Source organism: Roseococcus thiosulfatophilus, assembly GCF_017311575.1.
Taxonomy (GTDB): domain Bacteria; phylum Pseudomonadota; class Alphaproteobacteria; order Acetobacterales; family Acetobacteraceae; genus Roseococcus; species Roseococcus thiosulfatophilus.
In genome coordinates this window covers 55,622-218,796 of the sequence record NZ_JAFFQY010000062.1, presented here as the reverse complement: position 1 = coordinate 218,796, position 163,175 = coordinate 55,622, and the positions used below count along the sequence as shown (strand labels likewise).

At 71.3% G+C, this 163,175-nt stretch carries 168 protein-coding genes and 1 tRNA gene (1 of these 169 cut by a window edge); 102 read left to right on the top strand and 67 right to left on the bottom strand.

Annotated elements, in window-relative coordinates; translation table 11 throughout:
• Nucleotides 1-300: 300 nt before the first annotated feature.
• From apaG to metZ, 3 genes are read right to left on the bottom strand one after another with little or no spacing between them, the layout of a single operon-like run.
• Nucleotides 301-702 carry a Co2+/Mg2+ efflux protein ApaG gene (gene apaG / locus JTN19_RS17985; RefSeq protein WP_206935469.1) on the bottom strand — a complete coding sequence of 134 codons (402 nt, stop codon included), beginning with the start codon at nucleotides 700-702 and terminating at the stop codon, nucleotides 301-303.
• Nucleotides 699-1,310 (bottom strand): LysE family translocator, encoded by a 612-nt coding sequence (locus JTN19_RS17980; protein ID WP_206935466.1) that lies wholly within the window; start codon nucleotides 1,308-1,310, stop codon nucleotides 699-701. The genes apaG and JTN19_RS17980 overlap by 4 nt, the downstream gene beginning before the upstream one ends.
• A 37-nt stretch (nucleotides 1,311-1,347) precedes the next feature.
• On the bottom strand, nucleotides 1,348-2,559 hold the full coding sequence (gene metZ / locus JTN19_RS17975) for an O-succinylhomoserine sulfhydrylase (protein WP_206935463.1): 1,212 nt from the start codon (nucleotides 2,557-2,559) through the stop codon (nucleotides 1,348-1,350).
• Nucleotides 2,560-2,842: 283 nt separating this feature from the next.
• Here metZ and JTN19_RS17970 point away from each other — a divergent pair, with 283 nt between their 5' ends.
• From JTN19_RS17970 to ahcY, 3 genes are all read left to right on the top strand, one after another.
• The gene (locus JTN19_RS17970; protein WP_206935460.1) at nucleotides 2,843-3,172 is read left to right on the top strand and encodes an Hpt domain-containing protein; all 330 of its coding nucleotides are present in this window, start codon (nucleotides 2,843-2,845) and stop codon (nucleotides 3,170-3,172) included.
• Complete coding sequence (locus JTN19_RS17965; protein WP_206935458.1) at nucleotides 3,172-4,542, top strand: sigma-54-dependent transcriptional regulator; 1,371 nt, start codon at nucleotides 3,172-3,174, stop codon at nucleotides 4,540-4,542. Before JTN19_RS17970 ends, JTN19_RS17965 begins: the two co-directional genes overlap by 1 nt.
• A 100-nt stretch (nucleotides 4,543-4,642) precedes the next feature.
• The gene (ahcY, locus tag JTN19_RS17960; RefSeq protein ID WP_206935456.1) at nucleotides 4,643-6,046 is read left to right on the top strand and encodes an adenosylhomocysteinase; all 1,404 of its coding nucleotides are present in this window, start codon (nucleotides 4,643-4,645) and stop codon (nucleotides 6,044-6,046) included.
• Between the two features lie 214 nt (nucleotides 6,047-6,260).
• Here the strand turns inward: ahcY and JTN19_RS17955 are convergent, their stop codons facing one another.
• From JTN19_RS17955 to JTN19_RS17935, 5 genes are read right to left on the bottom strand one after another with little or no spacing between them, the layout of a single operon-like run.
• Nucleotides 6,261-7,130: an EamA family transporter gene (locus JTN19_RS17955; RefSeq protein ID WP_206935454.1), complete on the bottom strand. Its 870-nt coding sequence runs from the start codon at nucleotides 7,128-7,130 to the stop codon at nucleotides 6,261-6,263.
• On the bottom strand, nucleotides 7,127-7,384 hold the full coding sequence (locus JTN19_RS17950; RefSeq protein ID WP_206935452.1) for a hypothetical protein: 258 nt from the start codon (nucleotides 7,382-7,384) through the stop codon (nucleotides 7,127-7,129). Before JTN19_RS17950 ends, JTN19_RS17955 begins: the two co-directional genes overlap by 4 nt.
• Complete coding sequence (gene folD, locus JTN19_RS17945; protein WP_206935450.1) at nucleotides 7,381-8,226, bottom strand: bifunctional methylenetetrahydrofolate dehydrogenase/methenyltetrahydrofolate cyclohydrolase FolD; 846 nt, start codon at nucleotides 8,224-8,226, stop codon at nucleotides 7,381-7,383. Before folD ends, JTN19_RS17950 begins: the two co-directional genes overlap by 4 nt.
• Entirely contained in the window at nucleotides 8,223-8,495 is a 273-nt protein-coding gene (locus tag JTN19_RS17940) for a DUF167 domain-containing protein (protein WP_340643363.1), read from the bottom strand. The genes folD and JTN19_RS17940 overlap by 4 nt, the downstream gene beginning before the upstream one ends.
• Before the next feature lie 25 nt (nucleotides 8,496-8,520).
• Nucleotides 8,521-8,832 (bottom strand): YggT family protein, encoded by a 312-nt coding sequence (locus JTN19_RS17935; RefSeq protein WP_206935448.1) that lies wholly within the window; start codon nucleotides 8,830-8,832, stop codon nucleotides 8,521-8,523.
• 135 nt (nucleotides 8,833-8,967) lie between these two features.
• Between JTN19_RS17935 and JTN19_RS17930 the strand changes: the two genes are divergently transcribed.
• Nucleotides 8,968-9,043 (top strand) — tRNA-Ala (locus tag JTN19_RS17930).
• A 13-nt stretch (nucleotides 9,044-9,056) separates the two neighbouring features.
• Nucleotides 9,057-10,694, top strand: coding sequence for a phosphoenolpyruvate hydrolase family protein (locus JTN19_RS17925; RefSeq protein WP_206935446.1), 1,638 nt, complete (start codon nucleotides 9,057-9,059; stop codon nucleotides 10,692-10,694).
• 13 nt (nucleotides 10,695-10,707) lie between these two features.
• Here the strand turns inward: JTN19_RS17925 and JTN19_RS17920 are convergent, their stop codons facing one another.
• Nucleotides 10,708-11,259, bottom strand: a complete 552-nt coding sequence (locus JTN19_RS17920) for a phosphoenolpyruvate hydrolase family protein (RefSeq protein ID WP_206935443.1) — start codon at nucleotides 11,257-11,259, stop codon at nucleotides 10,708-10,710.
• A 91-nt stretch (nucleotides 11,260-11,350) separates the two neighbouring features.
• On the opposite strand from JTN19_RS17920, the gene JTN19_RS17915 reads away from it, so the two are divergent.
• The 13 genes from JTN19_RS17915 to xylA all read left to right on the top strand — a co-directional run bounded on the left by JTN19_RS17915 (nucleotide 11,351) and on the right by xylA (nucleotide 24,995).
• On the top strand, nucleotides 11,351-12,244 hold the full coding sequence (locus JTN19_RS17915; protein ID WP_242531246.1) for a branched-chain amino acid ABC transporter permease: 894 nt from the start codon (nucleotides 11,351-11,353) through the stop codon (nucleotides 12,242-12,244).
• Nucleotides 12,237-13,229, top strand: coding sequence for an ABC transporter permease subunit (locus tag JTN19_RS17910; RefSeq protein WP_206935442.1), 993 nt, complete (start codon nucleotides 12,237-12,239; stop codon nucleotides 13,227-13,229). Before JTN19_RS17915 ends, JTN19_RS17910 begins: the two co-directional genes overlap by 8 nt.
• Before the next feature lie 38 nt (nucleotides 13,230-13,267).
• Complete coding sequence (locus JTN19_RS17905) at nucleotides 13,268-14,545, top strand: ABC transporter substrate-binding protein (protein ID WP_206935439.1); 1,278 nt, start codon at nucleotides 13,268-13,270, stop codon at nucleotides 14,543-14,545.
• 179 nt (nucleotides 14,546-14,724) lie between these two features.
• Nucleotides 14,725-15,450 (top strand): ABC transporter ATP-binding protein, encoded by a 726-nt coding sequence (locus tag JTN19_RS17900; RefSeq protein WP_242531245.1) that lies wholly within the window; start codon nucleotides 14,725-14,727, stop codon nucleotides 15,448-15,450.
• Nucleotides 15,450-16,154 carry an ABC transporter ATP-binding protein gene (locus tag JTN19_RS17895; RefSeq protein ID WP_206935435.1) on the top strand — a complete coding sequence of 235 codons (705 nt, stop codon included), beginning with the start codon at nucleotides 15,450-15,452 and terminating at the stop codon, nucleotides 16,152-16,154. Before JTN19_RS17900 ends, JTN19_RS17895 begins: the two co-directional genes overlap by 1 nt.
• 13 nt (nucleotides 16,155-16,167) lie before the next feature.
• Nucleotides 16,168-17,364 carry a Tm-1-like ATP-binding domain-containing protein gene (locus tag JTN19_RS17890; protein ID WP_206935433.1) on the top strand — a complete coding sequence of 399 codons (1,197 nt, stop codon included), beginning with the start codon at nucleotides 16,168-16,170 and terminating at the stop codon, nucleotides 17,362-17,364.
• Nucleotides 17,364-18,194: a phosphoenolpyruvate hydrolase family protein gene (locus tag JTN19_RS17885; RefSeq protein WP_206935431.1), complete on the top strand. Its 831-nt coding sequence runs from the start codon at nucleotides 17,364-17,366 to the stop codon at nucleotides 18,192-18,194. The genes JTN19_RS17890 and JTN19_RS17885 overlap by 1 nt, the downstream gene beginning before the upstream one ends.
• A 12-nt stretch (nucleotides 18,195-18,206) precedes the next feature.
• The gene (locus tag JTN19_RS17880; RefSeq protein WP_206935429.1) at nucleotides 18,207-19,121 is read left to right on the top strand and encodes an SRPBCC family protein; all 915 of its coding nucleotides are present in this window, start codon (nucleotides 18,207-18,209) and stop codon (nucleotides 19,119-19,121) included.
• Between the two features lies 1 nt (nucleotide 19,122).
• Entirely contained in the window at nucleotides 19,123-20,097 is a 975-nt protein-coding gene (locus JTN19_RS17875) for a quinone oxidoreductase family protein (RefSeq protein ID WP_206935427.1), read from the top strand.
• Complete coding sequence (locus tag JTN19_RS17870; protein ID WP_456315807.1) at nucleotides 20,094-21,158, top strand: sugar phosphate isomerase/epimerase family protein; 1,065 nt, start codon at nucleotides 20,094-20,096, stop codon at nucleotides 21,156-21,158. Before JTN19_RS17875 ends, JTN19_RS17870 begins: the two co-directional genes overlap by 4 nt.
• Nucleotides 21,155-22,291, top strand: a complete 1,137-nt coding sequence (locus tag JTN19_RS17865) for a Gfo/Idh/MocA family protein (RefSeq protein WP_206935424.1) — start codon at nucleotides 21,155-21,157, stop codon at nucleotides 22,289-22,291. Before JTN19_RS17870 ends, JTN19_RS17865 begins: the two co-directional genes overlap by 4 nt.
• Nucleotides 22,288-23,712, top strand: a complete 1,425-nt coding sequence (gene xylB / locus JTN19_RS17860) for a xylulokinase (protein WP_206935422.1) — start codon at nucleotides 22,288-22,290, stop codon at nucleotides 23,710-23,712. The genes JTN19_RS17865 and xylB overlap by 4 nt, the downstream gene beginning before the upstream one ends.
• Nucleotides 23,709-24,995 carry a xylose isomerase gene (gene xylA, locus JTN19_RS17855; protein ID WP_206935420.1) on the top strand — a complete coding sequence of 429 codons (1,287 nt, stop codon included), beginning with the start codon at nucleotides 23,709-23,711 and terminating at the stop codon, nucleotides 24,993-24,995. Before xylB ends, xylA begins: the two co-directional genes overlap by 4 nt.
• Nucleotides 24,996-25,050: 55 nt before the next feature.
• Here the strand turns inward: xylA and JTN19_RS17850 are convergent, their stop codons facing one another.
• The 3 genes from JTN19_RS17850 to JTN19_RS17840 all read right to left on the bottom strand — a co-directional run bounded on the left by JTN19_RS17850 (nucleotide 25,051) and on the right by JTN19_RS17840 (nucleotide 30,283).
• Nucleotides 25,051-26,184: a BLUF domain-containing protein gene (locus JTN19_RS17850; protein WP_206935418.1), complete on the bottom strand. Its 1,134-nt coding sequence runs from the start codon at nucleotides 26,182-26,184 to the stop codon at nucleotides 25,051-25,053.
• Nucleotides 26,185-26,387: 203 nt separating this feature from the next.
• On the bottom strand, nucleotides 26,388-28,733 hold the full coding sequence (locus tag JTN19_RS17845; RefSeq protein WP_206935416.1) for a YbcC family protein: 2,346 nt from the start codon (nucleotides 28,731-28,733) through the stop codon (nucleotides 26,388-26,390).
• Between the two features lie 11 nt (nucleotides 28,734-28,744).
• Entirely contained in the window at nucleotides 28,745-30,283 is a 1,539-nt protein-coding gene (locus JTN19_RS17840; RefSeq protein ID WP_206935414.1) for a proton-conducting transporter transmembrane domain-containing protein, read from the bottom strand.
• A gap of 76 nt (nucleotides 30,284-30,359) precedes the next feature.
• Between JTN19_RS17840 and JTN19_RS17835 the strand changes: the two genes are divergently transcribed.
• The gene (locus JTN19_RS17835; protein WP_206935412.1) at nucleotides 30,360-31,220 is read left to right on the top strand and encodes a LysR family transcriptional regulator; all 861 of its coding nucleotides are present in this window, start codon (nucleotides 30,360-30,362) and stop codon (nucleotides 31,218-31,220) included.
• A 67-nt stretch (nucleotides 31,221-31,287) separates the two neighbouring features.
• On the top strand, nucleotides 31,288-31,980 hold the full coding sequence (locus JTN19_RS17830; protein ID WP_206935410.1) for a cyclase family protein: 693 nt from the start codon (nucleotides 31,288-31,290) through the stop codon (nucleotides 31,978-31,980).
• Here JTN19_RS17830 and JTN19_RS17825 read toward each other — a convergent pair.
• Nucleotides 31,977-32,984 (bottom strand): alpha/beta fold hydrolase, encoded by a 1,008-nt coding sequence (locus tag JTN19_RS17825; protein WP_206935408.1) that lies wholly within the window; start codon nucleotides 32,982-32,984, stop codon nucleotides 31,977-31,979. The two genes, JTN19_RS17830 and JTN19_RS17825, sit on opposite strands and share 4 nt — an antisense overlap.
• On the bottom strand, nucleotides 32,981-33,889 hold the full coding sequence (locus JTN19_RS17820) for a fatty acid desaturase (protein ID WP_206935405.1): 909 nt from the start codon (nucleotides 33,887-33,889) through the stop codon (nucleotides 32,981-32,983). The genes JTN19_RS17825 and JTN19_RS17820 overlap by 4 nt, the downstream gene beginning before the upstream one ends.
• Nucleotides 33,890-34,052: 163 nt before the next feature.
• Between JTN19_RS17820 and panB the strand changes: the two genes are divergently transcribed.
• Nucleotides 34,053-34,862: a 3-methyl-2-oxobutanoate hydroxymethyltransferase gene (gene panB / locus JTN19_RS17815; protein ID WP_206935403.1), complete on the top strand. Its 810-nt coding sequence runs from the start codon at nucleotides 34,053-34,055 to the stop codon at nucleotides 34,860-34,862.
• 15 nt (nucleotides 34,863-34,877) lie between these two features.
• Here panB and JTN19_RS17810 read toward each other — a convergent pair whose 3' ends face one another.
• Complete coding sequence (locus JTN19_RS17810; RefSeq protein WP_206935401.1) at nucleotides 34,878-35,894, bottom strand: hypothetical protein; 1,017 nt, start codon at nucleotides 35,892-35,894, stop codon at nucleotides 34,878-34,880.
• A 155-nt stretch (nucleotides 35,895-36,049) separates the two neighbouring features.
• Between JTN19_RS17810 and rpmE the strand changes: the two genes are divergently transcribed.
• Together rpmE and JTN19_RS17800 are read left to right on the top strand one after the other, a co-directional pair.
• Nucleotides 36,050-36,280: a 50S ribosomal protein L31 gene (gene rpmE, locus JTN19_RS17805; protein WP_206935399.1), complete on the top strand. Its 231-nt coding sequence runs from the start codon at nucleotides 36,050-36,052 to the stop codon at nucleotides 36,278-36,280.
• A gap of 161 nt (nucleotides 36,281-36,441) precedes the next feature.
• Nucleotides 36,442-36,903, top strand: a complete 462-nt coding sequence (locus JTN19_RS17800) for an Hsp20 family protein (protein WP_206935396.1) — start codon at nucleotides 36,442-36,444, stop codon at nucleotides 36,901-36,903.
• A gap of 42 nt (nucleotides 36,904-36,945) precedes the next feature.
• Here JTN19_RS17800 and JTN19_RS17795 read toward each other — a convergent pair whose 3' ends face one another.
• Nucleotides 36,946-37,137, bottom strand: a complete 192-nt coding sequence (locus tag JTN19_RS17795; protein WP_206935394.1) for a DUF1192 domain-containing protein — start codon at nucleotides 37,135-37,137, stop codon at nucleotides 36,946-36,948.
• A gap of 167 nt (nucleotides 37,138-37,304) precedes the next feature.
• Between JTN19_RS17795 and JTN19_RS17790 the strand changes: the two genes are divergently transcribed.
• Complete coding sequence (locus tag JTN19_RS17790; RefSeq protein WP_206935391.1) at nucleotides 37,305-37,883, top strand: DUF1013 domain-containing protein; 579 nt, start codon at nucleotides 37,305-37,307, stop codon at nucleotides 37,881-37,883.
• A gap of 70 nt (nucleotides 37,884-37,953) precedes the next feature.
• Here JTN19_RS17790 and JTN19_RS17785 read toward each other — a convergent pair whose 3' ends face one another.
• The gene (locus JTN19_RS17785) at nucleotides 37,954-38,124 is read right to left on the bottom strand and encodes a YdcH family protein (protein ID WP_206935388.1); all 171 of its coding nucleotides are present in this window, start codon (nucleotides 38,122-38,124) and stop codon (nucleotides 37,954-37,956) included.
• 217 nt (nucleotides 38,125-38,341) lie between these two features.
• Between JTN19_RS17785 and JTN19_RS17780 the strand changes: the two genes are divergently transcribed.
• The 4 genes from JTN19_RS17780 (at nucleotide 38,342) to JTN19_RS17765 (ending at nucleotide 41,418) form a co-directional block, all read left to right on the top strand.
• Nucleotides 38,342-38,542: a YdcH family protein gene (locus tag JTN19_RS17780; RefSeq protein WP_206935385.1), complete on the top strand. Its 201-nt coding sequence runs from the start codon at nucleotides 38,342-38,344 to the stop codon at nucleotides 38,540-38,542.
• A 32-nt stretch (nucleotides 38,543-38,574) separates the two neighbouring features.
• Nucleotides 38,575-39,030, top strand: a complete 456-nt coding sequence (gene purE / locus JTN19_RS17775) for a 5-(carboxyamino)imidazole ribonucleotide mutase (RefSeq protein WP_206935494.1) — start codon at nucleotides 38,575-38,577, stop codon at nucleotides 39,028-39,030.
• Nucleotides 39,017-40,144, top strand: coding sequence for a 5-(carboxyamino)imidazole ribonucleotide synthase (locus tag JTN19_RS17770; protein WP_206935384.1), 1,128 nt, complete (start codon nucleotides 39,017-39,019; stop codon nucleotides 40,142-40,144). Before purE ends, JTN19_RS17770 begins: the two co-directional genes overlap by 14 nt.
• A 191-nt stretch (nucleotides 40,145-40,335) precedes the next feature.
• Nucleotides 40,336-41,418 (top strand): OmpA family protein, encoded by a 1,083-nt coding sequence (locus JTN19_RS17765; RefSeq protein WP_206935382.1) that lies wholly within the window; start codon nucleotides 40,336-40,338, stop codon nucleotides 41,416-41,418.
• Nucleotides 41,419-41,571: 153 nt separating this feature from the next.
• On the opposite strand, the gene JTN19_RS17760 is transcribed toward JTN19_RS17765, so the two are convergent.
• The 3 genes from JTN19_RS17760 to JTN19_RS17750 all read right to left on the bottom strand — a co-directional run bounded on the left by JTN19_RS17760 (nucleotide 41,572) and on the right by JTN19_RS17750 (nucleotide 43,245).
• The gene (locus tag JTN19_RS17760) at nucleotides 41,572-42,063 is read right to left on the bottom strand and encodes a hypothetical protein (RefSeq protein ID WP_206935380.1); all 492 of its coding nucleotides are present in this window, start codon (nucleotides 42,061-42,063) and stop codon (nucleotides 41,572-41,574) included.
• Nucleotides 42,064-42,172: 109 nt separating this feature from the next.
• Nucleotides 42,173-42,736, bottom strand: a complete 564-nt coding sequence (locus tag JTN19_RS17755) for a COQ9 family protein (protein ID WP_206935378.1) — start codon at nucleotides 42,734-42,736, stop codon at nucleotides 42,173-42,175.
• On the bottom strand, nucleotides 42,733-43,245 hold the full coding sequence (locus tag JTN19_RS17750; RefSeq protein WP_206935376.1) for a peptide deformylase: 513 nt from the start codon (nucleotides 43,243-43,245) through the stop codon (nucleotides 42,733-42,735). Before JTN19_RS17750 ends, JTN19_RS17755 begins: the two co-directional genes overlap by 4 nt.
• Before the next feature lie 150 nt (nucleotides 43,246-43,395).
• Between JTN19_RS17750 and rpsU the strand changes: the two genes are divergently transcribed.
• Nucleotides 43,396-43,599 (top strand): 30S ribosomal protein S21, encoded by a 204-nt coding sequence (gene rpsU, locus JTN19_RS17745; RefSeq protein ID WP_019459559.1) that lies wholly within the window; start codon nucleotides 43,396-43,398, stop codon nucleotides 43,597-43,599.
• Between the two features lie 265 nt (nucleotides 43,600-43,864).
• Here the strand turns inward: rpsU and JTN19_RS17740 are convergent, their stop codons facing one another.
• From JTN19_RS17740 to JTN19_RS17720, 5 genes are all read right to left on the bottom strand, one after another.
• Nucleotides 43,865-45,265, bottom strand: coding sequence for an NAD(P)(+) transhydrogenase (Re/Si-specific) subunit beta (locus JTN19_RS17740; protein ID WP_206935374.1), 1,401 nt, complete (start codon nucleotides 45,263-45,265; stop codon nucleotides 43,865-43,867).
• Nucleotides 45,266-45,272: 7 nt separating this feature from the next.
• The gene (locus JTN19_RS17735; RefSeq protein ID WP_184386160.1) at nucleotides 45,273-45,671 is read right to left on the bottom strand and encodes an NAD(P) transhydrogenase subunit alpha; all 399 of its coding nucleotides are present in this window, start codon (nucleotides 45,669-45,671) and stop codon (nucleotides 45,273-45,275) included.
• Nucleotides 45,672-45,682: 11 nt separating this feature from the next.
• Nucleotides 45,683-46,804 (bottom strand): Re/Si-specific NAD(P)(+) transhydrogenase subunit alpha, encoded by a 1,122-nt coding sequence (locus JTN19_RS17730; protein ID WP_206935373.1) that lies wholly within the window; start codon nucleotides 46,802-46,804, stop codon nucleotides 45,683-45,685.
• 84 nt (nucleotides 46,805-46,888) lie between these two features.
• On the bottom strand, nucleotides 46,889-47,884 hold the full coding sequence (locus tag JTN19_RS17725) for a dipeptidase (RefSeq protein ID WP_206935371.1): 996 nt from the start codon (nucleotides 47,882-47,884) through the stop codon (nucleotides 46,889-46,891).
• A complete protein-coding gene (locus tag JTN19_RS17720) occupies nucleotides 47,881-48,912 on the bottom strand; it encodes a histone deacetylase family protein (protein ID WP_206935369.1) in 1,032 nt (343 codons plus the stop codon). The genes JTN19_RS17725 and JTN19_RS17720 overlap by 4 nt, the downstream gene beginning before the upstream one ends.
• Before the next feature lie 62 nt (nucleotides 48,913-48,974).
• On the opposite strand from JTN19_RS17720, the gene JTN19_RS17715 reads away from it, so the two are divergent.
• The 3 genes from JTN19_RS17715 (at nucleotide 48,975) to JTN19_RS17705 (ending at nucleotide 53,051) form a co-directional block, all read left to right on the top strand.
• A complete protein-coding gene (locus tag JTN19_RS17715) occupies nucleotides 48,975-50,264 on the top strand; it encodes an ArgE/DapE family deacylase (protein WP_206935366.1) in 1,290 nt (429 codons plus the stop codon).
• A gap of 64 nt (nucleotides 50,265-50,328) precedes the next feature.
• On the top strand, nucleotides 50,329-51,561 hold the full coding sequence (locus JTN19_RS17710; RefSeq protein WP_206935364.1) for a Zn-dependent hydrolase: 1,233 nt from the start codon (nucleotides 50,329-50,331) through the stop codon (nucleotides 51,559-51,561).
• Nucleotides 51,558-53,051, top strand: a complete 1,494-nt coding sequence (locus JTN19_RS17705) for a M81 family metallopeptidase (RefSeq protein WP_206935362.1) — start codon at nucleotides 51,558-51,560, stop codon at nucleotides 53,049-53,051. Before JTN19_RS17710 ends, JTN19_RS17705 begins: the two co-directional genes overlap by 4 nt.
• On the opposite strand, the gene JTN19_RS17700 is transcribed toward JTN19_RS17705, so the two are convergent.
• Both JTN19_RS17700 and JTN19_RS17695 read right to left on the bottom strand, forming a co-directional pair.
• On the bottom strand, nucleotides 53,048-53,347 hold the full coding sequence (locus tag JTN19_RS17700; RefSeq protein WP_206935360.1) for a hypothetical protein: 300 nt from the start codon (nucleotides 53,345-53,347) through the stop codon (nucleotides 53,048-53,050). The two genes, JTN19_RS17705 and JTN19_RS17700, sit on opposite strands and share 4 nt — an antisense overlap.
• Nucleotides 53,348-53,449: 102 nt before the next feature.
• Complete coding sequence (locus JTN19_RS17695; protein ID WP_206935358.1) at nucleotides 53,450-53,890, bottom strand: DUF3429 domain-containing protein; 441 nt, start codon at nucleotides 53,888-53,890, stop codon at nucleotides 53,450-53,452.
• Nucleotides 53,891-53,967: 77 nt separating this feature from the next.
• Here JTN19_RS17695 and JTN19_RS17690 point away from each other — a divergent pair, with 77 nt between their 5' ends.
• Nucleotides 53,968-55,365, top strand: a complete 1,398-nt coding sequence (locus JTN19_RS17690) for a hemolysin family protein (protein WP_206935356.1) — start codon at nucleotides 53,968-53,970, stop codon at nucleotides 55,363-55,365.
• Here JTN19_RS17690 and gpt read toward each other — a convergent pair.
• Complete coding sequence (gene gpt, locus JTN19_RS17685; RefSeq protein WP_191085909.1) at nucleotides 55,328-55,807, bottom strand: xanthine phosphoribosyltransferase; 480 nt, start codon at nucleotides 55,805-55,807, stop codon at nucleotides 55,328-55,330. The two genes, JTN19_RS17690 and gpt, sit on opposite strands and share 38 nt — an antisense overlap.
• 2 nt (nucleotides 55,808-55,809) lie before the next feature.
• Complete coding sequence (locus tag JTN19_RS17680) at nucleotides 55,810-56,151, bottom strand: tRNA-binding protein (protein WP_206935354.1); 342 nt, start codon at nucleotides 56,149-56,151, stop codon at nucleotides 55,810-55,812.
• Between the two features lie 113 nt (nucleotides 56,152-56,264).
• Here JTN19_RS17680 and JTN19_RS17675 point away from each other — a divergent pair, with 113 nt between their 5' ends.
• Nucleotides 56,265-57,866, top strand: coding sequence for a gamma-glutamyltransferase family protein (locus JTN19_RS17675; protein ID WP_206935352.1), 1,602 nt, complete (start codon nucleotides 56,265-56,267; stop codon nucleotides 57,864-57,866).
• A 12-nt stretch (nucleotides 57,867-57,878) separates the two neighbouring features.
• A complete protein-coding gene (locus tag JTN19_RS17670; protein ID WP_206935350.1) occupies nucleotides 57,879-59,375 on the top strand; it encodes an amidase in 1,497 nt (498 codons plus the stop codon).
• Between the two features lie 6 nt (nucleotides 59,376-59,381).
• On the opposite strand, the gene JTN19_RS17665 is transcribed toward JTN19_RS17670, so the two are convergent.
• Nucleotides 59,382-59,654, bottom strand: a complete 273-nt coding sequence (locus tag JTN19_RS17665) for a hypothetical protein (RefSeq protein WP_206935347.1) — start codon at nucleotides 59,652-59,654, stop codon at nucleotides 59,382-59,384.
• 183 nt (nucleotides 59,655-59,837) lie between these two features.
• Complete coding sequence (locus JTN19_RS17660; protein ID WP_456300185.1) at nucleotides 59,838-60,074, bottom strand: Lrp/AsnC ligand binding domain-containing protein; 237 nt, start codon at nucleotides 60,072-60,074, stop codon at nucleotides 59,838-59,840.
• A 213-nt stretch (nucleotides 60,075-60,287) separates the two neighbouring features.
• Here JTN19_RS17660 and JTN19_RS17655 point away from each other — a divergent pair, with 213 nt between their 5' ends.
• The 3 genes from JTN19_RS17655 to JTN19_RS17645 all read left to right on the top strand — a co-directional run bounded on the left by JTN19_RS17655 (nucleotide 60,288) and on the right by JTN19_RS17645 (nucleotide 66,308).
• Nucleotides 60,288-61,406: an efflux RND transporter periplasmic adaptor subunit gene (locus tag JTN19_RS17655; protein WP_206935345.1), complete on the top strand. Its 1,119-nt coding sequence runs from the start codon at nucleotides 60,288-60,290 to the stop codon at nucleotides 61,404-61,406.
• 16 nt (nucleotides 61,407-61,422) lie between these two features.
• Entirely contained in the window at nucleotides 61,423-64,584 is a 3,162-nt protein-coding gene (locus JTN19_RS17650) for an efflux RND transporter permease subunit (RefSeq protein ID WP_206935343.1), read from the top strand.
• Nucleotides 64,585-64,649: 65 nt separating this feature from the next.
• Nucleotides 64,650-66,308 (top strand): thiamine pyrophosphate-dependent enzyme, encoded by a 1,659-nt coding sequence (locus JTN19_RS17645; RefSeq protein ID WP_242531242.1) that lies wholly within the window; start codon nucleotides 64,650-64,652, stop codon nucleotides 66,306-66,308.
• 135 nt (nucleotides 66,309-66,443) lie between these two features.
• Here JTN19_RS17645 and JTN19_RS17640 read toward each other — a convergent pair whose 3' ends face one another.
• The gene (locus JTN19_RS17640) at nucleotides 66,444-67,151 is read right to left on the bottom strand and encodes a pirin family protein (RefSeq protein WP_206935339.1); all 708 of its coding nucleotides are present in this window, start codon (nucleotides 67,149-67,151) and stop codon (nucleotides 66,444-66,446) included.
• A gap of 114 nt (nucleotides 67,152-67,265) precedes the next feature.
• Nucleotides 67,266-68,474 (bottom strand): ABC transporter substrate-binding protein, encoded by a 1,209-nt coding sequence (locus JTN19_RS17635; RefSeq protein ID WP_206935337.1) that lies wholly within the window; start codon nucleotides 68,472-68,474, stop codon nucleotides 67,266-67,268.
• Between the two features lie 191 nt (nucleotides 68,475-68,665).
• Between JTN19_RS17635 and JTN19_RS17630 the strand changes: the two genes are divergently transcribed.
• The 8 genes from JTN19_RS17630 to JTN19_RS17595 all read left to right on the top strand — a co-directional run bounded on the left by JTN19_RS17630 (nucleotide 68,666) and on the right by JTN19_RS17595 (nucleotide 75,218).
• Nucleotides 68,666-69,679 (top strand): NAD(P)H-quinone oxidoreductase, encoded by a 1,014-nt coding sequence (locus tag JTN19_RS17630; RefSeq protein WP_206935336.1) that lies wholly within the window; start codon nucleotides 68,666-68,668, stop codon nucleotides 69,677-69,679.
• 15 nt (nucleotides 69,680-69,694) lie between these two features.
• Nucleotides 69,695-70,558 carry an EamA family transporter gene (locus JTN19_RS17625; RefSeq protein WP_206935333.1) on the top strand — a complete coding sequence of 288 codons (864 nt, stop codon included), beginning with the start codon at nucleotides 69,695-69,697 and terminating at the stop codon, nucleotides 70,556-70,558.
• Nucleotide 70,559: 1 nt separating this feature from the next.
• A complete protein-coding gene (locus JTN19_RS17620) occupies nucleotides 70,560-71,324 on the top strand; it encodes an alpha/beta fold hydrolase (protein ID WP_206935330.1) in 765 nt (254 codons plus the stop codon).
• Nucleotides 71,321-71,716, top strand: a complete 396-nt coding sequence (locus JTN19_RS17615; RefSeq protein WP_206935328.1) for an MAPEG family protein — start codon at nucleotides 71,321-71,323, stop codon at nucleotides 71,714-71,716. Before JTN19_RS17620 ends, JTN19_RS17615 begins: the two co-directional genes overlap by 4 nt.
• Nucleotides 71,713-72,210 carry a GNAT family N-acetyltransferase gene (locus JTN19_RS17610; protein ID WP_206935327.1) on the top strand — a complete coding sequence of 166 codons (498 nt, stop codon included), beginning with the start codon at nucleotides 71,713-71,715 and terminating at the stop codon, nucleotides 72,208-72,210. Before JTN19_RS17615 ends, JTN19_RS17610 begins: the two co-directional genes overlap by 4 nt.
• Before the next feature lie 79 nt (nucleotides 72,211-72,289).
• Nucleotides 72,290-72,724 (top strand): DUF4399 domain-containing protein, encoded by a 435-nt coding sequence (locus JTN19_RS17605; RefSeq protein WP_206935325.1) that lies wholly within the window; start codon nucleotides 72,290-72,292, stop codon nucleotides 72,722-72,724.
• 69 nt (nucleotides 72,725-72,793) lie between these two features.
• Nucleotides 72,794-73,909, top strand: coding sequence for a chorismate synthase (aroC, locus tag JTN19_RS17600; RefSeq protein WP_206935323.1), 1,116 nt, complete (start codon nucleotides 72,794-72,796; stop codon nucleotides 73,907-73,909).
• Between the two features lie 88 nt (nucleotides 73,910-73,997).
• Nucleotides 73,998-75,218: a hypothetical protein gene (locus JTN19_RS17595; protein ID WP_206935321.1), complete on the top strand. Its 1,221-nt coding sequence runs from the start codon at nucleotides 73,998-74,000 to the stop codon at nucleotides 75,216-75,218.
• On the opposite strand, the gene JTN19_RS17590 is transcribed toward JTN19_RS17595, so the two are convergent.
• Both JTN19_RS17590 and JTN19_RS17585 read right to left on the bottom strand, forming a co-directional pair.
• Nucleotides 75,199-75,684 carry a DUF421 domain-containing protein gene (locus tag JTN19_RS17590; RefSeq protein ID WP_242531241.1) on the bottom strand — a complete coding sequence of 162 codons (486 nt, stop codon included), beginning with the start codon at nucleotides 75,682-75,684 and terminating at the stop codon, nucleotides 75,199-75,201. The genes JTN19_RS17595 and JTN19_RS17590 overlap by 20 nt on opposite strands.
• A 38-nt stretch (nucleotides 75,685-75,722) precedes the next feature.
• Nucleotides 75,723-76,415 carry a cytochrome b/b6 domain-containing protein gene (locus JTN19_RS17585; RefSeq protein ID WP_206935319.1) on the bottom strand — a complete coding sequence of 231 codons (693 nt, stop codon included), beginning with the start codon at nucleotides 76,413-76,415 and terminating at the stop codon, nucleotides 75,723-75,725.
• A gap of 111 nt (nucleotides 76,416-76,526) precedes the next feature.
• On the opposite strand from JTN19_RS17585, the gene JTN19_RS17580 reads away from it, so the two are divergent.
• Entirely contained in the window at nucleotides 76,527-77,270 is a 744-nt protein-coding gene (locus tag JTN19_RS17580) for a hypothetical protein (protein WP_206935316.1), read from the top strand.
• Nucleotides 77,271-77,280: 10 nt separating this feature from the next.
• On the opposite strand, the gene JTN19_RS17575 is transcribed toward JTN19_RS17580, so the two are convergent.
• Nucleotides 77,281-77,673, bottom strand: coding sequence for a hypothetical protein (locus JTN19_RS17575; RefSeq protein ID WP_206935314.1), 393 nt, complete (start codon nucleotides 77,671-77,673; stop codon nucleotides 77,281-77,283).
• Between the two features lie 46 nt (nucleotides 77,674-77,719).
• On the opposite strand from JTN19_RS17575, the gene JTN19_RS17570 reads away from it, so the two are divergent.
• The 3 genes from JTN19_RS17570 to JTN19_RS17560 are packed head-to-tail and all read left to right on the top strand — an operon-like array spanning nucleotide 77,720 to nucleotide 79,646.
• Nucleotides 77,720-78,394: a phosphatidylserine decarboxylase gene (locus JTN19_RS17570; protein ID WP_206935312.1), complete on the top strand. Its 675-nt coding sequence runs from the start codon at nucleotides 77,720-77,722 to the stop codon at nucleotides 78,392-78,394.
• The gene (locus JTN19_RS17565; protein ID WP_206935310.1) at nucleotides 78,391-79,248 is read left to right on the top strand and encodes a CDP-alcohol phosphatidyltransferase family protein; all 858 of its coding nucleotides are present in this window, start codon (nucleotides 78,391-78,393) and stop codon (nucleotides 79,246-79,248) included. The genes JTN19_RS17570 and JTN19_RS17565 overlap by 4 nt, the downstream gene beginning before the upstream one ends.
• On the top strand, nucleotides 79,245-79,646 hold the full coding sequence (locus tag JTN19_RS17560; RefSeq protein WP_206935308.1) for a protein-tyrosine phosphatase family protein: 402 nt from the start codon (nucleotides 79,245-79,247) through the stop codon (nucleotides 79,644-79,646). The genes JTN19_RS17565 and JTN19_RS17560 overlap by 4 nt, the downstream gene beginning before the upstream one ends.
• Here JTN19_RS17560 and fabI read toward each other — a convergent pair.
• The gene (fabI, locus tag JTN19_RS17555; protein ID WP_206935306.1) at nucleotides 79,627-80,466 is read right to left on the bottom strand and encodes an enoyl-ACP reductase FabI; all 840 of its coding nucleotides are present in this window, start codon (nucleotides 80,464-80,466) and stop codon (nucleotides 79,627-79,629) included. The two genes, JTN19_RS17560 and fabI, sit on opposite strands and share 20 nt — an antisense overlap.
• A 106-nt stretch (nucleotides 80,467-80,572) precedes the next feature.
• On the opposite strand from fabI, the gene pdxH reads away from it, so the two are divergent.
• From pdxH to JTN19_RS17510, 9 genes are all read left to right on the top strand, one after another.
• Nucleotides 80,573-81,148: a pyridoxamine 5'-phosphate oxidase gene (pdxH, locus tag JTN19_RS17550; RefSeq protein ID WP_206935304.1), complete on the top strand. Its 576-nt coding sequence runs from the start codon at nucleotides 80,573-80,575 to the stop codon at nucleotides 81,146-81,148.
• A complete protein-coding gene (locus JTN19_RS17545) occupies nucleotides 81,148-82,599 on the top strand; it encodes a bifunctional aminoglycoside phosphotransferase/ATP-binding protein (protein ID WP_206935302.1) in 1,452 nt (483 codons plus the stop codon). The genes pdxH and JTN19_RS17545 overlap by 1 nt, the downstream gene beginning before the upstream one ends.
• 36 nt (nucleotides 82,600-82,635) lie before the next feature.
• A complete protein-coding gene (locus JTN19_RS17540) occupies nucleotides 82,636-83,514 on the top strand; it encodes a universal stress protein (protein WP_206935300.1) in 879 nt (292 codons plus the stop codon).
• A 459-nt stretch (nucleotides 83,515-83,973) separates the two neighbouring features.
• Nucleotides 83,974-84,792: an ABC transporter permease gene (locus tag JTN19_RS17535; protein ID WP_206935297.1), complete on the top strand. Its 819-nt coding sequence runs from the start codon at nucleotides 83,974-83,976 to the stop codon at nucleotides 84,790-84,792.
• Complete coding sequence (locus JTN19_RS17530; protein WP_206935295.1) at nucleotides 84,782-86,188, top strand: ABC transporter ATP-binding protein; 1,407 nt, start codon at nucleotides 84,782-84,784, stop codon at nucleotides 86,186-86,188. Before JTN19_RS17535 ends, JTN19_RS17530 begins: the two co-directional genes overlap by 11 nt.
• Nucleotides 86,185-88,947: a class I SAM-dependent methyltransferase gene (locus tag JTN19_RS17525; RefSeq protein WP_206935293.1), complete on the top strand. Its 2,763-nt coding sequence runs from the start codon at nucleotides 86,185-86,187 to the stop codon at nucleotides 88,945-88,947. The genes JTN19_RS17530 and JTN19_RS17525 overlap by 4 nt, the downstream gene beginning before the upstream one ends.
• A gap of 2 nt (nucleotides 88,948-88,949) precedes the next feature.
• Nucleotides 88,950-89,882, top strand: a complete 933-nt coding sequence (locus JTN19_RS17520) for a CgeB family protein (protein ID WP_206935291.1) — start codon at nucleotides 88,950-88,952, stop codon at nucleotides 89,880-89,882.
• Nucleotides 89,883-89,981: 99 nt separating this feature from the next.
• Nucleotides 89,982-91,064, top strand: a complete 1,083-nt coding sequence (locus JTN19_RS17515; protein ID WP_206935289.1) for a methyltransferase domain-containing protein — start codon at nucleotides 89,982-89,984, stop codon at nucleotides 91,062-91,064.
• Nucleotides 91,065-91,212: 148 nt separating this feature from the next.
• The gene (locus JTN19_RS17510) at nucleotides 91,213-92,739 is read left to right on the top strand and encodes a cadherin repeat domain-containing protein (RefSeq protein WP_206935287.1); all 1,527 of its coding nucleotides are present in this window, start codon (nucleotides 91,213-91,215) and stop codon (nucleotides 92,737-92,739) included.
• A 49-nt stretch (nucleotides 92,740-92,788) separates the two neighbouring features.
• Here JTN19_RS17510 and JTN19_RS17505 read toward each other — a convergent pair whose 3' ends face one another.
• Nucleotides 92,789-94,594, bottom strand: coding sequence for an ABC-F family ATP-binding cassette domain-containing protein (locus JTN19_RS17505; protein WP_206935285.1), 1,806 nt, complete (start codon nucleotides 94,592-94,594; stop codon nucleotides 92,789-92,791).
• Between the two features lie 121 nt (nucleotides 94,595-94,715).
• Here JTN19_RS17505 and JTN19_RS17500 point away from each other — a divergent pair, with 121 nt between their 5' ends.
• The 4 genes from JTN19_RS17500 to modC are packed head-to-tail and all read left to right on the top strand — an operon-like array spanning nucleotide 94,716 to nucleotide 98,024.
• Nucleotides 94,716-95,453 carry an SDR family NAD(P)-dependent oxidoreductase gene (locus JTN19_RS17500; protein ID WP_206935283.1) on the top strand — a complete coding sequence of 246 codons (738 nt, stop codon included), beginning with the start codon at nucleotides 94,716-94,718 and terminating at the stop codon, nucleotides 95,451-95,453.
• A 17-nt stretch (nucleotides 95,454-95,470) separates the two neighbouring features.
• Nucleotides 95,471-96,244 (top strand): molybdate ABC transporter substrate-binding protein, encoded by a 774-nt coding sequence (gene modA, locus JTN19_RS17495; protein WP_206935280.1) that lies wholly within the window; start codon nucleotides 95,471-95,473, stop codon nucleotides 96,242-96,244.
• Nucleotides 96,241-96,942, top strand: coding sequence for a molybdate ABC transporter permease subunit (modB, locus tag JTN19_RS17490; protein WP_456315806.1), 702 nt, complete (start codon nucleotides 96,241-96,243; stop codon nucleotides 96,940-96,942). The genes modA and modB overlap by 4 nt, the downstream gene beginning before the upstream one ends.
• Nucleotides 96,942-98,024, top strand: a complete 1,083-nt coding sequence (modC, locus tag JTN19_RS17485) for a molybdenum ABC transporter ATP-binding protein (protein ID WP_206935277.1) — start codon at nucleotides 96,942-96,944, stop codon at nucleotides 98,022-98,024. Before modB ends, modC begins: the two co-directional genes overlap by 1 nt.
• Before the next feature lie 21 nt (nucleotides 98,025-98,045).
• On the opposite strand, the gene JTN19_RS17480 is transcribed toward modC, so the two are convergent.
• Genes JTN19_RS17480 through JTN19_RS17465 form a run of 4 tightly spaced genes read right to left on the bottom strand, consistent with a single transcriptional unit; the run spans nucleotide 98,046 to nucleotide 100,636 of the window.
• The gene (locus tag JTN19_RS17480) at nucleotides 98,046-98,477 is read right to left on the bottom strand and encodes a GNAT family N-acetyltransferase (protein WP_206935274.1); all 432 of its coding nucleotides are present in this window, start codon (nucleotides 98,475-98,477) and stop codon (nucleotides 98,046-98,048) included.
• On the bottom strand, nucleotides 98,474-99,088 hold the full coding sequence (gene tsaB, locus JTN19_RS17475) for a tRNA (adenosine(37)-N6)-threonylcarbamoyltransferase complex dimerization subunit type 1 TsaB (RefSeq protein ID WP_206935272.1): 615 nt from the start codon (nucleotides 99,086-99,088) through the stop codon (nucleotides 98,474-98,476). Before tsaB ends, JTN19_RS17480 begins: the two co-directional genes overlap by 4 nt.
• 26 nt (nucleotides 99,089-99,114) lie before the next feature.
• Nucleotides 99,115-99,978: a cell division protein FtsX gene (locus JTN19_RS17470; RefSeq protein WP_242531240.1), complete on the bottom strand. Its 864-nt coding sequence runs from the start codon at nucleotides 99,976-99,978 to the stop codon at nucleotides 99,115-99,117.
• Complete coding sequence (locus JTN19_RS17465; protein ID WP_206935270.1) at nucleotides 99,971-100,636, bottom strand: cell division ATP-binding protein FtsE; 666 nt, start codon at nucleotides 100,634-100,636, stop codon at nucleotides 99,971-99,973. Before JTN19_RS17465 ends, JTN19_RS17470 begins: the two co-directional genes overlap by 8 nt.
• Nucleotides 100,637-100,730: 94 nt before the next feature.
• Here JTN19_RS17465 and JTN19_RS17460 point away from each other — a divergent pair, with 94 nt between their 5' ends.
• Nucleotides 100,731-101,276 (top strand): zinc-ribbon domain-containing protein, encoded by a 546-nt coding sequence (locus JTN19_RS17460; RefSeq protein ID WP_206935269.1) that lies wholly within the window; start codon nucleotides 100,731-100,733, stop codon nucleotides 101,274-101,276.
• Nucleotides 101,277-101,381: 105 nt separating this feature from the next.
• Here JTN19_RS17460 and JTN19_RS17455 read toward each other — a convergent pair whose 3' ends face one another.
• On the bottom strand, nucleotides 101,382-101,804 hold the full coding sequence (locus JTN19_RS17455) for a DoxX family protein (protein WP_206935267.1): 423 nt from the start codon (nucleotides 101,802-101,804) through the stop codon (nucleotides 101,382-101,384).
• A 127-nt stretch (nucleotides 101,805-101,931) separates the two neighbouring features.
• Between JTN19_RS17455 and JTN19_RS17450 the strand changes: the two genes are divergently transcribed.
• Nucleotides 101,932-102,840, top strand: coding sequence for a LysR family transcriptional regulator (locus JTN19_RS17450; protein WP_206935265.1), 909 nt, complete (start codon nucleotides 101,932-101,934; stop codon nucleotides 102,838-102,840).
• 9 nt (nucleotides 102,841-102,849) lie between these two features.
• On the opposite strand, the gene JTN19_RS17445 is transcribed toward JTN19_RS17450, so the two are convergent.
• Both JTN19_RS17445 and JTN19_RS17440 read right to left on the bottom strand, forming a co-directional pair.
• Nucleotides 102,850-103,662 (bottom strand): DUF2272 domain-containing protein, encoded by an 813-nt coding sequence (locus tag JTN19_RS17445; RefSeq protein ID WP_206935263.1) that lies wholly within the window; start codon nucleotides 103,660-103,662, stop codon nucleotides 102,850-102,852.
• A complete protein-coding gene (locus JTN19_RS17440) occupies nucleotides 103,659-104,141 on the bottom strand; it encodes a DUF2244 domain-containing protein (RefSeq protein WP_206935261.1) in 483 nt (160 codons plus the stop codon). The genes JTN19_RS17445 and JTN19_RS17440 overlap by 4 nt, the downstream gene beginning before the upstream one ends.
• 88 nt (nucleotides 104,142-104,229) lie before the next feature.
• On the opposite strand from JTN19_RS17440, the gene nth reads away from it, so the two are divergent.
• Nucleotides 104,230-104,877, top strand: a complete 648-nt coding sequence (gene nth / locus JTN19_RS17435) for an endonuclease III (RefSeq protein WP_206935488.1) — start codon at nucleotides 104,230-104,232, stop codon at nucleotides 104,875-104,877.
• A gap of 14 nt (nucleotides 104,878-104,891) precedes the next feature.
• Here the strand turns inward: nth and JTN19_RS17430 are convergent, their stop codons facing one another.
• Entirely contained in the window at nucleotides 104,892-106,193 is a 1,302-nt protein-coding gene (locus JTN19_RS17430; protein ID WP_206935259.1) for a DNA polymerase IV, read from the bottom strand.
• A complete protein-coding gene (locus JTN19_RS17425; RefSeq protein WP_206935257.1) occupies nucleotides 106,184-107,059 on the bottom strand; it encodes an ROK family protein in 876 nt (291 codons plus the stop codon). Before JTN19_RS17425 ends, JTN19_RS17430 begins: the two co-directional genes overlap by 10 nt.
• Nucleotides 107,060-107,120: 61 nt before the next feature.
• Between JTN19_RS17425 and JTN19_RS17420 the strand changes: the two genes are divergently transcribed.
• From JTN19_RS17420 to JTN19_RS17390, 7 genes are all read left to right on the top strand, one after another.
• The gene (locus JTN19_RS17420; protein WP_206935254.1) at nucleotides 107,121-107,363 is read left to right on the top strand and encodes a sulfurtransferase TusA family protein; all 243 of its coding nucleotides are present in this window, start codon (nucleotides 107,121-107,123) and stop codon (nucleotides 107,361-107,363) included.
• Nucleotides 107,360-108,289, top strand: a complete 930-nt coding sequence (locus JTN19_RS17415) for a histone deacetylase family protein (RefSeq protein ID WP_206935252.1) — start codon at nucleotides 107,360-107,362, stop codon at nucleotides 108,287-108,289. The genes JTN19_RS17420 and JTN19_RS17415 overlap by 4 nt, the downstream gene beginning before the upstream one ends.
• A 69-nt stretch (nucleotides 108,290-108,358) precedes the next feature.
• Entirely contained in the window at nucleotides 108,359-108,637 is a 279-nt protein-coding gene (locus JTN19_RS17410; protein WP_206935250.1) for an exodeoxyribonuclease VII small subunit, read from the top strand.
• 14 nt (nucleotides 108,638-108,651) lie between these two features.
• Nucleotides 108,652-109,572, top strand: a complete 921-nt coding sequence (locus tag JTN19_RS17405; protein ID WP_242531239.1) for a polyprenyl synthetase family protein — start codon at nucleotides 108,652-108,654, stop codon at nucleotides 109,570-109,572.
• A complete protein-coding gene (dxs, locus tag JTN19_RS17400; RefSeq protein ID WP_206935245.1) occupies nucleotides 109,572-111,497 on the top strand; it encodes a 1-deoxy-D-xylulose-5-phosphate synthase in 1,926 nt (641 codons plus the stop codon). Before JTN19_RS17405 ends, dxs begins: the two co-directional genes overlap by 1 nt.
• A 3-nt stretch (nucleotides 111,498-111,500) precedes the next feature.
• Nucleotides 111,501-112,247 (top strand): TlyA family RNA methyltransferase, encoded by a 747-nt coding sequence (locus tag JTN19_RS17395; protein WP_206935242.1) that lies wholly within the window; start codon nucleotides 111,501-111,503, stop codon nucleotides 112,245-112,247.
• Between the two features lie 95 nt (nucleotides 112,248-112,342).
• Nucleotides 112,343-112,690, top strand: a complete 348-nt coding sequence (locus tag JTN19_RS17390; RefSeq protein WP_206935239.1) for an FKBP-type peptidyl-prolyl cis-trans isomerase — start codon at nucleotides 112,343-112,345, stop codon at nucleotides 112,688-112,690.
• On the opposite strand, the gene uvrB is transcribed toward JTN19_RS17390, so the two are convergent.
• Nucleotides 112,687-114,900: an excinuclease ABC subunit UvrB gene (uvrB, locus tag JTN19_RS17385; protein ID WP_206935236.1), complete on the bottom strand. Its 2,214-nt coding sequence runs from the start codon at nucleotides 114,898-114,900 to the stop codon at nucleotides 112,687-112,689. The two genes, JTN19_RS17390 and uvrB, sit on opposite strands and share 4 nt — an antisense overlap.
• 152 nt (nucleotides 114,901-115,052) lie before the next feature.
• Between uvrB and JTN19_RS17380 the strand changes: the two genes are divergently transcribed.
• Genes JTN19_RS17380 through JTN19_RS17370 form a run of 3 tightly spaced genes read left to right on the top strand, consistent with a single transcriptional unit; the run spans nucleotide 115,053 to nucleotide 118,883 of the window.
• Nucleotides 115,053-116,573, top strand: a complete 1,521-nt coding sequence (locus JTN19_RS17380; RefSeq protein ID WP_206935233.1) for a glucan biosynthesis protein — start codon at nucleotides 115,053-115,055, stop codon at nucleotides 116,571-116,573.
• Nucleotides 116,561-118,414: a glucans biosynthesis glucosyltransferase MdoH gene (gene mdoH / locus JTN19_RS17375; protein ID WP_206935230.1), complete on the top strand. Its 1,854-nt coding sequence runs from the start codon at nucleotides 116,561-116,563 to the stop codon at nucleotides 118,412-118,414. The genes JTN19_RS17380 and mdoH overlap by 13 nt, the downstream gene beginning before the upstream one ends.
• A gap of 31 nt (nucleotides 118,415-118,445) precedes the next feature.
• Nucleotides 118,446-118,883 (top strand): PRC-barrel domain-containing protein, encoded by a 438-nt coding sequence (locus JTN19_RS17370; protein ID WP_206935227.1) that lies wholly within the window; start codon nucleotides 118,446-118,448, stop codon nucleotides 118,881-118,883.
• A gap of 48 nt (nucleotides 118,884-118,931) precedes the next feature.
• On the opposite strand, the gene JTN19_RS17365 is transcribed toward JTN19_RS17370, so the two are convergent.
• Entirely contained in the window at nucleotides 118,932-119,309 is a 378-nt protein-coding gene (locus JTN19_RS17365) for a helix-turn-helix domain-containing protein (RefSeq protein ID WP_206935224.1), read from the bottom strand.
• Nucleotides 119,310-120,238: 929 nt separating this feature from the next.
• Between JTN19_RS17365 and wecB the strand changes: the two genes are divergently transcribed.
• The 3 genes from wecB (at nucleotide 120,239) to JTN19_RS17350 (ending at nucleotide 123,008) form a co-directional block, all read left to right on the top strand.
• Nucleotides 120,239-121,363, top strand: coding sequence for a non-hydrolyzing UDP-N-acetylglucosamine 2-epimerase (wecB, locus tag JTN19_RS17360; RefSeq protein WP_206935222.1), 1,125 nt, complete (start codon nucleotides 120,239-120,241; stop codon nucleotides 121,361-121,363).
• The gene (wecC, locus tag JTN19_RS17355; protein WP_206935218.1) at nucleotides 121,360-122,601 is read left to right on the top strand and encodes a UDP-N-acetyl-D-mannosamine dehydrogenase; all 1,242 of its coding nucleotides are present in this window, start codon (nucleotides 121,360-121,362) and stop codon (nucleotides 122,599-122,601) included. Before wecB ends, wecC begins: the two co-directional genes overlap by 4 nt.
• A 95-nt stretch (nucleotides 122,602-122,696) precedes the next feature.
• Nucleotides 122,697-123,008 (top strand): hypothetical protein, encoded by a 312-nt coding sequence (locus JTN19_RS17350; protein ID WP_242531238.1) that lies wholly within the window; start codon nucleotides 122,697-122,699, stop codon nucleotides 123,006-123,008.
• A gap of 4 nt (nucleotides 123,009-123,012) precedes the next feature.
• Here the strand turns inward: JTN19_RS17350 and JTN19_RS17345 are convergent, their stop codons facing one another.
• Nucleotides 123,013-123,882, bottom strand: a complete 870-nt coding sequence (locus JTN19_RS17345) for an alpha/beta fold hydrolase (protein ID WP_206935215.1) — start codon at nucleotides 123,880-123,882, stop codon at nucleotides 123,013-123,015.
• Nucleotides 123,883-123,895: 13 nt separating this feature from the next.
• Nucleotides 123,896-124,231: a preprotein translocase subunit YajC gene (gene yajC / locus JTN19_RS17340; RefSeq protein WP_191085852.1), complete on the bottom strand. Its 336-nt coding sequence runs from the start codon at nucleotides 124,229-124,231 to the stop codon at nucleotides 123,896-123,898.
• Between the two features lie 139 nt (nucleotides 124,232-124,370).
• Between yajC and JTN19_RS17335 the strand changes: the two genes are divergently transcribed.
• The 3 genes from JTN19_RS17335 to JTN19_RS17325 are packed head-to-tail and all read left to right on the top strand — an operon-like array spanning nucleotide 124,371 to nucleotide 126,768.
• Nucleotides 124,371-125,210: an ATP-binding protein gene (locus tag JTN19_RS17335; RefSeq protein ID WP_206935212.1), complete on the top strand. Its 840-nt coding sequence runs from the start codon at nucleotides 124,371-124,373 to the stop codon at nucleotides 125,208-125,210.
• Nucleotides 125,207-125,812 carry a pyridoxamine 5'-phosphate oxidase family protein gene (locus tag JTN19_RS17330; protein WP_340643362.1) on the top strand — a complete coding sequence of 202 codons (606 nt, stop codon included), beginning with the start codon at nucleotides 125,207-125,209 and terminating at the stop codon, nucleotides 125,810-125,812. Before JTN19_RS17335 ends, JTN19_RS17330 begins: the two co-directional genes overlap by 4 nt.
• Nucleotides 125,809-126,768 (top strand): MBL fold metallo-hydrolase, encoded by a 960-nt coding sequence (locus tag JTN19_RS17325; RefSeq protein WP_340643361.1) that lies wholly within the window; start codon nucleotides 125,809-125,811, stop codon nucleotides 126,766-126,768. The genes JTN19_RS17330 and JTN19_RS17325 overlap by 4 nt, the downstream gene beginning before the upstream one ends.
• A gap of 159 nt (nucleotides 126,769-126,927) precedes the next feature.
• On the opposite strand, the gene rnd is transcribed toward JTN19_RS17325, so the two are convergent.
• Entirely contained in the window at nucleotides 126,928-128,100 is a 1,173-nt protein-coding gene (gene rnd, locus JTN19_RS17320; RefSeq protein WP_206935206.1) for a ribonuclease D, read from the bottom strand.
• Between the two features lie 124 nt (nucleotides 128,101-128,224).
• On the opposite strand from rnd, the gene aspS reads away from it, so the two are divergent.
• The 4 genes from aspS to JTN19_RS17300 all read left to right on the top strand — a co-directional run bounded on the left by aspS (nucleotide 128,225) and on the right by JTN19_RS17300 (nucleotide 133,733).
• On the top strand, nucleotides 128,225-130,024 hold the full coding sequence (aspS, locus tag JTN19_RS17315; RefSeq protein ID WP_206935204.1) for an aspartate--tRNA ligase: 1,800 nt from the start codon (nucleotides 128,225-128,227) through the stop codon (nucleotides 130,022-130,024).
• An 8-nt stretch (nucleotides 130,025-130,032) separates the two neighbouring features.
• Complete coding sequence (locus JTN19_RS17310; RefSeq protein ID WP_223880927.1) at nucleotides 130,033-130,875, top strand: EipB family protein; 843 nt, start codon at nucleotides 130,033-130,035, stop codon at nucleotides 130,873-130,875.
• A gap of 129 nt (nucleotides 130,876-131,004) precedes the next feature.
• Nucleotides 131,005-132,339, top strand: a complete 1,335-nt coding sequence (locus JTN19_RS17305; RefSeq protein ID WP_206935203.1) for an LLM class flavin-dependent oxidoreductase — start codon at nucleotides 131,005-131,007, stop codon at nucleotides 132,337-132,339.
• A gap of 41 nt (nucleotides 132,340-132,380) precedes the next feature.
• Nucleotides 132,381-133,733, top strand: coding sequence for an amidase (locus JTN19_RS17300; protein WP_206935202.1), 1,353 nt, complete (start codon nucleotides 132,381-132,383; stop codon nucleotides 133,731-133,733).
• Nucleotides 133,734-134,011: 278 nt separating this feature from the next.
• Here JTN19_RS17300 and argF read toward each other — a convergent pair whose 3' ends face one another.
• From argF to JTN19_RS17280, 4 genes are all read right to left on the bottom strand, one after another.
• A complete protein-coding gene (gene argF, locus JTN19_RS17295) occupies nucleotides 134,012-134,956 on the bottom strand; it encodes an ornithine carbamoyltransferase (protein WP_340643360.1) in 945 nt (314 codons plus the stop codon).
• The gene (locus JTN19_RS17290) at nucleotides 134,953-136,155 is read right to left on the bottom strand and encodes an acetylornithine transaminase (RefSeq protein WP_206935201.1); all 1,203 of its coding nucleotides are present in this window, start codon (nucleotides 136,153-136,155) and stop codon (nucleotides 134,953-134,955) included. Before JTN19_RS17290 ends, argF begins: the two co-directional genes overlap by 4 nt.
• A 117-nt stretch (nucleotides 136,156-136,272) precedes the next feature.
• Entirely contained in the window at nucleotides 136,273-136,821 is a 549-nt protein-coding gene (locus tag JTN19_RS17285; RefSeq protein ID WP_206935200.1) for an outer membrane protein assembly factor BamE, read from the bottom strand.
• Between the two features lie 59 nt (nucleotides 136,822-136,880).
• Entirely contained in the window at nucleotides 136,881-137,861 is a 981-nt protein-coding gene (locus JTN19_RS17280; RefSeq protein ID WP_206935199.1) for a Bug family tripartite tricarboxylate transporter substrate binding protein, read from the bottom strand.
• A gap of 210 nt (nucleotides 137,862-138,071) precedes the next feature.
• Between JTN19_RS17280 and JTN19_RS17275 the strand changes: the two genes are divergently transcribed.
• From JTN19_RS17275 to JTN19_RS17245, 7 genes are all read left to right on the top strand, one after another.
• Nucleotides 138,072-138,602, top strand: a complete 531-nt coding sequence (locus tag JTN19_RS17275) for a ubiquinol-cytochrome C chaperone family protein (protein ID WP_206935198.1) — start codon at nucleotides 138,072-138,074, stop codon at nucleotides 138,600-138,602.
• Entirely contained in the window at nucleotides 138,599-139,093 is a 495-nt protein-coding gene (locus JTN19_RS17270) for a YceD family protein (protein WP_206935195.1), read from the top strand. The genes JTN19_RS17275 and JTN19_RS17270 overlap by 4 nt, the downstream gene beginning before the upstream one ends.
• Before the next feature lie 122 nt (nucleotides 139,094-139,215).
• Nucleotides 139,216-139,419, top strand: a complete 204-nt coding sequence (gene rpmF, locus JTN19_RS17265; protein WP_184386511.1) for a 50S ribosomal protein L32 — start codon at nucleotides 139,216-139,218, stop codon at nucleotides 139,417-139,419.
• 86 nt (nucleotides 139,420-139,505) lie between these two features.
• Nucleotides 139,506-140,519: a phosphate acyltransferase PlsX gene (plsX, locus tag JTN19_RS17260; RefSeq protein ID WP_206935484.1), complete on the top strand. Its 1,014-nt coding sequence runs from the start codon at nucleotides 139,506-139,508 to the stop codon at nucleotides 140,517-140,519.
• Between the two features lie 9 nt (nucleotides 140,520-140,528).
• The gene (locus tag JTN19_RS17255) at nucleotides 140,529-141,482 is read left to right on the top strand and encodes a beta-ketoacyl-ACP synthase III (RefSeq protein WP_206935192.1); all 954 of its coding nucleotides are present in this window, start codon (nucleotides 140,529-140,531) and stop codon (nucleotides 141,480-141,482) included.
• A 118-nt stretch (nucleotides 141,483-141,600) separates the two neighbouring features.
• On the top strand, nucleotides 141,601-141,915 hold the full coding sequence (locus tag JTN19_RS17250; RefSeq protein WP_206935189.1) for an integration host factor subunit alpha: 315 nt from the start codon (nucleotides 141,601-141,603) through the stop codon (nucleotides 141,913-141,915).
• Complete coding sequence (locus JTN19_RS17245) at nucleotides 141,912-142,289, top strand: MerR family transcriptional regulator (RefSeq protein WP_206935187.1); 378 nt, start codon at nucleotides 141,912-141,914, stop codon at nucleotides 142,287-142,289. Before JTN19_RS17250 ends, JTN19_RS17245 begins: the two co-directional genes overlap by 4 nt.
• 3 nt (nucleotides 142,290-142,292) lie before the next feature.
• Here the strand turns inward: JTN19_RS17245 and JTN19_RS17240 are convergent, their stop codons facing one another.
• Together JTN19_RS17240 and JTN19_RS17235 are read right to left on the bottom strand one after the other, a co-directional pair.
• Nucleotides 142,293-144,371: an ATP-binding protein gene (locus JTN19_RS17240; protein WP_206935185.1), complete on the bottom strand. Its 2,079-nt coding sequence runs from the start codon at nucleotides 144,369-144,371 to the stop codon at nucleotides 142,293-142,295.
• Entirely contained in the window at nucleotides 144,334-144,858 is a 525-nt protein-coding gene (locus JTN19_RS17235) for an adenine phosphoribosyltransferase (protein ID WP_206935183.1), read from the bottom strand. Before JTN19_RS17235 ends, JTN19_RS17240 begins: the two co-directional genes overlap by 38 nt.
• Between JTN19_RS17235 and JTN19_RS17230 the strand changes: the two genes are divergently transcribed.
• Entirely contained in the window at nucleotides 144,839-145,201 is a 363-nt protein-coding gene (locus JTN19_RS17230; RefSeq protein WP_206935180.1) for a DUF2842 domain-containing protein, read from the top strand. The genes JTN19_RS17235 and JTN19_RS17230 overlap by 20 nt on opposite strands.
• Nucleotides 145,202-145,205: 4 nt before the next feature.
• Here JTN19_RS17230 and proC read toward each other — a convergent pair whose 3' ends face one another.
• From proC to mutM, 5 genes are all read right to left on the bottom strand, one after another.
• Nucleotides 145,206-146,015 (bottom strand): pyrroline-5-carboxylate reductase, encoded by an 810-nt coding sequence (gene proC, locus JTN19_RS17225; RefSeq protein ID WP_206935178.1) that lies wholly within the window; start codon nucleotides 146,013-146,015, stop codon nucleotides 145,206-145,208.
• Nucleotides 146,016-146,017: 2 nt separating this feature from the next.
• Nucleotides 146,018-147,445 carry a chromosomal replication initiator protein DnaA gene (gene dnaA / locus JTN19_RS17220; RefSeq protein WP_206935176.1) on the bottom strand — a complete coding sequence of 476 codons (1,428 nt, stop codon included), beginning with the start codon at nucleotides 147,443-147,445 and terminating at the stop codon, nucleotides 146,018-146,020.
• A 304-nt stretch (nucleotides 147,446-147,749) separates the two neighbouring features.
• The gene (gene rpsT, locus JTN19_RS17215; protein WP_184386521.1) at nucleotides 147,750-148,022 is read right to left on the bottom strand and encodes a 30S ribosomal protein S20; all 273 of its coding nucleotides are present in this window, start codon (nucleotides 148,020-148,022) and stop codon (nucleotides 147,750-147,752) included.
• Nucleotides 148,023-148,153: 131 nt separating this feature from the next.
• Nucleotides 148,154-148,930, bottom strand: coding sequence for an enoyl-CoA hydratase (locus JTN19_RS17210; protein ID WP_206935173.1), 777 nt, complete (start codon nucleotides 148,928-148,930; stop codon nucleotides 148,154-148,156).
• An 11-nt stretch (nucleotides 148,931-148,941) separates the two neighbouring features.
• Nucleotides 148,942-149,838, bottom strand: a complete 897-nt coding sequence (gene mutM / locus JTN19_RS17205; RefSeq protein WP_206935481.1) for a bifunctional DNA-formamidopyrimidine glycosylase/DNA-(apurinic or apyrimidinic site) lyase — start codon at nucleotides 149,836-149,838, stop codon at nucleotides 148,942-148,944.
• 66 nt (nucleotides 149,839-149,904) lie between these two features.
• Here mutM and JTN19_RS17200 point away from each other — a divergent pair, with 66 nt between their 5' ends.
• The 5 genes from JTN19_RS17200 to dnaQ all read left to right on the top strand — a co-directional run bounded on the left by JTN19_RS17200 (nucleotide 149,905) and on the right by dnaQ (nucleotide 153,306).
• Nucleotides 149,905-150,648, top strand: a complete 744-nt coding sequence (locus tag JTN19_RS17200) for a class I SAM-dependent methyltransferase (protein WP_191085831.1) — start codon at nucleotides 149,905-149,907, stop codon at nucleotides 150,646-150,648.
• Nucleotides 150,649-150,652: 4 nt separating this feature from the next.
• Nucleotides 150,653-151,081 (top strand): PaaI family thioesterase, encoded by a 429-nt coding sequence (locus tag JTN19_RS17195; protein ID WP_191085830.1) that lies wholly within the window; start codon nucleotides 150,653-150,655, stop codon nucleotides 151,079-151,081.
• A gap of 142 nt (nucleotides 151,082-151,223) precedes the next feature.
• Nucleotides 151,224-152,045 carry a shikimate dehydrogenase gene (locus JTN19_RS17190; RefSeq protein WP_206935169.1) on the top strand — a complete coding sequence of 274 codons (822 nt, stop codon included), beginning with the start codon at nucleotides 151,224-151,226 and terminating at the stop codon, nucleotides 152,043-152,045.
• Entirely contained in the window at nucleotides 152,042-152,629 is a 588-nt protein-coding gene (gene coaE, locus JTN19_RS17185) for a dephospho-CoA kinase (protein ID WP_206935166.1), read from the top strand. The genes JTN19_RS17190 and coaE overlap by 4 nt, the downstream gene beginning before the upstream one ends.
• Nucleotides 152,626-153,306, top strand: coding sequence for a DNA polymerase III subunit epsilon (dnaQ, locus tag JTN19_RS17180; protein ID WP_206935164.1), 681 nt, complete (start codon nucleotides 152,626-152,628; stop codon nucleotides 153,304-153,306). Before coaE ends, dnaQ begins: the two co-directional genes overlap by 4 nt.
• Here dnaQ and JTN19_RS17175 read toward each other — a convergent pair.
• From JTN19_RS17175 to JTN19_RS17160, 4 genes are all read right to left on the bottom strand, one after another.
• Nucleotides 153,278-153,877: a sugar transferase gene (locus tag JTN19_RS17175; RefSeq protein WP_206935162.1), complete on the bottom strand. Its 600-nt coding sequence runs from the start codon at nucleotides 153,875-153,877 to the stop codon at nucleotides 153,278-153,280. The two genes, dnaQ and JTN19_RS17175, sit on opposite strands and share 29 nt — an antisense overlap.
• On the bottom strand, nucleotides 153,870-155,087 hold the full coding sequence (locus JTN19_RS17170) for an O-antigen ligase family protein (RefSeq protein WP_206935160.1): 1,218 nt from the start codon (nucleotides 155,085-155,087) through the stop codon (nucleotides 153,870-153,872). The genes JTN19_RS17175 and JTN19_RS17170 overlap by 8 nt, the downstream gene beginning before the upstream one ends.
• On the bottom strand, nucleotides 155,084-155,959 hold the full coding sequence (locus JTN19_RS17165) for a hypothetical protein (RefSeq protein ID WP_206935158.1): 876 nt from the start codon (nucleotides 155,957-155,959) through the stop codon (nucleotides 155,084-155,086). Before JTN19_RS17165 ends, JTN19_RS17170 begins: the two co-directional genes overlap by 4 nt.
• Nucleotides 155,960-156,087: 128 nt before the next feature.
• On the bottom strand, nucleotides 156,088-157,641 hold the full coding sequence (locus JTN19_RS17160; RefSeq protein ID WP_206935156.1) for a heparinase II/III domain-containing protein: 1,554 nt from the start codon (nucleotides 157,639-157,641) through the stop codon (nucleotides 156,088-156,090).
• 178 nt (nucleotides 157,642-157,819) lie between these two features.
• Here JTN19_RS17160 and JTN19_RS20455 point away from each other — a divergent pair, with 178 nt between their 5' ends.
• The 3 genes from JTN19_RS20455 to JTN19_RS17145 form a co-directional block, all read left to right on the top strand.
• Nucleotides 157,820-160,519, top strand: coding sequence for a polysaccharide biosynthesis/export family protein (locus JTN19_RS20455; RefSeq protein ID WP_340643358.1), 2,700 nt, complete (start codon nucleotides 157,820-157,822; stop codon nucleotides 160,517-160,519).
• Between the two features lie 139 nt (nucleotides 160,520-160,658).
• Nucleotides 160,659-162,857, top strand: a complete 2,199-nt coding sequence (locus tag JTN19_RS17150) for a YjbH domain-containing protein (protein WP_340643357.1) — start codon at nucleotides 160,659-160,661, stop codon at nucleotides 162,855-162,857.
• Nucleotides 162,854-163,175: the 5' portion of a hypothetical protein gene (locus tag JTN19_RS17145; RefSeq protein WP_206935149.1), read on the top strand. The gene runs 17 nt beyond the window's last position; only the first 322 of its 339 coding nucleotides appear in the window; the start codon lies at nucleotides 162,854-162,856; the stop codon falls past the right edge of the window. The genes JTN19_RS17150 and JTN19_RS17145 overlap by 4 nt, the downstream gene beginning before the upstream one ends.

Genomic DNA, 163,175 nt, shown 5'->3' with positions numbered 1-163,175 from the left:
CCACCTCAGCAGCATCCAACAGGCCGGTTATTCGAGGTGTCCCGTCGTGTTCCCAATCAGGGGCGTGACAGCGGAAACAGCGAAACAAAGGCCTGGTGGACGACTAAAGTAGGTTCGGTAGCCGTACGTTAGCCATCCTACCCCTGCATTTGGACGCAGGCCGTCTGCTCCGGGACCAAACAACACAAGCTTTAGGTATGCCTACGCTGCTACGTTCCGCCAGAACAATCGGAGCCTATAGCTAATGTGCGGTAGGTGTGGGGATTGCCGGTAGCGGACCCCTGGCCGGGCCCTCAAACCCTAGTGCACCCCCCCCGCTTGGTGCGGGCTGTCCAGCGAGAACGCCGGGACGGTCGCGTCGAATTCCTCGCCCGTCTCCACCACCACCATGTGGAAGGTGCCGCGCATGAAGCCCGAGGGCGTCGGCAGCGGCGTGCCGGAGGTGTATTCGAAGGTCTCGCCGGGGTCGAGGCGCGGTTGCTCGCCCACCACGCCCTCGCCGTGCACGCGCATGGTGCGGCCCTGGGCGTCGGTGATGAGCCAGGTGCGCTTGAGCAATTGCACCGCCACCGCGCCCTCATTGGCGATCTCGATCTTGTAGGCCCAGACGAAGCGCGCCTCGGCGGGGTCGGACTGGTCCTCCAGGTAGAAGGACCGGACCGAGACGCGCACGCCGCGCGTGGTGGCGGTAAAGGGGGTCATGCGCGCCGCATGGCGGCAGTGGCCGCCCCGGCCCCCATCAGCATGGCCCCGCCCAGCCGGTTGAAGGCGCGGCGCACCGCGGGCCGTGCCACGGCGCCGGAAAGCCGGCCGGCCAGCAGCGCGTAGAGCAGGGCGTTGGCGGCGGCGAGCGTGACGAAGCTCGCCACCAGCAGCGCCGCCTGCGGCAGGAAGGGCGCGCCGGGCACAATGAATTGCGGCACGAAGGCCACGAAGAAGGCGATGCCCTTGGGGTTCAGCGCGGTCACCACATAGGCGTCGCGGAAGGCGCGGCGGGCGGGCAGGGCGGGGGGCGTGCCCTCGGCCACCGGCGCCCGCCACATGCGGATGCCAAGCCAGAACAGATAGGCCGCGCCCACCCATTTCAGCAGGGTGAAGCCCAGGCTCGATGCCGCCAGCAGCGCGCCCAGGCCCGCCAGCGAGAGGGTGATGGCCGTGAGGTCGCCCAGCGCGACCCCCGCCACCAGCGGCAGCGCCCGCCCGCGCCCCTGCCCCAGCGCCTGGCCCACCACCAGCATGATGGTGGGGCCGGGGATGGCCAGCATCGCCGCGGAGGCGAGCAGGAAGGCGAGCCAGGTTTCAAGCGTCATGCCGTGCATTCCAGCACGGCATGCGCCCGCTCCGCCACTACTCCGCCGCGCGGGCGGCCGGGCTTGCCAGGGTGTCGAGCGCCTGGGCCAGATCCTCGATCAGGTCGCCCACATCCTCGAGGCCGACCGAGAGCCGCACCGTGCCGTCGCTGATGCCGAGCCTGGCGCGCTCCTCCTCGCCCACGCGCATGTGGGTGGTGGTGGCGGGGTGGGTGGCGAGGGACTTGCTGTCACCGAGGTTGTTGGAGATGTCCACGAGGCGCAGCGCGTTCATGAAGCGGAAGCACTCCGCCTTCCCGCCCTTGATGTTGAACGTCACCAGCGTGCCGCCCGCCGTCATCTGCCGCACCGCCAGGGCGTGCTGCGGGTGGTCGGCGCGGAAGGGGTAGAAGACGCGGGCGATCTCGGCGCGCTCGGCCAGGAAGTCGGCGACGGCGGCGGCGTTGCGGCACATCTGGTCCACGCGCAGCTTCAGCGTCTCCAGCCCCTTCAGGATGACCCAGGCGTTGAAGGGCGACATGGCGGGGCCGGTGTTGCGGATGAAGGGCTGCAGCACCTCGTCCACCCACTTCTGGCGGCCGAGCACGGCGCCGCCCAGCACGCGGCCCTGGCCGTCCATGTGCTTGGTGCAGGAATAGACGACCACGTCCGCGCCCTGTTCCAGCGGGCGCTGCAGCAGGGGCGTGGCGAAGACATTGTCCACCACCACCAGCGCGCCGGCCTGGTGCGCCAGCTCGCACACGGCCTCCACATCCACCAGGTCCAGCATGGGGTTGGAGGGGCTTTCCAGCAGCACCATGGCGGTGGGCTGGCTGAGTGCCGCGCGCCACTGGTCCAGGTCGCCGCCATCCACGAAGACGCTCTCGATGCCGTAGCGCGGCAGCAGCGTGCTCACGATCCAGTGGCAGGAGCCGAAGAGGGCGCGGCTGGCCACCAGCCGGTCGCCGGTCTTGAGGTGGGAGAGCAGGGCGGAATGCACGGCCGCCATGCCGGTCGCCATCAGCCGGCAGGCCTCGGCACCCTCCAGGGCGCAGAGGCGGTCCTCCAGCATGGTCACGGTGGGGTTGCCGAAGCGGCTGTACTGGTAGTGCTGGATCTCGTTCTTGAAGGTGGCCTCGGCCTGCTCGGCGCTGTCATAGACGAAGCCGGAGGTGAGGAAGAGCGCCTCCGCCGTCTCGCCATGGTTGGAGCGGTTGAGGCCGCCGCGCACCAGCTGCGTGGCCGGGCGGAGCTTGCGGGAATCGGTCATGGTGAACACCTCGAAAGCCTGACAGGCGTCCGGCACCCTGGTCCGGGTGGAGGGACTGCCCGCGAAGGGGCGTCCCTGGGCCGTTTAGCGCGCTTGTTTTCCGCGCCCTTCCGCCAGGCGGCGGGGCACGACCCGGTTGGGACCTCGCCGCAAGCTGGCCGGACAAATCGCGAGGGCGGGACAGGGTTAGTCCGCGCCCCACCCCGGCGTCAAGCGGCGGTGTTTGCATCTGGTGCAACACCGATTGACGCGGCGTCGCGCAAGGTGCCTAACCTTGCCCGGGATGGACACGATCAATACCGAGGTGGCGCGCCAGCTGGCGGAGGAGCTTCCGCCCTCCGTCCTGCGTTCCATCATCACGACCTTCGAGGCCGATATCGGCCGGCTCGCCCAGGAATTGCTGGCGGCCGGGCGTGCCGGCAATGCGGACGGCTATCACCGCGCGGCGCACAGCATCGCCGGCGCGGCCTCGGCCGTGGGCGCCAGCCGGCTGGAGCGGGAGGCGCGGCTGGCCATGAACCCCGCGCATGATGAGCCGCCGAACGTGGTCATGCCGCGCCTGATGCTGGAGGCCAAGGCGGCGATCGAGGCGCTGCGCCTGCTGCGGCCCTGATGCGCCCGCGCGTCCTGCTGGTCGAGGACACGCCGACCGAGGCCGAGCTGGCCCGGGCGCATCTTTCGGCCTTCGGCCATGACTGCCACCACGCCGGCACGGTGGCCCAGGCGCTGGAGATCGCGGCCGACCACCCGCCCGACGCGGTGCTGATCGACCTGCAACTGCCCGATGGCTCGGGCTTCGAGCTGATGCGGCGGCTGCGCCAGGCGGGCGTGGACGCGGCCTTCATCGTGGTGACGGTGAACGCCTCGGTGAAGGCGGCGGTGGAGGCCATGCGCGAGGGTGCCATGGACTTCATCGTGAAGCCCTACAGCCGCGCCCGCCTGCAGGTGACGCTGGAGAACGCGCTGGAAACCCGCCGCCTGCGGGCGGAGCTGGAGGCGGCGCGCGCCCAGCTCGGCCGGGGCAGCTTCTTTGGTTTCGTTGGCGCCTCGCCCGCTATGCAGGCCGTCTACCGCACCATCGAGAGTGTCGCGGGGTCCAAGGCCAGCGTCTTCATCACGGGCGAAAGCGGCACCGGCAAGGAGCTGGCGGCGGACGCCATCCACCGTGCCTCGCCACGCGCCGGAAAGCCCTTCGTGGCGCTGAACTGCGCCGCCATCCCGCGCGACCTGCTGGAGAGCGAGATCTTCGGCCATGTGAAGGGCGCCTTCACCGGCGCCACCGAGAACCGCGCCGGCGCCGCCAAGCAGGCCGATGGCGGCACGCTGTTCCTGGACGAGATCGGCGAGATGCCGGCCGACATGCAGGTGAAGCTGCTGCGCTTCCTGCAGCTGGGCAGCTTCACCCCCGTGGGCGGCACCAGGCTGGAGAAGGTGGACGCCCGCATCATCGCCGCCACCAACCGCGACATCCGCGCCGAGGTGGAGGCCGGGCGCTTCCGCGAGGACCTGTTCTACCGCCTCTATGTCGTGCCCCTCGAACTGCCGCCGCTGCGCGCGCGCGGCGAGGACGTGCTGCTCATCGCGCGGCACTTCCTGGAGGTGTTCAGCGCCGAGGAGGGCAAGGGTTTCCAGGGCCTCGACGCCGAGGCCGAGGCGCTGATCCTGGCCGCCCCCTGGCCCGGCAATGTGCGGCAGTTGCAGAACGTGGTCCGCAACATCGTGGTGCTGCATGACGGCCCGCTGGTGACGCGCGCCATGCTGCCCGCCCAGCTCATCCAGCCCAACCCCCGCGAGGGCGCCCGTCCCGCGGTGCGGGTGGAGCGGCGGGCCCGCGCGGTGGAGCCGCTGGCCGTGGTGGAGAAGCGCGCCATCCTGGCCGCGCTGGAGCACACCGCCCAGGACGTGCCCCGCGCCGCCGCCCTGCTGGAGGTGAACCCCAGCACGATCTACCGCAAGCTCGCCGCCTGGAAGAAGGAGGCTTAAGACAACGCACATAAAGACATGTTTATGCCTCTTTGCAGTCGGCGTCGGGGCGTGCTAGGCCCTGCCGCACCGAACATGCCCCTGCTGAGGATGCCGCTGAATGCCCGTCGCCGCTGAATACATCGTGAAGGATCTCTCCCTGGCCGATTGGGGCCGCAAGGAGATCAACATGGCCGAGGACGAGATGCCCGGCCTGATGGCGACCCGTGCGGAATACGGCAAGGCGCAGCCGCTCAAGGGCGCCCGCGTGGCCGGCTGCCTGCACATGACCATCCAGACCGCGGTGCTGATCGAGACGCTGGTGGCGTTGGGCGCCGATGTGCGCTGGTCCTCCTGCAACATCTTCTCCACCCAAGACCACGCCGCCGCCGCCATCGCGGCCGCGGGCGTGCCCGTCTTCGCCAAGAAGGGCGAGACGCTGGAGGAATACTGGGACTACGTCCGCAAGACGCTCGAGTGGGGCGATGGCGGCGAGCCCAACATGCTGCTGGACGATGGCGGCGACATGACGCTGCTGGTCCATTACGGCCTGCGCGCCGAGCAGGGCGACGTGGCCTTCCTGGACAAGGCGACCAACGAGGAAGAGACGGTCTTCTTCGCGCTGATCAAGAAGTGCCTGAGCGAGAAGCCCGGCTGGTTCGCCAAGCTGGCCAAGGCCATCCGCGGCGTCTCCGAGGAGACGACGACGGGCGTGCACCGCCTCTACAACATGGCGAAGGAGGGCAAGCTGCTCTTCCCCGCCATCAACGTGAACGACAGCGTCACCAAGTCGAAGTTCGACAACCTCTATGGCTGCCGTGAATCGCTGGTGGACGCCATCCGCCGCGGCACCGACGTGATGATGGCCGGCAAGGTGGCCGTGGTCTGCGGCTATGGCGATGTGGGCAAGGGTTCCGCCGCCTCGCTGCGCAATGCCGGCTGCCGCGTGCAGGTGACCGAGATCGACCCCATCTGCGCGCTGCAGGCCGCGATGGAGGGCTATGAGGTTGTCACCATGGAGGACGCCGCGCCCAAGGCCGACATCTTCGTGACCGCCACGGGCAATGTGGACGTGATCACCGCCGACCACATGCGCGCGATGAAGCACCGCGCCATCGTCTGCAACATCGGCCACTTCGACAGCGAGATCCAGGTCGCGGCGCTGCGGAACTACAAGTGGGACAATGTGAAGCCGCAGGTGGACGAGATCGAGTTCCCCGACGGCAAGCGCATCATCCTGCTCTCCGAGGGCCGCCTGGTGAACCTGGGCAATGCCACGGGCCACCCCTCCTTCGTGATGTCGGCCAGCTTCACCAACCAGACGCTCGCGCAGATCGAGCTTTGGACGAAGCCGGGCGCCTATGAGAAGAAGGTCTATGTGTTGCCCAAGCACCTGGACGAGAAGGTGGCCATGCTGCACCTCGACAAGGTGGGCGCCAAGCTGACCAAGCTGCGGCCGGACCAGGCCGACTACATCGGCGTGCCGACGGCGGGGCCGTTCAAGGCGGAAGCCTACCGGTACTGAGTATTCCCCACGAAGGTTTCGGCGGCGCGGCCGTTCCGGCCGCTTGCGGAAACCTTCGCGGGGGCCCCGGTTTGGGGCTGGTCCTTCCAGGTTTCGCCGTTGCCGCGGCGAAGCCGCGGCGCCGACCGGAAGGGGCCAGATGGGCGGGACCTTTGGTTTTGCGCGGAATTTCCGGGTGTGAGGGGGCGGGCCGTCAGGGCCCGCCCCTTTTTGTTCAGGCCGCCTGCGTGGTCTTGGCGCGGAACAGCAGCGCCAGCCCCACCAGCGTGATGGCGCCGCCCAGGATGTCGGTGCCGTAGAGGCGCTCATTCATCGCGGCCCAGCCGATCACGGCCGCGACCGGCGGCGCCAGCAATTGCAGCGCCGTGGCGTTCGATGCCCCCAGCCTGCGGATCACCACGAAGAACAGCGCATAGCCCGCCATCCCCACCACAAGGCTGGAATAGAGCAGGCCCACCACCACCCCGGTCGTGATCGTCGTGGGCAGCGCCCCGCCCACCAGGGCCGAGATCACCAGCAGCACCACCGCGCCGGCCGCCGTCTGGCCCAGATTGGCCGCCCAGGGGTCCACCCGCGCCCGCGCCGGCGCATAGGCCAGCAGCCCCGCCGCCTGGAGCATGGCGCCGAACAAGGACAGCCCAATGCCCCAGGCCTCGGCACTGGCCATGCCGTCCACGGCGCGCGTGGCACCCAGCACGGCCACGCCGACCCAGCCCACCGCCAGGCCTACCCAGCCCTGCATGGCGAGGCGCCTGCCGCGCCAGGCCTCACCGAGGGCCACGAACATGGGCGCCGTCGCCGCCAGCAGCGCCACCAGCCCGGCCGGGATATAGGCGAGCGCGACCCAGGAGCACGCCAGGTAGCCACCCATCCCGAAGACGCCCATCCAGCCCACGCGCCAGGCATCCGGCCCCCAGGGGAAGGCCGCGCGGCGGTATCGCCACACCAGCCACAGCAGCGGCACGATGGCCGCGAAGCGCAGCGTCAGCGCCCAGAGCGGCGGCCAGTCCAGCGCCACCAGCCGCGCCGCGTTGAAGGCCGAGCCCCACATCAGCACGTAGAGGGCGGCCAGCAGCAGGTTCACGGGCGGCGCAACATGTCCTCGATGCGGGACAGCGCGGCGGCGAGCGCCTCGGCCCGCGCCTCCGCCCGCTTCAGCGCGACGCCCAGGCCCCCGATGGCGATCAACGCCAGGGCCGAGACGGCGCCCGCGCCCGCATAGAGCATCCGCGCCCGCGACCAGCCCTCGCCGCCCCAGGGCGTGGCCCCCCAGGCGAGGTTCAGGCACATCAGCAGCGCCAGGACCCCCACCACCTGCAAGGTGCGGTGCAGGATCATGCGCCGCGCCGCGCGAGAGCGGCTTGCAGCGTGTTCTCCAGCAGGCAGGCGATGGTCATGGGCCCCACGCCGCCGGGCACGGGGGTGATGGCGCGGGCGTGGGGCAGGGCTTCGGCGAAGGCGACGTCACCCACCAGCTTGCCGCTCTCCAGCCGGTTGATGCCCACGTCGATCACCACCGCACCGGCCTTGATCCAGTCGCCGCGCACCATCTCCGGCCGGCCCACGGCGGCCACCACGATGTCGGCGCGGCGGCATTCGCCCGGCAGGTCGGCCGTGCGGGAATGGGCGATGGTGACGGTGCAATCCGCGCCCAGCAGAAGCTGGGCCATGGGCCGCCCCACGATCTGGCTGCGGCCGATGACGATGGCGCGCGCGCCGCGCAGCGTGGCGCCGGCCTCGGCCAGCAGGTGCATGGCCCCGCGCGGCGTGCAGGGGACCAGGCCCGGCAGGCCGGAGGCCAGCCGCCCGGCATTCATCGGGTGGAAGCCGTCCACGTCCTTCGCGGGGTCCACCGCCTCGATGGCGGCCTCGGCGCGGATATGGGCGGGCAGGGGAAGCTGGACCAGGATGCCGTCCACCGCGGGGTCCGCGTTTAGGGCGGCGATCTCGGCCAGCAGCTCCGCCTCGGTGGTGGCTTCGGGCAGGTGGCGCGTGCGCGAGGCAAAGCCCGCCTCCCGCGCCGCCTTGTCCTTGTTGCGGACATAGACGCCGCTGGCCGGGTCCTCGCCCACCCGCACCACGACGAGGCCGGGCGCCCAGGGGAGGCCCGCGATGCGGCTGGCGAGCCCGGCGCGCAGCCGCGCGGCCACATCCTTGCCGTCAATCAGGGTGGCGGTCATGCCAATCTCTCCAGGCGGGGGCGCAGGGTCTCGGGCGGGGCGGCCACGCGTAAGGTCTTCTCGCGCGAGGCCGGGCCCTGCGCGAGCGTGACGCGGGAGGGGGGAAGACCGAGGGCGGTGGCCAATGCGGCGCAGGCGGCCTCGGTCGCGCGGCCCTCCTCGGGCGGGGCGGTGACGGAGATCATCAGGCGGGGGCCGTCCGGGCCGTGGCGCAGCCCGCCCAGGGACGCGCGGCGCGCCCGGGGCTGCACGCGCACCTGGACCAGCACGGCATCATTCTCCGCCCGCCAGAACTCAGAAATAGATGCCGGCCCGCAGCATGTAGCCGCGGATGGCCGCCACCAGCAGCATGGCCGCCTGGATCAGCAGCAGCACCACCAGGGGCGAAATGTCGATGCCGCCCAGGTTGGGCAGGCGGTTGCGGACGGGGCGCATCACCGGTTCGGTCACGCGGTAGAAGAAGTCCGACAGCGTCCAGACCAGGCGGTTGCGCGTGTCCAGCACGCCGAACCCCACCAGCAGCGAGAGCACGGCGGCGATGATGACGGCCCAGAAGAACAGGTTCAGCCCTGCCTGGACCAGGAAGAAGAGGGCATCGAGGATCATGCGCTGGGCGGCTCCTGGCTTTGGGCGGTTGTCGCGGATGCGGGGCGCGCTCGCAAGGGGGAAGGGCAGCTTGACACTGGGGCGCGGCTGCGCGAAACGCTCCGCCGTGCCGTTCCCCAAAGCGGCGCCGCGTGTGGGGCTGTAGCTCAGTTGGGAGAGCGCGTCGTTCGCAATGACGAGGTCAGGGGTTCGATTCCCCTCAGCTCCACCATACCTTCCCCATCATGCGCGGCTTGAAGCGGGACATCCTGGTGGGGGCGGCCATCGGCTTGGGCATGACGGCCCGCGCCGCGGCCGATGGCGGGGCGGATTTCCTGCTGGTGCTGAACGCCGGCCGGCTGCGCGTCATGGGCGCGCCCTCGCTGGCCGCCATGCTGCCCATCGCCGACAGCAACCCCTTCACCGACGCCTTCGCCCGGCGCGAGATCCTGGACCGGGTCCGCATTCCCGTCTTCTTCGGCGCCGCCGCCTGCGACCCGAGGCTGGACCTGCCGCGCTTCGTGGCCGGCATCCGCGAGGCCGGCTACCACGGCATCGCGAACTTTCCCACGGCCATCCACCTCGACGGCGCGCTGCGCCAGGCGCTGGAGGCGGCGGGGCTGGGCTTCGGGCGCGAGGTGGCGCTGCTGGCCGAGGCGCGTGCCCAGGGCCTCGCCACGCTCGGCTATGCCAAGACCCGCGCCGAGGCCGAGGCCATGGCCGATGCGGGGGTGGAGCGCCTGGTGCTTAATTTCGGCTGGAACGCCGGCGGCAGCATGGGCGTACCCGGCGGCGTGCGGCTGGAGGATGCCGCCGAGCGCGCGCGCCGCGTCTTCGCCGCCCTGCGCCGCCGTGCCCCGGGCATCCGTTGCCTGGTGGAGGGCGGGCCCATCGTGGACGCCCAGCACATGCTCCAGGTCTGCGACGCCTCGCGCGCCGATGGCTATGTGGGCGGCTCCACGCTGGACCGCCTGCCGCTGGAACTCTCGGTGATGCAGAGCACCTCGGCCTTCAAGACCGCGGCCCTGCTGCGCCCGGCCGAGGCGGCCTCGCCCGCCCTGCCGCGCGGCATGGTGGGGCGTTCGGCGGCGGCGCGCACCCTGGCCCAGCGGGTGGCCCGCCTGGTGGCCACCGACCTGCCGGTGGTGGTGGAGGGCGAGCCGGGCTCGGGCCGCTCCACCGTCGCGCGGGCGCTGCATGCGGGGGCGGGGCGCGCGGGCGGGCCGATCTTCCTGGACGCGCGGGAGGACATCGCTTCCGCCCTCTCCGCCGACCCGCCGCGCGGGTTGCTGGGCCGCCAGGGGGTGACGGTGGTGGTCGAGCAGGCGGATGCCCTGCCGCCCGTGCTGCGCGCCCGCCTGTCCGACTGGATCGAGCGTGGGGCCTTCGCGCGCTTCGGCAAGCCCGAGGAACGCCTGCCGCGCGCGCGCCTGGTGCTGGTGCACCCGCCGGGCGCGCAGGGGTTGGCGCGGTCGCTCTCGGCGCAGCGCCTGGTGGTGCCGCCGCTGCGCGACCGGCTGGAGGACATCCCCCTCATCACCCGTGCCATGCTGCGCGAGGCCGGGCGCGGCGCCGGCGCGGTGGAGCCCGCGGCGCTGCGCCTGCTGATGGCGCGGTCCTGGCCCGGCAATCTGCGCGAATTGCGCGAGGTGCTGCTGCGCACGCTGACGGAGACGCCGGGCGGGCGCGTGACGGTCGCGGCGCTGGAGGCCGCCCTCGGCCCGGCCGCGCCACCCCCCGCCCCAGAGACGCTGGATGAGCGCGCCTGGATCATGGACGCGCTGCGCCGCCACCGCTTCCGCCGCGGCGAGACGGCGGCCTTCCTCGGGATCGCGCGGAAGACGCTCTACAACCGGATGCGGCGGCTGGGGCTGGAGGCCTAGCGGCCAGACGCGGTCATGGCGCCCAGGCCAGCGCCTCGCCGCCCTCCACCGCCACATGGCTCGCCAAATCCGCCCAGCCGGGGCCGGCGGGCAGCAGGATGCGGCGCAGGCCAAGGGAGAGGGCGGCCTCGGCCTCCTCCTGGCGGGCGGCATAGGCGAGGGGGCGCAGCCCGTGCTCCGCCAGGGTGAGCAACGCGCGGAACTCCCGTTCGGCGCGATAGCCCACTGCGCCGAGGGCCGCCGCCGCCTCGCCCTCATGCGCCTGGACGCTGGGGAGGTTCACCACCTCCGTGATGCCCGCGGCGCGCAGGCTGGCGGCCATGTCGCGCAGGCGCAGGAAGGGGTCGCAGGCGAAGATGGCGGCGATGGGTGGCGCCGCGCGGAATGGCGTCCGTCCGGCCAGGGCCGCCACCAGCGCCCCGTTCACGTCCAGCACGGGCAGGTGCACCACCAGCGGCCAAAGTTCGGGACGGAAGGGCGCCAGCGCGGGCAGGAAGACCGCGCGCGGGCGCCGCCGGGCCGGGAGGCCTTCAAGGCACGCGGCCGGGCGCAGGGTGATTGGCATACCCAATCTTACCCAAAAACAAACAAATTTCCATCTTGTTGCGGAGGCCCCCTCCGGTCGAGGCTGCGTCCAGGCCACCGCATGAGTGGTCATGGGAGCGAACGACCGCATGGAATTGGCGGCCACCATCGTCTTGAACGGGCTGACCCTGGCTGCCCTCTACTTCATCGTGGCCAGCGGCTTCTCGCTGATCTTCGGCCTGATGCGCGTGGTGAACATGGCGCATGGCACGCTGTATCTCGTGGCCGGCTATGTGGGCTACGCGGTGTTCGAGCCGCTCTATGACCAGGATCTCTGGTGGGCCTGGTATGCGGGGCTCGCGGCGGGCGTGCTCGCGGCGGCGGTCTTCGGCGCGCTGCTGCAACAGCTGCTGCTGGGCTGGATGCAGGGGCAGGAGCTGCGCCAGGCGCTGGTCACCATCGGCATCTCCATCATCGCAGCCGACCAGATCCTGGCCATCTATGGCGGCAACCCGCGGCAGTTCTTCGCGCCGGACGCCATCTTCGGCTCCACCCAGGTGCCGCTGGTGGGCGGCTACCCGACCTTCCGCCTGGTGCAGATCGGCGTGGCGGTGGCGGTGGGGGTGGCACTCTGGCTGCTGCTGAACCGCACGCGGCTCGGCATGATGATCCGCGCCGGCGTGGATGACCGCGAGATGCTGGGCGCCTGCGGCGTGAACGTGCCGCTGGTGGGTGTCGCCGTCTTCGCGCTGGGGGCGGCTTTGTGCGGGCTGGGGGGTGTGATCGGCTCCACCGCGCAGCCATTGGCAATGGGGCAGGATGGGCGCTTCCTGCTGATCTCGCTGGTGGTGGTCATCGTGGGCGGCATGGGCTCCGTCACCGGCACGGCGGTGGGCGCCATCCTGGTCGGTCTGGCCGAGCAATTGGGCCAGGCGATGTTCCCCACATATTCCGTGGTGCTGACCTTCGTGATGATGGTGGCGGTGCTGGCGCTGCGCCCGCAGGGGATCCTGGGCCGTGCGTAGGGGAATCGCCATCGCCGCCGCGCTGCTGCTGCTGGCGCTGCCCTGGCTGCTGCACGCCGTGCTGCCGGCCAACCAAGCGGGGTTCTGGACGGGGAACATCCTGGGCCGCGCGCTGGTCTTCGGCATCATCGCCATGTCGCTGACCTTCCTGGCCACCTATGGCGGCTTCGTCTCGCTCGCGCAGATGATGATCGCGGGGGTGGCGGGCTATACGCTGGCCATCTTCGTGGAGGGCGCGGTGCCGCGCATCGTGGGTGGCGCGGGCTATGCGCTGGCCATTCCGCTGGGCGTGCTGGCGGCGACGCTGATGGGGCTGCTGGTGGGCGCCATCGCGGTCCGCACGCGCGACATCTACCTGCTGATGATCACGCTGTCGCTGTCCATGGGCGTGTTCCGCTTCGTCGAGACGAACATCACCTGGTTCAACGGCTATGAGGGCATCCGCAACGTGGTGGGGCCGAGCCTTTGGGGCCTCGACTTCCGCAACCCCTGGGTCTTCTACCACGTCACGCTGGGCACGGCCGTGCTGCTCTTCGCGGGCGTGATGTATCTCGTGCGCTCGCCCTTCGGGCTGGTGCTGCAGGGCATCCGCGACAATCCGCGGCGGGTGGCGGCGCTGGGCTACAACGTGGCGCTGCATCGCATCGCGGCCTTCGGCGTGGCGGGCTTCATCGCGGGCTGCGGCGGCGTGCTGGCCACCATCTACAACATCGGCATCTCGCCCGGGACCATTGGGCTCGGGGCCACGGTGAACGTGCTGATCATGGCCGTCATCGGCGGGCTGGGGCATCCGGTGGGGGCCTTCCTGGGCTCCTTCATATTCACCGTCTTCGACACCTTCGCGGCCACGGTCTACGACCGCGACCGCTTCAACACGCTGATCGGCATCGTGTTCCTGGTCATCGTGCTGGCCTCGCCCGATGGGGTGCTGGGGGTGGGGACAAGGCTGCGGCGCCTGCTGGGCCGCCGCGCGGCCGACAAGTGACTTTCCGCGACAACAAGCAACCACAAGGAGGAAACACCATGTCCATCATCACCACCCGCCGCGCGGCCCTTCTCGGCACCGCGGGGCTTGCGGGCGCCACCCTCGCGGCCCCCGCCATCGCGCAGCGCGCGCCCATCCGGCTCGGCGGGCTGACCACGCTGGAGGGCCCCTTCGCCACCGGCGGCCAGGACGCCTATCGCTGCGTGCAGATGGAGCTGGAGCGCATCAACTCCACCATCGGCGGGCGGCGCATCGAGTTCATCCGCGAAAGCTCCAACGCCCAGGCCGATGTCGCACTCGCCCGCGCCCGCAAGCTGATCGAGCAGGACAATGTGGATATCATCCTTGGCCCCCTCTCGGGCGCCGAGGGCATCGCGCTGCGCGACTATTCGCGCACGCTGACGGGCAAGACCATCGTCAACGGGTCTTCGGGGGCCGCGGACACGACGTTGCGCAACCCCTCGCCCAACTTCTTCCGCTTCTCGACCGACGGCACGCAGTGGATGGCGGGGCTGGGCAACCACGTCTTCCGCCAGATGAACATCCGCGAGGTGGCCGTCTCGGCCGGCGACTACGCCTTTCCCTACGCGCAGGTCTTCGGCTTCAACATCGAGTATTGCCGCGCCGGCGGGCGGGTGCAGCACTACTGGGCGCCGCTCGGCACCACGGATTTCTCGGCGCAGATCGCGCAGATCAACCGTTCCTCGGCCGGCGCGGTGGTGGTGGTGCATGGCGGCACGGACGGGCTCGCCTTCATGACGCAATACGCGCAGTCGGGCGGGAACAAGCCGCTGATCGCGGGTTCCATCATGGCGGACCAGACCATGCTCTCGGCGCGCGGGCCGCATCGCCGCGTGATGGTGGGCATGATCTCGGGCGGGCCCATCGCCGACGTGATCGACGACCCGACCTGGCGCGAATTCGTGGAGCGCTATCGCCGCCGCTGGCTGAACGAAGGGGGCTTCCAGTCGCCCTCCATCCATGGCGTGAACTACACCACCAACCTCTACGGCATCCTGCACGCGCTGCGCGAGGTGGATGGCGATCTCGGCAACAACCAGGAGGCCTTCCAGCGTGCGCTGGCGGCCGCGCGCATCACGGCACCGACGGGGGCGGCGGTGCGGCTGGATCACAACCGCCAGGCCATCTCGGACATCTTCCTCAACCGCATCGAGGAGCGCGACGGGCGGGCGCAGGTGGTGGCATTCGCCCGTGCCGAGGGCGTGAACCAGACGCTGAACACGCCGGAGCAGCAATTCCTCGCCCTCGGCGCGCCGTCGCGTGACAACCCGGGCTGCGTGCCGGCGGCCAGCTAGTTCCCCACGACGCCGCTTCGCGCCGTCGCGGGGGCCCCGGTTGGGTGCTGCTCCTGTGGGGTGGCACCGCCTCCCGAGGCTAAGCCTCGGGAGGGCACCGGGGGGCGGCGCGTGGCTTGGGCGTCCGTTGCTTCAACGTCTGTCTGCTTGGAAAGAACTGCGTGCATCCCGCCATTCGATTGACCGGCGTCAGCCGCCGCTTCGGCGCCTTGCAGGCCGTGCGTGACGTCAGCTTCGACGTCATGCCCGGGGAGCGGCGGGCCGTGCTCGGCCCCAATGGGGCGGGCAAGACGACGCTGTTCAACACCATCTGCGGCGACTTCCCGCCGACCGCGGGCCGCATCGAACTCTTTGGCACGGACATTACGCGCCTCAAGCCGCACCAGCGCACGCGGCTGGGCATCGGGCGCACCTACCAGACCTCGCTGCTGTTCAACGGGCTGTCGGTGCTGGACAACCTCTTCATCGCGGTGCGCGGGCTGCGGCCCCGCCGCTTCTCCTTCCTGCGGCCGGGGCGCGACGACCCTGGACTCGCGCAGGCGCGCGCGCTGGCCGAGCGCATGCGCCTGTCGCACCTGCTGGGCGTGGAGGTGGTGAACCTCTCCCACGGGCAGCGGCGCCAGCTCGAGGTCGGCATGGCGCTGGCGGGCGATCCGCGCGTGCTGATGCTGGACGAGCCCGCCGCCGGCCTTTCCCCCGGCGACCGGCCGGAGCTGCTGCGCCTGCTGCGCGAGTTGCCGCGCACGCTCACGCTGATCCTGATTGAGCACGACATGGACATCGCGCTGCCCGCGGCCGACATCGTCACCGTCATGAAGGATGGCGAGGTGGTGGTGGAGGCCACGCCCGACCGCATCGAGGACGACCCGGTGGTGCAGGCCATCTATCTCGGGGGCGGGCACTGATGCTGACCGTGCGCGACCTGCATGTCCGCTTCGGCCAGGCGCATATCCTGCAGGGCGTCTCGCTGGAGCTGGGGGAGGCGCCGCTCGCCATCCTCGGCCGCAACGGCATGGGCAAGACCACGCTGTGCGGCGCCATAGCGGGGCTGGTGGCGGCGAGCGAGGGCGAGGTCACGCTGGACGGCGCGCGGCTGTCGGGCCTGGCCCCCTATCGCATCGCGCGGCGCGGGGTGGCGCTGGTGCCGCAGGGGCGGCGCACCTTTCCCTCGCTCTCGGTGCATGAGCACCTGAAGTTGGTGGCGCGGCGCGGCGGCGCCTGGACCATCCCGCGCGTCTACGAGACCTTCCCGCGCCTGGCGGAGCGCCGCAACAACGGCGGCACCGAGCTGTCCGGCGGCGAGCAGCAGATGCTGGCCATCTCCCGCGCGCTGCTGATGAACCCCAAGGTCATCGTGATGGACGAGCCGAGCGAGGGCCTGGCCCCCGTCATCGTGGACCACCTGATCGGCGTGCTGCGCGACCTGCCGAAGGACGGCATGCGCCTCCTGCTGGTCGAACAGAATCTGCGCGTCGCGACCGAAGTGGCAGCGCATGTGGCCATCATGGTCACGGGGCGCATCGCCACGACCATGCCGGCGCGCGCGCTCGCCGAGGACACCGAGACGCAGCGCCGATACCTCGGCGTCGCGGCCGGCGGGCATCATTGAAGGGGAGGGGAGGATGGCCAGGGTCTACGTCATCGGCACGATGGACACGAAGGGCGAGGAGCTGCATTTCGCGGCCGGTTGCCTCAGGCGTGCGGGGGCGGAGCCGGTGCTGGTGGATGTGGGCACGCGCGGTGCGGGGCAGGGCGCCGATGTGACCGCGGCCGAGATCGCGGCGCACCACCCGGAAGGTGCCGGCGTGGTGCTGGGCCGTGACGACCGCGGCGCCGCCGTGGCCGCCATGGCGGAGGCGCTGACGCGCTGGCTCTCGGCGCGCGACGACATCGGCGCGGTGCTGGGCATGGGCGGTTCGGGCAACACCGCCCTCGTCACGCAAGCCATGCGCGCGCTACCCATCGGCACGCCCAAGCTGATGGTGAGCACGGTGGCGTCCGGCAATGTGGCGCCCTATGTGGGGCCGTCCGACCTCGCCATGATGTATTCGGTGGTGGATGTGGCGGGCATCAACGCCATCTCGCGCCGCGTCATCGCCAATGCGGCGCATGCGGCGGCGGGGATGGCGCTGAACGCGCCGCCGGCTGCCGGTGCCGCGGAAAAGCCGGGCCTCGGTCTGTCCATGTTCGGCGTCACCACCGCCTGCGTGACCATGCTGCGCGAGGCGCTGGAAGCCACCCATGAATGCTACGTCTTCCACGCCACCGGCGCGGGCGGGCAGAGCATGGAGAAGCTGGCGGATTCCGGCCTTGTCGCGGCGCTGCTCGACATCACGACGACCGAGGTGCCGGACTTCCTGGTGGGCGGCGTCTTCCCCTGCACGGAAGACAGGCTCGGCGCCGTCATCCGCACGCGCCTCCCCTATGTGGGCAGCGTGGGCGCGGTGGACATGGTGAATTTCGGCGCGAAGGAGACGGTGCCCGCGCGCTTCCAGTCGCGCAACCTCTACGTCCACAACCCGCAGGTGACGCTGATGCGCACCACGCCGGAGGAGAACCGCGCCATCGCGGAGTTCCTCCTGGCGCGGCTGAACCGCATGGAGGGCCCCGTGCGCTTCCTGCTGCCGCTGGGCGGCGTCTCGGCCATTGACGTGCCAGGCATGCCCTTCCACGACCCGGCCGCCGATGCGGCGCTGTTCGAGACCATCCGCGCGGGCTTCGTGCCTGCCCCCAACCGGCGCCTGATCGAGGTGCCGGCCGCCATCAATGACCGCGCCTTCGCCGACGCCGCGCTGGCCGCCTTCCGGGAGATCGCCTGATGAAACGCCCCACGCGCGGTGAGTTGCTGCGCAAGTTCCACGACATGGTGGCACGGCGCGAGCCCATCATCGGCGGCGGTGCCGGCACCGGGCTCTCCGCCAAGTGCGAGGAGGCGGGCGGCATAGACCTCATCGTCATCTATAACTCCGGCCGCTATCGCATGGCGGGGCGCGGTTCGCTGGCCGGGCTGCTGGCCTATGGCAATGCGAACGAGATCGTGAAGGAGATGGCGCGCGAGGTGCTGCCGGTGGTGAAGCACACGCCCGTCATCGCCGGCGTGAACGGCACGGACCCCTTCGCGCTGATGGACCACCTGCTGGACGAGCTGAAGGCGCTGGGCTTTGCCGGCATTCAGAACTTCCCGACGGTGGGGCTGATCGACGGCGTCTTCCGCGCGAACCTCGAAGAAACCGGCATGGGCTTCGGGCATGAGATCGACATGATCCGCATGGCCAACGCCAAGGACATGCTCACCACGCCCTATGTCTTCAACGCCGAGGAAGCGGCCGAGATGGCGCGCGCCGGCGCCGACATCCTGGTGCCGCATCTCGGCCTCACCACCGGCGGGGCCATCGGCGCGCAGACGGCGCTGAAGCTGGAGGACTGCCCGGCACTGATCGCCGAATGGGCCGAGGCCGCGCGGCGCGTGCGGCCGGACATCATCGTGCTCTGCCATGGCGGGCCCATCTCCTCGCCAGAGGACGCCACCTGGGTGCTGCGGAACACGCCCGGCATCAACGGCTTCTACGGCGCCTCCTCCATGGAACGCCTGCCGACCGAGACCGCGCTGACGGCGCAGACCCGCGCCTTCAAGCAGATCAGCTTCTGAGGGGAACACGCCATGGCCCGCGCCTACGCCTCCACCATCCTCGACGCGAACATCGCCACCGTCTGGTCCGTGATCCGTGACTTCAACGGGCTGCCCTCCTGGCACCCCGCCATCGCGCGCTCCGAGATCGAGGACGGGCTCGATGCCGACGTGGTCGGCTGCGTCCGCCGCTTCTTCCTCCAGGACGGGACGATGGTGCGCGAGCGGCTGCTGCACCTGTGCGACCGTACCACCAGCTTTTCCTACAATTTCGAGACGCCGGCATTTCCCGTGACGAACTACCGCGCCCGCGTGCGGCTGCTGCCGGTGACGGACACGAACCGCACCTTCGCCGAATGGGAAGCGACCTTCGACGAGGCGCCGGAGGATGCGGGGAAGTATGTGGACATCGTCTCCAACGGCGTCTTCAAGGGCGGGTGGGACGCGCTGAAGCAGGCGCTGCCAGGCCGCGCGCCGGTCGAGGCGCCGCTCTGGGCCGGCTTCCCGCCCAACAAGGTCTGGTGCAGCACGGTCATTCCCGCACCGGCCGGCGCCGTCTGGGGCATCATCCGCGACTTCGCCTCCATGGGCGAATGGCACCCCGACATCACGAAGATGCACATGCTGGGCGGGGTCCGGCCCGACAAGGTGTCCGGCACGCGCGACTTCATGTTCGGCCCCGGCCATCTGAACGAGGTGCTGCTGCACCTGGACGATGAGGAGATGAGCTACTCCTACTACATCACCAAGTCCGAGCTTCCCTGGGTGCGCTATGTCAGCGGCCCCCGCCTTTGGCGCGTGACGGACACGGACCATTGCTTCGCCACCTGGTGGGGCGACTGGGCGGCCAGCCCGCAGGACGACCTGTCGCTGATCCCGAACACTGAGCGGGACGTCTACCTGAAGGCCTATGCGACGGTGGCCGCCCGCCTGGCCGGAGGACGCTGAGATGCCGCAGGCCATCCTGATCGAGACGACCGGCGGCCCCGAAGTGCTGCGCCCCGCCGAGCATGACGCCGGCGCGCCCGGCGAGGGCCAGGTGCGCCTGCGCCAGACCGCGATCGGCGTGAACTACATCGACATCTATCACCGCACGGGGCTCTACCCGCTGCCCGGCCTGCCCGCGATCATCGGCATGGAGGGCGCGGGGGTGGTGGAGGCGGTGGGTGCCGGCGTGGACGGGCTGCGGCCCGGCGACCGCGTCGCCTATGCCTGCCCGCCCACCGGCGCCTATGCCGCGGCGCGGCTTGCTCCGGCCGCGCAGATGGTGAAGCTGCCGGACGCGATCGGTGACGACATCGCGGCCTCCATCATGCTGAAGGGCATGACGGCGCAATACCTTCTGCACGAGACGGCGCCGGTGCGCGCGGGCGATCATGTGCTGGTGCACGCGGCGGCCGGCGGCGTCGGGCTGCTGCTGTGCCAATGGGCGCGGCATCTGGGCTGCACCGTCATCGGCACCGTCTCCGCCGAGGAGAAGGCGGCGCTGGCGCGGGCGAATGGCTGCGACCACCCCATCATCACCCGCGGCGGAGGTTTCGCCGCCAGGGTGAAGGAGATCAAGGGCGGCGCGGGCTGCCGCGTCATCTATGACGGCATCGGCCGCGACAGCTTCGCGGATTCGATGGAGAGCCTCGCGCTGTGCGGCCGCCTCGTCTCCTTCGGGCAGAGCAGCGGGCCGATCGAGCCCATCGCGCCCTCGCTGCTCTCGGCGAAATCCGCGACCCTCTCGCGCCCCGTGCTGTTCCATTACACGGCGAAGCGGCCCGACCTGCTGCGCATGGCGGGCGCGCTGTTCGACGTCGTGGCCTCGGGGGCGGTGAAGGTGGCGCCGCCGGCGCGCTACGCGCTGGCCGATGCCGCGAAGGCGCATTCCGATCTTGAAGGGAGGCGGACCACGGGTTCGCTGGTGCTGGTGCCATGACCATGAAGACCATCAAGGGCCCTGCCATCTTCCTCGCGCAATTCGCGGGCGACGAGGCGCCGTTCAACACGCTCGACGGGATCGCCGCCTGGGCGGCCTCGCTCGGCTTCAAGGGGGTGCAGATTCCCTCCTGGGATGGGCGGCTGTTCGACCTGGCGAAGGCCGCCGAAAGCCGCGCCTATTGCGAGGATGTGCAGGCGACGCTGGCGAAGCACGGAATCGCGCTGACGGAGCTGTCCACGCATCTGCAAGGCCAGCTCGTCGCCGTGCATCCGGCCTATGACGCGGCCTTCGACGGCTTCGCCGCACCCGAGGTGCGCGGCAACCCCGCGGCGCGGCAGGAATGGGCGTCGGAGCAGATGCGCCTCGCGGCGCGCGCCTCGCGCAACCTGGGCCTGACGGCGCACGCCACCTTCTCGGGTGCGCTGGCCTGGCCCTTCGTCTATCCCTGGCCACAGCGCCCGGCCGGCCTGGTGGAGACGGCCTTCGGGGAGCTCGCGCGGCGCTGGCGCCCGCTGCTCGACGCCTTCGACGAGGGGGGCGTGGATGTCTGCTACGAGATCCATCCCGGCGAGGATCTGCACGACGGGGCGAGCTTCGAGATGTTCCTCGACGCGGTGGGGAACCACCCGCGCGCCAACATCCTCTACGACCCCAGCCATTTCGTGCTGCAGGCGCTCGATCATGTGGCCTTCCTCGACATCTACCGCGAGCGCATCCGCATGTTCCACGTGAAGGATGCGGAGTTCCGCCCCACCGGCCGCGTCGGCGTCTATGGCGGCTTCCAGCCCTGGGTGGACCGCGCGGGCCGCTTCCGCTCGCTGGGCGATGGGCAGGTGGATTTCAAGGCGGTCTTCTCCAAGCTCGCGGCCTTCGGCTTCGAGGGCTGGGCGGTGCTGGAATGGGAATGCTGCCTGAAGCACCCCGAGGATGGCGCGCGCGAGGGGGCGCGCTTCATCGCGGACCACATCATCCGCGTCACCGAGAAGGCCTTTGACGACTTCGCCTCCTCCGGCGCGGATGAGGCGGCGAACCGCCGCATGCTGGGCCTCGCGCCATGACGCGGCGCCTCAGGCTCGCCATGGTGGGGGGTGGGCGCGGCGCCTTCATCGGCGGTGTGCACCGCATGGCCGCGCGCCTTGATGGGTGCTTCGAGCTGGTGGCGGGGGCGCTCGCCTCGGACCCGCAGCGGGCGATAGACAGCGCGGCGGATCTCGGCATCCGCGGCTATCCCGACTTCACTTCCATGCTGGCAGGGGAGCGCGGGCGGGAGGATGGCGCGGAAGTGGTGGCGATCGTCACCCCCAACCACATGCACCACGCCCCCGCCAAGGCGGCGCTGGAAGCGGGCTTCGACGTGATCTGCGACAAGCCCCTCGCCCTGACGGTGGAGCAGGGCGAGGATCTGGTCGCGACCGTGGCGCGCACCGGGCGCGTCTTCGTCCTCACCCACAACTACAGCGGCCACCCGATGGTGCGGCAGGCGCGGGCGATGGTGCGCGCGGGCGAGCTCGGCGCCATCCGCGTCGTGCAGGTGGAATACCCGCAGGACTGGCTCTCCACCCGGTTGGAGGAGACGGGGCAGAAGCAATCCGAATGGCGCACCGACCCCGCGCGGGCGGGGCTGGGTGGTTCGCTGGGCGATCTCGGCACCCATGCGCATCATCTCGCGGAGTTCGTCACGGGCCTCGCGGTCGAGAGCGTGCTGGCCGATGTGCAGAGCTTCGTCGAAGGTCGCCGCGTGGACGACAACGCGCACCTGCTGCTGCGCTTCGCGGGCGGGGCGCGCGGGATGCTTTGGTCCTCGCAGGTGGCGCCGGGCAATGAGAACGCGCTGCGCCTGCGCGTCTATGGCGAGAAGGGCGGGCTGGCCTGGAGCCAGGAACACCCCAACCAGCTGCTCCACACCCCGCTGGGCGAGGCGCCGCGCGTGCTGGCCCGCGCGGTGGGCACGCTGCACCCCGCGGCCGCCCACGCCACGCGCATCCCGGCCGGGCATCCGGAGGGCTACCTGGAGGCCTTCGCGCAAATCTACCGCGACGCGGCCGAACAGATCATGGCGCGCCGCGAGGGCCGCCCGCCCGACCCGCTCAGCACCGCCACCCCCAATGTCGAGGACGGGCTGCGCGGCATGCGCTTCGTGGCCGCCGCCATCGCCTCGGCGCGGGCGGGCGGCACCTGGACGGTGGTGTGACCTTCCTCGGCGTGGATCTCGGCACCTCCGCCGTGAAGGCGGTGCTGCTCGATGAGGGCGGGCAGGTGCTGGCCCAGGCCTTGGCGCCCCTCACGGTGCAACGCCCACGCCCCCGATGGTCCGAGCAGGACCCGGAGGCGTGGTGGCGCGCCGCGATCCTGGCCGTGCAGGCACTGCCCGAGGCGCTGCGCGCGCGCGTCGCGGCGGTGGGCCTGTCCGGCCAGATGCATGGCGCGGTGGTGCTGGACGAAGCCGACCGCGTGCTGCGCCCGGCCATCTTGTGGAATGACGGGCGCGCGGCTGGTGAATGCGCGGCGCTGGACCAGGCCGCGCGCCGCATCGCGGGCAACCGCGCCATGCCGGGCTTCACCGCGCCGAAGCTCGCCTGGCTGCGCGCGCAGGAGCCCGAGGTCTTCGCCGCCACGCGCCGCGTGCTGCTGCCCAAGGACTTTCTGCGCCTGCGCCTGACGGGCGAGGCCGTGTCCGAGATGTCGGACGCGGCGGGCACCCTTTGGCTCGACGTGACCCAGCGGGACTGGTCGGAGGAGATGCTGGCCCTGACCGGCCTCACCCGCGCCCACATGCCGCGCCTGGTGGAGGGCAGCGCCGTCTCGGGCCGGGTGGTCAACACCGAATGGGGCATCCCGGCCGGTGTGCCGGTGGCGGGCGGCGCGGGCGACAATGCGGCGGGCGCCGTCGGGCTGGGCTGCATCGCACCTGGCCAGGCCTTCGTCTCGCTGGGCACCTCGGGCGTGGTCTTCGTGGCCGATGCGGCGCCGCGGCCCGACCCCGCGCGCACCGTGCACAGTTTCTGCCACGCCCTGCCCGGGCTGTGGCACCGCATGGCGGTGATCCTTTCGGCGGGCGGCGCCCTGGCCTGGGCGGCCTCGGTGCTGGGCGCGGACGAAGCAACCCTGGCGCGCGAGGCCGAGGCCGCCGAACCCGGCCGCGTGCTGTTCCTGCCCTACCTGGCCGGCGAACGCACGCCGCATGACGATGCCGCCGCCTGCGGCGTCTGGTTCGGGCTGGAGGCCGGCACCACGCGCGGCCAGATGGCGCGCGCCGTCATGCAGGGCGTGGCCTTCGCGCTGGCCGATGGGTTGGACGCGCTGGAGGCGGAGGGCGGCCCCATCCCGCGCCTGTCGCTCATTGGCGGCGGCGCGCGTTCGGGGCTCTGGGCGCGGCTGCTGGCCTCGGCGCTGGACCGGCCGCTGACGCTGGTGGCCGATGCCGGGGTGGGGCCGGCGCTGGGCGCGGCGCGGCTTGCGGCACTCGCCACGGGCGCCGACCCCGCCGCCATCTGCACCCCGCCCGCCACCCTCGGCGAGGCCCTTCCCGAACCCGCCCTGGCCGAGGCGCGCGCCCACTGGCGGCACCTCTACCCACTCCTGAAGCCCCTGATGCGGGAGACCGCCCGATGAGCCACATCTTCGAATTCCTCCCGCACGTGCCCTTCCTGGACCCCGGCAGCCAGGAAGAACTGGGCTATCGCCACTGGCGCCCGGAGGCGCCGGTGCTGGGCCGCAGCATGGCCGAATGGCTACGCCCCTCGGTGGCCTATTGGCATTCTTTCGTCGCCTCGGGCGCGGACCCCTTCGGCGCGGGCACGCTGCCCCGCCCCTGGGAAGGCCTGCCCGACGCCATGGAAGGCGCGCGCCAAAAGGCCGAGGCCGGCTTCGCCTTCATGGAGCGCCTGGGCCTGCCCTTCTTCTGCTTCCACGACCGCGACGTGGCGCCGGAGGGGGCCAATCTCCGCGAGGGCGCGCGCAACCTCGACGCCATGGCGGAGGTGCTGGCCGGGCACATGCAGCGCACCGGCATCAGGCTGCTCTGGGGCACGGCGAACCTGTTTTCCCACCCCCGCTACATGGCGGGGGCGGCCACCAACCCGGACCCCGAGGTCTTCGCCTGCGCCTGCGTGCAGGTGCGCCACGCCATGGAGGTGACGCAGCGCCTGGGCGGCGAGAACTACGTGCTGTGGGGCGGGCGCGAGGGCTATGACACGCTGCTCAACACCGATTTGGCGCGGGAAGATGAACAGCTCGGCCGCTTCCTGAAGCTGGTGGTGGAGCACAAGCACAAGATCGGCTTCACCGGCACGCTGCTGATCGAGCCCAAGCCGCACGAACCCACCAAGCACCAATACGACCGCGACGTGGCGACGGTGTATGGCTTCCTCGCGCGGCATGGGCTGCTGGGCGAGGTGAAGCTCAACATCGAGGCCAACCACGCCACCCTGGCCGGCCACTCCTTCGAGCATGAGGTGGGCATGGCGGCCGCACTCGGCGTGCTGGGCTCCGTGGACATCAACCGCGGCGACCCGCAGAACGGCTGGGACACGGACCAGTTCCCGACCAACGCGCAGGAGCTGGTGCCGGTGATGCTAGAAATCCTGCGCGCGGGCGGGTTGGGCAGCGGCGGCTTCAACTTCGACGCCAAGCTGCGCCGGCAATCCATCGCGCCCGAGGATTTGCTGCACGCCCATGTGGGCGGCATGGAGGCCTGCGCCGCCGCGCTGCTCTGGGCCGCGCGCATCATCGAGGATGGGCGGCTGGAGGCCGCGCGGCGGGAACGCTATGCGGGCGCGCCCTGGCCCGGCAGCCTGGCGGACATCGCGGACCGCGCCCTGGTGGAGGGGACGGAACCCCGCCCTCGCTCGGGCGGGCAGGAAAGGCTGGAGAATTTGGTGGCGCGGCTCGGCTGACTTGGCCTCGCGGCTGCTTCACGCCTTTGGTGTCGCCACCAAAGGCGACCGTACGCTATGCGGCCACAAGCCGCGCCAGCGCCGCGTCCACCCCCTCGCAGCCGTCCGCCACCGCATCGGCGCCGACGAGGCCCGCAAGCCAGGGCTGCCCCGCGAAGAGCCGCCCCGACAGCCGGATCCGCAGCGCGCGGTTGCAGGAGGCCGCGCGGAAGGTGGCGAGGCGGCGGCGCAGCGCCTCGGCCTCGTCCAGCCGGTGGAAGGCGGGGCTGAGCGAGAGATCCAGCACGTCATGCGGCGCGCGGGCCAGCCGCGCGCAGAGCGCGGCGTCGGAGGCGAAGATGTCGAACTCGTGCTGCCAACCGGACAGCCACAGCCATTCCGTGGCCAGCACGGCGCCCAGTGTGTGAATCTCCCCCGGCAGGGGCGCCACCAGCACATGCGGCGCATCCGCCCGCAGCCTTGGCACGCGCTCCCGCTGGGCAAGGTGGCGCACCCAGGACTGCATGCGGCCGAGCATGATGGTGACCTCGGCCTCCGACAGGGCATCGCGCATCCACAGATCGCCCAGGCGGCGCGCGGCGGGTTCGATGAGCGTGGCGAAGTGCCGGCGCGCGCCCTCGCGGGGCGTGAGGGAATCGAGGCCCGTCGCGGGGTCGGCCAGGGCGGTCAGCAGCGCGTCCAGCACCGCCTGCTCCGCCGGGGGCGCGGCCACGCGCCGGGCGTCGCGGCCATAGGGGTTGGTGCCCAGGCTGCCCATCAGCTCCGGCTCCTGTCCCGCATCGGCCCAGAGCCCCGCGACCAGCCGGCCGGGCAGGTGCAGCGAGGGGCAATCGGCCCGCGGGGCGCCTTCCGTGGCCAGGCGCAACTCCCATCCGGCGAAGCGGCGCGCGGCCACCGGGGTGTCGGCGATGACCTCGACCTGGTCGTGGCGGCGGTCGCGCGCGATGGCGCGCATCAGCGTGCCCACGCCGGAAGCGGGTCCTTCCAGCCATTGCAGGTAATGCGTGCCGTCCGCCAGCAGCAGCCCCGTGACGCTGGCCGACTGGTTGCGGCGGCGGGCGGCGCGCAGCATCTCGGCCAGCGGCCGTCCCGCCATCGGCAGGGCGGCGCGGCTGCGATAGACGAGGCGCGTGAGGTCCACCCCACGGAGCTGGGAAGGCGGCGATGCGAGAACCTGTTCCGCGGTCATGCGCGCTTCCTCCGGTTGGGCTGGCGGACAAGGCGGCCCGCCGATCGCCGGATGGAGCCATCGGGCCGAGACCCTGCCGGATCACCGCGTTTCGCGGCGCCCGGCATCTAGCTCACCCTGGCAAGCCCAAGGTCGCTGAGCGGCACCCCAGGTGTCAACGCGAACCGCAGCATCATCCGCGTCAGGAACGAAACGCGCGCGGATCAGAACGCGGCGCGCCAGCTTCCCTCCGCGCCGAAGCGCCAGGCCTGCCCGTCCTCCTCCAGCGCGAAGAGGTGCAGCCAGCCATTCGTGAACAGCGCGCGCACGCCCGGGTGGCGGTCCAGGATGGCGCCGATCTCGGCGCGCGGGGCGGCGATGCAGACGGTGAGGCGCAGGGGTTCATGCGCCAGCGCCTCGCCGTCATGCACCGATTGCCAGGGCAGGCCCACGCGCAGCGTGCCGCCATTGCCCTCCACCACCCCCACGCCGCCGGTGACGTTGTGCAGCAGCTTGTTGCCGCCGCCGAAGGCCTCCGGCGCCACGACCGAGCCGTGGTATTGCAGGCTGATCCAGGACGCGACCACGACGGGCGCGGTGAGGATGAGTTCCAGCACGCCGAAGCCCGCATCCCGCCGCCAGTCATAGTCGTGCAGGAAGACGCGGCCGCCGAGGTCGCGGCCGGCGGTCAGGGCGCGCGGGGCCGCGATGAAGGCCTGGCAGCCGGCCAGCCCCCATTCGGGGCGCGTCTCGGCCCAGTCGGTGGAGCGTGCGGAAAGTGCCTCGCCGCCCGGCGCGCGGGGCAGGCGCAGGGCGCGTTCCGCGCGCGCCAGGGCGCCGGCCCGTGCCAGCCAGGCCTCGGCCTGGGCCAGGGCGGGGTGCGGGCCGTGGTCGGCGGCGTAGAGCGTCACGCGGTCGCCCGTGGTGTCGTGCAGCCCGGCCAGGAACAGCGTGTCCGCCGGCACCGCGATGCCGCGCGCGGCGAGCCCCGCGCGCACCGCCTTGTCGTTCAGCAGCAGGGCCAGCAGCCGCGCGCTGACATCGCCGCGATGCCCGCCACAGGCGCCACAATGCAGCGCGCTGGCATGGGGGTTGTTCGTCACCTCCGCGCCATGGCCCAACAGCAGCACCAGCGGCGCGAAGCCCTCCGTCATGGACATGGCGCGCAGCACCGCCTCGGCCGTGGCGATGCGGGCCTCGGGCGTCAGGGATTCAGGCAGGCGGGGCGGGGGTTCGGCCTTGGCGGTGTGCTTCAGGCCCAGCGCATCGCGCAGCAGCCCGCCCGCGTGCAGAAGGCCCGCCGCTTCCACGAAGGCGAAGGAGGAGACGGCGGCCTGGCTGAACCTTCCCCAGGCGCGCTTGGCCCGCGCGCCGATGCGCGCCGGCACCTCGCCCTCCACCGCCGTGCAGCTGCGCAGGCCGGGGCGCAGCAGCACGGGCAGGCGGTTCTCCACTACGTCCGAGGCGAAGGCACGGTGCGCCACGGGCAGGCCGAAGAAGCCCGCGAAGCCCTGGGTGCGAATGCCGGCGTCGAGGGATTCCAGCGCGCGCCGCATCACCTCTGAGCGCACGTCAATGCAGAAGGCGGCTTGCAGCACGGGGCGCGTCTCGGCCGGCGCGGCGGGGGCGGCCGCCAGCTTCGCGGCCAGGGCGCGCTGCCCGGCGCGGTCGGCGGCGTCCTGCAGGATGGCGTCCAGCGCCTCCTCCGCACCGGCGGTGACGGGGGCGGCGTGGGCGTCCAGCACCTCGGCCCAGCGCGGGGCCAGGGCCTCGGCATGGGCGGCGAAGAGCGCCTCCTCCCAGACCAGCCGCGCGGCGAGCAGTTCCGCGAGCGTCGGGTCGGTGCGGCCTTCCAGCTCCGCCTCGAAGCCGCGCTGCCGGGCGAGCTGCGCCCAGCCGCCCAGCGTCATCAGCAGCCCGTGCAGCAGGGTTTCGCGCGCGGCGGCCGGCACGCCGAGGGTCGCCAGCGCGCGCGCCGTGGCGGCGGCGGCGCCGGCGGGTGTGGCGGCGACATGGGCGCAGAAGCCGGGCAGGCCCAGGATTTCGGGCGTCAGGTCCCGCAGCGCCGTGGCCCGCCAGGAGGCGTAGAGGGCGCCCCGGTGCTGCACGGGCCACAGGGCCTGCCCCGCGTCGAACCAGCTGGCGGCGAAGGCGCCCAGGCGGTCGGCGATGATGCCGGGCCAGTCGGTGCCGGTGATCTCGGCCACCAGCTCCGCGACGGTGGGCAGGGCGCGGGGCGCGGGGCGCGGGCGGGCGAGGGCCGCGTGCAGGGCCTCCAGGCTCTCGGGCCGGTGGGCGAGGGGCGCCGCCTCCAGCGCGGCGGCGAGGTCGGCCTCGGTGATGGCGCCCTGGGCGATGCGCGCGGCGAACCATTCGCGCGGCATGGTGGTGGCGATGCCGCCCACCCGGGCGAGGCGTGCGGCGGCGGTGGCGAAATCCTCGCCCACCTGGCCGAGGAAGGGGTTCACCGCGACGGTGGCCGCCAGCGGCCAGGCGGGCGGGATGGCGGCCAGCGCCCGGTCGAGGGCGGCGTCATGGCCTTGCGCGGCGTCGTGCAGGTCGAAGGGCATGGGGGCGTTCCTCAGGCGGGGTTCCGCCGCGACCAGCCGCGCAGCAGCCGGTCGGTCAGCGCGTTGATGTAGAGGCCGTTCGACAGGTGCACCCGCAGCCCGGCGGCGGCGGGGTGCTGCGCCCAGAGCGGGAAGGTGGCCTGGGCGAAGGCGGTGAGGCCGAAGCCCAGCACAGAGAGCGCCATCAGCACCCATTCCAGCGCGCCGGGCGGCGGGGGCTCGGGCAGCAACCCGGCCGTCATCGCCTCGGCCAGGCGTTGCAGGGTGAAGTAGCCGATGGCGGCGGCGGCGGCGGCGATGGAGGTGCGCAGCGTCAGCGGCACGGGCGCGGCGTCGGCGAAGCCCTGCGCCAGCAGATAGGCCACGCCCAGCACCAGGATGGCCCCCAGCGCGATGGCTTGCGGCGACTTCTCCGCGAAGCCGAAGCCGGCGCCGATCAGCACATAGAGGGCGAGTGCGGCGAGGAAGGCGCGGCCCACCGCGCGCAGGCTGGGCACGGCGACGGGGCCGGGGCGGCGGATGGCGGCCACCTTCTCGACCGCCATGCCCGCGCCCAGGAAGGCATGTGCCTTGTAGAGCGAGTGCGCCACGATGTGCAGCAGCGCCAGCGGGAACAGGGCGAGGCCGCATTGCAGCAGCATGAAGCCCATCTGCGCGATGGTGGACCAGGCGAGCGCCGTCTTCACCGCGGGCTGGGTCAGCATGACCAGCCCCGCGAAGACCGCCGTGAAGCCGCCCAGCAGGGCGAGGGCCGCCAGCACGCCGGGGGCGGCCAGCATGACATCGGCGAAGCGGATCAGCAGGAAGCCGCCCGCGTTCACGAGGCCCGCATGGAGCAGGGCGGAGACGGGGGTGGGCGTCTCCATCACCTCGGTCAGCCAGCCATGGGCGGGGAATTGCGCGCATTGCAGCAGGGCGGCCAGCGCCAGCAGGGCGGCGGCGGCGGTGGTGAGGCCCGGCGCCTCGCCCGCCCGCGCGGCGGCGTTGATGGCACCGATGTCGAGCGTGCCATGGCCCAGTGCCAGCAGCAGGGCGGCGCCGACCAGCGCGCCCTCGCCCAGCCGGGCGAAGGGGGCGCGCTTGCGGGCGGCGCGCTGGGCGCCGGGGCGTTCATGATAGAACAGCAGCAGGCGGCCGAGGCCATGGCTCGCCCCCAGCCAGGCCAGCACCAGCACCGGCAAATTGCCCGCCTGCACCAGCAGCAGGGCGGCGGCCAGCGTGGCGCACATCCAGCCGGTAAACTCGCCCTGGCGGGTTTCGCCATCGAGGTAGGTGGCCGAGAAGCGCAGCACCACCCAGCCCAGGAAGCCCACCAGCAGCAGCATGGTGGCGGAGACGACATCCAGCCGCGCCAGCGCGAGCGGCGCCGCGCCCGGCCCCGCGGCCAGCAGCAAAGCGAGGCTGGCCACCGCCACGCCCAGCGCCGCGAGGCTGGCCAGGTGGGCGGTGCGAAGGGTCTCGGCCGGGCGCAGGCCGGGACCACGGAAGGCCAGGAAGGCGGCGGCGAGCAGCGCCAGGGGCGCGAGGAGCGGAAGGAGATGGCTTGGCATGGGTCGCCGCGTAGCAACCGCAAAGATCTTAGAAAATGACATTGTTTCGACCAAAGCGTTCGTTCAAAACGAATGAATGGCCGAGCTGAACTACCACCACCTCCGCTACTTCCGCGCCGTGGCGCGCGAGGGGCACCTGACCCGCGCCGCCGCCGCGCTGAACCTGGCGCCTTCCGCGCTGTCCGCGCAGATCCGCGCGCTGGAAGAACGGCTCGGCGAGCCTCTGTTCGAGCGCAGCGGCCGGCGCCTGGTGCTGACCGAGGCCGGGCGCATCGCGCTCGCCCATGCCGACGTGATCTTCGCCGCCGGCGAGGAAATGCTCGCCACGCTGCGCCAATCCGGCCAGAGCCCGCGCTTGCTGCGCGTGGGCGCGCTGGCCACGCTGTCGCGGAACTTCCAGCTGGCCTTCCTGCGGCCGGTGCTGGGGCGGGCGGGGGTGGAGGTGGTGCTGCGCTCGGGCGGCATGGCGGAATTGCTGCGGGACCTCACGGCGCTGGACCTCGACGTGGTGCTGACCAGCGAGCCGCCTTCCGGCCCCTATGTGGCGCACCGGCTGGCGGAGGAACCCGTCAGCCTGGTGGGCCGCCCCGCACTGTTCGCCGGGCGGGTGGGGTTGGCGGAACGCCTGGCGGGCGCGCCGCTGATCCTGCCCGCGCCCGAGAGCGGGTTGCGCGCGGGCTTCGAGGCGCTGCGCGAAAGGCTGGGCGTGACGCCGCACATCGCGGCCGAGGTGGATGACATGGCCATGATGCGCCTGCTCGCGCGGGAGGGCGTGGGGCTCGCCGTGCTGCCGCCCATCGTGGTGCGCGACGAACTCGCCTCGGGCGAGTTGGAGGAAGGGGAGCGCCTGCCCGGCTTGGTGCAGCCCTTCCATGCGGTGACGCTGCCGCGCCGCTTCCCCAACCCGCTGCTGCGCGAGGTGCTGCGGGGGGCGTGAGGCGGCCGGTTGCGCCGCGCGCCACGCGGTTCCAGCATCGGTGCCTCTTCACTCCGGAGCCCGCGCGATGAAACTGATCGACCTCAGCCGCACCATCACCCACAAGATGCAGCGCCTGGTGAACCACCCGACGATCGAGGTCTATCCCTTCAGCACGCATGACGAGAAGCGCGTGGTGGACGGGTATGAATTCTCCTCCGCCACCATGGTGCTGCACATGGGCGACCATGGCGGCACGCATGTGGACGCGCCCGTGCATTTCGACGCGCGGCCGGGGGCGAAGACGATTGACGAGATGCCGCTGGAAACCTTCTTCACGGAAGCCGTGTGCCTCGACCTGACGCATGTGCCCGACCAGACGGACATCACCATCGCGCACCTCGAAGCCGCGGAGAAGGCGGCGGGCGTGGAGATCCGCAAGGGCGACACGGTGCTGCTCTACACCGGCTTCTACGCGCGCGCGGCCGGCACCGAGGGCTACATCACGGACTTCCCTGGGCTGACCAAGGAAAGCGCCACCTGGCTGGGCAAGAAGGGCATCACCGCCTTCACGGTGGAGAGCGTCAGCCCCGGCCGTCCGGGCCGCAACAATTTCGAGGTGCACCATGTCTGCCGCGACATGGGCTTCACGCATTACGAGGGCGTGGTGAACCTCGACAAGGTGGTGGGGAAGGGGCGGTTCCGCTTCATCGCCCTGCCGCTGAAGATCGCGGGCGGCACCGGCAGTCCGGTGCGCGCCTGCGCCATACTGGAGGATTAGTTCCGCTCCAACCAATCCCGCACCTGCGCGCGGAGGAAGGCGGTGTCCTCCGGAATGGGCTGGGGGTTGCCGGCGCGGTGGCCCCAGATGCTGGGGATGGGGCGCAGTTCCGCGTGGCGCAGATGGGGTAGTTCGGCCTCGTTGTCGGCCACGCGGAAGTAGAGGTCCGTCTCGCCCGGCATCAGCAGCACGCGCGCCTGGATGGCGCGCAGCGCGGCCGGCAGGTCGCCGCCATCGGCGATGTCGCCCGCCTCCCAGGTGCGGAGGTGCGCCAGCAAATCCTCGGCCGGGCGGCGGCTGAAGCGTTCCACCCAGTCGCGGCGCAGGAAGGTTTCGAGGTCCGGCGCGCCCAGCGCCGTCAGGTGCAGGTTCGCGCGATAAAAATCCTGGCTGAGCGCCCAGCTCGCATAGATGCGGCCGAAGGCGTTCATGGCGCGGGTGGGCTGGGCGGAGAAGCGGCCATTTCCTTCATATTCGGGCGCCGCCTCCAGCACCGCGATCAGGCTTTGCAGGAAGATGCGGTTGTGCACGGAGGTCCGCGCCGAGCCGCAATTGACGATGATGCGTGACACCGCCTCCGGATAGGCCGCGGCCCAGTGATAGGCCTGCTGCGCGCCCATGGACCAGCCATAGACGGCGTGCAGATGCGTGACGCCGAACACCTCCTCCATCAGCCGCTTCTGCGCGGCCACATTGTCCCAGGAAGTGACGACATCCGGCCAATGCGCGCTGTTGCTGGGCGAGGTGGAGAGCCCGTTGCCGAACATGTTCGGGATCACGATGAACCAGCGCGTCGGGTCCAGCACGCCCTCGGGCCCGATCAGCCATTCCAGGTCCGGATGCTGCGCGGAATAGGAGGTGGGGTAGAGCACCACATTGTCCCGCGCGGGCGAGAGCGTGCCATGGCTGCGCCAGGCCAGCTTCGCATCCGGCAGCACGCCGCCGCGATGGAGGGGGAAATCGCCCAGGTGGAATTCGCCCTGGTCGGTGGGCCAATCGGTCATGCGTGGGTTCCGTCGCGGAGCTTGCGGATGTGGTCGCGGTGCCAGGCGGCATAGCCCTGGTCCACATGGGCCAGGCGGTCCTTCAGCACATGATGCGCCTCGGCCAGCCGGTGGAAGGGAATGAAGGGGTAGAGGTGGTGCTCGGCGTGGTAGGGCATGTTCCACATCAGCAGCCGCACCACGGGGTTGGTCAGCATGGTGCGGGTGTTGGTCAGGCCGTTCGCGTCTTCGGAGCAGCCCGTGTGCTCGGTCAGCAAATAGAGGCGCAGCACGATCTGGCCCAGGATCTGTGGGCCGATCCAGAACCAGAACAGCGCGGCCCAGCCGAACACCAGCCCCGCGGCCAGCGCCAGCGCCACCGTCAGCGCCGAGGAGGCGCGCACCGAGGCGATGACGCGCGGCGCGGTCGCCTCGTGCAGGAAGGAATAGGCCCGCATGTCGCCGCGCCAGGCCGCGACCCAGACCTCGAACTGCGCGCGCCAATAGGCGAGGCCCAGCATCCGCGTCACGTATTCCCCGAAGCTCGCGGGCGGGGGCAGCATGAGTTCCGGATCATGCTCCGCGTCCTGGGTGTGCTTGTGATGGGCCAGGTGGAATTGCTGGTAGTAGTGCCAGTTCCGCAAAGCCGGCAGCCCGCTGATCCAGCCCACCACCGCATTGGCGCGGCGGAACTTGAAGGCCGTGTAGTGCGAGGTTTCATGGAAGGGCGCGAAGAGTGCCGCCTGGATCACGCCCGCCAGCAGCATGGCCGGCACCACCAGCACCCCGGGCGCGACCGCGATCAAGGCAGCGCTGCCCAGGATCAGGGCAAGGTGCAGGAGGGCCCGCGCCGCCCCTTGCGCGTCGGAGCGGGCGGCGAGGTGCATCATGTCGCGCGGGCGCGGCGCGTCGAGCGTGGTGCTCATGGGGGCAAGCCTTTCAGTGCGGGCGGTGCCATGCAAGCGGCGCGCCGCGCCGGGCAAGCCGCGCGCCGCGCCACGCCGGGCGGTGGCACCCATGCGCCGGGGGCGATGCCTCGCGCGCTTCAGGCCTCCTACAAGGAAGCGGCAATGCCCAGGGAGGAACAGAATGAAGCACATCACCACGCCCCAGATCCGCGCGCGCAAGGGGGGCGAGCCGTTGGTCTGCCTCACCGCCTATACCGCGCAGACGGCGAAGCTGCTCGACCCGCATGTGGACCTGCTGCTGGTGGGGGATTCGCTGGGCATGGTCGTCTATGGCTTCGACAGCACCCTGCCCGTGACGCTCGAGATGATGATCGCCCATGGTGCCGCCGTGGTGCGCGGCGCGCGGCGCGCCTGCGTGGTGGTGGACATGCCCTTCGGCACCTACCAGGAAAGCCCCGAACAGGCCTTCCGCAACGCCGCGCGCATCCTGGCCGAGACGGGCGCGGATGCGGTGAAGCTGGAAGGCGGGGAGGAGATGGCGGCCACCGTGCGCTTCCTCACCACGCGCGGCGTGCCGGTCTGCGGCCATGTGGGCCTGATGCCCCAGGCGGTGAACACGGCGGGCGGCTTCAAGGCCACCGGCCGTTCGGAGGAGGAGGCCGCGGGCGTGGCGCGTGACGCCGCTTCCATCGCGGAGGCCGGCGCCTTCGCCGTCGTGCTGGAAGGCACGGTGGAGCCGGTGGCGGCCGCCATCACGGCGGCGTTGCCCGTTCCCACCATCGGCATCGGCGCCTCGGCCGCCTGCGACGGGCAGATCCTGGTGACGGATGACGTGCTGGGCCTCTTCCGCGACTTCACGCCGCGCTTCGTGAAGCGCTACGCGGAGCTGTCCACCCAGGTGACGGCGGCGGCCGAGGCCTATGCCCAGGATGTGCGCGCGCGCCGCTTCCCGGGGCCGGAGCATTGCTTCCCGCCGCCGAAGAAGGGGTAACGCGGGGCCACGGCGTCAGGCGGGCGGGCCGCCCAGCGCCGCCAGTTCCTTCTCCAGGGCCGCGATCTCGGCGCGCAGCTCGTTCAGGTAGTTGTCGCGCTGCGCGATTTCGGCCTCGGTCTTGAGCTTCCAGCCATAGGCGGTGGTGATGTCCTGGCGCTTCTTCCGGATCAGGTCGCGCAGGTCCAGGCGCCGTTGCAGGTGCTCGGGCGGCTCGGCCTCGGCCGGCGGGGCGATGGGCGGCAGGGCGGGCGGGGCCACGGGCGGTGGCTCGGGCGGCGGGTCGGTCGCCCAGAGCGCGCCGCCGGCGGCCGTCGCCTCGAAGAGGGTGATGAGGGAGGGCCAGCGCATCATCCGGCTGGCGGGCACGGGGCGCGGCGGTCCGCTGCCCTGGCCGCCGCGCAGGGTCCAGCCGGGCTGGCCGGCGCGTCGCCCCTCGGCCGCGCGGGCGAAGCGGGCGGCGATGCGGGGGCCGTAGGTGGCGCGCAGCCAGGTCTCGACCTCGGCCAGGCCGGGCGCGTGGGGCAGGGTGCGGCGATGCGCCCGCCAGCCGCGCATCACCTCCCGCGCGTCGAGCAGGGTTTCCAGGGCCTCATAGGCGCGGTCGCTGAAGGGCTCGGCCAGCCAGAGGCCGGCCCAGCGCAGCGCGTAGCGCAGGCGGAACAGGGCCTCCGCCAGCAGGGCGGGCAGCCCGCCCCAGCGCCACAGGCCCCAGCCGAGGCCGGCGGCGAGGGCGAGCCCGCCCTCCAGCGCCTCGACCGTGCCGAAGCCGAGGCCGGCCGCGCCATAGAGGGTGGCCATGGCGGCCAGCGCATCGAGCAGCAGCAGCACAAGGGCGCGCAGCTTGCCCCGCGCGCTGACGCGGGCGCGGCGGCGCGGCCGGCCGGAGGGGCGGGCGGGGGTGCCGAGCATCGCCTTGGACTGCGCCAGCAGGGCCGCGATGTCGGCGCGGCTTTCCGCGAGGCCGCTGCGCTCCAGCGCCGCCACCAGCCGTTCGAGCTCATCCCTGTTCGCCGCGGCGCCAGCCGGCATGGCCACCTCCTGCCGAGCCAGCTATGCCCTGGCAGGGATGAGGCTTTGGTTAAGGCGCATGGCGCGGCTTGCATGCGGCGGGGGGATGGCCTATGGCGCCCCATTCCACGGCCGGGCCGCCATCGCGGCCTGCCGCATTCCCGAGAGCGCGCGCCATGAAGTCCGACACCCATCCCGCCTATCATGAGCTGAACGTCATCATGACCGACGGCACGACCTTCAAGACCCGGACCTGCGCGGGCAAGCCGGGCGACACGCTGCGCCTCGACATCGACCCGAAGAGCCACCCCGCCTGGACCGGCGTGCAGCGCATCATGGACACCGGCGGCCAGGTGGCGAAGTTCAACAAGAAGTTCGCCGGCATCGGGATGGGCAAGAAGAAGTAAGGCCCGTCGCGCGCCCCCCTTGAAACGGGGGGCGCGGAAAAATACCTCCTGCGGTGCCGGGGTGCCTGATGGGCCCCGGCGTGGACCGGAAGCGGCGCCGCCCTGGTGGGGCGCCCTGGACGGCCACCCCACACGGACCTTGCTTTGCAGGAGGTTCAGCGATGAACGCTGTTGATTTCTCTCCCCTTCTCCGCACCGCGATCGGCTTTGACCGCTTCGCCCGCATGCTGGACGGCGCGCGCCTCCAGCCCGAGGCCCAGGCCTACCCGCCCTACAACATCGAGATGACCGGCGATGACAGCTATGTGCTGACCATGGCCGTGGCCGGCTTCGGCCCCGAGGACATCGAGGTGGTGCTGCGCGAGGACACGCTGCATGTCAGCGGCAAGGCGGCCGAACAGCCGGGTGAGCGCCGCTACATCCATCGCGGCATCGCCGGCCGCGCCTTCGAGCGCCGCTTCGTCCTGGCCGACCATCTGGTCGTGCAGGGCGCGCGGCTGGAGAACGGCCTGCTGCACGTGGCCCTGAAGCGCGAGGTGCCGGAGGCGCTGAAGCCCCGCCGCATCGCGATCGAGGCGGCCGCACCCGCCACGCGGCCGGTGCTGGAACAGCAGGCGGCCTGAGCGCCTGACGCGACCGGGCCGGGGGGCGACCCCCGGCCCTTTTCATGCCTGGCGGCGAAAAAACGCCTCGGCCGCCTGGCGCTGGGAGGCGCGGGCCGCGATGGCCTGTTCGGCACGGGCGATTTCGGCCTGCAATTGCGTGATGTAGTCGCGCAAATCCGTCTCCGACCATTCGGCCAGTGCCGCCGGGGTGAAGTTTTTATGTGGTTTCGAGGGCGCATCTTCATCGAGCATGGTGATGGGCTTTCGTTTCAGGGCTTGGCCCAATGCGGGGCTACCACTATAGGGCTTCTCACAGTCGGCCGCGTGCCCCCAGTGTGCTTCGCTGTGTGCGTGCCCCGCGGCGCGCACTGCAATTCTGATGGTGTCCTTTTCCGGGCGCCGACCTGACGGATGACCCCATGGCCCAACCCCTCATGCCCAAGGCCACCGCCGTGTGGCTGATCGAGAAGACCTCACTTTCCTTCGAGCAGATCGCGGATTTCGTGCAGATGCACCCGCTGGAGGTGCAGGCCATCGCGGATGGCGAGGTGGCGCAGGGCATCATCGGCTATGACCCCGTGGCGAACGGGCAGGTCTCGCGCGAGGACATCGCGCGGTGTGAGGCGGACACCTCCGCGCGCCTGTCGCTGGCGCCCAATGCCGTGCCCCAGTCCAAGTCGCGCGGGAAGGGCGGGCGCTACACCCCTGTGGCCAAGCGCAATGACCGTCCGGACGGCATTGCCTGGCTGCTGCGGAACCACCCGGAGCTGTCCATCGCGCAGGTGGCCAAGCTGCTGGGCACCACCAAGGAAACCATTGAGAAGGTGCGCGACAAGACGCACTGGAACAGCCCGAACATCAAGGCACGTGACCCCGTGATCCTGGGGCTGTGCACCCAGAGTGCGCTGAACGTCGCCGTCACGGCCGCGCAGGAACGGCTGAAGGCCGAGGGCAAGGCCGTCCCCGCGCCGCTGCCCGTGGGCACCGACGCGGAGTAGCAAGGCGCCGCGACCTTAGCCTGGCGGCTGATCCACGCCTTCGGTGGTGACCACCGAAGGCGGCCAGCCGCTAGTTCGCGCGGCGCAGGCGTTCCATTTCTTCCTTCAGTTGAAGCTTTTCCCGCTTCAGGCGGGCCAGCGCTCCATCATCCGGCCGGGGGCGGGCGCCCTCCTGGGCGATGCGCTGTTCAAGGTTGGCGTGACGGGTCTCCAGGGCATTCAGCCTCGGGGCATGGATCATCGCGTATCCTCTTCCATCCGTGGGCTCCTTCCCGGGGCGCCGCCGGCCAGGCCGGAGGCGGGGATCGCCGCATGGGGGAACCGGTCATGCGGCCCGGGTCGCGTGCCAGTGCTGCTGTTGCACCGCCACCCTGGCATGCTATCCCGAAGCCTGCCCGCGACGCGATGTTTTTTGCGTTAACGGGCCCGGGTGAAACCAGGGGTGGCCTCAGGACGTGATGCTCGAAGACCGCGAAGCCCTGCTGCGCCGCCTGCACGAACTCCGCAGCGAACACCGCGACCTCGACACGGTGATCGCGCGGCTGGATGGCAGCCTGGGCGACCAGCTCCAGCTTGTACGCCTCAAGAAGCGCAAGCTGAAGCTGAAGGACGAAATCGCCTGGCTGGAGAGCCAATTGGTGCCGGATATCATCGCGTGACCAACGACACTGCCCCCCTGGTGGGCGTCATCATGGGCAGCCGCTCCGACTGGGAGACGATGCGCCACGCCGCCGAGACCCTCTCGGCACTCGGCGTGCCGCACGAGACACGGGTGGTCTCGGCCCACCGCACGCCCGAACGCCTGTTCGACTACGCGCGCGGCGCGGCGGGGCGGGGGCTCAAGGTCATCATCGCGGGCGCGGGCGGGGCGGCGCACCTGCCCGGCATGGCCGCCAGCATGACGGCGCTGCCCGTGCTCGGCGTGCCGGTCGAATCCCATGCGCTGAAGGGCATGGATTCGCTGCTCTCCATCGTGCAGATGCCCGGCGGCGTGCCGGTGGGGACGCTGGCCATCGGCCGGGCGGGCGCCATCAATGCGGGGCTGCTGGCGGCCTCCATCCTGGCGCTGTCCGATGCGGCGCTGGCGGCAAGGCTCGGCGCTTGGCGGGCCGCGCAGACCGAGGGCGTGCCGCATGACCCGGCCTGAGCCGCTGCCGCCGGGCTCGACCATCGGCATCCTGGGCGGCGGACAGCTGGGGCGGATGAGCGCCATGGCCGCAGCCCGCCTGGGCTACCGCGCCCATGTCTATGCCCCGGACGCCGATTCGCCGGGCATGCAGGTGGCCGCCGCCCGCACGGTCGCACCTTATGAAGATGTGGCGGCGCTGCACCGCTTCGCCGCGGAGGTGGATGTCGTCACCTTCGAATTCGAGAACGTGCCCGCCGCGACCCTGGCCGCGCTGGAGGGCAGGGTGCCCTGCCGCCCCGGCCTGGGCGTGCTGGCCATCGGCCAGGACCGCGTGCGGGAGAAGCGCTTCCTGGCCGAGGCCGGCGTGCCCGTCGCCCCCTGGGCCGAGGTGGGCAGCGAAGCGGAACTGCACGCGGCCGTGGCGCGCATCGGCCTGCCCGCCGTGCTCAAGACCACGCGCATGGGCTATGACGGGCGCGGCCAGGCGGTGCTCCGCACGCCGGAGGACATCGCCCCCGCCTATGCGCGGCTGGAGCCCAAACCCTTGATCCTGGAGGCCTTCGTGCCCTTCGCGGGCGAGGTCTCGGCCATCGCGGCGCGGGGCGCGGATGGCACCGTCGTGGTGTATGACGCGGTGGAGAACCACCACCGCCATCACATCCTCGACCTGTCCTTCGCCCCCGCCCGGGTGCCGGAGGCCACCGCGGCGGCCGCACGGGAGAATGTGCGCCGCGTGGCCGAGGCGCTGGACCTTGTGGGAATCGTGGCGCTGGAGATGTTCCTGCTCGCCGACGGAACCTTGCTGGGGAATGAGATCGCGCCCCGCCCCCACAATTCCGGCCACTGGACCATGGATGCCTGCCTGTGCGGGCAGTTCGAGCAGCATGTTCGCGCGGTGGTTGGGTTGCCGTTGGGCCCTGCAACCCGGCACGCCGATTCGGTGATGCGAAACCTGGTCGGCCCCGAAGGCTTGGCCGCCTGGCCGGAGATGGTCGCCGCACCCCAGGTGGTGGCCCATTGGTATGGCAAGGAAGAGGCGCGGGCAGGGCGTAAGCTGGGTCACGCCAACCTGCTGCTTTCCTTGGGGAAAATATCTTCCCTCGAAAAAGGGTGGCGGCCAGGTGGCTGGTAGATGAACCACCTGTTGCCTGGGCGCCATCATGACTGTGGTGTTTCTGCCACATGTGCGTGAAATGCCCTACGGGGTGCTACAACTAACCGATGCCCGGTGTTATTGTCATACTACGCAGCGGGATGGTGGTGCTCGTCACGGGTCTCTCACGCCGCGACCGGATAACAAGCGTGTTTCAAGGAGAAGCAAAGATGAGCTTCAAGAAGGCCCTTCTCGCGGCGACCGTGCTGTCGCTGCCCGTGGCCGCCCAGGCCCAGACCATGCCCGTGACCGGCCTCTATGTCGGCGCCGGCGTCGGTGCGAACTACAACCAGGACCGCGTCCAGCGCCTGGCCGGCGAGAGCGCCGTGGTCCGCTCCGACGTGGGCGTCGCCGCGGTGGGCGCCGTGGGCTGGGGCTTCGGCAACGGCATCCGCGCCGAGGTCGAGGCGAACTTCCGCTGGAATGCCGTGAACCGCCTCAGCGGCTCGGGCTCGCGCGCTCCGAACGCGGGTGGCAACATCTACCAGTACGGCGTGATGGGCAACGCCTACTATGACTTCTACAACCTCGGCCTGAACCTGGGTGGCTTCAACATCACCCCGTATGTCGGCGCCGGTGCCGGTTACGTGTGGAGCGACTTCAACCGCGTCCGCGCCTCCGACGCGACGGGCGGCATCGTCGCCAACAGCCGTGACGGCCGCTTCGCCTACCAGGCGATCGTCGGTGCGGCCGTCGGCATGGACGCCCTGCTCCCCGGCCTGTCGCTGACCACCGAGTACCGCTTCATGGGCACGCTGGAGCCCTCCGTGACCTTCGTGGGCACGGGTGACCTGGCTGGCCAGCGTTCGGTGTTCAAGGCCGAGAACTACAACCACTCGGTCCTGGTCGGCCTGCGCTACGCCTTCAACACGCCGGCGCCCGCGCCGGTCGTGGCCCCGGCGCCCGCCCCGGCCCCGGCCCCGGCCCGCACCTTCCTGGTCTTCTTCGACTGGGATCGCGCTGACCTGACCGACCGCGCCCGCCAGATCATCGCGGAGGCCGCCACCAACGCCCGCACCGTGTCCTCGACCCGCATCGAGGTCTCGGGCCACGCGGACCGCACCGGTGCCGCCGCCTACAACCAGCGTCTGTCGGTGCGTCGCGCCGAGGCGGTGGCCGCCGAGCTGGTGCGCCGTGGCATCAACCGGAACGAGATCACGATCCAGGGCTTCGGCTTCGATCGTCCGCTCGTCCCGACCGCCCAGGGCGTGCGCGAGCCGCAGAACCGCCGCGTGGAAATCGTCCTGCGCTAATCGCAGGGCCTTCCAAGGCTGGACTTGGGAAGGGGCGCCGAAAGGCGCCCCTTTTCTTTTGGGCACGCCCCAGCCCCCCACTGGCACAAAAAAAGGCGGCCCCTGGAGGCCGCCTTCCGTCCGTGGGCCGAATGGCCCGCCGTGAAGCCGTGGTCAGCGCGCGCTGGCCCGCTGCTGCCGCGCCGGCGGCACAGGGCAGTTGTCGGTGGTGATGGGCTGCGGGATGCTCGCCCGCTGCGTGATGGCCGCGAGGTCCGCGAGCGAGGAGGCGCCCATCGCCTGCTGGAACAGCGGCAGCTGGTTCTGGCAGAAATGCGAGCCCTGGGTGATGCCGACCTGCATCTGGTTGTTGGCCAGGTTCGTGATGTACTGGTCCATCTCGCGCTGCGCCTGGCGGCCCGAGGCCCGCTGGTAGTAGCCCGTGACCCCGCGGTGCGCTTCGCCCAGCTGGCTGCGGAAACGCGTCACGAAAGCGTTGTAGCTGTCGTGCTGCTGGCAGGAGAGCGCCACGACCATCAGCTGGCTTTGCAGCGCGCGGATGTCGAACGCCGTCCTTTCCGCCGGCCGCAGGCAGGTGGCGAGTGCCAGGCTCGGCACGGCCATGACGGCGGCGATGCCGCCCATCAGCATGAATTTGCGCGCCATGGCGCTATCCCCCGAAAGAAAGATCCCCTGCCTTGAAGCCGCCATTCGGCGCGCGACTCGGCATCCCACCGAAAGCTTTACAGGGAACTCATCCCCGCGCGAAGCCTCTTCATGCATGTTCTTGTTTTGGCTTGGGTTTAGGTAGCTCCGACAGGCGCCGATCCAGGAATTCCAGCACATCTTCCATCTCGGGCGCCTGTGGGCGCATCCAATAGGCCAAGGTGGCGGTGTAGATCGCGGCCACCGTGGCGCGGCGCGTGTACCAGGAGAAGTCGGCCGAGCTGTCGCCGGCCGCATACCAGATGGAAGACGCCGTGTTGGCCGTGCAGCGCAGCGCCACGGGGATGTTCCAGGGCAGGGCCAGCAGGGCGGTGGCCGCACGCAGGGCCTCGCGGTCCGGCTCGGCCGCGCGCAGGCGCAGCTCGATGACGCGGCGGATGCGCTGGGGGGTGCGGAGCGCGGTCATGTCCTCGGCCGCCGCTTCCTCTTCCATGCGGCGATCGGCCAGCGCGCACCAGGCCTCCACCGCGCCCGCCACGCCGCGGGGAAAGGCGTTGTCGAGCATCTCCGCGGTCTCGCCCTGGTCCTCCAAGGCGCGGCGCAGCGTCTCGCGCGTCCAGCCGATGTGGTTGGCCCGGGCGACGGCGGCGAGGATCAGGGCGTCGTCGGTCATGGCGCATCTCCGCGCGCGGCTTCGGCCGCGCGGGCGAGTTCCTCGGTGAAGCCGAGCATCGAAAGGTCCTCCATGCGCATCAGGTAGAAGATGCCGTTCAGATGGTCATTCTCGTGCTGAAGAACACGGGCGGCGAAGCCCTCCGCCTCGCCCGCGACGCGATTTCCTTGGGCATCCTGCCCGGACCAGGCGAGGCGGGCGAAGCGTGGCACCTGGCCGCGCAGCCCGGGGATGGAGAGGCAGCCTTCCCAGCCCAGCTCCATGGCGTCGTCCAGCGGCGTCAGTTCGGGGTTGAAGAGCACGTTCAGCGCCGGCCCGTCCCGCCAGAGGAAGAGGCGCAGCGGCACGTGCACCTGGGGCGCCGCCAGGCCCACGCCGCCGGCATCGGCCAGGGTCTCGGCCATGTCGCGCACCAGGCGGCGCATGTCGGGGGTTGTGGGGTCCGGCACGGGCGCGGCCTCTCCCAGCAGCACCGGGTGGCCCATGCGGGCGATCTTGAGAATGGCCATGGGAACCTCCGTTGACGCGTTTGGCCACAGGAAAGGGGTTTGCGCGAGGGGGGTGGCTATGTTATCTGCATTGCAAGGCACGGGGCGCTTTCGCGCCCACGGGCCTTTTCCACGTTGATCGGCCAAAGCGCCAACAGGAGATTCGCCCGCGTGCAAGTCGTCGTCCGGGACAACAATGTTGATCAGGCGCTCAAGGCGCTCAAGAAGAAGCTGCAGCGCGAGGGTGTGTTCCGCGAGATGAAGCTTCGCCGCCACTACGAGAAGCCGAGCGAGCGCCGCGCCCGTGAGGCCGCCGAGGCTGTTCGTCGCGCCCGCAAGGTGGAGCGCAAGCGGCTGGAGCGCGAGGGCTTCTAAAGCCCCCTCTGCCTGATATCGCACGCGGACAGGGCGCCACCTTCGGGTGGGCGCCCTTTTTGCGTTAGGCCGGAAATGGAAAAAGGGGCGCCCCCCAGAGAGGAGCGCCCCAAGACGTTCAGAGCTGGCTATGAAGGATCCGGCCGCATTGCGGCCGGCGCGCCGCCCGACTGACCTTACCGGCCGCACACCAGCGGCGCGGCGAAAGCCAAGGCGGCGGAGCCGCCGCCCGGCGTTTGAGGGCACAAAAAAGCTTTGCAGCGCCTCAGCGCTGCAAAGCCTGCACGATCTCCTGCGTCACCTTCTTCGCGTCGCCGAACAGCATCATCGTGTTCGGGCGGAAGAACAACTCGTTCTCCACGCCGGCATAGCCGCTGGCCATGCCGCGCTTCACGAAGAACACCGTCTTGGCGCGCTCCACGTCCAGGATGGGCATGCCGTAGATGGCGCTGGACTTGTCGGTCTTGGCGGCCGGGTTGGTGACGTCATTGGCCCCGATCACATAGGCCACGTCCGCCTCGGCGAATTCGGGGTTGATCTCCTCCAGCTCATGCACCTCGTCATAGGGCACGTTCGCCTCGGCCAGCAGCACGTTCATGTGGCCGGGCATGCGGCCGGCGACGGGGTGGATGGCGTAGCTGACCTCCACGCCCTCCTTCTTCAGCAGGTCCGCCATTTCGCGCACCACCTGCTGGGCCTGGGCGACGGCCATGCCATAGCCGGGCACCACGATGATCTTGCCGGCGTTCTTCATGATGAAGGCCGCGTCCTCGGGGCTGCCGGCCTTGACCGGGGCACGCTCGCCCCCGCCGCCGGCCGCCGCCGCGCCGCTGTCCGAGCCGAAGCCGCCCAGCAGCACGTTGATGATGGAGCGGTTCATCCCCTTGCACATGATGTAGGAGAGGATGGCGCCCGAGGCGCCCACCAGCGCGCCGGTCACGATCAGCAGCAGGTTGCCGATGGTGAAGCCGATGCCCGCCGCCGCCCAGCCCGAATAGCTGTTCAGCATGGACACCACCACCGGCATGTCCGCGCCGCCGATCGGGATGATCAGCAGGAAGCCCAGGCCAAAGGCCAGGATCGCGATCATCCAGAACAGGGTGGGCGAACCGGTGGCGACGAAGAGGATCACCAGCAGCAGAAGAAGGATGCCCAGCCCCGCGTTCAGCTTGTGCTGGTTCGCGAAGAGGATGGGCGCGCCCGACATGCGGCCATCCAGCTTGAGGAAGGCGATGACCGAGCCCGAGAAGGTGATGGCCCCGATGGCCAGGCCCAGCGACATCTCGAGCAGCGAGGCCCCCTTGATGTTCCCCGGCACGCCGATGCCGAAGCTCTGCGGCGAGTAGAGCGCGGCCGCCGCCACGAAGACGGCCGCCATGCCCACCAGGCTGTGGAAGGCCGCCACCAGCTGCGGCAGCGAGGTCATCTGGATGCGGCTCGCGATGATCGTGCCGATCGAGCCGCCGATGGCGATGCCCGCGATGATCAGGACGAAGCCGCCGAAATCCATGCCGGAGTTCAGGATGGTGGCCAGGATGGCGATGCCCATCCCGATCATGCCGTACTGGTTGCCCTGGCGGGAGGTCTCGGGGTGGGACAGCCCGCGCAGCGCCAGGATGAACAGGACCGAGGCGGCGAGGTAGGCGAGGGTGGCGATGGTGGCCATGGCTGCCTCAGCCCTTCTTCTTCTGGAACATGGAGAGCATGCGGCGCGTGACGAGGAAGCCGCCGAAGATGTTCACCGAAGCGAGGGTGACGGCGAGCACCCCAAAGAGCCGTGCCGCATCGCTCTCAGCCGCCGCGGCGGCGAGGATGCCGCCCACCACGATGACGGAGGAGATGGCGTTGGTGACGCCCATCAGCGGCGAGTGCAGCGCGGGCGTCACCGACCACACCACGTAGTATCCGACGAAGCAGGCCATCAGAAAGATGGTCAGCATCAGCAGGAAGGGTTCCACCACCTGGGCCACGGGGGCGGTGGCCTCGGCGGCGCGGCGGGCGAAGTCCGCCAGCTCGGCGGCGCGGGCCGAAAGCTCGGCGGCGCGGTTGGCCAGTTCCGTCTGGGTGCTCATGGGGGTCTCCGTCAGGCCGCGGGGGCGAACATCTTGTGGACCACGGCGCCGCCGCGCGTCAGCGTGACACCCTGGACGATGTCGTCCTCGGGCGGCAGCTTGGGCGCCTTCGCGTCCTTGTCCCAGAAGGTGGTCAGGAAGGTGAGCAGGTTGCGCGCGTAGAGGGCGCTGGCGGCGGCGGGGATGCGGCCGGGCCAGTTGGTGAAGCCCAGGATCTTCACGCCATTGTCCGTCAGGTAGGACTGGCCGGGCTTGGTCAGCGCGCAATTGCCGCCGGCATCGGCCGCGATGTCCACGATGACGCTGCCGGGCTTCATGGAGGCGACCATGGCCTCCGTCACCAGGGTGGGCGCCTTGCGGCCCTGCACCAGCGCGGTGCAGACCACGACGTCCTGCTTGGCGATATGGGCGGCCACCACCTCAGCCTGCTTGGCGTAGAATTCGGCGGAGAGCTGCTTGGCGTAGCCGCCGGCGGTCTGGGCGGCCTTGCTCTCCTCGTCCTCGTAGCCGACGAAGCTGGCGCCGAGGGATTTGATCTCCTCCTTGGCGGCGGGGCGCACATCGGTGGCCGAGACGCGGCCGCCGAGACGCCGGGCCGTGGCGATGGCCTGGAGGCCCGCCACGCCCGCGCCCATCACGAAGACATTGGCGGCGGGCACCGTGCCGGCCGCCGTCATCAGCATGGGGAAGCCGCGGTCGAAGGCGGCAGCACCCTCGATCACGGCGCGGTAGCCCGCCAAATTCGCCTGGGAGGAGAGCACGTCCATGCTTTGCGCGCGGGTGATGCGCGGCAGGAGCTCCATGGAACAGGCATCCACCCCGGCCGTCGCGAAGGCCCCTGCCGCGGCGGCATCGGCCTGGAGCGTGCCGATCAGCAGCGCGCCCTGCGGCAGGGGCGCCTCCGGCGCGCGGACGGTGAAGACGATGGCGGCGCCCGCCACGGTGGCGGCGGCATCGGGCGCCAGGGTGGCGCCGGCGGCGGCGTAATCCGCGTCCGGCAGGCCGGAGGCCAGGCCCGCACCCTGCTGCACCGTGACATCGAGACCGAGGGCGATGAGTTTCTTCACCGTCTCGGGCGTCGCCGCCACTCGGCTTTCGCCGGGCTTCGTCTCCTTCAGGACCGCAAGGCGCATCAGGCCATATCCCCCGTTGAATGGTCGGCTATTTGTCCGGACGCTGCATATGCACGCTGCGGCCCCAGGCGCAAGACGTTGCGTTCATGTCACGTGGCGAAGAACCTGCCGCCAGACCCGCAGGAAATTGCCGGACCAGAGCAGCCCGATCTCGCGCGGGCCATAGCCGCGCCGGGCCAGTTCCGCGGTGATGGCGGCACTTTCCCCCGCATGCATCCAACCCTGCACCCCGCCGCCCCCGTCGAAATCGGACGAGATGCCGACATGGTCCAGGCCGATGCGCCGCACCGCATGGTCCACATGGTCCACCAGATCCGCCACCGTCGCCTGGGCCGCGCCATTGGGGGGTGCCGCCTTCAGGAAGGAGGCCACGGCCGTGATCTGCGCCACGCCCCCGCAGGCGCGGATGGCGTCGAGCTGCTCATCATCCAGGTTGCGCGGGTGGGCGTTCAGCGCGGCGCAGGCGGTGTGGGTGACGGCGAGGGGCGCGCGGGAGGCCTCGCAAGCCTGCATCATGCCGGCCTTCGACACGTGCGAGCAGTCCAGCATCAGCCCCACGCGGTTCATCTCCGCGATGGCGGCGCGGCCCAGCGCGGTCAGCCCGCCATGCTCCTCCTCGGCATCGCCCAGGTTCTTGCGCGGGCGGGCGCTGTCGGAGAGGGCGTTGTGCCCATCATGGGTCAGCGTGAGGTAGATGGCCCCCAGGCGCCGCCACAGCGCGATGCGGCCGAGGTCATGCCCCATGGCATAGCCGTTCTCCACCGCCGAGAGCACGGCGGGCACGCCGGCGGCGAAGGCGGCCTCCACCTCGTCGGGGGTGGCGCAGAAGCGGGCGGTGCTGCCGTCCGCGCGGTCGCGGATGTGGCGCAGCATGGCCTCGGCGCGGGCGGCGGCGGCCGCGTGGCCCACATGGTCGCGCGGGCCTTGCGCCACATAGGCGATGAAGACGGCGGCCGACATGCCGCCCTCGCGCATCTTGGGCAGGTCCACGCAGCGGTCGGTGTGGGAAAGCCAGTCCGGCGGGTCGGGCCAGCGGATGTCAATGTGCGTGTCGAGGATCAGCGGGTTGTTCGTGTTCATCGGCCGAAGCCTGACAGGAAACGGGCCAGCAGGTCACCCAGGATGTCGCAATTGTAGCCGCCCTCCTGGCAGATGGCGGTGGGCAGGCGGAGCGCGCCGATGGCCTGGCCCGCGCGGGCGAAGCCGTCCGCCGTCACCTTCAGCGCGGCCAATGGTTCATGCTCGCTGGCGTCGAAGCCCAGCGCCACCACCAGCGCGTCGGGCGCGAAGCCGCGCAGTGCGGCCAGGCCCTGTTCCAGCGCGGCCAGCCACCCTTCGTCGCCGGTGCCGAAGGGCTGGGGCAGGTTGAGGTTGAAGCCCGCCCCCGCGCCGCCCCCCGTCTCGCCCGCGAAGCCCACATACCAGGGGTAGTAGCGGGAGGGGTCGGCGTGGAGGGAGACGGTCAGCACATCCGGCCGCTCCCAGAAGATGCCCTGGGTGCCGTTGCCGTGGTGGCTGTCAATGTCGAGCACGGCCACGCGCGCCGCCCCCGCATCGCGCAGCCGCTGCGCCGCCAGGGCCGAGTTGTTGATGTAGCAATGCCCGCCCGCCCGCGCGGCATAGGCGTGGTGGCCGGGCGGCCGGCAGAGGGCATAGGCGTCGCCGCCCCCCGCCGCCACATCGGCCGCGGCCAGGGCGCAGGCGGCGGCGCCGAGCGAGGCCTCCCAGGTGCCCGGCCCGATGGGGCAGGCCGTGTCGGCGGTGAAGATGCCGGTGCGGGCCGTGATGTGGGTGGGGGCGAGCTGCGCCTGTTCCAGCATTTCGGGCGTGGGGTGGATGTTGGCGACGACCTCGGGCCCGGCCTCGGGCAGGGAAGCCCATTCGGCGGCGGCGGATTCCAGGAAGTCGAGATAGGCCTGGCTGTGCAGCCGGGCGAGCGCGGCCTTGCCCGGCGCGGCCACCGCTTCCGGCGTGAGGCCCAGCCGCGCCAGGCCCTCCCGCAGCGAGGCGGCGCGGGCCGGAATTTCGTAGTTGGCCCGCAGCGCCCCGCGCATCAGGAAGAATTTCGGGTGGTGGGCGGCTTCGCCCGGGTCGTGGAAGGCTTTCATGGGGGCACGGTAACACCGGCCCGCCCCTCGACAACACGGCGGGGCGCTGGTGTGCTGCCGCCATGCCCTCGCTAGACCCCGGCGCGCGCCGCGCCATCCTCGACGCCTGCGATTCCCTGCGTGACGAAAGCCTGGACTGGCTGTTCCGCCTGGTGCGCTGCCCCTCCACCCTCGGGAACGAGGCGGGGGCGCTGAACGAGATGGCGCGGCTCTACCGCCATCTCGGCCTCGACCCCTTCCCCATCCCGACCGACCCGGAGGCGATGGCCGGGCACCCGGGCCTCTCGCCGCCGCTGATCCCCTACACGGGCCGCGACAATGTGGCGGCGATCCACCGCCCGCGCGCGGCCTCGGGCCGGTCTCTGCTGCTGCAAGGCCATGTAGATGTGGTGCCCGAGGGCGCGGCCGACATGTGGGACACCCCGCCCTATGCGCCCGCCATCCGCAACGGTCGCGTCTATGGCCGCGGCGCCGGCGACATGAAGGCGGGAATCGTCAGCTACGCCATGGCCTTCGCCGCGCTGAAGCGCGCCGGGCTGCAGCCGGCGGCCGAGGTGCAGATGGCCGCCGTCATCGAGGAGGAATGCACCGGCAATGGCGCGCTCGCCGCCATGCTCGCCCTGCCCAAGCCCGACGCCGTCATCATCCCCGAACCCGGTCCGGGGATGGACGCGCTCTACACCGCCGAGGTGGGCGTGGTCTGGGCCTGGGTGACGGTCAGCGGCCGCCCGGCCCATGTGCGGGACATGCAGGCGGGGGTGAACGCCATCGAGGCCGCGCAGATCATCGCCGGCGCCTTCAAGGAGTATGAGTCCGAGCGCAACCGCGCCGAGCACATCGCCCCCGAATTCCATGGGGTGAACCACCCGGTGAACGTGAACCTCGGCACCATCGAGGGGGGCGAGTGGAATTCTTCCGTCGCCACGCGCTGCCGCATCGGCCTGCGGGTCGGCGTCATGCTGGGCTACACGGCCGCCGAGACGAAGCGCGACATCGAGCGCCTTGTGGCCCAGGCCAGCCAGCATGAGCGCCTGCGCGGCGCCCAGGTGAAGCTGGAATTCAAGGGTTTCATGGCCGACCCCTGCAACTTCCCGCGCGACACCGAGATCAGCGCGCTCGCCCGCCGCAGCTATGCCGAGGCCACGGGCGGCAGCCTGCGCGACTACCCGGCGACGGGCCTGACCGATGGTCGCCATTACGTCCTCTACCAGGGCACGCCCTGCGCGGTCTTCGGGCCGGACGCGCAGGACATCCATGGCATTGACGAGAATGTGGGCGTGGAAAGCGTCCACGGCATCACGCGCAGCATCGCGCTGGCCATGGCGGAGTGGTGTGGGGTGGAGCGCGCATGATGGTGCCCCCGATTCACGCCTCCGGCGCGCGCTGCGCTGCGCCCTGCGGCGATCGGAGGCGGGCATGAGGAATATCCCCCTCTCAGGCGCCCGCCTCTGGGCCGACCTGCATGAGATCGCGCGGATCGGCGGCACCCCGCGCGGCGGCTGCAACCGCCAGGCGCTGACGGACCTGGACGGCGAGGCCCGCGCCTGGCTGGTGGAACGCGCGACCGCGCTGGGCTGCACCCTGCACCTCGACCCCTTCGGCAACATGGCGCTGCTGCGGCCAGGGCGCGACCCCGCTCGCAAGCCGGTGGCCTTCGGCAGCCATCTCGACACCCAGCCCACGGGCGGCAAGTTCGACGGGGTGCTGGGCGTGCTGGCCGGGCTGGAGGTGCTGCGCGCTTTGCACGAGGCGGGTGCCGAAACCGAGGCGCCGCTCATGCTGGTGAACTTCACCAATGAGGAGGGCGCGCGTTTCTCACCCCCCATGATGGGCAGCGGCGCCGCCATGGGCATCTTCCCACCCGAGCAGGTGCTGGAAACGACCGATGCCACCGGCGTGAGCTTCGGCGCGGAACTCGCCCGCATCGGCTGGCGCGGTTCCGAAACGCTGCCCGAGATGGCCGCCTTCCTGGAACTGCATATCGAGCAGGGCCCGGTGCTGGAGCGCGAAGGCAAGTCGGTCGGCATCGTCACCCATGCGCTGGCCCAGCGCTGGTACGATGTGGTGGTGGAGGGCGCCGAGGCGCATGGCGGCAGCGCCATGGCCGGCCGGCGCGATGCGCTGGTGGCGGCCAGCCACCTGATCGCGGCGGTGGAGGAGATCGCCATCGCCGCCCGCGCCCCCGATGGCGAACTGGGCCGCGGCACGGTCGGTCGCATCGTGGTCCACCCCGACAGCCGCAACGTGGCACCCGGGCGGGTCTGGTTCAGCGTGGACACGCGCCATGGCGACCCCGCGCAGCTTGACGCCATGGGCGAGGCGCTGCGCGCGCGGGCCGCGGAGATCGCGCGGGCGCGGGACGTGACCATCACCGTCAGCGATTTCTGGCATTCGCCGCCCATCCGCTTCGACGCGGCGCTGCTCGGGCATTTGCGCGCCTCGGTCGCGCGGCGGGGGCTGGCGGCGAAGGAGATGCCCACCGGCATCGGCCATGACGCCGTCTATGTCGCGCGAAGCGTGCCCACCGCCATGATCTTCGTGCCCTGCCATGGCGGCCTGTCCCACAACGAGGCCGAGAGCATCACCCCCGAATGGGCCGAGGCGGGGCTGCTGGTGCTGGCCGATACCATATTGGAGGCGGCGCAATGAGAATCGCCATCGGCGGCTTCCTGCACGAAAGCCATTCCTTCGCCCCGCGCGCCACGGGCTGGGAGGATTTCCTCAAGCCCGGCGGCCTGCCGCCTTTGCTGCACCGGGACGAGCTGGTGGAAGGGCTGCGCCCCACCTCCGCCTGCGCCGCCGGCGCCATCGCGGCCTGTGACGCGGCGGGGGCGAAGATTGCGCCCCTCGCCTGGGGCTTCGCCAACCCGGCCGGGCCCGTCACGCGCGCGGCCTTCGAACGGCTCTCGGCGCTGATCCTGGCGGCACTCTCCGATGCGCTGGACGAGGCGCCGCTGGACGGCGTGTTTCTCGACCTGCACGGCGCCATGGTCAGCGACGACTTCCCCGATGCCGAGGGCGAATTGCTGCGCCGCGCCCGCGCCGTGGTGGGGCCCGGCATTCCCATCGCCGTCACGCTCGACCCGCACGCCAACATGACGCGGTTGATGGCGGAATGCGCCGATGTCCTGGTGCCCTACCGCACCTATCCGCATGTGGACATGCGCGCCGTGGGCCGCCGCGCGACCGAGCTGCTGCTGGCGCGCATCCGGCGCGGCGCGCCCTGGGCGCTGGCCTTCCGGGAACTGGATTTCCTGATCCCCATCACCAGCCAATGCACCATGGTCGAGCCGATGGCGGGCGTGATGGAGGCCCGCGCCCGGCTGGAGCAGGGCGTGGTCGAGCTCGGCTACTGCTTCGGCTTTCCCTATGCGGATTTCCCCGGCTGCGGCCAGGCCATCGCCTGCTGGGCGGAGACGCCGGAGGCGGCCGAACAAGCCGCCGACGCCCTGGCCCGGGAGATCGCCTCGCGCGAGGCCGCCTTCACCGGCGGGGTGATGGAGGCCGACGCCGCCGTGGCCGAGGCGCTGCGGCTCTCGGACGGTGCCGGCAAGCCCGTCATCATCGCCGACACCCAGGACAATCCGGGCGGCGGCGGGCATGGCGACACCACCGGGCTGCTGGCGGAGCTGCTGCGCCAGGGAGCACCCGCCGCGCTGGCCCCCATGAACGACGCGGACGCCGCCGCCGCCTGCCACGCGGCGGGGGAGGGGGCCACGGTGACGCTGGACCTCGGCGGCAAGAGCGACGGCGCGCCCCTGCGCGTGACGGGCGTCGTGGAGCGGCTGTCGGACGGCCGCTTCACCCTGGAAGGGCCGATGGGCGCGGGGAACCCGGCCAATCTCGGCCCCACCGCGCTGCTGCGGGTCGGGCCGGTGCGGGTGGTGATCGTCTCGCGCAAGATGCAGGCGCATGACCAGGCGGTGTTCCGCCATCTGGGCGTGGAGCCGGCGGCGGAACGGATCGTGGCCGTGAAGTCCTCGGTGCATTTCCGGGCGCATTTCCAGCCCATCGCGGCGGCGGTGCTGGTGGCGGCCGCGCCAGGACCGGTGGTGGCGGACCCTGCCACGCTGCCTTTCACGGCGCTGCGCCCGGGGCTGCGCCTCAGGCCCGGGGACAACCGGCGCTTCGGCGGCTAGGGCGCGAGGTTCCGCATCCAGCCATCGGCCGTCGCTTCCAGCTTGCGGGCACCCTCCTGCGCCGCCAGCGCGTCGCCATGGGTCGCGGTGAGCTGGCAGGCATATTTGCGCAGGCTGTTCTCGAGCCCCGCGACGGCATCGCCCAGCTCGCCCAGGTTGGATTGGAACGCGGCCACCGCCTCGCGCTGCTCCTCCAGCGCGGCGTCGAGCGCGGCGAGGGCATGGCGAAGCCTGTCCTCGGGCGTGGGCTCGGCGGGGGCGCGCTGCGGGAAGAGCAGGATTTCGGCGCTGGGCATGGGGGCTCCGTCGGCAATCTCTGAAGAAATTGCTAACGCATCGCAGATTTTAAGACAAGATAAATATCTTGAGATTTGGTTAATGAAACCGAGACGCCCCGCTCACACCAGGAAGGGCAGCAGCAGGCAGGAAGCGGCCCCCACCGACAGCACCCAGCGCAGCCGCATGTAGAAGCGCGGCACCAGCCCGCGCGAGGCCGCCCATTGCTCCACCCCGGCCGTGGCCAGGATGCCGGCGGCCAGCAGCAGCAATGAGGGTGCTTCGAACAACAGCATCGCCGCCCAGCCGATCAGCGAGGGCACCACCCCCAGCACCAGCCGCGCCGGCGTGGCCCAGGCCTCGCCCGCCGGCGCCCGCAGCGCCAGCCCCCAATGCACCGCCCCCAGGAAGGAGAGGATCACCGCGCCATAGGCGATCAGCGCCCCACGCGCGAAGCCGCCCCAGTAGTCGGGGGCCAGCAGCACGGCCAGCGCGGCGGCGATGAAGGGCAACAGGCCCGAGAGGCCCAGGGTCCAGAGAAGGCGTTCATGCGCGGCGTTCATGCGCCGCACATCAGCCGCAAGAGGTGCCGCGGTGCAAGAGGTGTGCGCGCGCCCGGCCGCTGCGCTATAGCCCCGACATGGGCATCTTCCTCGAAGTCGGCTTCATCGTGCTGCTGACGCTGGTCAACGGCGTCTTCGCGATGAGCGAGTTGGCCGTTGTCTTCTCCCGAAGGGGGCGGCTGCAGGCGATGGAGCGCGCCGGCACGCCCGGCGCCGCCGCCGCCCTGGCGCTGCATGAAAATCCCGGCCGCTTCCTGCCCACGGTGCAGGTCGGCATCACGCTGGTCGGCATCCTGGCCGGCGTCTTCGGCGGTGCGGCGCTCGCCCGGCCGGTGGGCGAGGCCCTGGAGGAGCTGCCCTTCGTCTTTGGCTATGGCCAGGCCCTGGCCTTCGGCATCGTCGTGCTGGCCATCACCTATGCCAACCTGATCCTGGGCGAGCTGGTGCCCAAGCAGCTCGCCCTGCGGAACCCGGAGCGCGTGGCCTCGGCGCTGGCCCCGGCGCTGACCGTGCTGGCGCGGGTGACGGGGCCGTTCATCTCGCTCCTGTCCACCTCCTCCGCCTTCATCCTGCGGCTGTTCGGCGCCCACAAGCCGACCGAGCAGGGCGTGACCGAGGAGGAGGTGAAGGCCGTGGTGGCCGAGGGCGTGCAGGCCGGCGCGCTCGATCCCAACGAACGCCAGATGATCGAGCGCGTCCTGCGCCTGGCCGACCGCCCCGTGCGCGCGCTGATGACGCCGCGCAACGAGGTGGCCTGGATTGACCGCAACGCCGCCCCCGAGGCGGTGGCCGAGGCGCTGCGGGCCGACAACCTGACGCGCTTCATCGTGGCCGACCGGCGGGTGGACAATGTGGTGGGCGTGGTCGCGGTGAAGGATCTGCTGGACCAGGTGCTGGGCGGTGGCGCCATTTCCATTCCCGCCGCGCTGCGCCAGCCCACCGTGCTGCCGGACAACCTCTCGGCGCTGGACGCGCTGGAGCGGCTGCGCGGCGACCCGTTGGGGATGGCGCTGGTGCTGGACGAATATGGCAGCTTCGAGGGGGTGGTGACCGCCTCCGACCTGCTCGAGGCCATCGTGGGTGAACTGGGTCCCGCGCCCGACGCCGTCCCCGGGGCCATAGCCCGGTTCGACGGCTCCATCCTGCTGGATGGGATGATGGCGCTGGATGAGCTGCGCGGGCGCCTGAAGGATTTTGAGCCGCCGCCGCAATCGGGCCACTACCACACGGTGGCCGGGCTGATGATGGCGCTGCTGCAGCGCATCCCGCGGGAGGCGGACCGCATCGCCTACAGCGGCTGGCGCTTCGAGGTGGTGGACATGGATGGGCGCCGCGTGGACAAGGTGCTGGCGCTGAAGGAGGGGGCGACGGGCGCGCCGCTGGTGGCACCCCCCATCGCCGTCCTGCCGCTGGAGGGCAGCCCCGCCGAGCGGCCCTCTACTTCGCGGCCCCAGCCTTCGCGATCGGTGGAATGAACTGGGCCTCGGTGTCCCAGGGGAACAGGATCCAGGTGTCCTGGCTGACCTCGGTCACGAAGCTGTCCACCAGGGGCTTGCCGGCGGGCTTCGCGTAGATCGTGGCGAAATGCGCGCCCGGCAGCATGGCGCGCACCAGCTTGGCCGTGGTGCCGGTGTCCACCAGGTCATCCACCAGCAGCCAGCCCGTGCCGTCGCCGGCGGCGGCGGGGGCCTTGGCCACGCGGGGGTCGCCGCGCTTCTCCTCGTCATAGGTGATGACGCTGACCGTCTCGATGATCCGGCACTCGAGCTCGCGCGCGATGATGGCGGCCGGGATCAGCCCGCCGCGGGTGATGGCCACCACGCCGGTCCAGGGGCCGCGTTCCATCAGCCGCCACGCGAGCGCCTTGGCATCGCGGTGCAGCTGGTCCCAGCCGACGGTGAAATAACGTGGCGCCACCTTCAATGCATCCTTCCGCCAATGGGCACGGTCAAATCCGGGCGCAGCAGAACCACCGCGCCATTCTCGTCGGGCACGCCCAGCACCAGCACCTCGCTGAGGAAGGGGCCGATCTGCCGGGGCGGGAAGTTCACCACCGCCAGCACCTGCCGGCCGATCAGCCGGTCAGGGGAGTAGTGGGTGGTGATCTGCGCGGAGGATTTCCGCACGCCGATCCCCTCGCCGAAATCCACCCAGAGCTTGATGGCGGGCTTGCGCGCCTCGGGGAAGGGCTGGGCGTCCACGACGGTGCCCACCCGGATGTCCACCTTGAGGAAATCATCGAAGCCGATCGTCTCGCTCATTTGCGCGCGCTAGCCGATTTCCGCGCGGGAGGCGAGGGGTCTTCCCAGGTTTGCGGCGCCGCCACCCCTGGTCCAGAATGGACGTGACATTCCAACCGCCGAGGAAACCCCTGATGCGCGACTTCCACCTGCCCGGCCGCAGCCCGGTGATTGCTGGCCGGGGCATGGCCGCCACCTCCATGCCGGCCGCCTCGCTGGCCGCCATCGAGGTGCTGAAGGCGGGTGGCAATGCGCTGGACGCCGCCATCGCCGCCGCCGCCGTGCTGGGCGTGATCGAGCCGCAGAGCACCGGCATCGGCGGCGACAATTTTTGTCTGTATGCGCCCGCTGGTGGCGACCATGTGATCGCCATGAACGGTTCGGGCCGGGCGTCCGCCGGCTCCACGCCCGAGGCGCTGCGGGCCAAGGGGCTGACCGCCATGGTCAACACCTCGGTCCATTCGGTCACGATCCCGGGCGCCGTCTCGGCCTGGCAGGCGCTGAACGCGGCCTATGGGCGCAAGGAGCTGGGCTACCTGCTGCAACCCGCCATCCGCGCGGCCGAGGAAGGCTTCCACGTCCATGCCCGCGTGGCGCATGACTGGGCGGAGGCCGCGGGCAAGCTCGCGGGGCACGAGGCCTCGGCGCGGCACTACCTGCCCGGCGGCAAGGCGCCCGTGATGGGCCAGAAGATGCAGTTCCCGGCGCTGGCGGCCACGCTGCGCGCCATCGCCAAGGGCGGTGCCCGCGCCTTCTACGAGGGCGAGATCGCGGCCGACATGGTGGCCACCCTGCGCGCCCTGGGCGGCACGCAGACCGAGCAGGACTTCGCCGACGCCTTGCTGGGGGCGGAATTCGTCACCCCCATCAAGCGGTCCTGGAAGGGCATGGACATCCACCAGTGCCCGCCCAACGGCACCGGCATCATCACGCTGATGATCCTGGGCATGCTGGAGAACATGCCGAAGGCCGAGGGCGGGCCGCTGGGGCTGACGCGCCTGCACCGTCACATCGAGGCCGCGCGCCTGGCCTACCGTGACCGCGACGCCTTCGTGGCCGACCCCGCCCAGGTGGAGGTGCCGGTGGAGCACCTGCTCTCCGACGAATACCTGCACGGCCTGGCCCGCGGCATCCAGGATGGCCGCGCCATGGCGGAGCTGCCGCCGGCCGGCACGCTCTTCCCGGTGCATGCGGACACCGTCTATCTCTGCGTGGTGGATGAGGAGGGCAACGCCTGCTCCTTCATCAATTCGCTCTTCGAGAGCTTCGGCTCCGGCATCCTGGCCGAGAAGTCGGGCGTCATGCTGCACAACCGCGGCTATGGCTTCCGGCTGGAGGAGGGGCACCCGAACTGCATCGCGCCCGGCAAGCGGCCCATGCACACCATCATCCCCGGCATGGCGACCAAGAACGGCCGCGCGGTGATGCCCTTCGGCGTCATGGGCGGGCATTTCCAGCCGATGGGCCAGAGCCTGCTGCTGTCCAACATCTTCGAATGGGGCCTCGACCCGCAGGAGGCGATCGACCTCGCCCGCCTCTTCCCGCGCGAGGGCGCGATCCAGGTGGAGCGCGGCATCCCGGCCGATGTGGTGGCGGGGCTGGACGCCATGGGCCATCGCTGCGTGGCCTGGGACAAGCCGCATGGCGGCGGCCAGGCCATCCTGATGGACCATGCGCGCGGCTGCCTGATCGGCGGCAGCGATCCGCGCAAGGATGGCTGCGTGATCGGCTACTGAGGAAACCTCGCCATGACCGAACCCTGCGAACTGCCCGCCACCGCCGCCCGGCGGATGATCGGCCGCAAGAAGCTCTCGCCGGTGGAGCTGCTGGAAAGCTGCCTCAAGCGCATCGGCCAGGTGAACCCGGCCGTCAACGCCATGACGGCGATGGATGTGGACGCGGCCCGCACCCAGGCCCGCGCCGCCGAGGACGCCGTGATGAAGGGCGAGCGGCTGGGCGCGCTGCACGGCCTGCCGCTCGGCATCAAGGATCTGGAGGAGACGAAGGGGCTGCGCACCACCTGGGGCAGCCTGCTCTTCAAGGACCACATCCCCACGCGCGACGAGGGCATGGTGCGCCACCTGCGTGAGGCGGGCGGCATCGTGCTGGGCAAGACCAACGTGCCGGAATTCGGCCTGGGTGCGAACAGCCGCAACGCCGTCTATGGCGCCACGGGCAACGCCTTCGACCCCACGCACAATGCCGCCGGATCCTCGGGCGGTTCGGCAGTCGCCCTGGCCTGCGACATGGTGCCGCTGGCGTCAGGGTCCGACACGGGCGGTTCGCTGCGGAACCCCGCGGCGTTCAACGGCATCGTGGGCTACCGCCCCTCGCCGGGCCTGGTGCCCAATGAGCGGCGGGGGCATGGCTGGAACCCGCTCTCCGTGCTGGGGCCGATGGCGCGGGACGTGCCGGACCTCTGCCTGATGCTGTCCGCCATGGCGGGCGACGATGCGGGTGACCCGCTGGCCTATACGCTGCATGCGCGGACGGTGCGGGGCGAGCCCGCCCTGTTCCACCCGCCGCGCGAGATTGATCTTTCCACCCTGCGCGTCGCCGCCACCGAAGACTTCAACCTGGCCCTGGTGGAGGGCGTGGTTCGCCGCAAGTTCCGGCGCATCGTGGAGGGCTGCGGTTCGCTCTTCGCGCGGATCGAGACCGCCACCCCCGACGTGACCGGCGGCGACGAGGCCTTCGAGGTGCTGCGGGCCTCGGGCGCCTTGGCCTCGCACCTGGACCGCGTGCGGAAGCATGCCGACAAGTGCGGCCCGAACATGATCGCGAATGTGGAGGAGGGGCTGCGCTATTCCCTGGAGGATCAGGCCCGCGCCGCCAGCCGCCAGACCGTGATCTACCGGAACTTCCAGAGCTTCTTCGAGAAGCATGACGTGCTGATCACCCCCGCCATCACCATCAGCCCCCGCCCCTGGCGCGAGCTGTTCCCGAGCGAGATCGACGGGCAGAAGACCCGCACCTACTTCCACTGGCTGGCGCTGGCCTACTACGTGACGCTGACGGGCCACCCGGCCATCAGCCTGCCCGTGGGCCTGGACGAGAAGGGTTTTCCCTTCGGCCTGCAGATCGTGGGGCCGCGGGGCGGCGATGCCTTCGTGCTGGGCGTCGCGGCCGCGCTGGAGGCGGCGCTGGCCGGCGATGCGGAGTTCGGTCGCCCGAAGCCCGACATCGCGAAGCTGCGCGCGGCACCGCCCATCAGCGGAATGGAGGGCTTCCTCGGCTTCGGCTGAGGCAGCCTACCAGCGGTAGTACCGCGGCGGCGGGCGGTGGTAATAGCCCCGCGGCGGGCCGTAATAGCCGCGATAGACCGGCCGCGCCGGCGCGTAGTAGCGCGGCGGCGGGGCGTAATAGCGCGGTTGGCTCGCGGCACCGATCGCAAGGCCGGCTACAGCCCCCACCCCCGCGCCCGCCAGGGCGGTGGCGGCGGGGTCCGGGCGCCCATAGGCATCGGTGCAGGCCGCGACGCCGAGCAGCCCCGTGAGGCTCAAGGCGGTGATGAGCTTTCGCATCGAAGGCACTCCTCTATCCCAGGCATCAAGGCAGGCGGGTGCGGCCGGTTGAAGGTGGCAATGTGGCGCCGCCGTGCCAAAGGTGGCGAGGGGCGGGCGGCGCCTCCGTTGAAGGCCGCCTTCCGGCTTCCTGCGCCATAACAGAGGAGAAACGCGGCAGGCTGCCCCAGGTTGATGCGCGCCCTACCCCTTGCCGGAGGAGAAGGCGTTGAAGGTCTGCAGGGTGTAGGTGTCCTTCACGCCCGCCACGCTCTGCACCCGCTCCACCACGAAGAGGCCGATATCCTGCTCCGGCTCCAGGTAGAACTTCCCCAGCAGGTCATATTGGCCGGAAATGGAGTGCATCTCGGACAATTCAGCGATGCTGTCGGCCATCTCCCGGGCCACCCGGTAGGCTTGGCCCATCTCACACTTGATCATCACAAAGATTGCCCGCACGACCATGCTCCCTATGTAGGAAGCGCGGGATATGCCGCGTGCGGGGGCGGCCGTCCACGACGGATGCACCCGCCCGGGGCAATGGGGGCCGAACGCCCCTGAATTGCCGGTAACGAAACGTAACCACCGCCAAAGAGCGCCCTTGCCGAGCTTCGGCAAGAGGTCCATTCATGTGCGGTTAAAACCTGAGGCTCCATGCGCGCCTGGCTGCAACTCGGCATCGTCGCCGTCCTCGGTGGCGCCGGCTATCTCTGGCACACCCAGGCGGACGCCTGGGGCGTGCCCGCGCCGCTCTCCCTGCTGGGACTTGAACGCCCCACGGCGGCCGAGGGGCCCCGCGCCGCGCCGGCCGCGCAGCAGGTCGCGGTGGTGGCCGCCCCCGTCCGGCAGGCACCTGTGGTGGAGCGAATGGAAAGCGTGGGCACCGTCCGCGCGCGTGAGGCCGTGACCATCACCACCAAGGTGGCCGGCATGGTCACCGCCATCCGCTTCGAGGAAGGCCAGCATGTCCGCGCGGGCGACGTGCTGATGGAGCTGGACAGCGAGGCCCTTGCCGCGGAGCTGTACCAGGCCCGCGCCAGCCTCGACAACGCGCAGAGCCAGCTGGCCCGTGCCCGCGCCCTGCCGGCCGGCCAGGCCGTGGCCCGCGCCCGGGTGGATGAGCTGGAGACGCTGGCCCGCGCCGCCGACGGCCGCCTGCGCCAGATCCAGGCCCGGATCGACGAGCTGCGCCTGACCGCCCCCTTCGACGGCCGCGTGGGCCTGCGCCAGGTGAGCGTGGGCGCGCTGATCCAGCCCGGGACCGCCGTCACCAGCCTGGACGACATCAGCCGCGTGCGCGTGGAATTCTCCATCCCCGAGGTGCATGTGGCGCGCGTCCGCCCCGGCAGCCTGGTCAGCGCCCGCAGCGCCGCCCATGGCAGTCGCGTCTTCGAAGGGCGGGTGACGGTGATGGACACGCGCATCGACACCGCCACCCGGACCATGCGGGTGGTTTCGGAATTCGACAATTCGGACGAGGCGCTGCGGCCGGGCCTGTTCCTGAACGTCCAGCTCACGCTCGAAACCCGCCCCACCGCCCTGCTGGTGCCGGAGGAGGCGCTGGACTCGCTGGGCGAGCGCAGCTTCGTCTACGCCATCCGCGACGGGCGCGCGCGCCGCGTGGAGGTGCAGCTCGGCCTGCGGCTGGCGGGCGAGGTGGAAATCCGCCAGGGCGTGCGCCCCGATGACCAGGTGGTGGTGCGCGGCCTCCAGCGCCTGCGCCCCGACGTGCCCGTGCGCGTCACCGAGACCATGACCCGCCCCACGAGCTGAGCCCGAGGCCAGGCCCATGATCCTCTCCGACATCTCGATCAAGCGGCCGGTCTTCGCGACGGTCGTGAGCCTGATGCTGGTGGTGCTGGGCCTCGCCTCGCTCACCCGGCTGCCGGTGCGCGAATTGCCGCGCATCGACCCGCCCATCATCCAGGTCATCACCACCTATACCGGCGCCTCGGCGGGGGTGGTGGACACGCAGATCACGGAGTTGATCGAGGGCGCGGTGGCCGGCATCGAGGGCATCCGCACCATCACCTCCTTCTCGCGCGACGAGCGCAGCGTCGTCACCATCGAGTTCAACCTGAACCGCAACGTGGACAGCGCGGCGAACGACGTGCGTGACCGCGTGGCCCGCGCCGCCGCCCGCCTGCCCACCCAGGCCCAGGTGCCCATCGTGCAGAAGCAGGATGGCGATGCGCGGCCCATCATGTGGGTCGCCCTCTCCTCCGAGCGCATGTCGGGCATGGAGCTGACCAATGTGGCGCGGCAGCGCTTCGTGGACCGGCTGGCCATCGTGGACGGGGTGGCGCAGGTCCTGATCGCGGGCGAGCGGCGCTTCTCCATGCGGATCTGGCTGGACCGCCAGGCGCTGGCGGCCCGTGGGCTGACCGTGCAGGACATCGAGGACGCCATCCGCCGCGAGAATGTGGAACTGCCCGGCGGGCGCCTCGAATCCACCCAGCGGGAACTCACGGTCCGCACCGACACGCGCATGAACACCCCCGAGCAGTTCCGCGCCCTGGTCGTGGCGCGCAACCCGGCCGGCGGCGCGCAGGTGCTGCTGGGCGACGTGGCGCGCGTCGAGGTGGCGCCCGAGGAATCCCGCGGCGGCTACCGGCTGAACGGGCGCGATGCCATCGGCCTCGGCATCCTGCGGCAGAGCACGGCCAACACCCTCTCGGTCGCGGACGGCATCCGCGCGGAGGTGGAGCGCATCCGCCCCAACCTGCCCGAGGGGATCAACGTCGAATACGGCTACGACGAGAGCCGCTTCATCGCCCAGTCCATCTACGAGGTGCAGCACGCGCTGATGATCGCGCTGGCCCTGGTGGTCGGCGTCATCTTCTTCTTCCTCCGCAGCTTCCGCGCCACCCTCATCCCGGCCATCGCCATCCCGGTTTCCATCATCGCCTCCTTCACGGCGGTGGCGGCCATGGGCTTCTCGGTGAACATCCTGACGCTGCTGGGGCTGGTGCTGGCCATCGGCCTGGTGGTGGATGACGCGATCGTGGTGCTGGAGAACATCCATCGCCGCATCGAGGAGGGGGAGGAGCCGCTGCTGGCGGCACTCCGCGGCTCACGCGAGATCGCCTTCGCCATCATCGCGACGACCCTGGTGCTGATCGCGGTCTTCGTGCCGCTCTCCTTCATGTCGGGCAATGTGGGGCGGCTGTTCACGGAATTCGGGCTGGCGCTGGCGGCCTCCGTCGTCTTCTCGGGGCTGGTGGCGCTGACGCTGACGCCCATGATGTGCAGCAAGCTTCTGAAGCCGCACGGCTCCAGCGGGCTGTTCATCCGCATGACGGAGCCGCTCTTCCTCGGCATGAACAATGGCTTCCGCGTGCTGCTGCGGGGCGCGCTGAACATGCCCATCGTCGTCATGGCGGTGGCGGCGGCGCTGTCGGCGCTGTCGGTGCTGCTGTTCCAGGCGCTGCCCAAGGAGTTCACGCCGACCGAGGACCGCGGCGTCATCATCGTGCCGCTGACCGGGCCGGAGGGCGCCACCGGCAACTACATGCTGGAGCACCTGCGCCATGCCGAGCGGCTGGGGGCGCGCTATGTCGCCTCGGGCGAGGCCGCCTCGGTCTTCTCCACCCTGGGCGGCTTCCAGCCACCGCCGCAGGGCAATGTGGCCAACATGTTCATCCGGCTGGCCCCGTGGGACCAGCGCGAGCGCAATTCCCAGGCCATCGCGCGCGAGCTCTTCCCGCAGATCGCCGCCATGCCGGGCGTGCGTGGCTTCACGCTGACGCCGCCCTCGCTCGGCCAATCGGGCTTCCAGCCGCCGGTGCAGTTCGTCCTCGGCGGGCCGGACTACGAGACGCTGGTCCAGTGGCGCGACACCTTCCTGGCCCGCGCCCGGCAGAATGAGCGTCTGCTGAACCTCGACAGCAATTTCCGCGAGACCAAGCCCGAGCTGCGCGTGGACATTGATCGCCGCCGCGCGGCCGATCTCGGCGTCTCCATCCAGGCGGTGGGGCGCACGATCGAGACCATGCTCGGCTCGCGCGAGGTCAGCACCTATATCGAGGGCGGGCAGGAATATAAGGTGCTGCTGCAGGCGACCGAGGGCGACCGCTCGACGCCCTATGACCTGCAGAACATCTTCATCCGTTCCTCCGGCGGGCTCATCCCGCTCTCCAACGTGGTGACGCTGAGCGAGCGCGCGCGGCCCCAGGCACTCTCGCGCGCCGACCGGGTGCGGGCCATCACCATCACCGCCTCGCTCGCCCCCGGCTACACGCTGGGCGAGGCGCTGGACTTCATGGACGCCACCGCGCGGGAGGTGCTGCCCTCCGAGGTGCGGATTTCCTATCGCGGCCAGTCGCTGGAATTCCGCGACAGCACGGGCGCGCTCTACGTCACCTTCCTGATGGCGCTGCTGGTGGTCTACCTGGTGCTGGCGGCGCAGTTCGAGAGCTTCATCCACCCGCTCATCATCCTGCTCTCCACGCCGCTGGCCATGACGGGCGGGCTGCTCGCGCTGCACTTCACCGGGCAGACGCTGAACATCTTCAGCCAGATCGGCATGATCCTGCTGATCGGGCTGATGGCGAAGAACGGCATCCTGGTGGTGGAATTCGCGAACCAGCTGCGCGACCGAGGGCTGTCCATCTTCGACGCGGCGCTGGAAGCGAGCGTGGTGCGGCTGCGGCCCATCCTGATGACCTCCATCGCCACCGTCTTCGGCGCCGTGCCGCTGGCCATGGCGACGGGGGCGGGCGCGGAGAGCCGCATGGCGCTGGGCGTAGTCATCGTGGGTGGCGTCACCTTCTCCACGATCGTGACGCTCTTCGCGGTGCCGGCGCTCTACGTGATGCTGGCGCGCTTCACCAAGCCGCTCGGCCATATCGAGCGCGCGCTGTCGGACCTGGAGCGCCGCACCCCGGTGGTGGGCGACGAGGCGGCGAAATATGCGAAGAAGCCGGGCGCTTCACCGGCGCCCGCGGAGTGACGCGCCCGCCATGCTGATCTAGTTTCCCGCCACCAGACGCACGGGAGACTGAGAACATGGCGGGAATGCAGGAACGCAGCGGCGGGCAATTGCTGGCCGATGCCTTGGTGGCGCAGGGGGCGACCCATGTCTTCGCCGTGCCGGGCGAGAGCTACCTGGACCTGCTGGACGGGCTCTACGCCCAGCGCAACCGCGTGGAACTCATCACCTGCCGCTTCGAGGCCGGCGCCGTCCACATGGCCGAGGCCCATGGCAAGCTGACGGGCAAGCCAGGTGTGGCCATCGTCACCCGCGGCCCGGGTGCCTGCCACGCCGCCATCGGCGTGCATGTGGCCATGCAGGACAGCACGCCGCTGGTGCTGCTGGTGGGGCAGATCCCCGTCGAGGAAACGGACCGCGAGACCTTCCAGGAGGTGGACTACCGGCGGATGTTCCAGCCGCTGGCCAAGTGGGTCACGCAGATTGATGACGCGCGGCGCATCCCCGAGATCATGGCCCATGCCTTCGACATGGCAGTGAGCGGCCGTCCCGGCCCCGTGGTGGTCGCCATCAGCGAGGAGATGCAGAAGCACATGGTGGCGGTGCCGGACCTCGGCCCGCAGCGCGTGCTGCCCGCCCACCCGGCCCCCGCCGCCATCCCCGAGATGATGGCCATGCTGGAGAAGGCCGAGCGCCCGCTGGTCATCATGGGCGGCAGCCGCTGGACGCCCGAGGGCCGCGCTGCGATGCGGGCCTTCGCCGAGGCCAATGACCTGCCCGTCGCCGTCGCCTTCCGCCGCCAGGGCCTGTTCGACGGCACCAGCCCGCATTTCGCGGGCGACCTGGGGGTGGGCGCGGATGCGGGCCTGGTGGCCGCCGCGAAGAAGGCGGACCTGATCCTCGCCATCGGCACCCGCATCGGTGAGCCGGTCAGCCAGGGCTACACGCTGCTGGACATGGCGGGTGCGACGCCCATCGTGCATGTGCATCCGGACCAGGGCGAGATCGGGCGGGTCTATCGCGTGGCACTCGGCGTCACCTCGGATGTGAACGCCTTCGCGCTGGGGCTGAAGGGCCAGAAGGTGGCCAAGCCGCGCTGGGCCGCCTGGCGCCAGGAGGTGCGCGCGGCGCGCGAGGCGCAGGCCGTGGCGCAGGACTATGCCGGCCCGCTGAACCTGGCCGTGGCCCTGCAGGCGCTGGAGAAGGCGCTGCCGGCCGACACCGTCTTCACCACCGACGCCGGCAACTTCGCCACCTGGCCCACGCGCTTCATGCATGTGAAGGAAGGCCAGGATTTCCTCGGGCCCACGAATGGCGCCATGGGCTATGGCGTGCCGGCGGCCATCGGCGCGGCCATCGTGGAGCGCGGCCGCCAGGTGGTCTGCTTCGTGGGCGATGGCGGCTTCATGATGACGGGGCAGGAGATTGCCACCGCCTTCCACCATGGCGTGACGCCCATTATCCTGGTCTTCAACAACCGGATGTACGGCACCATCCGCATGTACCAGGAGCGCGTGTACCCGGAGCGCGTCTCGGGCACGGAACTCACCAACCCCGACTTCGCCCGCTTCATCGAGGCCTTCGGCGGCCATGGCGAGGTGGTGGAGCGCACCGAGGAACTCGTGCCCGCCTATGAGCGCGCGGTGGCGAGCGGCAAGCCCGCCATCATCGAGATCCGCACCAATCCGGAGCAGGTGACGAACCGCGCCACCATCGCGGAGTTGCGGGCGCAGGCGAAGAAGTAGCGTCCGGTCGCCCCCGGTGGAACACCAGGGGCGTGAATCGGCCGCGTGGCGAAGCGTCCGGTCGCCCCCGGTGGAACACCAGGGGCGTGAATCGGCCGCGTCAGAAGGTCGGGGGGCCCAGGCCCCCCAACCCATTCACGCGGCGACTTCGACCATAACGAGTTCCGCCTCGTCATTGGCCACCACCACGATCTCCCGCTCCTCCGCCACCGCGGCGGCGTCGCGCTCGTTGATCGGATGGCCGTTCACCGTCGCACTCCCCTTGGCCGAGACCAGGCAGGCCGCACGGCCCGGCGCCAGGGTGTGGCGCAGCTCCTGCCCCTTGGAGAGCGTCGCCGCCATCACCGCGGCGTTCGCGTTGATGGGCAGCGCGCCCGCCTCCGCATCGCCGGGGCGGCCGCCGGCCAGCACCTCGAAGCGCGCCTCGCGCCCCGCCTTCGGGAAGGCCTTGGCGCCCCAGTTGGGCTTGGCGCCCTGCACGTCCGGCATGATCCAGATCTGGAAGATCTTCGTGGTGCTGGGCTCCAGGTTGTATTCGCTGTGCACCACGCCCGTACCAGCCGACATGATCTGCACGTCGCCCGCCTCGGTGCGGCCTTCATTGCCCATGTTGTCGCGGTGGGTGATGGCCCCCTCGCGCACATAGGTGATGATCTCCATGTCGCGGTGCGGGTGCGGGTCGAAGCCCGTGCCGGCGGCGATCTCGTCATCATTCCACACGCGCAGCTTGCCCCAGCCCATGCGCGCCGGGTCGCGGTAATGGCCGAAGGAGAAGTGGTGCCGTGCCTTCAGCCAGCCGAAATCGGCGCCGCCGAGGGATTTGAAGGGTCGGATGTCAATCATGGTCGTGGCTCCCTGGAGCCATCGGGGCTCCGTTGCCGCAACAATTAGGTGGCCGGGCCGCCCGCCGCCATGCCGTGCCGGCCATCGTCCCCATTCACGGGGCTGATGACGGAATCAGACCGGCACCGCCGCCGCGGCCGTGGCGGGGAAGACCGTGACGGGCCGGCCCGCCTGCCATTGCAGCAGCACGGGCCTGGCGCGGCTGTTCTGGCCGCGTTCGTCCAGCCGCCAGCCCCAGCCATTGGCCAGCGTGCCCTCGGGCAGGTCGAGGGCCCCCAGCGCGGCCCGATCCGGCCCCTGGGCCAGCACGGTGCGGGCCCCCACGAAGCTCGCGAAGGACAGGCCCGAGCGCGGCGGGCTGCCCCAGCGGCGCTGATAGGCCTGGGCGAAGGCGGCCGCCCCCTGCGCCCAGCCCGGCGCGCTCTCGATGGGCGGCATGTCCAGCGCATAGACGCCCTCCAGCGCGGGTTCGACCGCGCGGGCGAGGTCGAGCAGGCCCCAGGCCGGCCCCGCGCCCATCACCACGCGTGGCCGCCAGCCGGCCTCGGCCAGGGCGCGCAGCATGGCGGCCGCATCGCCTTCCGAGGCCGCATGGATCAGCACATTGACCGAAGCGGCGCGCAGCCGCTGCACCAGCGCGGCCCATTCGCCGGTGCGGGGTGCATGGGAGACGCGCTCCGCGATCAGCAGCCCCGCCTCGCGCAGGGCCGTCTCCAGCGCGGCGCCGAGCGCCTCCGGGCTGGGGCTGGTTTCGTGGAGGATGCCCACGCGCAGCGCCTCGACGGGCAGGCTCAGCGGCCCGGGCAGGCCATGGATCAGCGCCTCGGCCGCCATGCGCCCATAGGCGGCCGCCGCCGGCGCGGCACGCACGAAGCGCCGCCCGCCCCCCGCCGCCAGGGTGTCGGCGGGGGCGGCTAGTTCCACGAAGGGGGTGTCCAGCGCCTCGGCGGCCTGCAGGGCGGCCAGGCCCATGGTGGCCACGACGCTGCCGAACAGGACCGAGGCGCGCTCCCGCTGGATCAGCCGGCGGGATTCGGCCATGGCGGAGGCGGGGTCGTTGGCTTCGGCGCGCAGCAGGCGCACCTGGCGCGCGCCATCGGTGGCGTTATGCGCCTCGATGGCCAGTTCGAGGCCACGGCAGGCCTCGTCGCCAAGCAGGGCGGCATGGCCGGAGGTGGGAAACACGGCGCCCACGCGCCATTCGGCGACGTTCTGCGCGCCCGCATTCTGGGCAACGCCGTTCTGGGCGCCCCCGGTCTGGGCGCGCAAGGGGAGGGGGGCGGACAGCAGGGCCAGTCCGGCGAGGGCGAGGCGGCGGCGCATCGGGGGCGGAGTGTCCTCCGGCGCGGGGCGCGACGCAATCATGCGTTGGGTGAAGTTTGCGCGGAGGGGGCGCGCTTGACGCGCCGCCGTGAACTGGCCGGGCGCTTGACGCGCCGCCGTGATTTGGCCGGGCGCTTGACGCGCCCGGGGCCGCCGGGGAGGGTGCGCCTCCCAGCCACGGAGGCCAGCCCATGCCCGAGACCATGACCTACATCGCCCACGGCGCCGGCGGCGGGCCCGAGGTGATGGCGCCCGCGACCGGCCCGCTGCCCGTGCCCGCGGCCGATGAGGTGCTCATCCGCGTGATGGCGGCGGGCGTGAACCGGCCGGATGTGGCGCAGCGCGCCGGCAGCTACCCGCCGCCGCCCGGCGCCTCGCCCATCCTGGGCCTGGAATGCGCGGGCGAGGTGGTGGCCTGCGGCCCCGATGTGCGCGGCTTCAAGGTGGGGGACCGCGTCTGCGCACTGACCAATGGCGGCGCCTACGCCCAGTATTGCACCGCGCCCGAGGCGCAGACCCTGCCCTGGCCCAAGGGCTATGACGCGATCCGCGCGGCCGCCCTGCCGGAGACCTATTTCACCGTCTGGGCGAACCTGTTCGGCACGTCCCATGCCAGCGCGGGCCGGCTCGCGCCGGGCGAGACGGTGCTGGTGCATGGCGGCAGCTCGGGCATCGGCGTGACGGCCATCCAGCTCGCCAAGGCCTTCGGCGCGACGGTGATCACCACCGTGGGCAGCGCGGAGAAGGCCCGCGCCGTGCTGGGCTTCGGCGCCGACCACGCCATCAACTACCGCGAGCAGGATTTCGTGGAGGAGGTGAAGCGCATCACCGGCGGCAAGCTGCTGGACGTGGTGCTGTGCATGGTGGGTGCCCCCTATTTCGCCAAGAATCTGCGTTGCCTGCGGATGGACGGGCGCCTGGTGCTGATCGCGTTCCTTGGCGGCGAGACGGCCGAGAAGACCGACCTGCGCCCCATCATGATGCGCCGCCTGACCGTGACCGGCAGCACGATGCGCCCGCGCACCACCGCCCAGAAGGGCGAGATCGCGGCGGCACTCCGCGAGAAGGTCTGGCCGCTGCTGGAGCAGGGACGCTGCGGCCCGCACATCCATGCGACCTTCCCGCTCGCCCAGGCGGCCGAGGCGCACCGGTTGATGGAAAGCAGCGCGCATATCGGCAAGATCATGCTGCATGTGGCGGATTAGGCTCCGCCTCCTTCCGTGACCCAGGCGCGCGCCTTCCAGCTGCTTCTGGTGGCGGTGGTGCTGTTCGGCGGCGTCTGGCCCATCACCAAGCACGCCCTCTCAGACAGCACGCCGCTGTGGTTCGGCTTCTGGCGCGCGGCACTGGCGGCCGTGGCGACGGCGGCCGTCATGGCGGCGCTCGGCCGGCTGCGGCTGCCCGCGCGGCGAGATTGGCCGGCCGTGCTGGCGCTCGGTTCCCTGCAGATCGGCGCTTTCTTCGCCTTCACCCATGTGGCGGTGGGGATGATCCCGTCCGGGCGCACCGCCATCCTGTCCAACGTGACCATCTTCTGGCTGGTGCCGCTCTCGGTCTGGCTGCTGGGCGAACGGGTCTCGCCCATGCGCTGGCTGGCCGCGGGGGTGGGGCTGCTGGGCGTGGGCGTCATGATGGGGCCCTGGGCGCTCGACTGGGGCGCGCCGGGGGTGCTGGCGGGGCATGTGTGGCTGCTCTGCGCCTCGCTGGCCTGGAGCGTCACCATCATCATCCTGCGCCGGCGCCCGCCCTCGGTGCCGTTGATCGAGTTGCTGCCCTTCGCCTTCCTGATCGGCGCGGCCATCGTCAGCGCGGTGGCCTGGGTGCTGGAACCGGGGGGCGGCGTCGGGCCTTCCTCCTGGTGGGTGGTGTTCTTCATTGGCGCGCTGGCGGCGCCCATCGGCACCTGGGCGGTGTCGGAGAGCACGCGGCATTTGAACGCGGTGGTGTCCTCGCTGGGGCTGCTGCTGGCGCCGGTGGTGGGGGTGGCGCTGGCCACGATCTGGCTGCACGAGCCGCTGGGGTGGGATCTGCTGCTGGGCGGCGCGCTGGTGGTGGTCAGCGTGATATTGGCGACGCGGAGGTAGCATGATCCTGAACACGGTCGAGATGGGCGAGGGCCCGCCTTTGGTCCTGCTGCACGGGCTGTTCGGCGCTGCGCGCAACTGGGGCGCCATCCAGAAGCGCCTGGCCACGCGCCACCGCGTCCTGGCCATGGATCTGCGCAACCATGGCGACAGCCCGCGCGCCGAGGGCATGGCCCACGCCGCCACCGCCCGCGACCTGGCCGAGACGCTGCGCCACCGCGGCATTCCGCGCGCCGCCGTGCTGGGGCATTCGCTGGGGGGCAAGGTCGCGATGGCGCTGGCACTGGGGCATGGAGAGATGGTCTCCCGCCTGGTGGTGGCGGACATCGCGCCCGTCCGCTACGCCCCCGCCCTGCGCGGCTATGTGGCCGCCATGCGGGCGCTGCCGCTGACCGAGGGGCTGACCCGGCGCGAGGCCGATGCCGCGCTGGAAGCCGCCGTGCCCGAGGCCGGCATCCGCGCCTTCCTGGTGCAGTCGCTGGACTTCGCGCAGGACCCGCCGCGCTGGAAGCTGGGCCTGCCCGAGATCCACGCCGCCATGCCCGAGATCGAGGATTTTTCCGAGAAGGGCCGCTACGAAGGCCCCACGCTGATCATCGCAGGCGGCCGCAGCGACTACATCCGGCCGGAACATCATGCGGGTTTCCGCGCCCTCTTCCCCGCCGCGCGCTTCGCCACCATCGAGGGCGCGGGGCATTGGGTGCATGCGGAAAAGCCCAATGACTTCCTGGCGCTGGTGGAACCCTTCCTGGGAGAGCGCGGATGAACGCCCTGCCCATCACCGCCCTCTATGCCGGGCTGCTGGCCTTTGTGCTGCTCTGGCTGTCCATCGCGGTGATCGGCCATCGGCGGCGGTCGCGCATCTCGCTCGGCACGGGCGAGGACAAGGGGCTGCTCCAGGCCACGCGCGCCCATGCGAATTTCTGCGAATACACGCCCTTCTGCCTGATCCTGCTGGCGCTGCTGGAACTGGGCGGCACGGCGGCCTGGATGCTGCACGCGCTAGGGCTGCTGTTGGTGGTCGGCCGCATCGCCCATGGTGTCGGGCTGATGCACCAGCCCGGCAGTTTCCGGCTGCGGCAGGTGGGGATGCTGGCCACCTTCACGGTGCTGATCGCGGGTGGGGGCGTGCTGGTGGCGCGGGGCCTGCTGGGATGAAGGCGGCCCTGCGGCGGCTGCGCGCGGCCGATGCCGAGGCGTTCCGCGCGCTCCGCCTCGAGGCCCTGACGCAGGAACCCACCGCCTTCGGAGCCGCCGTCGAGGAGGAGGCCCGGCATGACGCCGCCCACTTCGCCGCCTGGCTGGAGGCGGGCCTGGTGCTGGGCGCCTTCGCCCCCGATGGCACGCTGCTGGGCATGGCCGGCCTTCGCGCCGAGACCGCGGCGAAGCGCGCCCATATCGGCCATGTCTGGGGCGTCCATGTCCGTGAAGCGGCGCGCGGCCAGGGGATCGGCCGAAGCCTCGTGGCGGCGGTGCTGGAGGCGGCGCGGGGCCGGGTCACGCATCTGCGGTTGGGGGTGAATGCGGGCAATGCGCCGGCGCGTCGCCTCTACGAAGGGATGGGGTTCCGCGTCCATGGCACCGAGCCCGCCGCCCTGCGGGTGCATGGGGTGGATCATGACGAGGTGCTGATGCATCTCGTCCTGGCTTGAGCTTGGCCCTTCCGCCCGGCTCGGCGCATCCCATTTGAAACCTGCGGGTGCATCAGATGCCCGCAGGAGGATGTTCCAGATGCGCATTCCCGTCCCCGCCCTGGCGCTGGCGGCCGCCCTCGTCTTCACCATGCCCGCCCTGGCCCAGCTGGAGCGAACGCCCGCGCCCGCCGGCGCCGCCGTCTATTTCATCGAGCCCGCCGCGGGCGCCACGCTCTCCAACCCCGTCACCCTCCGCTTCGGCCTGCGCGGCATGGGCGTGGCGCCGGCCGGGGTGGAGCATGGCAACACCGGCCACCACCATTTGCTGATCAACGTGGACCCGGCCACCCTCGACATGGGCGCCGGCATCCCGGCCGATGACCAGCACCGCCATTTCGGCGGCGGCCAGACCGAGGTGACGCTGGTGCTGCCGCCCGGCGAGCATCGCCTGCAATTGCTGCTGGGCGACCACAACCACATCCCGCACAACCCGCCGGTGATGTCGGAGGTGATCACGGTGCGGGTGCGGTAGCCCTCCCGCACGCCATGCGGGGCGGCGCGGCTTGGTGCCGCCGCCGCTTCGGGCTACCTCCGGTGGACCATGAGCCACAACAGCTTCGGACATCTCTTCCGCGTCACCACCTGGGGCGAGAGCCACGGCCCCGCCATCGGCGGCGTGGTGGATGGCTGCCCGCCGGGCATTCCCCTCGACGAGGCCTGGATCCAGCCCTTCCTCGACAAGCGCCGCCCCGGCTCCGGCAAGTTCGTGACCCAGCGGCAGGAGCCCGACCAGGTCCGCATCCTGTCCGGCGTCTTCGAGGGGCGCACCACCGGCACCCCCATCGCGCTGATGATCGAGAACCAGGACCAGCGCAGCAAGGATTACGGCGAGATCGCGGAGAGCTTCCGCCCCGGCCATGCCGACATCGCCTATGAATGGAAATACGGCATCCGCGACTATCGCGGCGGCGGCCGGGCCTCGGCGCGCGAGACGGCCATGCGCGTGGCCGCCGGCGCCATCGCCCGCCGCGTGCTGGGCGAGGGCGTCGTGATCCGGGGCGCCATGGTGCAGATGGGGCCGGACCGGGTGGAGCCCGCCGCCTGGGACTGGGCCGAAACCCACAACAACGAATTCTGGTGCCCCGACCCCGCCGCCGCCGCGCGCTGGGCCGAACAATTGTCTGAAATCCGCAAGGCCGGCAGTTCGGTGGGCGCGGTCATCGAGATCCAGGCGGAGGGCGTGCCCCCGGGTCTCGGCGCCCCCATCTACGGCAAGCTGGACGCGGACCTTGCCGCCGGCCTCATGTCCATCAACGCGGTGAAGGGTGTCGAGATCGGCGAGGGCTTCGCCGCCGCTTCCCTCACCGGCGAGGAGAACGCCGACGAGATGCGGATGCGCCAGGACGGCCAGGTGGAGTTCCTGGCCAACCACGCGGGCGGCATCCTGGGCGGCATCTCCACCGGCCAGACCATCGTGGCGCGCTTCGCGGTGAAGCCCACCAGCTCCATCCTCACGCTGCGCCAAGCGGTGACCCGGGCGGGCGAGAACACCGAGTTGCGGACCAAGGGGCGGCATGACCCCTGCGTGGGCATCCGCGCCGTGCCCGTCGGCGAGGCCATGGTGGCGTGCATTCTTGTGGATCATCTGCTGCGCCATCGGGCACAATGCCCGGACGCGGTCCAGGCCCCTATGCTGCCCGCGCGGAAACCGACTTGAGAAGTCGGAAATTAGGGCGTAATAAGTTACCAAAGTGGTCAGGCGGGCGGCGGAGATCATTCCGTCGCAACAGCGAGACGAGAGCAAGATGCCCTTTGGCGACCCCGAGGTGGAAGCACCTTCCGCCGCATCCCCGCTGAGTGCCTTCCTTGCCCTGGCCGGGGCGGAGAAATGGCATTCCCGCGTGCGGGACATCGGGAGCCGGGCGCGGCCTGGTTCACTCTCCGGCCGGGCGGCGCAGCAGCGCCATGCCCTCGAACTCATCCTGGCCCGGCTGAACAACCCCGCCGTGCTGGCGCGCGCCGGGCGGCATGAGCGGCGTGTGCTGGCCTTCGTGCGCGAGGCGACGGACCTCGCCGCCGTGCTGGAACCCGGGCCGCGCGCGCGCCTGCAACGCCTCATCGGCATGGGGCTGGAGGGGGAGGGCAACCTGATCCCCCTGTTCCACCTGCTTCGCACCGCGGCCCTGCTGCGCCTGCGCGGCTTCGAGGTGCGGCATGACGGGCTGCTGCACGGCACCCCCTATGACCTGATGGTCCAGCGCGAGGGCGCGGTGGCCGAGGTGGTATGCGAGACGGTCTCCGCCGAGGAGGGCCGCCCCCTGCACCGCGGCCATTGGGCCAGCCTGGTGGACCGGGTGAACCCCGAGCTGCAGACTTGGCTCGCCGCGCATCCTGGCCGCTACATCCTGAAGATGACGCTGCCCGAGGACACCTCGGAGAAGAACCGCATCGGCGAGCTGCACGGCCGCATCTGCGCCATGCTGGCGGCCGAGAAGCGGCAGGACGCCAGCGCCGATGCCGTGCTGAAGCTGGACCCGCTGGTGCTGGCCGGCGCCCAGGCCGCCTCGGACCCCACGCGTGCCCTGCCGGCCCGCTTGCGCGAATTGTTCGGGCTGGAGGCGCATCTGGCCGTCACGGCGGACCCGGCCAGTGGCTCCGTCATGGTGATGGCCGCACGGGCCGGCCGCGAGAACGACATCTCGACCGCCGCCAAGCGCCGCCTGGCCCAGGCCGCGACGGACCGTCTTTCAGGCCGGCACCCCGGCCTGCTGGCGCTGTTCCTGGACGACCTCGACGCCGCCGAATGGCGCGGGCTGCGCGACACGCTGGAGCTGGAAGGGGTGGTGCGCCGCTTCCTGACCGAGGCCGAGGCCAAGCCCGTCGTCGCCGTCACCTGCGCCACCCGCCAGGAATTGTTCGGCCTGCCCGATTGCGCCCCGGAGGGCGAACTGCGCTTCCGCAACCCGAGCCACCCCCAGGCGCGCAGCCAGGGGCTGGAGCCCGCGATCAGCTCGGCGGGGGACTGAGGACGACGCTCAGCGTCCCGTCGCTTTCCAGGATCACGGCCTCCGCCGCGGCGAGATCGCGGCCGCCCTCCGCGCGGATCGCGCTCAGGATTTCCTCCTCGGTGATGCGTTCGGCGCGCATGGCGCCGGCGCAAGGTGCGCCGTGGCGCAGCAGCAGCCGGGGCTCCGAGCGGATCAGCCGGGCGAAGCGGCCCGAACGGACCGAGGCCCAGGTCACCGCGAACTGCATCACGACCAGCAGGGCCAGCGCCGCCACCCCCTGCGCCATCGGCACGGATTGCTGCACCAGGATGGCCGAGAAGGTGGAGCCCAGCGCCACCGTCACCACCAGGTCGAAAGCGTTCAGCTTGGCGAGCGTCCGCTTGCCGGAGACGCGCAGGAACAGCACCAGGCAGGCATAGGTCAGCACGCCCACGACGAGCGTCCGCAGGATTCCGTCCCAGCCCTGGAAGAACATCTCGGCCATGGGGCCTCAGCGGCGCGAGGCCGCGGGGGTTGCACCCCTCAGTAGTCTCCGAAGCTGCGGATGTAGAGCACCACGCCCGCGCAGAGGGCGAACAGCGCCACCCCCAGCGCCACCGGCGCCATGCGCGGCGGGCGCGTGCCGGCCGGCATGGGCTTGGTGCCGATCATCATCGCCCGCACCAGGTCATGCCCCGGGAACAGCCGGTACCAGGCGATGGCCATGATGTGCAGCACGATCACCACGAGGATCACGTTGATGGCCCGGATATGCACCCAGGTCGCCCAATCCTGCGTCTCGGCGCTGACCTGCCGGGCCAGCGGGCCATAGGTGAAGATCTGGTCGTAGACGAAGAGGCCGCTCACCGCCTGCACAAAGAGCAGGGGCACCAGCAGCGCCACCATCCAGGCGCCGGCGGGGTTGTGGGTCAGCTCCCGGTCCGGCCCCGTCTCGCGCCGCAGCTTGCCCAGGTGGCGCAGCGCGGCGGCCGGGGTGCTGAGGAAGGTGCGGAAGCGCGCGGGTTCCGACCCCACCAGCCCCCACAGGATGCGGAAGCTGACCAGCGTCAGCAGCGCATAGCCCGACCACTGGTGCCAATCCATCCGGTGCGCCCGCGCCGTCAGGTAGGAGAAGGGGATGAGGAAGACGATGGACCAGTGCCAGAGCCGGATCCAGCCATCCCAGACCTTCACCTCGGTCTCGGGCGCGGGGGTCCGGGGGTCTGTGTCGTTCATCTTCGGGCCTCGGCCTGGGGTCGGGGGTGATGTGGGATGAATTGCGCCGCGGCATAGCCGGGACACGCGGGTTTCGGGCAATTTGGCCGCGTGTTCCCCGATTCGCCCCTGATGGACCATCCCGCCGGCGCGCCGCTGCTGGCGCTGTGCACGGCGCTGCTCTGGGCCGTGATGCTGCGGCGCGGGCGCTGGGCGGCGCTGGCCCTTCCGCTGGGTGCGCTGCTGGGCTTCGCCTGGGTGATGGGCGGCTTCAGCGCCTCACCCCGCCAATTGCCGGAGCGCATGCCGCTGCTGGCGCTCGGCGCCCTGCTGCTGGCCTTGCCGCTGGCGGTCGGCGCGCGCGGCCTGATCGCGGGCGGGCTGGTGCTGCTGGGGGGCGTGGCGACGGGCTGGTGGATGGCCGGCGCGCCGCTGACGGACGCCGATCTGCGGCGCGTCATTCCCGTGCTGGTGCTGCTGGGACTGCTGGTGCCGCTGCTGCACCGGGGGGCCGCGGCGCCGTGGCGCGCCACGGTGGCGGCGCTGGCGCTGGCGGCGGGGCTCTGGGCGGCGGGCACGCCCGGGCCCTGGCTGCTGCTGGCGCTGGTGCTGCTGGGGGCGGGGCTGCCGCTGTTCTTCCTAGGCCAGCCGCTGCCGGAGGCCGCCTTGCTGCCCTTCACCATGCTGCTGGCGGCGGTGCTGGCGGGCGGGCTGCTGATGCGCGGCGCGCCGGCGGACTGGATGGCCGCGCTGGCGCCGCTGGGCGCCCTGTTGCTGGGCGCCGCCCCCGCTGGCCGTCGCGGCGCGTGGCAGGCGCCCGTCCTGCTGATGGCCGCCGCCCTGCCGGGCGTGGCCCTGGCCTGGCTGCTGCGCTGAGCGCGGCGTCTCAGTGCGTCCCGGCCGCCTCCAGCCGGTCCAGGTAGGGGTCGAGCGCCATGGCGAAGCGCACGATGGTGCCGACCAGCGCCACGGCGGTGGGCTGGGCCGGGGCGTCCAGCTCGAAGGTGAGCTGGTGGTCAGGCGTCAGGCGCAGGCGCCAGCCCTCCGGCAATTCCGGCGGCAGGGTGGCGGCGGCGGCGAAGGAGCGGCTGCGGGCCTGCCCCTTGTCCACGGTGGAGGGGATGCGGCCGGCGAGGGCGCGCAGCTGCAGCTTCTCATCCCGCCATTCCGCCTCGCAGGGACGGCCGCGCCAGACGAAGCGCAGCGAAGGGCGAAGCCCTGGCGCGCGCGGGGAGAGCGTACCGTCCTGCCCGACGGCAAAGGGGCCAAGCGTGATCATGCGACAAGCTTGCCCGCCGCCGGTTAAGGGAGGATAAACCGCGCCCATGTCCCTCCGAAACAGCCTCTCGCTCGTCCTGGCACCGCCTCACCCGGCGGGGCGCCCCTTCATCTATGGCGGCGCCGCCGTCGCCGTGGTGGGAGGGCTGATCCTCGGTTCGTGGCTGTTCTGGCTGGGCGCGCTCTTCACGGGCTTTTGCCTGTATTTCTTCCGCGACCCGACGCGCGTGCCGCCGCCGCGGCCGGACCTCGTCCTCGCCCCGGCCGATGGCAAGGTGGTGATGGTCAGCCTGGCCGCGCCGCCGCCGGAGCTGGACATGGGCAGCACGCCCGTCTGGCGCGTGGCCACCTTCCTCTCGGTCATGGACGTGCATGTGAACCGCAGCCCGGTGGCCGGTCGCGTCGCCCGCATTGCCTATCGCCACGGCGCCTTCGTGGATGCCAGCCTGGACAAGGCCAGCGAGAACAATGAGCGCAACGCGCTGCGGATTGATCTGCCCGATGGCCGCATGGTGGGCTGCGTGCAGATCGCGGGGCTGGTGGCCCGGCGCATCGTCTGCACGGCGCGGGAGGGCGACATCATCGCGGCCGGTGAGCGGTTCGGCATCATTCGCTTCGGCAGCCGCACCGATGTCTACCTGCCCGAGGGCGTGCTGCCGACCGTGCTGGTCGGCCAGACCATGATCGGCGGCGAGACCATCCTCGCCGACCTGCGCGCTTGATCCGCGAGGGGCTGCGCGGCCGGCTGCGGGGCCTGGCCCCCCGCCAGCGCCCGCGCTTCAGCGGGCCGTCCTTCAACCGGCTGATCCCGAACCTGCTGACCATGATGGGCCTCTGCGCGGGGCTGGTCGCCATCCGCTTCGCGCTGGAGGGGCGCTTCGGCCATGCCGCGGCCTTCATCGTGGTCGCCGCCGTCATCGACGGGCTGGACGGGCGCATCGCGCGGCTGCTGAAGGGCACCTCGCGCTTCGGCGCCGAGTTCGACAGCCTGAGCGACTTCCTCTGCTTCGGCGTGGCGCCGGCGCTGGTGCTCTATCTCTGGACCATGCAGAGCGTGGGGCCCTGGGGCTTCATCCCCTGCGTGCTCTTCGCCGTGTGCAGCGCGCTGCGCCTGGCGCGCTTCAACGCGGCCTCGATCGCGGAGCCGGGCGTGGTGGAGGTGCCCAAGCCCGCCTACGCCTACAACTTCTTCACCGGCGTGCCCGCGCCGGCCGGGGCGGGGCTGGTGCTGTTCCCCCTCTTCGCCTGGCTCGCTTTCGCCGATTGGGGCTGGCCGGCGACGGCGGCCGCCATCCGCCACCCCTCGGTGGCCGCCATCATGCTCTTCGTGGTGGGGGGGCTGATGGTGAGCACCCTGCCTTCCTGGTCCTTCAAGAACTTCAAGATTCCCGCCAACCGGGTCCTGCCGCTGTTCCTGGGCGTGGGCGCCTATGTGGCCTTCCTGGTGACCGACCCCTGGGCCGCGCTGGCGCTGGGCGGGCTGATCTATGCGGGCATGCTGTACTTCTCCGCCCGTTCCTACCGCCGGCTGCGGCGGGAGGCGGAGCAGATGCGGGGTGAGGTGCCATCGGCATGAAGCTGCTGGGTGTCCGGCTCACGGCCGGGCCCTTCACGGCCCTGCCGGAGGGCGCCTTCGGTCTCTGCCTGGACCCGCACGCGCCCAACCGGGACCTGGCCGCGCTGACGCTGGACATCGTGGATTTCGGCCTGCCCGAACCGGCCGCGCTGCGCGCCACGCTGGAGGCGCTGAAGGCGGCGATGGCGGCGGAGCCGGACCGGCTGTTCTATGTCGGCTGCAAGGCGGGGCTGGGGCGCACGGGCACGGTGCTGGCCTGCCTCGCCGCCGAATGCGGGGTGGAGGAAGACCCCGTGGCCTGGGTGCGCGCGCACCACGACCCGCGGGCGGTGGAAACCCCCGCGCAGGAGGAATTCGCGCGGGGCTGGAAGGGCGCTGTCAGCCCTTCTCGATGCTGAGGTCCGGCGCGTCCGGGTTCTTCATGCCGACGATGTGATAGCCGCAATCCACATGGTGGACCTCGCCGGTGACGCCGGTGGAGAGCGGGCTCAGCAGATAGAGGCCGGCACCGCCCACCTCGTCCAGCGCCACGTTGCGCTGCATGGGCGCGTTGTACTGGTTCCACTTCATGATGTAGCGGAAATCGCCGATGCCCGAGGCCGCGAGCGTCTTGATCGGACCCGCGCTGATGGCATTCACCCGGACGCCGTCGGCGCCCAGGTCCGCCGCCATGTAGCGCACGCTGGCCTCGAGCGCGGCCTTGGCGACGCCCATCACGTTGTAGTGCGGCACCCACTTCTCGGCACCGAGGTAGGAGAGGGTGAGCAGCGAGCCGCCCGGGCCCATCAGCGCCGCCGCCCGCCGCCCGGTGGCGGCGAAGGAGTAGCAGGAGATATCGAGCGCCTGCAGGAAGGCCTCGCGCGGGGTGTCGAGGAAGCGGCCACGCAGATACTGCTTGTCGGCGAAGCCCACGGCATGGACGAAGAAGTCGAGCTTGCCCCAGCGCTTCTCGATCTCGCCGAAGGCCGTGTCGATCTGCGCGTCGTCGCCCGCGTCGCAGGGCAGGACGATGTCGCTGCCCACGCTGGCGGCGAGTGGGCGCACGCGCTTTTCCAGCGCCTCGCCCATGTAGGTGAAGGCCAGTTCCGCGCCCTGGGCCGCCACGGCGCGGGCGATGGCCCAGGCGATGGAACGGTCATTGGCCACGCCCATGATGAGGCCGCGCTTGCCCTGCATCAGCGTTCCGGTCGGCAGGGGGGCGTTGGCGTCTTCCGTCATGGTCGTCCGGTCAGGAGGTTGCGGGGCGTGGGGGGTGGTGGCACATGCCCTTTGACCGGGCAAGGCCCCCCCGGACCTCCCCCTGGGCCAGGACAGGCGAGCAGGCATGACCGATCCCTATGCGCTTTTCGCGGAGTGGCTGGCGGAGGCGACCAGGACCGAACCCAACGACCCGAACGCCATGTGCCTCGCCACCGCAACCCCTGATGGCAGGCCCTCGGCGCGCATGGTGCTGCTGAAGGGGCAGGATGCGCGGGGCTTCGTGTTCTACACCAACCTCGAATCCCGTAAGGGCGGCGAGCTGGCGGCCAACCCCCATGCCGCGCTGTGCTTCCACTGGAAGACCCTTCAGCGCAGCGTGCGCGTGGAGGGCAGCGTGGAGCCCGTGACCGATGCGGAGGCCGATGCCTACTACGCCTCGCGCCACCGTTCCTCGCGCATCGGCGCCTGGGCGTCGCGCCAGTCGCGCCCGCTGGAGGGGCGCTGGGCGCTGGAGAAGGCCGTCGCCGAATACACGCTGAAATTCGGCCTGGGCGAGATCCCGCGCCCGGCCTTCTGGTCCGGCTTCCGCATCCTGCCCGCGCGCATCGAGTTCTGGCGCGACATGCCCTTCCGCCTGCACGAGCGCCGGGTCTTCCTGGCCGAGGGCGAGGCCTGGCGCGAAGAGGCCCTCTACCCCTGATGGCCGCCCCCGCCGCGCAACGGGAGGTGGCGGAATTCCTGGCCGGGATCACCGGGCAGGGCGTGGTGGAGACGCATGTCTCCCTCGTCTTCCTGGGCGAGGGGGAGGTGCTGAAGCTGAAGAAGGCGGTGGCGCTCGGCTTCCTCGATTTCACGGAACTCGAGACCCGCGCGCGCCTGATTTCGCATGAAAATGCATTAAATTCGCCCAATGCCCCCGGCCTCTATCTCGGCGCCGTGGCCGTGACGCGCGGGCCGGGAGGGCTGGAACTGGGTGGCGCGGGCGAGGTGGTGGATTGGGTGCTGCGGATGCGCCGCCTGCCGGCCGAGGCCTTCCTCGACGCGCATGGGCCGCTCGACGGGCCGCTGCTCGACCAGATGGCCGATGCGGTGGTGGACCTCCATGCCCGCGCCCCGCGGCGTGCCGGCGATGGCGCCATGGACGCCGCGCTGGCGGGCAACCGCGCGGCCGGCCTGGCGGCGGGGCTGCCGGAGGCGGAGGTCCTGGCCTGGCACGAGGCCGCGGTGGCGGCGCATGACGCCCTGCGCGCCTGGCTGGCCGAGCGCGCCGCCGCGGGCTTCCTGCGCCGCTGCCATGGTGACATGCACCTCGGGAATGTCTGCCTGCTGGACGGGGTGCCGCATGCCTTCGACGCGCTGGAATTCGACGAGGCGCTGGCCACCATAGACACCGGCTATGACCTGGCCTTCCTGTTGATGGACCTGGACCAGCGCCAGGGCAGGGCGGCGGCGAACCGGGCCATGAACCGCTATCTGGGCCGCACGGGCGATGTGGCGCTGGTGCGCGGCCTGAAGCTGTGGCTGTCGCTGCGAGCCTTCATCCGCGCCCATGTGGCGGGAAAGCGCGGGCAGGACGGAACCCCGCTGCTGCGCGCCGCGCGGGCCTATCTGGCGGCGCGGCCGGCGCCGCGCCTGGTGGCGGTGGGCGGGTTGCAGGGCACCGGCAAATCCTGGCTGGCGCGGCGCATCGCCCCCGCGCTGGGGGCCGCGCCCGGGGCGGTGGTGCTCCGCAGCGACGAGACGCGCAAGCGCCTGGCCGGCGTGCCGCCCGAAACTCGCCTGCCCGCGGACGCCTACACGCCCGAGACCAATGCCGCGGTCTTCGCGGAACTCCAGGCCCGCGCGCGCGAGGCGCTGGCCGCAGGCCACAGCGTCATCCTGGACGCCATGTTCCGGCGCCCGGCGGAGCGCGAGGCCGTGGCGGCGCTCCATCCCGGTTTCACGGGGCTGTGGCTGACGGCGCCGATGGAGGTGCTGCGCGCCCGGGTGGCCGCGCGCCGGGGCGATGCCTCGGACGCCACGCCCGCCATCCTGGAGGCGGCGGCGGCGCGGGACCCGGGGCCGCTCGACTGGCACATGCTGGACGCGACCCATGACGCGGCACCCGAAGCGATGAAGGCGCTGGACTTGCCACCCCCGCCCTCGCCATAACCGTTTCAACTCACAAGAGGTTGGGGGACTGACACCATGGCTTATCGTCGCCTGCTGCTGCCGCTGACCGGCACCGCCGCCGGGGAAGCCGCCTTGGCCACCGCCTTGATGGTGGCCCGGATCTGGAACGCCCACGTCCACTGCCTGCATGTGCGGGTGGATGCGCGCGACGTGGCGCCCCTGGCGGGCGAAGGCCTGTCGGGCGCCATGATCGAGGAGATGATGGCCGCCACCGAGCGCGAGAGCGGTGACCGCGCCTCCCGCGTGCGGGCGCTGTTCGAGCGCTTCGCCGCGGGTTCGGGCGATGTCTCCATCGCCAATTCGGCCGAGACGGCGCTGAAGTCGGGCGGGCCCACCCTTTCCTTCGAATCCATCGCGGGGCGGGAGGAGGATGTGGTGGCGCAGCAGTCGCGCCTCTACGACATGGCGGTCGTGCCGCACCCCGAGGCGGGCGAGGATGTCAGCAGCAGCGACGCGCTGCATGCGGTGCTGTTCGACAGCGGCCGCCCCGTGCTGATCGCGCCGCGCGTGGCGCCGGCCAGCATCGGCACCCGCGTCTGCTGCGCCTGGAACGGCACGGGCGAGAGTGCGGCGGCCATCGCCGCGGCCCTGCCCTGGCTGCACCGCGCCAGCGCGCGGCGCATTCTCTATGCCGACGAATACCAGCGCCGCGGCCCGCCGGTGGAGGGCATCCTGGCCTATCTGCACTGGCATGAGATTTCGGCCGAGGCGCAGCTGTTCAAGCCCATCACCAAGGATGTGGGGGCAGGGCTGCTCGGGGCCACGCGGGACTTCAACGCGGACCTTCTGTGCATGGGCGCCTACAGCCACTCGCGCCTGCGCCAGCTCATCCTGGGCGGGGTGACGCGGCATGTGCTGGAAAATGCGGAAATCCCCGTGCTGATGTGCCGTTGAGGCGTCCCGCCCCCACGGCGGGTTGAGGTCGGGCGCGGCCGCGGTCGCGCCTGTGGCAGGGTTTGTCGCGCGGGGAAATCGCCGATGCCGCGCCGCGCGCATGCAACCCTTGCCATGCTGTGGCCTTACTGATGCCGAACCGGGGCGGCATCGCCATGCCATGCCTTCCCCCCCGAAGAGACGATCGAAAGCTGAACACCTTGCCTCCCCATGACGACTGCCGATGCGACGGCGCGGCGCCGAAGCTTCGCCCTTGGGGAAGTATTCAGCGTTTTACTCTTTCCTTCCCGCAAGATACCCGGTGAAGCCGGTGCCCGTTGGGCTTGGCCTGGATGGTGGCCGGCGTCACATCCGGCAAGCCCGATGGCTCCGCGCGCGGCCGCGAGGCGGGACGCCCGGTGACGATCTGCGGGGGGCCGGGGCTTTCCGCTCACGAATTCATGCTATCTGGCCGCCATCATGATCCTGACCGCCAATTCCCTGCCGGGGCTCTTCCGCCTCCTGATCGCGCAACGCGGCCTGTGCTGGCGCCTGGTGTCGCGCGAACTGGCGCAACGCTTCCGCGGCAGCATGCTGGGCCTGGTGTGGGCGGTGCTGACGCCGCTGCTGACGGCCGCGGTCTTCACCCTCGTGTTCACGGGCATCTTCCCCACGCGCTGGGGCACGGGGGGCAGCAGCCCCTTCGACTTCGCGCTGCTGCTGCTGGTGGGGCTTTCCATCTACACGCTGTTCTCGGAGGCGGTGGGCCGGGCGCCGCGCCTGATCATCGACAACGCCAACTATGTGACGCGGGTGATCTTCCCGCTGGAGATCCTGCCGCCGGTCATCATCCTGTCGGGGCTGGTGAACCTGCTGATCACGGTGCTGCTGGTGGTCATCGGCTACTACTTCGCCCATGGCACGCTGCACGCCACCGCGCTGCTGCTGCCCGTGGTGCTGCTGCCCTTCCTGATCTTCCTGATGGCGGCCGTGATCCTCGTGGCGACCATCGGCGTCTTCGTGCGCGATGTCGGCCTCATCATCGCGCCCATCCTGACCTTCATGCTGTTCCTCTCGCCCATCTTCTTTCCCGTGGAAGCGGTGCCCGAGGCGTGGCGCTTCATCGTGCGCTTCAACCCGCTCACGCCCATCATCACCCAGTCCCGCGCGGTCCTGATCTTCGGGGAGTGGCCGAATTTCCTGGCCCTGGCGGTGTACCTGCTCTGCGCGCTGGGGGCGCTGGCCGTGGCCCACTGGGTCTTCCGCCGCCTGCGGGGAGGTTTCGCGGATGTCCTCTGAGCTTGACCCCTCCACGGACCTGGCCATCGAGGTCAGGCACCTGTCGAAGTGCTACCGGCTCTACTCGGAGCCGCGCGACCGGCTGCGGCAGGCCTTCCAGCCACGCCTCGCGCGCATGCTGCGCCGCTTCGGCCTCGCCGTGGAGGAGCGGCGCTATTTCGCCGAGCACTGGGCGCTGAACGATGTCTCCTTCGAGGTGCGGCGGGGCGAGACGGTGGGCATCCTGGGCCGCAACGGCGCGGGCAAATCCACCCTTCTGCAGATGATCTGCGGCACGCTCACGCCCACCACCGGCGATGTGCGCGTGAATGGCCGGGTGGCGGCGCTGCTGGAACTCGGCTCCGGCTTCAACCCCGAATTCACCGGGCGCGAGAACATCCTGCTGAACGCCTCCGTGCTGGGCCTCTCCCGCGAGGAGACGCTGGCGCGGATGGACGACATCCTGGCCTTCGCCGATATCGGCGACTTCATCGACCACCCGGTGAAGACCTATTCCTCCGGCATGGCCATGCGCGTGGCCTTCTCCGTCATCGCGCATGTGGATGCCGATGTGCTGGTGGTGGATGAGGCGCTGTCGGTGGGTGACGCCTATTTCCAGCAGAAATGCATGCGCTGGCTGCGCCAGTTCCAGGAGCGCGGCACCGTGCTGTTCTGCGGGCACGACATGAGCGCGGTGACCAATCTGTGTCAGCGGGCGATCTGGATCGACAAGGGACGCATGCGGATGGCCGGCGCCGCACGGGATGTGGCCGAGGCCTATGCCAGCTTTGCCCACAGCCAGGGCCAGGGCCTGCCCGAGGAGAACGTGAAGGTCAGCCCCGCGCTGCGCGAGGAGGAGGAGGTGCCGCCCGTCGCCGAGATGGTAGTGGCCGTGCCGGAGGCCGAGGCGGAGATCATCCCCTCCCCCCATGCGGGGCTTCGCCTGGACGGCAACGCCTTCGGCGCGGGGAAGGCGCGCATCACCGGGATCGAGCTGCGCGATGCCGAAGGCCGCCCCACGGCCCTGGTCCAGGGGGGCCAGATGGTCCAGCTCGTGATCCAGGCGCGGACCGAGGTGGCGCTGCCGGATGTCATCATGGGCTTCCAGCTCAAGGACCGGCTGGGCCAGGTCGTCTTTGTCCAGAACAACATCCGCACCCGCGTCCGGGAGGAGGCGCAGGCCCCCGCCGGCGCGCGGATCGAGGCGCGCTTCACCTTCCGGATGCCCATGCTCTCGTCTGGCGAATACGGTTTCGGCGCGGCCGTCGCCAGCGGGTCGCAGACCGTCCATGTCATGCAGCACTTCCTGCATGAGGCCCTCATCGTCCATGTGGACATGCCGGGGCATCTGGGCGGGCTGCTGACGGTGCCGCTGGCCAGGGCCGAGCTTTCCATCCACGCGGAGGCCCCGGCGTGACCCGCTTCTGCTTCATCGTGAACAGCGTGGATGACCGGCGCTTCGACTGGTTCATGCAGGGCCACCGTGACGCCTTCGGCGCCGATGCGCCGCCGGTGGTGCGGGTGCCCGACGCGAAATCCATGTGCGAGGGCCACAACCGCGGCGTGGCCATGGCGCCTGCCTGCGACTGGCTGGTCTTCTGCCACGACGACATCCGGATCCTGTCGCCAGAGCCGCTTCGCCTGCTGCGCGAGGCGGCGGGGCGGGTGGACATGTTCGGCGCGGCCGGAACACGACGCATGGTGTCGGGCAATTGGTATGATGCGGGGCGGCCGCACACGCTGGGCCAGGTGGTGGCGCGCGCGCCCGGCGTGCCGCTGAGCTACGAATTGCAGATTTTCGGCGCGCAGAGCGGCAGCCTGCAGGAGGGCGCGGTGGCGCTCGACGGCATCTTCATCGCCTGCCGCCGCGCCCTGTTCGATGCCTTGGGCGGCTTCGATGCCGAGACCTATCGCGGCTTCGTTGGCTACGACATGGACTTCACCTATCGCGCCGCCCAGTCCGGCGCGCGTGTGGGCGTCCATGAAGCCCTGGTGCTGCTGCACGACTCCACGGTGGCGGACTTCCCCGCCGCGAAGGTGGCGGCCTGGGAAGCCGCCCAGCGGAGTTTCCTCGACGCCTTCGGCCCGTTCGATGCCGGGGGCGCGGGCGAGCGCGGTCACCGCACCGTGCCGCTGACCGCCCCCACGGATGCCCTGCACCACCTCAACCTGCCGATTGCCGGACAAGGGCCCACCACGCCTACCCCCGCCATCCATCGCGCCCGTTCCAACGGAGAGTCCGAAATGCGCCTCGCCTGCTTCACCATGTTCCGCAACGAGGCGGCCATCATGGGGCCTTTCCTGGACCAGCTGGGCACCTTCTTCGACCATGCCGTCCTGCTGAACCACGGCTCGACCGATGGCGGCCCGGATCTGGTGGCCGCGCGGGGCGATGCCCGGTTCGAGCTTCTCCAGCTGCATTCGCCAGGCTACCCGCAGGCCGAGCTGGCGACAGGCTTCGCGCGCCGCATCTTCGAGACGGTGCAGCCCGATTTCCTGTTCTTCCTCGATTGCGACGAATTCCTGCCCTTCGCGGACCGCGCGGCGCTGGAAGCCTTCCTGGCCCCCTACAAGGACCGTGACGGGCTGAGCCTGCACTGGCACCACGTCTGCCCCGAGAACCTCGACGGCGGGAACATCTTCGCCCGGCCCTTCCTGCAGGCCGAGGCGCCGTCCGAATACACGAAGGTGGTGCTGGGCAAGGCGCTCGCGGGGCGGGAAGGCTGGACGGTCAGCCAGGGCTACCACGCGGTCCTGGCCCGCCCAGGTGTGACGGTGGACATCGCGCCGGTCACGGAGCCGGCCCTGCTGCACATCCCGGTGCAGAGCCGCGCGCAGTTCCGCTTCAAGGTGGCCACGGGCGCGCGCCGCATCCGGCAGGACACCACGCTGCTCCAGGACGGGCAGGGCGTGCACTGGGTCGCGCTGGACCGGGAGGCCGCGCGCGGTGAGCTGGACGCCGCGACGATGCGCGGGATCGCGCTCGCCTACCCCGCGCGGCCGGAGCGGCCGCCCGCCGCGCGGCCGCTCGACTTCACCTTCCCCTATGTGCGTTCCGCCTATGCGGAGACGGCGAGCACCGTCGCGGGCCAGCTCGACGGCCTGCTGCTCCAGATCGATTCGCGGCCGACGCGGGCGGAGGCGCGCAGCTTCTCCGTGCTGGGGCCCGATGGAAGTGTCCTGTTCTCCAGCCACGCCGGCGATGCCGTGATCGTGCCGCAAGACGAGGTGCGGGAAGCGGCGGCGGCGCCGATGCTGGCCTCGCTCTTCGCCGGCACCCTCGCGGAGGAATACGAGGCGCTGGTGGCGCCGCTGTTCAACCTGCCGACCAAGATGCCGCTCACGGCCTGGTCGGGACACATTCCCTTCCTGTTCGCGCTGTTCCGTGCCTTGCGTCCACGCACCTATGTGGACCTCGGCGTGCATTACGGCGCGAGCCTGATCGCGGCGGCGACGGCCTCACGCACCTATGGCACGGACACGCACTGCGTGGGCGTGGATACCTGGGAGGGCGACGAGCACGCCGGGAAGTACGCCGGGGACCGCATCTACGAGGATCTGGACCATTACACCCGCAGCGTGTTCGGCAATGTCACCCTGATGCGGAGCTACTTCATCGAGGCGCGCAAGGCGTTCCGTCCCGGCTCCATCGACATCCTGCACGTGGACGGGCTGCACACCTATGAGGCGGTCAAGGAGGACTTCTCCACCTGGTTCCACCTGATGGCGCCCAGCAGCGTGGTGATGTTCCACGACATCGCGGTGCACCGCGACGGCTTCGGGGTGCATCGGCTGTGGGACGAGTTGAAGCAGCATTTCCCCTCGATGGAATTCCACCACTCGCATGGCCTGGGCGTGCTGTTCCTCGGCCATGAGGATGAGCGCTTCGCGCCCTTCCTGCGCCTGATGAAGGACGCGCGGGCGATGCGCGGCTACCAGGCGCTGCTGGAGGATATCGGCGGGATCATCGAGGAACGGATGGCGGGCTTCGCGCCGGCGCAGGTGGCGGTGCAGGCCGGTCCGATCACCATCCCGCCGCCCGGCGCGCCCGGCGAACTCGCGGCGCTGCAGGCCGCGGTGGCGCAGCAGAAGGCCATGCTGGACGCAATCGCCAACTCCACCTCCTGGCGGGTGACGGCGCCGCTGCGCTACCTGCGGACGAGGCTGGGCCGCTGACCATGCGGATCGCCGTCGTCGGTGCGCGCACCTGGTTCGCGAACCATTATCCCGAAGGCTGGCAGCACGACCCTGACGTGCTCTGCCTGGACGTGTTCGAGGGCGACTATTCCTGGCTGATGGTGCTGCGGAACTGGCGCCCGGACGTGACGCTGTTCTACCGGCCGGAACTCTATCCCGCGCGCTACCTGGACCGGGTCCCGGGCCAGCGGATCGCCTTCCTGACCGAACCGCTGCCTGCCATCCGGGACGGCCGGATGCAGATGACGGCCGAGAGCGCGCTGCGCCTCAAGGTCTATGAGGGCATGGCCTGGCACGCCTATCACCGCTGCATCTACTACGATGCGGGCAGGGCCGAGACGGTGCGCCACCTGGGCTGGCCCATCACGGCCTACCACCCGCTGCCGCTCGACACCGCGCAGTTCCACCCGGGTGAGCCCGGGGCGGAGCGCCCGGTGGACGTGTGCTTCGTGGGCAAGGCCACGCCGCACCGCATCGAGGTGCTGGATTTCCTCCGCAGCGCCTCGTTGCGCTTCCTCTGGGTGGCGCACGGCGTGTCGGGCCCGCATCTCGCCACGCTGTTCCGGCGCAGCCGCATCGTGCTGAACGTGCATGCCGATGGCGTGGCCGCGCAGGAGCCGCGCCTCTACCTGGCCGCCGCCTGCGGCTGCCGCGTGGTGACGGAGCCGCTCTCCACCGCCGCCATGGGCTTCCCGGGACGCATCTCGCAGATCGCTACGCCTTGGAACGAGGGGATGATGCGGGCGGTGCTGCGGGAGGCCGCAAGCACGCCCTGGACCTGGCAGGACGAGCAGGACCGCAAGGCCATGGGCGTGCGGCGCCTGCTGGCCGAGCAGACCGGGCTTCCACTGGGGGCCTGGCAGGACCCGACTCTGCACGAGGATGGCGAGGCCGTGGCGGGGCTTCTGGCCTGACGCCCGATCCCGGTGCGGGATCGGCGCCCTTCGATGTACTGACTTGCAGTCCGGTGTCGGGCGATGGCCCGGCGCCAGACCGGAACTGGAGAAACACCCATGCACGACACCGCGATGGCCGCAGGTGCCGCCTTCTTCGAGGCCTATGTCGCGGGTGCGCGGCCGCGTATCCTGGACGTCGGCTCCATGAACGTAAATGGCAGCCTGCGAAGCCTTGCCCCCAAGGACGCGGATTATGTGGGCCTCGACCTGGAGCCCGGGCCGGGGGTGGATGTGGTGCTGGAAGGCACGACCTACCCCTTCGAGGCGGACAGTTTCGACGCCTGCGTGAGCGTGTCCTGCCTGGAGCACGACGCGGCCTTCTGGGACACCTTCCTCGAGATCGCGCGGGTCACCCGGCCCGGGGGCTACGTCTTCCTCGACGTGCCCTCCAATGGGCCCTACCACGCCTACCCGCATGACAATTGGCGCTTCTATCCCGATGCCGGGCTTGCCCTCGCGCGGTGGGCGCTGCGGGCGGGGCAGCCCATGCGGCTGGTCGAGAGCGGCACCCTGCGCCGGCGGAATGACGTGTGGAACGACCTGGTCATGGTGTTCCAAAAATCGGCCGAGCCGGTGACCCCCGGGCGTTTCCTGCTCGACGCCTTCCCCGATGCCACGAATGTGCGCCGCCTGGGCCAGGAAGGCCTGATCAATCCGACGGCCGAGACGGAGGACATCGCCCTCCTCGCGGCCGAAGGCCGGCGCGCCGCGCTGATCGAGGAATCGCTGCGCGAGGCGCATGCCGCCCTGACCGGCGCGGAAAAGGCCGGCGAGGACATGAAGGCGCGTCATGCCGAGGCGTGCGAGCGCGCCACGCGGTTGGAGGCCTCCCTGCGCGAGGCCCATGCCGCGCTGGCCGGCGTGGAGGAAGCCGGCTCGGGGATGAAGGCCCGACATGCCCAGGAGCGACAGCGCATGGCCGAGGAACTGGCCGCGGTCACGGCACGGCTCGCCGCGAAGGAGGTCGAGGCCGGCGCCCTCGCGCAGCAGGTCGCGCGCATGGCGGAGCTCGAGGCGGAACATACCCTCACGCGGGAACGCCTCGCGCTGATCGAGCAATCGAGAAGTTGGCGCCTGACGCGGCCGCTGCGCCGGATGCGCGGCTGGTTCTCGCCCGATGCGGAGGGGGCGCGCGAGTAGGGTATCCGGCAGACCTGACAAGCGGATGTTAACCAGAAGGGGTGCATAGCCGCGGCGCTGATCATTGGGGGATCCGCGCATGCGACTTTTGGCGACGGCAGGAAGCCCGCCCGTTTCGATAGTGGAAAATGCCGCGCCTTGGGAATGGATGGGGGTTCTGCAGCTGCTGTCCGACCCGGGGCAGGTGCGCTTCGTGGAGGTGGGCGGCTTCGGCGGAAACTTCTTCCACGCCAACCTCAACCCCGTCACGGGCCTCATCTTCATCACGCCGATGGCACGCCTGGACTATGAATGGTTCACCAGGGCAGGCCAGGCGCCGGTCGTGGACTTCCACCTGGATTTCTTCATGTCCGACGGCACGCGGGCGCGAAGCACGGCCACCTTCACCGTCAATGTCCTCGACATTGACGACACGCCGCCCCAGGCGCTGAGCTTCTCCTCCGGGGGCAGCGTCCGGGCCGATGTGAAGGGCGCCACCATCGGCCGGCTGCAGGTCCAGGACCCGGACACCCCCGCCGGCGGCCACACCTTCCACCTCAGCGAGGAATATTCCTGGCAGTTCATGATGGTGGGCAATGAGTTGCGGCTCAGGCCCGGCGTCCAGCTCGACCTGACGGACGGCCCCCAGTTTCCCATCTTCCTGACCGTGTCGGACGGGCGGCAATCCGCGGGCTTCAGGCTCGACATCGCCGTGCTGCCCAATCCGGGTGCGAGCACGACCCCGATCGACGTCATGGCGCCCGGCGAAGTGAGGAAGGGCTTCTATCACACCTCGGTGGACCATGTGGGCACCTACCACGCGCCATGGAGCATCGCCTCCGTCTCGCGCGCGGCGGATCTGATGCGGGTGGACACCGTCAACGGCGATACGGTCTGGTTCAAGGCCACGAAGTACATCGACTTCACCTCGGGCTTCGTGGACTTCACGGAAACCGGCATCGCGGGGCGGCTCTGGCTCGCCTTCCAGACGGTGTTCGACCGCAGCCCCAGCCTGTGGGAAATGCGCTACTTCCACGACCGGGTGTCCGCCTGGGGCGCCACCGAGCGGAATGTGCTGGACTGGGCGCTGAACTACAGCCCGCAATCCTCCTTCTTCGCCTCCATGACCAACCGGCAGTTTGTGGAGCACATCTACGCCAATGCCGTGGACTACGCCGTGCCCTCCAGCACGCTATCCTGGCATGCCGGGCGGCTGGATTCCGGGGCCACCAACCGCATCGAGTTCGTCGGCACCATCATGAACTGGCGTTCCGCGTTCAACGACTTCAAGGGGGCCGCCTACCAGGGTTTCTATGTGCCGCGCGCGCATATGGAAGAAATCACCGGGCTCATCAGCACGGCCGCCGGCTGGCCGCCCAATCCGCATGTCTGGCAATGGTGGTCCGCCTGGCGAGGCGGGAGCTTCGACCTCTTCGGCCTGTCCTGGCAGATCGCGCAGCACCCCGATTTCGCGGCGCGCTGGGGCCATATGGGCAACCAGGAATTCGCCCAGCAATTCTTTCAGCAGATCACCGGCCGGCCGCTGGGGGAGCAGGAGCTGAAGACCATCACCTGGTGGCTCGACAGCGGCACGGGCAAGCGGCACGAATTCATGGCCCATGCGGCGCTGCAGATGACCGACAACTCCTTCTTCCGCACCCTGCCGCAAGGCGCCATGTTCGACACGGTGTGGTGAGGCGGGGGCGGCCTGGCGGGACACCCGGACGTGGTTTCGGGAAGGTCCGCTACCCCTCCAGCTCCTCCCGCAGCATCTCGAGGCGCAGCCATTCCTCCTCGGCCGCGGCCAGTGCGGCCTCGCGCTCCGCCAGGGCGGCCGTGCGGGCGGCGAAGCCCTTGGGGTCGCGGCTGTAGAGGTCGGGGTCGGCCAGCCAGTTCCGCAGCACCGTGATCTCGGCGCCGAGCTTCTCCATGGTGGCGGGCAGGGTGTTCAGCGCGTGCTGCTCCTTGAAGGAGAGCTTTTTCGCGGGCGCGGCCGTGGCGGGCTTCGTGGCCACAGGTGCCGCGCGCGGCGCCCGCGCCACCTCGCGTGCCGCGACACCCGCGCCGCGCTGGGCCAGCATGTCGGTGTAGCCGCCGGCGTATTCCTGCCAGCGCCCCTCGCCCTCGCTCATGATGACGCTGGTGCAGACGCGGTCCAGGAAGTCGCGGTCATGGCTGACCACCAGGACGGTGCCGCCATAGTCGCCCAGCATTTCCTCCAGCAGGTCCAGCGTCTCCAGGTCCAGGTCGTTGGTGGGCTCGTCCAGCACCAGCAGGTTGGAGGGGGCCGCCAGCGCGCGCGCCAGCAGCAGGCGCCCGCGCTCGCCGCCCGAGAGCTTCCCCACCGGCGTGCGCGCCTGCTGCGGCACGAAGAGGAAATCCTGCATGTAGCCCACCACATGCCGCGGCTGCCCGCCCACCCAGACCTGGTCGCCGCGGCCTTCCGTCAGCGTGTCCGCGAGCGTGGCGTCGGGGTCGAGGGCCGCGCGCATCTGGTCGAGGCTCGCCATCGCGATGTTGGCGCCGAGCTTCACCTGGCCGGAATCAGGCGCCAGCTTGCCCGTCAGCATGTTCAGCAGCGTGGTCTTGCCCGCGCCATTGGGGCCGACCACGCCCACCCGGTCGCCCTTCAGGATGCGGGTGGAGAAGTTGCGGACCACCACGCGCTCGCCCCAGGCCTTGGTGATGTCCTCGGCCGCCATGACCAGCGCGCCGGAGGGCGCGGCCTCGGCCGCTTCCATCCGCACCTGGCCCACGGGCTTCACGCGGGTGCGCCTGGCCTCGCGCAGCGCGGCCAGTTCCGCCACGCGGCGGACATTGCGCTTGCGGCGCGCCGTCACGCCATAGCGCATCCAATGTTCCTCGCGCGCGATCTGGCGGCCGAGCTTGTGGGCCTCGCGCTCCTCCTGCTCCAGCGTCTCGGCGCGCCAGGCCTCGAACTCGCCGAAGCCGCGGTCGAGGCGGCGCGTCACGCCGCGATCCAGCCAGAGCGTCGCGCGCGAGAGCCGCGTGAGGAAGCGCCGGTCATGGCTGATCAGTACCAGCGCGCCGCGCAGGGAGGCGATCTCCTCCTCCAGCCATTCGATGGCGGGCAGGTCGAGATGGTTGGTGGGCTCGTCCAGCAGCAGGATGTCGGGTTCGGGCGCCAAAGCGCGGGCCAGGGCCGCACGCCGCGCCTCGCCGCCCGAAAGCCGCGCCGGGTCCTCCGCGCCGGTCAGCCCCAGCCGTTCCAGCAGGGCGCGGGCACGATAGGGATCATCGGCGGGCCCCAGGCCCGAGAGCGCATAGTCCAGCACCGTGGCATGGCCCGACAGATCCGGCTCCTGCGGCAGATAGCGCAGCGTGGTGCCGGGCTGGAGGAAGCGCGTGCCCCCCTCCGGCTCCAGCTCGCCAGCCGCGATCCGCAGCAGGGTGGACTTGCCGCTGCCATTGCGCCCCACCAAAGCCAGCCGCTCGCCGGGCGAGACCACCAGCGCGGCCCCTTGCAGCAGGGGGGTGTTGCCCAGGGTGAAACGCACGCCATCGAGCGTCAGAAGTGGAGGTGCAGCCATGCCGGAGGGGTGCGGCCCAGGGCGCGTTCCGTCAAGGCCGGGCGTGCCTCCCCCGCGCACCCGCCTTGACGCGTCGCCGCCATGGCCGGAGCGTGCGGGCAGCACCGGCAGGGAGGCAGGGATGTTCGATTTCAGCGGCAAGCGCGTGGTGGTCTGTGGTGGGTCCAAGGGCATCGGGCGCAGCGTGGCGCTGGGCTTCGCCAAGGCCGGCGCGGCGGTGTCCATCTGCGCGCGGGGGGCAGAGGCCCTGGCGGCCACCAAGGCGGAGCTGGGCGCCAAGGGCCATGCGGCCAGCTGCGACCTGGGCGATGCCGCCCAGATCGCTTCCTACATCGCGGAAGCCGAGCGCGCCCTGGGCGGCATAGACGTGCTGGTGAACAACGCCTCGGGCTTCGGCATGGCCGACACCGAGGAAGGCTGGGCCGCCAGCCTGAACGTGGACGTGCTGGCGACCACGCGCGCCAGCCGCGCGGCCATCCCGGCGCTGAAGGCGGCGCGCGGCTGCATCGTGAACCTCTCCTCCATCTCGGGCTTCGGGCCCTCGCCGCGCGGCCCGGCCTATGCGGCCGTGAAGGCGCTGCTGATCAACTACACCCAGAGCCAGGCCGCCGTGCTGGCGCCCGATGGCGTGCGGGTGAACGGCGTGGCGCCCGGCTCCATCGAGTTCCCAGGCGGGCTCTGGGAGCAGCGCAGGACGACGCAGCCCGAGCTCTACAACCGCATCCTCGCCTCCATCCCCTTCGGCCGGCTGGGCCATGCGGAGGAGGTGGCGGATGTGTTGCTGTTCCTGGCCTCGCCGGCGGCGCGCTGGGTGACGGGCCACACCATCGTGGTGGATGGCGGGCAGATGCTCAGCTGAGACAAGAGGCCAGGCCCATGGGCCAAGGACGCATCCTCCGCCGCGCGGCCTTCGCCGTGCCGCTGCTGGGTCTGCCGGCGCGGGCACAGTCTCCCGTCACCGTCTTCGCGGCCGCGAGCCTCGCGGATGCGCTGCGCCTGCTGGCCGCCGAATGGGCGGCGCGCGGCCATGCGGCGCCGCGTGTCTCGCTGGCCGCCTCCTCCACCCTGGCGCGGCAGATCGAGCAGGGGGCGGGGGCGGACCTCTTCCTCTCGGCCGATGAGGCCTGGATGGACCATTTGCAGCGGCGCAGCCTGATCCTGCCCGAGACGCGGCGCAGCCCCATCGGCAATGCGCTGGCGCTCGTCACCCCGGCCGACCAGCCGCGGCCGGTCGCCCTGGCGCCGGGGACGGACCTTCTGGCGCTGCTCGGGCCGCGCGGGCGGCTCGCGGTGGGGGACCCGGCCCATGTGCCCGCCGGGCGCTATGCCCGGGCCGCGCTGGAATGGATGGGGCAATGGGCGGCCCTGGCCCCGCGCCTGGCCCGCGCCGAGAATGTCCGCGCCGCCCTGCTGCTGGTGGAGCGCGGCGAGGCCTCGCTCGGCATCGTCTATGCCACCGACGCCGCGGCCAGCGCGCGGGTGGCGGTGGCGGGCCTGTTCCCGCCGGGCAGCCACCCGCCCATCACCTACCCCTTCGCCCTGACCCGCCGGTCCGAGGCGAATGCCGCTGCCCGCGCCTTCCTCGACTTCCTGGCCGGGGCGGACGCCGCGCCCATCTGGCGCCGCCTGGGCTTCAGCCTGACCGAATGATGGAGGGCTTCCTTTCGGCCGAGGAGGCGCAGGCGGTCTGGCTCAGCCTCAGCGTCGCCACGCGCTCGGTGCTGGTGTCGCTGGCGCCGGCGGTGCTGGTGGCCTGGCTGCTGGTGCGGGGCCGCTTCCCCGGCCGCTTCCTGCTGGACGCGCTGGTCCACCTGCCGCTGGTGGTGCCGCCCGTGGTGGTGGGCTGGGCGCTGCTGATGCTGTTCGGCGTGCGCGGGCCGATCGGCGCGCCGCTGGAGGAATGGTTCGGCATCCGCCTGGTGTTCACCTCGGACGCCGTGGTGCTGGCCACCGCCGTGATGGGCTTCCCCCTGATCGTGCGCGCGGTGCGGCTGGGGCTGGAAAACGTGGATGAGGGGCTGGAGGCCGCCGCCCGCACGCTGGGCGCCGGTCGCTGGGATGTGTTCTTCACCGTCACCCTGCCGCTGATGCTGCCCGGCATCCTGGCCGGGGCCGTGGTGGCCTTCGCGGCGGGGCTGGGGGAATTCGGCGCCGTCATCACCTTCGCCTCCAACGTGCCGGGCGAGACGCAGACCCTTCCGCTCGCCATCTACACCGCCACCCAGACGCCGGGGGGCGAGGCCACGGCGGCGCGGCTGGCCGGCATCTCCTTCGCGCTGGCCTTGGGCGGGCTGCTGCTGGCCGAACTCATCGCGCGGCGGATGCACCGCTGGCTGGGGCGGGGCTGATGCTGGAGGTGCAACTGCGCCACCGCTTCCCCGGCTTCGCGCTGGAGGCCGCCTTCACGGCGGGGCCCGGTGTGACGGCGCTGTTCGGCCCCTCGGGCTGCGGCAAGAGCACCATCCTCGCCGCCATCGCCGGGCTGTTCCGGCCCGATGAGGGCCGCGTCTCCCTGGCGGGCCAGGCGTTGCTGGACACGCAGGCCCGCCGTTTCGTGCCACCGGAGCGCCGCCGCTGCGCCGTGGTGTTCCAGGAGGGGCGGCTGTTCCCGCACCTCTCGGTGGAGGGCAATCTGCGCTACGGGCTGCGCCGCGCGCCCTCGGGCGCCGAAGGGCCTGGCTTCGAGGTGGTGGTGGACCTGCTCGGCCTCGGCGCGCTGCTGGGCCGCCGGCCGCGCGCTCTCTCGGGGGGCGAGAAGCAGCGCGTGGCGCTGGGCCGCGCCCTGCTCTCCCGCCCCCGCCTGCTGCTGATGGACGAACCCCTGGCCGCGCTGGATACGCCGCGCCGCGCCGAAATCCTGCCCTTCCTCGCGCGGCTGCGCGACATGGAAGGCCCGCCCATCCTCTACGTCACCCACGCGCTGGAGGAGGTGGACGCCCTGGCCGATGCGCTGGTGCTGCTGGAGGCGGGGCGGGTGCTCGCCCAGGGCAGCCCGGATGAACTCTCCCTGCGCCCCGACGTGCCGCTCGCCGCGCGGCGCGATGCGGGTGCGGTGCTGAGCTGCACCGTGGCCGCGCATGACGCGGCGCGCGGGCTGACGCGCCTCGCCTTCCCGGGCGGCACGCTGGAGGTGCCGCTGCGGCGCGAGGCGCCGGGGGCACGCCTGCGCCTGCGCCTGCGGGCGCGTGACATCGCGGTGGCGCGGACGCGGCCCGAGGGGATCTCCATCCACAACATCCTGCCCTGCCGCCTGGTGGCGATCACCCCTTCGGCGCAGCACCCGGACGAGGTGCTGCTACGGCTGCGGGTGGGGGAGGCGGTGCTTCTCTCGCGCGTGCTGCGCGACGCCGTGGCGCGGCTGGAACTCCGCGAGGGGGATGAGGTCTTCGCCCTGCTCAAGGCGGTGGCGCTGGACCATGCGCCGGGGTGAAGGGGCGGCGGAAGGCGTGAATCACGCGCCCAAATCCGCCCGCAGCAGCAGTGCGTGCCGGCCGGCGCCGTAGTAGTCGCGGCGCGTCGCGGCGCGGGTGAAGCCCGCCGCGGTGTAGAGGGCGATCGCCGCCGTATTCTCCTCCGCCACCTCCAGCAGCAGGGAGGTGGCCCCCTGGGCGGCCAGCAGCATCATGCCCGTCTCCAGCAGGGCGCGGCCCAGCCCCGTGCGGCGGGCCTCGGGGCGGACGGCGAAGGTCAGCACCTCGGCCTCATCGGCGGCGAGGCGCAACAGGACCATCCCGGCCTCGCCCGCCACCAGCCCCAGCGCCCCGGGCATGCCGAGCAGGGTGGCCATGGTCTTCGCGTCCCAGGCCTCATGGGCCGGGAAGGCGCTGGCATGGATGTCGGCCAGCAGCGCGGCATCCTCCGGCGCGGCGGTGCGCAGCGTCATGTGGTCGCGGCCGGGTCCACATAGAGGGGCAGGGCGGCGCGGGGCGGGATTTCGCCGCGCAGGCGGCGGAGTGCGACGGCGGCCAATGGCAGCGCCTCGACCTGGCGCGCGGCGCCCAGCGCCACCGGGGCGCCGCGCGCGCGCAGCCGGGCGGCGGCGCGGGGCGCGCCATCGCCCACCAGCCAGGTCAGGGTGGATGGCGAGGGCAGGGCGGTTTCCGTAAGCGAAAGGGGCGGCGCCTCGGCGAAGGGGCCAGGGCCGAAGCGTTCCAGGAACAGCCCGCCGCGCCGGTTCTCGGTGCAGGCCCAGACGGGGTGGGGGGAGGTGCCGGCCAGCGCCTCGCCAGTCGAGACGCCGACCAGTGGCACGCCACGGGCCGCCGCCAGCCCCTCGGCCAGCGCGATGGCGGTGCGAAGCCCGGTGAAGCTGCCGGGGCCGAGGCCCACGGCGATGGCCTCGAAGCCCTCGCCCATCAGCGCTTCCACCAGCGGCGGCAGGGCGGCCGCCTGGCCATGCGGCCCGGGGGCCTCGCGCTGCGCGAGGCAGGCGCCATCCTCCACCAGGGCCGCGAGGCAGCGGGACAGGGCGGCGTCGAGAACCAGCAGGCGCATCCCACCCGCTTCGCACCGCAAGGCCGCTACGGCAAGCGGCGCAGCCAGGCGCCGACCGTCAGCCGCGCCGTGATCCAGCCGATTGTGCCCGCCACCAGCGGCAGGGAGAGCAGCCCCCACCAGGGCAGATCGGTCAGCGCCGCCGGCCGCGCCATGGCCACCGGAATGGCGGCATCGGCCAGCAGCCAGAGCGCGGGAAGGGCGATAGCCAGCCCCCCCAGCGCCCCCAGCGTGCATAGCCAGCCCAGGCGGCGGGCGAATCGGCCCGCGATGTCGGAATCCCGCGCGCCCAGCTCGTGCAGGATCGTGATGGTCTGGCTGCGCGCTGAGATGCCCGCGCGCGTCGCCACGGCCACCAGCGCGGTAGCCACCAGCACGATGATGGCGAGGATCACCCAGGCCAGGAACCGCACCCCATGCGCCACGCGCAGCGCCTGTGTCACGGCCTCGCCGCGTTCCTCGACCACGGCGCCGGGAATGTCGGCCGCGGCGGCGCGGATGGCGGTTTCGGCGGCGGGGTTGGCCAGGCGCATCTCCACCATGGCGGGCAGGGGCAGGCCGGGCACCTCGCCCAGCCAGGGGCGGAGGAATTCGCGCAGCCGGGCATCGGGCACGGGGGTGGCGGAGGCCACGCCGGGCAGGGATGAGAGCCGGTCCAGCGCGGGGCCGAGCCCTTCCGGCGGCAACTGCACCAGGATCTGCCCCGCCGCCGCCTGTTCCCACCGCGCGGCGAGGCTCCCCGCCCCCTGCGCGCCGGTCAGGGCCATGGCGGCCAGCAGGGCCATGGCGGCGACGAGGGCGGGCAGCAGCCAACCGGCCAGCGCCCGGCGCAGCCCCAGCGGGTCGCGGCCGCGCAGGCGGCGCATGCGGAAGGCGTTGCGGTCAGCCATGGGAGAGCAGCCGCCCGGCCTCGAGTCGCAACGCCGGCGCCGGGCATTCCTCGGGCAGGGCCTCGCTGTGGGTGGCGACGACCACGGTGGTGCCCAGCCGGTGCATCTCGCGCAGCAGGGCGATGACGCGCCGCGCCTGGGCGCCGTCCAGGTTGCCCGTGGGTTCGTCCGCCACCAGCAGGGCGGGGCGGGCGACCACCGCGCGGGCCAAGGCGAGGCGCTGCTGCTCGCCGCCCGAGAGCGAGGCGGGCGCGGCGTCCGCGCGTTCCAGCAGGCCGACCCAGCGCAGCATCTCGTTCACATCGGCGCGCAGGCGCTGTTCGGTCAGGCCCTGGATTCGCAGCGGCAGGGCCACGTTCTCATAGGCGTTGAGGTGCGGCAGCAGGCGGTAATCCTGGAACACCACGCCGATTCGCCGGCGCAGGCTGGGCAGGGCGCCGCGCCGCATGCGCGCCACATCCTGGCCCAGCACCTCCATCCGCCCGGCCGTGGGCCGCACGGCCAGGTGCATCAGCCCCAGCACGCTGGACTTCCCCGCCCCCGAGGGGCCGAGCAGCCAGGTGAAGCTGCCCGTCTCCAGCAGGAAATCGAGCCCGCTGAGCGCCCATTGGCCGCGCCCTTCCGGATAGCGCAGGCCGATATTGGTGAACCGGACCATGGGTCCATCCCCCTTCGAATCTGCCCCGGCCCCAGGTTTCGCACAGCGGGAGGTTGCGGACCACGGGCTTCCATTGGCACATGCGGATCCAGAGATGGACATCGCCTGCCCCAACTGCGCGACGGCCTACCGCGTGCCGGATGCCCTGGTGCTGACGCGCAAGCCTGTGCGCTGCGCGGCCTGTGGCACGCGCTGGGTGCCGGAATTGCCGGACGATGTCACGCTGGCCCCGGCCCCGGCCGGCGAAGCCGCCCCGGCTGCGGAGCCCTCCGCCCTGGAAACGGGCGCCGAAGAGGCTCCGCCCCGCCCGCCGCAGCCCCGCAGCATCGGCGCCCCGCTGGAACCGGAGCCCGAGTCGCAGCCTGTCACCGCGCCCATGAGCATCGGGCCCGACCCTGCCGAAATCCTGACCGAGGACGGCACCCTCACCCCTCGCCCCGCCGCACCGCCACCCCTGGCCCCGCCGCGCTGGATGCCAGGCGCCCCGCGCCGGGTCCGGGGCGGGGCGTTGCTGCCGATGGCCTGGGCCGGCAGCCTGCTGGCGCTGGCCGTGCTTCTGCTGCTGCTGTTCCTCTACAGCGATGCCATCGCCACTGCCTGGCCACCCTTCGGCTGGGTGGCCAGGCTGTTCGGCGGCTAGAACGCGATCCGTGGAGGCGGAACCGCCGGAGCGGTGAATCGCGTTCTCAGCGTCCAGAACGCGATTCGCGGAGGCGGAACCGCCGGAGCGGTGAATCGCGTGCCCTCAGGCCGCCGCGGGCCTGGCCGCCTGGGGCCGCGCCAGCGCATGGGCGCCGGCCCCCAGCCCCGCCTGCACCAGCAGCGTCACCGCCAGGAAGACCGGGAATTCCCAGCCGCCGCCCGGCGCGCTGAACAGCCAGCCATTGCCGAGATGCACCAGCGTCGCGCCCAGCATCACCGGCACCATGGCGAGCGAGGCGACGCGCACCCAGACGCCAAGAATGAGGGCCAGGCCCGCCAACGTCTCGCCGATGGCGACCACGGCGCCCAGCGCGGGCGGGTAGCCGAGGGAACCGAAGAAGCCCATCGTCCCCGCCAGCCCGAAGACGCCGAGCTTCAGCCAGGCGCCATGCGCCAGCAGCAGGATACCGAGGGAGACGCGCAGCAGCAGCGCCGCATAGGGGGTGGTCTGTTGGGTGGTGGGCATGTGGGTCGTCCTTGTGTGGGAAGGCGGCCGCGCCGCCCTTGGCCTCCATCTGCGCCTGAACCCCGCCCCGCTTCCAATCGCGATGCGGGAGGACCATCATCAACCATGTGAATGACGGGCGCGCCGCATGACGGACCTCTCCCAGCTCGACCTCAACCTGCTGCGCGTCTTCGACGCGGTGGCGCGGGAGAAGCATGTGACGCGCGCGGCGCAGCGCCTGAACCTCTCCCAGCCGGCCGTCTCCAACGCGCTGGCGCGGCTGCGGGCGGCGCTGGGGGATGAGCTGTTCCTCCGCCGGCCGGGCGGCGTGGAGCCCACGGCGTTGGCGCTGGCGCTGGCCGCCCCGGTGGCCGAGGCGCTGGACCGGCTGGCCGAGGCGCTTTCCGCCCAGACGCCCTTCGACCCCGCCACGGCGCGGCGCGTCTTCCCCGTGGCCTTTTCCGAATATGCCGAGGCGGTGCTGGCGCCCCTGGTGCTGGCCCGCATGGCGCGCGAGGCGCCGGGCTGCCTGCTCGCCATCCGCCACGCCGACCGCACCAATGCCGAGGCGCTGCTGGAACAGGGCGACGCCGTGCTGGCCATCGCGGTGCTGCCTGAGCCCTCCGCCCTCTACACGCGCCTACGCATGCTGCCCGAGGCCTTCGTGACGCTGATGCGACCCGACCACCCGCTCGCGGCCGGGGAACTGACGATGGAGCGCTTCCTGTCCGTGCCGCATTTGCTGCATTCGGCCAATGGCTCGCGCGATGGGGCGCTGGACGTGGTGCTGGGCGGGCAGGGGCTGTCGCGGCGGCTGGGCGGCGTGGTCGCGCATCTCTCGGCGGTGCCCGAGGTGCTGAAGCGGACGGACATGATCATCACCGTTTCGGCCCGACTGGCCGAGAGCCTGGCCACGCCGCACAGGCTGGTGGTGCGCGAGCCGCCGGTGGCGGTGCGGCACACGCGGCTCTCCCTGGTGTTCCACCGCCGCTTCGAGGCGGACCCCGGCCATGCCTGGCTGCGGCGGCTTTTGCTGGCCGAGGCACGCGAAGCCTGAGGCGACGCGTCAGCTGATCGGCACGGCGCCCCAGGGCGGCAGCCGGCCCAGGCGGCTTTCCATGATGACGAGGAAGCGTCGCGGCGCGGGCAGCAGCCGGCCCCCGGCGTCGGCGGGGGCGCGGTGCAGCGTCACCATGTCGTTTACGTTGCCCCCCACCATCTCGACCACCCCGGGCCCGGTGGCCACCACCAGGTCGCAATGCATGGGGCGGAACTGGCCGCGTTCGGAAGCGCGGTCGGTCCAGCGGGCCAGCGGGCGGCGGGAACGGTCGAAGCAGGCCAGGTCCCCGGGCTCGGGGGCATAGGCGGCCGGGTCGCGCGGGAGGAAGGGCGCGGTGCGTGGGTGCGCGGCGGCCAGCACGTCCAGGTGGTCCAGGTAGCGCGCATGGGCGGCGTCGGGGGCGAATTCCACATCGTCCACCCCGGCGGCCCCCATCAGCCAGGAGATGAAGGCGGCGGACCAGAAGGGCTCGGCCCAGAGGGGCGTCGCCTCGCCGCCCAGGGCGCGGGCGTAGAGGGCGCGGTTGCGCGGGATGGCGGCGCTGGATTGCGGCACGGCGCGCCAATAGGCCAGCACGCGGGGGAAGTTGCTGGGGTCGGCCTCCGGGCGCGCCGCGGTGACGGGGGTGCAGGGGGCGAGCGCCGGGCCGGGCAGGCCCGAGGTGGTGCAACCCCATTCCTGCCATTCGGCCAGGGCGAGGCGCTGCAGCCTTTCCCGCGCGCTGGGCGGGTAGGGCAGGGGAGCCGGCGGCGGGGGCGCGGGCGGCGCGGCGCAGGCGGCCGCCAGCAGCACCAGCCCGAGGGCGAGCAGGCGCCTCATGCGCGCAGCTGCGGGTTGTCGAAGCGGGGTTCGCGATAGGCGCGCAGGGCGGATTCAAGTTGTCGGGCCAAGTCTTCACGTTCCTCCACGGCCAGATAGCGGCCGATTTCGATGCTGGCCTCGCGGTGGCCCAGCAGCAGGCGCGACCCCTCCCAGCGCAGCTTGGCCCAGAAGGGGTCGAAGCGGGCCTCCTCCAGGCGCCGCCCCTCGCGCCGGCGCACGGTGATGCTGCCGGCCTGCAGCGTGACCAGCTCCGCGCTGTGGGTGGCGTGGTGGCGGTAGAGCGCCAGCATGGCCACCACCAACACCGCCTCGGCGCCGGCGAAGACCAGCACCGGCCAGGCGCCCATGAAGGTGAAGAGCAGCCCGGTGAAGGCAAAGCCCCCGCAGAGGATGCCGGCCACGATGCGGAAGCCCCGCGCGCTCATGCTGTTGAGCGGCGTGGAATGGGCTTCGAACAGGGGATGGGCCTTGACCATGCCTGAATGAGATAGAATGACCTGCGACGTGAAAACCCCCTCTTCCCCACTCCATGGCACCGCCCGCGCCCCGCGCCGCGCGCGGCTGATGTCGCGGGCGCAGGCCGTGGCCTTCCTGGAGGCCCTCGCCCAGGAGAACCCCGCGCCCGAGACGGAGTTGCACTACACCGACCCCTTCACCCTGCTGGTGGCGGTGGTGCTCTCCGCCCAGACGACCGATGCGATGGTGAACAAGGTCACGCCCGGTCTTTTCGCGGCCGCCCCCGACCCCGCCGCCATGGCCGCGCTGGGGGCGGAGGGGATCGGGGCCCATATCCGTCGCATCGGCCTGTGGCAGGCCAAGGCGCGCAACGTGGCCGCGCTGGCGCAGATGCTGGTGGACCGCCATGGCGGCGAGGTGCCGGCCGACCGGGTGGCGCTGGAGGCCCTGCCCGGTGTCGGCCGCAAGACGGCGAACGTGGTCCTGAACGTGGTCTTCGGCCAGGCGACCATGGCGGTGGACACGCATATCTTCCGCCTGGGCAACCGCACGGGCCTCGCCCCCGGCAAGACGGTGCGCGAGGTGGAGGATGCGCTGGTCAAGCGCTGCCCCCCGCATCTGCTGCGCGAGGCCCATCACTGGCTGATCCTGCATGGGCGCTACATCTGCAAGGCGCGGGCGCCGGAGTGCTGGCGCTGCAAGGCGGCCGCGCATTGCAACTACCGGGACAAGGTGCTGGTGGCGCCGGGCGGCTGATCCGGCGGTTTGGCTCAGGCGCCGTCCCCGCGCCGCGGCTTCGCCCCCAGGCCCCGCCCCGGGCTGACCGCCGCCTCGCCGAAGCGGGCGCGGAGCGCCTCCACCGCCTTCCACTTGGCCGCCCGGCGCGGGGCCTCGGGGTCGGCCAGGTCGCCGCGGTCGGCGCCGGCGCCATCCACCAGCGGTGCGGCGCCCAGGCCCAGCAGGCGGAAGGGGGTGCCATCCACCTCCCGCGCCAGCAAGGGGCGGGCGGCGGCGAAGAGGGTCTCGGGCAGGCGGGTGGGGGCGGGCAGGCGGGCCTGCCGGCTGCGCGTCTCGAAGCGCGCGGTCTTGAGCTTGAGCGCGACACCCCCCGCCGCGAAGCCCTTCTCGGCCAGGCGGCGGCCCAGCTTCTCGGCGATGCGCCACAGCACGGCTTCCAGCTCGGGCAGGGTGGCGATGTCGGTGTCGAAGGTGGTCTCGGCGCTGATGCTCTTGGTCTCGCGCACCGGATTCACGGGGCGGGGGTCCTCGCCGCGGGCGCGGGCGGCGAGCGAAGGCCCCTCCTCGCCCAGCCGCGCCAAGGCGGCGCGCGGGTCGAGGGCGGCCAGTTGCCCGAGCCGCGTGATCCCCGCCGCCTCCAGCCGCCGCGCCGCGGCGGGCCCGATGCCGGGCAACAGCCCCACGCGCTGCGGCGCCAGCCAATCCGCGGCCTCCGAGGCGCCGATGACGGCGAAGCCGCGCGGCTTGTCGCGCTCCGCCGCCAGCTTGGCCATCAGCCGGTTGTGGGCGAGGCCGATGGAGATGGTGACGCCCACCTCGCGCTCCACGGCCTTGGCGAAGCGGGCCAGGACCACGGCGGGGGGCGCGTTGTGCAGGGCCTCGGTGCCCGCCAGGTCCAGCACCGCCTCGTCAATGGAGAGCGGCTGCACGAGGGGGGAAAGCGCCTCCATCAGCGCGCGGATCTGCGTGGCGGCGGCGGAATACTTGGTGAAGTCGGGCTTGATGACGACCGCATCCGGGCAGGCGGCCAACGCCTTGAACATGGGCATGGCGCTGCGGACGCCATGGGTCCGGGCCACATAGCAGGCGGTGGAGACCACCCCGCGCTTGCCGCCGCCCACGATGACGGGCTTGGCCGCCAGTTCGGGGCGGTCGCGCTTCTCCACGCTGGCGAAGAAGGCGTCGCAATCCACATGGGCGATGGTCAGTGTGAAGAGTTCCGCATGGCGGAGCACGCGGCGACTGCCGCAATGGGTGCAGGCGGTTCCCTCGCCCGGGGCGGTGGAGAAGCAGTCGCGGCAGAGGGCCGGGAGGGGGGTGGGTGTTACGGCCACAGCCGCGCGGCACCGAACACGCCCGAGCTGTCGCCATGCGCCGCGCGCAGGATGCGCGTGCGGACCACGTCGGAGAAGACGTGGCGCGGCATGAGGCGCGGCAACTCCGCATAGAGGTGCGCCATGTTGGACAGGCCGCCCCCCAGCACGATCACCTCCGGGTCCAGCAGGTTCACCACATGGGCCAGCGCCCGGGCCAGCCGGTCGGTGTGGCGGGCCAGCGCGTCCCGCGCGGCGGCATCGGTGCGGGCGGGCAGGCCTGAGGCGTCGCGCGCCCCCGGCCCATCGGCATCGGCGGCCAGGGCGGGGCCGCAGAGGAAGGTCTCGATGCAGCCGCGCTGGCCGCACCAGCAGCGGGGGCCGGGATGCTCCTCGGCTGTCATCCAGGGCAGGGGGTTGTGGCCCCATTCGCCGGCGATGCGGTTGGCACCCTCCAGCAGCCGGCCCTGGATCACCACGCCCGCCCCCACCCCGGTGCCGAGGATGACGGCGAAGACGCTGCCAGCCCCCTCCGCCGCGCCATCGGCGGCTTCGGACAGGGCCAGGCAATTGGCGTCGTTCGAAATCCGCACCTCGCGGCCCAGGGCTTCGGCCAGGTCCACGTCCAGCCGCCCGCCATTCAGCCAGGTGGAATTGGCGCCCCGCACGAGGCCGGTGGCGGGCGAGAGGCTGCCCGGAATGCCCACGCCCACGGTGCCGCGCGCGCCGAGTTCCGCCTCCACCCCGTCCACCAGCGCCCGGATGGCGGCGATTACGCCGGGATAGCTGGGCGGCGTGGCCACCCGCTGGCGCAGCCTTGCATGGCCGGCGGCGTCCAGCGCCACCACCTCGATCTTGCTGCCGCCCAGGTCCACGCCAATTCGCATCGGGTGAAGCTGTGCCGCGCGCCCCTTGCGGGCAAGCCCCGCGCAATGGTGGAGTGCATGAATGGGAGAGACAACGACCATCCTCGACACGCGCGGCATGACCTGCCCGATTCCCGTGCTGCGGACCAACAAGGCCCTGCGCGGCATGGCCCCCGGCGCCACGCTGACCGTGCTGGCCACGGACCCCGCGGCGCTGAAGGATTTCCCGGCCTATGCGGAGGAGACGGGGCACACCCTGCTCTCGGCCGAGATGGGCCCTGATGGCGTCCATCGCTTCGTCCTGCGCCGGAAAGCCACGCCATGAGCGTGCTGCTACTGACCCACCGCGACGGGCTGCTGCACGAGATGGGCGAGGGCCACCCCGAATGCCCTGACCGGCTGCGCGCCGTGCTCCAGGCGCTGGAGGCCGAGGAATTCGCCGGCCTCATCCGCGACGAGCCGGACGAGGCGACCTATGAGCAGCTGGAGCGCGTCCACCCGCCCGATTATGTCGCGGCCATCCTGGGCGTGCGCCCCGCGCCCGGCGAATATGTGGCGCTCGACGCCGACACGGTGATGTGCGCGGGCAGCGCGCGGGCCGCCCTGCTGGCGGCCGGCGCCGCAGTGCGGGCGGTGGACGAGGTGCTGGGCGGCCATGTGCAGCGCGCCTTCTGCGCCACCCGCCCGCCCGGCCACCATGCCGAGAGGCGCCGGCCGATGGGGTTCTGCCTCTTCGCCAACGCGGTCATCGCGGCCCGCCACGCCCAGGCGGCGCATGGGCTCAGCCGGGTCGCCATCTGCGATTTCGACGTGCATCACGGCAATGGCAGCCAGGATTGCGTCTGGGAGGACCCGAGCATCCTCTTCGCCTCCTCCCACCAGATGCCGCTCTACCCGGGCACGGGCGCGGCGGAGGAGGTGGGGGCGGGCAACATCTTCAACGCCCCCCTGCCGCCCGGCGCCGATGGCGCGGCCTTCCGGGCGGCCTGGGCGGAGACGCTGCTGCCGGCCATCGAGGCCTTCCGGCCGGAATTGCTGGTGATCTCGGCCGGGTTCGACGCCCATGCGCGCGACCCGCTGGCGCAATTGCGCGTGACCGAGGCGGATTTCGCCTGGCTCACGGCGGAATTCTGCGCCCTGGCCGGGCGGCATTGCGGCGGGCGCATCGTCAGCCTTTTGGAAGGCGGCTATGACCTGCCCGCGCTGGCGGCCTCGGCCGCCGCCCATGTGCGGGGATTGTTGCGGGATTGATGTCAAACCGATGAAGGCTTTGGGTTCGCGCCACGCGGCATTATAGTGCAAGAAGGTTGGGAGAAGGTCATGTCGGTCGAGCACAGGGTGGACGAGCGTGCTGCGGGTGCCGGTGAGGTACGGGAACGGGACATCGCCTCGCTCTCCTTCGAGGAAGCCTTGACCGAGCTGGAGACCATCGTGAAATCCCTGGAGGGCGGGCGCGCTACCCTGGCCCAGGCCATCGCGGAATATGAACGCGGCACGGCCTTGCGCCGGCATTGCGAACAGAAGCTCTCCGAGGCCGAGGCCAAGGTGCAGGCGGTGGTCGAGGGCAAGGCCGGCCTCGTCCTGCGGAATGTGGAATAGGAATACGGGTTCGCATGAACATGGTCCCGGCGGGTGCATCCGCCCTTGATCTGCCCGCCGCCATGGCGGCGGCGGCCGCCGAGATCGACGCGGCGCTCGATGAGGTTCTTCCCCGCGTGGAGGGTGACGAGGCGCGGCTTTTCGACGCCATGCGCTATTCCACCATCGGCGGGGGCAAGCGGCTGCGCGGATTCCTGGTGCTTGAGGGCGCCAAGCAGTTCAACGTGGCCCGCAGCGCGGCGCTGCGGGTGGCCTGCGCCATCGAGATGGTGCACGCCTACAGCCTGATCCATGACGACCTGCCGGCCATGGACGATGACGACCTGCGCCGCGGCAAGCCCACCAACCACAAGGCCTTCGACGAGGCCACCGCCATCCTGGCCGGCGATGCGCTGCAAAGCCACGCCTTCACCGTGCTGGCCGCCGAAGCCACCCACCCCGACCCCGCCGTGCGCGTCGAGCTGGTGCGGATGCTGGCCCATGCCGCCGGCCCCCGCGGCATGGTGGGCGGGCAGATGCTGGACATCATGGCCGAGCAATCGGGCGGGGCGCTGGACGAGACGGCCATCGGCCGGCTGCAGCTGCTCAAGACCGGCAAGCTCATCGAATTCTCGGCCGAGGCGGGCGCCGTGCTGGGCAAGGCCGCGCCCTCGCAGCGTCAGGCGCTGGCCGCCTATGGGCGTGAGCTGGGGGCGGCCTTCCAGATCGCCGATGACCTGCTGGATGCCACCGCCACGGCCGAGGAGGTGGGCAAGGCCACCGCCAAGGATGCCGGGGCGGGCAAGGCCACGCTGGTGGGCCTGCTCGGCCTCGAACGGGCCCGGCTTCAGGCCGAACGACTGGTCGCGCAGGCGCGTGACCACCTGGATGGATTTTCCGAGCGGGCGGACATGCTGCGCGCGCTCGCTGATTTCGTGATCGCGCGGAGGAATTGATGCAAGACCGTCCTGCCACCCCGCTGCTGGACCGGGTCCGCGTCCCTTCCGACATGCGGAATTTCTCCAGCGAGCAACTGCGCCAGCTGGCCGATGAACTGCGCGCCGAGACCATCAGCACCGTCTCTGTCACCGGCGGGCATCTCGGTTCCTCGCTGGGCGTCGTGGAACTGACCGTGGCCATCCATGCGGTGTTCGACACGCCGCATGACCGGCTGATCTGGGACGTCGGCCACCAGTGCTATCCGCACAAGATCCTGACCGGAAGGCGGGACCGCATCCGCACGCTGCGCCAGGGCGGGGGCCTCTCGGGCTTCACCAAGCGCAGCGAAAGCGAATACGACCCCTTCGGCGCCGCGCATTCCAGCACCAGCATCTCCGCCGGCCTCGGCATGGCGATCGCGAGCGGGTTGCAGGAGAAGCCGCGCAACGTCATCGCCGTGATCGGCGATGGCTCCATGTCCGCCGGCATGGCCTATGAGGCGATGAACAATGCGGGGGCCGAGAAGGCCAACCTCATCGTCATCCTGAACGACAACGACATGTCCATCGCGCCCCCCGTGGGCGCGATGAGCGCCTATCTGAGCCGCACCATCTCCTCCCGCCCCTTCCTCTCGGTGCGGGATTTCGTGGCCAAGATGGCGAAGAACTTCCCGGGCCCGATCGAGCGCGTGGCCAAGCGCGCCGACGAATATGCCCGCGGCCTGCTGACCGGCGGCACGCTCTTCGAGGAGATGGGCTTCTACTATGTCGGCCCCGTGGACGGCCACAATATGGACCACCTGCTGCCCGTGCTGCGCAACCTGCGCGACACCGGGCACAAGGGCCCCTTCCTGGTCCATGCCGTCACGCAGAAGGGCAAGGGCTACGCGCCGGCCGAGACCAGCGGCGACAAGTATCACGGCGTGCAGAAGTTCGACGTCATCACCGGCGAGCAGCAGAAGGCCCCGCCCGGCCCGCCCGCCTACCAGAAGGTGTTTGCCCAGGCGCTGATCGCCGAGGCTGAGGCGGATGAGCGCATCGTCGCCGTCAACGCCGCCATGCCCTCGGGCACCAGCCTCGACATGTTCGCCAAGCGCTTCCCCGAGCGCTGCTTCGACGTGGGCATCGCCGAGCAGCACGCCGTCACCTTCGCCGCCGGCATGGCGACGGAGGGGCTGAAGCCCTTCTGCGCCATCTATTCCACCTTCCTCCAGCGCGGCTATGACCAGGTGGTGCACGACGTGGCGCTGCAGGGGCTGCCGGTGCGCTTCGCCATGGACCGCGCGGGGCTGGTGGGTGCCGATGGCGCGACCCATGCGGGCAGCTTCGACATCGCCTACCTCGGCTGCCTGCCCGGCTTCACGCTGATGGCGGCGAGCTGCGAGGTGGAACTCGCGCACATGATCGCCACCATGGCGCAGATCGATGATGGCCCTTCCGGCGTGCGCTATCCGCGCGGCGAGGGCTTCGGGCTGGAAGCCGTGCCCGCGCGCGGCACCCCGCTGCCCATCGGCAAGGGGCGGGTGGTGCGCGAGGGCAGCAAGATCGCCCTCCTCTCCTATGGCGCGCGGTTGCAGGAATGCCTGAAGGCGGCGGATGAGCTCGCCACCTACGGCCTGTCCTGCACGGTGGCCGATGCGCGCTTCGCCAAGCCGCTGGACACCGCGCTGGTGGAACAGCTGGCCAAGCATCACGAGGTGCTGATCACCATCGAGGAAGGCAGCCTGAACGGCTTCGGCGGCCTGGTCATGCACCATCTGGCGTTGAAGGGCCTGCTGGACCATGGCCTCAAGTTCCGGCCGATGACGCTGCCGGACATCTGGATCGACCATGACAGCCCGAAGAAGCAATACGACCTCGCTGGGCTGAACGCGCCGCATATCGTGGCGATGGCGCTGGGCGCGTTGGGCAAGGAGGCGCTGGCCGTTCCCGCCAGCGCCTGAGACTTGGCCAAGCAGCGCGCCGATGTGGCGCTGGTGGAGCGCGGGCTTGCCGAAAGCCGCACCCGCGCCCAGGCGCTGATCATGGCCGGCCTCGTCTATTCGGGCGAGGCCCGCATCAACAAGCCGGGCGAGACCATCGCCGAGGGCCGCCCGCTGGAGCTGCGCGGGCAGGATCACCCCTGGGTCTCGCGCGGCGGTGTGAAGCTGGCGCACGGAATCGCGCATTTCGGCTTCGACGCGACGGGGCGGGTGGCCCTGGATGTGGGCGCCTCCACCGGCGGCTTCACCGATGTGCTGCTGCACCATGGCGCGGCGCGGGTCTATGCGGTGGATGTGGGGCATGGCCAGCTCGCCTGGAAGCTGCGGAACGACCCGCGCGTGGTGGTGAAGGAACGGGTGAACGCGCGGCACCTGACGGCCGAGGACATCCCCGAGCCCGTCACCGCGCTGGTCTGCGATGCCAGTTTCATCGGGCTGCGCGTGGTGCTGCCGGCGGCCATGGCCCTCTGCGCGCCCGGCGCCTGGGCGGTGGCGCTGATCAAGCCGCAATTCGAGGTGGGGCCGGCCATCGCCAAGGGCGGCGTGGTGCGCGACGCCGCGGTGCATGAGGCCGTCTGCGCCGAGATCGCCGCCTGGTGGGCCACGCAGTCGGGCTGGGTGGTGCGCGGCGTGGAGCCCTCGCCGCTGCTGGGGCCCGAGGGCAACCGCGAATTCCTGATCGGCGCCGAGAAGCTGTGCGCGGCCGGTTGACCGCCCCGGCAAGCCGGGACGGATCGGAGGCGGGGATGACCCCGGCGCCGCCCCGCGCTATCCCCGCCCCGTAATCCTCGCGAAAAGGCTTCGAGATGACGCTGAAGATGGACGATCTGGTGAAGGGCGAGGGCGCCATGGCGCTGGCCGGCAAGGAAGTGTCGGTCCACTACACGGGCTGGCTGTTCGACGCCTCGGCCGAGGACAACAAGGGTGCGAAGTTCGACAGCAGCTTCAACCGCGGCGTGCCCTTCAGCTTCACCCTGGGCGAAGGCCGCGTCATCGCGGGCTGGGACCGCGGCGTGGCCGGCATGCGCGTGGGCGGCCAGCGCCGCCTGACCATCCCGCCCGAGATGGGCTATGGCGCGCGCGGCGCCGGCGGCGTGATCCCGCCCAATGCCACGCTGGTCTTTGACGTGGAGCTGCTGGACGTCTCGGGCTAGGGCCCCTTGCGGCCCCGCTTGCCCTTCTTGGGGTCGTAGCCCCCGCCGCCGGGGCCCATGGGCTTGGGCTTCCAATCCTTGCGCGGCGTGGCTTCCCGCAGGGACCGCCCGGCCTCGTTGGGGGCCAGGGCGGGCAGCCCCAGATCGAGGGCCTCCAGCCGCTTGATCTCGTCGCGCAGCCGCGCCGCCGTCTCGAATTCCAGGTCGGCCGCGGCGGCGCGCATGCGGCGTTCCAGCTCCGCGATGCTGGCGCGGAGGTCCTTGCCCACGAAATCCGCGCTGGTGTCGCCCTCCACCGCCTCGACGGTGACGTAGTCGCCCTGGCTGATGTCCTTGAGCACATCGCTGATGCCGCGCCGGATGGTGGTGGGGGTGATGCCGTGCTCGGTGTTCCAGGCGATCTGCTTGGCGCGGCGGCGCTCGGTCTCCTCCAGCGCGCGCTTCATGCTGTCCGTCATGCGGTCGGCGTAGAGCACGACGCGGCCCTCGGCGTTGCGCGCCGCGCGGCCGATGGTCTGGATCAGGGAGGTGGTGCTGCGGAGGAACCCTTCCTTGTCCGCGTCCAGGATGGCGACCAGCGCGCATTCGGGGATGTCCAGCCCCTCGCGCAGCAGGTTGATGCCGATCAGCACGTCGAAGACGCCGCGGCGCAGGTCGCGGATGATCTCGATGCGCTCCAGCGTGTCCACGTCGCTGTGCAGGTAGCGCACGCGCACGCCCATCTCAGTCAGGTACTCCGTCAGCTGCTCGGCCATGCGCTTGGTCAGCACCGTCACAAGCACGCGGCCGCCCTGGCTCGCCACCAGGCGCACCTCGGCCAGCAAATCGTCCACCTGGCCTTCCACGGGGCGGATTTCGCAAACGGGGTCCACGAGTCCGGTCGGGCGGATCACCTGTTCGGCGAAGACGCCGCCGGTGCGTTCCATCTCCCATGGGCTGGGCGTGGCGCTGACGAAGACGGTCTGCGGGCGGAAGCTGTCCCACTCCTCGAATTTCAGGGGTCGGTTGTCGGTGCAGGAGGGCAGGCGGAAGCCGAAATCACTCAGGATGATCTTGCGCGCATAGTCGCCCCGATACATGCCGCCGATCTGCGGCACGGTGACGTGGCTCTCGTCCACGATCAGCAGCGCGCCCTCGGGCAGGTATTCGAACAGGGTGGGCGGTGGCTCACCGGGGTTCCGGCCGGAGAGGTAGCGGCTGTAGTTCTCGATCCCTTTGCAGGAGCCGGTGGTCTCCATCATCTCGATGTCGAAGGTGGTGCGCTGGTCCAGGCGCTGGGCCTCCAGCAGCTTGCCCTCCGCCTCCAGCTCCGCCAGGCGTTCCTTCAGCTCCACCTTGATGCGCTGGATGGCCTGGGTCAGCGTGGGGCGCGGCGTGACGTAGTGGCTGTTGGCGTAGATGGAGAGCTTCTCGAACTCGCCCGTGATCTCGCCCGTCAGCGGGTCGAATTCGCGCAACCCGTCCACCTCGTCGCCGAAGAGGGAGATGCGCCAGGCGCGGTCCTCCAGGTGGGCGGGCCAGACGTCCAGGTTCTCGCCGCGCACGCGGAAGGTGCCGCGCTGGAAGGCGGCGTCGTTGCGGCGGTATTGCTGCTCGACCAGGCCCTTCACCAGCGCGTCGCGGCCGATGGTGCCGCCGCGCTCCAGCTTCACCACCATGTTCGAATAGGTCTCGACCGAGCCGATGCCGTAGATGCAGGACACGGAGGCCACGATCACCACATCCCGCCGCTCCAGCAGCGCCTGGGTGGCGGAGTGGCGCATCCGGTCAATCTGCTCGTTGATCTGGCTGTCTTTTTCGATATAGGTGTCGGTGCGCGGAACATAGGCTTCCGGCTGGTAGTAGTCGTAGTAGGAGACGAAGTATTCCACCGCGTTGTCGGGGAAGAAGGATTTCATCTCTCCATAGAGTTGCGCCGCCAGCGTCTTGTTGGGCGCCAGGATCAGGGTGGGCCGCTGCACCGCCTCGATCACCTTGGCCATGGTGAAGGTCTTGCCCGAGCCGGTGACGCCCAGCAGGACCTGGTCGCGCTCGCCCTCCATCACGCCGCGCGTCAGTTCCGCGATGGCGGTGGGCTGGTCGCCCGCCGGTTCCAGGGTGCGCTTCGTGCCATCCGCCTGCTCCACCTCGAAGACGCAGCGCAGCGGCTTGCCCCCTTCCGGCATGGGCTGGCGGATGGGCTGGAAGAGCACGGGGGTGACGTGGTTCATGGACATGGATATGGGGCGCGCCCACGAAAGGGCCAAGTCATGTCGCAGTGCAACCTGTGGGCACAAGGGGCGTTCAGGGCGTGCCGGGGGCTGGAGCTTGAGCTGGCCCGCGGCGCCTAAGGAACCCCGCCATGCCCCGTCCCGCTTGAGCCATGCAACGTCGCACGCTTCTCCTGGGCGCTGGCCCGCTGCTCGTCACGCCCTTCGCCGCGAGCCCTGTGGCACAGACATCGCCCCCTCCCGCCGTCACCGCCCCGTTCAGCGCCGACAAGGTGACGGCGCTGGCGCGTGACCTGGCCACCCGCGCCCCGCGCCCGCGCCAGGCGGACCTGCCGCGCCGCTTCGCCGATCTCGACTATGACGGCTACCGGCGCCTGCATTTCGACGCCGAGCAGGCGCTGTGGCGTGCCGATGGCCTGTCCTTCCAGCTCCAGCCCCATCATCGCGGCTTCCTGTTCCGCGAGAAGGTGCTGCTGCACGAGGTGGTGGGGGAGGAGATCCGGCCCATTCCCTACCAGGCGTCGCAATTCCGCTTCGAGGGCGTCGAGGCCCCCGCCGAGAATGAGGATCTCGGCTTCGCGGGCTTCCGCCTGCTGGCGCGCCTCAACCGCCCCGACCATTTCGACGAGGTCTGCGTGTTCCTGGGCGCCAGCTACTTCCGCGCGGTGGGGCGTGGGCAGGATTACGGCATTTCCGCGCGCGGGCTTGCCATCGGCACCGCCTCGGCCGCCGGCGAGGAATTCCCGGCCTTCACCGAGTTCTGGATCGAGCGGCCGGCGCCGCATGCCAGCTCCATCCGCGTCCATGCGCTGCTGGAGAGCGACAACGTCACCGGCGCCTATGTCTTCGACATCATGCCCGGCGACACCACGCTGATGCAGGTGCGCGCCACCCTCTTCCCCCGGCGCGACCTGCCGCGCGTGGGCATCGCGCCCGGGACCAGCATGTTCTTCTTCGGCCCGCACGCGCCGGGCGGCGGGATGGATTTCCGCCCTGCCGTGCATGACAGCGACGGGCTGATGGTCCGCACCAGCCATGGCGAGCAGCTCTGGCGGCCGCTCACCAACCCCGGCACCCTGCAGGGCAGCGGCTTCCGCGATGAAGGGCCGCGGGGCTTCGGGCTGATCCAGCGCCGCCGTGGCTTCGCCGACTACCAGGACCTGGAGGCGCGCTACCACACGCGGCCCGACCTCTGGGTGGAGCCGCTGGGCAATTGGGGCCCGGGCGAGGTGCATCTCGTGGAAATCCCGACACGGTCGGAGATTCACGACAACATCTACGCCGCCTGGGCGCCGCAGGCCGGCCTCATCGCCGGCCAGGCCGCGGAGTTCCATTACCGCCTGCATTGGCGCGGCCGCTCGGACGACGCCTCGGTGCTGCGCTTCGCCTCCACCCGCATGGCGGATGCGGGGAATGGCGCGCGCCGCTTCGTGCTCGACACCACGCCGCTCGCCCCGCTGGGCGCCAGTGCCGACGAGCCGCCCGAAGTCATGGTGGAGTCCAGCCCCGGGCGCGTGCGCGACATTGTGCTGCAGCCCAATCCCGAAACGCGCGGCTGGCGCCTCGCCTTCGTGATGGAGCCTGGCCGCGCCTCACTGGTCGAGCTGCGCGTGAAGCTGCTCCGGGGCGAGACGGCGCTCTCCGAGACTTGGCTCTACCGGTGGACGGCCTGATCGCCCGCGCGGAGGCGCTGCCGCCCGAGGCGCCCCTCGCCATGCCGGTGCACCCGCTGGCACGGCGGCCGGAGGCGCCGCCAGCCCCCAGTCATCAGAAAAGGGGCGACATCCGCATCGGCCTGCGTCGCGCCCTGGTGTTCGGCAGCACCATCATCCTGACCGTCTTCGCCATCCACGAGATGTGGGAGGTGCTGGACGATGCGCGCTGGACTTCGCTGGGTGCCATCATGACGGCGCTGTTCGGGATGCTGTTCTTCTGGATCGCGCTGTCCTTCACCAGCGCGCTGGCCGGCTTCCTGGTCATGCTGCACCGGCCCCGGACGGCGCGGCCCGAAGCCCCGCCGCGCGGGCGCACCGCGCTGCTGATGCCCATCTACAATGAGCCGGTGCCGCGCATGGAGGTGGCGCTGACCGCGCTGCGCGCCTCGCTCGACCAGGCAGGGGTGGCGCACCTCTTCGACATCTTCATCCTGAGCGACACGCGCGACCCCGCGGCGCGCCAGGCGGAGTGGGGCGCGGCACGGCGCCTGCGCGAATTGCCCGGCGCGGCGGTCTATTTCCGCTGCCGCGAGGAAAACACCCATCGCAAGGCCGGCAACATCGCCGAATGGGTGCGGCGCTTCGGCGATGCCTATGGCCAGTTCCTCATCCTCGACGCCGACAGCCTGATGGAGGCCGAGACGCTGGTCGCCATGGCGGCCCGCATGGAGGCCGAGCCGCGCATGGGCCTGCTCCAGACGCTGCCCATGCTGCATGGGGGGCGGACGCTCTTCGCGCGCCTCCAGCAATTCGCGGGGCATGTCTATGGGCCGACCCTGGCGCATGGCCTCGCCTGGTGGACGGGGGCGGAGGGCAATTACTGGGGCCACAACGCCATGATCCGCACCCGCGCCTTCGCCGAGGCCGCGGGCCTGCCCGAGCTGCCCGGCCGCAAGCCCTTCGGCGGGCAGATCATGAGCCATGACTTCGTCGAGGCCGCGCTGCTGCGCCGCGCCGGCTGGCAGGTGGTTTTCGACCCCGCCCTGGGCGGCAGCTGGGAGGAGGGGCCGCCCACCTTGCCCGACCTCTGCGTGCGCGACCGGCGCTGGTGCCAGGGCAATCTCCAGCACGCGGCCGTAATCGGCGCGCCGGGGCTGCACCCGGTCAGCCGGCTGCACATGGCGCAGGGCATCTTCGCCTATGTCAGCGCGCCGCTCTGGCTGGCCTTCCTGCTGATCGCGCTGCTGGTGGGCGTGCAGGCGCGCTTCGTGCGGCCGGAATACTTCCCCGCGACCCCGGTGCTCTTCCCGCAATGGCCGGTGATTGATGCCGAACGGGCGCTCGCCGTCTTCGCCGGCACCATGGCGCTGCTACTGGCGCCCAAGGTCATGGGGGCGGTGGCCTTCGCGCTCTCGCCCGAGGGGCCGCGGCGCATCGGCGGGCAGTTGCGCCTGCTGGGCGGGCTGGTCTTCGAGATCATCCTCTCGGCGCTGCTCTCGCCCATCACGATGGTCACGCAGATCCGCCAGCTCTGGGCCATCCTGCGGGGGCGCGACAGCGGGTGGGAGCCGCAGCGGCGTGATGCCGGCGCCTGGGCCTGGCGCGAGGGCCTGCGCTTCTCACGCGGGCATGTGGCGCTGGGCCTGGTCCTCTTCGCCACCGCCTATACCATGGAGCCCATGGTGGCGGCCTGGATGTCGCCGGTGCTGGCGGGGCTGCTCCTGGCGCCCGTGCTCGTCGGATGGACCTCGGGCGAGGCGGGAAGGGCAGCTCGGGCTTTGCTGGAGACGCCGCCGGAGGCCCGGCCGACGCCTGTCCTGCGGCTCGCGGAGGCAACCCGGCTGGCCTCAGAGCGTTGATCCGACAGTGATACATAACGGAGAAAACGCCATGAGCGACAACTATCGCAGCACGACCCCCGGCGCCTCGGACGGCGACGTGGCGCGCGACGAAACCTACACGCTGATCTCCTCCTACAAGATCGAGGGGACGAGCGTTTATGACCCGAACCGCCAGCATCTCGGCTCGATCCACAGCGTGATGATCGGCAAGGAGGATGGAAAGGTCGCCTATGCGGTGCTGACCTTCGGTGGCTTCCTGGGCCTCGGTTCGCGCTACTACCCGATCCCCTGGTCCGAACTGACCTATGTGCCTGGGCAGGACGGGTATGTGACCTCGCTCACCGAAGCGCAGCTGACCGGTGCGCCGAGCTACGAGTCCTATGACGAAGCGGGCTGGGGCGACACCGGCTGGCGTGGGGCGGTGGACCGCCACTATGTCTCGCCCGGCACCGCGACGCGCACGCTGGGCGGCAGCGGCCGGATCTGATCCGATCTGGGCCAGGGGGCTTGTGTTCCCTGGCCCTTCTTCCTGTGTTCAGCCGCCGTTGCCACCGCCGGTCGGGTTGGTGGAGGCCATCATCCGCGCCACGGCCAGGATGGCATTGCGGTTCTTCGGGTCGCCGATGGCGCTGAACAGCTGGATCAGCTCCAGGAGGTCCTCGCCGGTCGAGGCTTCGGTGGAAATGGATGGCATGGGCTCCGGCGCCGCCGATTCCAACAGCACATCGGGCCGCACCCCCAGGGCTTCCGCGATGGCGATCATGCGGCTGGCGGCCACGCGGGTGGCGCCGGTCTCGTAGCGGTGCAGCTGCGCGCCGGTCACCCCGACGGCGCTGGCCAGCTCCTTCTGCGTCATCCCGCGGGACCGGCGCAATTCACGGACCTTGCGGCCCAGCGCCGAGTCGCTGGGCATGGGCGCGCGCACGCGGGCTGGTACGGATGCGTCCATCTCCTCGGCCTCGATGCGGGACAGGGGTTCGCGTCCGGGGGCACTGGAATTGCTCGCCGTCTTTCCGGTGATCGTGCCGCCCGGAGCAAGACTTGCGCGCCCGTCCATCTGAATTCCCATAAATATGCTCCCTTTCGCGTGCACAGGCATTTGGGGGGTGAAACACGGAATCAATTCGGGATCAGGGTGAAAACGCCGATACACTGTTCAACGTAACTATCGGAGGTTCGGTTGCAGCCAAATCATCCTCATGCATGACAATATACTCTCCGCCGGGAACACAAAAGACTTTATCTCTTTTACGCCAAATGCACGAATGAGTTCCATTTTTTGAGGCGTATTGCAGGAAAATTGACTCGAAAGCCTGGCCATTCGGCTGGGTTTTGGAAGGCGAGCTGCGAGTGAGCCGCTGAAGCCGCTACGTTTTGTTCGGTGTGGTTGACCGGAATGACGATAAACGAAATGCGTGGTTGGTGGCAATCGGCGCAAATGCGAATTCGACGCAACTCGCCCGATCTCGCAACGACCAACAGGGAGGTGAAACCACCGCCGGACGAAAGCGGATTGAGCTATATGCAGCATATTAATCCGTTTGATGCAAATTTTTTGCCGGCAACATGTGCCGACACCCATGGTCACCGCATGCGACGGGCCGGTGGTTTCCGTGCCCATGCTGGCCATGGCCACCGGCGGCACAGCACCCTCCATGTCCTGTCGCAAGAAGCGATGAGACCTTTCGCTTCTCTCGTCACCCCAATACACATGAAGCCAGGGCGGAACCTCCCGCGGCCGAATTCTGATCGTGCGAATTTCCATGGAGAACCTCGCGGCATATCCATTACTTTCGCATGGAGTTACCGGCGGGCCCGGCTGAACGGGAGGGATGAGTTCGCTTGCGTGTCCTGACCATCCTCGGCACCCGACCCGACGCGATCAAGTTGGCCCCGGTGGTGCAGGCGCTGGCCGCGGCACCTGGTGTCTCATCGCTCCTGTGCGTCACGGGCCAGCACCGACGGATGCTCGATCAGGTCCTGGAGGTCTTCGGCCTGGTGCCTGACCATGACCTCCACATCATGAAGCCTGGCCAGGACCTGACCCATGTCACCACCGCCGTGCTGAACGGGCTGGGCCCGGTGATGGACCAGGCGCGGCCGGATTGGGTGATCGTGCAGGGCGACACCACCACCGCCCTGGCCGCCGCCCTGGCCGCCTTCTACCGCCATGCACGCGTGGCGCATGTGGAGGCGGGGCTGCGGACGGGCGACATCCTGGCACCCTGGCCGGAAGAGATGAACCGCCGCCTCATCGGCCAGATCGCCCAGCTGCATTTCCCCCCCACCGAGATCGCGGCGGCGAATCTCCGCCGCGAGGGGATTGCCGAAGGGCGCATCCTCGTCACCGGCAACACCGTGATTGATGCGCTGCACCAGGTCGCCGCGCGACTTGATGCGGACCCGGGGCAGGCGGCCCGCTTCGCGCGGGACTTTGCCTGGCTCGACCCCGCCCGGCGCCTCATCCTTGTCACCGGCCACCGGCGGGAGAGCTTCGACGGCGGCCTCGCGCGCATTTGCCGCGCGCTCGTCACCCTGGCGCGCCGCGGCGATGTGCAGATCGTCTATCCGGTCCATCCGAACCCGCGGGTGCGGGAGGTGGCCGAGGCCATGCTGGCGCAGAGCCCCTCCATCCACCTCATTCCGCCGCAGGATTACGTGCCCTTCGTGCAGCTCATGCGCCGCGCCCACCTGATCGTGACGGATTCGGGCGGCGTGCAGGAGGAGGCGCCGGGGCTGGGCAAGCCCGTGCTGGTCACGCGCGACACGACCGAACGGCCGGAGGCCATCGCGGCCGGCACGGCCCTGCTGGTCGGCACCAGCGAGGATGTGCTGGTCGCGGCCGCGACGCGCCTGCTCGATGACCCGGCCGCCCATGCCGCCATGGCCCAGGCCCGCAACCCCTTCGGCGATGGTGCCGCCGCCGGGCGCATCGTGGCCCGCCTGCTGGAGCAAGACGCCCCATGACCCGCTTCAGCCGCGTCTGCGTCATGGGCATGGGTTATATCGGCCTGCCCACCTCGGCCGTCTTCGCCGACAATGGCCTGGACGTGGTGGGTGTGGACGTGAAGCCCGCCGCGGTCGAGAGCATCAACCGCGGCCAGCCGCACATCGTGGAGCCGGAGCTGGACGTGCTGCTGCGCCAGGTGGTGCAGGCGGGCCGGCTACGCGCGGCGCTCACGCCCGAAGCGGCCGATGCCTTCATCCTGGCCGTGCCCACCCCCTTCATGGCGGGGCACGAGCCAGACACCTCGCATATCGAGGCCGCGGCGCGCGCCATCGCGCCCGTGCTGGCGCGGGGCAACCTGGTCATCCTGGAATCCACCTCGCCCATCGGCACGACGGAGCGGCTGTCGCGCTGGCTCGCCGACGCGCGCGCCGACCTGACCTTTCCGCACCAGGCGGGCGAGCTTTCCGACATCCGCATCGCCCATTGCCCGGAGCGCGTGCTGCCCGGCCATATCCTGCGCGAGGTGGTGGAGAATGACCGCATCATCGGCGGGCTGACGCGCAAATGCGCCCAGGCCGCGACGCTGCTCTACCGCGTCTTCGCCAAGGGGCAGATCCACCTGACGAATGCCCGCACGGCCGAGATGGCAAAGCTGGCCGAGAACGCCTTTCGCGACGTGAACATCGCCTTCGCCAACGAACTCAGCATGATCTGCGACAAGCTGCGCATCAATGTGTGGGAGCTGATCCGGCTGGCCAACATGCACCCGCGCGTGGACATCCTGCGTCCCGGGCCCGGCGTGGGCGGGCACTGCATCGCGGTGGACCCGTGGTTCATCGTGGCCGCCGACCCTGAGCGCAGCCCCTTGATCCGCACCGCGCGCGAGGTGAACGAAGCGAAGCCCGGCTTCGTGGTGGACAAGGTGCGCCGCCATGCGGCCACGCTGAAGCAGCCCGTGATCGCCTGCCTGGGCCTCTCCTACAAGGCGGATGTGGACGACCTGCGCGAAAGCCCGGCCGTCACCATCGTGGAGGAACTGGCCCGCGCGGAGGTGGGCGAACTGCTGGTGGTCGAGCCCCATGTGAACGCGCTGCCGGAGAACCTCGCCAAACTGGGCCTCAAACTATGGGATTTCGACCGCGCCACCGAGCGCGCGAACATTCTGCTTCTGCTGGTGGACCATGCCTCCTTCCTGACGGTGGATCACGATGTGGTGAAGGACAAGATCGTGGTGGACACGCGCGGCGCCTGGTGAGGGTGCCGCACGGCTTCCCCGGAACTGCAACGGAATGTCACACCGGGCGTTCCCCTGGCCGGGACGCACGCCGCGTCCCCCATCGGAGTGCTGACATGACCCAGTTCAAGATCCTCGCCGCCGGCCTGCTGCTGCTGGGCGCGGCCTGCGCCCAGACCCCCGGCAACCCGCCCGGCACGGAGGCGAGCCGCGCCGCGGACCGCGCCGCGGGGACGAACATCTCGGGCGCCTACCCCTCGCAGCGTGACGGCACGCCCGGCAACCCGCCGGGCACCCAGGCCTCGCGCGCCTTCGACCGCGCGGCGGGCACCAACACCTCGGGCGCCTATCCGGGCCAGGCCGATGGCACGCCGGGCAACCCGCCGGGCACGGCGGCCGGCCGCGCGCTGGACCGCGCGACCCGCTGAGGCTTCAGGCCTGATGCAACTCTAGGAGGGCGGCGGCGAATTCCGCCGGCGCCTCCTGGGGCGGGTTGTGGCCCACATTGGCCAGGATGCGGCGGGTGAAGCCCGGCGCCACGCCGGGGCCGGGCGGATGGACGCCATCCGCCGCCCCGTGCAGATCAGTGGCCGGCACGATGATGGGCGGTTGGCGCGCCAGCCCGGCCTCGATCGCTTCGTGTGCCGGATCACCCGCCACCAGGCCAAAGCGGTGGCGGTAGGAATGAAGCACCACCTCCACATAGTCCGGGTTGTCCCAGTGCGCGGCGCTGGCGGCGAACTCGGCCTCGGTGAAATGCCAGGTCGGCGACCACATGCGCCACAGCAGGTGGCCGAATTCGCGCCGGTTGGCGGCAAGCCCCCGCGCCCCGCGTTCCCCGTGCAGGTAGTATTGGTACCAGTAGCGCGCTTCCACATCCGGCGGGCCCGGCTCGTTGGCGCGCGCGATGTCCTGGATGTTGTAGCCGGTGCAGGAGACGAGGCCCGCGCAGCGCGCGGGGTGCAGGGCGGCCACGATGCAGGCGGCCCGCCCGCCCCAGTCATAGCCGGCCAGCAGCGCGCGCGGGACGGCCATGGCGTCCATCAGCGCCAGGAGATCCGCCCCCAGCGCGCCCTGCGCGCCGGAACGCAGCACGCCCGGCTTCAGCCGTGTCTGGCCATAGCCGCGCAGATGCGGCACCAGCACGCGCAGCCCGGCCTCGGCCAGGAGGGGCGCCACGCCATCATAGCAGCGTGCGGCGTAGGGGAAGCCGTGCAGCAGGAAGACGGGGGCGCCGTCAGCGGGGCCATGGGCCTCCACCGCCACAACCGCCTGCGGGGTTTCGACGGTGAGAAGCTCCATGGCGGGGGCGTCCTCAGCCCTTGGCGTCGTTCGCCGCCTCGGGGCGGATCACGGCGGAGATGGTGCCGCGCACCACGGTGACGCGCACGCCATTGGCGATCTCGACCTCCACCTCATCCGAGGTTTCCTTCACGAGCTTGACCTCGCCCAGGATGCCGCCCGCGGTCACCACGCGGTCGCCGCGCTTCAGCGCGCCCAGCATGGCCTTGTGCTCCTTCATCTTCTTCTGCTGCGGACGGATCAGCAGGAAGTAGAACACGACGAAGATGAGGATGAGCGGCAGAAGCTGCATCACGATGGCGCCAGCGCCGCCGGCGGCGTCCTGGGCGTAGGCCGGGGAGATGAACATGTGTCCTCGCAGGGGCGATGGGGGAGATGGAGAGGGCGCAACCTAGCCACCCGGCCCCCAGCGTCAAGAAGAGGGGGGCCTCAAGGCAAGGGCTGGCCGCCCCCTGGACTCACGGCCGGGGCGGCGCTTCAACGCCTGGATGGACGCTGAACTGCTGGCCCGCATCGCCGCCGCCCTCGAACGCCTGGCCCCGCCGCCCCCGCCCCCGCCGACCCTGGAGGGGGCCGATGCCTTCGTCTGGCACCCGCCCGCCCGGCTGCAGCCGGTGCCGGTGGTCAGCCGCGTGGACATCACGCTGCTGCAGGGGGTGGCGCGGCAGAAGGCGATCCTGCTGGAGAACACGCTGCGCTTCGCCCGCGGCCTGCCGGCCAACAACGCCATGCTTTGGGGTGCCAGGGGCATGGGGAAGTCCTCGCTGGTGAAGGCCGCCCATGCCGAGGCCAATGCCCAGCACCCGGGCAGCCTCGCGCTGATCGAGATCCATCGCGAGGACATCCGCACGCTCCCGGAATTGCTGAACCACCTGCGCGGGCAGCACCGTCGCGCGCTGGTGTTCTGCGACGACCTCTCCTTCGAGAAGGAGGATGCCGACTACAAGGCTCTGAAGAGCGTGCTGGATGGCGGCATCGAGGGGCGGCCCTCGAACGTGCTGTTCTACGCGACCAGCAACCGCCGCCACCTGATGCCGCGCGACATGATCGAGAATGAGCGCAGCACCGCCATCAATCCGGCCGAGGCGGTGGAGGAGAAGGTGTCTCTCTCCGACCGCTTCGGCCTCTGGATCGGCTTCCACAACTGCGACCAGGACACCTTCTTCGCCATGATCGACGGCTATGCCGGGGCGATGAACCTGCCCGTGGGCCAGGAGGAGTTGCACAAAGCCGCCATCGAATGGTCGGTCACGCGCGGTGGGCGCTCGGGGCGTGTGGCCTGGCAGTTCATCCAGGAGATGGCCGGCCGCCTCGGGGTGAAGGCGTGAAGTTCCTGGACAGCCTGGAGGTGCTGCACGCCCTCTATGGCGTGCCCACCCCGGCCTCGACCCGCAAGGAGGCGCCGCGGATCATCCCCGAATACCGCCGCATCATCGAGGCCGCGCCCTTCCTGGCGCTGGCGACGGCGGGGCCGGAGGGGCTGGACTGTTCCCCGCGCGGCGACCGGCCGGGGCAACTGGTCCGCATCCTGGACGAGACGACGCTGGCCCTGCCCGACCGGCGCGGCAATGACCGCATCGACAGCCTGCGGAACATCCTGCGCGACCCGCGCGTGGCGCTGATGTTCCTCATCCCCGGCAGCGGCAATGCGCTGCGGGTGAATGGCACCGCGCGCATCACGGCGGATGCGGCGCTGTGCGAGAGCTTCACCATGGAGGGCCGCGCCCCGCGCAGTGTGGCCATCATCACCGTCGAGACGATCTATTTCCAATGCGCCCGCGCCGTGATCCGCGCGGCGCTCTGGGAACCCCACGCCAAGCCCGACCTGCCCACCCCCGGCCAGATCCTGGCCGCGCTGACCGAAGGCGAGGTGGGCGGCGCGCGCTATGACAGCGAATGGCCGGAGCGCGCGGCCAAGACCATGTGGTGAGGCTCGGCCCCGCCACCCGCGACGCGCGCGGGCGCTTCCTGAATCCGGACGGCACCCAGGCCTTCCAGCCGCTGCACCGCGTCGCGCGGATGCTGACCGAGCGCCGCGGCACCCCCTGGCCACGCGACCTGCGTGACTCGCCGCAGCCCCCGCCGCCCGCGCAGGTGCCGGCGGGGCAGGGGGCCTTCACCTTCCTGGGCCACTCCACCTTCCTGGTGCGGCTGGCCGATGGCACCACCCTGCTGACCGACCCGATCTTCAGCGAGCGGTGCAGCCCCTTCACCTGGATCGGCCCCCGCCGCGCCCGGCCGCCCGCCCTGGCGCTGGAGGAACTGCCGCGGATTGATGCCGTGCTGGTGAGCCATGGGCATTACGACCACATGGACCTTCCCAGCCTGCGCGCCCTGCACGCGCGCTGGCAGCCGCGCCTCATCACGGGGCTGGGCCATGTCGAATTCCTGGCGCGCAACGGCGTGCCGGGCGCGGTGGAGCTGGATTGGGGCCAGGCGGCGCCGCTGCCCGGCGGGCACCGGGCGACCTATGTGCCCATGCGCCACTTCTCGGCGCGCGGCATCCGCGACCGTGCGATGGCGCTGTGGGGCGGCTTCGCGGTGGAGGTGGCCGGCGGCGGCCGCTTCCTCTTCACCGGCGACACGGCGGCGGGTGGGCATCTGGACACCATCGGCGCGCATTTCGGCGGCTTCGGCGCGGCCCTGATCCCCATCGGCGCCTATGAGCCGCTGTGGTTCATGCAGCACGTCCACATCACGCCCGAACAGGCGCTGGAGGCGCAGCGCCAGCTTCGCGCCCGCACCGCCATCGCCATGCATTTCGGCACCTTCAAGCTGACGCAGGAGGGGATCGAGGAGCCCGTCCAGCGGCTGCTGGCCGCGCGGGGGACGCAGGATTTCCGGGTGCCGGGCTTCGGGGAGACGCTGGCGCTGCCGCTGCGGTAGGGAACGGCCTTCCCAACCCACCGGCCGCACAGCGGCCGGCGCGCCCAAACCGACCGGGCATCCCTCGCGCCCGTGGCGGCGCGAAGCCAAGCGGCCAGCGGCCGCGCCCGGCGTTTGAGGGCGTGAACAACACCCGCGCCCGGCGCCTGAGGGCGTGAATCAGGTCCTGATCAGCCGCACGCGCCGCCCGGCCACGCCCAGCGCCAGCCGGCCCTGCTTCAGCGCCAGCGCATCCTCGCCGAACACCTCGCGCCGCCAGCCGGCGAGGCAGCGCACATCGGGCTCCGCCTCGCTGGCGAGCCGCTCCAGATCCTCGGTGTCGGCCAGGAGCTTGGGGGCGACGTTGTGGGCCTCGGCGGCGGCGGCCAGCAGCACCTTGAGCAACGCGACCAGCGCGGGCGAGGCGCCGGCGCCCTTGCGCGCCTCCAGCGGCTCCGGCAGGGCGTCATCGGGCAAAGCGCGCGCCTCGGCGATGGCGGCGAGCAGGCCGGCACCCGACTTGCCGCGCGCGAAGCCCTCGGTCACGCCGCGGGCGCGGGCCAGCTGCTCGGGGGTGGCGGGGGCGGAGGCCGCGAGTTCCAGCAGCGTCTCGTCCTTCACCAGCCGGCCGCGCGGGATGTTCACGCGCTGCGCCTCGGCCTCGCGCCAGGCGGCGGCGGCGCGCAGCACGCCCAGGAAGCGGCGGTTGCTGGTCTTGGGCTTCAGGCGTTCCCAGGCATTTTCGGGGCGGGTGATGTAGGTTTCGGGTTCGGCCAGCGCGTCCATCTCCTGCGCCACCCAGTCGAGCCGCCCCTCGTTCAGCAGCTTTTCCCGAAGCTCCCGATAGACGCGGCGCAGATGGGTGACGTCCGCGACCGCATAGGCGATCTGCGCGGCGGAGAGCGGCCGGGCGGACCAGTCGCTGAACCGGTGGGCCTTATCAATGGCGGCCCCCGCCAGCGCGCGCACCAGGCTGTCATAGCTCGCCTGGTCGCCGAAGCCGGCCACCATGGCGGCCACCTGGGTGTCGAAGAGGGGGGTGGGCACGGCGCCGAATTTCAGCAGGAAGATTTCCACATCCTGCCGGGCGGCGTGGAAGACCTTCACCACGGCGGGGTCGGCCAGGAGTTCGCCCAGTGGCGCCAGGTCCATGCCCTCGGCCTGGGCGTCCACGACCGCCACCTCGCTCTCGCCGGCAAGCTGGACGACGCAGAGCTCCGGCCAATAGGTGCGTTCGCGCATGAACTCCGTGTCCACCGTCACATAGGGTTCGGTGCGGAGGCGCTCGCAGAGGGCGGCAAGCTCCTCGGCGGAGGTGATGAGGCGGGGGGTGGGGTCGGTGCTGCGGGCCATTGCCCTTGGGTTTAGGGCCTCGCGGGCGGCGCGCAAAGTGCGCCCCGGCCGGTGGCTTGACTTCCCGCCGGGGGCAAGGCCCTTTGCCGCCCCTGCCTCTTCCGTTCGCCAGACCAGGGTTCCCATGCACGCCTACCGCACCCACACCTGCGGCGCCCTCCGCGCCGAGCACGCCGGACATACGGCCCGCCTCTCCGGCTGGGTGCACCGCAAGCGCGACCATGGCGGGCTGCTCTTCATTGATCTGCGCGACCATTACGGCATCACGCAATGCGTCATCCCCTCTGGCTCGGCCGTTTTCGCCGCCGCCGACGCGGTGCGGGTGGAGAGCGTGATCACCGTCACCGGCGAGGTGGTGAACCGCGAACCCGGCACCATCAATGACAAGCTGCCCACCGGCGCCATCGAGCTCAGGGTGAAGGAGCTGGTGGTGCAGTCCACCGCCGATGTGCTGCCCTTCCAGGTGGCGCAGGAGCAGGAGGCGCCGGAGGAGATGCGCCTGCGCTACCGCTTCCTCGATTTGCGGCGGGAGCGGCTGCAGCGCAACATGATCCTGCGCGCCAAGATCATCGACAGCATCCGCCGCCGCATGATCGAGATCGGCTTCAATGAATTCCAGACGCCGATCCTGACCGTCAGCAGCCCCGAGGGCGCGCGGGACTTCCTGGTGCCGGCCCGCCTGCACCCCGGCAAGTTCTACGCCCTGCCCCAGGCGCCGCAGCAATACAAGCAGCTGACCATGGTGGCGGGCTTCGACCGCTACTTCCAGATCGCGCCCTGCTTCCGCGACGAGGCGGGCCGCGCCGACCGCACGCTGATGTTCTACCAGCTCGACGTGGAAATGAGCTTCGTCACGCAGGAGGATGTGTTCTCCGCGATGGAGCCCGTGATCCGCGGCACCTTCGAGGAATTCGCCGAAGGCCGCCCGGTGGATGCCGGCCCCTGGATCCGCATCCCCTATGCCAAGGCCATGCTGGACTACGGCTCGGATAAGCCTGACCTGCGGAACCCGCTGGTGATCCGCGACGTGACGGAGCATTTCGCGGGCTCGGGCTTCGGGCTCTTCGCCAAGATCGCGGCGGGCGGTGGCGTGGTGCGGGCCATCCCGGCGCCGGGCGCCGGCGCCAATCCGCGCAGCTTCTTCGACAAGCTGAACGAGTGGGCGCGGGAGCAGGGGGCGGGCGGCCTCGGCTACATCACCTTCGATGCCGAGGGGCCAAAGGGGCCGATCGCCCGCAACCTGGAGGCCGAACGCGCCGAGGCCATCCGCCAGGCCTGCGGGCTGAACCCCGGCGATGCGGTGTTCTTCGCCGCCGGCAAGGAGGCCGATGCCGCCAAATTCGCCGGGCAGACCCGCCTGCGCCTGGGCAATGAACTCGGCCTGACGGCGAAGGAAGGCTTCCGCTTCTGCTGGATCACCGATTTCCCGTTCTACGAGCTGAACGAGGACACGGGCCAGGTGGATTTCAGCCACAACCCCTTCTCGATGCCGCAGGGCGAGATGGAGGCGCTGAACACCAAGGACCCGCTGACCATCCCGGCCTACCAGTACGATATCGTCTGCAATGGCTATGAGATGGCCTCCGGCGCCATCCGCAACCACAAGGCCGAGATCATGGTGAAGGCCTTCGGCATCGCGGGCTATCCGCCCGAGGCCGTGGAGGAACGCTTCGGCGGCATGCTGAACGCCTTCCGCTTCGGCGCCCCCCCGCACGGCGGCATGGCGGCGGGCATTGACCGCATCGTGATGCTGCTGGCCGAGGAGCCCAACCTGCGCGAGGTGAACCTCTTCCCCATGAACCAGCAGGGCGAGGAGCTGATGATGGGCTCGCCCTCCACGGTGGAGGAGGCGCGGCTCAAGGAATTGTCACTGCGTGTATCCCTGCCCCCCGCGAAGGCTGCACCTGCCCCGCAAAAGGGCTAGAAGGGCGTATGATCCGACGCGCCCTCCTGACCGGCCTCACCCTGCTGCTGCTCGCCCCCGCGGTGCCCGCGCAGCAGGCCACCCCTCCCGCGACTCCAGGCGCCGAGCCGGGGCATGAGCGCATGCTCGCCCACAGGGCGGCCTACCGCCTCACGCTGGACGGCGCGCGCGACGGTTCGGGGGTGGCGGAGGCGCAGGGGCTGATGCTCTTCGACATCCTGGACGCCTGCGATGCCTGGGCCGCGCGCCAGCGCTTCACCCTCATCATCCAGGACCGCGACGGCAACAGCATCGAGACGAGTTCGGAATACAACACGCTGGAGGCGAAGGACGGCACGCGGCTGCGCTTCTCGCTCAACCAGATCACGGAGGGCGCCGTCACCTCCCGCGTGGCCGGCACGGCGGAGCTGACGCCCGAGGGTGGCGTCGCGCGCTATGACGAACCCACCAATGCCGAGGAACGCCTGCCCCCCGGCACGCTGCTGCCCATGCAGCACACCATCCGCGCCCTGGCGGCGGCGCGTTCGGGGCAGCGCATCATGGTCTCCCCGCTTTTCGACGGCACCAGCGACGAGGGCGCGCAGGACACCACGACGCTCTTCGCCGGCGGCTGGACGGCGCCGCAGGCCCACGCGCAATTCCCGCTGCTCTCGCCGCTCGGCAGCGCCCGCATGCGCATCGCCTTCTTCGACCGCGACCAAGCGGCGCAGGGCGGGGCCTCCACCCCCAGCTACGAGGTCAGCCTGCGCTATTATGAGAATGGCGTGGCCGATGAGCTGCTGATGGATTTCGGTGATTTCCGCGTGCGCGGCGAGCTGGCGGAACTGACGCCCATCCCCAGCCCCTGTTGAACCCGCATCCGATCGCCCCCGGTGTCCAGCCGGGGGCGTGAATCGGCCGCTCGGCATGTTCTCCCGGTCCGGGTTGTCACCCTCTTCCTCACGGCCAATCCTGTCGCGGCACCGCCCGGGGGAGACGCCATGCCGATGATCCTTGCCGCCAATGCCAATGCCCAGGGCAGCCATGTGGGCGAATGGCGGCACCCCGACGCCTGGGACCGGCCGGCCGCCAACCTGGCCAATGCCGTGCGCCTCGCCCAGATCGCGGAAGGGGGTTGCTTCGACCTGCTGTTCCTGGCCGATGGCAACGGCGTGCGGAACATGGACAAGCCGGACCTCTTCGCCGCCACCTCGCCCTCCGACCGGCCGGGCATCTTCGAGCCCGTCACGCTGCTTTCCGCGCTCGCCATGGCGACTTCGCGCATCGGCCTCGTCGCCACCACCACCACCACCTATGACGAGCCCTTCCATGTGGCGCGCCGCTTCGCCTCGCTCGACCACATCAGCGGGGGGCGGGCGGGGTGGAACCTGGTCACCACCTCCAACCCAGGCGACGCGCTGAACTTCAGCCACGACGCGCATGTGCCGCGCGACGACCGCTATGAACGCGCCTTCGAATTCGCCGCCGTGGTGAAGGGTCTGTGGGATTCCTGGGCGGATGACGCCTTTCCGCAGGACAAGGCGAGCGGCCGCTTCCTCGACCCCGCCCGCGTCCATGCCCTGAACCACCATGGCAAGCATTTCCAGGTGGCGGGCCCGCTGAACGCGCCGCGGCCGCCGCAGGGGCAGCCGGTGGTCTTCTCGGCCGGGCAGTCGGAGACGGGCAAGGAGCTCTCTGCCGCCATGGCCGATTGCGTCTTCGCCATCGAGGGCACGCTGCCCCGCGCCCAGGCCCTCTATGCCGACCTGAAGGGGCGGCTGGCGAAGCACGGCCGCACGCCGGATAGCCTGAAGGTGCTGAGCGGCGTCACCATCATCGCCGGCGAGACGGCCGCCGAGGCCCAGGCCCTCTCCGACGAGCTGGACGCGCTGGTGCCGGATGCGGTGGCACTCGACTACCTGAACAAGATGACCGGGCTGAAGTTCAAGCTTTCCACGCTGGACCAGCCCTTCCCCGACCTCGACACCAGCGAGGTCGGCCCCACCGCCATCGCCCAGGCCATCGTCGCCCGCGCGCGGGGCGAGGGCATGAGCATCCGCCAAGCCAGCCGCGCCATCCTGCCGCAGATGGCGGGCAACCTCTTCGTGGGCAGCGCGACAGAGGTCGCGGACCGCATGGAGGAGTGGTATCGCGGCCAGGGCTGCGACGGCTTCATGATCGCCGCCCCAGTCGTGCCCACCGGCCTGGAACGCTTCATCCGCCTGGTGGTCCCGGAACTGCGCCGCCGTGGCCTGTTCCGCACCGCCTATGAGGGCACCACCCTGCGCGACCATCTGGGCCTGCCGCGCCCGGCCAACCGCTTCTTCCCGGCCTGACGCGCCGGGCCGATACTGCCGCCAGCTTCCAGGGGGATCCCATGCCGCGCCACGAATTCCCGACCATAGACCTCGCCGCCATCGGGCTGGAGACGGGCCAGGTGACCTCCGCCTCCCTGGTCGAGGAGGCGCTGGTGCGCGCCCAGGCCGGCGAGGGGCCGCGCGTCTTCACCACCCTGCACATGAAGGCGGCGCGTGATGCCGCGCTCGCCATGGATGCGCTGCGCAAATCCGGCCGCGCCCCCAGCCGCTATGCCGGCATTCCCATCACCATCAAGGACCTCTTCGACGAAGCGGGTGTCACCACCCTGGCGGGTTCCGTGGCGCGCGAGGGTGCGGCCCCCGCCGCGCGCCACGCCCCCGTGGTGCAACGGCTGCTGCGCCAGGGCTTCATCGTGCTGGGGCGCACGAACATGACGGAGTTCGCCTTCTCCGGCCTCGGCGTAAACCCGCATTACGGCACGCCCCTCTCGCCCTGGGACCGGGAAACGGGGCGGCTGCCGGGCGGTTCCTCCTCCGGTGCGGCAGTCGCGGCAGCCGACGGCATGGGCTTTGGCGGCCTGGGCACCGACACGGGCGGCTCCTGCCGCATTCCTGCGGCGCTGTGCGGGGTGGTGGGCTTCAAGCCGACCGCGCGGCGCGTGCCCATGGAGGGCGTGCTGCCGCTCTCGCCCTCGCTCGATTCGGTGGGGCCGCTGGCGCGCTCGGTCGCCTGCTGCGCGACGCTGGATGCCTTCCTGGCCGGGGAAGAGAACGCCGCCCCCCTGCCGGAGATGAGCCTGTCCGGCCTGCGCCTCGCCATCCTCACCAATGTGGTCGAGGACGACATGGTGGGCGAGGTGGCCCGGCCCTATGCCCGCGCCCTGGCGCGCCTGGAAGCCGCCGGCGCGAAGCTGACCGACCTGAGGCTGCCCGAACTCGACCGCATCCCCGCCATGAACGCCAAGGGCGGCCTCACCGCCAGCGAGGCCTTCCACTGGCACCGCGACCTGATCATCCAGGCGGGCACGCGGTATGACCCGCGCATCCTGAAACGCATCAGCCGTGGCGAGCGCATGTCGGCCGCCGATTACCTCGACGTGCTGCGCGAACGCGCCGCGATCATCGCCGAGGCCGCCCGCCACACCGCCCCCTTCGACGCCGTGCTCTGCCCCACCGTGCCCCTGGCCCCGCCCGCATTGGCCGAGGTGGAGGACGAGGCCGAATACAACCGCATCAACCTGCTGCTGCTGCGCAACACGGCCATCGCCAACATCCTGGACCGCTGCGCCATCAGCATCCCCTGCCACACCCCGGGCGAAGCCCCCGGCGGCCTGATGCTGATGGGCGAGGCCATGCAGGACCAACGCCTGCTGGCCATCGCCGAAGCCGTGGAACGGGCGCTGGAGGGGTAGCGCCGGGAGGGCGCGCGAGGCGGGGAGGTGCGCCGCTGGCAGGGGCTGCCGCCCCCGCCAGACCACCCCCGCCAGGGGCCATGGGCCCCTGACCCCATGTGTGATGGCCATTTGTGGGGAGGGGCATCAAGGTCGCATCCGTGATGAAGGGCACGCCATGCCCCTCCCCACAAATGGCCATGAGACGGGTTCCGAGGGCCAAGGCCCTCGGCGGGATGGGTCTGGGAAGGGCAGCGCCCTTCCCAGGGCGTGACCTGCCCCGGCCGCGCCCTTCGGCGTTACGCCAGTCCCAGCGCCCAGAGCAGCACGCCTTTCTGGGCGTGCAGGCGGTTTTCGGCTTCGTCGAAGACGACGCTTTGCGGCCCGTCCATCACCTCGTCGGTGATTTCCTCGCCACGATGGGCGGGCAGGCAATGCATGACGATGGCGTCCGGCGCCGCGTGCTTCAGCAGGGCGCCATTGAGCTGGTAGGGCGCCAGCATGTTGTGGCGCTGGCGTGCGCTGGTCTTGTCATCGCTCATGGACACCCAGGTGTCGGTGACGACGCAGCGCGCGCCGGCCACGGCCTCCTGGGGCGAGGTGGTCAGTTCCACCCGCGCACCCTCGGCCCGCGCCCAGGCGATGAGGTCCGCCTTCGGCGCGAGTTCGGGCGGCGTGGCCACGCGCAAGGTGAAGTCGAAGCGCGCGGCGGCTTGGATGAAGCTCTGCGCCACGTTGTTGCCATCGCCCGTCCAGGCCACCACCTGCCCCGCGATGGGGCCGCGGTGTTCCTCGAAGGTCATGACATCGGCCATGAGCTGGCAGGGGTGCGAGACGTCGGTCAGCCCGTTGATGACGGGCACGGTCGCGTATTCCGCCAGTTCGCGCATCTTGGAGACGCGGTCGGTGCGAAGAATGATCGCGTCCACATAGCGCGACAGCACGCGGGCCGTGTCGGCCGGGGTTTCGCCGCGGCCGAGCTGGGTGTCCTTGCTGGACAGTGTCACCACCTCGCCGCCGAGCTGGCGGATGCCCACCTCGAAGCTGACGCGCGTGCGCGTGCTGGGCTTCTCGAAGATCATGGCGATGTGCTTGCCGGCCAGCGGCTTGTCCATGATCTCGCCGCGCTTCGCCCGTTGGCCTAGGTCCAGCATGCGGCGCAGGCTGGCCCGGTCAATGTCCATCAGTTCGAGGAAGTGGCGCGGCGCGCCACCCCCCGTCACTTCCTTGAGCGCCGCACTCACTTGGCGGCGGCCTTGGCCTGCGACGGCGTGAGGCGCAGGCAGGCGCGGTCGAGCATTTCCAGCGCCTGGTCGGCCTCGGCCTCGGTGATGATGAGCGGCGGGGCCACGCGCAGCACGTTCATGCCGGCGGCCACCGTCAGCAGGCCCTCGGCCACGCAGGCGGACTGCATCTCGCCGTTGTTGACCTCGGGGCGCAGCTTCAGGCCGATCAGCAGGCCGGCGCCGCGCGCCTCCTCGACCACCGTCGGGTGCTTCTGGGCCAGGGCCACGAAGCCGCGCCAGAGGTGGCGCGCCACGCGGTCCACCTGGTCCAGGAAGCCCGGGGCCAGCACCACGTCCAGCACGGCGTTGCCGGCCGCGGCCGCCAGCGGGTTGCCGCCATAGGTGTGGCCATGCGTGCCGGGCTTGAGGTGCTTCGCCACATGCTCCTTGGCCAGCACGGCGCCCAGCGGGAAGCCGCCGCCGATGCCCTTGGCCGCCGACATGATGTCGGGCTCGATGCCTGCCCATTCATGCGCCCAGAGCTTGCCCGAGCGGCCCATGCCGGTCTGCACCTCGTCGAGCGCGAGCAAAAGCCCGAACTCGTCGCAGACCGCGCGCAGGTCCTTGAGGAAGCGCAGGTCGGCCGGGCGCACGCCGCCCTCGCCCTGGATGGGCTCGATCAGCACGCCCGCCGTCTGCGGGCCGATGGCGTCGCGCACCGCGTTCATGTTGCCGAAGGGCACGTGGTCGAAGCCGTCCACCGGCGGGCCGAAGCCTTCCAGGTATTTCGCGTTGCCGGTGGCCGCGATCATGGCGAGCGTCCGGCCATGGAAGGCGCCCTCGAAGCAGATCAGGCGGTAGCGTTCCGGGTGGCCGTTCTCGGCGTGGTACTTCCGCACCGCCTTGACCATGCCTTCATTGGCCTCGGCGCCGGAATTGCAGAACAGCACGCTGTCCGCGAAGGAGGCCGCGACATGGCGCGCGGCCAGCCGCTCGGCCTGCGGCACGCGATACAGGTTCGAGACGTGCATCACCTTGGCCGCCTGCTCGGCGATGGCCTTCACCAAATGCGGGTGGCCGTGGCCGACGCTGGAGGTGGCGATGCCGGAGCCGAAATCGAGGAATCGTCGGCCATCCGTCGTCCACACCCAGGCGCCTTCACCCCGCTCGAAGGCGAGGTCGGCACGGTTGTAGTTGGGCATCAGGGCGGGGATCACGCGACGGCGCTCCTCTGGCGTTGCTCCGGGGGCGAAATGCTTCCGGAAACGGCCAGTTTGCGCCAAATCGTCCATAAGTCCAGCGCGGAAGCCTTGGGGCTGCCGCGCGGTGGATGCTCAGCGGCCGGAGCCGCCGCCCGCGCTGCCCGGGGTCTGCGGCGTCATGCCGCTGGTGCCCGGCCCCACCCGGCCGATATTGCCGAAGAGGGTCTGCATGATGGTGCGCTCGGTGCCCGGCGTGGGGGTCTCGCGCGTCACGAAGTCCACCCGCGGCATCTCCCGCTCCTCGACCTGGCGCACCTCGCGCACGGTGCCGCCCCCGTCGAAGGCGACCACGACCACGCGCTGGTCCCGCACCGCCAGCGCCCGGGCGGGCCGCACCTGGCTGACCGAGCTGATGTAGTACCACTCGCCATCGGCGAAGGTGCCGGTGTGGCTGGGGCTGCCCAGCGCCGCCTGGACATCGGCGCGGGTGGAGACGCCGGGCGTCACCTGGCGCAGCTGGTCCGCCGTCACGGCATGGCCGCGGTTGATGGCCGGCGTCGTGAAGACGTCGCGCGGGCGCTCGGGCAGGGGCGGCAGGTAGGAGCACCCCGTCAGCAGCAGCCCGGCGGCGAGGCCGGCGAGCGCCGGGCGGAGGTTGACCATTCGGAGGGGGCGGACCATGGCGTCACCTCTACCGACAGGGGGGCGCCGCGGTCAATGCGCGGCGGCCAGGCTGGGCTTCACGCCGGCTGCACCCCGGCCGCGCGCAGGATGGAGGAGTAGCGCTCGGTCTCGTCGCGGATGAAGGACATGACGCGGGCGGAGTCCGAGAAGCCCGGCCGGGGCTCCTCGCCGAAGCCCAGCAGGCGCTCGGTGTGGACCCGCAGCCCCGCATGGAAGGCCTGGCTGAGCGAGGCGAGGATGGGGGTGGGCGTGTTCGCCGGGGCAAAGGCCGCGCGCCAGTTCTCGAAGAAGAAGCGCGGCAGGCCGGCCTCGGCCGCGGTCGGCACGTCGGGCATCAGCCGGTTGCGGTTTGCCACCGTCAGCACCAGGGGGCGCATGGTGCCGGCGCGCACCTGCTCGAGGCTGGCCGCGATGCTGAGGATGGTCATGTGCGCCTCGCCGGAGACCACGGCCGCCGCCGCCGGCGCGCCGCCGCGGTAGTGCACCATCTCGAAGGAGACATCGGCCGCGGTGCGGAAGATCTCCGCCGCGATGTGCACCGGCCCGCCCAGCCCCGAGGTGGCGAGGTTGTAGCGCCCCGGATTGGCCTTCAGCAGGGCCACGATCTGCTCCAGGTTGCGGGCCGGGACGCTCGGGTGGACCGAAAGCGCCAGGGGCGCGAAGACCAGCACGCCGATTCCGGTGAAGTCGGTCACGGGGTGGAAGGGCAGGCGGGCCACCAGCGCCGGCGCCACGGCATGGGCGCTGTCATGCACCAGGACCGTGTGGCCGTCGGGCGGGGCCTTGGCCACCATGTCGGCGCCGATGGCGCCACCCGCGCCGGTGCGGTTCTCCACCACCATGGGCTGGCCGAGCGCGGCGGAGACCGGGTCCGCCAGCAGCCGGGCCAGGATGTCGGTGGGCCCGCCGGCCGCGAAGGGGACGATGCAGCGGAGGGGCCGGCTGGGGCGCCAGCCGCCGCCCGCCTGGGCGCGGGCGAGGGCGGGGGCGAAGAGGGAAGCGGACGCGGCAAGCACCGCGTGGCGGCGTGTGACCATGATGGCGTTCTCCCGGGGCGCGGGCACTCTTGGTTGGTGCGCCGCCCTTGCCGCGATACCAGAAGCCGCCCCGTGACTGCCAGGGAATGTTGTGGCCGGGCTGTGCCGCGCGCCCGGCGCGGGCTATTGCCACACGCCCCACCCGCGACAATCTCTCGCCACGACCCTTGGCGCAGCCCGCGCCCGCCTGATCCGAGGATGCCCCGACCCATGGCCCTGTTCGGCCTGCTCCGCCGCCGCCCCTATGAACGCATGGGGTTCGAGCTGTATGGCGCCGCCGTCGCCGCGGCCCGCCAGCCCGAATATTACGCGACGCTGGGCGTGCCCGACACGACCGCCGGCCGCTTCGAGCTGATCAGCCTGCATGTGGCCGTGCTGATCCGCCGGCTGCGCCGCTTCGCGGACAAGCCCGCGCAGGAGCTCGCGCAATCGGTGTTCGACGCGATGTTCTCCGACATGGACGTGACCATGCGCGAGATGGGCGTGGGCGATCTGGGCGTGGGCAAGCGGGTGAAGTTCCTGTGGGAGGGCTTCCACGGCCGCGCCCAGGTCTATGCCACGGCGCTCGACGCCGAGGACATGGCGGGGCTTGAGGCGGCCATCGCGCGCAATGTCTGGGCCGGCCAGCCGCCGCCCGAGGGTTCGGCGGCCGCGCTGGCCGCCCGTGCGCGCGCCATGGCCGAGACACTGGAAGGCCAGGGCTTCGAGGGCTTCGCCGCGGGCCAGGCACGCTTCGCATGACGCCTGAATTGCCCCACCCCCTGGTGCTGGCCCATGTGCCGGCGGGCGGGCAGCGCCTGCGCCTCGTGGCCGATGCGGCGCAATGCGCGGCGCTGGCCCGCCGCATGGGCATCCTGGCCGTGCATGCCCTGGCCGCCGAGCTGGACCTCCGCCCGGCCGAGGAAGGCCGCATCTCCGTCACCGGCCGCCTGACCGCGGAGGTGGAGCAGGAATGCGTGGTCAGCCTGGAGCCCGTGCGCCAGACCATCGCGGAGGATATCGCCTGGCGCCTGCTGCCCGATGGGATGGAACCCAGCGACGGTGATGACGACCCCGACGACATCGAGAGCGCCGGCGGCGTGGTGGATCTGGGCGAGGCGGTGGCGCAGCAGCTCTCCCTGGCGCTCGACCCCTACCCGCGCGCGCCCAATGCCCAGCGCCCCGATGATCCTGGCGATCACGGCGCGCATGGCCCCTTCGCGATGCTGGCAAAGCTGAAACCGCCAGGGTAGGTTGCGCGCGTGGCACGGCAGGTGCTATTCGCCCCGGCTCCCGCCCGTTGCAGCCGCAACGGCGAACCCGCTTGGGCCTTCCACCGCCCCGGTATCCTTTATGCATTGGAAAGGCTGGCTCGATGGCCGTCCCTAAGAAGAAGGTGTCTCCCTCTCGCCGTGGCATGCGGCGCAGCCACCACGCCGTGGCGAAGGAGGCGCATGTGGAGTGCTCCAACTGCGGCGAGGTGAAGCGGCCCCACCATGTGTGCCCGTCCTGCGGCCATTATGACGGGCGCGAAGTCGTCGCGGCCGGCGATGGGTCCAAGTCCGTCGTCAACATCTGAGGCCGGCGGCGCGGGACCCAGCTGCGGTGAATGTGGCCACGCCCGCGGAGGGAAGCCTCCGGCGTTTCTCCCTCGCCATTGACGCGATGGGCGGGGACCATGCCCCGCAATCCGTCCTGGACGGGCTGGAACTGGCCGCGGAACGCCATCCGCAGGCCCGCTTCCTGCTGGTGGGCGACGAGGCGAAGCTGACGCCCCTCCTGGCCACGCGGCCGGGGGCGGCCAAGCTCTGCGCCATCCGCCACGCGCCCGATGCCATCCCGGGCGACATGAAGCCGACCCAGGCGCTGCGCCAGGGCCGCAACTCCTCCATGCGGCTGGCCATTGACGCCGTCGCGGCCGGTGAGGCCGCGGGCGTCGTCTCCGCCGGGAACACCGGCGCGCTGATGGCGCTGGCCAAGATCGTCGTGAAGACCATGCCCGAGATCGGGCGGCCGGCGCTGGCGGCCATAGCACCTTCCTCGCGCGGCGACGTGGTCATGCTCGACCTCGGCGCCAATGTGCAGTGCGACGCGCGCAACCTGGTCGAATTCGCCATCATGGGCGACGCCTTCGCGCGCGCGGTGCTCGGCCTGCCCGCCCCCTCCATCGGCCTGATGAATGTCGGCAGCGAGGAGCTGAAGGGCGATGAGCGCGTGCGCCAGGCGGCCGAGGTGCTGCGCGGCGGCGCCTCCGGCCTGAATTTCCACGGCTTCATCGAGGGCCATGACATCGCGGCCGGCACGGTGGACGTGGTGGTGATGGACGGCTTCACCGGCAATGTGGCGCTCAAGACCGGCGAGGGCGCGCTGAAGCTGATGGGGGGGCTGCTGAAGCAGGTCTTCACCTCCTCCATTCCCGCGCGCCTCGGCTACCTGCTGGCCCGCCCGGCGCTGGAACGCCTGCGCGAATGGATGGACCCGCGCCGCTACAACGGCGCCATCCTGCTGGGGCTGAACGGCGTCGTGGTGAAATCCCATGGCGGCACGGATGCCACGGGGTTCGCCCATGCGGTGGATGTGGCCATGGACATGGTGACCCATGGCTTCACCCAGCAGATCCGCGAGAGCCTCTCGCGCCTCGCCCCCGAGACACCCCCCCTCGTCGCCCGGCAGGACTGATACGCCAAGATGCCCCTTCGTTCCGTGATCCTGGGGTGCGGCGGCTGCCTGCCCGCGCAAGTGGTGGACAATGCGGCGCTGGCCGCGCGCCACGGCCTCGACACCAGCGACGAATGGATTCGCGAGCGCAGCGGCATCACCCGCCGCCACATCGCCGGCCCGGGTGAGACCTGCACCAGCCTCGGCGCCGAGGCCGCCCGCCGGGCCCTGGCCCAGGCCGGCGCCACCGCCGCCGAGGTGGACATGGTGATCGTGGCCACCGCCACGCCCGACAACGCCTTCCCCTCCACCGCCGCGCATATCCAGCGCGAGCTGGGCATGGAGGGCGGCTTCGCCTTCGACGTCTCGGCCGCCTGCACGGGCTTCATCTACGCGCTGTCCATCGCCGACGCGATGCTGCGCGCGGGCCAGGCCCGCACCGCGCTGGTCATCGGCGCCGAGGTCTATTCGCGCATCATGGACTGGACCGACCGCGGCACCTGCGTGCTGTTCGGCGATGGCGCGGGGGCGGTGTTTCTCCGCGCCGAGGACCGCGCGGATGGCCGCGGCGTCCTGTCCACCCACCTGCACGCGGATGGGCGGCATTCGGACATCCTCTATGTCGAGGGCACGGGCGGGCCGCTGCGGATGGCGGGGCGCGAGGTGTTCAAGCACGCCGTGACCAAGCTCGCCGCCGTGGTGGAGGAGGCGCTGGCCGCCAATGGCCTGACGCGGGCCGAGGTGGACTGGCTGGTCCCGCACCAGGCCAATATCCGCATCATCGAGGCGATGGGCCGCAAGCTCGGCCTGCCGCCGGAGCGTGTGGTGGTCACGGTGGACCGGCACGCCAACACCTCCGCCGCCTCGGTGCCGCTGGCGCTGGCCGAAGCCGTGGAGGAGGGGCGCATCCGCCCCGGCGACATGGTGCTGCTGGAGGCGATTGGCGGCGGGCTGACCTGGGGCGCGGCGCTGGTCCGGTTTTGAACCACCCCCGGCCTGAAATGCGTCCGCGCCTGGCAATGCAGCGTTGATACGAAACGGATTGACGCGCCCGCCCAGTCCTGGCTTTGTTTCAAGGACAGGCACTTGTGGGTGGGGCACCATGGAAACCTTGACGCGGGCCGGGCTGGCGGAAGCCATCTATGCCGAGGTGGGTCTGTCGCGGCATGAATCCGCCGACCTGCTGGAGGCGGTGCTGGAGCGCATCTCCGCCACGCTGGAAGCGGGCGAGACGGTGAAGATCTCGGGCTTCGGCACCTTCCTGCTGCGCGAGAAGGGCCAGCGGATCGGCCGCAACCCCAAGACCGGGGTGGAGGTGCCCATCCTGCCCCGCCGCGTCCTGACCTTCCGGCCGAGCCAGGTGCTCAAGGCCCGCATCAACGGCACGCCCATCCCGCGCGAGGCCGCCCGAACATGAGTGACGTGGCCGAACCCGATTCCCGTTCGCGGCCCCGCAAATCCGCCCAGGCCTTCCGCACCATCAGCGAGGCCTCGGAACAGTTGAGCGTACCGCAGCATGTGCTGCGCTTCTGGGAGACCAAGTTCCCCCAGCTCAAGCCGCTCAAGCGGGGTGGTGGCCGGCGCTACTACCGCCCGGAGGACCTCGCGCTGCTGCGGCGCATCTCCGGCCTGCTCTACACCGAGGGCTACACGATCAAGGGCGTGCAGCGCCTGTTGGCCGAAGGCGAGCCCGAGACCCCCACCGCCCCCGAGGCGCCCGGCGTGGTGGAGGCGCTGGAGGAGCTGGAGGCCATCGCCGCGCGGCTCCGGGCCATGGCGGGGCGGGGGTAGCCCCTACTCCGCGCCGCCGCCTTCCGAGATTCGGCCCCGTCCTTCGCCCCGCGCCACGGGGAAGGCGGCGATGCTGCGCTCCGCGAGGCCTGGCAGGATGTCCAGGATCTGGCGCCAGGCGGGCTGGTCCGCGCGGCGGCAGGCCTCTTCGAGATCCCGCGCCGCATCCCGCAGGGCGATGGCGCCGAAGGTGGCGGCGGAGGCCTTGAGGCTGTGCGCCTCATCCTCCACCCGGGCGGGGTCTGTCAGGCCGTGCATGCGGCGCACGCGGTCCTTGGTCTCGGCGGCGAAGACGCTGATGAGGCGGGGCAGGCGGCCCGGACCCACGGCGGCGCGCAATTCCTCCAGCGTCTCGCGGTCCAGCAGCGGCGGCTGGAGCTGCGGGCCAGGCTCGGCGACGGTCGGGAGGGGCCGGCGGGGGCGGCTTGCGATGACGCGCTCCACCGCCCGCAGCAGTTCCAGCCGGTCCAGCGGCTTGGGCAGGTGGCCATCCATGCCGACCTCCAGGCAGCGTTCCGCGTCATCGGGCATCACGCTAGCGGTCATGGCGATGATGGGCACGCGGCCGCGCGGGCCACGGATGGCGCGAATGGCGCGCGTGGCGGCATAGCCATCCATCAGCGGCATGCGCAGATCCATCAGGATCAGGTCGTAGTCGCCGGACTCGGCGCAGGCGGCGGCCTCGGCCCCGTCGCGCGCCAGCTCCACCGTGTAGCCGGCCTTGCGGAGGATGGCGACGGCGACGAGCTGGTTGGCCTTGCCATCCTCGGCCAGCAGGATGCGCCCATGGGCCAGGCTGGGCGGCGGCGCCGTCTCGCGCCGGGGGGCGAGGCGGCTGGGCGGCGCGCCCGAGGCCGGCACGGGCGGCAAGGGCAGGTCGAAGAAGAAGGTGCTCCCGCGGCCCGGCGTGCTGTCCACCGCGATTTGCCCGCCCATCAGCGAGACGAGGCGCTGGCAGATGGCGAGCCCGAGGCCCGAGCCCGGCTGGTCGCCCCCCGCGCCGATCTGGGTGAAGCGGCTGAACAGCTTCTGGCGCAGCTTGGGCGGGATGCCGATGCCGGTGTCGGTCACGGCGAAGCCCACATGGCCCTCGGGCAGGGCGGCGAGGCGCAACTCCACGCTGCCGCGATGGGTGAACTTCACCGCGTTGTCGGCGAGGTTCATCAGCACCTGGCGGATGCGCATGGCGTCGCCCACCAGCTGCGCGGGCAGCAGGTGGTCGAGGCTGGCCGACAGCTCGATGCCCTTCTCGGCCGCCGCCGGTGCCAGCAGGTCCAGCACATCCTTCACGACATCGGCCAGGCTGAATGGGGCGGGATGGATGTCGAGCTTGCCGGCCTCGATGCGCGACATGTCCAGCAATTCGTTCACGGTCTGCAGCAGGGTGGCGCCGCAGCGCCGCGCCGTCTCGGCATAGGCGCGCTGCTCGGCGTCCAGCGGCGTGTCGAGCAGCAGAGAGAGCGTGCCCATGACGCCATGCAGGGGCGTGCGGACCTCGTGGCTCGTGAAAGCCAGGAAATCGCTCTTTTCCTGGCTGGCGCGTTCGGCGGCGCGGCGGGCCTTCGCGGCCTCCTTCTCGGCGCGCTTGCGGGCGGTGACGTCGTGCTGAATGCCGACGAAGGCCAGCAGCGTGCCGTCCTCGCCGAAGACGGGCGAGAGGCGCAGCTCATTGGTGAAGCGGCGGCCGTCGCGGCGGTGGTTGGTGAACTCCACCGTGACGGGCTTGCGGTCCGCGATGGCGCGGCGCAAGGCCCGCACGGCCGTGACCTCGGTGGACTTGCCCTGGAGGAAGCGGCAGTTGCGGCCCAGCACCTCCTCGGCCGGATAGCCCGTGATCTGGGCGAAGGCCGGGTTCATGAAGACGATGGGGCAGTCATGCAGGGAGGGGTCGGCGAGCGTGATGCCCGTGGGCGCGGCCGCGATGGCCAGCGCCAGCACGCCATCCAGCCCAGCGGCCGAGATGGCGTTGCCACTGCCGTCCAGATAGGCGTTGCCGCCCGCATCGCGGCGGATCTCCGGCGGGGCCGGAGGCCGCGCGGGGGCGCTACTCGTCGTAGGCGAGGAGGGTTTCGACTGGGACATCGAGGCGCCTCCTTCCGCCGAGGAAGGTCAGTTCCAGCATGGTGGCCACCGCGGGCACCTCGGCGCCGGCCTGGCGCAGCAGCGCCACGCCCGCCGCCATGGTGCCGCCGGTGGCCAGCAGGTCATCGAGCAGGACCACACGCTGCCCGGGGGTGATGGCGTCGGCCTGCATCTCGATCCGGTCCGTGCCGTATTCCAGCGCGTAGTCGAGGCCGATGGTCTCGCCCGGCAGCTTGCGCGGCTTACGGAGCATGATGAAGCCGAGGCCGAGTTCGAGCGCCAGCGGGGCGGCCAGCAGGAAGCCGCGGCTTTCGATGCCGGCCAGCACCTGCGGGCGGTGCGGGGTGACGCGCGCGGCCATGGCCGACATGGCGGCCTTCCAGGCTTGCGCATTCCTGAGCAAGGTCGAGATGTCGTAGAACAGGATTCCGGGCTTGGGAAAATCCGGGATGCCACGGATGTGGCGCTTGAGTTCGCTCTCGGTCACGGCTTTCTTCGGTGCTCGGCGGGCGGTCCGCGACGGACCGCGCAGAAAGGCGCCTTCGTGCAGACTACGCCTTGCCGCCAGTAATCCGCAAGCGCGCCCGCAGTTTTATGGCAATGGTTCCGCAGGAGATCAGGTCAACACCATGTCACGCACGTCTCTCGCCATCCTGATCGGCATCGTCGGATTTGTTTTATATATTTTGGCAGTGGTCGCGTTGGGCGATTACGTGGTGTTGGCGCACTGGGCCGTTCAGACCGTTTATTACGTTGTTGTAGGGATTATCTGGGTCTGGCCGGCCAAGTGGCTGATGATCTGGGGCGCGGGCGGCAGGCGGGTGGAGTAACCCCTCAGCCCGCCAGTTCGCGCGAGCGCGCGGTGGCGGCCGCGATGGCCTCGCGCATCAGGTCCGGCAGGGCGCCCTCCCGCATCAGCACGGCCAGCGCGCGTTCCGTCGTGCCCTTGGGGCTGGTGACGGCGCGGCGCAAGGCCGCGGCATCCTGGTCGCTCGCGCCCAGCAGCGCCCCGGAACCCGCGACCGTGGCGCGCGCCATGCGGCGGGCGAGGTCGGGCGGCAGGCCCTGGTCGAGGGCGGCGGCCTCCATCACCTCGGCCAGCAGGAAGACATAGGCGGGCCCGCCGCCCGAGACGGCGGTGACGGCGTCGATCATGCCCTCATCCTCCACCCAGGCGGCCTCGCCGATCGCGGAGAGCAACCGGTCGCAGAGATCGCGCTGGCCCGCGTCCACGCCTGCGCCCGCGAAGCCCACGGTGAAGCCCTGGCGCACGGCGGCGGGCGTGTTGGGCATGGCGCGCACCACCCGCGCTTCCCCGCCCAGCAGGGCGGAGAGCCCCGCCACCGTCTTGCCGGCCATGATGGAGAGGAACACCGTCTCCGGCCGGGCGAAGGGCGCGAGGGCCGGGATGGCGACCGGCGCCTCCTGCGGCTTGGTGGCCAGGATGACGGCGGCGGGCTGGAAACCCGCGGGGATTTCGCCCGTGGTGGCAACGTGGCGAACCCGGCCGGCGAAAGCGGCCATGGCCGGCGCATGGGGCTCGACCACCACCGTCTCGGGCGGCAGCCCCTGTTCGAGCCAGCCGGACAGCATGGCCCCGCCCATCTTGCCGCAACCCAGGAGCAGCAGGGGGGGAAGCGCCATGGTCACATCTCCAGCATCTTGCGCAGCAGGGACACGTCCTCGGCGAAGGTCGGATCTTCCTGCATCAGTTCCGTGATCTTGTTCACCGCGTGCAGCACCGTCGTATGGTCGCGGTTGCCGAAGCGCTTGCCGATCTCGGGCAGCGAGCGCGAGGTGAGCTGCTTCGCCAGGTACATCGCCACCTGGCGCGGCCGGGCCACGGCGCGGGAGCGGCGGGCGGAGGCCATCTCGGTCAGGCGGATATTGTAGTGCTCGGCCACCTTGCGCTGGATGTCGTCGATGGACAGGCGCTTGTCATGCGCGCGCAGGATGTCCGAGAGCACCTCGGGCACGCTTTCCAGCGTGATCGGCCGGCCGAAGAGGCGCGCATGGGCCACGATGCGGTTCAGCGCGCCCTCCAGGTCCCGGACATTGGAGGCGATCTTGCGCGCCAGCAATTCCAGCACCCGCGCCGGCACCTCCACCCCCGCATGGGCCGCCTTGGCCTGGAGGATCGAGAGGCGCAGCTCATAGGTGGTGGCGTGCAGATCGGCCACGATGCCGCCTGAGAGGCGGGTGCGCAGCCGGTCCTCGATGCCCGAGAGGTCATTCGGCGCCTTGTCGGCCGAGATGATGATCTGCTTGCCGGCGTCGATCAGCGCGTTGAAGGTGTGGAAGAATTCCTCCTGCGTGTTGTCCTTGCCGATCAGGAACTGCAGGTCATCCACCATCAGCACATGGACCGAGCGCAGCTGCGTCTTGAACTCCATGATGTTCTGCGTCCGCAGCGCATTGATGAAGCGGTACATGAACTTCTCGGCGGACATGTAGGCGATCTGCAGCTCGCTCTCGCGCTCGCGCAGGGACCAGGCGATCGAGTGCATGAGGTGCGTCTTGCCCAGCCCCACCCCGCCATAGAGGAAGAGCGGGTTGAACCCCGCCTGGGCCGGGCGTTCGGAGACACGGCGGGCGCAGGCATGGGCGAATTCATTGGGCTTGCCGACGACGAAGCTGTCGAAGGTGAAGCGCGGGTCGAGCGGCACCAGCCAGTCATTCTTCCCGCCCTCGGCGGTGGCGGCGGCGGGTGCGGCGGGCGGGGGGCTCAGGCTCTCGGCGAGGCCAGGCGGCGAGGCGGGCGCGGCCACGGCCTCCTGCACCAGCTCCGGCGCCTCGGCCGCCACGCGCAATTCCACGCGGCGCACGCCGCCCATCTCGGCCTGGCACAGCACGCGCAGGCGGTCGCCGTAATGGTCGCGCACCCAGTCACGCAGGAAGCGGGTGGGAAGGGTGATATGCGCGACATCCCCCTCCAGGCCCGAGAGGGTGAGCTGGCGCAGCCAGGTCCGGTATTCCACATCGCCCACCTCCTGGCGGAGACGGCTGCGAACCTTGGCCCAGGCCGTGGCGGCCTTCCCGGCATTCGGGGGGAGTTCGCCGGCTTCGTGATTCATTCCCGACCTCTGCCTCTCCACCGCGGAGATGTTTCCGCTCAACCTTCCGGGAGGCGAATCCCGGAGAACCAATTGCCACCTGTCCGGGTCCCGGGGGCCAAACGGCCCCGCCCGCCTTTCACCTTACGCGCGACAGTAACTGAGTCCCGCGCAAGAAGTGAACGTCACTTCGCAGGACTCTGAAACAGAGCGACACATGTGGCAAAGAAACACCACTGTCATGAAGGTATGCGGACGCAGTAATGCGGACCGAAGGGGAAATCCCCTTCAGCCGCACAACAGATGGATATTTTGAGGGCTGGCCTCAGGCCGCGGCGCTGAGCGCCTTGATCCGGGCCGACAGCCGCGAGAGCTTGCGGGCCACGGTGTTCTGATGGAGCACGCCCTTGGTCACGGCGCGCTGCATCTCAGGCTGGGCCTCGCGGAACGCGGCCTCCGCCTTGGGCTTGTCCGCGGTGGCAATGGCCAGTTCCAGCTTGCGCAGGAAGGTACGCACGCGCGAACGGCGCATACGGTTGCGCTCGGTGCGCTTCGCGGTCTGACGGATGCGCTTGCGCGCGGAAGCGTTGTTGGCCATGGGCGGGCGGGCTATCGCTCTGTGTCAAGTGAAAAGGAGGGAGCAGCGAAGGCGGAGCCGCCGCTGCGCGAGGCACGGTCTTACGCCGCCCCCCCCGCAGCGTCAACCCGGGAGCGGCCGGCGCACCGCATTCAGCGGTTGCGGAAGCTGGGCGCGCGCTTCTCGGCGAAGGCCGCCATGCCCTCCTTCTGGTCCTCGGTCGCGAAGAGGGAATAGAAGATCTTGCGCTCGAAGCGCACGCCCTCGGCCAGCGTCGTCTCGAAGGCGCGGTTCACGCTTTCCTTGGCGATGGCGACGGAGGGGGCCGAGAGGCTCGCGATCTTGGCCGCCACCTTGCGCGCCTCGTCCAGCAGCTGGTCGGCCGGCACCACGCGGGCGACGAGGCCGCAGCGCTCGGCCTCCTCCGCGTCCATCATGCGGGCGGTCAGCACCAGGTCCATTGCTTTTGCTTTGCCCACGGCCCGCGTCAGGCGCTGGGTGCCGCCCGCGCCGGGGATGATGCCGAGGTTGATCTCGGGCTGGCCGAACTTCGCCGTGTCGGCCGCGATGATCATGTCGCACATCATCGCCAGCTCGCAGCCGCCGCCCAGCGCGAAGCCCGCCACCGCCGCGATGACGGGCTTCTTGATGGTGGGCACCACCTCCCAGTTCGCGGTGATGAAGTCCTCGAAATAGACCTGCGGGTAGGTGCGGGCCTGCATCTCCTTGATGTCGGCGCCGGCGGCGAAGGCGCGCTCGCTGCCCGTGATGATGATGGCGGCGATGGCGGGGTCCGCGTCATAGGCGCGCAGCGCCTCGCCCAGCTCGCGCATCAGCTGGTCGCACAGCGCGTTCAGCGCCTTGGGGCGGTTGAGGCGGATGAGGGCGGTGGCGCCCTCCGTCTCGGTCAGGATCATGTCATACGCCATGTGGGCGGTCCTCAACGCTGGTGTTTGGGGCAGTAGAAGGTGGATCGGCCGGACTGCACAAGCCGCGTGATCCCCGGGCAGCGGGGCGCGCCCGGACAGTCCCGGCAGGGCTGGCCCTCGCGGTCATAGACGTCGAACCGATCCTGGAAGCGGCCCACCTCGCCATCCGCGCGGACATAGTCGCGCAGGCTGGAACCGCCGGCGGCGATGGCCTCGCGCAGCACGGCCTGGATCGCGCCATGCAGCCGCGCGGCGCGCTGCCCGGGGATGGTGGCCGAAAGCCGACGGGGCGAGATGCCGGCGCGGAACAGCGCCTCGCACACATAGATGTTGCCGAGGCCGGCCACCGTCTTCTGGTCCAGCAGCGCGGCCTTGATGGGGGTGAAGCGGCCTTCCAGCGCCTTCTCCAGCGCGGCGATGGTGAAGCCCGCCTCCAGCGGCTCCGTCCCCAGGCCGGCCAGTAGCTTGTGGCTGTCCTCCGCCTCGCGCGGCACCAGGTCCAGGCTGCCGAAGCGGCGCGGGTCCACGAAGCCCACGCGCCAGCCGCCCTCGGTCTCCATCACCAGGTGCTCATGGGCTTCGGGCGGCGCGTTGTGGCCGCGCGCGTCCGACGCGGCACCCTGCGGCCCCTGGCGCGGCACGAAGGGCGCGTCCCGGTGCCGCGCCACCATCCGGCCCGACATGCCGAGATGGATCAGCACGCTCTCGCGCCCTTCCAGCCGCATCAGCATGTATTTGCCGCGCCGGCGGAACCCCTCCACCCGCGCGCCCGCCAGCGTGGCGGCCAGGTGCGCGGGCAGGGGCCAGCGCAGGTCGGGCCGGCGCAGCTCCGCCATGCGGATCACCTGGCCCTCCAGAACGGCGGCAAGTCCGCGCATGACGGTCTCGACTTCGGGCAATTCGGGAATGGCGGGCCTCCTTCGTGCGGCCTCCCCTCATGGTGCAGTTCGGCCCCGCGCGCTATATCCCGGGCCATGACCGACACGCCCACCGTCGATTTCGGCTTCAAGACCGTCCCGGCCGAGGAAAAGGCCACGCTGGTGCGGGAGGTCTTCGACAGCGTCGCCCCCCGCTACGACGTGATGAACGACCTCATGTCGCTCGGCGTGCATCGCGTCTGGAAGCGCATCTTCATCAACGCCATCCAGCCGCGGCCGGGCGAGACGCTGCTCGACCTCGCGGGCGGCACGGGGGACATCAGCTTCCTGGCGCTGAAGGCCGGTGCGGGGCGCGTCATCTGCTCGGACATCAATGCCGAGATGCTGCAGGTGGGGCAGGGGCGCGCGCTGGAGCGCGGCTTCGCCCATGGCCTCTCCTTCCTCTGCGCCGATGCCGAGCATCTGCCCCTGCCGGATCGCAGTGTGGAGAAGGTCAGCATGGCCTTCGGCCTGCGCAACTGCACCGACAAGGACGCGGTGCTGCGCGAGGTGCGGCGCGTGCTGCGGCCTGGCGGGCGCTTCCACTGCCTGGAGTTTTCCAAGCTGGAAATCGCGGCGCTGGCGCCCCTCTACGACGCCTGGTCCTTCAAGGCGCTGCCGGCCATCGGCGGCCGCATCGCCAAGGACAGCGAGAGCTATCGCTATCTGGCCGAGAGCATCCGGACCTTCCCCGACCAGGCCACGCTGGCCCGCAAGATGGAGGCGGCGGGGCTGGAGCGCGTGGCGCACCGCAACCTTTCCGGCGGCATCGTCGCCATCCACACGGGCTGGAGGCTCTGAGGGCATGCCGTTTTCCGAGATGCAGAAGCGCATTGATGCGAGCTTCGCGCAGCAGGGCCTGATGCGCGTGATCGAGGCGCGCATCAGCGAGGTCGCCCCCGGCCGCTGCACCATCGAGGCGCCCTTTCGCAAGACGCTGACCCAGCAGCAGGGCTTCCTGCATGCGGGCGTGCTGACCACGCTGGCCGACAATGCCTGCGGCTATGCCACCCTCTCCCTCCTGCCGCCGGGGCAGGAGGTGCTGACCGCCGAACTGAAGGTGAATTTCCTCCGCCCGGCGCGCGGCGTGATGGCCATTGCCCGCGCCGAGGTGCTCAAGCCCGGCCGGACGCTGACGGTGGCGCGGGCGGAGGTCTGGATGCGGGCCGAGGATGGTTCGGAGGTTCTCTGCGCCGCCATGCAGGCCACGCTGGTGCCGTCGGCGATCATCTGATCCCCAACAAGTCGCCTTCGGCGCCTTGCCGGGGGCCCCGAATCGGCGTTGATCCTGGCAGGGTTCGTGCCGGCCACGGCAAAGCCGCGGCCGGTTTCATCGCGGGCCATCTGTCCAGGCGCGCGGGTTCTGGGAGGTTTCGTTGATCACGGGCAAGGCCAGGCTGGCGGGGGTGGCGGGGTGGCCCGTGTCGCATTCGCGTTCGCCCCGCATGCACAATCACTGGATCGCGGTGCATGGGCTGGATGCGGCCTATGTCCCGCTCGCCATCCCGCCCGAGCGTTTCGCCGAATGCGTTCGCGCGCTGGCCGCCTGCGGCTTTCGCGGCATGAACGTCACCATCCCGCACAAGGAAGCCGCCTTCGCCCTGTGTGACGAGGTCACGCCCCGCGCGCGCCGCGCCGGGGCCGTGAACACGCTGGTCTTCGCGGAGGACCGCATCACAGGCGACTGTACCGATGGCTTCGGCTTCCTCGCCTCGCTGGGCGGCTATGATCCCGCCTCCGGCCCCGCCGTGGTGCTGGGCGCGGGCGGGGCGGCGCGGGCCATCGCGGCCGCGCTGCTCGATGCCGGTGCGCCGCGGGTCACGCTGGTGAACCGCTCCCGCGCGCGGGCCGAGGCGCTTGCGGCTGCCCTGGCTGGCCCCGTGGACGTGGCCGAGGCGCCCCCGCTCGACGGCGCCGCCCTGCTGGTGAACGCCACCAGCCTCGGGATGGCCGGCCAGCCGCCGCTGGAACTGGACCTCGCCCCACTGCCACCCCACGCCCTGGTGGCCGACATCGTCTATGTGCCGCTGGAGACGCCGCTTCTGGCCGCCGCCCGGGCGCGCGGCCTGCGCGCCGTGGGTGGCCTCGGCATGCTGCTGCACCAGGCGCGGCCGGGCTTCGAGGCTTGGTTCGGCGTGCTGCCCGAGGTGGACCAGGCGCTCTTCGACATGCTGGCCGCGGACATCCCTGCACGATGAAAGTCTGGGGCCTCACCGGCAGCATCGGCATGGGCAAATCCACCGCCGCAGCCGCCTTCCGCCGCCTGCGCGTGCCGGTCTTCGACGCCGATGCCGCGGTCCACGCCCTGCAAGGCCCGCGCGGCCGGGCCGTTCGGCCCATCGAGGCCGAGTTTCCCGGCACTACCAACGCCCAGGGCGTGAACCGGGAGGCGCTGCGCCGCGCCGTCCTCGGCAACCCCGCCGCGCTGACCCGCCTGGAGCGCATCGTCCACCCGCTGGTGCGCGACGAGCAGCGCCGCTTCCTGGCCCGGGCCCGCGCGCGGGGCGCCTCGCTGGTGGTGCTGGACATCCCCTTGCTGTTCGAGACGCGGCGGGATTTGCGCGAATTCGACGCCATCCTGGTCGTCTCCGCCCCGCCTGCCGTGCAGCGCGCCCGGGTGCTGGCGCGCGGTGGCATGACCCCCGAAAGGCTCGACGCCATCCTCGCCCGCCAGATGCCCGACGCTGAGAAGCGCCGCCGGGCCACCCATGTCATCCGCACCGGCCTGTCGCGCCACCACGCCCAGGCCGCGGTGCGCCGCCTCGTGAAGGATGCGCGATGAGGGAGATCATCCTCGACACCGAGACCACCGGCTTCGAACCCAGCGAGGGCCACCGCGTCATCGAGGTCGCGGCCATCGAGGTGGTGAACCTGCTGCCCACGGGCCGCTTCTACCACGCCATCATTGACCCGCAGCGCGACGTGCCGCCCGAGGCCTCGCGCATCCATGGCTTCACGCGCGCGGACCTGGAGGGCAAGCCGCTCTTCGCCGAGCAGATGGACGCCATGCTGGCGTTCCTGGGCGACAGTCCCATCGTCGCCCACAACGCGGCCTTCGACTTCAAGCATCTGGATGCGGAGCTGGTGCGCGCCGGCCGCCCGCCACTCGATGGCACGCGGATGGTGGACAGCCTGGCGCTGGCCCGCGAACGCTTCCCCGGCGCGCCCAATAGCCTGGACGCGCTGTGCCGCCGCTTCGAAATTGATCTGAGCGAACGCACCACCCACAACGCGCTGCTCGATGTGCGCCTGCTGGCCCAGGTCTATCTGGAACTGCGCGGCGGGCGGCAGCTTGGCCTCACCCTGGGCGCGGCACCCTTCGCGACGGCCGCGCTGGTTCAGGCCACCGAGGCGGCGGCCCCGCGCACGCCCCGCCCCATCCAGGTCCCGGAGGAGCGCGTGGCGGTGCACGCCGCCTTCCTGGGCAAGCTCAAGGACCCTCTCTGGAATCGCCTCTGAATTCCGGCATCGTGGCGTGGCCCTCCGCCGCCACGCCGCGGCCGCGCAGCAGCACCGCCGCGCAGCGCAGGATGATGACGGCATCGCCCCAGGCCGTGACGCGCGCGGCATAGCGCGCATCCCATTCCAGCCTTTCCTCCCAGGGCACGGCGTTGCGGCCCATGGATTGCGCCAGGCCGCACAGCCCCGGGCGCACGCGAAGCCGTTCCGCCTGGCGGGGGGTGTAGCGCGGGGTATAGGCCGGCGGCAGCGGGCGCGGGCCCACCAGGCTCATCTCGCCGCGCAGCACGTTCACCAGCTGCGGAAGCTCGTCCAGGGCGGAGGCGCGCAGGGCGCGGCCGAGCGGCGTCAGGCGCTCGGCATCGCTGCCGGGGCCGTCGCGCATGCTGCGGAACTTCCACAGGGTGAAGGGCACGCCGCCTTGCCCCGCGCGCTCCTGCCGGAACAGTACTGGCCGGCCCAGCCGCCACCAGACCAGCAGGGCCACCGCCGCCAGGATCGGCGCCAGCAACAGAAGCAGGACCGCCGCCCCCGCCACGTCCAGCAGCCGCTTGCCGCCCGCGCTATACATGGCGGGGCAGGGCGTGGCGGGCCCGCGCCTCCACCCCCAGCGAGAGGGCGAGGCCCAGGGTGAACCACACCATCCGGTTGCCGAGGTCGGTCGAGACCATGGCCGAGAGCGCCACCGGCAGCCCGATGGCGAAGATCTCCGCCGCCCGTTCCGGCGCGACGCGCAAAGCCAGCCGCAGCGCCACGGCGGTGGCGCCCAGGAAGGTGACGCCCCACAACAGCAGCCCGACCGCGCCGCCCTCGACCAGCGCCTCCAGCGCGTGGTTGTGGGGGTGCAGGCCCCGGTCCAACCCCACCCCGATGGCCGGCGGAAAGCCGCCCGGACCAAGCCCCGCCCAGCCGCCGAGCCGCCAGGCCTCGGTCCAGAGCTGCCCGCGCGCGCTGTCCAGCGCCGGGCCGGGCCGCAGCAGCCGTTCCAGCGTGGCCAGCTGGTCGGAGAGCGCCGGCAGCACCCAGAGCGCGGCCAGCCCCGCGCCCCCCGCCACGCCCACCGCCCCCAGCCACAGCGCCGCGGCGCCGAACCGTCCCTGCAACAGGAAGAGCAGCACCGGCCCCGCCGCCACCGAGACGAGCAAGGCCAGGAAGGCCGCCCGCCCCCCCGGCAGCAGCGCCAGCGCGCCCAGCAGCAGCAGCACCAACCCCCAGCCGATCCGCGCCCGACCTGCCGACTGGGTGACGCGCAGCGCCACCAGCCCCCCCGCGCAGGCCAGCGCCAGCCCCACGATCTGATAGGCGACGCGCAGCCGCGTGGGGTCGCGCCCCACCTCGCCCCCCAGCACCAGGCTGCCGCGCCACAGCCCGAAGGCCACGGAGATCCCCACCACCAGCCCGATCACGATGGTTGCCGCCATGAAGCCCGCCCGCGCGCGGGCATCGGCGCCCAGCAGCAGGCCGGCCACGAGCATCAAAGGCCCCAGCAGAAGAATGTCGCGCAGCCGTTCCGTGGCGCTGGCGGGCCAGGGGCTCCAGGCGGCGGCCACCACCCACCACAGCCAGAGCAGGCCACAGCCCAGCAGCGGTGGGCCGAGCCAGGGCGAGAGCACCACCTCGCGCGCCGCCAGCAGCAGCACCAGCCCCGCCAATGTCGCGGCCAGCGCCAGCACGGTCAGGTCCACCGGCAGCCGCGCCAGGGCCTCCACGGCCTTCAGCGCGCCGGCGAAGTGCAGCACCGCCCCCGCCACCCCCGCCAAGAGGGCGAGGCCCGCGCTCATCCCGCGCGGTCGGCCCGTCCGCGCGTCAGCGCAGGTTCGCGCCGCAGGACAGGGCCGGGCGGCCAGGCCGCGAGGTTCGGCGCGGGGCGCGGGGCCGGCCCGCGCAGCAGCAGCAGCGCCGTCGCCCCCAGCAGCCCCGCCAGCGTGACGCCCACCGCCAGCAGCGCCAGCAGCAGCGGCCGGTTGGGCACGGAGGGCCGCAGCGCGGCGGCGGCCGGCGAGACGAGGCGCGCCGCAGCCGCCTCGTCGGCCGCCACCACCAGCGCCGCGCGCTGCTGCTGCGCCAGGAGTTCGTGCAGGGTGTTGCGGAGGAACAGGTCCTGCTCGGTGCGAAGCCGGGCTTCCAGCGCCAGGATGCGGCGCGAGGCGAGTTCGGCCAGCGTCTCGCGCACCCGCGCCTCGGCCGCCGCATGGATGCGCTCCAGCATCGCGAGCGCGAGCGCGCGGTCGCGATGGACGAGATCGAGCGTCCAGGTCACGGAGGTGAGCGAGGCCGTGGCGGCCAGGTTGCGCTCCAGATAGGCCTGCACGTCATCCACATCGGCCTCGATGCGCAGGCCGAGCCATTCCCGCACCGGCCCCAGCGGCGGCGCGGCGCGGCGTTCGGTGAGCGCGGCGAGGATGGGGGTGTCGCGCGCCACGGCCTGCGCCGTCTCCGGCGTGCGGAGTGCCGCGAGATAGACGGCGAAATTGCCGCCCGGCCGCTGGTCGAGCAGGGAGGGCTGGAGGAAGGGCGCCGGCGTCAGCAGGGCGGAGGTGGCGATGCCGGTGGTCTCGGCCGGGGCGACGACCAGCCGCGCCACATGGCTTTGCGGCCAGAGCCAGACGAGCGTGGCCAGCAGGGCGTAGCTGGTCGCGCCCAGGAGGAACATCCGCCCGCGCCAACGCCAAAGCCCCCGGAGAACATCATCCAGGCCCACAACACCCCGTCCAGGCCGGGTGGCCTGACCAACCTGGGATGTAATAACGCCATTCTCTAAGGTAAATGCAACCGAAAGCGTCAGGACAGGGTGATGCGGGTCTCGATCCGGGCGGGACCGGGACCCAGCGCCACCTCCAGGACCGGCGCGGGCGAGGCCTGGCCATAGGCGAGGCTCTCCTCGCCCATCACCAGGCGGTGGCGGAGCGGCTGGTCCGCGGTGACGTCGAGGCGCGCCATGGGGCTCGCCACGCCCGTCTCGGTCGGCCGCCATTCGCCCGGGGCGAGGCGCCAGCGCAGCACGGCCTCGCGGTGGGGGCCCGCGATGCTGTCGCGCACCGTCCAGACCCGGCCCTCGACCGTGACCTCGCGCGCATGGCGGCGGCCGCGATGGTCGCGCATCCAGCCGCCATCGGGCAGCGGCCCGGTGCGGGGCCAGCGGGCGAAGAGGAAGGTGCCGACGCGCGGCATCTGGTCCTCGCCGTCGAAGCCGATGGTGTTGTGCGCGGCCGTGCCCTGGAAGGCCGCGGCGCGGGCCGGGTCAGAAGGGTTGTAGGCGAAGCTGCCGCCATCGCGCAGCAGGTTCACCGGCCCGTCCCAGAGGTCCAGGTGCAGCAGGTCCGCATGGCCCGGACGGAAGCGCAGCGGCCCGGTGCGGAGGATGGCGCGCGCCCCCGCCTCGCTGCGGCCAAGGAAGCCCTGGCTTCGCCACTGCGCCTCCCGGAACAGGGGCGATTCGGGGCGCGGCAGGCCGAGCGCGGCGCAGCCGGGGTCATCGGGGAAGCCCGCCGTGGCGTCGCAGAACATCCGCGCCGCGCGCTCCACGCTGCCGCGCGCGTCATCGGGGCCGCAGCCCGAGAGGTCCGCCACGCAGCTGCCATCCTGGTGGCCGATGCGGGGCAGGGCGCCCGTCTGCCGGCAGGTCACGCGGTCCAGCCAGTCGGTCGCCGCACCCAGCCGGCCGCGCGCCTCGGGCGAGAGCGGCGGGCCGCCCATGCGCGTCCGCAGCCATTCGGTGACGGCCGCCACGTCCAGCATCATGCGGTGATAGGCGGGGCTGGGCTGGGCGAAGCTGCCATCGGGGTGGACGAGGCGTGCCACCGAGGCCTCGAAGCGCCGGGCGCCGCGCGCGGCCATGGCGGCGTCACCCAGGCTCAGCCCGCACAGCATCAGCCCCGCGGCCTCGCTGATCGGGTGGTTGTTGTCCTGCGCCATGGCATAGGCGGGGTTGGCGGCGATGCGTCGCGCCAGGGCCGTCACCACCTCCGCCGGCGCCGCCACGCGGGCGATCTGCGCGGCCAGCAGCAGGTGCAGGGCCCGCAGCGCGGCCTCCTGGCCGCACAGCCAGAGGGGGCCGCGAAAGGGCGGGTGGGCCGCCAGCCAGGCGCGGGCCTCCTCCATGGCGCGCGCGCCTTCGCCGGCGAGGGCCAGGGCAGGCAGCCCGGCCCAGCGATGCGTCTCCCACAGTGGGCGCAGATCCTCCTCGCCCAGCGTGTCGGTGTGGGTGAGGCCCGGCAGGGCGCGGCGCAGCCGGCGCCTGGCCCAGGGCCCCCGGCCGAGCAGCGCCAGCGCGACCGGCCTGAGGCCCAGCTGCCGCGCGGCGCTCAACCTCAGGAGCCAGACCGATTGCGACATGCAGGGGTGGAATGCGCGCGGGAAGGTTGCATCAGGCATAAATTTCCATGCAAGAATTGCCGTCAACAGGAAAGAAAGTCTTGTCGTGTTACCCTTCAGGTTCACCGTTCTTGGGACATGGCTTCTTCTTAACCTGATATGGGGGGTTTCGGCACCTGTCATCGCGCAATCGGCGCTGGTGGGTCCGCCCAGCCTGCCGCCGAACCTGGCCGCGCCGCTACCGCAGACCCTGCCGGGCGGGGCGCCCGTGCCCGGACTGCCGCCCGCCGCGCAGCAGGAGATTCTCCAGCGGCTGCTCGATGCCGGGGCGGGGCGGGCCATGGGCGGCGCCCCGCCGCAACCGCAGGGCGTGGCCCCGGCGCAGCCGCGCCAGGCCGCGCCGCCGGCGCCCCTGCCGCCCGCCTTTCCGCAGGCTCCCGCCCAGGTGGAAGCGCCCTTCTCGCCCGTGGAGCAGTTCTTCGCCGGCCGCCTGACCACGCCGCTGCGCCAATTCGGCTATGACAGCTTCGCCGCCGGGCCGCCCGGCACGCCCGGCTTCGGGGCCACCCCGGATGACTACGTCATCGGCCGTGATGACGAGGTCATCATCGCCTTTCGCGGCCGCGCCCGCAGCACGCTGAACCTGCGCGTGACGCGCGAGGGCATGCTGATCCTGCCCGACCTGCTGCCCATCGTCGCCGCGGGCCGCACCCTGCGCGACCTTCGGGGGGAACTCGAAGCCCGCGCGCAACGTGAACTCCAGGGCAGCGAGGTCTTCGTGACCCTCGGCCAGATGCGCCAGGTGACGGTCTTCGTGGGCGGCGAGGTGGGGCGGCCGGGGGTTGTCACCCTTTCGCCGCTCGGCAATGTGCTGGATGCGCTGGTGGCGGCGGGCGGCGTGCGGCCCACCGGCACGCTGCGGAACATCCGCGTGGAGGGTGGCCAGGGCCGGCGGCGGGTGGACCTCTACCCCGTCATCGCCGGCGAGGGGGAGGCGCCAGACCTCTCCCTGCGCGAGGGCGAGCGCATCCTGGTGCCGCCCATCGGCGGCGTGGTGGCGCTCGGCGGCGAGGTGGCGCGGCCGGCCATCTATGAACTGCCCGCGGGGGCCACCAGCGCGCCGCTGGGCGAGATGCTGCGCTTCGCGGGCGATGCGCTGCGCCCCGCCGGCAACCGCTATTTGCTGGAGACCACCGACCCCGAGGGCCGGCGCGCCTTCCGCGAGATCAGCCTGGGCAGCCCCCTGCGCCGGGGCGATGCGCTGCTGGTCCAGCCGGGCTCGGACGTGCAGTCGCAGCAATTGCGCCTCTCGGGCCATGTGGTGCAGCCCACGACGCGGGCGCTGGGCGGGCGAGGCGCCACGCTGCGCGGGCTGCTGGCCGATTCGCGCATGGTCCGCCCCGACCCCTATGCGCGCATGGGCGTGATCCAGCGCGTGGACCCGCGCACGCGCGGCCGGCGCTTCCAGCCCTTCGACCTGGCCGCCGTGCTGCAAGGCCGCGCCAACCTGCCGCTGGCCGAGGGCGACGAGGTCATCATCATCTCGATGGCGGACATCGCCTGGCTCGCCTCGCCCTCGGTGCAGCGGGCCTTGCGCGGCGAGGTGGGCGGCGCCGTGCCCGCCCCGGGCCTGCCCGTGGCGCTGCCGCAGCCGCGCGGAGGTTCCGGCTTTGCGACGCCGCCCGTGCCCGAGCCGCAGCCCGGCCTGGAATGCCCGGCGCTGACGCAATTGGCCGTCGCCGCGCGCTCCTCGCCGCAGCGCTTCGCCCATGCGCGGGTGGCGGGCTTCCCCGACATCGGCGCCACGCCCTGCCCGCAGCTGTTCATTGACCAGCCCGGTCTGCTGCCCTTCCTGCTGGACCAGTCGGTGCTGCTCTCGGGCGAGGCGGGGCTGCCCGGCCTCTACCCCATCATGGACAACACGGGCCTCGACGCGTTGCTGGCGGTCGCCGGCAATGTGACCGACACGGCCGACCTCTCCTCGGTGGAACTGGCGCGGGAACCGGCGGACCAGACCAGCGCCATCCCGCTCAGCCGCCAGGTGCTGGACCTGCGCAGCCGCAACTTCGCGGCCGTGCGCCTGTCGCCGCGCGACGGCATCCGCATTCCGCGCGGCTTCGGCGACCGTGACAGCGGGCCGGTGACGCTGATGGGCGAGTTCCTGCGGCCCGGCGTTTATGAGATCCGGCGCGGGGAGCGGCTGTCGGAGGTCATTGCCCGGGCCGGCGGCCTCACCCCCCAGGCCTACCCCTATGGCGCCGTCTTCACGCGGGAGAGTGTCCGCAACCGCCAGCAGGAAGGATTCCAACGCACGGCGCGCGAGATGGAGCAGGGCCTGTTGCAGATGGCCGCCGGCCAGGCCGTGATCGGCAGCGGGCGGGGCGGGGGCGGCACGGATGTCTCGGGCGCCATCGCCGCCGGGCGCGAGATGGCGGCCGCCCTGCGCGAGGCCCGCGCCGCCGGGCGCATGGTGGTGGAGGCCAACCCCGTGGTGCTGGCCGGGCGCCCGGACCTGGACGTGCTGCTCGAACCCGGCGACCTCATCATGATGCCCAAGCGGCCCAATGAGGTGACGGTGGTGGGCGCGGTGCAGAACCCGGGTTCGCTGCAATTCACCTCGGGCTGGCGGGCGACGCGCTATGTGGAGGCGGCGGGCGGGCTGCAACGCTTCGCCGACCAGGGGCGCGCCTTCCTGGTGCTGCCCAATGGCCAGGCGGTGCCGGCGGGGCTGGGCGCCTGGCAGCAGGGCGGCCCGCCCGTGCCGCCGGGCAGCTTGGTGATCGTGCCCAACGACCCCTCGCCCTTCGAGCGCTGGGGCTTTCTGCGGGACATCACCCAACTGGCCAGCCAGGTGGCGATTTCGGCGGCCGCGCTGGCTGTCATCTCCCGAGGGAGATGACAGCTTTTTTCGCCCTCAGGCGCCGGGCGCGCGCTCCGCGCGCTTGGCTGCGCGCCGCGCGCTGGCGCGCCAAGCCATGAGGGCGCTCTGGGCGCGCCGGCCGCCTTGCGGCCGGTGGGTTGTCGGGGCCGCTCTGCTTGTGGGGCTGCTTCCGCTGCCCGCCCTCGCCCAGGACGGCTTCCAGCCCACCGGCTCCAATTTCGGCCGCGTGGGCCTGCTGGAAATGCCGAACGCCCGCTTCCGCCCGGACGGCACCATCGAGACGGGCATCGCCATCCGCCGCCAGCGCTCCTTCTGGACGGTGAACTTCCAGGCGCTGCCCTATCTGGAGACCACCTTCCGCCTGACCGAGCGCCTGAACGCCACCTTGGGCCGCGGCACCAGCAATGACCGTGCCTTCGACCTGAAGCTGCGCCTCTGGGAAGAGGATGAATGGATGCCGGCGCTGGCCATCGGCCTGCAGGACCTGATCGGCACCGGCATCTACCAGGGCGAGTACATCGTGGCCTCCAAGCGCTTCTGGGGCCTGGACGCGACGGTGGGGCTGGGCTGGGGGCGGCTCGCCACCGGCGCGGATTTCGAGAACCCGCTGGGCCGGGTGGACCGCCGCTTCCTCACGCGCCCGCGCGGCGTGGGGGCGGGCGGCACCGTCTCGGCCAATTCCTTCTTCCGGGGAGGGCGCGTGGGGGTCTTCGCGGGGCTGGAATACTCCATCCCTCCCATCACCACCCCCTGGGGCGAGATCGAGGGGCTGCGCGCCAAGATCGAATACTCCGCCGATTCCCTGCGCGATGAGCGCGGCGGCTTTCCGGGGCCGCGCCGCAACGCGCGGGGCGATGCGGCCTCGCGCATCAATGCCGGGCTGCAATGGCAGCCCAACCGGCACCTGGACCTGGGCCTCTCCTTCCTGCACGGCACGGACCTGCTGGTGCGCGCCTCGCTGCGCCTGCACCCCGACGACCCGCCCGACCTGCCGCGCCGCCCCCCACCGCCCATGCTGGCGCGGCCCGAGCCGGTGCCGGAGAGCATCGCACCCCCCGTCGCCGCGCCCCCCGGCACCCCCGCCGTGCGGATGGTGGCCGCGCTCGCCGGGGGCGTGGGCGGTGGCGCGCGCCCGGGCATCACGGGTGGCAGCCCGCGCAATGCGGTCGTGGCGGCGCGCCTCTTTCCCGCGCTGCGCGCCGCGGGCTTCACGCCGCTCGCCTTGGACCTCGACGGCGCCGAGGCGCGCATCCATGTCGCGGGCGGGCCCTTCCGCACCCTCGCGCAATCCACCGCCCGCGTGGTCCGCGCCGCCCAGCCGCACCTCCCGCCCGAAGTCGAGCGCCTGCGCCTGGTGTTCGAGCATGAGGGCGCCGTCACCGCCCGCCTGGTCACGCTGCGGACGGGCTTCGAGGCGCTGGCCCGCCACCAGGGCAGCGCCGAGGAGATCTACGCCCTCACCACCCTGCTGCCCGCCGCCGCCGAGCACCGCGCGGGCGAGGCGCGCGCCGCCACGCCGCGCTTCAGCTGGGGCATTGAGCCGCGCCTGAACCTCCAGGTGGGTGACCCGCAGACCTCGGTGCGCTGGCAGGCGGGCATCGCGGCGGGCGGGCGGATCGGGCTCGGCTGGAACATGGGCCTGGCCGGCGCGGTGGAGCAGCGCATCGCCGGCAATCTGGGCGGCGGGCTGCCCAGCGATTCCGTCCTGCCCCGCGTCCGCAGCGACTTCGCGCGCTATGCCAGGGCAGGGTCCACCACCATCCCGGCGTTGTATCTGGAGCGGCTGTGGAACCCGGCGCCGGATGTCTTCGCGCGCGTCACGGGCGGGTATCTGGAACCCATGTTCGGCGGCATCTCCGCCGAAATCCTCTGGCGCCCGCAGGACCGTCCCTGGGCGGTGGGCATCGAGGTCGCGCATGTGGCGCAGCGCGGCTACCGGCAGCTCTTCGACACGCTGGGCTACAGCGTCACCACGGGCCATGTGTCGTTCTACGCGGACCTGCCCTGGCACAACCTCTATGGCGTGCTGCGGGCCGGGCGGTACCTCGCGGGCGACTGGGGCGGGACCATCGAGCTCGGCCGGCGCTTCGACAGCGGCATCGAGGTGGGCGGCTTCGCCACCCTGACCAATGTCCGCTTCCGCGACTTCGGCGAGGGCAGCTTCGACAAGGGCATCTATGTGCGCGTGCCCTTCGACTTCCTGGGGCTGGAAACCCGCTCCCGCGCCAACCTCAACATCCGCCCCGTGCAGCGCGATGGCGGGCAGCGCCTGTCGGTGGACAATGGGCTGTGGGGTGTGACGCGCGACGGGCGGGCAGCGGCGCTGCGGGCGGGCTATGTGGGGTTCGGGCGATGACGCCGTGGCGCGAGCTTGTCTCGGGGTTGGCCAGGGTGCTGCCCGCGTTGCTGGGCGGGGCGGCCCTGTTGCTGCTGCTGCTGTTCCTGCTGGCGCAATGGCCGGGCGGGCCGTTCCTGCTCGGCGCCGCGCTGTCCCTGCCGCTGGCGGCGCTGCTGGCGTGGTTGCTGGTCGAGGCCTGGCGCAGCGGCATCATCCCCGGCCGGCCCCATCACACGCGGCGTGCCTCGCAACCGGCGCTCTTTGCCCTGCTCTTCGCCGTGCAGGCGCTGAGCGCGCTGGGCCTCGCCTGGATCGGGGTGTGGTGCCTGTGGCGAC

What these genes read in the sequence shown, in the direction of transcription:
- apaG (WP_206935469.1), bottom strand. Translation starts at nt 702, where the DNA reads ATGACCCCCTTTACCGCCACCACGCGCGGCGTGCGCGTCTCGGTCCGG.
- JTN19_RS17980 (WP_206935466.1), bottom strand. Translation starts at nt 1,310, where the DNA reads ATGACGCTTGAAACCTGGCTCGCCTTCCTGCTCGCCTCCGCGGCGATG.
- metZ (WP_206935463.1), bottom strand. Translation starts at nt 2,559, where the DNA reads ATGACCGATTCCCGCAAGCTCCGCCCGGCCACGCAGCTGGTGCGCGGC.
- JTN19_RS17970 (WP_206935460.1), top strand. Translation starts at nt 2,843, where the DNA reads ATGGACACGATCAATACCGAGGTGGCGCGCCAGCTGGCGGAGGAGCTT.
- JTN19_RS17965 (WP_206935458.1), top strand. Translation starts at nt 3,172, where the DNA reads ATGCGCCCGCGCGTCCTGCTGGTCGAGGACACGCCGACCGAGGCCGAG.
- ahcY (WP_206935456.1), top strand. Translation starts at nt 4,643, where the DNA reads ATGCCCGTCGCCGCTGAATACATCGTGAAGGATCTCTCCCTGGCCGAT.
- JTN19_RS17950 (WP_206935452.1), bottom strand. Translation starts at nt 7,384, where the DNA reads ATGATCCTGCACCGCACCTTGCAGGTGGTGGGGGTCCTGGCGCTGCTG.
- folD (WP_206935450.1), bottom strand. Translation starts at nt 8,226, where the DNA reads ATGACCGCCACCCTGATTGACGGCAAGGATGTGGCCGCGCGGCTGCGC.
- JTN19_RS17935 (WP_206935448.1), bottom strand. Translation starts at nt 8,832, where the DNA reads ATGATCCTCGATGCCCTCTTCTTCCTGGTCCAGGCAGGGCTGAACCTG.
- JTN19_RS17925 (WP_206935446.1), top strand. Translation starts at nt 9,057, where the DNA reads ATGCGCGGCTTGAAGCGGGACATCCTGGTGGGGGCGGCCATCGGCTTG.
- JTN19_RS17920 (WP_206935443.1), bottom strand. Translation starts at nt 11,259, where the DNA reads ATGCCAATCACCCTGCGCCCGGCCGCGTGCCTTGAAGGCCTCCCGGCC.
- JTN19_RS17915 (WP_242531246.1), top strand. Translation starts at nt 11,351, where the DNA reads ATGGGAGCGAACGACCGCATGGAATTGGCGGCCACCATCGTCTTGAAC.
- JTN19_RS17905 (WP_206935439.1), top strand. Translation starts at nt 13,268, where the DNA reads ATGTCCATCATCACCACCCGCCGCGCGGCCCTTCTCGGCACCGCGGGG.
- JTN19_RS17895 (WP_206935435.1), top strand. Translation starts at nt 15,450, where the DNA reads ATGCTGACCGTGCGCGACCTGCATGTCCGCTTCGGCCAGGCGCATATC.
- JTN19_RS17890 (WP_206935433.1), top strand. Translation starts at nt 16,168, where the DNA reads ATGGCCAGGGTCTACGTCATCGGCACGATGGACACGAAGGGCGAGGAG.
- JTN19_RS17885 (WP_206935431.1), top strand. Translation starts at nt 17,364, where the DNA reads ATGAAACGCCCCACGCGCGGTGAGTTGCTGCGCAAGTTCCACGACATG.
- JTN19_RS17880 (WP_206935429.1), top strand. Translation starts at nt 18,207, where the DNA reads ATGGCCCGCGCCTACGCCTCCACCATCCTCGACGCGAACATCGCCACC.
- JTN19_RS17875 (WP_206935427.1), top strand. Translation starts at nt 19,123, where the DNA reads ATGCCGCAGGCCATCCTGATCGAGACGACCGGCGGCCCCGAAGTGCTG.
- JTN19_RS17870 (WP_456315807.1), top strand. Translation starts at nt 20,094, where the DNA reads ATGACCATGAAGACCATCAAGGGCCCTGCCATCTTCCTCGCGCAATTC.
- JTN19_RS17865 (WP_206935424.1), top strand. Translation starts at nt 21,155, where the DNA reads ATGACGCGGCGCCTCAGGCTCGCCATGGTGGGGGGTGGGCGCGGCGCC.
- xylA (WP_206935420.1), top strand. Translation starts at nt 23,709, where the DNA reads ATGAGCCACATCTTCGAATTCCTCCCGCACGTGCCCTTCCTGGACCCC.
- JTN19_RS17850 (WP_206935418.1), bottom strand. Translation starts at nt 26,184, where the DNA reads ATGACCGCGGAACAGGTTCTCGCATCGCCGCCTTCCCAGCTCCGTGGG.
- JTN19_RS17845 (WP_206935416.1), bottom strand. Translation starts at nt 28,733, where the DNA reads ATGCCCTTCGACCTGCACGACGCCGCGCAAGGCCATGACGCCGCCCTC.
- JTN19_RS17840 (WP_206935414.1), bottom strand. Translation starts at nt 30,283, where the DNA reads ATGCCAAGCCATCTCCTTCCGCTCCTCGCGCCCCTGGCGCTGCTCGCC.
- JTN19_RS17835 (WP_206935412.1), top strand. Translation starts at nt 30,360, where the DNA reads ATGGCCGAGCTGAACTACCACCACCTCCGCTACTTCCGCGCCGTGGCG.
- JTN19_RS17830 (WP_206935410.1), top strand. Translation starts at nt 31,288, where the DNA reads ATGAAACTGATCGACCTCAGCCGCACCATCACCCACAAGATGCAGCGC.
- JTN19_RS17825 (WP_206935408.1), bottom strand. Translation starts at nt 32,984, where the DNA reads ATGACCGATTGGCCCACCGACCAGGGCGAATTCCACCTGGGCGATTTC.
- JTN19_RS17820 (WP_206935405.1), bottom strand. Translation starts at nt 33,889, where the DNA reads ATGAGCACCACGCTCGACGCGCCGCGCCCGCGCGACATGATGCACCTC.
- panB (WP_206935403.1), top strand. Translation starts at nt 34,053, where the DNA reads ATGAAGCACATCACCACGCCCCAGATCCGCGCGCGCAAGGGGGGCGAG.
- JTN19_RS17810 (WP_206935401.1), bottom strand. Translation starts at nt 35,894, where the DNA reads ATGCCGGCTGGCGCCGCGGCGAACAGGGATGAGCTCGAACGGCTGGTG.
- rpmE (WP_206935399.1), top strand. Translation starts at nt 36,050, where the DNA reads ATGAAGTCCGACACCCATCCCGCCTATCATGAGCTGAACGTCATCATG.
- JTN19_RS17800 (WP_206935396.1), top strand. Translation starts at nt 36,442, where the DNA reads ATGAACGCTGTTGATTTCTCTCCCCTTCTCCGCACCGCGATCGGCTTT.
- JTN19_RS17795 (WP_206935394.1), bottom strand. Translation starts at nt 37,137, where the DNA reads ATGCTCGATGAAGATGCGCCCTCGAAACCACATAAAAACTTCACCCCG.
- JTN19_RS17790 (WP_206935391.1), top strand. Translation starts at nt 37,305, where the DNA reads ATGGCCCAACCCCTCATGCCCAAGGCCACCGCCGTGTGGCTGATCGAG.
- JTN19_RS17785 (WP_206935388.1), bottom strand. Translation starts at nt 38,124, where the DNA reads ATGATCCATGCCCCGAGGCTGAATGCCCTGGAGACCCGTCACGCCAAC.
- JTN19_RS17780 (WP_206935385.1), top strand. Translation starts at nt 38,342, where the DNA reads ATGCTCGAAGACCGCGAAGCCCTGCTGCGCCGCCTGCACGAACTCCGC.
- purE (WP_206935494.1), top strand. Translation starts at nt 38,575, where the DNA reads ATGGGCAGCCGCTCCGACTGGGAGACGATGCGCCACGCCGCCGAGACC.
- JTN19_RS17770 (WP_206935384.1), top strand. Translation starts at nt 39,017, where the DNA reads ATGACCCGGCCTGAGCCGCTGCCGCCGGGCTCGACCATCGGCATCCTG.
- JTN19_RS17765 (WP_206935382.1), top strand. Translation starts at nt 40,336, where the DNA reads ATGAGCTTCAAGAAGGCCCTTCTCGCGGCGACCGTGCTGTCGCTGCCC.
- JTN19_RS17760 (WP_206935380.1), bottom strand. Translation starts at nt 42,063, where the DNA reads ATGGCGCGCAAATTCATGCTGATGGGCGGCATCGCCGCCGTCATGGCC.
- JTN19_RS17755 (WP_206935378.1), bottom strand. Translation starts at nt 42,736, where the DNA reads ATGACCGACGACGCCCTGATCCTCGCCGCCGTCGCCCGGGCCAACCAC.
- JTN19_RS17750 (WP_206935376.1), bottom strand. Translation starts at nt 43,245, where the DNA reads ATGGCCATTCTCAAGATCGCCCGCATGGGCCACCCGGTGCTGCTGGGA.
- JTN19_RS17740 (WP_206935374.1), bottom strand. Translation starts at nt 45,265, where the DNA reads ATGGCCACCATCGCCACCCTCGCCTACCTCGCCGCCTCGGTCCTGTTC.
- JTN19_RS17735 (WP_184386160.1), bottom strand. Translation starts at nt 45,671, where the DNA reads ATGAGCACCCAGACGGAACTGGCCAACCGCGCCGCCGAGCTTTCGGCC.
- JTN19_RS17730 (WP_206935373.1), bottom strand. Translation starts at nt 46,804, where the DNA reads ATGCGCCTTGCGGTCCTGAAGGAGACGAAGCCCGGCGAAAGCCGAGTG.
- JTN19_RS17725 (WP_206935371.1), bottom strand. Translation starts at nt 47,884, where the DNA reads ATGAACACGAACAACCCGCTGATCCTCGACACGCACATTGACATCCGC.
- JTN19_RS17720 (WP_206935369.1), bottom strand. Translation starts at nt 48,912, where the DNA reads ATGAAAGCCTTCCACGACCCGGGCGAAGCCGCCCACCACCCGAAATTC.
- JTN19_RS17715 (WP_206935366.1), top strand. Translation starts at nt 48,975, where the DNA reads ATGCCCTCGCTAGACCCCGGCGCGCGCCGCGCCATCCTCGACGCCTGC.
- JTN19_RS17710 (WP_206935364.1), top strand. Translation starts at nt 50,329, where the DNA reads ATGAGGAATATCCCCCTCTCAGGCGCCCGCCTCTGGGCCGACCTGCAT.
- JTN19_RS17705 (WP_206935362.1), top strand. Translation starts at nt 51,558, where the DNA reads ATGAGAATCGCCATCGGCGGCTTCCTGCACGAAAGCCATTCCTTCGCC.
- JTN19_RS17700 (WP_206935360.1), bottom strand. Translation starts at nt 53,347, where the DNA reads ATGCCCAGCGCCGAAATCCTGCTCTTCCCGCAGCGCGCCCCCGCCGAG.
- JTN19_RS17695 (WP_206935358.1), bottom strand. Translation starts at nt 53,890, where the DNA reads ATGAACGCCGCGCATGAACGCCTTCTCTGGACCCTGGGCCTCTCGGGC.
- JTN19_RS17690 (WP_206935356.1), top strand. Translation starts at nt 53,968, where the DNA reads ATGGGCATCTTCCTCGAAGTCGGCTTCATCGTGCTGCTGACGCTGGTC.
- JTN19_RS17680 (WP_206935354.1), bottom strand. Translation starts at nt 56,151, where the DNA reads ATGAGCGAGACGATCGGCTTCGATGATTTCCTCAAGGTGGACATCCGG.
- JTN19_RS17675 (WP_206935352.1), top strand. Translation starts at nt 56,265, where the DNA reads ATGCGCGACTTCCACCTGCCCGGCCGCAGCCCGGTGATTGCTGGCCGG.
- JTN19_RS17670 (WP_206935350.1), top strand. Translation starts at nt 57,879, where the DNA reads ATGACCGAACCCTGCGAACTGCCCGCCACCGCCGCCCGGCGGATGATC.
- JTN19_RS17665 (WP_206935347.1), bottom strand. Translation starts at nt 59,654, where the DNA reads ATGCGAAAGCTCATCACCGCCTTGAGCCTCACGGGGCTGCTCGGCGTC.
- JTN19_RS17660 (WP_456300185.1), bottom strand. Translation starts at nt 60,074, where the DNA reads ATGATCAAGTGTGAGATGGGCCAAGCCTACCGGGTGGCCCGGGAGATG.
- JTN19_RS17655 (WP_206935345.1), top strand. Translation starts at nt 60,288, where the DNA reads ATGCGCGCCTGGCTGCAACTCGGCATCGTCGCCGTCCTCGGTGGCGCC.
- JTN19_RS17650 (WP_206935343.1), top strand. Translation starts at nt 61,423, where the DNA reads ATGATCCTCTCCGACATCTCGATCAAGCGGCCGGTCTTCGCGACGGTC.
- JTN19_RS17645 (WP_242531242.1), top strand. Translation starts at nt 64,650, where the DNA reads ATGCAGGAACGCAGCGGCGGGCAATTGCTGGCCGATGCCTTGGTGGCG.
- JTN19_RS17640 (WP_206935339.1), bottom strand. Translation starts at nt 67,151, where the DNA reads ATGATTGACATCCGACCCTTCAAATCCCTCGGCGGCGCCGATTTCGGC.
- JTN19_RS17635 (WP_206935337.1), bottom strand. Translation starts at nt 68,474, where the DNA reads ATGCGCCGCCGCCTCGCCCTCGCCGGACTGGCCCTGCTGTCCGCCCCC.
- JTN19_RS17630 (WP_206935336.1), top strand. Translation starts at nt 68,666, where the DNA reads ATGCCCGAGACCATGACCTACATCGCCCACGGCGCCGGCGGCGGGCCC.
- JTN19_RS17620 (WP_206935330.1), top strand. Translation starts at nt 70,560, where the DNA reads ATGATCCTGAACACGGTCGAGATGGGCGAGGGCCCGCCTTTGGTCCTG.
- JTN19_RS17615 (WP_206935328.1), top strand. Translation starts at nt 71,321, where the DNA reads ATGAACGCCCTGCCCATCACCGCCCTCTATGCCGGGCTGCTGGCCTTT.
- JTN19_RS17610 (WP_206935327.1), top strand. Translation starts at nt 71,713, where the DNA reads ATGAAGGCGGCCCTGCGGCGGCTGCGCGCGGCCGATGCCGAGGCGTTC.
- JTN19_RS17605 (WP_206935325.1), top strand. Translation starts at nt 72,290, where the DNA reads ATGCGCATTCCCGTCCCCGCCCTGGCGCTGGCGGCCGCCCTCGTCTTC.
- aroC (WP_206935323.1), top strand. Translation starts at nt 72,794, where the DNA reads ATGAGCCACAACAGCTTCGGACATCTCTTCCGCGTCACCACCTGGGGC.
- JTN19_RS17595 (WP_206935321.1), top strand. Translation starts at nt 73,998, where the DNA reads ATGCCCTTTGGCGACCCCGAGGTGGAAGCACCTTCCGCCGCATCCCCG.
- JTN19_RS17590 (WP_242531241.1), bottom strand. Translation starts at nt 75,684, where the DNA reads ATGGCCGAGATGTTCTTCCAGGGCTGGGACGGAATCCTGCGGACGCTC.
- JTN19_RS17585 (WP_206935319.1), bottom strand. Translation starts at nt 76,415, where the DNA reads ATGAACGACACAGACCCCCGGACCCCCGCGCCCGAGACCGAGGTGAAG.
- JTN19_RS17580 (WP_206935316.1), top strand. Translation starts at nt 76,527, where the DNA reads ATGGACCATCCCGCCGGCGCGCCGCTGCTGGCGCTGTGCACGGCGCTG.
- JTN19_RS17575 (WP_206935314.1), bottom strand. Translation starts at nt 77,673, where the DNA reads ATGATCACGCTTGGCCCCTTTGCCGTCGGGCAGGACGGTACGCTCTCC.
- JTN19_RS17570 (WP_206935312.1), top strand. Translation starts at nt 77,720, where the DNA reads ATGTCCCTCCGAAACAGCCTCTCGCTCGTCCTGGCACCGCCTCACCCG.
- JTN19_RS17560 (WP_206935308.1), top strand. Translation starts at nt 79,245, where the DNA reads ATGAAGCTGCTGGGTGTCCGGCTCACGGCCGGGCCCTTCACGGCCCTG.
- fabI (WP_206935306.1), bottom strand. Translation starts at nt 80,466, where the DNA reads ATGACGGAAGACGCCAACGCCCCCCTGCCGACCGGAACGCTGATGCAG.
- pdxH (WP_206935304.1), top strand. Translation starts at nt 80,573, where the DNA reads ATGACCGATCCCTATGCGCTTTTCGCGGAGTGGCTGGCGGAGGCGACC.
- JTN19_RS17545 (WP_206935302.1), top strand. Translation starts at nt 81,148, where the DNA reads ATGGCCGCCCCCGCCGCGCAACGGGAGGTGGCGGAATTCCTGGCCGGG.
- JTN19_RS17540 (WP_206935300.1), top strand. Translation starts at nt 82,636, where the DNA reads ATGGCTTATCGTCGCCTGCTGCTGCCGCTGACCGGCACCGCCGCCGGG.
- JTN19_RS17535 (WP_206935297.1), top strand. Translation starts at nt 83,974, where the DNA reads ATGATCCTGACCGCCAATTCCCTGCCGGGGCTCTTCCGCCTCCTGATC.
- JTN19_RS17530 (WP_206935295.1), top strand. Translation starts at nt 84,782, where the DNA reads ATGTCCTCTGAGCTTGACCCCTCCACGGACCTGGCCATCGAGGTCAGG.
- JTN19_RS17520 (WP_206935291.1), top strand. Translation starts at nt 88,950, where the DNA reads ATGCGGATCGCCGTCGTCGGTGCGCGCACCTGGTTCGCGAACCATTAT.
- JTN19_RS17515 (WP_206935289.1), top strand. Translation starts at nt 89,982, where the DNA reads ATGCACGACACCGCGATGGCCGCAGGTGCCGCCTTCTTCGAGGCCTAT.
- JTN19_RS17510 (WP_206935287.1), top strand. Translation starts at nt 91,213, where the DNA reads ATGGGGGTTCTGCAGCTGCTGTCCGACCCGGGGCAGGTGCGCTTCGTG.
- JTN19_RS17505 (WP_206935285.1), bottom strand. Translation starts at nt 94,594, where the DNA reads ATGGCTGCACCTCCACTTCTGACGCTCGATGGCGTGCGTTTCACCCTG.
- JTN19_RS17500 (WP_206935283.1), top strand. Translation starts at nt 94,716, where the DNA reads ATGTTCGATTTCAGCGGCAAGCGCGTGGTGGTCTGTGGTGGGTCCAAG.
- modA (WP_206935280.1), top strand. Translation starts at nt 95,471, where the DNA reads ATGGGCCAAGGACGCATCCTCCGCCGCGCGGCCTTCGCCGTGCCGCTG.
- modB (WP_456315806.1), top strand. Translation starts at nt 96,241, where the DNA reads ATGATGGAGGGCTTCCTTTCGGCCGAGGAGGCGCAGGCGGTCTGGCTC.
- modC (WP_206935277.1), top strand. Translation starts at nt 96,942, where the DNA reads ATGCTGGAGGTGCAACTGCGCCACCGCTTCCCCGGCTTCGCGCTGGAG.
- JTN19_RS17480 (WP_206935274.1), bottom strand. Translation starts at nt 98,477, where the DNA reads ATGACGCTGCGCACCGCCGCGCCGGAGGATGCCGCGCTGCTGGCCGAC.
- tsaB (WP_206935272.1), bottom strand. Translation starts at nt 99,088, where the DNA reads ATGCGCCTGCTGGTTCTCGACGCCGCCCTGTCCCGCTGCCTCGCGGCC.
- JTN19_RS17470 (WP_242531240.1), bottom strand. Translation starts at nt 99,978, where the DNA reads ATGGCTGACCGCAACGCCTTCCGCATGCGCCGCCTGCGCGGCCGCGAC.
- JTN19_RS17465 (WP_206935270.1), bottom strand. Translation starts at nt 100,636, where the DNA reads ATGGTCCGGTTCACCAATATCGGCCTGCGCTATCCGGAAGGGCGCGGC.
- JTN19_RS17460 (WP_206935269.1), top strand. Translation starts at nt 100,731, where the DNA reads ATGGACATCGCCTGCCCCAACTGCGCGACGGCCTACCGCGTGCCGGAT.
- JTN19_RS17455 (WP_206935267.1), bottom strand. Translation starts at nt 101,804, where the DNA reads ATGCCCACCACCCAACAGACCACCCCCTATGCGGCGCTGCTGCTGCGC.
- JTN19_RS17450 (WP_206935265.1), top strand. Translation starts at nt 101,932, where the DNA reads ATGACGGACCTCTCCCAGCTCGACCTCAACCTGCTGCGCGTCTTCGAC.
- JTN19_RS17445 (WP_206935263.1), bottom strand. Translation starts at nt 103,662, where the DNA reads ATGAGGCGCCTGCTCGCCCTCGGGCTGGTGCTGCTGGCGGCCGCCTGC.
- JTN19_RS17440 (WP_206935261.1), bottom strand. Translation starts at nt 104,141, where the DNA reads ATGGTCAAGGCCCATCCCCTGTTCGAAGCCCATTCCACGCCGCTCAAC.
- nth (WP_206935488.1), top strand. Translation starts at nt 104,230, where the DNA reads ATGTCGCGGGCGCAGGCCGTGGCCTTCCTGGAGGCCCTCGCCCAGGAG.
- JTN19_RS17425 (WP_206935257.1), bottom strand. Translation starts at nt 107,059, where the DNA reads ATGCGAATTGGCGTGGACCTGGGCGGCAGCAAGATCGAGGTGGTGGCG.
- JTN19_RS17420 (WP_206935254.1), top strand. Translation starts at nt 107,121, where the DNA reads ATGGGAGAGACAACGACCATCCTCGACACGCGCGGCATGACCTGCCCG.
- JTN19_RS17415 (WP_206935252.1), top strand. Translation starts at nt 107,360, where the DNA reads ATGAGCGTGCTGCTACTGACCCACCGCGACGGGCTGCTGCACGAGATG.
- JTN19_RS17410 (WP_206935250.1), top strand. Translation starts at nt 108,359, where the DNA reads ATGTCGGTCGAGCACAGGGTGGACGAGCGTGCTGCGGGTGCCGGTGAG.
- JTN19_RS17405 (WP_242531239.1), top strand. Translation starts at nt 108,652, where the DNA reads ATGAACATGGTCCCGGCGGGTGCATCCGCCCTTGATCTGCCCGCCGCC.
- dxs (WP_206935245.1), top strand. Translation starts at nt 109,572, where the DNA reads ATGCAAGACCGTCCTGCCACCCCGCTGCTGGACCGGGTCCGCGTCCCT.
- JTN19_RS17390 (WP_206935239.1), top strand. Translation starts at nt 112,343, where the DNA reads ATGACGCTGAAGATGGACGATCTGGTGAAGGGCGAGGGCGCCATGGCG.
- uvrB (WP_206935236.1), bottom strand. Translation starts at nt 114,900, where the DNA reads ATGAACCACGTCACCCCCGTGCTCTTCCAGCCCATCCGCCAGCCCATG.
- JTN19_RS17380 (WP_206935233.1), top strand. Translation starts at nt 115,053, where the DNA reads ATGCAACGTCGCACGCTTCTCCTGGGCGCTGGCCCGCTGCTCGTCACG.
- JTN19_RS17370 (WP_206935227.1), top strand. Translation starts at nt 118,446, where the DNA reads ATGAGCGACAACTATCGCAGCACGACCCCCGGCGCCTCGGACGGCGAC.
- JTN19_RS17365 (WP_206935224.1), bottom strand. Translation starts at nt 119,309, where the DNA reads ATGCCCAGCGACTCGGCGCTGGGCCGCAAGGTCCGTGAATTGCGCCGG.
- wecC (WP_206935218.1), top strand. Translation starts at nt 121,360, where the DNA reads ATGACCCGCTTCAGCCGCGTCTGCGTCATGGGCATGGGTTATATCGGC.
- JTN19_RS17350 (WP_242531238.1), top strand. Translation starts at nt 122,697, where the DNA reads ATGACCCAGTTCAAGATCCTCGCCGCCGGCCTGCTGCTGCTGGGCGCG.
- JTN19_RS17345 (WP_206935215.1), bottom strand. Translation starts at nt 123,882, where the DNA reads ATGGAGCTTCTCACCGTCGAAACCCCGCAGGCGGTTGTGGCGGTGGAG.
- yajC (WP_191085852.1), bottom strand. Translation starts at nt 124,231, where the DNA reads ATGTTCATCTCCCCGGCCTACGCCCAGGACGCCGCCGGCGGCGCTGGC.
- JTN19_RS17335 (WP_206935212.1), top strand. Translation starts at nt 124,371, where the DNA reads ATGGACGCTGAACTGCTGGCCCGCATCGCCGCCGCCCTCGAACGCCTG.
- rnd (WP_206935206.1), bottom strand. Translation starts at nt 128,100, where the DNA reads ATGGCCCGCAGCACCGACCCCACCCCCCGCCTCATCACCTCCGCCGAG.
- aspS (WP_206935204.1), top strand. Translation starts at nt 128,225, where the DNA reads ATGCACGCCTACCGCACCCACACCTGCGGCGCCCTCCGCGCCGAGCAC.
- JTN19_RS17310 (WP_223880927.1), top strand. Translation starts at nt 130,033, where the DNA reads ATGATCCGACGCGCCCTCCTGACCGGCCTCACCCTGCTGCTGCTCGCC.
- JTN19_RS17305 (WP_206935203.1), top strand. Translation starts at nt 131,005, where the DNA reads ATGCCGATGATCCTTGCCGCCAATGCCAATGCCCAGGGCAGCCATGTG.
- JTN19_RS17300 (WP_206935202.1), top strand. Translation starts at nt 132,381, where the DNA reads ATGCCGCGCCACGAATTCCCGACCATAGACCTCGCCGCCATCGGGCTG.
- JTN19_RS17285 (WP_206935200.1), bottom strand. Translation starts at nt 136,821, where the DNA reads ATGGTCCGCCCCCTCCGAATGGTCAACCTCCGCCCGGCGCTCGCCGGC.
- JTN19_RS17280 (WP_206935199.1), bottom strand. Translation starts at nt 137,861, where the DNA reads ATGGTCACACGCCGCCACGCGGTGCTTGCCGCGTCCGCTTCCCTCTTC.
- JTN19_RS17275 (WP_206935198.1), top strand. Translation starts at nt 138,072, where the DNA reads ATGGCCCTGTTCGGCCTGCTCCGCCGCCGCCCCTATGAACGCATGGGG.
- JTN19_RS17270 (WP_206935195.1), top strand. Translation starts at nt 138,599, where the DNA reads ATGACGCCTGAATTGCCCCACCCCCTGGTGCTGGCCCATGTGCCGGCG.
- rpmF (WP_184386511.1), top strand. Translation starts at nt 139,216, where the DNA reads ATGGCCGTCCCTAAGAAGAAGGTGTCTCCCTCTCGCCGTGGCATGCGG.
- plsX (WP_206935484.1), top strand. Translation starts at nt 139,506, where the DNA reads ATGGGCGGGGACCATGCCCCGCAATCCGTCCTGGACGGGCTGGAACTG.
- JTN19_RS17255 (WP_206935192.1), top strand. Translation starts at nt 140,529, where the DNA reads ATGCCCCTTCGTTCCGTGATCCTGGGGTGCGGCGGCTGCCTGCCCGCG.
- JTN19_RS17250 (WP_206935189.1), top strand. Translation starts at nt 141,601, where the DNA reads ATGGAAACCTTGACGCGGGCCGGGCTGGCGGAAGCCATCTATGCCGAG.
- JTN19_RS17245 (WP_206935187.1), top strand. Translation starts at nt 141,912, where the DNA reads ATGAGTGACGTGGCCGAACCCGATTCCCGTTCGCGGCCCCGCAAATCC.
- JTN19_RS17240 (WP_206935185.1), bottom strand. Translation starts at nt 144,371, where the DNA reads ATGTCCCAGTCGAAACCCTCCTCGCCTACGACGAGTAGCGCCCCCGCG.
- proC (WP_206935178.1), bottom strand. Translation starts at nt 146,015, where the DNA reads ATGGCGCTTCCCCCCCTGCTGCTCCTGGGTTGCGGCAAGATGGGCGGG.
- dnaA (WP_206935176.1), bottom strand. Translation starts at nt 147,445, where the DNA reads ATGAATCACGAAGCCGGCGAACTCCCCCCGAATGCCGGGAAGGCCGCC.
- rpsT (WP_184386521.1), bottom strand. Translation starts at nt 148,022, where the DNA reads ATGGCCAACAACGCTTCCGCGCGCAAGCGCATCCGTCAGACCGCGAAG.
- JTN19_RS17210 (WP_206935173.1), bottom strand. Translation starts at nt 148,930, where the DNA reads ATGGCGTATGACATGATCCTGACCGAGACGGAGGGCGCCACCGCCCTC.
- JTN19_RS17200 (WP_191085831.1), top strand. Translation starts at nt 149,905, where the DNA reads ATGACCGACACGCCCACCGTCGATTTCGGCTTCAAGACCGTCCCGGCC.
- JTN19_RS17195 (WP_191085830.1), top strand. Translation starts at nt 150,653, where the DNA reads ATGCCGTTTTCCGAGATGCAGAAGCGCATTGATGCGAGCTTCGCGCAG.
- coaE (WP_206935166.1), top strand. Translation starts at nt 152,042, where the DNA reads ATGAAAGTCTGGGGCCTCACCGGCAGCATCGGCATGGGCAAATCCACC.
- dnaQ (WP_206935164.1), top strand. Translation starts at nt 152,626, where the DNA reads ATGAGGGAGATCATCCTCGACACCGAGACCACCGGCTTCGAACCCAGC.
- JTN19_RS17175 (WP_206935162.1), bottom strand. Translation starts at nt 153,877, where the DNA reads ATGTATAGCGCGGGCGGCAAGCGGCTGCTGGACGTGGCGGGGGCGGCG.
- JTN19_RS17170 (WP_206935160.1), bottom strand. Translation starts at nt 155,087, where the DNA reads ATGAGCGCGGGCCTCGCCCTCTTGGCGGGGGTGGCGGGGGCGGTGCTG.
- JTN19_RS17165 (WP_206935158.1), bottom strand. Translation starts at nt 155,959, where the DNA reads ATGTTCCTCCTGGGCGCGACCAGCTACGCCCTGCTGGCCACGCTCGTC.
- JTN19_RS17160 (WP_206935156.1), bottom strand. Translation starts at nt 157,641, where the DNA reads ATGTCGCAATCGGTCTGGCTCCTGAGGTTGAGCGCCGCGCGGCAGCTG.